Annotated in this window: 193 protein-coding genes and 2 pseudogenes (2 of these 195 cut by a window edge); 109 read left to right on the forward strand and 86 right to left on the reverse strand. The window is 38.6% G+C overall.

The features are described 5' to 3' along the window. The 4 genes from recD to I6F47_RS11095 form a co-directional block, all read left to right on the forward strand. Nucleotides 1–1,498, forward strand: the 3' portion of a protein-coding gene (gene recD, locus I6F47_RS11080; RefSeq protein ID WP_197183859.1) for an exodeoxyribonuclease V subunit alpha. Its footprint begins 557 nt before the window's first position; the window shows 1,498 of its 2,055 coding nt (coding positions 558–2,055); its start codon lies beyond the left edge, outside the window; the stop codon is at nucleotides 1,496–1,498. A 193-nt stretch (nucleotides 1,499–1,691) separates the two neighbouring features. After that, nucleotides 1,692–3,017, forward strand: a complete 1,326-nt coding sequence (locus tag I6F47_RS11085; RefSeq protein WP_165735400.1) for a methyl-accepting chemotaxis protein — start codon at nucleotides 1,692–1,694, stop codon at nucleotides 3,015–3,017. 610 nt (nucleotides 3,018–3,627) lie between these two features. Beyond that, the gene (locus I6F47_RS11090; RefSeq protein ID WP_007585627.1) at nucleotides 3,628–4,698 is read left to right on the forward strand and encodes a hypothetical protein; all 1,071 of its coding nucleotides are present in this window, start codon (nucleotides 3,628–3,630) and stop codon (nucleotides 4,696–4,698) included. 55 nt (nucleotides 4,699–4,753) lie between these two features. Further along, entirely contained in the window at nucleotides 4,754–5,815 is a 1,062-nt protein-coding gene (locus I6F47_RS11095; RefSeq protein ID WP_165728836.1) for a hypothetical protein, read from the forward strand. 68 nt (nucleotides 5,816–5,883) lie between these two features. On the opposite strand, the gene ttcA is transcribed toward I6F47_RS11095, so the two are convergent. From ttcA to ccoN, 11 genes are all read right to left on the reverse strand, one after another. Next, entirely contained in the window at nucleotides 5,884–6,798 is a 915-nt protein-coding gene (gene ttcA, locus I6F47_RS11100; protein ID WP_007585631.1) for a tRNA 2-thiocytidine(32) synthetase TtcA, read from the reverse strand. A gap of 170 nt (nucleotides 6,799–6,968) precedes the next feature. Further along, nucleotides 6,969–7,895, reverse strand: coding sequence for a universal stress protein UspE (uspE, locus tag I6F47_RS11105; RefSeq protein ID WP_197183860.1), 927 nt, complete (start codon nucleotides 7,893–7,895; stop codon nucleotides 6,969–6,971). 103 nt (nucleotides 7,896–7,998) lie between these two features. Continuing rightward, nucleotides 7,999–8,736 carry an FNR family transcription factor gene (locus I6F47_RS11110; protein WP_007585636.1) on the reverse strand — a complete coding sequence of 246 codons (738 nt, stop codon included), beginning with the start codon at nucleotides 8,734–8,736 and terminating at the stop codon, nucleotides 7,999–8,001. A 67-nt stretch (nucleotides 8,737–8,803) separates the two neighbouring features. Continuing rightward, nucleotides 8,804–9,475: a sulfite exporter TauE/SafE family protein gene (locus I6F47_RS11115; RefSeq protein ID WP_197183861.1), complete on the reverse strand. Its 672-nt coding sequence runs from the start codon at nucleotides 9,473–9,475 to the stop codon at nucleotides 8,804–8,806. Further along, nucleotides 9,468–9,635: a cbb3-type cytochrome oxidase assembly protein CcoS gene (ccoS, locus tag I6F47_RS11120; protein ID WP_002963071.1), complete on the reverse strand. Its 168-nt coding sequence runs from the start codon at nucleotides 9,633–9,635 to the stop codon at nucleotides 9,468–9,470. The genes I6F47_RS11115 and ccoS overlap by 8 nt, the downstream gene beginning before the upstream one ends. Further along, nucleotides 9,632–12,007 (reverse strand): heavy metal translocating P-type ATPase, encoded by a 2,376-nt coding sequence (locus I6F47_RS11125; RefSeq protein WP_197183862.1) that lies wholly within the window; start codon nucleotides 12,005–12,007, stop codon nucleotides 9,632–9,634. Before I6F47_RS11125 ends, ccoS begins: the two co-directional genes overlap by 4 nt. 8 nt (nucleotides 12,008–12,015) lie before the next feature. Then, the gene (locus I6F47_RS11130) at nucleotides 12,016–12,507 is read right to left on the reverse strand and encodes a FixH family protein (protein WP_101216175.1); all 492 of its coding nucleotides are present in this window, start codon (nucleotides 12,505–12,507) and stop codon (nucleotides 12,016–12,018) included. A gap of 149 nt (nucleotides 12,508–12,656) precedes the next feature. After that, nucleotides 12,657–13,691 (reverse strand): cytochrome-c oxidase, cbb3-type subunit III, encoded by a 1,035-nt coding sequence (gene ccoP / locus I6F47_RS11135; RefSeq protein WP_024590464.1) that lies wholly within the window; start codon nucleotides 13,689–13,691, stop codon nucleotides 12,657–12,659. After that, nucleotides 13,688–13,873, reverse strand: coding sequence for a cbb3-type cytochrome oxidase subunit 3 (locus I6F47_RS11140; protein WP_010554061.1), 186 nt, complete (start codon nucleotides 13,871–13,873; stop codon nucleotides 13,688–13,690). The genes ccoP and I6F47_RS11140 overlap by 4 nt, the downstream gene beginning before the upstream one ends. Nucleotides 13,874–13,879: 6 nt before the next feature. Beyond that, nucleotides 13,880–14,554, reverse strand: coding sequence for a cytochrome-c oxidase, cbb3-type subunit II (gene ccoO, locus I6F47_RS11145; protein WP_010554062.1), 675 nt, complete (start codon nucleotides 14,552–14,554; stop codon nucleotides 13,880–13,882). Between the two features lie 12 nt (nucleotides 14,555–14,566). Beyond that, complete coding sequence (gene ccoN, locus I6F47_RS11150; RefSeq protein WP_007585649.1) at nucleotides 14,567–16,000, reverse strand: cytochrome-c oxidase, cbb3-type subunit I; 1,434 nt, start codon at nucleotides 15,998–16,000, stop codon at nucleotides 14,567–14,569. A gap of 339 nt (nucleotides 16,001–16,339) precedes the next feature. Between ccoN and I6F47_RS11155 the strand changes: the two genes are divergently transcribed. From I6F47_RS11155 to I6F47_RS11165, 3 genes are all read left to right on the forward strand, one after another. After that, the gene (locus I6F47_RS11155) at nucleotides 16,340–16,765 is read left to right on the forward strand and encodes a hypothetical protein (RefSeq protein WP_169043470.1); all 426 of its coding nucleotides are present in this window, start codon (nucleotides 16,340–16,342) and stop codon (nucleotides 16,763–16,765) included. A gap of 614 nt (nucleotides 16,766–17,379) precedes the next feature. Next, nucleotides 17,380–19,830 (forward strand): TonB-dependent receptor, encoded by a 2,451-nt coding sequence (locus I6F47_RS11160; RefSeq protein ID WP_007585660.1) that lies wholly within the window; start codon nucleotides 17,380–17,382, stop codon nucleotides 19,828–19,830. Nucleotides 19,831–19,934: 104 nt separating this feature from the next. Next, nucleotides 19,935–21,287 (forward strand): hypothetical protein, encoded by a 1,353-nt coding sequence (locus I6F47_RS11165; protein WP_007585662.1) that lies wholly within the window; start codon nucleotides 19,935–19,937, stop codon nucleotides 21,285–21,287. A gap of 49 nt (nucleotides 21,288–21,336) precedes the next feature. On the opposite strand, the gene I6F47_RS11170 is transcribed toward I6F47_RS11165, so the two are convergent. The 8 genes from I6F47_RS11170 to I6F47_RS11205 form a co-directional block, all read right to left on the reverse strand. Next, entirely contained in the window at nucleotides 21,337–21,591 is a 255-nt protein-coding gene (locus I6F47_RS11170; protein ID WP_197183863.1) for a DUF3862 domain-containing protein, read from the reverse strand. A 19-nt stretch (nucleotides 21,592–21,610) separates the two neighbouring features. Beyond that, on the reverse strand, nucleotides 21,611–22,447 hold the full coding sequence (locus tag I6F47_RS11175) for a peptidoglycan binding protein CsiV (protein ID WP_024608292.1): 837 nt from the start codon (nucleotides 22,445–22,447) through the stop codon (nucleotides 21,611–21,613). Beyond that, nucleotides 22,447–25,920: a transcription-repair coupling factor gene (mfd, locus tag I6F47_RS11180; protein WP_197183864.1), complete on the reverse strand. Its 3,474-nt coding sequence runs from the start codon at nucleotides 25,918–25,920 to the stop codon at nucleotides 22,447–22,449. The genes I6F47_RS11175 and mfd overlap by 1 nt, the downstream gene beginning before the upstream one ends. 59 nt (nucleotides 25,921–25,979) lie before the next feature. After that, complete coding sequence (locus tag I6F47_RS11185) at nucleotides 25,980–26,873, reverse strand: carbon-nitrogen hydrolase (protein WP_197183865.1); 894 nt, start codon at nucleotides 26,871–26,873, stop codon at nucleotides 25,980–25,982. After that, entirely contained in the window at nucleotides 26,870–27,925 is a 1,056-nt protein-coding gene (locus I6F47_RS11190) for an agmatine deiminase family protein (protein WP_197183866.1), read from the reverse strand. The genes I6F47_RS11185 and I6F47_RS11190 overlap by 4 nt, the downstream gene beginning before the upstream one ends. A 57-nt stretch (nucleotides 27,926–27,982) precedes the next feature. After that, complete coding sequence (locus tag I6F47_RS11195; RefSeq protein ID WP_002961502.1) at nucleotides 27,983–28,591, reverse strand: PilZ domain-containing protein; 609 nt, start codon at nucleotides 28,589–28,591, stop codon at nucleotides 27,983–27,985. A 226-nt stretch (nucleotides 28,592–28,817) separates the two neighbouring features. After that, a complete protein-coding gene (locus I6F47_RS11200; RefSeq protein WP_010554072.1) occupies nucleotides 28,818–29,585 on the reverse strand; it encodes a haloacid dehalogenase type II in 768 nt (255 codons plus the stop codon). Further along, nucleotides 29,585–30,235 carry a peroxiredoxin-like family protein gene (locus tag I6F47_RS11205; protein WP_007585680.1) on the reverse strand — a complete coding sequence of 217 codons (651 nt, stop codon included), beginning with the start codon at nucleotides 30,233–30,235 and terminating at the stop codon, nucleotides 29,585–29,587. The genes I6F47_RS11200 and I6F47_RS11205 overlap by 1 nt, the downstream gene beginning before the upstream one ends. A 122-nt stretch (nucleotides 30,236–30,357) precedes the next feature. Here I6F47_RS11205 and I6F47_RS11210 point away from each other — a divergent pair, with 122 nt between their 5' ends. Then, the gene (locus tag I6F47_RS11210; RefSeq protein WP_007585683.1) at nucleotides 30,358–31,245 is read left to right on the forward strand and encodes a LysR family transcriptional regulator; all 888 of its coding nucleotides are present in this window, start codon (nucleotides 30,358–30,360) and stop codon (nucleotides 31,243–31,245) included. Here the strand turns inward: I6F47_RS11210 and I6F47_RS11215 are convergent. Then, nucleotides 31,225–31,740, reverse strand: coding sequence for a DUF2937 family protein (locus I6F47_RS11215; protein ID WP_024608298.1), 516 nt, complete (start codon nucleotides 31,738–31,740; stop codon nucleotides 31,225–31,227). The genes I6F47_RS11210 and I6F47_RS11215 overlap by 21 nt on opposite strands. A gap of 374 nt (nucleotides 31,741–32,114) precedes the next feature. Here I6F47_RS11215 and I6F47_RS11220 point away from each other — a divergent pair, with 374 nt between their 5' ends. From I6F47_RS11220 to I6F47_RS11230, 3 genes are read left to right on the forward strand one after another with little or no spacing between them, the layout of a single operon-like run. After that, nucleotides 32,115–32,681 carry an RNA polymerase sigma factor gene (locus I6F47_RS11220; protein WP_002961494.1) on the forward strand — a complete coding sequence of 189 codons (567 nt, stop codon included), beginning with the start codon at nucleotides 32,115–32,117 and terminating at the stop codon, nucleotides 32,679–32,681. Then, a complete protein-coding gene (locus I6F47_RS11225; RefSeq protein WP_197110760.1) occupies nucleotides 32,678–33,757 on the forward strand; it encodes a FecR family protein in 1,080 nt (359 codons plus the stop codon). The genes I6F47_RS11220 and I6F47_RS11225 overlap by 4 nt, the downstream gene beginning before the upstream one ends. 9 nt (nucleotides 33,758–33,766) lie before the next feature. Beyond that, nucleotides 33,767–36,802 carry a TonB-dependent receptor plug domain-containing protein gene (locus I6F47_RS11230; RefSeq protein WP_033027055.1) on the forward strand — a complete coding sequence of 1,012 codons (3,036 nt, stop codon included), beginning with the start codon at nucleotides 33,767–33,769 and terminating at the stop codon, nucleotides 36,800–36,802. A gap of 72 nt (nucleotides 36,803–36,874) precedes the next feature. On the opposite strand, the gene I6F47_RS11235 is transcribed toward I6F47_RS11230, so the two are convergent. From I6F47_RS11235 to I6F47_RS11265, 7 genes are all read right to left on the reverse strand, one after another. Beyond that, on the reverse strand, nucleotides 36,875–37,225 hold the full coding sequence (locus I6F47_RS11235) for an ExbD/TolR family protein (protein ID WP_165722263.1): 351 nt from the start codon (nucleotides 37,223–37,225) through the stop codon (nucleotides 36,875–36,877). Between the two features lie 625 nt (nucleotides 37,226–37,850). Further along, complete coding sequence (locus I6F47_RS11240) at nucleotides 37,851–38,294, reverse strand: ferritin-like domain-containing protein (protein WP_007585695.1); 444 nt, start codon at nucleotides 38,292–38,294, stop codon at nucleotides 37,851–37,853. Nucleotides 38,295–38,471: 177 nt separating this feature from the next. Next, entirely contained in the window at nucleotides 38,472–39,410 is a 939-nt protein-coding gene (locus tag I6F47_RS11245) for a LysR family transcriptional regulator (RefSeq protein ID WP_002961484.1), read from the reverse strand. Between the two features lie 16 nt (nucleotides 39,411–39,426). Continuing rightward, entirely contained in the window at nucleotides 39,427–41,145 is a 1,719-nt protein-coding gene (aceK, locus tag I6F47_RS11250) for a bifunctional isocitrate dehydrogenase kinase/phosphatase (RefSeq protein WP_197183867.1), read from the reverse strand. A 103-nt stretch (nucleotides 41,146–41,248) separates the two neighbouring features. Then, nucleotides 41,249–41,728 carry a DUF4124 domain-containing protein gene (locus I6F47_RS11255; RefSeq protein ID WP_197183868.1) on the reverse strand — a complete coding sequence of 160 codons (480 nt, stop codon included), beginning with the start codon at nucleotides 41,726–41,728 and terminating at the stop codon, nucleotides 41,249–41,251. An 86-nt stretch (nucleotides 41,729–41,814) separates the two neighbouring features. Further along, complete coding sequence (locus I6F47_RS11260; protein WP_007585701.1) at nucleotides 41,815–43,311, reverse strand: DUF3413 domain-containing protein; 1,497 nt, start codon at nucleotides 43,309–43,311, stop codon at nucleotides 41,815–41,817. Between the two features lie 5 nt (nucleotides 43,312–43,316). Then, entirely contained in the window at nucleotides 43,317–43,529 is a 213-nt protein-coding gene (locus tag I6F47_RS11265; RefSeq protein ID WP_007375276.1) for a DUF1414 domain-containing protein, read from the reverse strand. Between the two features lie 62 nt (nucleotides 43,530–43,591). Between I6F47_RS11265 and yejK the strand changes: the two genes are divergently transcribed. Further along, complete coding sequence (gene yejK, locus I6F47_RS11270; protein WP_101216185.1) at nucleotides 43,592–44,608, forward strand: nucleoid-associated protein YejK; 1,017 nt, start codon at nucleotides 43,592–43,594, stop codon at nucleotides 44,606–44,608. A 782-nt stretch (nucleotides 44,609–45,390) separates the two neighbouring features. Here yejK and rne read toward each other — a convergent pair. After that, entirely contained in the window at nucleotides 45,391–48,567 is a 3,177-nt protein-coding gene (gene rne / locus I6F47_RS11275) for a ribonuclease E (protein ID WP_165721444.1), read from the reverse strand. A 772-nt stretch (nucleotides 48,568–49,339) separates the two neighbouring features. Here rne and rluC point away from each other — a divergent pair. Continuing rightward, the gene (gene rluC / locus I6F47_RS11280; protein WP_010554171.1) at nucleotides 49,340–50,299 is read left to right on the forward strand and encodes a 23S rRNA pseudouridine(955/2504/2580) synthase RluC; all 960 of its coding nucleotides are present in this window, start codon (nucleotides 49,340–49,342) and stop codon (nucleotides 50,297–50,299) included. After that, nucleotides 50,296–50,958: an HAD-IA family hydrolase gene (locus tag I6F47_RS11285; RefSeq protein WP_197183869.1), complete on the forward strand. Its 663-nt coding sequence runs from the start codon at nucleotides 50,296–50,298 to the stop codon at nucleotides 50,956–50,958. Before rluC ends, I6F47_RS11285 begins: the two co-directional genes overlap by 4 nt. 9 nt (nucleotides 50,959–50,967) lie before the next feature. Here I6F47_RS11285 and I6F47_RS11290 read toward each other — a convergent pair whose 3' ends face one another. Beyond that, entirely contained in the window at nucleotides 50,968–51,567 is a 600-nt protein-coding gene (locus I6F47_RS11290) for a Maf family protein (RefSeq protein WP_121954231.1), read from the reverse strand. Nucleotides 51,568–51,698: 131 nt separating this feature from the next. Here I6F47_RS11290 and yceD point away from each other — a divergent pair, with 131 nt between their 5' ends. The 14 genes from yceD (at nucleotide 51,699) to I6F47_RS11360 (ending at nucleotide 63,635) form a co-directional block, all read left to right on the forward strand. Beyond that, on the forward strand, nucleotides 51,699–52,223 hold the full coding sequence (gene yceD, locus I6F47_RS11295; protein WP_007585727.1) for a 23S rRNA accumulation protein YceD: 525 nt from the start codon (nucleotides 51,699–51,701) through the stop codon (nucleotides 52,221–52,223). 9 nt (nucleotides 52,224–52,232) lie between these two features. Then, nucleotides 52,233–52,403 (forward strand): 50S ribosomal protein L32, encoded by a 171-nt coding sequence (gene rpmF / locus I6F47_RS11300; protein ID WP_002962381.1) that lies wholly within the window; start codon nucleotides 52,233–52,235, stop codon nucleotides 52,401–52,403. Between the two features lie 12 nt (nucleotides 52,404–52,415). Further along, nucleotides 52,416–53,456 carry a phosphate acyltransferase PlsX gene (gene plsX / locus I6F47_RS11305; protein WP_007585728.1) on the forward strand — a complete coding sequence of 347 codons (1,041 nt, stop codon included), beginning with the start codon at nucleotides 52,416–52,418 and terminating at the stop codon, nucleotides 53,454–53,456. A 52-nt stretch (nucleotides 53,457–53,508) separates the two neighbouring features. Further along, a complete protein-coding gene (gene fabD, locus I6F47_RS11310) occupies nucleotides 53,509–54,435 on the forward strand; it encodes an ACP S-malonyltransferase (RefSeq protein ID WP_197183870.1) in 927 nt (308 codons plus the stop codon). A gap of 11 nt (nucleotides 54,436–54,446) precedes the next feature. After that, nucleotides 54,447–55,193: a 3-oxoacyl-ACP reductase FabG gene (gene fabG / locus I6F47_RS11315; RefSeq protein WP_101217158.1), complete on the forward strand. Its 747-nt coding sequence runs from the start codon at nucleotides 54,447–54,449 to the stop codon at nucleotides 55,191–55,193. A 250-nt stretch (nucleotides 55,194–55,443) separates the two neighbouring features. Beyond that, nucleotides 55,444–55,680, forward strand: a complete 237-nt coding sequence (gene acpP / locus I6F47_RS11320) for an acyl carrier protein (RefSeq protein ID WP_002962377.1) — start codon at nucleotides 55,444–55,446, stop codon at nucleotides 55,678–55,680. A 216-nt stretch (nucleotides 55,681–55,896) separates the two neighbouring features. Then, complete coding sequence (gene fabF, locus I6F47_RS11325) at nucleotides 55,897–57,135, forward strand: beta-ketoacyl-ACP synthase II (protein WP_007585731.1); 1,239 nt, start codon at nucleotides 55,897–55,899, stop codon at nucleotides 57,133–57,135. Nucleotides 57,136–57,194: 59 nt separating this feature from the next. After that, on the forward strand, nucleotides 57,195–58,010 hold the full coding sequence (gene pabC, locus I6F47_RS11330) for an aminodeoxychorismate lyase (RefSeq protein ID WP_197183871.1): 816 nt from the start codon (nucleotides 57,195–57,197) through the stop codon (nucleotides 58,008–58,010). Continuing rightward, on the forward strand, nucleotides 58,004–58,990 hold the full coding sequence (gene mltG / locus I6F47_RS11335; RefSeq protein ID WP_197101839.1) for an endolytic transglycosylase MltG: 987 nt from the start codon (nucleotides 58,004–58,006) through the stop codon (nucleotides 58,988–58,990). Before pabC ends, mltG begins: the two co-directional genes overlap by 7 nt. Before the next feature lie 6 nt (nucleotides 58,991–58,996). After that, a complete protein-coding gene (gene tmk / locus I6F47_RS11340) occupies nucleotides 58,997–59,623 on the forward strand; it encodes a dTMP kinase (protein ID WP_007585737.1) in 627 nt (208 codons plus the stop codon). Between the two features lies 1 nt (nucleotide 59,624). Further along, complete coding sequence (locus I6F47_RS11345; RefSeq protein ID WP_197183872.1) at nucleotides 59,625–60,548, forward strand: DNA polymerase III subunit; 924 nt, start codon at nucleotides 59,625–59,627, stop codon at nucleotides 60,546–60,548. A gap of 2 nt (nucleotides 60,549–60,550) precedes the next feature. Further along, nucleotides 60,551–60,877 carry a PilZ domain-containing protein gene (locus I6F47_RS11350; RefSeq protein ID WP_002962367.1) on the forward strand — a complete coding sequence of 109 codons (327 nt, stop codon included), beginning with the start codon at nucleotides 60,551–60,553 and terminating at the stop codon, nucleotides 60,875–60,877. Nucleotides 60,878–60,991: 114 nt separating this feature from the next. Beyond that, nucleotides 60,992–61,771 (forward strand): TatD family hydrolase, encoded by a 780-nt coding sequence (locus tag I6F47_RS11355; protein ID WP_197118215.1) that lies wholly within the window; start codon nucleotides 60,992–60,994, stop codon nucleotides 61,769–61,771. 4 nt (nucleotides 61,772–61,775) lie between these two features. Then, nucleotides 61,776–63,635, forward strand: a complete 1,860-nt coding sequence (locus I6F47_RS11360) for an alkaline phosphatase D family protein (protein WP_197183873.1) — start codon at nucleotides 61,776–61,778, stop codon at nucleotides 63,633–63,635. A 1,086-nt stretch (nucleotides 63,636–64,721) separates the two neighbouring features. On the opposite strand, the gene I6F47_RS11365 is transcribed toward I6F47_RS11360, so the two are convergent. The 4 genes from I6F47_RS11365 to I6F47_RS11380 are packed head-to-tail and all read right to left on the reverse strand — an operon-like array spanning nucleotide 64,722 to nucleotide 69,368. After that, entirely contained in the window at nucleotides 64,722–66,068 is a 1,347-nt protein-coding gene (locus I6F47_RS11365) for an O-antigen ligase family protein (protein ID WP_231609215.1), read from the reverse strand. A gap of 33 nt (nucleotides 66,069–66,101) precedes the next feature. Then, complete coding sequence (locus I6F47_RS11370) at nucleotides 66,102–66,653, reverse strand: hypothetical protein (protein ID WP_197101846.1); 552 nt, start codon at nucleotides 66,651–66,653, stop codon at nucleotides 66,102–66,104. A gap of 23 nt (nucleotides 66,654–66,676) precedes the next feature. Next, a complete protein-coding gene (locus I6F47_RS11375; protein WP_197183874.1) occupies nucleotides 66,677–68,686 on the reverse strand; it encodes a bifunctional diguanylate cyclase/phosphodiesterase in 2,010 nt (669 codons plus the stop codon). Continuing rightward, nucleotides 68,670–69,368, reverse strand: coding sequence for a transglutaminase-like cysteine peptidase (locus tag I6F47_RS11380; protein ID WP_165721454.1), 699 nt, complete (start codon nucleotides 69,366–69,368; stop codon nucleotides 68,670–68,672). Before I6F47_RS11380 ends, I6F47_RS11375 begins: the two co-directional genes overlap by 17 nt. A 292-nt stretch (nucleotides 69,369–69,660) precedes the next feature. Here I6F47_RS11380 and galU point away from each other — a divergent pair, with 292 nt between their 5' ends. The 19 genes from galU to I6F47_RS11475 all read left to right on the forward strand — a co-directional run bounded on the left by galU (nucleotide 69,661) and on the right by I6F47_RS11475 (nucleotide 89,533). Then, nucleotides 69,661–70,551 (forward strand): UTP--glucose-1-phosphate uridylyltransferase GalU, encoded by an 891-nt coding sequence (galU, locus tag I6F47_RS11385; RefSeq protein ID WP_197183875.1) that lies wholly within the window; start codon nucleotides 69,661–69,663, stop codon nucleotides 70,549–70,551. A gap of 113 nt (nucleotides 70,552–70,664) precedes the next feature. Next, nucleotides 70,665–71,669 carry an NAD-dependent epimerase gene (locus tag I6F47_RS11390; protein ID WP_197183876.1) on the forward strand — a complete coding sequence of 335 codons (1,005 nt, stop codon included), beginning with the start codon at nucleotides 70,665–70,667 and terminating at the stop codon, nucleotides 71,667–71,669. A 2-nt stretch (nucleotides 71,670–71,671) separates the two neighbouring features. Next, nucleotides 71,672–72,565: a sulfotransferase family protein gene (locus tag I6F47_RS11395; RefSeq protein ID WP_197183877.1), complete on the forward strand. Its 894-nt coding sequence runs from the start codon at nucleotides 71,672–71,674 to the stop codon at nucleotides 72,563–72,565. Then, nucleotides 72,562–74,001, forward strand: coding sequence for an oligosaccharide flippase family protein (locus I6F47_RS11400; RefSeq protein ID WP_197183878.1), 1,440 nt, complete (start codon nucleotides 72,562–72,564; stop codon nucleotides 73,999–74,001). The genes I6F47_RS11395 and I6F47_RS11400 overlap by 4 nt, the downstream gene beginning before the upstream one ends. Before the next feature lie 88 nt (nucleotides 74,002–74,089). Then, on the forward strand, nucleotides 74,090–75,133 hold the full coding sequence (locus tag I6F47_RS11405) for an acyltransferase family protein (protein WP_197183879.1): 1,044 nt from the start codon (nucleotides 74,090–74,092) through the stop codon (nucleotides 75,131–75,133). Beyond that, on the forward strand, nucleotides 75,130–76,281 hold the full coding sequence (locus tag I6F47_RS11410) for a glycosyltransferase family 4 protein (protein WP_197183880.1): 1,152 nt from the start codon (nucleotides 75,130–75,132) through the stop codon (nucleotides 76,279–76,281). The genes I6F47_RS11405 and I6F47_RS11410 overlap by 4 nt, the downstream gene beginning before the upstream one ends. Further along, nucleotides 76,282–77,391 (forward strand): glycosyltransferase family 4 protein, encoded by a 1,110-nt coding sequence (locus I6F47_RS11415; protein WP_197183881.1) that lies wholly within the window; start codon nucleotides 76,282–76,284, stop codon nucleotides 77,389–77,391. It begins immediately after the preceding gene. A gap of 1 nt (nucleotide 77,392) precedes the next feature. Beyond that, on the forward strand, nucleotides 77,393–78,331 hold the full coding sequence (locus I6F47_RS11420; protein WP_197183882.1) for a glycosyltransferase family 2 protein: 939 nt from the start codon (nucleotides 77,393–77,395) through the stop codon (nucleotides 78,329–78,331). Beyond that, entirely contained in the window at nucleotides 78,331–78,900 is a 570-nt protein-coding gene (locus I6F47_RS11425; RefSeq protein ID WP_154903323.1) for a serine acetyltransferase, read from the forward strand. The genes I6F47_RS11420 and I6F47_RS11425 overlap by 1 nt, the downstream gene beginning before the upstream one ends. A gap of 2 nt (nucleotides 78,901–78,902) precedes the next feature. Continuing rightward, nucleotides 78,903–79,940 carry a glycosyltransferase gene (locus tag I6F47_RS11430; RefSeq protein ID WP_154903321.1) on the forward strand — a complete coding sequence of 346 codons (1,038 nt, stop codon included), beginning with the start codon at nucleotides 78,903–78,905 and terminating at the stop codon, nucleotides 79,938–79,940. Beyond that, nucleotides 79,940–81,106, forward strand: coding sequence for an O-antigen ligase family protein (locus I6F47_RS11435; RefSeq protein ID WP_154903319.1), 1,167 nt, complete (start codon nucleotides 79,940–79,942; stop codon nucleotides 81,104–81,106). The genes I6F47_RS11430 and I6F47_RS11435 overlap by 1 nt, the downstream gene beginning before the upstream one ends. Beyond that, a complete protein-coding gene (locus I6F47_RS11440; protein WP_197183883.1) occupies nucleotides 81,099–82,076 on the forward strand; it encodes an acyltransferase family protein in 978 nt (325 codons plus the stop codon). Before I6F47_RS11435 ends, I6F47_RS11440 begins: the two co-directional genes overlap by 8 nt. 58 nt (nucleotides 82,077–82,134) lie before the next feature. Then, entirely contained in the window at nucleotides 82,135–82,521 is a 387-nt protein-coding gene (locus I6F47_RS11445) for a 3-phosphoshikimate 1-carboxyvinyltransferase (protein ID WP_197183884.1), read from the forward strand. 193 nt (nucleotides 82,522–82,714) lie between these two features. Continuing rightward, a complete protein-coding gene (locus I6F47_RS11450; protein WP_197183885.1) occupies nucleotides 82,715–84,118 on the forward strand; it encodes an undecaprenyl-phosphate glucose phosphotransferase in 1,404 nt (467 codons plus the stop codon). Then, nucleotides 84,102–85,322, forward strand: coding sequence for an outer membrane beta-barrel protein (locus tag I6F47_RS11455; RefSeq protein ID WP_182733223.1), 1,221 nt, complete (start codon nucleotides 84,102–84,104; stop codon nucleotides 85,320–85,322). Before I6F47_RS11450 ends, I6F47_RS11455 begins: the two co-directional genes overlap by 17 nt. Further along, complete coding sequence (locus I6F47_RS11460) at nucleotides 85,322–85,846, forward strand: polysaccharide biosynthesis/export family protein (RefSeq protein WP_182733222.1); 525 nt, start codon at nucleotides 85,322–85,324, stop codon at nucleotides 85,844–85,846. Before I6F47_RS11455 ends, I6F47_RS11460 begins: the two co-directional genes overlap by 1 nt. A 21-nt stretch (nucleotides 85,847–85,867) precedes the next feature. Next, the gene (locus I6F47_RS11465; protein ID WP_197183886.1) at nucleotides 85,868–88,072 is read left to right on the forward strand and encodes a GumC family protein; all 2,205 of its coding nucleotides are present in this window, start codon (nucleotides 85,868–85,870) and stop codon (nucleotides 88,070–88,072) included. A 14-nt stretch (nucleotides 88,073–88,086) separates the two neighbouring features. Next, nucleotides 88,087–88,815 (forward strand): tyrosine-protein phosphatase, encoded by a 729-nt coding sequence (locus I6F47_RS11470; protein ID WP_197183887.1) that lies wholly within the window; start codon nucleotides 88,087–88,089, stop codon nucleotides 88,813–88,815. Then, nucleotides 88,808–89,533, forward strand: coding sequence for a VpsP family polysaccharide biosynthesis protein (locus I6F47_RS11475; protein WP_197183888.1), 726 nt, complete (start codon nucleotides 88,808–88,810; stop codon nucleotides 89,531–89,533). The genes I6F47_RS11470 and I6F47_RS11475 overlap by 8 nt, the downstream gene beginning before the upstream one ends. A gap of 487 nt (nucleotides 89,534–90,020) precedes the next feature. Here I6F47_RS11475 and I6F47_RS11480 read toward each other — a convergent pair whose 3' ends face one another. Further along, complete coding sequence (locus tag I6F47_RS11480) at nucleotides 90,021–91,964, reverse strand: acyltransferase family protein (RefSeq protein ID WP_197183889.1); 1,944 nt, start codon at nucleotides 91,962–91,964, stop codon at nucleotides 90,021–90,023. Between the two features lie 157 nt (nucleotides 91,965–92,121). After that, complete coding sequence (rsmF, locus tag I6F47_RS11485) at nucleotides 92,122–93,573, reverse strand: 16S rRNA (cytosine(1407)-C(5))-methyltransferase RsmF (RefSeq protein ID WP_197183890.1); 1,452 nt, start codon at nucleotides 93,571–93,573, stop codon at nucleotides 92,122–92,124. 265 nt (nucleotides 93,574–93,838) lie between these two features. Here rsmF and I6F47_RS11490 point away from each other — a divergent pair, with 265 nt between their 5' ends. From I6F47_RS11490 to I6F47_RS11525, 8 genes are all read left to right on the forward strand, one after another. Then, nucleotides 93,839–94,525, forward strand: coding sequence for a GntR family transcriptional regulator (locus I6F47_RS11490; RefSeq protein WP_197183891.1), 687 nt, complete (start codon nucleotides 93,839–93,841; stop codon nucleotides 94,523–94,525). 307 nt (nucleotides 94,526–94,832) lie between these two features. Further along, a complete protein-coding gene (gene prpB, locus I6F47_RS11495; RefSeq protein ID WP_002962361.1) occupies nucleotides 94,833–95,711 on the forward strand; it encodes a methylisocitrate lyase in 879 nt (292 codons plus the stop codon). 312 nt (nucleotides 95,712–96,023) lie between these two features. After that, on the forward strand, nucleotides 96,024–97,151 hold the full coding sequence (gene prpC / locus I6F47_RS11500) for a bifunctional 2-methylcitrate synthase/citrate synthase (protein WP_197183892.1): 1,128 nt from the start codon (nucleotides 96,024–96,026) through the stop codon (nucleotides 97,149–97,151). A 158-nt stretch (nucleotides 97,152–97,309) separates the two neighbouring features. Then, nucleotides 97,310–99,919, forward strand: coding sequence for a Fe/S-dependent 2-methylisocitrate dehydratase AcnD (gene acnD, locus I6F47_RS11505; RefSeq protein ID WP_197183893.1), 2,610 nt, complete (start codon nucleotides 97,310–97,312; stop codon nucleotides 99,917–99,919). A gap of 11 nt (nucleotides 99,920–99,930) precedes the next feature. Further along, a complete protein-coding gene (gene prpF / locus I6F47_RS11510) occupies nucleotides 99,931–101,097 on the forward strand; it encodes a 2-methylaconitate cis-trans isomerase PrpF (protein WP_197183894.1) in 1,167 nt (388 codons plus the stop codon). A gap of 482 nt (nucleotides 101,098–101,579) precedes the next feature. Continuing rightward, entirely contained in the window at nucleotides 101,580–104,612 is a 3,033-nt protein-coding gene (locus tag I6F47_RS11515) for a hypothetical protein (RefSeq protein ID WP_197183895.1), read from the forward strand. A 62-nt stretch (nucleotides 104,613–104,674) separates the two neighbouring features. After that, complete coding sequence (locus tag I6F47_RS11520; RefSeq protein ID WP_165721479.1) at nucleotides 104,675–105,766, forward strand: hypothetical protein; 1,092 nt, start codon at nucleotides 104,675–104,677, stop codon at nucleotides 105,764–105,766. A 9-nt stretch (nucleotides 105,767–105,775) separates the two neighbouring features. Beyond that, nucleotides 105,776–107,656 carry a hypothetical protein gene (locus I6F47_RS11525; RefSeq protein ID WP_197183896.1) on the forward strand — a complete coding sequence of 627 codons (1,881 nt, stop codon included), beginning with the start codon at nucleotides 105,776–105,778 and terminating at the stop codon, nucleotides 107,654–107,656. 78 nt (nucleotides 107,657–107,734) lie between these two features. On the opposite strand, the gene I6F47_RS11530 is transcribed toward I6F47_RS11525, so the two are convergent. Beyond that, nucleotides 107,735–108,376, reverse strand: a complete 642-nt coding sequence (locus tag I6F47_RS11530) for a CPBP family intramembrane glutamic endopeptidase (RefSeq protein WP_197183897.1) — start codon at nucleotides 108,374–108,376, stop codon at nucleotides 107,735–107,737. 89 nt (nucleotides 108,377–108,465) lie between these two features. After that, on the reverse strand, nucleotides 108,466–109,041 hold the full coding sequence (locus I6F47_RS11535) for an inner membrane-spanning protein YciB (RefSeq protein WP_197183898.1): 576 nt from the start codon (nucleotides 109,039–109,041) through the stop codon (nucleotides 108,466–108,468). Between the two features lie 191 nt (nucleotides 109,042–109,232). On the opposite strand from I6F47_RS11535, the gene I6F47_RS11540 reads away from it, so the two are divergent. Beyond that, entirely contained in the window at nucleotides 109,233–109,502 is a 270-nt protein-coding gene (locus I6F47_RS11540; RefSeq protein ID WP_007375441.1) for an HU family DNA-binding protein, read from the forward strand. A 463-nt stretch (nucleotides 109,503–109,965) separates the two neighbouring features. Then, nucleotides 109,966–110,544, forward strand: a complete 579-nt coding sequence (locus I6F47_RS11545; protein WP_007582489.1) for a type 1 glutamine amidotransferase domain-containing protein — start codon at nucleotides 109,966–109,968, stop codon at nucleotides 110,542–110,544. A 109-nt stretch (nucleotides 110,545–110,653) separates the two neighbouring features. Here I6F47_RS11545 and trpA read toward each other — a convergent pair whose 3' ends face one another. From trpA to I6F47_RS11575, 6 genes are read right to left on the reverse strand one after another with little or no spacing between them, the layout of a single operon-like run. Beyond that, nucleotides 110,654–111,475: a tryptophan synthase subunit alpha gene (trpA, locus tag I6F47_RS11550; RefSeq protein WP_197183899.1), complete on the reverse strand. Its 822-nt coding sequence runs from the start codon at nucleotides 111,473–111,475 to the stop codon at nucleotides 110,654–110,656. After that, on the reverse strand, nucleotides 111,472–112,656 hold the full coding sequence (gene trpB, locus I6F47_RS11555) for a tryptophan synthase subunit beta (RefSeq protein WP_010554212.1): 1,185 nt from the start codon (nucleotides 112,654–112,656) through the stop codon (nucleotides 111,472–111,474). Before trpB ends, trpA begins: the two co-directional genes overlap by 4 nt. 7 nt (nucleotides 112,657–112,663) lie before the next feature. Further along, nucleotides 112,664–114,028, reverse strand: coding sequence for a bifunctional indole-3-glycerol-phosphate synthase TrpC/phosphoribosylanthranilate isomerase TrpF (gene trpCF, locus I6F47_RS11560; protein WP_197183900.1), 1,365 nt, complete (start codon nucleotides 114,026–114,028; stop codon nucleotides 112,664–112,666). Next, nucleotides 114,021–115,058, reverse strand: a complete 1,038-nt coding sequence (gene trpD / locus I6F47_RS11565) for an anthranilate phosphoribosyltransferase (RefSeq protein ID WP_197183901.1) — start codon at nucleotides 115,056–115,058, stop codon at nucleotides 114,021–114,023. Before trpD ends, trpCF begins: the two co-directional genes overlap by 8 nt. Nucleotides 115,059–115,069: 11 nt before the next feature. Beyond that, nucleotides 115,070–115,672, reverse strand: a complete 603-nt coding sequence (locus tag I6F47_RS11570; protein ID WP_193155520.1) for an aminodeoxychorismate/anthranilate synthase component II — start codon at nucleotides 115,670–115,672, stop codon at nucleotides 115,070–115,072. Between the two features lies 1 nt (nucleotide 115,673). Continuing rightward, complete coding sequence (locus I6F47_RS11575) at nucleotides 115,674–117,242, reverse strand: anthranilate synthase component 1 (protein ID WP_197151291.1); 1,569 nt, start codon at nucleotides 117,240–117,242, stop codon at nucleotides 115,674–115,676. Between the two features lie 464 nt (nucleotides 117,243–117,706). Here I6F47_RS11575 and rnm point away from each other — a divergent pair, with 464 nt between their 5' ends. From rnm to I6F47_RS11600, 5 genes are all read left to right on the forward strand, one after another. Beyond that, nucleotides 117,707–118,561 carry an RNase RNM gene (gene rnm / locus I6F47_RS11580; RefSeq protein WP_165721487.1) on the forward strand — a complete coding sequence of 285 codons (855 nt, stop codon included), beginning with the start codon at nucleotides 117,707–117,709 and terminating at the stop codon, nucleotides 118,559–118,561. Then, on the forward strand, nucleotides 118,558–119,178 hold the full coding sequence (locus I6F47_RS11585; protein ID WP_008169353.1) for an L-threonylcarbamoyladenylate synthase: 621 nt from the start codon (nucleotides 118,558–118,560) through the stop codon (nucleotides 119,176–119,178). The genes rnm and I6F47_RS11585 overlap by 4 nt, the downstream gene beginning before the upstream one ends. A 6-nt stretch (nucleotides 119,179–119,184) precedes the next feature. Then, on the forward strand, nucleotides 119,185–120,021 hold the full coding sequence (locus tag I6F47_RS11590; protein ID WP_010554218.1) for a segregation and condensation protein A: 837 nt from the start codon (nucleotides 119,185–119,187) through the stop codon (nucleotides 120,019–120,021). Between the two features lie 145 nt (nucleotides 120,022–120,166). After that, nucleotides 120,167–120,718: a cytochrome b gene (locus I6F47_RS11595; RefSeq protein WP_076923887.1), complete on the forward strand. Its 552-nt coding sequence runs from the start codon at nucleotides 120,167–120,169 to the stop codon at nucleotides 120,716–120,718. Between the two features lies 1 nt (nucleotide 120,719). Continuing rightward, a complete protein-coding gene (locus I6F47_RS11600) occupies nucleotides 120,720–121,301 on the forward strand; it encodes a YceI family protein (protein WP_007582505.1) in 582 nt (193 codons plus the stop codon). A gap of 84 nt (nucleotides 121,302–121,385) precedes the next feature. On the opposite strand, the gene I6F47_RS11605 is transcribed toward I6F47_RS11600, so the two are convergent. Then, a complete protein-coding gene (locus I6F47_RS11605) occupies nucleotides 121,386–122,228 on the reverse strand; it encodes a transporter substrate-binding domain-containing protein (protein WP_165735348.1) in 843 nt (280 codons plus the stop codon). 139 nt (nucleotides 122,229–122,367) lie between these two features. Next, nucleotides 122,368–122,535 carry a hypothetical protein gene (locus tag I6F47_RS11610; RefSeq protein ID WP_002961566.1) on the reverse strand — a complete coding sequence of 56 codons (168 nt, stop codon included), beginning with the start codon at nucleotides 122,533–122,535 and terminating at the stop codon, nucleotides 122,368–122,370. Between the two features lie 370 nt (nucleotides 122,536–122,905). Here I6F47_RS11610 and I6F47_RS11615 point away from each other — a divergent pair, with 370 nt between their 5' ends. Beyond that, nucleotides 122,906–123,457: a hypothetical protein gene (locus I6F47_RS11615; RefSeq protein ID WP_197183902.1), complete on the forward strand. Its 552-nt coding sequence runs from the start codon at nucleotides 122,906–122,908 to the stop codon at nucleotides 123,455–123,457. Here the strand turns inward: I6F47_RS11615 and I6F47_RS11620 are convergent. Beyond that, on the reverse strand, nucleotides 123,454–124,257 hold the full coding sequence (locus I6F47_RS11620) for a M61 family metallopeptidase (protein ID WP_197183903.1): 804 nt from the start codon (nucleotides 124,255–124,257) through the stop codon (nucleotides 123,454–123,456). The genes I6F47_RS11615 and I6F47_RS11620 overlap by 4 nt on opposite strands. Nucleotides 124,258–124,444: 187 nt before the next feature. Between I6F47_RS11620 and icd the strand changes: the two genes are divergently transcribed. Further along, nucleotides 124,445–125,713: an NADP-dependent isocitrate dehydrogenase gene (icd, locus tag I6F47_RS11625; RefSeq protein WP_121955420.1), complete on the forward strand. Its 1,269-nt coding sequence runs from the start codon at nucleotides 124,445–124,447 to the stop codon at nucleotides 125,711–125,713. A 12-nt stretch (nucleotides 125,714–125,725) separates the two neighbouring features. Here icd and I6F47_RS11630 read toward each other — a convergent pair whose 3' ends face one another. The 6 genes from I6F47_RS11630 to I6F47_RS11655 all read right to left on the reverse strand — a co-directional run bounded on the left by I6F47_RS11630 (nucleotide 125,726) and on the right by I6F47_RS11655 (nucleotide 129,374). Beyond that, on the reverse strand, nucleotides 125,726–126,157 hold the full coding sequence (locus I6F47_RS11630; protein ID WP_165735344.1) for a hypothetical protein: 432 nt from the start codon (nucleotides 126,155–126,157) through the stop codon (nucleotides 125,726–125,728). A 424-nt stretch (nucleotides 126,158–126,581) separates the two neighbouring features. Then, entirely contained in the window at nucleotides 126,582–126,788 is a 207-nt protein-coding gene (locus tag I6F47_RS11635) for a hypothetical protein (protein ID WP_165735343.1), read from the reverse strand. Nucleotides 126,789–126,817: 29 nt separating this feature from the next. Next, nucleotides 126,818–127,267, reverse strand: a complete 450-nt coding sequence (locus I6F47_RS11640) for a GNAT family N-acetyltransferase (RefSeq protein ID WP_197183904.1) — start codon at nucleotides 127,265–127,267, stop codon at nucleotides 126,818–126,820. After that, complete coding sequence (locus tag I6F47_RS11645) at nucleotides 127,251–127,700, reverse strand: hypothetical protein (protein WP_101216730.1); 450 nt, start codon at nucleotides 127,698–127,700, stop codon at nucleotides 127,251–127,253. Before I6F47_RS11645 ends, I6F47_RS11640 begins: the two co-directional genes overlap by 17 nt. Before the next feature lie 87 nt (nucleotides 127,701–127,787). After that, entirely contained in the window at nucleotides 127,788–128,120 is a 333-nt protein-coding gene (locus tag I6F47_RS11650) for a hypothetical protein (protein WP_133120254.1), read from the reverse strand. Nucleotides 128,121–128,426: 306 nt separating this feature from the next. Then, nucleotides 128,427–129,374 carry a LysR family transcriptional regulator gene (locus I6F47_RS11655; protein ID WP_101216732.1) on the reverse strand — a complete coding sequence of 316 codons (948 nt, stop codon included), beginning with the start codon at nucleotides 129,372–129,374 and terminating at the stop codon, nucleotides 128,427–128,429. A gap of 428 nt (nucleotides 129,375–129,802) precedes the next feature. Here I6F47_RS11655 and aceK (I6F47_RS11660) point away from each other — a divergent pair, with 428 nt between their 5' ends. The 3 genes from aceK (I6F47_RS11660) to I6F47_RS11670 all read left to right on the forward strand — a co-directional run bounded on the left by aceK (I6F47_RS11660) (nucleotide 129,803) and on the right by I6F47_RS11670 (nucleotide 132,915). After that, complete coding sequence (gene aceK, locus I6F47_RS11660) at nucleotides 129,803–131,575, forward strand: bifunctional isocitrate dehydrogenase kinase/phosphatase (protein ID WP_197183905.1); 1,773 nt, start codon at nucleotides 129,803–129,805, stop codon at nucleotides 131,573–131,575. 64 nt (nucleotides 131,576–131,639) lie between these two features. Then, the gene (locus I6F47_RS11665) at nucleotides 131,640–132,602 is read left to right on the forward strand and encodes a zinc-binding dehydrogenase (protein ID WP_197183906.1); all 963 of its coding nucleotides are present in this window, start codon (nucleotides 131,640–131,642) and stop codon (nucleotides 132,600–132,602) included. Nucleotides 132,603–132,663: 61 nt separating this feature from the next. Then, nucleotides 132,664–132,915, forward strand: coding sequence for a DUF2999 family protein (locus tag I6F47_RS11670; RefSeq protein WP_008131476.1), 252 nt, complete (start codon nucleotides 132,664–132,666; stop codon nucleotides 132,913–132,915). An 81-nt stretch (nucleotides 132,916–132,996) separates the two neighbouring features. On the opposite strand, the gene I6F47_RS11675 is transcribed toward I6F47_RS11670, so the two are convergent. Then, nucleotides 132,997–133,497 (reverse strand): fasciclin domain-containing protein, encoded by a 501-nt coding sequence (locus tag I6F47_RS11675; RefSeq protein ID WP_007582534.1) that lies wholly within the window; start codon nucleotides 133,495–133,497, stop codon nucleotides 132,997–132,999. Nucleotides 133,498–133,680: 183 nt separating this feature from the next. Here I6F47_RS11675 and lepB point away from each other — a divergent pair, with 183 nt between their 5' ends. Continuing rightward, entirely contained in the window at nucleotides 133,681–134,331 is a 651-nt protein-coding gene (lepB, locus tag I6F47_RS11680; protein WP_007582535.1) for a signal peptidase I, read from the forward strand. 60 nt (nucleotides 134,332–134,391) lie between these two features. Here the strand turns inward: lepB and I6F47_RS11685 are convergent, their stop codons facing one another. Continuing rightward, a complete protein-coding gene (locus tag I6F47_RS11685) occupies nucleotides 134,392–135,039 on the reverse strand; it encodes a bifunctional 4-hydroxy-2-oxoglutarate aldolase/2-dehydro-3-deoxy-phosphogluconate aldolase (RefSeq protein ID WP_024593389.1) in 648 nt (215 codons plus the stop codon). A 116-nt stretch (nucleotides 135,040–135,155) separates the two neighbouring features. After that, nucleotides 135,156–137,177: a methionine--tRNA ligase gene (gene metG / locus I6F47_RS11690; RefSeq protein ID WP_007582537.1), complete on the reverse strand. Its 2,022-nt coding sequence runs from the start codon at nucleotides 137,175–137,177 to the stop codon at nucleotides 135,156–135,158. A gap of 187 nt (nucleotides 137,178–137,364) precedes the next feature. Here metG and apbC point away from each other — a divergent pair, with 187 nt between their 5' ends. Together apbC and dcd are read left to right on the forward strand one after the other, a co-directional pair. Continuing rightward, nucleotides 137,365–138,441 carry an iron-sulfur cluster carrier protein ApbC gene (gene apbC, locus I6F47_RS11695; RefSeq protein WP_033026641.1) on the forward strand — a complete coding sequence of 359 codons (1,077 nt, stop codon included), beginning with the start codon at nucleotides 137,365–137,367 and terminating at the stop codon, nucleotides 138,439–138,441. Nucleotides 138,442–138,447: 6 nt separating this feature from the next. After that, nucleotides 138,448–139,032 carry a dCTP deaminase gene (gene dcd, locus I6F47_RS11700; protein ID WP_007582539.1) on the forward strand — a complete coding sequence of 195 codons (585 nt, stop codon included), beginning with the start codon at nucleotides 138,448–138,450 and terminating at the stop codon, nucleotides 139,030–139,032. A gap of 16 nt (nucleotides 139,033–139,048) precedes the next feature. Here dcd and I6F47_RS11705 read toward each other — a convergent pair whose 3' ends face one another. Both I6F47_RS11705 and I6F47_RS11710 read right to left on the reverse strand, forming a co-directional pair. After that, nucleotides 139,049–139,834, reverse strand: coding sequence for a CLCA_X family protein (locus tag I6F47_RS11705; RefSeq protein ID WP_024590432.1), 786 nt, complete (start codon nucleotides 139,832–139,834; stop codon nucleotides 139,049–139,051). 24 nt (nucleotides 139,835–139,858) lie between these two features. Then, nucleotides 139,859–140,455, reverse strand: a complete 597-nt coding sequence (locus I6F47_RS11710) for a tRNA-uridine aminocarboxypropyltransferase (RefSeq protein WP_197183907.1) — start codon at nucleotides 140,453–140,455, stop codon at nucleotides 139,859–139,861. A 137-nt stretch (nucleotides 140,456–140,592) separates the two neighbouring features. Here I6F47_RS11710 and I6F47_RS11715 point away from each other — a divergent pair, with 137 nt between their 5' ends. Further along, complete coding sequence (locus tag I6F47_RS11715; RefSeq protein WP_007582543.1) at nucleotides 140,593–140,937, forward strand: Hpt domain-containing protein; 345 nt, start codon at nucleotides 140,593–140,595, stop codon at nucleotides 140,935–140,937. 367 nt (nucleotides 140,938–141,304) lie between these two features. Next, nucleotides 141,305–142,522: a pyridoxal phosphate-dependent aminotransferase gene (locus tag I6F47_RS11720; protein ID WP_024608138.1), complete on the forward strand. Its 1,218-nt coding sequence runs from the start codon at nucleotides 141,305–141,307 to the stop codon at nucleotides 142,520–142,522. A gap of 429 nt (nucleotides 142,523–142,951) precedes the next feature. On the opposite strand, the gene I6F47_RS11725 is transcribed toward I6F47_RS11720, so the two are convergent. The 4 genes from I6F47_RS11725 to I6F47_RS11740 form a co-directional block, all read right to left on the reverse strand. Continuing rightward, nucleotides 142,952–143,419, reverse strand: a complete 468-nt coding sequence (locus tag I6F47_RS11725; protein WP_008134100.1) for a glycine zipper 2TM domain-containing protein — start codon at nucleotides 143,417–143,419, stop codon at nucleotides 142,952–142,954. A gap of 178 nt (nucleotides 143,420–143,597) precedes the next feature. Further along, nucleotides 143,598–144,218, reverse strand: coding sequence for a penicillin-binding protein activator LpoB (gene lpoB, locus I6F47_RS11730; protein WP_007375407.1), 621 nt, complete (start codon nucleotides 144,216–144,218; stop codon nucleotides 143,598–143,600). Nucleotides 144,219–144,229: 11 nt separating this feature from the next. Continuing rightward, nucleotides 144,230–144,655 carry a YcfL family protein gene (locus I6F47_RS11735; RefSeq protein WP_197183908.1) on the reverse strand — a complete coding sequence of 142 codons (426 nt, stop codon included), beginning with the start codon at nucleotides 144,653–144,655 and terminating at the stop codon, nucleotides 144,230–144,232. Nucleotides 144,656–144,663: 8 nt separating this feature from the next. Then, nucleotides 144,664–146,028: a COG3014 family protein gene (locus I6F47_RS11740; RefSeq protein ID WP_197118148.1), complete on the reverse strand. Its 1,365-nt coding sequence runs from the start codon at nucleotides 146,026–146,028 to the stop codon at nucleotides 144,664–144,666. A 516-nt stretch (nucleotides 146,029–146,544) separates the two neighbouring features. Between I6F47_RS11740 and I6F47_RS11745 the strand changes: the two genes are divergently transcribed. Further along, nucleotides 146,545–147,414 carry a DMT family transporter gene (locus I6F47_RS11745; RefSeq protein ID WP_121955389.1) on the forward strand — a complete coding sequence of 290 codons (870 nt, stop codon included), beginning with the start codon at nucleotides 146,545–146,547 and terminating at the stop codon, nucleotides 147,412–147,414. A 22-nt stretch (nucleotides 147,415–147,436) separates the two neighbouring features. Here the strand turns inward: I6F47_RS11745 and I6F47_RS11750 are convergent, their stop codons facing one another. The 7 genes from I6F47_RS11750 to I6F47_RS11780 form a co-directional block, all read right to left on the reverse strand. Then, nucleotides 147,437–148,123, reverse strand: a complete 687-nt coding sequence (locus I6F47_RS11750) for a M15 family metallopeptidase (RefSeq protein ID WP_197183909.1) — start codon at nucleotides 148,121–148,123, stop codon at nucleotides 147,437–147,439. Beyond that, nucleotides 148,123–149,253, reverse strand: coding sequence for a succinyl-diaminopimelate desuccinylase (dapE, locus tag I6F47_RS11755; RefSeq protein WP_197183910.1), 1,131 nt, complete (start codon nucleotides 149,251–149,253; stop codon nucleotides 148,123–148,125). Before dapE ends, I6F47_RS11750 begins: the two co-directional genes overlap by 1 nt. Next, nucleotides 149,253–149,597, reverse strand: a complete 345-nt coding sequence (locus tag I6F47_RS11760) for an ArsC family reductase (protein ID WP_024592532.1) — start codon at nucleotides 149,595–149,597, stop codon at nucleotides 149,253–149,255. Before I6F47_RS11760 ends, dapE begins: the two co-directional genes overlap by 1 nt. Nucleotides 149,598–149,601: 4 nt before the next feature. Beyond that, nucleotides 149,602–150,099: a PTS glucose transporter subunit IIA gene (locus I6F47_RS11765; RefSeq protein ID WP_007582561.1), complete on the reverse strand. Its 498-nt coding sequence runs from the start codon at nucleotides 150,097–150,099 to the stop codon at nucleotides 149,602–149,604. A gap of 3 nt (nucleotides 150,100–150,102) precedes the next feature. Beyond that, entirely contained in the window at nucleotides 150,103–150,489 is a 387-nt protein-coding gene (locus I6F47_RS11770; RefSeq protein ID WP_007582563.1) for an ACT domain-containing protein, read from the reverse strand. Between the two features lie 226 nt (nucleotides 150,490–150,715). Then, nucleotides 150,716–152,875, reverse strand: a complete 2,160-nt coding sequence (gene pta / locus I6F47_RS11775; protein ID WP_165721502.1) for a phosphate acetyltransferase — start codon at nucleotides 152,873–152,875, stop codon at nucleotides 150,716–150,718. A 1-nt stretch (nucleotide 152,876) separates the two neighbouring features. After that, the gene (locus I6F47_RS11780; protein WP_165721503.1) at nucleotides 152,877–154,091 is read right to left on the reverse strand and encodes an acetate kinase; all 1,215 of its coding nucleotides are present in this window, start codon (nucleotides 154,089–154,091) and stop codon (nucleotides 152,877–152,879) included. Between the two features lie 284 nt (nucleotides 154,092–154,375). On the opposite strand from I6F47_RS11780, the gene yfbV reads away from it, so the two are divergent. Beyond that, nucleotides 154,376–154,822 carry a terminus macrodomain insulation protein YfbV gene (gene yfbV / locus I6F47_RS11785; RefSeq protein WP_007582569.1) on the forward strand — a complete coding sequence of 149 codons (447 nt, stop codon included), beginning with the start codon at nucleotides 154,376–154,378 and terminating at the stop codon, nucleotides 154,820–154,822. Here yfbV and I6F47_RS11790 read toward each other — a convergent pair. From I6F47_RS11790 to xthA, 3 genes are read right to left on the reverse strand one after another with little or no spacing between them, the layout of a single operon-like run. Beyond that, nucleotides 154,819–155,634: a putative RNA methyltransferase gene (locus I6F47_RS11790; protein WP_165721504.1), complete on the reverse strand. Its 816-nt coding sequence runs from the start codon at nucleotides 155,632–155,634 to the stop codon at nucleotides 154,819–154,821. The genes yfbV and I6F47_RS11790 overlap by 4 nt on opposite strands. Then, nucleotides 155,631–156,278, reverse strand: a complete 648-nt coding sequence (locus tag I6F47_RS11795) for an energy-coupling factor ABC transporter permease (RefSeq protein ID WP_165721505.1) — start codon at nucleotides 156,276–156,278, stop codon at nucleotides 155,631–155,633. The genes I6F47_RS11790 and I6F47_RS11795 overlap by 4 nt, the downstream gene beginning before the upstream one ends. A 5-nt stretch (nucleotides 156,279–156,283) precedes the next feature. Beyond that, complete coding sequence (gene xthA / locus I6F47_RS11800) at nucleotides 156,284–157,090, reverse strand: exodeoxyribonuclease III (RefSeq protein ID WP_165721506.1); 807 nt, start codon at nucleotides 157,088–157,090, stop codon at nucleotides 156,284–156,286. A gap of 240 nt (nucleotides 157,091–157,330) precedes the next feature. Between xthA and I6F47_RS11805 the strand changes: the two genes are divergently transcribed. From I6F47_RS11805 to rluB, 4 genes are all read left to right on the forward strand, one after another. Next, nucleotides 157,331–157,762, forward strand: coding sequence for a hypothetical protein (locus I6F47_RS11805; protein ID WP_007582577.1), 432 nt, complete (start codon nucleotides 157,331–157,333; stop codon nucleotides 157,760–157,762). A gap of 226 nt (nucleotides 157,763–157,988) precedes the next feature. Then, nucleotides 157,989–158,510 carry an EF-hand domain-containing protein gene (locus I6F47_RS11810; protein WP_165721507.1) on the forward strand — a complete coding sequence of 174 codons (522 nt, stop codon included), beginning with the start codon at nucleotides 157,989–157,991 and terminating at the stop codon, nucleotides 158,508–158,510. A gap of 151 nt (nucleotides 158,511–158,661) precedes the next feature. After that, nucleotides 158,662–159,252: an SMC-Scp complex subunit ScpB gene (scpB, locus tag I6F47_RS11815; protein WP_197183911.1), complete on the forward strand. Its 591-nt coding sequence runs from the start codon at nucleotides 158,662–158,664 to the stop codon at nucleotides 159,250–159,252. Next, nucleotides 159,249–160,121: a 23S rRNA pseudouridine(2605) synthase RluB gene (rluB, locus tag I6F47_RS11820; protein WP_007582584.1), complete on the forward strand. Its 873-nt coding sequence runs from the start codon at nucleotides 159,249–159,251 to the stop codon at nucleotides 160,119–160,121. Before scpB ends, rluB begins: the two co-directional genes overlap by 4 nt. Nucleotides 160,122–160,202: 81 nt before the next feature. On the opposite strand, the gene I6F47_RS11825 is transcribed toward rluB, so the two are convergent. Further along, on the reverse strand, nucleotides 160,203–160,949 hold the full coding sequence (locus I6F47_RS11825; protein WP_165721508.1) for a YciK family oxidoreductase: 747 nt from the start codon (nucleotides 160,947–160,949) through the stop codon (nucleotides 160,203–160,205). 206 nt (nucleotides 160,950–161,155) lie between these two features. Here I6F47_RS11825 and I6F47_RS11830 point away from each other — a divergent pair, with 206 nt between their 5' ends. Both I6F47_RS11830 and sohB read left to right on the forward strand, forming a co-directional pair. Beyond that, nucleotides 161,156–163,585, forward strand: coding sequence for a VolA/Pla-1 family phospholipase (locus I6F47_RS11830; RefSeq protein ID WP_197183912.1), 2,430 nt, complete (start codon nucleotides 161,156–161,158; stop codon nucleotides 163,583–163,585). 100 nt (nucleotides 163,586–163,685) lie between these two features. Continuing rightward, a complete protein-coding gene (sohB, locus tag I6F47_RS11835; RefSeq protein ID WP_165721510.1) occupies nucleotides 163,686–164,702 on the forward strand; it encodes a protease SohB in 1,017 nt (338 codons plus the stop codon). Between the two features lie 98 nt (nucleotides 164,703–164,800). Here sohB and I6F47_RS11840 read toward each other — a convergent pair whose 3' ends face one another. After that, nucleotides 164,801–166,135, reverse strand: a complete 1,335-nt coding sequence (locus tag I6F47_RS11840) for a dicarboxylate/amino acid:cation symporter (protein ID WP_024590095.1) — start codon at nucleotides 166,133–166,135, stop codon at nucleotides 164,801–164,803. Nucleotides 166,136–166,329: 194 nt separating this feature from the next. Between I6F47_RS11840 and I6F47_RS11845 the strand changes: the two genes are divergently transcribed. Continuing rightward, a complete protein-coding gene (locus I6F47_RS11845) occupies nucleotides 166,330–169,653 on the forward strand; it encodes a hypothetical protein (RefSeq protein WP_197183913.1) in 3,324 nt (1,107 codons plus the stop codon). A gap of 248 nt (nucleotides 169,654–169,901) precedes the next feature. Then, nucleotides 169,902–172,610, forward strand: a complete 2,709-nt coding sequence (gene topA, locus I6F47_RS11850; protein WP_024592543.1) for a type I DNA topoisomerase — start codon at nucleotides 169,902–169,904, stop codon at nucleotides 172,608–172,610. A 317-nt stretch (nucleotides 172,611–172,927) separates the two neighbouring features. Here topA and I6F47_RS11855 read toward each other — a convergent pair whose 3' ends face one another. Beyond that, nucleotides 172,928–173,170: a hypothetical protein gene (locus I6F47_RS11855; protein ID WP_007582596.1), complete on the reverse strand. Its 243-nt coding sequence runs from the start codon at nucleotides 173,168–173,170 to the stop codon at nucleotides 172,928–172,930. Between the two features lie 240 nt (nucleotides 173,171–173,410). Between I6F47_RS11855 and I6F47_RS11860 the strand changes: the two genes are divergently transcribed. Beyond that, nucleotides 173,411–173,956 (forward strand): TIGR00645 family protein, encoded by a 546-nt coding sequence (locus tag I6F47_RS11860; RefSeq protein ID WP_007582598.1) that lies wholly within the window; start codon nucleotides 173,411–173,413, stop codon nucleotides 173,954–173,956. Between the two features lie 92 nt (nucleotides 173,957–174,048). Here the strand turns inward: I6F47_RS11860 and I6F47_RS11865 are convergent, their stop codons facing one another. Then, nucleotides 174,049–175,671 carry an alpha-glucosidase family protein gene (locus I6F47_RS11865; protein WP_024590098.1) on the reverse strand — a complete coding sequence of 541 codons (1,623 nt, stop codon included), beginning with the start codon at nucleotides 175,669–175,671 and terminating at the stop codon, nucleotides 174,049–174,051. A gap of 662 nt (nucleotides 175,672–176,333) precedes the next feature. On the opposite strand from I6F47_RS11865, the gene I6F47_RS11870 reads away from it, so the two are divergent. From I6F47_RS11870 to I6F47_RS11895, 6 genes are all read left to right on the forward strand, one after another. After that, complete coding sequence (locus I6F47_RS11870; protein WP_197183914.1) at nucleotides 176,334–179,117, forward strand: TonB-dependent receptor; 2,784 nt, start codon at nucleotides 176,334–176,336, stop codon at nucleotides 179,115–179,117. A 132-nt stretch (nucleotides 179,118–179,249) separates the two neighbouring features. Then, nucleotides 179,250–180,740: a tryptophan halogenase family protein gene (locus tag I6F47_RS11875; protein ID WP_024590100.1), complete on the forward strand. Its 1,491-nt coding sequence runs from the start codon at nucleotides 179,250–179,252 to the stop codon at nucleotides 180,738–180,740. 2 nt (nucleotides 180,741–180,742) lie between these two features. Next, nucleotides 180,743–182,593, forward strand: coding sequence for a glycoside hydrolase family 13 protein (locus tag I6F47_RS11880; protein ID WP_197183915.1), 1,851 nt, complete (start codon nucleotides 180,743–180,745; stop codon nucleotides 182,591–182,593). Nucleotides 182,594–182,683: 90 nt separating this feature from the next. After that, nucleotides 182,684–184,543, forward strand: coding sequence for an alpha-amylase family glycosyl hydrolase (locus I6F47_RS11885; protein ID WP_197183916.1), 1,860 nt, complete (start codon nucleotides 182,684–182,686; stop codon nucleotides 184,541–184,543). After that, nucleotides 184,536–186,041 carry an MFS transporter gene (locus I6F47_RS11890; RefSeq protein ID WP_010555040.1) on the forward strand — a complete coding sequence of 502 codons (1,506 nt, stop codon included), beginning with the start codon at nucleotides 184,536–184,538 and terminating at the stop codon, nucleotides 186,039–186,041. The genes I6F47_RS11885 and I6F47_RS11890 overlap by 8 nt, the downstream gene beginning before the upstream one ends. A gap of 10 nt (nucleotides 186,042–186,051) precedes the next feature. Next, nucleotides 186,052–188,460: a glucan 1,4-alpha-glucosidase gene (locus I6F47_RS11895; protein ID WP_197183917.1), complete on the forward strand. Its 2,409-nt coding sequence runs from the start codon at nucleotides 186,052–186,054 to the stop codon at nucleotides 188,458–188,460. Between the two features lie 291 nt (nucleotides 188,461–188,751). Here I6F47_RS11895 and I6F47_RS11900 read toward each other — a convergent pair whose 3' ends face one another. Together I6F47_RS11900 and I6F47_RS11905 are read right to left on the reverse strand one after the other, a co-directional pair. After that, entirely contained in the window at nucleotides 188,752–190,659 is a 1,908-nt protein-coding gene (locus I6F47_RS11900; RefSeq protein WP_197183918.1) for an alpha/beta hydrolase family protein, read from the reverse strand. 73 nt (nucleotides 190,660–190,732) lie between these two features. Next, complete coding sequence (locus I6F47_RS11905; protein WP_101164482.1) at nucleotides 190,733–193,918, reverse strand: TonB-dependent receptor; 3,186 nt, start codon at nucleotides 193,916–193,918, stop codon at nucleotides 190,733–190,735. A gap of 1,418 nt (nucleotides 193,919–195,336) precedes the next feature. Here I6F47_RS11905 and I6F47_RS11910 point away from each other — a divergent pair. Continuing rightward, the gene (locus tag I6F47_RS11910) at nucleotides 195,337–198,264 is read left to right on the forward strand and encodes a TonB-dependent receptor (protein ID WP_165721518.1); all 2,928 of its coding nucleotides are present in this window, start codon (nucleotides 195,337–195,339) and stop codon (nucleotides 198,262–198,264) included. A gap of 207 nt (nucleotides 198,265–198,471) precedes the next feature. Here I6F47_RS11910 and I6F47_RS11915 read toward each other — a convergent pair whose 3' ends face one another. Further along, nucleotides 198,472–199,488: a LacI family DNA-binding transcriptional regulator gene (locus I6F47_RS11915; RefSeq protein ID WP_007582612.1), complete on the reverse strand. Its 1,017-nt coding sequence runs from the start codon at nucleotides 199,486–199,488 to the stop codon at nucleotides 198,472–198,474. Between the two features lie 291 nt (nucleotides 199,489–199,779). Here I6F47_RS11915 and glk point away from each other — a divergent pair, with 291 nt between their 5' ends. The 6 genes from glk (at nucleotide 199,780) to I6F47_RS11945 (ending at nucleotide 207,014) form a co-directional block, all read left to right on the forward strand. Further along, entirely contained in the window at nucleotides 199,780–200,772 is a 993-nt protein-coding gene (glk, locus tag I6F47_RS11920) for a glucokinase (RefSeq protein ID WP_165721519.1), read from the forward strand. A 36-nt stretch (nucleotides 200,773–200,808) separates the two neighbouring features. Next, nucleotides 200,809–201,822, forward strand: a complete 1,014-nt coding sequence (locus tag I6F47_RS11925; RefSeq protein WP_010555045.1) for a LacI family DNA-binding transcriptional regulator — start codon at nucleotides 200,809–200,811, stop codon at nucleotides 201,820–201,822. A 336-nt stretch (nucleotides 201,823–202,158) separates the two neighbouring features. Then, nucleotides 202,159–204,009 (forward strand): phosphogluconate dehydratase, encoded by a 1,851-nt coding sequence (gene edd, locus I6F47_RS11930; RefSeq protein WP_007582619.1) that lies wholly within the window; start codon nucleotides 202,159–202,161, stop codon nucleotides 204,007–204,009. 33 nt (nucleotides 204,010–204,042) lie between these two features. Then, nucleotides 204,043–204,663, forward strand: a complete 621-nt coding sequence (eda, locus tag I6F47_RS11935; protein ID WP_002959756.1) for a bifunctional 4-hydroxy-2-oxoglutarate aldolase/2-dehydro-3-deoxy-phosphogluconate aldolase — start codon at nucleotides 204,043–204,045, stop codon at nucleotides 204,661–204,663. Between the two features lie 9 nt (nucleotides 204,664–204,672). Then, nucleotides 204,673–205,677 (forward strand): type I glyceraldehyde-3-phosphate dehydrogenase, encoded by a 1,005-nt coding sequence (gene gap, locus I6F47_RS11940; RefSeq protein ID WP_007582622.1) that lies wholly within the window; start codon nucleotides 204,673–204,675, stop codon nucleotides 205,675–205,677. Nucleotides 205,678–205,889: 212 nt separating this feature from the next. Then, nucleotides 205,890–207,014, forward strand: a complete 1,125-nt coding sequence (locus I6F47_RS11945) for a sterol desaturase family protein (RefSeq protein WP_197183919.1) — start codon at nucleotides 205,890–205,892, stop codon at nucleotides 207,012–207,014. A gap of 93 nt (nucleotides 207,015–207,107) precedes the next feature. Here I6F47_RS11945 and I6F47_RS11950 read toward each other — a convergent pair whose 3' ends face one another. The 5 genes from I6F47_RS11950 to I6F47_RS11970 all read right to left on the reverse strand — a co-directional run bounded on the left by I6F47_RS11950 (nucleotide 207,108) and on the right by I6F47_RS11970 (nucleotide 215,754). Beyond that, nucleotides 207,108–208,397 (reverse strand): leucine-rich repeat-containing protein kinase family protein, encoded by a 1,290-nt coding sequence (locus I6F47_RS11950; protein ID WP_197183920.1) that lies wholly within the window; start codon nucleotides 208,395–208,397, stop codon nucleotides 207,108–207,110. Between the two features lie 77 nt (nucleotides 208,398–208,474). Next, entirely contained in the window at nucleotides 208,475–209,188 is a 714-nt protein-coding gene (locus I6F47_RS11955) for a YebC/PmpR family DNA-binding transcriptional regulator (RefSeq protein ID WP_010555049.1), read from the reverse strand. 269 nt (nucleotides 209,189–209,457) lie between these two features. Beyond that, entirely contained in the window at nucleotides 209,458–211,536 is a 2,079-nt protein-coding gene (locus I6F47_RS11960) for a M13 family metallopeptidase (protein ID WP_197183921.1), read from the reverse strand. Nucleotides 211,537–211,776: 240 nt separating this feature from the next. Then, a complete protein-coding gene (locus I6F47_RS11965) occupies nucleotides 211,777–213,555 on the reverse strand; it encodes an ABCB family ABC transporter ATP-binding protein/permease (RefSeq protein WP_197183922.1) in 1,779 nt (592 codons plus the stop codon). 135 nt (nucleotides 213,556–213,690) lie between these two features. Then, complete coding sequence (locus I6F47_RS11970; protein WP_197183923.1) at nucleotides 213,691–215,754, reverse strand: HAD family hydrolase; 2,064 nt, start codon at nucleotides 215,752–215,754, stop codon at nucleotides 213,691–213,693. A gap of 471 nt (nucleotides 215,755–216,225) precedes the next feature. Between I6F47_RS11970 and I6F47_RS11975 the strand changes: the two genes are divergently transcribed. From I6F47_RS11975 to I6F47_RS12005, 8 genes and pseudogenes are all read left to right on the forward strand, one after another. Then, the gene (locus I6F47_RS11975) at nucleotides 216,226–216,687 is read left to right on the forward strand and encodes a hypothetical protein (protein WP_197110826.1); all 462 of its coding nucleotides are present in this window, start codon (nucleotides 216,226–216,228) and stop codon (nucleotides 216,685–216,687) included. A 108-nt stretch (nucleotides 216,688–216,795) separates the two neighbouring features. Further along, nucleotides 216,796–218,634 carry a protein translocase subunit SecD gene (gene secD, locus I6F47_RS11980; RefSeq protein ID WP_197183924.1) on the forward strand — a complete coding sequence of 613 codons (1,839 nt, stop codon included), beginning with the start codon at nucleotides 216,796–216,798 and terminating at the stop codon, nucleotides 218,632–218,634. Continuing rightward, the gene (gene secF, locus I6F47_RS11985; protein WP_197183925.1) at nucleotides 218,627–219,562 is read left to right on the forward strand and encodes a protein translocase subunit SecF; all 936 of its coding nucleotides are present in this window, start codon (nucleotides 218,627–218,629) and stop codon (nucleotides 219,560–219,562) included. Before secD ends, secF begins: the two co-directional genes overlap by 8 nt. Before the next feature lie 181 nt (nucleotides 219,563–219,743). Continuing rightward, complete coding sequence (locus I6F47_RS11990; protein ID WP_007582643.1) at nucleotides 219,744–220,220, forward strand: GreA/GreB family elongation factor; 477 nt, start codon at nucleotides 219,744–219,746, stop codon at nucleotides 220,218–220,220. A gap of 322 nt (nucleotides 220,221–220,542) precedes the next feature. Beyond that, nucleotides 220,543–220,800, forward strand: a complete 258-nt coding sequence (locus tag I6F47_RS11995) for a type II toxin-antitoxin system Phd/YefM family antitoxin (RefSeq protein WP_010555056.1) — start codon at nucleotides 220,543–220,545, stop codon at nucleotides 220,798–220,800. Further along, a complete protein-coding gene (locus tag I6F47_RS12000; protein WP_024592928.1) occupies nucleotides 220,788–221,105 on the forward strand; it encodes a type II toxin-antitoxin system RelE/ParE family toxin in 318 nt (105 codons plus the stop codon). Before I6F47_RS11995 ends, I6F47_RS12000 begins: the two co-directional genes overlap by 13 nt. A 116-nt stretch (nucleotides 221,106–221,221) precedes the next feature. Further along, nucleotides 221,222–221,483, forward strand: a pseudogene (locus tag I6F47_RS20770) (hypothetical protein); the annotation flags it as partial. Nucleotides 221,484–221,721: 238 nt separating this feature from the next. Then, the gene (locus I6F47_RS12005) at nucleotides 221,722–222,102 is read left to right on the forward strand and encodes a hypothetical protein (RefSeq protein ID WP_197183926.1); all 381 of its coding nucleotides are present in this window, start codon (nucleotides 221,722–221,724) and stop codon (nucleotides 222,100–222,102) included. 35 nt (nucleotides 222,103–222,137) lie between these two features. Here I6F47_RS12005 and I6F47_RS12010 read toward each other — a convergent pair. After that, nucleotides 222,138–222,720 (reverse strand): annotated as a pseudogene (locus I6F47_RS12010) (transposase); the annotation flags it as partial. Between the two features lie 188 nt (nucleotides 222,721–222,908). Between I6F47_RS12010 and I6F47_RS12015 the strand changes: the two are divergent. Then, complete coding sequence (locus I6F47_RS12015; protein WP_197183927.1) at nucleotides 222,909–224,519, forward strand: oleate hydratase; 1,611 nt, start codon at nucleotides 222,909–222,911, stop codon at nucleotides 224,517–224,519. 189 nt (nucleotides 224,520–224,708) lie between these two features. On the opposite strand, the gene I6F47_RS12020 is transcribed toward I6F47_RS12015, so the two are convergent. Then, nucleotides 224,709–225,047, reverse strand: coding sequence for a zinc ribbon domain-containing protein YjdM (locus I6F47_RS12020; protein ID WP_182681364.1), 339 nt, complete (start codon nucleotides 225,045–225,047; stop codon nucleotides 224,709–224,711). Between the two features lie 293 nt (nucleotides 225,048–225,340). Here I6F47_RS12020 and I6F47_RS12025 point away from each other — a divergent pair, with 293 nt between their 5' ends. Genes I6F47_RS12025 through I6F47_RS12035 form a run of 3 tightly spaced genes read left to right on the forward strand, consistent with a single transcriptional unit; the run spans nucleotide 225,341 to nucleotide 228,373 of the window. Beyond that, nucleotides 225,341–226,735: a RimK family protein gene (locus tag I6F47_RS12025; RefSeq protein WP_197183928.1), complete on the forward strand. Its 1,395-nt coding sequence runs from the start codon at nucleotides 225,341–225,343 to the stop codon at nucleotides 226,733–226,735. Between the two features lie 4 nt (nucleotides 226,736–226,739). Then, nucleotides 226,740–227,852 carry a GNAT family N-acetyltransferase/peptidase C39 family protein gene (locus I6F47_RS12030; RefSeq protein ID WP_197183929.1) on the forward strand — a complete coding sequence of 371 codons (1,113 nt, stop codon included), beginning with the start codon at nucleotides 226,740–226,742 and terminating at the stop codon, nucleotides 227,850–227,852. 8 nt (nucleotides 227,853–227,860) lie between these two features. Next, nucleotides 227,861–228,373 carry an MgtC/SapB family protein gene (locus I6F47_RS12035; RefSeq protein ID WP_007582656.1) on the forward strand — a complete coding sequence of 171 codons (513 nt, stop codon included), beginning with the start codon at nucleotides 227,861–227,863 and terminating at the stop codon, nucleotides 228,371–228,373. 54 nt (nucleotides 228,374–228,427) lie between these two features. On the opposite strand, the gene I6F47_RS12040 is transcribed toward I6F47_RS12035, so the two are convergent. After that, the gene (locus I6F47_RS12040; RefSeq protein WP_197183930.1) at nucleotides 228,428–229,438 is read right to left on the reverse strand and encodes a GlxA family transcriptional regulator; all 1,011 of its coding nucleotides are present in this window, start codon (nucleotides 229,436–229,438) and stop codon (nucleotides 228,428–228,430) included. A 126-nt stretch (nucleotides 229,439–229,564) separates the two neighbouring features. On the opposite strand from I6F47_RS12040, the gene I6F47_RS12045 reads away from it, so the two are divergent. Then, nucleotides 229,565–230,686 carry the 5' portion of a beta-ketoacyl synthase gene (locus I6F47_RS12045; RefSeq protein ID WP_197183931.1) on the forward strand. Its footprint extends 786 nt past the window's final position, so the window shows 1,122 of its 1,908 coding nt (coding positions 1–1,122); it begins with the start codon at nucleotides 229,565–229,567; its stop codon lies off the right edge, out of view.

Raw genomic sequence — 230,686 nt, forward strand, 5'->3', positions numbered from 1 at the left:
CGAGCGAAAGCTCAATATTAATAATGAAGTATTGGCTGAACTTTTAAATACCTATTTTCCTGCTGATTCAACAATTGAAACTGATTGGCAAAAAGTGGCGTGTGCGATTGCCGCCACCAAAGGCTTTAGTGTGATCACGGGTGGGCCTGGCACAGGTAAAACCACTACAGTGACTAAGTTGTTGGCTATTTTACAGTCACTTTATGAAACAGCACCCCTTAGCATTAAACTTGTGGCCCCTACAGGTAAAGCCGCTGCACGCTTGAGTGAGTCAGTCTTAGGTGCTAAAAATAAACTAACAATTATTCCTGATAATATTAAAACGCTGATACCACAAAACGCTCAAACTATTCATCGCTTATTGGGCGTAAAACCGTTTACTAATAAATTTAGGCATAACAAAAGCAATCCGCTGCATTTAGATGTACTAATTATTGATGAAGCCAGTATGGTCGATTTATCGCTGATGGCTAAATTAATAGAAGCGCTGCCTGCGCACGCGCGATTAATACTTTTAGGTGACAAAGACCAACTTGCCTCGGTGGATACCGGCAGCGTAATGAGCGATTTATGCCAAGGTTTAACACTTGGGCAAACGCCAAGCTACTCGCAAGCACGTTGTGATGAGCTAAATAGTTTATGTTTTAATAATAAACCTAAGCTCGTAGCGCAAAGCGTGAGTGAATTTAAACTCGCAGATTGCATTGCCTTTTTACAACACAGTTATCGATTTGATGCACAAAGCGGCATTGGTCAACTCGCACTTGCGGTAAACACCAATAACACCGGTATTTTAAATTACGTAGAGCAAGAAAGTAGTGAAGGGCGCTTTAACGATGTAATTTTAGATTACGACTTTGTAGCAAAACCGATTGAAAAGCTCGTTAAAAGTGCAGCAAGTCATTATGCAAAGTATCTTAACTTAATAGCCCAAGGTGCAGGTGTTGCACAGGTGCATGCTGCTTTTGCAAGTTATCAGCTTTTAGCTGCAGTGCGAGAGGGCGATTACGGCGTGCATAGCTTAAATCAGCGAATAGAGCGCGTATTGCAACAGCAAGGTTTAATAACAGTTAGCCCTAATACTCATCATTATACAGGCATGCCCATTATGGTGAGCCAAAACGATTACCAGCTTAAGTTATTTAACGGCGATATTGGTATTTTAATGCCCGATGAAAGCAATCAGCTCAAAGCCATATTTATTGATGAGCAAGGGAATCAACGAGCATTTTCGCCAGCACGACTCCCTGCACACGATAAAGTCTATGTAATGACTATTCATAAATCACAAGGTTCAGAGTTTAGCTACACAGCCATGGTACTGCCACCGCTAAAACAAGCGCGCATGGGTATTAACAGGCAATTAGTGTATACGGGAATAACCCGCGCTAAAAATAAGTTTGAGCTGGTGGCTGACAAAAAAGTACTGCAATTAGCAATGAATAAAAGCGTATCGAGAGCGTCTGGATTGTATGAAAGATTAAAGTTTGAGAATTAAAGGTTCTGCTGGGACATAGAAGTTATTTTATTGATGTATCCACATATTTGTAGATAGCAGTGTTTATGTATTGGCTATTTTAAAACTTTCTGAATCTAGTAATTAAAGCTCTTATTATTTATCGCGTTATAAATAATATCTTCTATAATAAAATTAATTTCATTTCATATCGAATGTATTAGTAGGGATATTAATGTTTTTTTCTAAAAATAAACAAAACGAAATAGCTTCTCTAAAAGCTGAACTTTACCCATTACAACAAGTATGGGAAGGGCTTTACCGAGAGATGTTAGTACTAAACATTCTTTATGATGGCCGAATTTCGCACGCCAATGATAAGTTTTTAGAAAACCTAGGCTACAGTGAAGATGCTCTAACTAATAATTCTTTTGACGATTTTATTACAGATTCGTCTCGTCAATCTTCAGAATTTAAAAGCCTACAGCAAGCTATTAAAAAAGAAGGGCATTGGGGCGGTGCATTGCAAGTTATGCGCAGCGATGGTAAAGCTGAATGGTTACGTTTAATAGTACATCCAGTAAAAGGGGAGCAAGATCAGTTGCTCTATTTTTCTATATTCGGAAGTGTACTTACAAAAACAATTACGGCTTCTCGCGAGCAAAGCGATACTATTAAAGCGATATATCGCTCTATGGCGGTAATTGAATTTGATTTAGAGGGCCATGTCTTAAAAGCAAATGATCAGTTTTTAGCTGCAATGGGTTATCAAGAAAGTGAAATACTAGGTAAACATCACCGTACGTTTTGTGAGGTTTCAGAGTATAGCTCCCAAGAGTATCTGCAATTTTGGGCTAAATTAAGAGAAGGTAAGTTTATTGCTGAGCGTTTTAAGCGCGTAGATAAACATGGCAACATTGTTTGGCTAGAAGCGTCATATAACCCAATCTCAAATGACGCGAATGAGCTTTATAAAGTGATGAAATTTGCAACTGTTATCACTGATCAAGTAAATCAAGAAATTGCGATATCACAAGCTGCCGAAATTGCTTATAGCACTTCAACCCAAACTGATAAAAAAGCAGAGCAAGGCGCGAGCGTTATACAAGATACAGTCGCAGTAATGACTGAGCTGGCTATTAACATGGAGCAAGCTGCAAATGAAATTTCAGCGCTTGATCAGCAGTCGCAACAAATATCGAGTATTGTACAAAGCATTAGTAGTATTGCTGAGCAAACAAATTTATTAGCATTAAATGCCGCAATTGAAGCGGCAAGAGCTGGCGAGCAGGGGCGAGGCTTTGCTGTGGTTGCAGACGAGGTCCGATTGCTTGCATCTCGTACCTCAAAAGCAACAGAAGAAATTGTAGAAGTTGTACAGCGCAACCAATCACAAACCCAAAATACGGTGGCTGTAATAGAAAAAGGTAAAGAGAAGGCAGAGCAAGGCTTGGCGTTATCTAAAGAATCTGGTGAAGTGATGCAAGAGATCCAACAAGGTGCACAAGAAGTTGTAAATGCGATTGGGCAATTTACCAGTGAACTTAAAGCTAACGGTTAGATTAGCTTCGTCCTTATTCTAAAGCGGGCACTTTCAATGGTATCCGCTTTAATCTTACTACCCTCTATATACCCCTTGAAACCCATCTAATAATTTCAAATATAACAACTATACCTCTATTAACTCATTAATCAGTATGAAATAAGTTTCTTCTCTTCCCTAAATGATAATAAGTTGTTGCATTTTTGTTCGTTGTTCCTAATACTAGAGTCTGTTGATCTTTCAAGGTTAAATTTGCAGCAGTCTGTTTGGTATTTAGGCAAGGCAGAGCCTAAGTAGTGTGGTTGTTCCCCATAAATAGGCGATAACGTAGCATTAATGCCAAACAGACGCTGCCCAAAGGGTACTTCCTAGAGGCTATTTACTCTTTGTTGCTCGTTTTTTACTTATTCTTACATGGATGTAAGCCAGTAGAGTAACGCAGGAGCAGTTACCGAGCCCACTAGGTTACAAATCTCGCGCCGTGATTAAATAGCCTCTAGTTTGAACAAATTTTAATCCGCAAAGAACAACAGCCCCTAGTGAACACCTAAGCTGACAAGCTTATGTAAACCAACATGAATACCTTAAATGATAATAAAATATTAAGTACACAACATTAAGGAATTGTATGAACAACACAAAGCGCACACACAAATTAATTAAGCCAAGCCACCTAATTGGTGCGGGGTTAGCTATGTTAATGAGCTTTTCTGCAGCGAGTAAAGACTACAAAATTATATTAATTCATGGGTTACAAACTTCGCAAATAACAAATAAGTCGGGTAGTGATGTAATCAATGATGGTGAAACATATTGGCAATCGTACTGGAATAATCGTGCAGATGAGCGAATTGATTGGCCTGCTTATGAGCGTATTGAAGGTAAAATTGCTACCGATTGGGTGTGGCCAAAGCTAAAGCAAATTTCACGCTCTAATTTATGCAGTGATGGCTGTGTATTTGTAACACATTCAACAGGAGACTTAGTTGCACGCCATATTATTGATAATCAAGAAAACTGGTTAGAAAACGAAGGCTTAGAGCCGCTTAATATTGTTGCTACGTTTGATTTAGCAGGCGCGGGTGGTGGAAGTGAGCTGGCTGACGTAGCTGTTAGTGCTTTAACTGGCGCATCATGGAACTTTGCGGTCGATGCTGCACTCAAATGGTGGCTAGGAAGTGATGTAACCGAAGCTGTTGGTGTATTACACGATTTAAAAGTAAACAATGCACGTAAAATTTCACCATTCCCAGATGCACGTACGCCACGTTTACGCTTTGTTGCCGATGGAAATGCATATTTGGGTTTAACGGGTGGTTTTTTAAAAGGCAATGATGATTCGGTTGTTGCATCGCACTCTTCATGTGGTGCCAGTTCGGCTGGCTCGTTTGGAAGTTGTAGCAGCAGTATTGATACAAATGGCCATTTAAAATCGCAAGGTGATGCAGTAAGTAGCTTTATGCCAAACCATTATCCAATGATGATGAGTGACAGTTATAGCCATAACGAAATACATAACGCGCAGCGAAAAGGTAATGTAACAATAGCCATGAATAACGTAAATGTGGAAGGTGACACTGTAGGTTTTAATACGTTTGATAAAACTACAGGTAGTTGGTTTTGGAAAAAACAATATCGTTATATTAAGGATTCAAATAATTTAAGCGCATCAGCACTTATTTATAATGTGATTCCATAACATACAAGGCGTGTAGTTAAAAACTATACGCCTTATAAAAGATTGAAATATAAAAATGAAAAAATTTTATGTCGTTGCTTTAATTATTAGCACTATTTTATTCTCGCTATGGTTTACAGGTAAAAATGATGCTCATAAAGTTGCTGAGCCAATAACACCTCAGGTTAAACACAGTGCGAGCGTAGCTGATTTATCGCCAGTAAAAGTGATCCCTATAGATGTACCTACAGCAAAAAAAACACAATCAAAAAAACAAATCGCGTTTAATGAAGACTTAACAAAAGCAGCGCAGCAAGTGGTTATGCAATATGAAAGTGCACTTAAATTTCCTCCTTATTCTCAGCCATTGAGTCCATTAGATGAAGATCGATTAAAGCCAAATCAATTCTACCCGGTATCGAGCCCTATTGATGAAAGTGGCGATGCTTTAACGTTAAGTCTTAAGCAATATCGTTTTGTATACCCAGAAGAAATAACAATAAAGATAAGCGCTCAAGGGCTTGGAAAAGTGGTCGTTGAGCTTGCAAATACAGATACAAAAGAAGTGTTAAATACCCATACAGGCAATGCGCGTGACGGTGAAGCAATTATAACATTTGAAGAGGATGAAGATTACCCTCGTAGCTTACAAGTGTTTGTAGAGGGTGATGTTGCCGGTAAAAAAGTTCCCGTAGTTGCACAAATTCAATATATGCCGCCTAGTGCAACTTTAACAGGTTTTGAAACTGCTTATGCACAAAACGAAAACATGATTTTGCCAGCTAACATAGCGGTAGTAAAAAGTGGTTTGTATCGTGTTAGGGCTAATTTATACAGTGGCGATACACCACTTGCTCATTTAGTATCTAAAGAGCGGTTAGCACAAGGAAGCCAAACACTTAATTTGAAAGCCCACTGGTCGGTATTACCACAAGGCATTACAGATATGCGCTTAAGCGACTTTGTTATTGAGAGAATGTCGCCAAGCCCAGGTGAGCGAAACAGCTTTGGGAATAGTGAAATAAGTCATTTTGATATTAACGATTTTTCGTACGATAGCTTGCAGCAATTACCATATCAGGCTAATGCACAAGAAAAGTTAAGTTTGGAATTTTTACAAGGCTTAGCTGAGAGTTAAAAATAGAACGCAATGCTGAATTGGAAAATTTAAGAGGGTTGTACATAAATACAACCCCCTTAAATTTGTTAGCTTAGATTTATAGTAACTACACTTGGCGCTTCTTGTTCATCAAGCTCATTAGCAACAGGCACTTTAGGAATATCTGGTTTATCAAGGGCTATATCGCCACCATCAATTACTTCACCTGTTTGTAAGTTTTTAAAATCAAACAAGTCGGCGTCAGCTAAATGTGAAGGCACTATGTTTTGCATTGCTGTAAAAATGCTTTCAATACGACCTGGGTGCTCCGCATCCCATTTAGCGAGCATTGTTTTTGTATGTTTACGCTGTAAGTTTTCTTGCGAGCCACATAGGTTACACGGAATGATAGGGTAACCTTGTACAAATGCGTATTGGCTTATGTCGCTTTCTTTACAGTATGCAAGTGGGCGAATAACCATATGCTCGCCGTTATCACTCATTAATTTAGCCGGCATACTTTTTAGCTTTCCGCCGTAAAACATATTTAAAAACAATGTTTCAATCATGTCGTCACGGTGATGCCCAAGGGCTATTTTAGTAGCGCCTAGCTCTTTTGCTGTGCGGTATAAAATACCACGACGTAAGCGTGAGCAAAGTGAACACGTTGTTTTACCTTCGGGGATAATATCGGTAACAATACTGTAAGTATCTTCTTCTACAATTTTGTATTCAACATTCAATTTATCAAGATACTGGGGTAAAACATGCTCAGGAAAATCAGGTTGTTTTTGATCAAGATTTACAACAACTAGGTCAAACTTTATAGGTGCTACACGTTTTAAATGTTGAAGCATTTCAAGCATTGTGTAGCTATCTTTGCCGCCAGAAAGGCATACCATTATACGGTCACCTTCTTCAATCATATTGAAGTCCATAACGGCTTGACCAGTTTGGCGACGTAAACGCTTTTGCAGCTTATTTAAGTTAAATTGAGCTTTAGCTTGATCTGAGTGTGACAATTACGCCCCCTAATAAAACAATACAGCAAAGTTATTTGCTAAAAATAAAGGGGCGTATTATACCCAAACCACCTGAATATGCGAGTTTAGGATGTAATTAAAATTGATTTAAACGTGCCTTATTAACACGTAAAAATAACTCGCTTATAACTTGCACATAAAGCTTAAAATTAATCCTTTGCCATAGGGCTCACGTAACCATCGGGCTTGAGTGCCAGTACATCACAGTCTAGGCTATCAATTACATGCTCTGCTGTATTACCTACAAGAGCGGCACTTAAGCCCGTGCGGCCTACAGTACCAATAACAACTAATTCGCTATTTAACCGCTTCGCTACATCAGGGATTACATCCTCTGGCAGGCCTTCTTCAATAAAACATTGCTCTGGGTTTAAATTAAACTCTGCAGCAAGTGCATTGGTTGATTCGTGATGATGCTTTTTAACTGATTCGTTATAAAGTCCTGGGTTAAACTCAGGAATTTCGATGGCGATATTAATAGGAGTTGCTGGGTAGGCATTAACTAAATTAAGTTTTGCGTTGGCAAGTTCACATAAATATTGTGCGTCTTTGATAATACGTTTATTGAGTGCTATATGTTCTTCATTTTCACTTACTGCATTTACTGCAGCTAAAATATTACCGTTTGCTGGCCACGCCATTTCTTTCACAAATAATACTGGAGCGGGGCACTTACGCACTAAATGCCAGTCTGTTGGGGTAAAAATAACTGATTTAAGTGCACCATGTTGGTGTGTGCTTTTAATTACTAAATCGTACTTTTCATCAATTACAGTATCGATTATGGCTTCGTAAGGACGATTATGCCAAACCACTTGGGTTTCAATATTTATATCTTTGTAAGGGGAAACTAAATCGTTTAGCCATAGCTGGCGATCTTTTAGTACGGCATCGCGCATTGCTTCGCGTTCATCGCCAGATAGCATAGTTGTCATTTCGTAAGAGAAGTCGTAAACCGTCATAAAGGCGGTAATACTTGCGCCAGATTTTTTAGCTAAATCTATTGAACGTGCTAAACCGTGTTGATCATCTTTGGTGGGGTCAATAACCGCAATAATGCGTTTAATAGTGTTCATATGCTACTCCATTTACCTAACGGGTGTACATTTAGTGTAACGTAAATATAAAACAGTTAAAGGGGTAGCATATAAATTGTTGTTCTAAATCAAACTATTTAATTTAGCGAGGCTTAACTATTGCCGCTGTTTTAGCCAAGGCATCATTATCTAAAATTGTAATAAATTTACCCTCTACTTTAATTAAGTCAGCTTTTTGAAAACGACTCAATAAACGGCTAATGGTTTCTACTGTTAGACCTAAGTAATTACCAATTTCACCGCGAGTCATTGTAAATCTAAATTCCTTACGCGAAAAACCACGCTCACCAAAACGCTCTGACAGGTTATAAATGAAACTAGCTAAGCGTTCCTCTGCTGATTTTTTGTTAAGTAATAACAGCATTTCTTGATCGTATGTAATTTCACTGCTCATTAAGCGCATTATTTGTTGGCGAAGCTTTGGTAATTTTCCTGATAGTTCATCAAGAGTATCGAATGGGATTTCGCACACCATTGACGTTTCAAGTGCTTGCGAAAAACTGGGATGAGTCATTTTACTTATTGCGTCAAAGCCAACTAGGTCGCCCGCTAAATGAAAGCCGGTAATTTGCTCATCACCTCGCTCCGATAACGTGTACGATTTAAATGAACCAGAACGAACCGCATAAATAGCCTGTAAAGGTGCACCTGATTCAAATAGATAGTCGCCTTTATGGAGTGGTTTTTTTCGCTCAATAATTTCGTCAAGCTTGTCCATTTCTTGGCCATTGAGTGAAAATGGCAAACACAATTGACTAATACTGCAGTTATTACAGCTAATAGCACAATTACCTTTAGCGCGACTTTGAGAAAAATCCATAATTTAATCCGTTTAAATTTTTATACACGACTGCAAAATAACCTTAAAGGTTAATAATGCGAATAGATTAATGTACCAGTTTGTCAGTTGCAATAATCAATAAGTAGATACCATACCAAATTATAACACTGCCTAATACAATTCGGGTCCATGGATGGTTAATAATCGTATTTAGTTTTTGCGCGGTAACGCCTAATGTGATCATCGCGGGAAAAGTACCCAAAGCAAAGCAAAGCATAACTAAGGCACCGTCAAGGGCACTTGGGCTAGTCATCGCCCATGTAAGCGCTGAGTATACAAGTCCGCATGGCAGCCATCCCCACAAAGCACCGTAACCTAAGGCTTTAAAAGGAGAGTTAATAGGCATTAAATATTTATTTAGTTTAACAATGTGTTGCCACACCAAGGTTTTGCCTATTTTCTCTAACCATTGCAAAGTAGGGCCCAAGCGCATTATATACACGCCAACGAGGAGCATAAAAATAGCTGCAATGAACGAAAGTACTAAAGAGAAGGAGGTGTTTTGCCTTGCAAATTGGCTGCTAATACCAGCAACAAGTGCACCTGCAGCCATATAGCTCAGTGCACGTCCAATATTATAAGCAAATGAATAGGTAAGTGTTTTACGTTTGTCACTTGCCAGTTGTAATGAGCTTGCAATACCACCACACATAGCAATGCAATGACCGCTACCGATTAGTCCCATTAAAAATGCGCTGGTATAAAGAGGGTCAATCATTACTTTTGTTATGTTGCTCTTTGTCATCTTCAAACAAAATACTATGACCTTGCTTGTTTAAATCCGAAAACTGCTCGCTTTTCACTGCCCAAAAGAAAACACCAATAGCAATAATGACGAACAAAATGGCGATAGGGATCAAAATGTAAATTATGCTCATAACTTTAATAGCCTTAGTGAATTACTAATCACAATAATTGAGCTGGCAGACATGCCAATAACAGCCATCCAAGGAGCAACTAAGCCCAACGCTGCCAGTGGTAATATTGAAGCATTATACAATAAAGACAGCGCAAGATTTTGCTTAATAATACGTCTGGTTTGTTTTGCTACATTAAGTAAGTGACCAATGGAGGCTAAATCGCTATTAAGAAGCACTACATCGGCGCTATTTTTTGATATGTCTGCACCGGTTTCCATAGCAATAGATAAGTGCGCACTAGCAAATACCGGGCTGTCGTTTACACCATCACCTACCATTGCAATGACTTCATTTTGTGAAGACCATTGCTCAACGGCGGTTTGTTTATCTTGTGGAGAACATCCAGATTGCACACTTTCAAGTTTAAGTTGCTTAGCTACTTTTTGCCCAGCATCTGACGCGTCACCGGTTAACATGTGACAGGTTAAGTTTTGCGATTGAAGTGAGTCTATGAGCTTTTTAGCATCGCTTTTTACTTTATCAACAAAGTAAAAGCGTGCAACAACTTGCTTATTTATATACAAGCTCGCTTGTGCATTCGATTTTTTGCTATTAAACCAACCACTTTTACCAATTGCGTAATGATTAGTTGCACCTTGTGCGCTAATTCCCAGTCCTGGATGTACTTCAACGTTATTAATACTGCGGTGAGCTGGCGTAAACTCATCAAATGCACTGGCGATAGGGTGCTCAGAATAACGTTCTAGCATGGCTGCTATATCTAGCACTTGCGCTTTTGTATATTGTTTATCGATTATATCTACTTCATCAAGGCTAAATTTACCTTGCGTAAGTGTGCCTGTTTTATCAAATGCAAATAAAGTAATTTGTGATAGCGTTTCGAGCACATGCGCTTGTTTTATTAATACGCCTTTGCGGGTAAGCGTTGCCACTGCACATGTAAGCGCGGTAGGTATGGCTAAACTCAGGGCACACGGGCAGGTAGCAACTAAAACCGAAATAGTGATCCAAAATGCGTGTTCTGGGTCAATTTGATACCAACCAATAGCTGTAAGTGAAGCAAATATGAGCAGGCACGCTATAAACCATTGCGCAACTTTATCTGTAATTTCAACCAGTTTAGGGCGCTTGGTCAATGCGTTGTGTTGCAAGCGTATAATTTGATTTAAAAGTGTATTTTGGCCAATTTTATTAATTTTTATTTCAATAACGCCGTCGTGGTTAACGCACCCGGCGTAGACATTGTGGCCAATAAATTTAGTTACTGGTTGATGTTCGCCGGTCATCATTGACTCATCAACCGTGGTTTTGCCTTTAATGAGTTCGCCATCGGCAGGAATTATCTCACCTGCTTTAATAAGTACTACGTCATTAAGTTTTAGTTTTTTAGCCGCAATTATAAGCTCTTCGCCACTTTCGTTAATGGTGCGGGCTGTTAATGGTAATAATTTTTGTAAATTGGCAGTAAACTCGCTGGCTTTTAAACGCGCTCTAAATTCAAGATATTTACCTAATAACAGTAAAAAGGTAAACATGCATACAGATTCAAAATACACTTCGCCGACTTGCATAAATGTGGCGTAACAACTTGCACCAAATGCGCCAAAAATAGCCAGTGATACGGGTAAATCCATATTGAGCTGTTTTGCTTTTAATCCATTTATAGCATTGGTTAAAAAGGGCAGTGCGCTATATAAAATAACCGGAGAGGCCAGTACCAAGCTGATCCATCTAAAATACTGCTCAAAGTTACTGTCCATGCCTGAAAACATGCCAAAGTACATGGCGAACGCAAACATCATTACTTGCATGGTCATTAAGCCTGCAACACCTAAGCGCCGAATATAGGCTTTGGCAGTTTGTTGCTTTTGTTGGGATTCAATATCTGATTGAAACGGGTAGGCTTTATAACCAATTTTAGCTAGGGAAGTAATAACTTCACTCAATGGGGTGCTGGTTTTATCCCATTGGATCATAGCGCGGTTAGTGGATGTGTTTACATCAACACGTTTTACTGAGGTTAAATTTAAGAGTTGTTTTTCGATAAGCCATGCACAAGCGGCACAGGTTATACCTTCAACGCTCAATAATACCTCTGAGATATCATCGTTAGTGGCTATAAATTCGTCTTGAATGTCTTCGTTGTCATAACTTTTTATAAATGCGAGTTGCTCAGGTACCAGCTGTTCGACCTTTCCAGCACGAACCGTTCGGTATTTATAATAATCGGTCATACCTTGATCAACAATATTTTGCGCAACAGCTTGGCAGCCAATGCAACACATTGGCTGGGCAATATCGTCAATTATAACGTTTGCGCTAAATCCGTTTGGCACACTTTCAAGGCAATGAAAGCAAGAGTTAGACATAGTTATTACTACTTATAATTAGGAGTAACTAAAACGGTTTGTTCAGTTGGTAACGTTATATTTTCTTTCATTTTCCAACTGCCATCTATTGGCTCAATAAAGACTGAGTAGGCGCCTTGTGTATACTCATTAAGTAATGCAGTAAATTCCTGATTGGCATTAGGAGTAAGTGTTGCTTCAAAGTCATGCGCTTTAATGGTGCGATGATAAAACGAGAGCTTTAATACATGCACGTTACTGCTGTCGCCTTTTGTAAACTTAAAGCTTACGCGGTCGTTGGTTACATTTAATTCGCCATGTAAATAAAGTGCTTTTGCTTTTTCAAACTTAGTCAGTTCTAAGTTTATTGCTTTACCTTTTTTGTAGTAGTCGTCAACAACCATATCTGGACCGTTACCTATTGCCGTAATAAATAAGCTAATACAGCCAATAATGGCAACTAACGGAAAAAAGATTAAAAACCAAGGCCAAAAATTTTTATACCACGGAGTAGGTTGCATAGTGTCTCTAAAATTAGTTTAGGAAGCGTTATTTTATAGGAATTATACGTAAAAGACTAAAAAAAAGCCTCACAGTGGAGGCTTTTTTGATCTGGATTAATCTATTGAATTAAATAAATTAATTTATAAACATTTTATTAACCGTGTGCTTATTTATCTTGCGATAAACTGTAAACATAGGCAGTTAATAAGTGAATCTTATCTTCACCTAAAATATCTTTCCATGCAGGCATTACACCGGCACGGCCGTGGTTAAGCGTTTCTTCAACAGCACGTTGAGAACCACCATATAACCAAATGTTATCAGTCAGGTTAGGCGCGCCAAATGGTAGGTTATGTGCAACCGACCCTTTACCGTCAGCACCATGACATGCGGCACACATTGCAAACTTAGCGGCACCTGCGTCTGCGTCTTTTTGGTTAACAGTACGACCAGAAAGGCTCAGCACATGTGCTGTCATTTCTTTAACGCCTTGTTCGCCAAGAGCAGGACCCCAAGCTGGCATTGCTGCAATACGACCATAAAGAAGTGTTTCTTTAATTTTGTCAGGTGTTCCGCCATATAACCAATCTTTATCAGTTAGGTTAGGGAAGCCAGTACCACCACGTGCATCAGAGCCATGGCATTGCGCGCAGTTTTGTGAGAATAAACGCTGACCAATTTCAATGGCGACTTGGCCATCTGTTTGCTCATGTTTATTATCATTATCAAGTGCTATTTGCTGCGCTGCATCACCTTCAAATTTAGAACTAACTAAATCTAAAACGGGTACTTGTGCAAGTTTATTAAAAATAGGACCAAAGCGCTCTTCTGCAGCTTCGTACTCTTTATCAAGTTTTACAAAGCGACCATCCGCTTTTGCCTCTGCAACTGCTTTTTTAGATTCAGCTAAAGACGTAATACCTTGGTTAGAGCTAGTCCATTTACCAAAACCTTCCCAGTTACCTAAACCTGGGAAAGCTGCAAGGTAATATACCGACCAAGCAAAAGTTGCGAAAAACATGTAAGTCCACCATTTTGGTAGTGGATTATTTAGCTCTTCAATGCCGTCAAATTCATGTCCACAGCTTTCACCTTCTTCTACGCCTGCATAGTTTTTTAAGTTCCAAACTAATAAGCCAAAGATGATGCATAAGCATGCAAGGGTTAATACAATAACCCAAATACTCCAAAAGCTAGTCATTTTTCAGACTCCTTTTCCTCGTTAGAGAGCGTGTTGTCATGTTTTTTTTCATCTTCAAAAATGGCATTAGCTGCGCTGTCAAAACGAGTTTTGCTTCGCTTGCTATATGCCCATGCAACAATCACAATAAACAATACTAAAATTACCAGAGTCAAAATACCTCTGTATGTTCCGTAATCCATAATTTTTTACTTCAAGTGGGTACCAAGTTGCTGTAAATACGCGATGAGAGCTTGGATTTCTGTTGCGCCTTTGCCATCATTCATAGCATTAACTTTATCAACATCTGCTTGAAGCTCTGCATCATCGCCATAACCTAACCCCGGATGTTTTGGGTTTTCTGGGTTAATAGCAAAAGTATCACGGAAAAGTTGTAGTTTTTTCAGAGTAAGGCTTGTATCAACCGTATTCTCTGCTAACCAAGGAAAGCCTGGCATGTTTGACTCAGGAACCACAGCACGTGGATCAACTAAGTGAGCATAATGCCAATCGTCCGAGTAGCGCTTACCAACACGAGCCAAGTCAGGACCAGTACGTTTAGAACCCCATAAAAACGGATGATCCCATACTGATTCGCCTGCTACAGAGTAGTGACCATAACGCTCAACTTCATCACGAAAAGGACGAATCATTTGTGAGTGACAGTTAGAACAACCTTCACGTACGTAAAGGTCGCGGCCTTCCATTTCTAAAGCGTTAAGAGGGCGTAAACCCTCCACTGGTTTAGTTGTATCGTCTTGAAACATTAGCGGAGTGATCTCAACTAACGCGCCGAAGCTAATAGCAAAAACAGTCAGAATAGCCATAAGGCCAACGTTCTTTTCTACTATTTCATGTTTGTTTTGTGAATTTTTCTTGCTCATCATCTCACTCCGTTATGCTAATTGTGCTTGCGCGTCTAGTTTCAGAGATTCTTTCTCAGCTGAAATAGTGCGGTAAACGTTATAAGCCATAACTAACATACCCGTTACGATGAATACACCGCCTACAAAGCGCATGATATAGAAAGGATGCGACGCTTCTAAAGACTGCACAAAGCTGTACATTAATGTACCGTCAGCATTCACTGCACGCCACATTAGACCTTGCATTACACCTGAAATCCACATTGCAACAATGTATAAAACAACACCTACAGTGTGTAACCAGAAGTGGGTATTAACTAATTTAACGCTATACATACGACCTTGCGCGAATAACGCAGGAATTAAGTGGTAAATAGCACCAATTGAAATCATAGCAACCCAACCTAGTGCACCTGAGTGTACGTGGCCGATTGTCCAATCTGTGTAGTGAGATAACGCATTTACAGATTTAATTGCCATCATTGGACCTTCAAACGTAGACATACCGTAGAAAGACAATGAAACAACTAAGAAGCGTAGTACTGGATCAGTACGTAGTTTATGCCACGCGCCAGATAGCGTCATAATACCGTTAATCATACCACCCCAAGACGGTACGAATAGGATAATAGACATAACCATACCTAAACTTTGCGTCCAATCAGGAAGCGCCGTGTAGTGAAGGTGATGAGGACCAGCCCAGATATATAATGAAATTAGAGCCCAAAAGTGAACTACCGATAAACGGTATGAGTAAACTGGGCGACCTGCTTGTTTTGGTACAAAGTAATACATCATACCCAAGAAACCAGCAGTAAGTAGGAAACCTACAGCGTTATGACCGTACCACCACTGAACCATAGCATCTACCGCACCCGCATAGATTGAATATGATTTAGTTAACGACACAGGCACTGCCATGCTGTTTACAATGTGTAGTACTGCAACAGTGATAATAAAGCCAGCGTAGAACCAGTTAGCAACATAAATATGCGACACTTTACGCTTAATTAAAGTACCAAAGAATACAATAGCGTAAACAATCCAAACCACAGCGATTAAAATATCGATTGGCCATTCAAGTTCTGCGTATTCTTTTGAGCTAGTAATACCAAGTGGTAATGTAATTACTGCTAATACAATAACTAGCTGCCAGCCCCAAAAAGAAAAGGCGGCGAGTTTGTCTGAGAAAAGACGCGTTTGACAAGTACGTTGTACGACGTAATAAGACGTCGCAAAAAGTGCACTGGTACCAAATGCGAAAATTACTGCGTTCGTGTGTAACGGACGTAGTCGAGAGTAAGTTAACCATGGTGTATCAAAGTTAAGTGCTGGCCAAGCTAATTGGGCAGCAATCAGAACCCCAATACTCATGCCAACGATGCCCCAAATCACTGTCATAATAGCGAATTGGCGTACAACCTTATAGTTATACTCAGTTTGTGATGCTACTGTTTGGCTCATTTTCTGGCTTCCGCTGCAATAAATGCGTTTAGAAATGAATTACCCACCTTTAAAAGTGGGGCCTACTATTTTCTCAAGCGTGTTATCTAAAACTTTCAATACATGAAAGCTTCAGAAAAAAAACTTGAGAAACCCTTATTTTTTGCGGGTGAAATGATAAATTTTTTGGCCTAAAAAAGATAGGTCAATTACATAAAATTATGACATCAATCAATTTTTGTGAGCTTGTTGTTTATTTTTTGATACAGTTTGTGCCTAATTTGGCTTAATAGTAACACTCGCACTTGTTATTTGCAGTCGCGATTATTAGTATTTGTTTTTCTTTAGTGCGAAATTGTTATGCTTATATATAGATTAAGTTTATTCACGGCGGTATTTTTTTTATTAACAGCGTGTGATTTTTCCAAAAATACAGGTGAAAAGTTTCTAAAAAATGCCACATGCACAGCCAATTTGCCTTGTACTTTTTCAAATGATGTTAAAGTATGGTTAAGCGAGAAAACCCTTTCTCCCGAAACTCCATTTACTATTTTTAGTGATTTACCAACAAACCTTACAATTGAAGATGCCAAGCTTAAAGGCATTACTATGTATATGGGTTACATTCCTCAGCAATTTAAAAAACATAATGGCCTGTGGCAGAGTAATACCATGGTTGGCATTTGTTCTGAGCAAAATATGCTCTGGAATTTAGAGCTAACAGTTAAAGATAATACAACCTCTTTAATACAAACACTAAATTACTCTTTTTATGTAACGTATTAGGCTTAATACCTAACTTTCATGCAATCCATTTACCATTAGCAATTTGCATTGTTATCCATACGATTATTTAAGCGATAAGATCACTAAAACTGCTATTTGAATCAAGTAGCCAATTAAGTTTTTATAATATGAAACTAATTCAATAAAGACACAGTTTTAATTGTGGCTGAACAAAAAGTCTAATCAAAAAAACCGCAAAGTAGTCAAATAAAGCTATTTAAGCACCAAACATGCGTAAATTCGGTTAGTAATTAACATTTAGTTTTGCGGTTTTAATAATTTGCTGTGATTAACTTGTTAATTTATCTGAATTTGGTACATAATTCGATTAGTTACATTGAATTACAAAGTTGACCAGTTTGGTTTCAACTGTGTTATTTAAGTATCTTAAATTGTTTATGTTATTGATATTTAAATGTATTTATTCATTAACAATGAAACAAGTTGTAACGTATGTCCCCAAAAGAGTTGTTCTATTTTGTTGGTTGATAAAAAACGCACTGGCGTTAAGTTTTCGTTCAGTTAAAAGCGCCTAAGTTGCCCATCTGACTCACTATTCTTATAACAAGTGAGCATTACCAATAAAGGTAAACTTCAACAAGTAGGGTTCTTTCATGAAAAAATCAACTCTTGGCTTAGCTGTAATTGCAGCAATACCAATGTTCTCAAGTGTGCAAGTTTTAGCGGCTGACGAAGCAGCTACATCAATTGAAAAAATTCAGGTGACGGGCTCTCGTATTAACCGTACTGATATGGAAACAGCAAGCCCAATCACAGTTATCGGTGATGACTTCATTGCAAAAAGTGGTTTCACATCTGTTGCTGACATACTTTCTACTCAGCCATCAGCTGCTGGTATTAGCTTAGGCGCTTCAAGTAATAATGGTTCTGGCGGTTCAGCAACAGTAAACTTACGTGGTATGGGTTCACAACGTACGTTAGTACTCCTAAACGGTCGTCGTATGGTTTCTTCAGGTACCGGCGCAGATTCTTCTGTTGATTTAAATACCATTCCTGTAGCAATGATCAAATCTATCGAAATCTTAAAAGACGGCGCGTCTGCAGTATATGGCTCTGATGCTATTGCTGGTGTTGTTAACATCATAACAAAGAAAGATTTTGAAGGTTCAGAGCTAAACGTTGAAGGCAGCCGCACTACAAAAGGTGATGGCAATAACTACGGTGTTAGTTTATTACACGGAATGAATATTGCCGATGGCAACTTAGTTGTTGGTGCTCAATACTCAAACCGTGGTGAAGTAATTCAGTCGGATCGTCGTTTTGTAGAGCCTGGCGAGTCTTCATTTATCCCTGAAGGAACACTGGGCGGCAGAACTTACCAGGGTAATGGTGTTTTTGCAGATAGAACTACTTCATACGACTTTACAACATCAAGCTATGCTCAAACACCTAATGAGCTATACAGCTTATTTACTAGTTTTGACAAAGAGCTAGACTCAGACACTACATTTAATGTTGATTTGATGTATACACGTCGTGAATCTAATCAACAACTTGCACCACAACCAGCAAGTATTGATTTAAGTACTTCTAGCTTGGATTCAACTTACACAGATAGCTTCCGTGACGCAGATACAGGCGATCTTGCTGACTCTTTAGAGTACAGAAGAAGAATGGTTGATGCTGGTCCTCGTATTTATGAGCAAGAAACTGACACTTACCGTGTATCTGTTGCATTACAAGGTTTATTAGATAACGATGCAAGCTGGGATGTAAGTGCAACTTACGGTCGTAATGACTCAAAAGATAAAGTTCAAAACTCAATTAATGCAAGTCGAGTTGAAGAAAGCATTTATGCAAACCAAGCTCTTTGGTTCAGCGGTGATTCTTTAGATCGTAGCTTATTAACATCTAACGATTCAATTTATACTGAGTCAAACGAAGGTGGTAACGAGCAATTTATTCTTTCAGCTGGTTATAGCGCAGTAACAGAAAGTGATATTGGTTACGCAATCGGTGTAGAAAACCGCTTTGAAAGTGGTTACTACACACCAGATCTAATTACTCAGCTTGGTGAGAGCACAGCTGCACAACAAGATCCAACTGAAGGTGATTTCTCAGTACAGTCTATCTACTTTGAAACATCTATGCCGGTATTAGAGACTGTTACCCTTGAAGGTGCTGCTCGCTACGATAACTACTCTACCTTTGGTGGCGAAACAACGTGGAAACTTGGTGCAACGTGGAATGTAACTGAAGAGTTTATGGTTCGTTCTGTATTAGCTACTGGCTTTAGAGCACCAAACGTATCAGAACTGTTTGGTGGTAACTCAGGTTCGTACGATTACCTAGCTGATCCATGGGGCAACGAACAAGATGCTCAAATACTTGTAAACTACACAAGTGATAACGATCTTAAAGCCGAAGAAAGTCGCTCTTTCACTTTTGGTATGGTTTGGGAAGTAGCTGACGGTTTATCAACAACTCTAGATTACTGGAAGTTTGATATTACTAATGCGATTACTCGCTTAGATGTTCAAAACGAAATGAATAGCTGTTTTGCAGGTGACTCAGAATCATGTTCATCAGTAAACATTACACAATCTGGTGACTTATCTAACCTAAGTTCAGCACTTACTAACGTAGGTTCTCAAGAAACGTCAGGTGTTGATTGGAATATTAGCTACTCTGCAGATAACTACCGTATAAACCTTGATACAACTTATTTAATTAAGTTTGAAGAAGATGACATTAATTATACAGGTACTATTGATGGCAACATCGGTGGTTACTCTAAAATAAAGTCTAACCTTTCAGTTAATTACGATCTAACTGATTCATTAAATATCCTTTATAACGCAAGATTCCTTCGTGGAATGGATGGTGACTACTACGGTGAAAACTTTAGTACTGACAACGTTATTTACCACGATATTTCAATGAGCTACAACTTGAATGATGCATTACGATTTACTGGTGGCATGAACAACATTTTCGATAAAGAGCCTGAGAAAGTATTAGGTGGTAACGATATGGGTACTGTTCCAGAAGTTTATGATGTAATTGGTTCACGTGTTTTTGCAAGTGTAAACTACAAGTTTTAACTAGCACATTAATCGTATTAAGGCTCAGTATTTACTGAGCCTTTTTTATTGAACAAAACAAAGGAGACAAGTACACTAAAACGATATTTTAGAAGGAGAACTGATTGTTAAAACAAGATGAAAACTTATCTTTTGTCATTGAACCAGAGCTAACTCCTCGTTCTGAACAGCGCATAGATCTGTATTTTTCTATCCCTAATGAAATGGGGATTAATCCGCAAACGCTTACCGAAGAATCTTACTTTAATAACCACTTTAAATCGCATTTAGCCTACAATGCTAACAATATACACTTGCCATTAGTACGAAGCCGTTTTGTTAGTAAAAACAAAGGTGAGCAGCAAGATTACCGTCAAAACCTTAATTTATTTTGTTACCAAGTGCGTTTAGCCCTTGATGCCGACATTAAAGACGCGTTAAAAATTGATGAAGCAGAAGACTTTTATAAACGCGCTAACGAAGTATATGAACAAAGTGAAGGACTTTTAAAAAAGCTGCGTCGCTACACGCCAGATGACGAAAAACTACTTCCATTTTTTACCAATGCTGACAACTATTTAAGTTGGCATGTCGAGCAATCATTTTTAAAGCTTTTAGATGAAGGCCCACGTAGTAGCGATTATGCAAAAGAGCGTAACGATTTACTGCAGTTTTGTAAAAACGAAAATACGTACCGAGCAGAGAAAAGCTACAATTCTGAAACCACCATGCAAGACGCAAATCGAATAACAAATAAAATGCGCTTGTTACAACGTTTAATTGAGCATGGCGTTATATTACAGCGCCAAACGCGTTTTCTTAACAGCTACCTTAAACGATTAGTTAAAGGCACTGTAACAGCTGTTATCATGGCATTTGTGATGGTTGTGATACTTAATGCCCGCTCAACGTTTACTGAAGTCACCGCGACGCTTATTTTAATTTTGGGGGTCATTTACGGACTACGTGAAATATTTAAAGAAGACATTACACGTATGATCTGGCGAGCTATTGTACAAGGGCGACCTAAGTGGCGATTTAGTTTTAAAAATAGTATTACCAAAGACAAAATAGCGAGTCAGCTAATTTGGCTTGAATACACACGCTTTAAAAAAATACCTAAAGAAGTTAGATCTATTTTTTCAAAGCGTCGTCAGCAAAATAAACAAGCCGCGCAGTGGTTACACTTTGCAAGTGAGACACGTGTTAGTGCAAAAGAATTTTTACCCGGTTACGATACACTGCAACAAACACTGCAATTTAGTCTTGCACCATTTGCGCGTTATTTAAAGCGTGGTGAAGGGAAGTTATATCATTTAGATAGTAATAAAATTTCTAAGCAGGCGGTTGAACGGCGCTATCAACTTAACATGGTGCTTGTGCTAACTGAGGAAGATAGAACACTCTACCAACGCTATAAAATAACGTTAAATCGTAGTAAAATCGTTAATATTGAGCTTATCTACTCCAAAAAATGAATTTTAGTAATTAAAAAAGGGACTGATAAAATCAGTCCCTTTTTTAAATTTATTTATTAGCTAAACCATGTTTACTATATAAAGTTACTTTGTTTGATACTAGCGTGATCTCGATATTTTTTGCTTCGTCGCCCCACACACAATTAGTATGCAGTGTTTTTTCAACACAATTATCTGCACTTCCCAAAATGGTTTCAACTTCAGTCTTCTCCATACCTACTTTGATTTTTTCGTAACTCTCAAGACTTACTTTAGAACAAGCCGCAAGGCTTAGTGTAGCTGCGATGATAAGGAGTTTTTTCATTGTTATATCCTACTTAGTATTAATGTTTGAATTTTCTGATTTGGACGATCATGCCCATTCGTGGGTGGTCAAAGTAATGTACTTCACCACTTATTACACGTCTAAACTGAGAAAAGCGGGCTGACTCTATATCGCCATTTTCTAGTTTTTGGCTAATATCAAAATTAGCTGTAATGTATAAATAATGTCGTAAGTGTATTTTAAATAAACCGTCTAGTTCCCATTCTGCTTTTGATTGGTTTGGGTCGTTAAACAGTTCAGGTTGTGAGTTTAATAAACTTACAAAATCAGGATTTGAATAGCTAGGGGTTACGTTGGAATCACTTTTAAGGTGTTTACCTGCTATTAAATGCATACTTGGAGCACGCGATTTACTTGCGCCTTCAAAGCGCCAGCCAGTATGTAGAATAGGTGTTAATCCTTTGCGATCTAGCTGTCGGTACTGCGCTTTAAATTGCAGTTGTTCTGGCGCTAATAAATAAGTTTGCTGCATATCATCTTTAGCGGGTGCTAGAGGTGTTATAGGTAGCTCATCGTAGCTTTGTAGGTAGTTTGTACTGTCACCGCATACACCCGATTGTGGGTTTGAATTAACTAATGAGTCGGTAAAAGAGCGTTTTTGAAAACGCTCATCACCATCTATACATGCTTGCATTGCTTGCTCTGTATAAAGAGGTGTCATTAAATCTAGAGAGTTTTTATCCTCAATAGCTTTGTGCTTAAGTGTAAAATCTTCTTGCAAATACGGAGCAGGGCGCTGCTTAAATACAAGCACCTCAACCTCAAACCAGCGTTCTGCAAATGCAGTGCTGCTAAACAAGCAGCATAAAATAACTAGCGATTTTTTTAGCAACATTAATGGCTAACCTTTTTTTCGAAATCTGCAATCATTGCAGTGACCATTTTTAAGCGTTCGCGAGCGTTAGCTTCACTAATTGCAAAGCGCAGTTTATTTGCGCCATCCATTTTGTACACCTTAGGCGCACTTTGTATCAAACCAATGATGAAGCTAGGGTTAACCTTAGTATCTTGGCTAAACTCAAAGTAACCACCTTTTGGATTTGCCTCAATTTTTGTTATCCCTAAATTACTTGCCTGCATTTTTAATAATTGTAGGCTAAATAGGTTTTTAGCGGCATCAGGCAGTAAACCAAAGCGGTCTATAAGTTCTACCTGTAGTTCATCCATATCATCAAGGTTAGCACAACTAGCAACTCGCTTGTACATACCTAGGCGTGCATTAACATCGTGTATGTAATCATCAGGTAATAGTGCAGCCAGTTTTAAATCTACTTCGGTTTGTTTTTTAAGTAGATTTTCAAGCGTTGGCTCTTTTCCTTCACGTAGCGCATTTACGGCTTGCTCAAGCATTTCCATGTACAAACTAAAGCCGATTGTTTGCATTTGACCTGATTGATCGTCGCCAAGTAACTCACCGGCGCCACGAATTTCTAAATCGTGTGTAGCGAGAGCAAAACCCGCGCCTAAATCTTCCAACGATTCGATTGCTTGTAAGCGTTTACTCGCGTCTTTAGAGAGTGCTTTAGGGTCACCTGTGAGTAAATAGGCATACGCTTGATGATGGCTTCGACCAACTCGTCCACGTAATTGGTGTAATTGCGCAAGGCCAAGTTTATCTGCTCTATCCATAATAATGGTATTGGCTGTTGGTACATCAATACCGGTCTCAATAATCGTGGTACATACCAGCACGTTGTATTTTTGATGATAAAAGTCAGTCATTATTTGCTCAAGCTCTTGCTCGCGCATTTGACCATGGGCTGAGGTGACGCTTGCTTCAGGCACCCATTCACTAATTTCTTGCGCAACACGGTCAATAGTTTCCACATTGTTATGCAAAAAGTAAACTTGGCCACCACGTTTAATTTCTCGCAGTACGGCTTCGCGTATTAGTTCTACATCGCGTTGGCGTACAAAGGTTTTAACCGCTAAACGTTTAGCCGGTGGCGTTGCAATAATTGATAAATCGCGCATGCCGCTCATGGCCATGTTAAGTGTACGCGGTATTGGCGTTGCAGTTAGTGTGAGTATGTCTACATCAGCGCGCAGTGCTTTAATTTTCTCTTTTTGACGAACACCAAAGCGATGCTCTTCATCAACAATGAGTAAGCCTAAATCGTTAAATTTAATGTCATGCTGAATAAGTTTATGTGTGCCAATAACTATATCGAGCTTACCGTTTGCCATTTTTTCAAGCGTGTCTTTTTGCTCTTTAGTGGAGTTAAAGCGCGAAAGTACACCAACTTCAATAGGAAAATCAGCAAAACGATCTTTAAAGTTTTCATAGTGCTGCTGAGCCAGCAAGGTGGTAGGCACTAAAATTGCCACTTGTTTATCATCGTTAACCGCTACAAAAGCAGCGCGCATGGCCACTTCTGTTTTACCAAAGCCTACGTCACCACACACTAAGCGGTCCATGGCTTGCTTTGATTGCATATCACCTAACACCGCTTCTATGGCGTTGCGCTGATCGTCAGTTTCTTCAAACGGGAAGCTATCGCTAAATTGGCGATATGCAGGGGCGTCTAGAGTAAACTTATTACCGGGTTTTGCTTGGCGCTGTGCATAAATGTCGAGTAATTCTGCTGCTACATCGCGAACTTTTTCAGCCGCACGTTTTTTTGCTTTTTCCCATGCATCTGAGCCAAGCTTATGCAGCGGGGCGCTAGCTTCTTCACCGCCAGAGTAACGGCTCAGCATATGCAATGCAGACACTGGCACGTAAAGCTTAGCTTCACTTGCGTAAGTAATCGTAACAAACTCAGTAATTACACCTGCGGCATCAATTGTTTGCAAACCTTGGTAACGGCCAACACCATGATCGAGATGCACAACAGGTTGGCCTTCCTTAAGCTCAGCTAAATTACGGATTAGCGCATCTTGGCTGGCTTCGTACTTGTGCTTGCGGCGTCTGCGCTGAGATACTTTTATACCAAGCAGTTCTTGCTCGGTAATAATAGAAAGGCTTGGTTTAGTACCAAGTACTACACTTTGTTCAAGCGGGCTTACTATTAAACCTACATCACTCGCGCTTTTTGTAAATTGTTCGAGTGTTTCAAATTCTTTAAATTTTAAACCGCTTGGTTTTAGAATGCTCAGTAATGATTCGCGACGACCATCGGATTCAACACTGAGTAATATGCGGCCTTTTTTCTTTTTTTGCTCTGCTACATAATTTATAAACGCGGCATAAGGTTCATGCTGCTTATGATCAATTCGAATAGCAGGCAGCTCGCTAACGCTTAAGTTTTTATTGCCCGCTTTAGTACCAAGCTTTGCAAGGGATAAACGAATACGTGCAAAGTTGCCTAAATTAGAAAACAGCTCTTCAATAGGCTGATAAAGCGCATTGGGTTCAAGTAATGGACGAAGTGGGTCAACTCTGCGGTTCTCATAGCGTACATTTACATCGTGCCAAAAGGTGTCTGCCGCGTGCTCTAAATCACCCAGCTGCATAACAGTTGTCGTATCTGGCAGGTAGTCAAAAATAGTCGCTAGCTTTTCAAAAAACAACGGCATGTAGTATTCGATACCGGCAGGCCAGTTACCTTTGCTTACTTGCATGTATACAGAGTCTTGCTGCGAGCTTGCACCAAATTTTTCGCGGTAGCTTATTCTAAAACGTTCAATATCAGCGTCGTTAGTAGGAAATTCATGCGCTGGAAGTAGCTCAATTTTATCTACTTTTTCATCAGAACGCTGCGTTTCTACATCAAATAAGCGAATTGTATCGAGTTCGTCATCAAAAAAGTCGAGTCTAAATGGGTGCGGGCTACCCATTGGGTATAAGTCAACGATAGAGCCGCGTATAGCGTATTCGCCGTGCTCCATTACTTGTTGAACATTTAAATAACCGGCTTGCTCTAAATTGTCACGAAAGTTATGAGTGTCTAGTTTGTCGCCTACTTTAAAGTTTATTGTTGAACCGTAAATAAACGAGGCCGGGGCTGTGCGCAACATTAAAGTAGACACAGGCACAATTAACACACTTTGTTGTTCTTTTTTTAAGGTATTTAAAGTGGCTAAACGGGCTGAAATAATATCTTGATGGGGAGAAAAGTGATCGTATGGCAGAGTTTCCCAATCAGGAAATACCATTACTGGGTTATCGGGTAATAAATATTCTAATTCTGTTTCAAGGCGTAGTGCGCTTGGTGTATCAGGTGTAACAATCAAGACTAAGTTGTCTTGTTGTTTAACGCCTTCAGCAATGGCAATACTTAAACCACTTCCGCTTAGCTGGCCCCATTGAATTTTATCTTTTTGAGATTTTACCCAAGGCAAGGCTGCCCATTGCTCAAACGCCATTTATTACTCCATTTATAGTTGGCTCTTAGCAAGTAAGAGCCATCTTGAGTTAAGTTTACTTAGTCTCGGTATATTTTTGTTAGGTCTTTATAGTGATCAATTCGTCGGTCACGCAAGAACGGCCAGATACGTCTTACGTTTTCTGAGCGTTTTTGATCAATTTCAACCACTAAAATTTGCTCATCAGTATTATTAGCCTCAGCTAATAATTCACCTTGTGGGCCTGCAATAAACGAATTGCCCCAAAACGCAATACCATCGCTTTGCTCACTTGAATCACTTTCATGACCTACGCGGTTACAGCTAATTACCGGTACACCATTGGCAACAGCATGGGCACGCTGACTAATAACCCACGCATCTTTTTGACGAGTTTGCTCAGCAATGTCGTCGTTAGGATCCCAACCAATAGCGGTTGGGTAAATTAACACTTCAGCGCCTGCCATTGCCATTAAGCGGGCAGCTTCAGGAAACCATTGATCCCAACATACTAGCACGCCTAATTTACCCACCGAGGTTTGAATAGGCTCAAAACCGATATCACCAGGGGTAAAGTAGAATTTTTCGTAAAAACCTGGATCATCAGGAATATGCATTTTGCGGTATTTACCCGCAATACTGCCATCTTGTTCTAATACAACCGCGGTGTTGTGATAAAGGCCCGTAGCGCGTTTTTCAAATAAAGAGGCCACAATAACAATGCTTAGCTCTTTAGCAAGCTCACCTAAGGCGTTACTGCTAGGGCCTGGAATGGTTTCGGCTAAATCAAATACGTCAACATTTTCGGTTTGGCAAAAATAGAGGCTTCGGTGTAGCTCTTGAAGTACAACCAGTTTTGCACCTTTTTGGGCGGCTTCACGAATGGCACTCATTGATTTTGCCATATTGTGCTGAGCGTTATCGGTATTGCTTTGTTGCACTAACGCAACGGTTAATTTTGCAGGGCTTGTCATTGTGCTGCTCCAGCTAAAAATCCACGAGGTAATTGCATTGTAATACAGTGCAGGCTGCCAAATTGTTCAATAATTGGTTGGCAATTTACGCCAATAATAGTGTGTTGTGGGTATGCTTTTTGAACTTGCGCAAGAGCACGTTCATCATTGGCATCATTATACGTTGGCACAAGCACAGCATTATTAATAATTAAGTAGTTAGCGTAGGTAGCCGGCAAGCGTGTTTGCTCATCGTCATAAGCGGCTTTTGGCCACGGTAACTCAATTAAGTTATATGGGGTGTTATCGGCAGTTTTAAAGGTTTTTAGTTGTTTTTCCATCGCATCAAGTGCGCTAAAGTGCTCATCAGTTTTATCGTCACACTGCACATATACAAGGGTATTATTTGGTGCAAAACGCACTAAGGTATCAATGTGGCTGTCGGTGTCATCGCCCGCTAAATAGCCTTGTTCAACCCATAAAAAATGTGTTGCGCCCAAGTGCTCTTTCAAAAGTGCTTCAATATCATTTGGGTTTAAATCAGGGTTACGGTTTTTATTAAGCAAACATTCGCTGGTTGTTAGCAACACACCGTGCTCGTTTATTTCAATACCGCCACCTTCAAGTACCATATCAAGCGCTTGATATTGGTTGTTTGTGCTACTTAGCTCTTTTACCAAAGTACGATTAATTTGATTGTCTAATGCGCTTTCAAACTTATTGCCCCAACCATTAAAAGTAAAATCATATACTTTTAATTGCTCTGGTGAATCAATAGCGGCGCAAGTAAGCGGACCATGATCGCGCGCCCAGGTATCGTTAGTAAGCGTTACTACAAAATGAACACGATTAAGAGAGACGTTAGCACTATTTAGTAATGCTGTAATATGCACTTTTAAGGCACTGTTATGCGCCACAATAACAAGCTGTTGCTGCATTGTTATGTGTTTAGCAAGTTCAATATATACAGGTTCTACACGCACTAAGTTGTCGGCCCAATCGGTGTCTTTGTGAGGCCATGTAAGCATAACAGCGTCTTGCTCGGCCCATTCTGGTAAAAGTCTAAAGTTCATGAATTTTATATACTAATTAAGATGGCGCTAGTTTAGCATTTTACATAAAGATGTCAGCTAATTATCACTGTTTAGGTCGCCTTGGTTTTGATCAAGTTCTTGACGTTTTTTAAGTTGGCGGGTTTGAGCATGTAAACTCGCTCTAACAATAAGTTCTTGGTCTGTGGTTCTAATTGCGGTAAAGAGCATAGTGTATTGGTAGTGTTCGCTATCTTGTTTTTCTACTGCCACAACTTCGGTGTAACAATAAACCGCAGAGGCCTCGTGGTGCAAAAACAGTTTGGTTCTAAATGCTTGGCCAATTGAGTGTACTTCGGGTGATGTAAAACGAATACCGCCACCGCCGTAGCTATCACATTGTATTGCGTTATCTTGGGCTTGTTCTGAGGCCAAAATATGGCTCATTATTAAATCTATTTTACGTGACTGCGCTTGTAAAAAAGTAGCTAGCTCTTGTGCTATATCGCCTAAGTTACGCAGTGGGCGTAACGAGCTTTGCTCAAGCTCACTTACTTCATTTGCTAATCTAAATAGTGGGGGAATGTCGTCTTCAAGCTCAAGCTGCGATTTAGGAACTTGTCCGTTTGATACGGGGAATAAATTTACTCTTATACTTTCATTAATTTGAAAGTACTGCTCAAACTCACCTAATCTTTCACTATTCATTATGTTCTCCACCACGTATTTATTTAATAGTAGCGTTGTGAGTACTAAATTGCTAGCAGATAAAGTAACTCATAGCGGGCTAAATGCTTTGTTTACATTCAATTTTTTAACATGTTTTTTATGAAAATAAATACACTAAAATTCTAAATTATTAGGGTTAGGTATAAAAAAGCGGCCAATGTCATCCTAACATTGGCCGCTTGGGTATTGATTCATCAGCGCATACTTATTTAAGTAGAGCGGCTAATTCATGTAAATCTTTCACAACGTGATCTGGTTTTTTAGCTAATGGATAAAGTGCTTTACCTGGGCGTGCAATGAAAGTGGTTTGTAAACCCGCTTCTTTTGCGCCAGCAACATCCCAGCCATGGGCTGCAACCATCATTGCTTCATTTGGTGCTACATTTAGCTTTTTAAGTACCCATTCATAAGCACGTAAGTCTGGTTTGTAAATTTTAATATCTTCAATGCTGTAACGTGCATCAAAGTAAGACATTAAACCAGCGCTTTCAAACTGTGCCTTTACACCTTTGTTTGAAGAATTTGTAAGGCTTACTAATTTATAGCCCTGTGCTCTAAGTTTTGCCAGTCCTTCTTTAACATCGCTGTGTGGAGGAAGCGTTAAAAGAGGCGTAACAATAGCTGTTTTAGCTTGTTCACTAGTAATATCAATATTGTTATTTTGAGCAACCATAAGAAGTGATGCCACCCCAATTTGCCCAAAGTCGTGATAACTACCGCTTACTGTATCTACTAATGAATGGTGCAGCATAGTCGAAAACCAAAGTGGTAATAAATCTTCACGCCCGCCTAGTGCTTTACCAATAGAGGTACGCATTGACGTTAAATCAAGTAGGGTTTCGTTTACATCAAAAATAAGCACTTTGGGCTTTGTTTGTTCTTTTGGTTCATCAGCGACTGCATAACCAGATACAAGGCTTGTGCCTACAAGTAGTGAAAGAGTAAGTGTTTTTAACGATTTTAAAATAGACATTAGTTATTCTCCGATTCAAGTGCTGCCATAATATCAGTAGGTTCTGCGCGTAGGGTGTAGTCTTCGTTTAAAAATGCGTATGTAATAACACCTTCTTGGTTTATCACATAAGTAGCCGGTAGCGGCAATTTAAAGCTTTTATCGCCGTAGTAGTGTTCAAAATCAATACCAAATTGTGTGTATAACGCTTGAATACGCTCATCAAGTGTAAACAATAAACCAAATTGCTCAGCTACTTTATTACTAACATCTGAAAGCACGTCAAACTCAAGATCGTTTTTTTGTGCAGTTGAGAGAGTTTCATCAGGCAGTTGTGGTGATATTGCGACTAACTGAGCATTTTGAGTTTTAAATTGCGGTAAGTAGTCATTAAGTGCTTTTAGCTCTAAATTACAATATGGGCACCAGCCACCACGATAAAAGCTAATAATTACCGGGCCTTTTTTTAATAAATCCGCAAGCTCAATGTTTTCGCCGTTATGGTTGGCTAGGCTGAAGTTTTCTACCTTTTGACCAATTTGCAACGCATTGTCTTTAATATGCTGTGCAATAAGCTCTTCGTTTGTAGTGTTCATTAATGCTAAAACGTCAGCCGGTAACTTGGCATCTTTTTGTACGTTATAGGCATCTATTTGCGCTTTTAAACTCATGATTGAACCTCAATAATTAGACTATTTTCAATTATAGTGTTTTACATATTTAAATAAACATTGCAAAACTGAAAGCTTCATTCGAAAATGTTAAACATTGAAAAGTGCACAATGGCATCTTTATGTATAATTTAAGCGACCTAGAAACATTTATAGCAGTAGTTGAAAATAAAGGGGTGCTTGCTGCTGCACGAGAGCAGCGTTTATCGCCTGCAACGGTAAGCCATCGCTTAAGTAAATTAGAACGTGAGCTTGCAACAGTACTTGTTTTTAGAGATAGCCGACGAGTACGGTTATCTCCCGCAGGTGAAATATTTTATACGCGAGTTGGCGCTATAATGGAGGCGCTGCACGACGCTGAGCATAGTATTGGTGCGCGTAGTTCATCTGTGAGTGGTTTATTACGCGTGACTATGCCCCCTTGGATTTTTTCAAAATACGTAATGCCAAGGCTTAATGAGTTAGAGCAGGCCTATCCTGAACTAAAACTTGATTTTTTAATTACAGATCATTTTGTAAATGTGGTTGATGACGCACAAGATGTGGCAATTCGTGTAGGACAATTAAATGATTCCGGTTTACTGTCACGAAAAATAGTAAACAACAAACGTATACTTTGCGCAGCTCCTAGCTACATAAAAAAATATGGCATGCCTAAAAGCTTAGCTCAATTGAGCGAACACTATTGGGTTTGCCTGCCGTGGCAGCGCCAATTAAAGCTTTTTGATGAACAAGGTAAAACACATACTTTTAATGCAAGAACACGCTTTACTATTTCTAATTCCGACAATATGACTCAAGCAGCCATTGCAGGTCATGGCATTGCAATTAAATCAATGATAGCTATTCATGAAGATATTAAAAATGGCATTTTAGTTGAAGTTATGCCCGGTGTAATGGCACAAGATGATGCACCAGTTTGGTTTTTGCGTCCGCAAAATAGCTTAACTACCCGCAAAACCGATGTATTTTATGACTTTATGAAATCACTATTTTTGAGCTGCGAATAAGCGTTTAAATGAGCGTTTTACTCCAGTTAAAAACAAATAACCAGTAAGCTCGGCAAGTAAGGCAACTATAATAGCTGCAACAATGGCGGCTATAATAGAGTCTTTTTTTAAAATGATTTGACCTTCAAAGCGTTGCCACACTTGTTGCTTTACATCGCTCATGCCACTGATCATAGTAAAAATATATGGAGATTGCGCAAACCTATTTACAGCGATTTGTAAGTCTTGTTGTCGTGTGTAAAGTGTACTGATATTACTTGCACCTTTATTCACAATCCCATCATCAATATTTTTATAGTGTTTAATTAGCTTACTTAAATCATTATTAAAATACTTAGCTGCATCGCTTTTAAAAGGCGCAATGGCATTATTAGCTTCAATTAATTGGGCTGATAATGCTTGGCCAAAATCGCTTACAAATGCAGGAATTTGCACTCCAAGTAGTAAACCAAATGCAAAGAAACTAAGCCGGATATAATCTAAAAATTTACTCATTTATCTTCCTATCCATTTAAATAACCCAGAATTAACATTTGAGCTTGTTTTTATATCAAAAACTCGTAATCTAATGGGGCGTGTTGACCTTTGTGGATTGAAATTTGTTCAATCTAGGTACGATTTAATCGCGGCGCGAGGTTTGTAACCTAGCGAGCTAAGTCAAAACCGAGCAACAAAGAGTTAATCGTCCCTAGAAAGAACCCAACGGGCAGCGCATGTTTGGCATTTATGCTGCGTTATCACCTATTTATGGGGAATAACCACACTACATAGGCTCTGCCTTGCCTAAATACCAAACGTACGGCTGCAAATTCAACCACGAAAGGCCAACACGCCCTAATAATAAAAATAACAACAGGTGGATGTTAAGGATGACGAAAAAAGTAAAATTCACGTCAACATTTGTTGATATATCTAAACAGCTCAAACGTTTTGTATCGCGCATTGTTCAACCCGACGATGTAGAAGATATTGTGCAAGAAACCTTTGTAAAAAGCTACGAAGCTGATTTAAAGCAAGATATACAGTTTACCCGCAGTTACATGCTTAAAACAGCAAAACACCTAGCACTTAACCATATAGCTAAGTGGGACAACAAATTTAATGATTCGTTAGAAAATGATAACGAATTACCCGTATTACTCAAATCAATGAAGCTTGAGGATGAATACACATCTAAAGAGCGCTTTTTACTTTTTTGTAGAGCTACTGAGCAACTAAGCTCATCGATTCGTAAATGCTTTATATTAAAAAAAGTTTACGGCATGAGCCAAAAAGAGATCGCAGACCAAATGCAGTTAAGCCAAAGCACTGTTGAAAAACACATTGCCAAAGGATTGTTACAAACCATGTTGTACATGCGTGAACATGAGCAAAGCCCTCAAACAAACCCTAAAGCTCAAGCACACCCTATATCAGTTAAGAGGGTCGCAGAATGAGTAATGTTCATCAATTTAATTCAAAAGATTTAATTTTAGAAAAGTCATGTGATTGGATAAGCGCAATTGATCGTGGTTTAACTGATGATGAAAAAGAGCAATTTAAATTATGGATGATGCAAAGCACCGCCCATCAAGACTCTATATACGAGCTTGCTCAGCTTTGGGATGAGCTTTCGGTGTTAAATGAATTAAGTCATTTATTTCCTCAGCGTAACAATACTAAAGCATCAAAAAATAAGTGGATGTTTTCTTACTCAATTGCAGCGAGCTTATTTGCGGCGTTAATGGTATGCAGCTACTTATTAATTAATTTAGAAAATGGCTATAACCAAGAGCTTGCAAAAGTTAATTACACTAAAATTTACAAAACAAAAGTAGGCGAGCAAGCAACGTATGTGTTGCCAGATGGCACCATAGTGCAGCTTAATACTAATAGCTTGCTAGAAGTTGCTTATAGCAAGGGCCGCAGGCAGTTATTACTTAGTCGTGGAGAAGGGCGTTTTAATGTAGCAAAAGATGCCACGCGTCCGTTTAGTGTTATGGCCGGCGACAAAAGCTTTACTGCACTCGGTACCGTGTTTAATGTACAGCGTAATACCTCATCAGATTTAGAGCTTGTTGTTACCGAAGGCAAAGTGATGATCACCGACCCTAGTGTAGCGGTTGACGCAAATGACTTTAAAGATTATCAGCTTGCAGATAACAGCACGCAAAAAATTCGTCAAATTAATGCCAATATTGTTACCTCAGGCGAAAAAGTAATTATAGAGCAGAGTGTTACAAAGCCAATTACCCAGCTTTCAATGAACGACGTACAACGCGATTTGGCATGGCAAAATGGCATGCTTATTTTTAATGGAGAAGAGCTAAGCGATGCTTTAAATGAAGTAAGTCGCTATACCGCAACACGTTTTGAGCTTTCATCAGCCGAGCTTGCCAGCATTAAAGTAGCTGGGGTATTCAAAGCGGGTGACGTTGAAGGTTTACTAGAAAGTTTACAAACTAATTTTTCGATTGATCATGAGCGTTTAGGTGAGCATGTAGTAACGCTAAAACACCATACAGAATCATAAGTAGACGTTATGCAAATCAAACTAATGTTAGATAAAGTTGCATCAATAAAGATTGAACGTAAAAAAAATATTAAAAAAAAGAAACAAAACCATAGAGGATTTTTGTTTGTCAGCTGTTTATATAAGTTGCGCAGTAACCAAACGCATTTATTGAGTGGATTTAGTGTGCTTGTACCGGCTATTTTTAGCTTGAGTGTACAAGCAGCAACTCAAACCACTGGGCAAATGGTGCAATTTGATATAAAAGCGCAGCGAGCAGACAAAGCCTTAATTGAATATGCTAAACAAACAGAGCAAACCGTGGTGTTTTCTTATGAGTTGGCAAAGCAGTATGACGCAAATTCAGTTTATGGATTTTACACTCAGCTAGATGCTCTAGAGGCATTATTAGGTGGGACTGAACTCGATGCGGTTGTTGATCAAAATGGTTTACTGAGTATAAAACTCAAACAAATCAACAGGAATGATAACAACATGATGAAGCTTTCAGCGGTCAGTGCAGCAGTATTACCAGCTTTACTTGCAGTAAATTCGCAAGGTGTAAACGCAGCAGAAGAAGTCGCTCAAGAAAAAATTGAAAAAATTGCTATAGTCGGTAGCCGTGTAGCAGGACGTTCAGTTGAAGATTTACCCGTTCCAGTAGATATCTTAAGTGCAGAAGCGCTTGAAAATACGGGCCAAACAGAAGTTGGTCGTATGCTACAGTCTATCGCCCCTTCATTTAACTTTTCAAGCTCTGCAATTAGTGACGGTACTGATGCTTTAAGACCTGCGACACTTCGCGGTTTGGGCCCCGATCAAACATTGGTGTTAATTAACGGCAAACGTCGTCACCAAGCAAGTATTATTCATATTAATGGCTCTGTTGGGCGTGGTACCGCAGGTACTGACATGAATGCAATTCCAGCCTCTGCAATTAAACGCATTGAAGTGTTACGTGATGGCGCTGCTGCTCAGTATGGTTCTGATGCAATTGCAGGTGTTATTAATATTGTGCTTAAAGATGGTAGCGAAGGTGGCAAAGCGGCTATTAACTACGGTCAATATTCTGAAGGCGATGGCGAAACCATTAACCTTGATTTTAATAAAGGCTTTGCGCTAGGTGATGACGGTTATTTAAATACAACTATCAATTACCGTGACCGTGCACCTACTAATCGTGCAGGTTTACATGGCTCTTGTCAGTTTTATGGTTGTACAGAACTAAGTGACGGCACTTTACTTGCTGGCGATCCGCGTGAGCTGACAGCCGATCGTGATACATTCAGAATTGGTGATGCTGATTCTCAGCAGTTTGGTTTAACAATTAATACCGGTTACGAGTTAGGTGATGGCGAGCTTTACGGCTTTATTACTTACTCAACACGTGAAAATGAGTCGGCTGCATTTTTCCGTCATAATGCAAATGCAGGTGGCAACCCAGTACTACAAGATAACGATGCAACGATTCCATTAGGTTTCTTACCAAAAATTAATACAACTATCGACGATATCTCGTACAACTTTGGTTATAAAACTGAGTTTGATAACGATGCAAGCCTTGATTTATCTTACACCTATGGTGAAAACAGCATTGATTACACGACAAGTGACACTATCAATGCCTCATACGCTAACTTTTTACGTTATGATCAAGGTCTAAGTGCTGCTGATATTCGTACAACCATCCCACGTGAAGCATACGCTTACGGCATGGAATTATCACTACAAACAATCAATATTGATTTTACGCAAAACTTTGATGATTATTCTTTAGCAATGGGTGCAGAAATCCGTACTGACGAATATCGCATTTTAGAAGGTAATGAGTACGCATACCGCGATTACGATACAACCAACGGTGTAAGTATTTACAACGGCTTAAGTGGTGGTGTTGGTTCTGAAGATGCATCAGGTGGTTCACAAGGTTTTGGTGGTTCAGCTCCTGCGTCATCAGTTGATGAATCGCGTGATGTAATTTCATTTTACATAGATGCAGAAGCTTATGTGATTGAAGATGTAATTTTATCGGGTGCACTTCGCTACGATAACTACAAAGGCTTTGGTGATACAGTAAACTTTAAGCTTGCTGGTAACTGGTCTGTAACCGACGATATTTCACTACGTGGTGCATTAAGCTCAGGTTTTAGAGCGCCTTCAATGCAGCAGCTTTACTTTAATAACGTAAGTACGCAATTTGTTGTTGGTACTAATGGTAATTTAGTTGCAGAAGAGGTTGGTACATTTAGAAATGATTCAACACTTGCGCAAAGCTTAGGTATTCCAAAGCTTAAAGAAGAAAAATCACAAAACCGTAGTTTAGGTATTGTATATAACGTTACAGATAATATTAATGTAACCGTTGATTACTACTCAATTGATATTGACGACCGTATTGTAATTAGTGACCGCTTAGGTAAAGGTTTATCTACAAGCCTTGATGCTGCACTAAATAGTGCGGGTGCTGGCGTAGGTCAGTTTTTCTTAAATGGTGCTGATACAGAAACCCGTGGTGTTGATTTTGTAGCAACGTGGAACACTGAAGGTTTAGGCGGCACGCTTGATTTTACACTTGCAGCTAACTTTACCAAAACAGATGTTGTATCGTTATTTTCGCCTGCTGGCTCAAGCCTTGAGACAGTAAACGTAGAAGATATATTTTCAGCTGAAGACATCTCTATTATTGAAGAGTGGCAACCAGAGGATCGTATTAACTTAAGTGCACTTTATCAACGTGATGATTGGACAGTTAACCTGTCACTTAATCGCTTTGGTGAGTACACAGTAGAAGATGGTGGTCGTCAAACGTATGGCGCAGAAATTTTAACTGACGTTAAAGTTAACTACTTCGTTACTGAAGATTTATCGGTAAATATTGGTGCAAATAACTTGTTTGATGTTTACCCAGATAAAAACGAAATAGGTAACTCTCGCTCAGGTACTATTGTGGATGCTAGTGGCAACACAGTAATAAGTAGCTCAGGTGTGTTTGACTACTCACGTCGTTCTGCTCCATTTGGATTTAACGGTGCTTACTACTACATAGGCGCAGAATACCGTTTTTAATTAATAACCTCCCTTTCGTTATTTAACTCAAAGGGCCGTAAGGCCCTTTTTTTGGTTTTATATTGGGCTGTTTTATTTAGAAATCAAACTTATTGAATAATCATCGTATTGCTTAATATTATTCATTACACTCATTAAAGTATTATGTGTACTGTTTTCGTCTGCGGTTATAAGTACCGAACTTATTTCATATTTAGCCGCGAACATCGCTAAATTAGTCGCAACTTGCTCTAAATCAATTAACCTCCCTGAAAAATATACTGCGTTACTTTCATCAATTCTAAATAAAGCATTTTTAACAGGCTTATCTATTTGAGGGCTGTCGAGTGGTCGGTTTAATTCAATAGCCACAGGTTTTACAAAAGATGTAGTTACAATAAAGAAAATTAGTAATATGAACACTATGTCTAACATCGGGGTCATATCTACATCAGCATTATTTTGCAGTTTAGTTAGGGCGTGTGAATCTTTGTGGATTGAAATTTGTTCAATCTAGGGGCGATTAAATCGCGGCGCGAGGTTTGTAACCTAGTGGGCTAAGTAAAAACCGAGCAACAAAGAGTTAATCGTCCCTAGAAAGAGCCCAAAGGGCAGCGCATGTTTGGCCTTTATGCTGCGTTATCGCCTATTTATGGGGAATAACCACACTACATAGACTCTGCCTTGCATAAAAACCAAACATACTGCTGTAAATTCAACCACCAGAGATCAACACGCCCTAGCTTACTTTTCATATTGGACCTTATTTTTAATTAAATGCTGCGGCGCCACAGCAAGGTTTTAGGTACCTACTAACAAAATTAGCACAGCAAAAATAAAGCGTGGTTAAATAAATATTCTAATAACATTAAATATTTGTATTCATTGTGTATTTAAAATGTGGCGAAATAAGGTGGTGTTTATACTAATTTGCTTATATATGGGGTCTATATGGCATCGTTATAGTGTGATTTAATTCGTTAAATTGCTTAAAGATTTATACAGATTGGTATTAGAGGCAATAAAAAACCCAGCGCTAGGCTGGGTTGTATTTATGCGTTATGTAAGCTTACTGCTTTTGCATACGGCTCATTTCTGCATGGCAGCTTTGCATTGTTAATAATGTTTTAGCCAGTGCAGCTTCGCAATCAGCCGGTTGTGGTTTATCCATAGCGGCTTTAATTTCTACAAGCGTTTTATCTTCTACTTCTTCAAGCTCTTTTACATACGTGCTGTCGTTATGTGAGGTGAATGTAGTAAGTAAGGCTGTGTATGCACGTCGTGCTTCAACTGCGAAAGATGAACCATCTTCGCGTTCGCCTTTTTCATTAATTGCATATGGCTGCAAGCGCTCAACACTCACTTTTCGGGCATCTATCATACGCTGAAAAAGTGCGCCAATAGCAGGGTCTTCAACTTTTTCCTGTGCTTTTTGATAAAAATCGATGCCGCTGTTCATAACTTGAATGATGTCAGTAATATGATTTACTTCTGATCCTTGATGGGTGTTCATAATGACCTCTTTTATTAAATGAATGTATAGTTCAACTTAATAAAAGCAATGTATGTTCCACGTTTTTATTTTCATGTAGTTGTTTGATTTTATTAGTTTAATTTTATTTCAGAAAGGGGCTAAGTTAATGAGGAAAGTATTAACTTAGCAATTTTTACATTATATTGTGTAATAAAGTTATTTTAGCTCTTCAGCTACTTCAGCTACTTTTTGGCGTAACCAGATATGGCTCGCATCGCGATGTAACAGTGGGCTCCAAATCATATCAAGCTCAAAAGGAGGAATTGGAAATGGTGGCTCTAAAATTTTAAGCCCCGGATCATCTAAGTATATATTTGCGGCTTTTGAAGGAAGGGTCGCAATCAAATTTTTCTCTTTAGCTAAATGAATCGCTACATGGTAGTTACGCGTAAAAGTGGCAATGTTACGATGTTTACCAAAGTGGGCAAGTGCTTCGTCAACCCAACCAAGTTTTTGCACATCTTTAGGGTCCATGCCCACGCCTACACCAAAACCTGTTTTACTCACCCATATATGGCGCGCTTTTAAGTAGCTGTCGAGGCTAAAGTTTTCAATAATAGGGTTGTCGGCCTTAACTAAGCAGCAAAAACTGTCTTTCCAAATACGTTTATGATGAAAAGACTGAGGTAAGTTTTCAAAACGGTTGATTGCCATATCTACTTTACCGTTTTCTACGTCATGAAAGGTTACATCACTTGGTGTGAGTATATCTAAAGTAGTATCGGGGGCTTCTTCGTGTAGTTTACTTAAGAGCTTTGGCGCTAACGTACTTGCAGCGTAATCACTGGCCATTATTCTAAATACACGTTTACTCTGGCTTGCCTCAAATTCTCTATTAGGTGCTAGGGTTTCTTCAAGCGTCATTAATATGCCACGAATAACGGGTTGTAACTCTAAAGCGCGCTCTGTCGGGACCATACCATCGCTGGTACGAACTAAAATAGGGTCGTTAAATAAGTTACGAAGACGTTTAAGGCCATTACTCATTGCGGGCTGCGTAATACTCAATTGATTAGCAGCGCGTGTTACATTGCATTCTCGAAGCAATGTATCGAGATAAACGAGTAAATTTAAATCTATTTTACTTATATTCATTGTGTGTCCTTTGCGTCTACCAGTGATGGATAAATCGCTGTGCTGTCGGGTAAGGGTAAATATGACTTACCTGCCCATTTTTTATATTTTGTTGAGCCTGCTTCCAAAAGCTAACATCTATAAGCTCTGGATGAGTGCTGAGGAAAAATTTTTTATACATAGGATTAGGCATTACAAATGTACATAACTGCTCTGGGAATACGTCTTGTGGTGCAACAGAGTAGCTTTGTTCATCCATCAAATAGTCGTCGTAGCTCTTTGCTTTTGGTAATGCTCTAAAGTTCATATCTGTTAGGTATTGAACTTCATCGTAATCGTAAAAAATAATACGTTTGTGCTTACTTACACCAAAGTTTTTTAAGAGCATATCGCCAGGAAATATATTAACGGCAATCATTTCTTTTAGAGCTTGCCCGTATTCTTCAATCGCGTCTGCGGCACTTTCTTCATCAGCATTTTCTAAAAATAAATTGAGTGGTGTCATGCGCCGTTCAATATATAAATGCTTGATGATCAACCATTCGCCTTCAATTACCATTGATGAGCCAATTGTTTTATGTAATTGCGCAAGTAAATTACTATCAAAACGCGCCAAAGGAAATACGACGTTAGAATACTCTATGGTATCGGCCATTCTGCCAACGCGATCATGGTTTTTTACTAGTTGATAACGCTTTAATACGGTATCACGGCCGAAGGGCTTACTTTCACCAAATTTGTCTTTTATTACTTTAAAAACATAACCAAATGAGGGAAGGGTAAATACCATCATCACCATACCGGGAGTACCCGGTGCAATTGTAAACTCATCACTAGAGTGAGATAAGTGATTTAAAAACTCTCGATAAAACTCAGTTTTACCCTGCTTATGAAAACCCACTGCGTTATAGAGCTCAGCAAGTGTTTTGTTTGGCATAAGCTGATTCAAAAACCGGACAAGTGCTGAAGGTGCATGAGTCTCTACCATAAAGTAGGCACGGGCAAAGCCAAAAATGACACGCATTTGAGATGATTTAGTTAAAAGTGCATCTAAATATAATCCGTTATCTTCATCGTGTAACACGGCGATTATAAAAGGCTGAACCCCACTTTTTGAAACAACACGACCAACAATATAAGCTGCTTTATTACGATAAAAAGGTGTGTGTAAAATATCAAAGCGCATTTGCCAAGGTTGGTGATGTGTATCGGGTGCTTGTTTATAAAATGCTTTAACAAGAAGGCGAATATCACGCTCTAAATTTACAAATGGTGCTTTAAAATCAAAATGATTAATAATGCGCTTTATTGTTGGCTTTAGGCCATCAACTACTGGAAAGTATGTCCTATATTCGGCCTCAACAGGTACTGAAGGAGCATCTTTCAAAGTTGCTTCTACAAATATAAAGTCATTATGAAAATAGCGCCTGTGGTACAGCCGGCAAAATACAGAGTTATAAAAGGTTTCGGCGAGCTCTGCTTGAGGGTGGAAACATAAAAAATGCAGATATATCTTTTTAACTTCGAGCCATAGGCTTTCATCTAGTTGCTCTGTTGGGGTTTCTTTTTTTAGAGCTTGTGTGGTTTCGTTAACACGATCATCATAATAGCTGATACGTAAACGGCTGATATCATTAATTGCTTGCCAATCTTTTTTTGCAAAGGCGAGAGGGGCTTTGGCCGTTGTTTTTTGAAATAGCTGATAGTGCCTTTTAAAACCCGTTAAAATTAATTCAGCAATATGGCGAGGCTGCATTTGCACTCCTTAATAGTCCCTAGAGCTTATACTCTATTGTGTTAAGGGTATGTTATTTTAAGTTTAAAACCAAGATAAATGTTACTTGCTAATTAAGAGTGATTTATTGGTATTGAGCTATCTTTTTTTCGAGAATTTTAATTTGTTTAGTAATAACCAATACATCTTTTTTGTACTCTTTATTAATTATTTTTAATTTTTTAGTAATATCTTTGGTAATACGCTTTTTATCATCAATGGCTAAGATATGATTTAACCGCTCTTGCTGTTTGTATTCAGCACGCTCTTTATTACGAGCAAGTATTGTTAGTTTATGGTTATTACTGCGAAGCTCTGCCTGTAAGCCAGATAGAAGCCTTTCACGCTCAAGTTCGTTTAGTTGTTTAGTGTAGTCAACCTTAGGACCAGAATACTGATTACCCGTCGTGTTAACTTTATAAGTCGTTGCTTCGTCGTCACACGGCAGTTGAGAGAAGATTGTACCTTTTTCTGTTACACATTTGTAGTAAGTGGTATCGCTAAAGCTAAAAAAACTGATAAGTAAAAAGCTAGAATGGAGAATATAACGAGAAGTTTTAAACATGTATGCCGTCCTTGGTTTTTATATCTAACAACAATATAAAACTATAACCTAGCTTGGTGGTATATCAAGCTAGGTTAGGATAACGGCTATTGGGTAAAGGTTTTGAGCTTTTTAATACTCTGTACTAAAAATGGTATATCTAAACCTTGTTCAATAGAAAAACCTTCAGCAGCGGAAATGTTTTTAAAGTTACCATCTGAATCTATTAAGGTAATCCTATCTTTTTTATAGGCTATAACAACACCCTGAGAGTAGTTCACGCCCATATCATCTTTTTTCTTGTATAAATTAACGCCCAGCATTGTTTGCTTAGCAATGGCTTTACAATTTAAATATTGGCCAACACTTGTTGCAATTAAATCGCTAGGTTGAATAAGTCCATCTACTTTAGAAATACGTTTGTCGGAGCTATATAAAGTTGATGTTGTTACTACTTCTTGCTTGTTATTGGCAAGACTAAAAGCAAAAACTTGTGTTTTATCATCTCGTACAACGGCGTTATCGCTACTTTTAATAACTCTAATTGCGCTAGAACTATGTGCTTGATCATTTATAAAACTAAGTTCTTCCACGCCGGTTACTTCTATGCTGCGACGCTGACTTTGCCATGCGGGAAGAGTTTGATCTCTTAAAATTGCTGCTTTATAAAAAGCTGGCAAACCATACACTAAGCTAAATAGCATATCGTCGTGATTAGTTGGCTGTAAAAACTGCTCTGTTTTGTGTAAGTTTTTATTATCGGCAACAAATTTAGCGAGTTGTTGCTGGGTTTCAAATACAAAAATATCTACATTGGCTTGTGTGTAGTCTTCACACTTATCAAGCGGGCTTGGCATTTGATAACTAATGTTTTGGTTATTAATTTTTACGTTATGTGCTTGCTTATAGCTTTCTATATCAAGCAGGTCATTTTTAGCTAATAAACTTTTAGCGGTAGTAGGGTATGACAGTGGTAGTACATTATCTTGCTTCGTTACGTCAAAGTTTAAATTTGCGTCAGCCCAAATATGAATACTGTGACTAAGTGAAAAACACACTATTAAAAATGAAATTGCGTAACGTGCAAATTTATATTGTTTTAAGCGCTCAAGGTGTTGCCATGTGTAATTACTCACAAGTAGCTGAAAGCCTAAAATAAGTAATACAATCCCACTGGCTAAAATGGTTGTTAAAGCAGGTGAACTGGTTAAACGATGCCACAACAATGAAATGATTTCAGGTAAGGCAGATATACTTAGATGATAACCCAAATTAACGTAAACATAAGCATCAAGGGTAAGCAGTGAAGCGCCTAGTGTGGCTATAACAGCCGCCATGCCTCGTATATGTCGTGGGTAGGGGAATATTAAACTAAGCGGAAATACCGTCAGCACAAACGCTAAAAAGGCGATAAAACTAGTGTGGCTTAACCACGTTACTAGCATATAAGTAATGCCCATAAAGCTTGTTGGTGGCGAGTCGGCAAATAAGTAGCTTAAGCTAATAAATAGCGCCAAGCCAATATTGGCAAAAGTAAACCAATGGCCCCAGCTTAATAGCTGACTCGCTTTTGATGAAAACTGATTGTGCTGCGATAAATTCATAGAGTTTATTTAACCGACTGTGATAGAGCTTTTGCAAAGTTCTCAGTTACGGCTTGTCTTTTCCCTGTTGGTACATGCTCTTTTAAGATATGCGTGATAGAATTTCCTAAACACATAAGGCTTAAATCTACCGGCGCATTGTGTTTAGTTAGCACATCAATAAGCTGATCGACGATTTGTTCTACTTCTTCATTAGAGTATTTTGATAAGATTGGCATCAGTTGGTTCAATAAAATAGTTATATTCTCGTATTTTAACACTAGAGGCGTGAAAAACAAAGATGACAACAGACGTTAAAAAATTAGTCGTTCATTATGTAGACAAAAAAGACGACGATACGCAAATTCACCTTCGAAATGATGAGATGGTAATTAACGATAAAGTAGCCGTTTTTATCGAACAATTACATCATGCATATAATGGTAAGCCAGGTAAAGGTTACTGTGCTTTCAGTGGTGATAAAAACAGCGTTGTAGCATCTGCAATGCAAAGCTACCGTAACGATGAGCTAGGCTTTTGGCATATGACCGAGCAAGCCTCAACGGTTTTAAAAGAAGAACTTGATAAGTATGCATTTAGTGAAACAGGCTATTTAGTATTTTGTCATTATCAGTATGTTGCTACCGATTACATGTTAATTGCGATGATTAACATTAAAGAGCATTATTCTATGACGTCTGAGCTTGATTTAGCGGCTTCTCGCCATTTAGATATATCTCGCATGCAACTCGCTGCTCGTATCGATTTAACAGCGTGGGATACGCAAGCAGAAGATAATCGTTATATTTCGTTTATCAAAGGACGTGCGGGTCGTAAAGTTGCTGACTTTTTCTTAGACTTTTTAGGCTGTGAAGAGGGTATTGATTCAAAACAGCAAAGCCAAGTAATGCTTAGCGCAGTAGAGGATTATTTATCAGAGCAACAGTTTGATAAATCAGAAAAAGACGATTTACGTAAACAAGTATTTGATTACTGTAATGATTGCGTAACCACAGGCGAAGATGCAAGTGTGAGCGATCTATCTGCAACGCTTACAAAAGGCGATGACAGCCCGTTTGATAGTTTTTGCAAAGAGCAAAGCTATGACTTGGAAGAAACTTTCCCCGTTGATAAAAAAACAGTAACCAGTATGGTTAAGTTTTCAGGTCTTGGTGGTGGTGTAAGTGTAAGTTTTGAACGTAAACACTTAGGCGAGCGCGTAACGTACAACGAAGCAACCGATACACTAGTGATTAAAGGCATTCCGCCAAACTTAAAAGATCAGCTACAACGTTTTATGGAAAGTGAAAGCGAGTAAATTTAACAAGTTAGGTTAAAAAGCTGATTTAAGAGCGCGATATTTATATCGCGCTTTTTTATACCGGTATCTAAATTTGTTGCATCGGAACAAAGCTACTAAAATATCTATTGCAAAAATAGAAGTGAAAGAGGAGTAAGTGAGAAAACACAAGCTAATCTTATTCACGGTGTTAAATTTCGGCTGTAGGCGTGAAGCTTGCTTACGCAAGAAGCACCGCTTCTGTTTATTTAATTTCTTTGCTAACAAAACAACTTAAAGATCTATTTCACAAAGAGAAGTGAAAGAGGAGTAAATGAGAAAACACAAGCGATGGTTTATTAGCGGAGCTTTTTCAATTTAGCTTTATTGTTACCTCTAAAAGCGCAGCGTCTTTTAACCTCTTTGTGAACAAATCGCTTATTACGGACGTTACTCGTCACGACAATAAGTTGTGCTTCTACAGGTTAATTTGTACTGGATATTTAATTCCGGCTGTAGGCGTGAAGCTTGCTTACGCAAGAAGCACCGCTTCTGTTTATTTAATTTCTTTGCTAACAAAACCACTTAAAGATCTATTTCACAAAGAGAAGTGAAAGAGGAGTAAATGAGAAAACACAAGCCATGCTTTATTAGCAAGACTTAGCCTTATTACTACCTCTAAAAGCGCAGCGTCTCTTAATCTCTTTGTGAATAAATCGCTTATTATGGGCGTGAAGAAACTTTAATAATTATTCAAAGTATGTAAACAAAAAAGCCCCGCTATTTATTAAATAGCGGGGCTTTTAAATAAGTGTTAGTAATTAATCAACACTCAATGTTTTAGTCATTGCAGAACTTGCACGACCAGCAGGTTTGATAGAACCCGCACGTAAACCACTGTCTGGTACTAGGTCACGTTTATCGTGAGCCATTGCTACAGATGTGTGTTTTACTTCGCTATCAGCTACAGGAGTAGGCTGTGCCATTGGCGCACTTGCAGACCCTTGAGTAACCGCTGTTTTAACATGCGGTGCTGATTTTTCAGTTTTCACTTTTGCTTCAACTTTAGCTGGCTCTTCAGTTACTACTGGAGTTTCAACTTTAGCTGGTTCTTCAGTTACTACTGGCGCTTCAACTTTAGCTGGCTCTTCAGTCACTACTGGCGTTTCAACTTTAGCTGGCTCTTCAGTTACTACTGGCGTTTCAACTTTAGCTGGCTCTTCAGTTGCTACTGGCGCTTCAACTTTAGCTGGCTCTTCAGTTACTACAGGAGTTTCAACTTTAGCTGGCTCTTCAGTTGCTACTGGAGTTTCAACTTTAGCTGGCTCTTCAGTTGCTACTGGAGTTTCAACTTTAGCTGGCTCTTCAGTTACTACAGGCGCTCCAACTTTAGCTGGCTCTTCTACAGCTTCAACTTTTGCTAAGTCTTCAACTGCAACGGCTTGTTCAATTTGCTGCGCTGCATCCACAGGTGTTTCTTCAGATTTAGCTTTAAGTTCTGCTTCATATTCTGCAGCAGCTTGATCAGCTACTGGAACAAATGCAGGGGCTTCGTCAGATTTAACTTCTGCTTCACCTTCAGGACGTCGACGACGTTGACCTGATGCACGAAGATGACGAGGAGAACGGCGTGAACGTGTACGTGTTTGCTCTTGCTCGTCTTCAGTAGTTGCTGCTTCATCGTTAGAATCAACAACGTCAACTTTCTCTTCTTTAATGTGAGCTGTTTTTTCTGCCGGAGTTTGTGTTTGCTTTTCTACAACAGGCGCTTGCTCTTGAACTTGTGGAGTATCAATAACTACAGCTTGTTCAGGTGTTTGCTCTGTTGAGTTAGCTTGCTCAGCGTTTTCATCTTGCAGACGTACTTTTTTACGTATGTTACGACGTTGACGGCGAACCTTAGGCTTTTGCTCTTTAGGCTCTACAGCTTGAGCTGGCTTAGAATCAGTTTCTACTTCTACTTCTGCTTTTACAGGGGCTTCAGTTTTAACTTGATCTTTTTCTTCGCTTTTATGCTCTGGGCGCTTACGAGAGTTAGGGTTACGACGACGCTTATTGCGGTTCTCGTTTCTCTCTTGAGTCTCGGTGCTTGTTGCTGCTGGTGAGTCTGTTTTAACTTCCTCTTCAGCTGCAGGACGCTCATTGCGTGGTTTATTAGTGCGCGGGTTATTATTACGACGACGTTGGTTGTTATTACGACGACGATTATCGTTACCACGGCGAGCGTTATTACGCGCTTCTTGCTGCTCTTTTTCTACAGCTTCTTTTTTCTCTTCTACTGTTTCGCTTGCAAATAACGATTTAAACCATTTAGTGATTGCTTCAAACAAGCCACCTTCAGTTTTAGTCTCTGTTACTACAGGCTGAACTACTGGTGTAGGCGTTGCTTGTGGAGCCGGTGTAGAAGGCATTACAACACCTTTTAGCATTGGCTCTTCACGTACTGGTGCACTTGGTGATTTTGACATCTCAAATGCTTCAGGTTCTGGCGCAACAACTTGTCCGTAACTTACCGTTTCAAGTGTTTCGTCTTTACGTAAACGCATAACTTCGTAATGTGGTGTTTCCATATGTTGATTAGGAATAATCACTACGTCACATTTATGATGTTTTTCAATGCGATGAACACTACGACGTTGCTCATTTAATAAATAAGCAGCAACGGCAACAGGCACTTGTGCATTTACTTGTGCTGTGTTGTCTTTAATTGCTTCTTCTTCAATTAAACGAAGAATAGAAAGCGCAATTGATTCGTTTGAACGAATAGTACCTTGTCCACTACAACGTGGGCATGGGCCTTGGCTTGCTTCACCTAATGAAGGACGCAAACGCTGACGCGACATTTCAAGTAAACCAAAGCGCGAGATTTTACCAATTTGAACACGAGCACGATCTGGACGAGCAGCATCTTTTAAACGATTCTCTACTTCACGTTGATGGCGTGGAGGCGTCATATCGATAAAGTCGATAACAATTAAACCACCTAAGTCACGAAGACGTAATTGACGTGCAATTTCATCGGCTGCTTCTAAGTTAGTATTAAGTGCTGTTTCTTCAATATCGCCGCCTTTAGTTGCTTTAGACGAGTTGATATCGATAGACGTTAGTGCTTCAGTTGGGTCAATTACAATTGAACCACCAGAAGGCAAACGTACTTCACGCTGGAACGCAGACTCAATTTGGCTTTCAATTTGGTAATGCGTAAATAAAGGAGTGTCGCCTTGATAAAGCTTAACACGGCTCATAAAGTCAGGACGAAAACGCTCAATGTGCGCTTTAGCTTCTTCAAAAACACGTGGTTTATCAATTAAAATTTCGCCAATATCACGACGTAAATAATCGCGTATCGCACGGAATATTACATTGCTTTCTTGGTGTATTAAAAATGGCGCTTTAGCACTATCGGCTGCTTGTCTAATTGCTTCCCAATGTACTAATAATGCTTTTAAATCGTAGTTTAATTCTTCAAACGATTTACCAACACCCGCTGTACGAACAATTAAGCCCATACCTTTAGGAAGTTCTAAACGACCCAATGCTTCTTTAAGTTCAGTACGTTCATCACCTTCAATGCGACGAGAAATACCGCCAGCACGAGGGTTGTTAGGCATAAGCACTAAGTAGCTACCAGCAACACTGATAAAAGTAGTTAACGCAGCGCCTTTTTGGCCACGCTCTTCTTTATCAACTTGTACTATAACTTCTTGACCTTCTTTTATTACGTCGCGGATGTTAGGGCGACCATGAAAAGTGTAACCTGCAGGGAAGTAAGTACGGGCAATTTCTTTTAAAGGAAGGAAACCATGGCGGTCAGCACCGTAATCAACAAATGCTGCTTCAAGAGATGGTTCAATGCGAGTGATTTTGCCTTTATAAATATTGGCTTTTTTCTGTTCGTGACCTGGGCTTTCGATATCTAAATCATAAAGGCGCTGGCCATCAACCAGTGCTACGCGCATTTCTTCTTGCTGCGTTGCATTGATTAGCATACGTTTCATATTGTTACTCTACTTATTTATGTCGCTGACATGACGATGTTTTTCTCGCCTGTTCAGTTGTCCCTATTTTTAGAATGTGCAGCCTCACGACTGGGTCTTTAACGGAACGGCTCTGTTTCTCGTATGCAGTATTTTAAATGCTGGCAAACAATAGCAATTATTATCGCTATTAAATTCTTAATGGTGCTAAAACTGTCGGCTTTTCAGCTACGTTTACAAGTTTTACCCAGAAGTCGGCCTGTCATATTAATCTTACTAAATATCATTCATATTAGGCGCGTAAGGCTCATTAAGTTGGTGAGCAATACATACTGATGTATCGCTAATATCCGTTTTAAGAGCAAAAATCGCTGCCGATGTTAATGAACGCTTATTTATTAGATTTTTTTAGTTCTAAATAAGCTGCTATACGTTACTACAATAATTGAGCTAGTGCTGAACGACGTTTTTTACGTCGTCACTATCAGACAAATTATCTGTTCATTGCTTTCTCTAGCACGTTAAAAGTCGCTTCATGTTCAAACTTAACCAGCAATATATTACGCGCATTGCCGTTAATTGATCGCACGTGTTAACTGAGGAGGCATAAAAGCTTTGGAAAACTTAACTCGGATCTGTATGATCGGCTACCCAGAATGTGCATCACGAAAGTTTTAATGTGTTAAAAAGCACCGTTGTTATTTGCAAATACTAAATATTTGCGCTGCTGATTATCCCACTATTATTACAGTGTTAGCAACTAAATTATTTTACTTAAATTAGTGATTAGGCAATGTCAGAAAAAAACGACTTACAAGTAACTTATGTCACGATCAACGAAGACCATTTAGGTCAGCGTATTGATAACTTTCTTATTACCCATTTAAAAGGGGTGCCTAAAAGCGCTATTTATAAACTTTTGCGCAAAGGTGAGGTACGCGTTAATAAAAAGCGTATTAAGCCTGTATATAAACTACAGCTTGAAGATGTACTTCGTATTGCACCTATCAGGGTTGCTGAGCGTGAAGAATTTGTTCCATCAAAATTAGACAAAGTAACTCGCCTAGAAAACGATATTTTATTTGAAGATAAATACCTTATCGTAATAAATAAACCATCAGGTATGGCTGTTCATGGCGGCAGTGGTTTAAGTTATGGCTTGATTGAAGCTTTGCGAGCACTTCGCCCAGAGGAACGTAGCCTTGAGCTAGTTCATAGGCTTGACCGTGATACATCAGGTTGTTTACTTATAGCGAAGCGTCGTTCGGTGTTAACAGCGTTGCATGAACAACTTCGTGAAAAAACAATGGAAAAAAATTACTGGGCACTTGTAGAAGGGCAGTGGGACTCTAAAACTAAAAACGTAACCGAAGGGCTGCGTAAAAATACACTTAAATCGGGCGAGCGCGTAGTACGCGTAGATAACACTGAGGGAAAACCTTCACATACGCGTTTTAAAGTACTTGAACGTTTTAACGATTGCTCACTTGTACAAGCATCGCCTGTTACAGGGCGTACGCACCAAATTCGTGTGCATACGCAATGTAAAGGTCACCCAATAGCGTGCGACGATAAATATGGCGATCAGGGTTTCGACGATTCTATGCGTAAAGTTGGGTTAAACCGATTGTTTTTACACGCACATGATTTAAGTTTTTATCACCCTAAAAACGAAACAACTATGCGTATTGAAGCACCGCTAGATAAAACGCTTAAAAATACATTACTAAAATTACGAGATGCAAAACTGTGATTGCAGTGACTCCAATTAAAAAATATAAGCTCGTCATTTTTGATTGGGACGGCACTGTTATGGATTCAGTCACTAAAATAGTTAACTGTATTCGTAGTAGCGCCGAGTCACTTAATTTAGTGCCACCTAGTGACGAAGCCATTAAAAACATTATTGGTATGTCGCTTGAAAAAGCAATTGACGTTTTATTTCCTGATAATGTAGCGCAGCACCAAGCGTTAATTTCAGGTTATAAATATCAATACAGTGTGGATACTACTCCCACGCCTGTATTTGCTAATGTTGTCAGCGTTTTAAATGCCTTAAAAGAGCAGGGCATTGTTTTAGCGGTTGCAACAGGTAAAGGTAGAGGTGGATTAGAGCGTTTGCTTGATCAAAGCCAACTTAGACATTTTTTTAGTGCAACACGTACAAGCGATGAGGCACTGTCCAAACCGTCTCCAGATATGTTGTATCAATTGCTTGAAGAACTCGGCATAAGCGCTCAAGACGCTGTAATGATTGGTGACACTCAAATAGACATGACCATGGCAAAAGCTGCTGGCATGGATAGAATCGGCGTAACAATGGGTGTACACAACGCACACCAGCTAAATAAGCTTAGCCCTGTTGCAACAGTAGATAATTATCTGCAACTGCAACAGGTTTTGCTTGGCTAATTTATTTAACTAAAACTTGTTTTGAGCAGTAAGTACATCAATACCAAACTCAGCCAGTAGCTGGCTGAGTTTAATTAATGGTAATCCAATTAAGCTATTAGGATCGTCTCCGCTTAGTTTTTCAAATAAACAGATACCCAACCCTTCACTCTTAAAGCTGCCAGCACAGTTATAAGGCTGCTCAGCATCGCAATAAGCGCTAATTTGTGCATCACTGAGTGTTTTAAACGACACATTAAAAGGTTCTACGCAGGTTTTTTTAGTGCCAGTTACAATATCGTAAACACAAAGCCCTGTTAAAAATGTTACAGTATTACCGCTAAATAAATTTAGTTGTTTTACGGCATTTTGTTTATTATGTGGTTTACCTAAAATTTGATTATTAAACACAGCGACTTGGTCTGATCCAATAGCTAACCCTTTGTTAAAGTGTTTATTAGCCGCTGAGGCTTTTAATTCACTTAAGCGCTTAACCAGTTCGGTAGGTGTTTCGCATTCAAGTGCTGATTCGTCAACATCTGGTGAAAACGTATCAAATGGTAAATTAAATTTTTGTAATAAAGACTGCCTAAAAGGCGAGCTTGACGCTAAAATGAGTGGATGCTTCACGGACTGTTTTCCTACGATAATTCAGATTGAGTTAGGATAAATCAGATCCGAGAGTAAAACACGTTAAAAACCAAGTAAAAATGGTTTTTTACTTTGACTAACAAACTAACTATCTATATGATGCAGCCCCTATGCAAAAGGTGAAAATTCCCATCACTCTTCATCCAGGCAAAGCAGCGCAGCACCGTTTAAAGTATGACGGAATTGTACCGCTTGAAAAACTTACTCGTTTAGAGAAAGTTGTGCAGGAAGAAGTAGGTGAAATAGCGGTAAAAATACATTGCAAAAACGATGATCAAGGTTTCGCTGTGATTAGAGGCAATTTGTCCACACACGTTACTGTCATTTGTCAACGTTGTAATGGTGATTTAGGGTTGGATTTGGTTCAAGACTTTGCATATTCACCAGTAGGTGAAGATACAGAGTTAGATATTTTTCCAGAAGACTACGATGAAGTAGCGCTTGATGAAAATGGTGAAGTTAACGTTTTTAATTTAATTGAAGACGAACTAATTTTAGCAATTCCATTAGTGGCTACCCACAACGAAGCTTCATGCAGTTATTCAGCAAAGCCTGCCAGCTTTGGTGTATTAAAGGCGGAAGATGATAAACCTAATCCATTTGATATTTTGAAACAACTTAAGAAAGATTCTTAGGAGAAGACTATGGCTGTACAAAAAAGCAAAAAGTCTCGTGCAAGACGCGGCATGCGCCGTTCACACGATGCGATCAGTGGTCCAACTTTAACTGTAGATCAAACATCTGGTGAGACTCATCGTCGTCACCATGTGACTGCAGATGGTTACTACAAAGGCGTTCAAGTAATTTCTAAATAAGAGATTACTTATATGCTGAAAGATCTAACCATAGCGTTAGATATGATGGGGGGCGATTACGGCCCCCGTTCATCTATTCCTGCTGCCGTTTGTGCAGTAAATGCTCATGCCAATTTAACTCTCATTTTATGTGGCAATGAACATGTTATATCTAAAGAACTCGAATCCCTCGATTCTCTACCTCATCCTAGACTCATAATTCGTCACTGTAGTGAAATAGTCACCAATGCCTGTGAACCTGCAATTGCTGTGCGTTCAAAAAAAGATTCATCTATGCGTGTTGCCCTAGATTTAGTTAAATCGGGCGAGGCTCAAGCATGTGTTAGCTCAGGTAATACCGGCGCTCTATTTTTTATGGCTCACTATGTATTAAAAATGCTGCCAGGTGTTAAACGTGCCGCACTCATTTCATCTGTTCCTACAGAGCTTAAAAACCCAGTATATTTACTCGACTTAGGTGCTAATGTGCATTGTGATGCGCAAATGCTCTATCAGTTTGGCATTATGGGCTCTATTGTTGCTGGACAAGCACTTGGTTTGGATAATCCTCGCGTTAGTCTATTAAATATTGGCGCTGAGGACATTAAAGGCCACGACGACATTAAACAAGCTGCACAATTAATGCAGCAAAGCCCACATATAAATTATATTGGTTACAGCGAAGGAAGTGATATTTTTTCGGGTAAGGCTGATGTCATAGTATGCGAAGGATTTGTGGGTAACGTGGCACTTAAAACATGTGAAGGCATTGCCAAGCTTATTATGAATAAGTTTACAACCGCGCTCGAAAAGCACCTTTTATATAAATGTATGGCGTTTATATTGCGCCCAATAATAAAAAAACTCTATAAAAGGGTGAACCCCGACCAGTATAACGGTGCTTCTCTGGTAGGATTGCGCGGTATTGTCGTTAAAAGTCATGGAAATGCGTCAGCTAAAGCATTTCAAGCAGCAATTGATGAAGCGGTAAAAGAGGTTGAACGTCAACTTCCTGATAAAATAGCCGCTATTTTCGAAAAAACACATTCTAAAGACACGGCGGTTAATCAATAATTGATGTGCCGTGTATTTCATTATTTATTTGTTTAATTAAAAAGAGCAAAGTATGGCACAAAAAATTGCACTTCTATTCCCAGGTCAAGGCTCGCAAAGCGTTGGTATGTTACAAGAACTACTAGAGAGTTCTGACATTGTTAAAGCAACATTTGCAGAAGCGTCAAATGCACTGGGTTACGACTTAGCAGAGCTAGTTCTTAATGGCCCAGAAGAAAAATTAAATCAAACCCACCGCACACAACCTGCATTACTAACTGCAAGTGTTGCTATTTACCGTGATTGGTTAGCAGCTAACCCTGATGCAGACGTTATTATGGCGGGTCACAGCTTAGGTGAATACTCAGCGTTAGTATGTAGCGATGTATTAAGTTTGAGCGAAGCCGTAAAGCTTGTTGAAAACCGTGGTTTATACATGCAAGAAGCCGTGCCAGCAGGCGTAGGTTCAATGGCTGCTATTATTGGCTTAGGCGATGAAGAAATTAAAGCGGCTTGTGCTGCTTCAGCGCAAGGTGAGGTTGTATCTCCAGTTAACTACAACTCTCCTGGTCAAGTTGTTATCGCAGGCCATAAAGCAGCAGTAGATAGAGCATCGCAAGCATGTAAAGATGCCGGTGCTAAACGTGCATTACCACTTTCTGTTAGCGTACCTTCACATTGTGAGTTAATGAAGCCAGCAGCTGACAAGCTAGCAGCTGACTTAGCCGCTTTAACATTTAATACACCTAAGTGTGATGTAATTAATAATGTTGATGTAAAAGCTGAAACGTCAGCTGATGCAATTAAAGACGCACTAGTACGTCAGCTATACAGCCCAGTTCGCTGGACAGAAACAGTACAAGCCTTGGTTGCGCAAGATGTATCACAAAGCTACGAATTTGGTCCTGGTAAAGTATTAACAGGACTTGCTAAACGAATTGATAAAGCAATGATCTGTGGCTCAGTAAACGACGCCGCTTCAATTGATGCAGCTAAATAAGAGTATATAAAATGTCTAATTTATTTTCATTAGAGGGCAAAGTTGTCCTAATTACTGGTGCCAGCCGTGGTATTGGTAAAGCAATTGCAACAACATTAGTTGCACAAGGTGCAAAAGTTGCAGGTACTGCGACAAGTGAGTCGGGCGCTGCTAAAATCAGTGAATACCTAGGTGACAATGGTAAAGGTTATGCATTAAACGTAACCGATCCTGCATCTATTGAAGCAACACTTGCTGCAATAAAAGCTGATTTAGGCGATATTGACGTACTTGTAAATAACGCAGGTATTACACGCGATAACTTATTAATGCGTATGAAAGAAACTGAGTGGGACGATATTATCGACACTAATTTAAGCTCAGTTTTCCGTTTATCTAAAGCGGTACTTCGTCCAATGATGAAGAAAAAGAAAGGCCGTATTATTAACATTGGCTCAGTAGTGGGTACTATGGGTAATGCAGGTCAAGCTAATTATGCAGCGGCTAAAGCGGGTGTAATTGGTTTTTCTAAGTCACTTGCGCGCGAAGTTGCATCACGTGGTATTACAGTTAACGTAATCGCACCTGGTTTTATTCAAACAGACATGACTGATAATTTAACTGATGAGCAAAAAGCAGCAACACTTGCAAATGTTCCAGCAGGGCGTTTAGGCCAACCAGACGAAATTGCTGCTGCAGTATGTTATTTAGCATCTGACGCGGCTGCGTATGTATCAGGCGAAACTTTGCATGTAAATGGCGCGATGTACATGGTTTAATCGCCATTGTACCTAGATTGCTACTTGATAAAGTTAAGTAAGTTACCTCAAAAACATTGAATTATTTGTGAACTTGCTTTAAACATACTTGAAATCGCTGCGAAAATAAGCGATAAAAGACAAAACAGACACTCAGAGGTTTGACCAGACAATTATTTATGGTCAAATCATTGAATCAGAGAATTATGCGGCGTAAACTACGCCGCAATCTGAAAATAACGCATTGGCGTTTTTAATAAAGGAAAGAAGAATGAGCGATATCCAAGAACGCGTAAAGAAAATTATCATTGAACAACTAGGTGTTAAAGAAGAAGAAGTTAAAAATGAATCTTCTTTCGTAGATGACCTAGGTGCAGATTCTCTTGATACTGTTGAACTAGTAATGGCTCTTGAAGAAGAGTTTGATACTGAGATCCCAGATGAAGAAGCTGAGAAGATCACTACAGTACAAACTGCTATCGATTACGTTACAGCACACGCTGAGTAATTAATCGCACGTTAAAGGCAGCATCCGCTGCCTTTAATTTTTTATATCCAAACCACCTCAAAGTTCGTGATTCAAAACTTAAATCTCTATGCTCAATTTTAGCTAAAAAATAATTTTGATTGTGTTATGCGTTTTTAATCTATTTTGGGACTAGCACTTTGAGGTAGCTTGGGTATGATCATCCCCTTGTAAAATATCCCTTATTGGAGGCAAACCGTGGCTAAACGTCGAGTCGTCGTAACTGGCTTAGGAATGTTGACGCCGCTAGGTAATGATGTTCAATCAACCTGGCAAGGCTTATTAGATGGTAAAAGTGGCATTCAAACAATAACGCACTTTGATACATCAAAATTTGGTACTAAATTCGCTGGTTTAATAAATGATTTTGATGCAACTGCATACATGTCAGCGAAAGATACTAAAAAAATGGACTTGTTTATTCAGTACGGCATTGCAGCGGGTGTTCAAGCCTTTAAAGATTCAGGCCTTGAAATCACTGAGCAAAACGCAGCACGCATTGGTGTAGCTGTAGGTTCAGGTATTGGTGGGCTTACGTTAATTGAAGAAAACCATATTAAGCTATTAAATAGTGGTCCGCGCAAGTTATCGCCATTTTATGTGCCGTCTACCATTATTAATATGATCTCAGGTCATTTATCAATGATGCATGGACTTCGTGGTCCAAATATTTCAATTGTAACTGCCTGTACTACTGGTTTGCATAATATTGGCCATGCAGCGCGCATGATTGCCTACGGTGATGCAGACGCAATGGTTGCTGGCGGTGCAGAAAAAGCGTGTACCCCAATTGGTATGGGTGGCTTTAATGCTGCGCGTGCACTTTCAACCCGCAATGACGATCCACAAGCGGCTTCTCGCCCTTGGGATAAAGACCGCGATGGCTTTGTGCTTTCTGACGGCGCTGGTGTTGTTGTAGTTGAAGAGTACGAACATGCTAAAGCACGTGGCGCTAAAATTTATGCTGAGCTTGTAGGCTTTGGTATGAGTGGCGATGCGTACCACATGACATCACCACCAGAAGATGGTGCGGGTGCTGCACTTGCAATGCAAAACGCACTAAACGATGCGCAAGTAAACGCTGAGCAAATTGGTTACATTAACGCACACGGTACATCTACAAATGCAGGCGACAAAGCAGAAACTGCCGCTGTTAAGTCTATTTTTGGTAATGCAGCTAAAGATGTAATGGTAGGCTCGTCTAAATCGATGATGGGTCACTTGTTAGGTGCTGCAGGTTCAGTTGAATCGATTATTTCGATTTTATCGCTGACAGATCAAAAAGTGTCGCCAACTATCAACCTTGATAATCCAGACGAAGGGTGTGACTTAGATTATATTGCTCACACTGCACGTGATGCAAAGTTAGACTTTGCACTGTGTAACTCGTTCGGTTTTGGTGGTACTAATGGCTCGTTGCTATTTAAAAAGGTATAATCTTTTTTAACAACGAATCAAATTATAAGAGCTCAGTTGTTTAACTGGGCTTTTTTTATATGCCAAACAAAATGCAAACAATAATAGCAGTAGATCAAAACAGCACTTTAAGCACGCGTGACAGGGGCTTAAATTACGGTGATGGCTTTTTTACAACCGCTAAGGTTGTTGATGGGCAAGTACAGCATTGGGCTCATCATAAAGCGCGTTTGATTGAATGCGCACAGCGTTTGGGTTTTCCTGAGTTAGACTTTAATAGCCTTGAATATCAAATTGCTTTGCATATAAACGCTGCACCACTAAACGTGCTTAAAATACTTGTAACGCGAGGCGAAGGCGGACGTGGTTATGGGCTGCCAAGTGAGTGTAATGTCACTATTTTATTGAGCGTGTTGGACTACCCTAGTAATTACGAAGCGCTTACTAAAAAGGGTGTAAATCTCGAAATAAGCCCGATTAAATTAGCGGCACAGCCTTATTTAGCGGGCCTTAAAACATTAAATCGACTTGAACAAGTGCTAATTAAAAAAGCGATGCAAACGCAAAACTGCGATGATGTGTTAGTGCTTGATTACAATAACAATGTAATTGAAGCTTCAGCAGCTAATATTTTTGCGATTAAAAATAAGTGTGTGTTTACGCCATTGCTTGATGAGTGCGGAATAAAGGGCGTTTATCTACAATCGTTATGTGATAAATTGCCTGTTGAATTTAAACGCGTGAAAGTAGAAGATTTAATCCAAGCAGACGCCGTATTTGTGTGTAATAGCTTAATGGGAGCAGTACCTGTTAAAAGTATTGAGCAACAGGTATTTAATACAGACGACAGCCACGCATTACTAACTAGATTATTAGCCAAGGAGGCTGAGTGTTAAAAGTTATTTTATCGGTACTTTTTTTAGCTGTTATAACCACTGCTATTGGTTACCAGCAATTACAAGCAACAATAAATAGCCCGCTAAAAGTAGCACAAAACACACAATTTGAAGTTAAGCATGGCACTGGCTTTAATAAGTTATGTCAGCAGTGGCAAGCTAATAACTGGGTGGAAGGCTGCTGGCGTTATCAAGTAATTGCCAAATTAGATCCCACACTTACCGACTTAAAAGCGGGCCTTTACGAGCTAACAGCCGATAGCGTTATCAACAACGTAAAAAAAATTAATCAAGGCCAGCAAATCAACTTTAGTTTTACCATAATCGAAGGGCAAAACTTACGTGAAGTACTAAGTGCTATTAAAAAAGCTGATAATTTACAAAACGATTTAAAAACTGACGAACTAAGTACTCAAATACTGGGTAATGACACGCACTTAGAAGGCTGGTTATTCCCCGACACTTACCATTATCATAATAACGATACTGCAAGCAGTGTATTAAAACGTGCAGCACAAAAAATGCAGCAAACGTTAGATGATGCTTGGCAGCAGCGCGCCGCTAATCTACCCTATAAAACAGCATACGAAGCACTAATAATGGCTTCAATTATTGAAAAAGAGACAGGCCTTGCCAGCGAGCGTCCGTTAATTGCATCAGCGTTTGTTAATCGATTAAACACCAATATGCGCCTACAGACCGATCCAACCGTAATATACGGATTAGGCGCTGATTTTGATGGCGATATTAAACGCAAAGATTTACGCGATTATACGCCTTACAATACGTATCGTATTAATGGTTTACCACCAACACCGATTGCAATGCCATCAAAAGCCGCTATTTTAGCTGCAGTTAATCCGCCACAAAGTGAATACGTTTACTTTGTATCAAAAGGCGATGGTAGCCACCAATTTTCAACCACGTTAAAGCAGCATAACGCAGCAGTTAAAACGTATATATTAAATAAAAAGAATTAATATTTTATGAAATCAAAATTTATAGTAATAGAAGGGCTAGAAGGCGCGGGTAAATCAACCGCTATTTCGTTATGCCAAGACTTTTTAAACAAACAAAAAATAGACTTCATTAACGTCCGCGAACCTGGCGGCACGCCGCTTGCTGAATCGCTTCGTACGCTTGTAAAAGCAGAGCACGAAGAAGAAATTGCCTTTGAAACCGAGTTGCTTATTATGTACGCAGCACGTTCGCAATTAATGCACAATGTTATTACCCCAGCGCTTGATAAAGGCCAATGGGTACTTGCCGATCGTCATGATTTATCGTCTCAGGCGTATCAAGGTGGCGGGCGTGGTATTAGCTCAAATACATTAGCTTCACTTTCGTCAATGGTATTAAAGGGCTTAAAGCCTGATTTAACTATTTACCTTGATATTGACCCAGTGATAGGCCTTGAACGTGCAAAAGGGCGTGGTGAGCTTGACCGTATTGAACAAGAAGCCATTGAGTTTTTTCAGCGTACACGTATGCGTTATGTTGAACTTGCTAATGACGACAACACAATTAAAACGGTTGATGCAAACCAAAGTATTGATAAAGTACATCGCGATATAACCAATGTACTGCATTCATTTTTTGAAGGCCTAAAATAATATGCCATTGCCGTGGCTACATGATACCCAAGCACGTTTAGCGCAAAGTTATCGTGCAGAGCGTTTTCATCATGCGCAATTATTTTGTGGGCCTGTTGGCGTAGGTAAGTTTGAGTTAAGTGATGAGCTTGGTAATGCTTTGTTATGCCAAAATATAGCTAAGCAGGTAGCTGCGCAAAACAGTATGCTAAAACCTTGTGGACACTGTAAAAGCTGCTTACTTACTCTTGCGGGTACTCATCCCGACAAGCGCTTAACGCAAGTTGATGGGCAAAGCATAGGCGTAGATGATATACGCGGCATTAGTGATTTTATGAATCACTCAGCAGCGCAAAATGGCAATAAAGTCGCGATAATCGAAAATTGCGAAAAAATGACCACAGCAGCAGCTAACGCATTATTAAAAACACTTGAAGAGCCAACTAATAGCCGCTTTTTAATATTAACTACAAGCCAACCAGAACAGCTTCCTGCAACTATTTTAAGTAGATGCGCTAAAAGTGATGTAAAAATAACTAATACAGCACTTGCCCAGCAATGGTTAGAAACATTAGATATTCCTAACTATGGTTGGTTAGCACTTTTTTATAACCAACCGCTGCAAGTAAAGCATTGGCAACAGCAAGACCAACTAAAAAATATTGATACACTTTATAAGTTTGCAACTGAGTTTAAACAAAGCCATAATTTCAAAGCGTTAGTCGATATAATAAATAAACAGCCTGAGCTTGTCCGTATATTTACTTTGTTTTTAAGCGTGCAACTAAAGCAGCAATTGCTGCAAGGTATGAGTTTTGACGCTTATCAAAGTGCGCAAAATGCATTAGGCGAGTTTTTACAAAATAACACACAAGTACTTGGCCTTAATTTACCGCTTGCTGTATCACGATTAGCATACACATTGCGAAATTCTAAAAAGGATTAATCATGCAAGAACTACTAGTAGACATAGACGATTTAGACGAGTTATACCGTTGTTATATGCCTTACTTAAAAAAAGGTGGCTTATTTGTACGTACTAATATGCGTTACGAAGCAGGGCATTCATTAGCACTTAGAGTTACCTTGCCCGATGCCTTAGAAGATGATGTAGTAACAGGTAAAGTGTCGTGGATCACGCCACAAGGAGCACAAAGCTCTAACCCTCCAGGTATTGGTATTAGCTTTTTAGACGATAAAACAAACCTAAACGCTAAAATCGAAAAGCTCCTTGGGACTATGTTAAACTCAGGCGATCAAACATATACCATGTAGTTATAGGGTCGGTTTTTCATTGAGATTAACGCGCCCTATATTGGGTTCTTTTAATTGCTAACATAATAAATTAAACGAACAAATTTAAACCCTGAACATAATACAGGCCTTATAGTGATTGTAGATTCTCATTGCCATTTAGACCGTCTTGATTTTGATAAATTAGACTTAAACCTTGACCAAGTTCTTGATAAAGCGCGTGCAAAGCAAATAGAGCATTTTTTATGTGTAAGCGTAACGCTTGATCAGTTTCCAAGCATGCTTGATAAAATTAAGCATTACGACGATGTATCAGCCTCATGCGGTGTACATCCACTTGATCAAAAAGACGCCCTTAATAAACAGCAACTAATCGACTTAGCCTCACACGAAAAAGTTGTTGCCATTGGCGAAACGGGTCTTGATTACTATTATTCAAAAGATACTCACGCAGTGCAGCAAGCCAGCTTTGTTGGGCATATTGAAGTGGCAAACGAATTACAAAAGCCGTTAATTATTCATACTCGTGATGCCCGCGCCGACACCATTAATTTAATGCGTGAGCACAAAGCCGAAAACTGCGGTGGCGTACTGCATTGCTTTACTGAAGACTGGGATATGGCAAAAAAAGCCATAGATATGGGCTTTTATATTTCTATTTCGGGCATTGTTACCTTTAAAAATGCTATTGAATTAAAAGAAGTAGTAAAACAAATACCGCTCGATCGCTTACTAATAGAAACCGACTCGCCTTATTTAGCGCCGGTACCGCATCGTGGGCAAACAAATCAGCCAGCGTACGTAGAAGATGTTGCTTATTATATTAGCGAACTTAAAGGCATTAGCTTTAATGAACTTGCTAAAGCGACTACCGAGAACTTTTATTCTTTATTTAAATTAGCAGCTAAAGGCTAAATACATGATTACTCACACGGCAAACCTTCCTATTTTACTAATGGGGCCAATGGTGCGCCGTGCAGAGCAAACTGGAGTCTGCATTCAGTTTGCTACCTCCAAGCCTGCAAACTGCCAAATAACACTTATAAATTACGAATGTTATAGCGATCAACACACTGTTTCTTTAGGGGAACATTTGTACCTGCATTTCGTGATTATAAAGCCAGTAAATAATAAACTTCCTGTAGATAGCTTATTAAGCTATGAACTTATAATTGACGATACAGCAGTCGATTTGTCGCCTTGGTGCTATAGCAATCAAACAGCGCCTGCATTTGTAATCCCTAATAAACTCAGCGATATTTTGCATGGCTCGTGCCGTAATGCACATCACCCAGCAAAAGACAGCTTAGTGTCTGCAAGTCACTGGCAAAATACTCAGCGCGGTAATAATAATCAAGGCGCACAATTGCTATTACTGAGCGGTGACCAGGTTTACGCCGATGACGTAGCAGGGCCCATGTTATTAGCTATTCATCAGTTAATTAAAGCCTTAGGTATTTATAAAGAGCAACCACTTACCATTGAGCTACCCGCCGACATAAATGAGCAACTTTATAATCGCCATTTGTTCTTACCAAAAACGCCTTGGCAAAAACGCTCAAAGTTAGGTGTTGGTTATTGGCTAAAAAAAGACGAACCTCATTTCTCAAGTGTAAAAGCCTACAATCACCTTATCCATTTTGAAGAATATATTGCACTATATTTATTAAATTTTAGTGCTGCTGCTTGGCAATGCGTTGATATACAAAACACAACGTATTTAGGTCAAAGCGAGCAAAACAAAACTATTTTTAACGCTGAAAAAACAGCATTGATTGATTATGCAAAAGGCTTAAGTGAAGTAGAGCGGTTGTTTGCCAATGTATCGACGCTAATGATGTTTGACGATCACGATGTAACCGATGATTGGAACCTCACCGCTGGGTGGGAGCAAGCTATAAATGAAAACCCAAGTAGTAAACGAATCATTAATAACGGTTTAATTAGTTATTGGCTTTTTCAGGGAATGGGGAACGATGCACTAAATAAAACAGGTGAGCTACTAACACCTTTTAAGCAAAGCCGTACTGCTAATAATTTATGGCAGTTTAAAGCATTTGATAAACCACTAAACGATTTTAGCTTTTGGCATTACGAGTTAACGACAATACCCAAAGTAGTGGTGCTTGATACGCGCACGCACCGCTGGCGAAATGAGCAAAACTTTAATGAGCCGTCAGGTCTACTTGATTGGGAACGTCTCACAGAGCTTGAGGAAAGCCTATTAAGCCACGACCAAGTTATTATTGTATCGCCAGCTCCCGTGTTTGGTGTTAAATCAATAGAAGCCATTCAAGCCATGTTTAATATTTGCGGGCAACCGCTCATGGTTGACGTAGAAAACTGGATGGCGCACGAAGGCTCAGCCAAAAAGCTACTCGATACTTTTAGACGCACCGACACACCTAACGAAACGCTTATTTTATCGGGAGACGTACATTACTCATTTTGCTTTTCAGTGCAAAAGCGTTTTGGCGATCATCCCAATCGAATTTGGCAACTTACCGCCAGTGGTATTAAAAATGAGTTCCCGCGTAAATTAATAAACATACTCGATAAACTAGATTCAATCTTATACGGCCCAAAAAGTCCCTTAAACTTTTTTACCAAACGCTGGCATATGGAAGTAGATAAGCATCAAACCATAGGTGAAGGGCAAAAATACTTAGTAAGCGACTCAGCTATTAGTTTAATAACACTAGAGCAAGGAAATTTAGCCCGCTATCAACTCATACATGGTGAAGGGCATTTAACTGAGTTTGATTTAGAAGAACAGTAATTTTTAATCAATAATTAATTAAATAAATTAAAGGCCTATTTGCACAAAGAGAAGCGAAAGAGGAGTAAATGAGAAGACACAATGCCAATCAGGATATATTATCGGTTTTATTTCTTCTCTAAAAGCGCAGCGCCTCATACCCTCTTAGTGAATAAATTACTTATAACGGGTACACTTGTTACGAAAGCAATGCTTGAAATTATTTAATCTATTCACCAATAAATCAATTAAAGATCTATTTGCACAAAGAGAAGCTAAAGAGGAGTAAATGAGAAGACATAATATTAATAAAAAATGCGTTTGGTTTTATTTCCTTCTCTAAAAGCGCAGCGTCTCTTAACCTCTTAGTGCATAAATCACTTATAACGGGTACGCTTGTTACGAAAGTCACGCTTAAATTATTTAATCCATTCACCAATAAATCAATTAAAGATCTATTTGCACAAAGAGAAACGAAAGAGGTGTAAAGGAGAAGACATAATGTTAATCAAAACTGTGTTTTATGTTCATTCCCTTCTCTAAAAGCGAAGCGCCTCTTAACCTCTTAGTGAAAAATCACTAATTACAGGCGCTGCTGTTACAAAGCAATGCTTAAAATTATTCAATTTATTTAAAAACCAGCTAAAGAACTATTTGCACAAAGAGAAACGAAAGAGGAGTAAATGAGAATACATAATACCAATCAGGATATAGTTTCGGTTTTATTACTTCCTCTAAAAGCGCAGCGCCTCTTAACCTCTTAGTGAAAAAATCTCTTATAATGGGTACGATTGTTACGAAAGCCACGCTTAAATTATTTAATCTATTCACCAATAAATCAATTAAAGATCTATTTTCACAAAGAGAAACAAAAGAGGAGTAAATGAGAAGACATAATACTAATAAAAACCGCGTTTAGTGTTTATTTCCTTCTCTAAAAGCGCGGCGCCTCTTAACCTCTTAGTGCATAAATTACTTATTACAGGCTTTGCTTGTCACGCCAACAAGTTAACCGTAAATTGAACCTTGGCGGTAGACGCAGAGCTTGCTCGCGTGAGAAGCGCAGCTTCTAATCACTCTATATTAGGTAATTACTTGGCTTTGTATTTAACTATGCTCTTTTCGACTTCGTTTAGACGCGGGTAATTTACTACTTAATATCGCCAAACATAAAATAGTCATAAACAACATTGAGTTTGCACCCGCTTGTAAAGAGTAATCTACCAACGAATGCAGCAGCATATCTATAATTGCAATGGCACAACCAAAAGCAACGCCCTGAAACAACGCTGTTTTACGCTTTCGCATAGTCGCTATACATAACCATAAACAATAAAGTATAAGTGAGCCCAGTGCAGCTGTAGTGGGTATACCCAGCTCTACTGCAAACTGTATGTAATCGTTATGAGCATTATCGTAGTAACCCGAATAAGGCTCAGACTGATACGCCGGAAACGCAGTATAAAATGTACCACCACCAGAGCCCAACAAAGGCTTATCTAAAATAAGGGGTATTGAATCACGCACAACTTCGTCACGGGTTTCTGATGAAATACTGGTTTCGCTAATACGCTGTTTAACTTTTTCTACATCAAATATAGCACCAATGATAATCAAATCGATTATAAAAAAACTTGTTATAAGTAGTTTAAACGCTTTAGGTTTTTGCTTGTAAATAAAAAACGCGAGTAAGCTAACAACCATTAATGCAATAAAAAACGCCGAGTTACCCATACGGCTACGGGTTAAAATTAACGCCACAATAATAATAATTAACGAAATACGTAAAATTATTTTTGAGCTCAAAAGTATTTCAGTCCACGCACGAAGTGTTTGTTTTAATGTTTGTTTATAATCGCTAGTTGAGCGTTTTAGCTCGCTCACTAAAACACCAATACCTAAACACAAACATAAAGCTAAAAAGTTAGCTAAAAAGTTAGAGTAGGTAAATGTACCAATAGCACGTTCGGTATGTTTATAGCCAAATAGCGGGCTAATTATATCTGGCGATAGGTTTAAATAAGTGGCATACAAAGCTTGAAAAACGCCTGCACTTATAATTGCATATATTAAATTTTTAATACGCTTTTCAGTATTACAATAAATAAATAATAGCCAACAAAATAAAATCATAAAACTTGTTTTTATAAGCATTTGTTTTGTTTGAAACGGGTCAAGGCTAACGCTAAATATTTGTATAAAGCAAATTAAAACAACAGCACCAAGTGCAACAAATAACGGCCAGGAATACAATGGAGGATAGAGGGGCTGCTTATTATTTATAGCGCTATTAATTAAATGAACTAAAAAAGTAGCACCAATTAACAAACCAATAGCTAAAATAGCCCAAGGGCGGTAGCTACCTAAGGGAATAGGTAGTAAAAAAAGTATTGCGCATAGCAACAAAAATATAAAACGATTCAATGTAAACTCATAAAGTAAAAACGCAGCCATAGGCTGCGTTTGTATTATATTTTAGAAGAGTGTTTAGTTACCAACTTCAGATATACCAGCATCACCACCAGTGCCACCAGTACCAGGCGGTACAGTAACTGTAGGTAAAACAACAACAGGAGGGGCTGCAACCGGAGTGCCATCAGTAGGACCCGCAGCAGTAGCTTCAGATGCAACGGTGGCATCTATACCAGCAGTGATTGCAGCAATAGTTACCGCATCACTATCTGCTCCAGCAGTTACTAAGGCTGCTAAAAAGTCAGAAATTAACGCATTATCTGCACCTAAAGAGGCAACAACCGCGTTAATTAACATATCAAGTTGTTCAGCAGAACACGTGGCGTTTGCAATAGGCGAATCAAGGTCCATAGGACCCATGTTTTGACAAAATTGCTCAATGGCAGCCACTAACTCTCTTTGTAATTCTTCTGGCGTAATATCATCAGGAGCATTATTCAAAATATTTAGTAAGTTAGTAAGGCTGTCAGATTGTACTACAACATCAGAATCTGCTTGTGAGTAAACAGGTGAAACAGTAAAAGCCATTGCACCTATTAATAAACTCTTTAAAAAAATCGATTTCATCTTGTGTCCCTTTAAGTGAGTATCTAATTACAGAATTTTAGCGTGTCTGTGCAAAAAGTAAACTCTTTATTAACGTTATCACGGTTCTTACTTGTAAGTACTTTAGAAGGCTCCATAATTAAATTACCTTGTACACCATCACAGCCTAAATTTTCAAGCATTTTTAATGTTTCGGGTTTTTCAATTAAGCATGCCAACACTTTAATACCAAAACCATGACAAATATTATTAACGGTTTGAATAAAAAATTGGCTTTGAGAGTTATCTAACAAGTCTTGAATATAACTGCCATCAATTTTTACATATTCAATATCAAGACCTTGTAAATACCTAAACGACGTTAAGCTCGTTCCAAAGTGTTCTATACACACATTAATGCCAATATCTTTAATTGCATCTATATGCTTTGAGGCTATGTGCACATTATAAAGTAAACTAATTTCATGTAACTCAAATATAAGGTTAGTTTTAATAACAGGTTTAGTGTGGGCATAAAGAGTAAGCCATTGTATAAAATCAGCCGAATATAAAGACGCCTTACTTACGTTTAAAGCAAATACGTCATCAGGGTATTGTTCTTTAACGTTTACAAAGTTACGAATTATTTTTTTGTCTAACTCTTCGGTTAAATTAAGCTTTTCGGCCATAGCAAATAAATGGCCATTATTAACCTTTTCACCTTCATGGGTAAAGTGGGCAAAAGCCTCAAAGTAACACTGCTTATTTTGTGAGTTAGCGCGTTTAACTGGCTGCACTGAAAAGCTAACCTCGCCAGAGTCAATAATCGATTGAATAAGTGTACGCCATTGTTTAACACTAAATAGCGTGTCTTTATCTATTTTGTTAGTTTCTATTGTATCGCCAATAGTGCTACCTGTATCTAAAGCAGATAAAACACTACCAATAGACGAGCCTTTATTTACTTCTAATATTGCAAAATTAGCAAACCCATTAACGTGTAAGCTATTTTTTTGTTTACTAAAAGCATCAGTAATTTCTAAGCGGGTTCTATTTAAAAACTGCGTATCGTAAGGAATAAGCGCTATAAAAGTACTACCATTTAACCTAAATATTTTAGAGTTAGTTAGGTTGCCAATAATTTTAGTAAGAATAACGCTTACATCTTTCACATGGGCGTCACCATCTTGATAACTAACAGTTTGGTTTATATTTGTAAGTGAAGGTAGGGTAATCATCATTGCAGTAAGTGGAGCATCAATGGTTATTGTGTCAACAACCGAGCTAAAGTGATTTTCAAATAACTTTCGATTACCTAACCCTGTTAAAGAATCAATATAAACTTCTTCTGTTAAGGCTTGGGTTTGTTTAGTTAAAGAGTCAAAAGTACTTTGTAAGTTAATAACCATATTATTTATAGCTTTGGTTACAGTGCGCAGCTCTCGTGCAACAGGTATTTCTTCGTTTAATGTAAAGCGCTTACGAGTAACAAGGTGAGCTTGATGCTCAACTGCTTTTAAAGGCTTAAATACTTCGCGTAATATTAAAAAAGCAACTGCAAGCGAGGCAATAAGTATTAAAAAAGAACCATAAAAGCTGCGTTTTGTATGCTCCCACAACGTAACATAAGACTGCCCAGTATGGCTTGTAACCTCAAGTATACCCGCCATAATCCAACCATTATTTAGCTCAGACTGCATAGTCGGCGCTTTTAAACTACTTAAAGCAATAAACCAATTAGGCACAGACTCAACACGCTTAGGATTTTCCAGATCAAATACAACTTGGCTTTGTGAATTTGTAAATTTAATTTCTTTGTAGTAACCAGAATCAAAAATAGCGGTAGCCATTGTTTCAGCTATTACTAAGTTTTCTGGATCTAAGTAAGGCGAAATAGAAAGCCCTAAGCTGGTAGCTGTGTCTTGGGCATGGCTTCCCATTTGGGTTTGTAAGTAATCGCGGGTGGTTTCAACATCTGTAACTACTCGAACCACAAATGAAACAACCGAAATAACGATTATTAAACCGTAAACTTGGGTTTTAAGACTCAATCCATTTTTAAAAAGTCGAGACATAACTGGTAGTTCCTTTAATGTTACTTTTAATGGGAGCAAGCTCACCTTGTTCAATTCGCTCTAGCATAGTATTCCAAGCCGACACACCACGGCTATTTTTTACCTTATTGCCTAACCCTTTCGATTTTGCTAACCAAAGTCCTTGACCATTAAAACTGTAAATAGGCGTTAAATCGGGGCGCTTATTTGCGGGAAGCAGTTTAGTATTAAAGTTACCTAAAACAAAGGGTATTCTGTTTGGATCTTCTATATATATAAGTACCATGTGGGGTTGGTTTACTGTGCGCTGTCGTACATACATTAAACGTATTTTATCTTCAGGAACACCTAGCGCTATTAACGTAAAATATTTAGCAATAACGTAATCTTCGCAATCACCCATGCCAACACCTAAGCTCTCTAGCGGGGTAGCCCAGTAATCTTTTTGCTGCCAAAGATCTTCATCGCTTTTATATTTAATGTGTTTATTAAAAAAATCGTTAACAAGGTGAATTTTTTTCCATTCGCTTTCACCAGCCGAGTCATCAATAAAATTAAGCCAATCTTTAATTCGTTTATGGCCTTCGTTGCCATACTGTTGCTGTGCACGGGTAATAATATCGCTATTACGCAAATACAAAAGCATATCTTGTGCACATACAAAAAACGACACAATAAATAAAATGCAAAGCCCTAAGCGCACAAATGTTCCTTAAGTTAGTAATCCTTAATAAATAACTATACCAGTATAGTATTATTACTTTTAAAAAGGTAGATCATCAAAAAGAATTAGATGCCCCAATATGACTCACCCTGACTAGTTTGGTGCAACATAAAATTAACAGAAAAACAATCTAAAAGGATGCTTTATTTATTGAGTCAAACATTATGGTGTGTATAATAATGCTAACACAAGGTATGTGAAGCACGTTATATGGAAGTAAACTTTAGTTTCTTCTTTATATATTTACAAAATAATAATGAAAGGAATTAAAGTGAAAGTTTTAAAAGCCGTATTACCTGTAGCTGGTCTTGGAACACGTATGTTACCAGCCACAAAAGCCATTCCAAAAGAAATGCTGCCTCTGGTAGACAAACCACTTATTCAATATGTAGTTAACGAAGCCGTACAAGCAGGTATTAAAGAAATAATACTTGTAACTCACGCCTCAAAAAATTCAATCGAAAACCATTTTGATACCAGCTTTGAGTTAGAAGCCACGCTAGAAGCACGTGTAAAGCGTAGTCTGCTAGAAGAAGTACGCTCAATAGTTCCAAAAGACGTAACCGTAATTTCGGTTCGTCAATCTGCGCCTTTAGGCCTTGGCCACGCAGTACTTGCCGCCAAACCAATAGTAGGCAACAACCCATTTGCAGTAATGTTACCTGACGTAATTATTGATAAATACAAATCAAATCCTAAAACCGATAATTTAAGCCAAATGATCGACCGCTTCGACAAAACAGGCCACAACCAAGTAATGGTAGAGCCAGTACCAAAAGAGCAAGTACACCAATATGGTGTGGTTGACCTAGCCGGTATAAAAATTAACGCGGGCGAAAACGCAATAATTAAAAACATGGTAGAAAAGCCAAATACCGATGAAGCACCAAGCAACTTAGCTATTACAGGCCGTTATGTTGTATCGCCTGCTATTTGGGATTTACTAGAGTACACACCTCCTGGTGCCGGTGGCGAAATACAACTTACCGATGCATTACTGCAATTACGCCACTTAGAAACACTTGAAGCATACCATTTAAAAGGCCAGTCACACGATTGTGGTTCTAAATTAGGCTATATGCTTGCCAACGTAGAATATGCAATGCAATCAAGCCATATGGGTGAAGAGTTTACCAAAGCAGTTAAAAAACTGGTTTCGTAACTTACTTGTATAATCACAACCAAATTTAATTTGTATTTAACGGTAATATTTAAACGCCAAAATAGCAGTGCCTGAAATTAAATTAATAAAGCAAATTTAAAGGATTCTTACAAATGAAATATCTCGTAACTGGTGCCGCAGGTTTTATCGGTAACTTTGTGGCTGAACGCTTATGTAACGATGGCCACGAAGTAATAGGGCTAGATAACCTAAACGACTATTACGATCCGGCATTAAAACATGCAAGGCTTGAGCGTATTAAACACCTTACTCAATTTCGTTTTGTAAAAATGGATTTAGCCGACAGAGACGGCATAGCAAATTTATTTAAAGATGAAAAATTTGACCGCGTAATACACCTAGCAGCACAAGCTGGTGTGCGTTACTCAATAGAGAATCCAATGGCCTACATTGACTCTAATTTAGTGGGCACTGCTACTATTTTAGAAGGGTGTCGCCACAATAAAGTACAGCATTTAGTATATGCATCATCAAGCTCTGTTTATGGTATGAACGAAAAAATGCCATTTTCGACTGACGATGCGGTAGATCACCCAGTATCGCTGTATGCAGCTACTAAAAAATCAAATGAGTTGATGGCGCATAGCTATAGCCACCTATACGACCTACCAACAACAGGGCTGCGCTTTTTTACAGTGTATGGCCCTTGGGGCCGTCCAGATATGGCCCCTTACTTATTTACCGATGCAATATTAAATAACCGTGAAATTAAAGTTTTTAATAACGGAAAAATGAAACGTGACTTTACCTACATAGACGACATTGTAGAAGGCATTATTCGCATTCAAGACGTAGTTCCAAAAAGAGACCAATCAAATAGCAATACCTCGCCAGAGTCAAGTAAAGCACCATACCGTGTATTCAATATTGGTAATAACGAACCCATTGCATTAATGACCTTCATTGAATCAATTGAAAAAGCAGCAGGTAAAATAGCCGACAAAAATTACATGCCAATGCAAGCAGGCGACGTACCAGCAACATTCGCAGATATAGATAGCTTACAAAAAGAAGTTGGCTTTAAACCTAATACAAACATTGAATATGGTATGCAACAGTTTGTTGATTGGTACCGGAGTTATAACTCAGGGAAATAATCATGAAATGTATATTTATTGGTGGGGCAGATAGAAGCGGTACAACAATGCTTGCTTCGCTGCTTTCTAAAATTGAAAAAAGTGTCGTTACTCCTGAGTCTTTATTTAAAAATGAAGTTTTAGCTGAACAACCCTTTTGTACAAAAATATACTGTGATTTACTAGAAAATAACGAGCGGTTTAAACTTTGGGGTCTTAACATCGAACCCCTAAGAGATAAAAAACACCGTTCGTTTGAAGAATTCTACAAAGACCTAGTTAGTTTGTATTGTGGGAAAAATGATGTTTTATTCTGGATTGATCACTCACCGAATAATTTAGTTTATTCTAAGTGGCTAAATGATATTTTTAGTGAGTGCTACTTCATACATATTGTACGTGATGGGCGTGCTGTTGCCCACTCACAGATACCACTTGAATGGGGCTCAAATACCTATTTAGATGCATCTAGAGCTTGGAACAACAAAATTTTATATGGGTTTATTACTCAAGCATTATTTCCTAATAAAACTCTTTTAGTAAAGTATGAAGACTTACTCCATAACGAAGTAAATGAAATAAATAGAATTATAAGTTTTTTAAATAATCCCAACATAATAAAATTAAATAGTGTCAAAAATGAATTTTTACCTGAATTTACTAAGTCTCAACATACTTTAGTCGGGAAAGCACCTGATGCTAGCCGAGCAAGTGCATGGAAGGGTAAAATGACAAAACAAAACATAGCAGACTTTCAATACTACGCTAAAGATACTTTAAATTTACTTGATTATAAATTAATAGAAACTGATGGTTTTAAAGTAACTAAATTACACTTAATTAAAGAGTATTTAAAAGAAATCTGGTTTAAAAAGTTTGTTAACCCAAAAAAATATACAGATAAAAGAAAAAAATGACATTAAAAAATAAAATTATTAGTGGCTCCTTATGGAGTTTTATAGGTAATGCTTCATTTCAATTATCTGGGTTAGTTATATTCATAATCTTATCACGTATTTTATCTCCAGTTGATTTTGGTACTGCAGCATTAGCCATCGTTTTTGTCGAGCTAACAAACACAATTGTTAGGTACGGATTAGTTGAAGTAGTTGTACGTAGTAAAAATAACTTAAATGTAGAGAATAGTATTTTCTTCGCCACTCTATTAATTGGAATAGCTTCGTCTCTATTTTTTATTTTTGCATCTACTTATTTAGAAGTGCTATTTGAAGCCCCTGGCCTTGCAATATCATTACAAATACTTTCAATCGTACCTGTAATGCAAGCCTTATCGACAGTACCAGAAGGGTTACTTAAACGTGATTTTAAATTTAAAGCACTTGCTATAAGGTTATTGCTCTCATCATTATTTTCCGGTGCTGTAGCTATTTACCTTGCTTATGCAAACTATGGTTTTTACAGTTTGATAATCCAGAAAATATTATCAATTTTTTTATCATTATTACTTGTGTGGAAGGCAATTAGCTGGAGCCCTGTATTAAGTCTATCCGTAAGTGGTATTTTAAATACATTAAAGCAAGGCCAACCTATATTATTAAGTTCACTGGTTGGGCAGGGGATATTTAGATTTGTTGAACTTATAATAGGTTTTTTTCTAGGAGTAGTTGCATTAGGTTACTTTAAAATTGCAGGTAAATTGCTCGACGTTATTGTGCAATTTACAATAAGACCAATTGTTGATGTCTCTTTTTCAGCTTTCGCCAATTTACAAAGCAATACTAATGAACTAGAAGCTTGTTTTACAAAATTTCTTACTACTACAGCGTTGTTTGCGTTACCTATATTTGTTGGTGGCTTTGTTATCGGTGACGAAATGGTGTACTTAGTTTTTGGCGATAAATGGTCTGAAAGCGGAGTTATATTTTCTATATTGTGTTTAAGCGGTTTTAGCGCTTCACTGAATTACTTTTTTGCTCCGCTGTGCCATTCAACACATAACTCACATATTCCGTTTAGGTTACGTGTAGTCGAGTTTATAGTTGTTATTGGGCTTGTTAGTGTTTTTTCTCAGTATTCAATTTACCATGTGGCGTATTCTAATGTTGTAACAGCAACAATATTGTCGTTGAGTATGTTAGTCGTTTTAAAGAGGAAGTTCGGTTTTTCTATTAATGCCATTATGAAAGCATTATTACCTTCGATAATATCCTCATTAATTATGGGAGGGATATTATATATAGTATTGCATTTGTTTTTTACTGATATAACCTCAGCTCTTAAAGTTATTTTTTCTGTGCTTATTGGCTGTTCTATATACATTATAATTTATAAAATTATCTTCCCCAAAAGAGTGCAGGAAATACTTAATAACTTGAAGAAATTAAAAGGTTAATCTTATGAATAGTGAATAAATTAAATATTTATATTTGTTATAAACAGAACTTATTTTTAAATGCTTTTTTCACTGTTTTCGAGGGATTATGAAATTATTGTCTTTACAATTTTTGAGAGGGTTAGCTGCAATTATTGTAGTTTTTTACCATGTTCATGGTTTGATTATTAAACGACACGCTGAGCTAGGTGCAGAGCATTCTTTTTGGCTTGCAGAAAATCAGTTTGTAAAGATAGGGGCAATAGGGGTAGACATATTTTTTATATTGTCTGGCTTTATTATTTTTTATACCTCAAGAAATACAAATGATATAGGTTTATATCTTAAAAAAAGAATTGTCAGAATATATCCTATTTGGTTTGTCGCTATATTTTTTATGAGTGTATTAGCTTTATTACCTGGATCTTCAGCTGTGTTTGACGGGCTGCATGTGTTTTATTCATTATTATTAATTCCACATGTTTACGAAGGGGCGATTGTTCCTTTTTTAAAGGTAGGTTGGACTTTAAACTATGAAATTATATTTTATATGTTATTTGCTCCCACATTATTGCTTGCTGCATCTAAAAGGTTAGAAGTAATTACTGTTTTTATAATGGTACTTTCTATATTTGCACATTTAACTGATTTAAATTTAGCTATTATAAGCTTATTAAAAAATCCGGTATTATTTGAGTTTGTAATAGGTGGTTGGCTAGCAAAACTATATTTGTCGGGTTACAGAATGTCGAAAAATATTATGCTTGTAGTGGTTATATTTGGGAGTTTATGGTTATTTATGTACTTCACAACCCCTTATTTATGGGAGTACACGTCTTTAATATCAAGAGCACCTATAGCATTGTCTGTTTTTATTTTGGCAGTACTTTACACACCAATAAAAGATATGAAAATTCATAAGTCATTTGTTTACTTAGGTGATGCCTCCTATTCAATATATTTATTTCATATGTTTCCTATTATGATTATAAGTGGGATTTTTGGACGAGGGCTCATCCCTAAAATACAGTATGTTCCACTAGTAGTAATTTGGTTTGGTATTACTTTAATTAGTGTGATATTTGGCTGTTTTATTTATAATATTATCGAAAAAAACATCAACATTAGATTGAGGGAATATATATCTAAATGAAAATTTTAATGCTTACATGTCAATACATGCCAGATGTATTTGGTGGTGCTGAAAAACAATGCGGGCGAGTCTCTAAAGGGATTCAAGCTGAGGGAGTTAATGTACATATATTAACATCACGCCAAAAGTTTAAAGGCAAAGCAAATGAGGTGATGAACGAAGTTCCTGTAACGCGTTTATATTCGCCAATAGCCCCTGACTTACTTGGTCGCTGGTTACCTTTTTCAGTATATTGGTTAATTAGGGTGTTAATTTGGGGTATGTTTAATAGTAAAAGCTTTGATGTAATACATTGTCACCAAGGTAAGTTTGGTGCTTTTGTAGGTTGCTGCTTGGCACGTTTATTTAAAAAGCCAATATTAATTAAGGTAGGTAACTCTAACCAGTTCATGGATTTCAAAGCATTAAAAGCTAAAAAAGTTATTGGGCCAATAATGGCTGATTTTGTATTAAAAACTGAGCCTACAGTAGTCGCGATATCTGGCGTGATCGCACAAAACTGTAAAGAGTTTGGCTTTAAAAATATTATTAATATACCAAATAGTATTGATAAAAGCTTAATTGATACTGATAGCCCAGTTTTAAATGATAAAAATGATTCTGTAATAAATCTTTTTTATCATGGTAGGTTAGAGCAAATTAAAAAAGTAGATGTATTAATGGAGACGTTTGCATTGCTTAGCAAAAAGCATGAGCAAGTGCATTTTCATTTAATAGGTAGTGGTAGTGTACTACCAGCAGCAAAAAAATATATTGAGAAAAATAACCTGCAAAAAAAAGTAACATTTTATGGTGAGGTTGACGATCCGGTAAACTTTATTAAGCTATTTGATATTTTTGTTAATGCATCAGAAGCTGAAGGATTTTCGAACTCATTACTTGAAGCTTTATTAGCGGGAAAGGTATTAGTGTCTACACCTGTAAGTGGGGCTAGTGATGCTATTTTCACAGATAAAAACGGTTATATTGCTACAGGTTTTAGTGCAGCTGAAATTGCTAAAAGTACAGAAGATGGCATTGCATTACACAATAAAAATAGTGGTGAAGTGCAAGCTTTTTCTGAGCAGTTGATTACATCTAACTTTACAGTAGATGTAATAGCAAAAGAATACGTAAAGCTTTATAAAAAATTACTTGGAGCTTCATAGATGAAGGTTTTAATAGGGATGACGCGTTCGGATACTATTGTATCTGGTTCATTTAAGCATATTTGCCAAATTGGCGAAAAGTTTAGAGACGAAGGTGCTGAGGTAGTATACGCACTAGGTGGTAACGGCGATGCGATAACTAAATTGCGAGCAGCTGGTTTTAAAGTGCATGCTTTAACTAATTTAAAAAGAGATTTAAGCCCGCTGAGCGATATTTGGTCATTGTTAAAATTAATATGGTTGATTATATCGGAAAACCCACAAGTTTGTTCTTGGCATACAGCTAAAATAGGTGCGCTTGGGCGTATAGCTGCAATGCTTACTTTTAAACGCTCTTATTATGTTCCGCATGGTGTGCCTTTTGTTAATACACCCGAAAATAAGGGCTTTAAAAAATATGAGCGACTTGAAAAATTACTCTCTTATTTACCTTCAAAAATTATAGGTGTGTGCGAGTTCGATAAAAACGAGTATTTACGAATAGGCGTGCCCGACAAAAAGTTGTTAGTGATACGAAACGGTATGCTTGGTAAATTTAACGATACGTGGGAGCTAACCGACAAGCCCGTTAATTTTATTACCGCAGCCCGTTTTGAAGATCAAAAAGACTACACCACGCTTGCTCAAGCGTGTAGCTCTTTATTAAGCCAAAGTAAACCTTTTACTTTAAGTATATACGGCGATGGCCAGTACGAAGCTAAAGTAAAGCAGTTATTTGCTCACTTTCCTGAAGGGGTAATAAACTTTTGTGGTGTGGTTGACAACTTTGCCGAAAAACTAACTCAAGCTGATGTATTTATACTCTCTAGCTTTTGGGAAGGCTTACCACGAAGTATTATTGAAGCTATGGCATGTAAAAAAGCAGTAATTGCATCTGATGTTGGAGGCTGTTCTGAGCTAATAATTAAAGGCGAATCGGGCTATTTAATCCCTATTCGTGATGCATCTACAATGGCTATTGCTATGAGTGAATACATTAATAATAAGGCTAAAACAGTGTCACATGGTGATGCTGCTTACACGCTATATAAACAAAAATACTCGCTACCTGTAATGCTGGAAAGCTACGCAAAAGAATATGGCGTAATAAAAAGTGGTGTAACCAATTAATATGCCTATTAAATTATCACTTATATGCCCTGTTTATAAAGTAGCTGAATTTATACCTGATTTAATGCAAAGCTTACTGCAAGGTGTTAATAGCGATCAAGTTGAGATTATTTTTGTTGACGATTGCTGCCCTGAAAATTCAATAAGCCTGTGCGAAAGCTTTATTTTAGAGCATAAATCAGATATAAATTTTAATTCAACAATAATTAAGCAACCGATTAATAAAGGCCAAGCTGCTGCTCGCAATGCCGCATTACTCATTGCAAAAGGTGAGTACATTGGTTTTATAGATTCTGACGACGCAATTGCATCCAATTATTGGGATGTACTCTCATCTTATGTAACAGTTGGAACAAAGGATATAATTGAGTTCGCTTTTGAAGAGTTTAACTCTGTTTTACCGTTAAGTGTTAGCAATACAGTTATTGAGAGTGAATCCACGAATACAGCGTTATTTGATACCGGCTTTTTTGTTTGGACACGGTTATATAAAAAAGAAATGCTCAAAGGTCTTAAATTTCCTGAGGATGTAATTTATGAAGATATTTATTACAACATTTATGCATTTTCTATGGCTGAATCAATATTGATGCTCTCTAATACTCTTGTTTATTATCGAAAAAGATCAGGTTCTACCACAAGTAAAAGAACATCATCGTACTCTAATTTATTGCTTAATATGACGAACGCAGTTAAAGCAACATTACATAGCTTTGATAATAAAGAAGAGGTTGTTGCTCAAGTTGCAAGATACTCTCTGCTAGTAAGTTTAAAGGGATATACGATTAAAGACCGCCTAGATCGAAAATTGTTTTTTAAAAACTGCAAACATATAAACAGAGCTTTTAAAGATACTTTTAAAAAATACAATAATTCGCTGGTAGCAAAGCTTAAGTTTATAGCTTCTAGTTCTATTTGTTATGTGGGAAGGTTTCTTTAATGAATTTATCGCAAATAAAAATTTTAGTTAAGTCTGACTTATACAGATATACTAAAAAAACAAACAAAAAAACATTTATTAAATCCTTACTAAGCAACAGTTATTTTAGATTTCAAGTCTATCTAAGGATGTCTAAATCAAATAATTTTTTATTATCGTTTATATTTAGATTATTTAAAGCAGGCTTGGGGAAAAAAGTTAATATACAGCTAAATTATAACGTAGCTATAGGCTACGGTTTGTACATCCCCCACGGTAATATTGTTGTTAACTCTCAAGCAACAATAGGAAACAACTGCAGTTTGCTACAGTTTGTATCTATTGGTGCAATACATAATGGTAAGTCTGCAACAATTGGTAATAACGTTTATGTAGGGCCCAATGTAAATTTGGTCGGAGATATTCGCGTTGGCGATAATTCTGTTTTGGGTGCAGGCGCTGTAGCAGTAAAAAGCATCGACAGTAATAAAGTTGTTGTTGGTGCACCTTGTAAGGTTATTAAAGATGTAATTGATATAAACATGTACTGCGATAATTTATGTGATGATACTTGGGCAAGGAAGCTATAAAAATGCAAAAAATAGTACACATTACCAATGATTTACAGCGTTTAGGCGGTGTGCAGCGCTTGCTTGTTGATTTAATGACGCTACAAAACAGTGACTTTAAGTTTGAAGTGATTTTAACACGTGGTAAAAACGAATATATTGATGAGTTAAAAGCTTTAGGGGTAGAGGTATTCCATAAAAACGACTTAGGTTTTTTAGGTGTTATAAAGCGTTTAAATGCAGCGGATTTAGTCCATACCCATTTATACCCATCAATCTATATTGCGTATTTTACAAATACGCCAACAATAGTTACAGAACATAACCCGCATTACAGGCGCCGAGATTTACCCTTTATAAAAAGCCTTGAAAGTATCATTTACAAAAAATTTAAAAAAATAATTTGTATATCGGAAGGCGTCAAAACTAAATTTTTAGAAAGCATTAAAGTTAGTAGCTCAAAAGCTTATGTTATAAATAATGGCGTTAATTTAGATCGATTTTCTCAAACGGCTAAAACACTAAGTGCTGACGCTAAAGTGATTAACATAGGCATGGTTGGTCGTTTTGCACCACAAAAAGATATTAAAACCTTATTAAAATTAATGACTCTGCTTGATGATCGGTTTGTACTTAATTTAGCGGGCGATGGTGAACTAAGGTCTGAGTACGAAGCTTATGCATTAAGCATAGGTGTAAGTAACAAAGTTAAATTTTTAGGCCAAGTTAACGATATACCCACTTTTTTAGATTCACTTGATGTTTATATACAATCTTCCCACTGGGAAGGGTTTGGCATTGCAGTAGTAGAGGCTATGGCAGCAGGGTTACCTACATTTGCTAGTAATGTTGAAGGTTTAAATCATGTTGTTGACCAGAACTCATTATTTGAGGTAGGAGATAAAAAGAGCCTTGCATTTAAAATTGAGGGTTTGGTTAATGACGCTGAGCGATTTAGCCATGCCTCTCAGTTGTCTATAGTACGTGCTAAAAAGTTTTCGATTCAACAAACCGCTATAGAGCATTCAAAAGTGTACGCTAGTTTAATGGAACTAAACTAATGCAGCTTTTTAACTTCAAGTATTCTAGAACAGAAATGATTAGTTTTATAATTGTTTGTTCAATTTTCCCATTATACTTATCCATGTTTAGATACGGGGTTTTTGGCGCTCTAGTACGCCTTTCTGATTTGCTGTTATTAACATTAGTTGCAATTAAATTATTAACTACACCAAAAGTTTTTTATAATTTTGCTCAGGTAAAAATTATCCCAGTATGGTTATATATTGGCTATATTTTAACTAATGGGGTGTATAACGACAACCTATCATCGTCAATAAAGGAGTGTATACAGCTTTTATGGATAATGACGTATTTTATAATTGCTTCATCATATGCAAAGAAAAATAGTCGACTATTTCTTGAGTTAACAATTGTTTTTTTAATTATATCTGCAACATACACGATGCTTTACCATTTTTCTGAAGGACATTTAACGCGTTATAAATCAGCTAATGATGGGAAATATGCATTTGGCTTGCTCTCTTTACTTTTATTATTAAAATCGAGTATGTTTTCTGACCGCCAAGCTTTTAAAGTGTTTTTAATAAGCCTGATACCTCTTTTTATGTCTATGGAGCGTAAAGGAATATTTGGCGTAATTTTAATTTTTATTTTATTAGGTGTTATAAAATTAATAAAAGTTAAACCTAGTCTAGGAGAAATGAAACTATTGCTGTTGAGTGGTTTTTTAATTGCTGGAAGTATGCTGTATCTTTTTGATATTTCTGCTTATATTGATTATAAAATTTATCAAAGTAACTTTTTAGATGAAGGGATCGCACTTTACACTTCCAATGTTCACCGAGAAAATTTACTTGTTAATGCATATCAAATAATTAGCGAACATCCTCTATTGGGAGTGGGTTCTGACCAGATTACTTACTATATGTTTGACTATTATTGGGACGAACGTTTAATAAATGGCGCGCATAATTTTTATCTTGATATGCTTGTTCAATATGGAACAATAGGATTGTTATTTTTATTGACTTGGTCCTTTTATAACATGTATTCATGTTATAAAAGTGGTCTATATCACAAGGAGTTATTTTTATTTTATGCTTACTGTATATTTGTTGTAACTTTTATGGCAGTAGGCCAAGCTGTTATGTTGGTTTTTTTTATGCCTTTCCTAAATCCTAATATGTTTTTAAATCATGATTAATTCAATTCAATACTTAAGAGGAATTGCTGCTATTTTAGTTGTTTACTATCATTCAACTATAAAATCAGTACAAAATAACCTACCAGATGCTGAAGTTTTTAGTTTTGGGCAAGCTGGAGTAGATCTTTTTTTCATTATTTCAGGATTTATAATATGCTTTTCAACAGACAAGCATAATTTTTCTGCAGTTAAATTTTTAAAATCTCGTATTTTAAGAATAATCCCACTTTATTGGTTTTTTACCTTGTTAGCATTGGCTGTTTTTATAGCTCTACCAGATTTAGTTAATAGTAGTGGTGGTGAAACAGTGGTCTTTAAATCATTTTTCTTACTGCCAACAGACGATAAATACCTGGTACGAAATGGGTGGACGTTGAGCTATGAGTTTTATTTTTATTTTATATTTGCTTTGTTTGCTATCTTTTTTGAAAAAAGAAACATTGTCTTTCTACCACTAATATTGCTGGCAGCGCTCGGTTACATATTTTCAATAGACTTTTATTTCGACAACTATTTGCTAGAATTTGCAATGGGAGTTATTTCTTATAATATTTTTAAATATAAACTACCTGTAAGATATGATTTTTACTTACTTTCTATAATTTCATTATTTTTATGCTTAATATACTTATATGATTTTAAGTCAAAAGTTATTTATTACGGCGTCCAAATGTGGTTCATATTCCAAGGCTCTCTTTTATTAGAGCGAGTAGCTAAGCCTATAAAACTATTAGAAGGGTTTAAAAGGCTTCTATTTAAGTTAGGCGACTCTTCTTACTCTTTGTATCTATCGCATGCTTTTTCATTGGTAATTATTAACAAATTGGTTATGTACTTGTTTCCTACAGTCAATAAAGAAGTGTATTTATTTGTACTTACATCTGTGTCTATTATCGTCGGCCACTTTGTGTACACTTTTGTTGAGCTGAATATTAACTTATATTGTAAGCGTCTATTTAATAAAAAATAACATTCTTACTAAAGGCAAATGGCTTTTAAAATTTAATAGTAATATGTAAGGGCAACGCTTGAGTAATATTAAACAAGATCCATCAATACGAAATTTACTTAATAGGATGCCTGAAGAGGTCCAGCAAAGTTTTACTGAAGAACAATTATCTCATCTTAAAATAGCCATTGGCGCTAGGCAGTGGGGAGTCCATGCCGTAGATTGCAGAGGTGTTGTTAGATTATTTAAGTACAGATATTACTTTGTATTATTAGCGGGTCGAAATAGGCGACAATTAAGTGCAACCGAAAAAAAAGCCTCTGCCATAGCTCAAGCCACTGTTGTGACATTTGTTTTTTTTATAGTGCTGTTATTTATTTATTTATTAAAATCGGCATTGGGTATAAACCTGTTTGAAGGTTTTTCATTAGGAATATGGACTTATTTTAAAAGTTTATTTTTGTAATTTAAATATAAACAAAATTTAAATGTTTATATTTGTTTATATTTTATCAATCATAGGTTAATTTGGTTGCGGACTGTTACACTAATTTAAGTTTTTAAAAGCGGCATTATTGAATACAGATAAGTAATACGTTAATATTAATTTATAACTATGTGGATACTTATTCACTGTACTTTACTTAGGGACTAAAAGTATGAAGTCGTCAAGGACGTTTAAGCCTAATAGCTCATCCGATGCTAGTTTTTATCGTTTATTCGATATATTCGCGTTATTTTTAGCCTTTCAATGCTCTGCACTCTTTTATAGTTTTGAACTGACAGCTCATTATATGGTAGCTGTTTTAACTGTTGCACTAAGCTTTTTATATTGCGCCGAAATATTTTCTGCTTATCGCTCTTGGCGTGCCGGCAAATTTAAAACTATGGTTTTGTGTGCATGGGGCTCTTTATTAGTTGCCTTTAGTATTTTATTTTTTATATCTTTTATGTTTAAGTTTACCGAATCGCTTTCGCGTATTGGTTTAGGCTTATGGTTTTTACTTAGTGTGGTTTATTTGTATATATGGCGCTTTGGGGTGCAATTATATAAACGAAATCGCCGTAGTTTAGGTATGAACTTACGTAACGTTGCAATAGTAGGTGCTACAGAGTCTGCTGTTTATTTGTATGACGAGATTGAAAAAAACGATGAGCTTGGTTTTAAGTTTTTAGGCTTTTTTGACGACCGTAAACCAGAGCGTTTATTTAATAATGTAAAAACGTACGAAATATCCGGAACTATTCAAAATGCTATATGTGCTGCCCGCGAAGGTAAAATCGACATACTTTATATAGCACTCCCAATGAAAGCCGATAAGCGTATAGCCGATTTGTTACTGCAACTTGGCGACACCACGGTAGACGTACACTTTATACCTGACTTTTTACTCTCAAACTTAATACATGCCCGTGTTGAACACGTTGGCGATGTAGACACGCTAAGTGTTTTTGAATCTCCTTTTATTGGTGCTCGTGAGTTTATTAAACGCACCGAAGACATAATAGTTTCGTCAATTATATTACTGCTTATATCTCCTATGCTTATTGCTATAGCGTTTGCTGTTAAGTTTACCTCTAAGGGGCCTGTAATTTTTAAACAAGACAGATATGGGCTTGATGGGCGTAAAATTAAAGTATGGAAGTTTCGCTCAATGACGGTAACCGAAAATAGTGCAGTGGTCACCCAAGCCACTAAAAACGATGCCCGTATTACAAAATTAGGTAGTTTTTTACGCCGTACTAGCCTTGACGAGTTACCGCAATTTATAAACGTGTTAAAAGGCGATATGTCAATAGTAGGGCCACGCCCACACGCCGTTGCTCACAACGAAGAGTATCGTAAAAAAGTTGAATTTTACATGTTTAGGCATAAAGCTAAACCAGGCATAACCGGTTGGGCACAAATTAATGGCTGGCGCGGCGAAACCGATACGCTTGATAAAATGGAAAAACGCGTTGAATACGATTTACATTACATAAAGCATTGGTCTTTATGGTTAGATGTTAAAATTATTTTTATGACAATTTTTAAGGGATTTAAAAATGCAAATGCATACTAAAAAATCAGTTATACCTTGTGCTGTAGTTTTATTGTCGGCAACGTTGTCTGCTCCAGCATCGGCCGAATTTACGCCAGGCAGCTTTATGACCAAAGATGGTGCCGAAATTACCCCAGTTTTGCAAACGGGATTAAGCGTTAACGACAATGTTTTTAATACACCAACCGACGAAGAGTCGCGTGTAATTTGGACTATTTCACCAGGTGTTGCAGCGGTAATAGACGATGGCCCCGATAGCTACAAATTAAACGTTGGTACCAGTAGCTCTTTATATAATAAAGATTCTGTTGATAACTTTACTCAAGTTAACTTGGGTGCCGGTGTGCATAAAGAGCTTACCAGCCGACACGTTTTTGATATTAACGGTACTGCTGATTGGCTGTATGAGCCACGAGGTACTGGTTTAACGCAGGGCTTGGGTGATATTGTTGATGAGCTAATAAAGTATCAACAACAAGATATTACTGGTACTTATCAGTTTGGTTCGCAAACATCTAAGGCACAATTAGAGTTGGTTTCTGGTTTTTACAGTAAAAAATATCAAAATTTTAGAGCTACATCACAATATCGTGATTACGATAAAACGCTAGTTGGTGCAAAAGGGTATTACAACACGCAAGCTGCAACACGTATGTTTGTTGAAGTAACCCGCGATGACTTCCGGTACGACGTTTTAGAGTCTAGTGGTGTTTCACGTAATTCTGACGATATTAAAGTGCTTTTTGGTATGGAGTGGGAAGCAACGTCGCTTACCTCTGGCACATTTAAACTTGGTTATCAAAACAAAGACTTTGACGATAATCAGCGTGAGAGCTTTAGTGGCTTAAGCTGGGAGGCTGGCATTACTTGGCAACCTTTAACTTACTCTACATTTGATTTTACAACCAGTAGAGCGGCAACAGATCCACTGCTTGAAGGCGATTACATTAAAGAAAGCACCTATGGTGTTAAATGGAAACACGATTGGAGCGACTATTTAGCTTCTGTAGCAAGTGTGAGCTACATAGATGAGCAATACACTGGCGATATTGGCCGTAACGATAAAACAAAAAGCGCTCGGCTTGGCTTAAATTACCAAGCTAATAACTTTGGTTTAATTTCGACCTATGTTGATTTTATTGATAAAAACTCGAATCAGCCATTAATTGAGTTTGATCGAGTAATAGTGGGTGTTAACTTTACGTTTGCTTTAAAGGCTAATTAATGAATTGTAAACTTTTTTTTAGTGCTGCTTGCTTATTTTTAAGCGCAACTTGTTTTGCACAAACGGCGCAAGACTATGTGTTGGGCCCGGGTGACAAAGTAGAAATAAAAGTATTTGGCGAGCCCGATTTAGAGGTAACTGCATTGCTAGGTAATAGTGGTGAGGTTAATTATCCATTTTTAGGGGCACTTAAACTTGCCGGGCTAACTACCTTTGAGGTCGAAAAGTCCATTGCTAATGGCTTACAGCCTGATTATTTAAAAACCCCAAGTGTATATGTTCAGGTTGTTGAGTATAGGCCCTTTTATATTCATGGTGAGGTCAAATCTCCTGGTGCTTATCCTTACCAGCCAGCTATGACAGTTAACCAAGCCGTTGCATTAGCGGGTGGTTTAACTGAGCGAGCATCAACTGATAAAATTTATATTTTTAAAGAGCAAACTAAGCAGCAGCAACAAAAAGGCACCCTTAATAGCCAAATTGCAGCAGGCGATACAATAAAAATAGAGCAACGCTTGTTTTAAGCAGTTTATAGGCACTAAAAAATGAATAAAGCATCAGAAAAATTTAGTAACGAAGAAATTATTGATTTGAGAACATACCTTAAAGTTATCGCACGTACTAAATGGAAAATTTTAAGTTTTGCTATAGTTATTACACTGCTTAGTATAATGATTTCTTTAACTTTAATTCCTAAATATACTGCAACAGCTACATTATTAATTGAAGCTGAAGCTGCTAAAGCTGTAAGTTTTGAAGAAATTTACGGCCTAGATACTAATCAAAAAGAGTACTATTTAACCCAGTTTGAGGTAATGAAATCTGACAGCGTTGCTAGGGAAGTCATAAAAAAACTTCATTTAGGTTCATACGATGATTTTATTGCTAAACCTAGCGTGATGGGTGAGGCAAAATCTTACATAAAAAATGTATTTCCTTTTTTGAATAAAAACGAAGAAAGACATTTATCAGCTGAAGAAATAGCTGAGCGTGATATGTTGATTTTACTGTCAGTATTTAAATCTAAACTTTCAATATCGCCTATTCGTAAAACTCAGTTAGTAAATATAAGCTTTGAGTCAAGTAATCCGAAATTAGCAGCTTTAGTTGCTAATACTGTAGGTGAGGTTTACATTGATAATCAAATGCGTGCAAAAATGGGGATAACTCAACAAGCCTCTAATTGGCTAAATTCTCGGCTGTCGCAATTACGTATTCAGTTAGACGACTCAGAAAAGCGCTTACAAGACTTTAGAGAAGATCAGCACCTTATTGATATTGAAGGTATAGCAGGCCTTGCAACACAAGAGCTTGAGCAAATATCGGCTCAGTTAATTGAAGCGCGTAATGAAAAAAACAAGCTTGAGAGCATTAATCGAGTTATAACCGAATACGGTAACAACAATCTTGAGTTATTAGGTAGTATGCCTGAAATAACTTCGCATACTGTTATTCAAAACGTAAAGCGTGATGTAGTTACCGTTGAGCGCAAGTTAAGTGAGTTAAGTGAAGTTTATGGCCCTAAACACCCTAAAATAATATCGGCAAGTGCAGAGCTTATTACCGTTAAAAATAACCTTAATAAACAAATTAAAGGGCTAATTACGGGTATTGAAAAAGAGCTTAATAGGGTTACAAGAACCGTTGGCGCTCTTGAAAATGATTTAAGTAATATAAGAGCGCGTTACCAAGATATTACCCGTAAAGAAACTCAATATAACCAGCTAAAACGTGAAGTAGAAACTAACCGTAATATATTTAACACGTTTTTATCACGCTCTAAAGAAACCGAAGTAACAAGCGATTTTACCTCTGCTGCAGCACGCTTTACCGACCGAGCTTATGCGCCGAGCATCCCAAGTAAACCTAATAAAAAGCTTATTGTAATACTTACGTTTGTAGCGAGCTTTATTTTTGCAATAGTTATGAGCTTTATTTTTGATGCCCTTAACGATACCGTTAAAACTAAACCAGATGTTGAAAGCAAATTAGCTCAGCGTATGCTAGGGCTAATCCCGCAAGTAAAAATACCTAAAAAAAGTGTACTGCCTATGCATGCATATCTTGACGAAACGTATAGGCGCTTTGCAGAATCAGTACGAACATTTCGTACCAGTTTGCTTTTAACTCAGCTTGATAAACAGCATAAAATAATTGCAGTTACCTCTACATCGCCAGGTGAAGGTAAAACAACAACATCTTCTAACTTAGCCATATCGTTAGCCCAAATGGGTAAGGTACTGCTAATTGATGGTGACTTACGTAAGCCAACTATTGCTAAGCGATTTGAAATACCTGTTTATCACCCTGGTTTAACAAATTTAATAGTGGGTACAGAAGAGCTAAGTGAATGTGTTCACATTGATGAAAAATCAGGTGTGGTAATAATGCCAAGCGGGCAAATACCAAGCAACCCACTTGAGTTATTATCAAACATTAAGTTTGCACAGTTAATAGAACACCTTAAAAGTCAGTACGACCATATAATTATTGATACACCACCAACACAAGCTGTGAGTGATGCATTAGTAATAGCTCAAAGTGCCGATTCGGTAATATATGTTGTAAAATCAGACGTTACACGTATAAAACCAATTAAAGCAGGCCTTGAACGGTTATTTGAGGTAAAAGCACATGTAGCGGGTGTGGTGCTTAATCAGGTGGATATGAATAAGTCTAACGATGAACACAGCTATGGTTACTACGACTACCACGATTACTCTAAAAAACCTGAACCAGAAAATACTTAAATGGCCTATAAATTGTGATTGATATACATTCACACATTTTGCCAGGTATTGATGATGGCGCTAAAGATTTAAACGAGTCTTTAGCGCTTTTAAAAATGGCGCAAAGCGACGGTATAACGCATATTGTTGCTACCCCACATATTCATTTAGGTCGGTATAATAATTCGGCTCCCCAACTTTTAAACGATTTAACCCAATTAAAAGCAGCTTGCTTAGCCCAAAATATTAATATAAATATTGCAGTAGCCGCTGAGGCTCGCCTTGATGTTGAGTTAATGCCGCTTGTATTAACTAATAAACTACCATTTATTGGCAAAAAAAATGGCTTTAATTATTTATTGTTAGAACTACCTCATTCACATGTGCCCCAAGGGTACGACAAATTTATTACTTGGCTCGCTAAACAAAATATAAAAGTGGTTATTCCTCATCCTGAGCGAAATCGTGATATTCAGTCAAACCTATTTTACATCGAAAAACTAACACAGTTAGGGTGTGAGTTTCAGTTAACAGCGTCTAGCATTGAAGGCCTATGGGGAGAGAAAGCTCAGTACATTAGTGAACATATGCTTAAAGCCGATTTAGTCAGTTATATTGCATCTGACGCTCATTCGGTTAATCGCAGGCCACCTATTTTAAGCAAGGCAAAAAAACGAGTAACCGACATGCTTGGTGAAAGTAAATCGCATGCACTGTTTGTAACAAACCCTAAGTGTTTAACTGAGGTATTGTTTAATGATTGAACAGCTGGTTATTAAGCGATTACAACTTGCTCTGTTGGCAATAGTTACGCTCATTATTTGTTATTTTAGTTTACAAAGTATGCGCGCTAATGCCTGGTATTTTAGCTCACTAAATACAGTACAAGAACTCAGTAACACCTCACCCCTTGATGTACCTGAGGTTTATAATCATGAGCTCAATAAAGCCCAAAATGCTATTAAGTTAGCCATAGAGCTTGAGCCTGAACATGCCCATTATTTACATTTTTTAGCGTATATTAAGCTTCTTGCTTTAGCTAATACCGATCAAACTGAGCAAAGTAAGCTCAATACTGAATATAAAGAGATACAATCGCTTTTACTTCATTCTACCCAGATTAGAAGCTCATGGGCTGAAACCTGGATTGAGCTCGCTAAAGTTACTAGTTACCAAGAAGGGCCAAGTAAACAAGTTTTAAAGTATATTGATCAGGCTAAAAAAGTAGGCCCATACAAACTTGATGTGCATTTAGGTATTATAGAAATTTCGTTAGCAAATTGGCAGCACCTACCTCCAGAGTATAAAGCACTGTACGTAAACTCTTTAAGCATGGCTGCCCAGTATGGTTATCGATTTAACAGTATTTACACTATTGCGGAACAATTAAATCAACTATCTACTTTGTGTATGTCGCTACAATTTGGCGCTGCATATGAAAAACTTAAACAGCGTTATATTTACAAACAAACCTGCAAATAAAAACGCCCAAAGGCTTATAAAAACCTCTGGGCTATAAAGTGACTCTAAATTGAGCCTAGCGTTAACTAAAAACTTTCTGGTTCGTTAGGGAGAAGAAGAAAGTACTGTAAAGTGTAGTAAAGCTACCTAATAAAGCATAACTAATTTTGCCATCTGGTTACATTTGATAACAAAGTATTAGATAAATTATGCGTTATTTGCACTTTAGTTTAACCCCTACTTATTAGCCATGTATTTTGTGCTAGATCGCGCGGCAGTGAATTTTTGATCTTATCCTTTTTCATTCTCGCCGCCTACTATGGTAACCATACCGCGTTAAAGCCATCTTACTATTTAGTAATAAACGACAAGCTCTCCTACTTAATAAGGAATATAATTATAATTCAGAGAGTAATATCTTCCATAGTTTATGATGAAACTAGTCTAATAACGTTTATTTAGTTTTTCCTCAGCCTTAACTATTCCTTTTCTGAGCTTTGATTTATTCCTAATTGTTCATGAATACTTCATCGAATACCGGCGAAATAATTTTTGTTCCATACAAATTTAAATGATCATCGTCGAAATAGAGTGGTTTTCCATCAATGTCTCCATGGCAAAACTCTGAATCACATAAAAATGGGATTGGGTTTAATATTTTAGCCCCGCATTTTTGGGCCGCTTTATTTTGCATCTCATACGCTGTTTTTTGACGAGTGTCATACTCTAATTTAGGAAGTTTTACTCTTTCCATTTGGCTTTGAATTAGTGCTGATCTAAACATGGATTTAGGTACATTAATTTTTAACTCAGGTACTGGCCTCAATAAATATACAGGATTATTTTCTGATAACTCACAAATAGTATCGACCATATGCGATACCAAGTTTTCTCTATAAGCATCACTTCTTGTTTGAAACCTTTTATCAACAAAACTGTCTGGGGGAGTGCTGATTTTATCTTCGTTGCGGCCGACTAAGTTTAGTGATGTTCTATTAATAATTATTATGGGTATGCCGCTAAACTCATTACCAGCGCGAGTAATTAAGTTACTCACTAGTTTTCCGCAAGAGTCATCTATAACGTTGCCTAGGTTGTCTGTAGTATAAAGCCCCTTTATGGTATTACAGGCGCTTAATCCCCAATCGATCACAGAACCATTATGTAGTTTTGCTTGAACACCAATACCCTCAATTAAGGCTTGTGCATGGCTATCACCTAAAACGATAGCTTTAACTTCACCATCACCATATCTACAAGACGGAGAATCTCCATCGATAAGTGAACCACAATAATGCTCTCGGTTATTTCTATGCATACCATTAGTAACTATCAATTGTTCAGAGGTTAGCCTAACCTCACTATCAAAACCGTTATTTGAAATAACTATGTATCCAGCTATTCCAACAGTTAATGCTAAATATAGCGGTTTACACTTTAAATAATCTAAACGTTTATTAAAATCACTTTTGAACTTAATTTTTTCAATATATTTGTTACTTAAAAATCCAAGTAGTACTGACAATGCAATGCCGATATAAATATAATTATCATTTAAAGAAAAATAATAAATGATTACAACTAGAGGCCAATGCCATAAATAAATCGAATACGACCATGCACCTAGTTTTTTAAAGACAATATTACTTGTGACGATACTATTGTTGCGTTGTGCTTGAATAACAAGAAATGCACCTAAAACAGGAAAAAAAGCAAAGTAACCAGGCCAAGGTGTATCTTTTGAAATTAAAAAGTAAGAGCCTAAAATAAGTACAATACCGGTCCATTCAACTAACTTTTTTTGTTTGTCTTTAATGCTAAATGGGTACAGGTATGCAACCCCACCTAGCAACATTTCCCACACTCTTGTGGGTAATAAAAAGTAAGCGCCTTTGGACCATTTATAAGTGACCAGAACACAAAATACAAAGCCTAAAATAGTGCTAAATAACACTACCTTTTTCATCATGTCTATAGATATAAATTTATATAGTGCAACAAGGACTAATGGGTAAATAAGATAAAATTGCCATTCAACAGATAATGACCACGTATGTAATAACCATTTTTCGCTTGATAAGGCATCAAAGTAACCTGATTCTAGCCAGTATGTTACGTTTGATACGAAAGCTACACTGCTAGCGGCATGTTTTCCTAATGCTTTATAGTCTTGAGGGGTAAGGTAAAACCAACCTAAAATTAATAATATAATGCAGAGAATGGCGAGCGCTGGAATAATCCTATTTGCGCGTGCAACATAGAACCTTAAAATAGAAAATTTTTGTTGTTCTAATCCTTTAAATATTATCCCTGTCATTAAAAAACCGGAGATAACAAAAAATACATCTACGCCTGCAAATCCACCAGGCATCCAAGATGAGTTAAAATGAAATAAAACAACAGCAATAACTGCTATGGCCCTTAAGCCATTAATATCTTCCCTGAACTGCAAACTATTATTCCTTATTTGATATACATTCTTTGTAAGTGAGACTTAGTAATAACGCTAGTAAATTAATGATCATTAATTTTATGTATTAGCCCAGCTATGACTAAGTTCATTTAAATTCTTTAGTATTATATGGTTAATAAATTGTAAAGTATATCCATTAATCCCAACTTATTAACTGCGTATTTTGCACTAAATCTCGCGGTAGTGAGTTTTTAATCTTATTTTTTTGCCATTTTCCGAGCCCAATAGGGCAACCACACAGCGTTAATACTACTTCCCCTATTGTTTGAGTTACTTCAGTTAAGCGTATATCTTTACCTTGAAAATAATCATTTGCTTGCTCGTTATTTAAAGCAAATATATTGTTTTTACACTCATTGCCAAATACGGTTGCATACTCATGCGTTAGTCTCACGCCATTTTTATGAATAATGCCAATCTGAATACCTAAACGAGCATATTTAATTTTGTTTTGTACGGCTTCAAACCCCTCAGGAAATAGCCATAGTTCTTTATCTCGCTGCATTAAGTTGCCAGGTAGGTTAGTTAACCCAAAGTGCTTTTTAAGCGATTGCATAAACGCAGCACTTTGTTTTTTATCAAACTCGTTAAACGGAAACGCGCCTTTTTTAACTGTTTGGTTTGGATTATTACAGCTTGCATGCTTTTTAAATTTTGCAATAAAAAAGCCTTCGCTGTCGAACGTTTGCGGCCATACATGTAAATAGCCTTCACTTGTAGTGGCTTTGCTGGCACCTTCAAATAAATCACTGAGTGACTCAGGCGCAATATAGTCACCAAACTCACTCAGTAAATAATCACACACTTGTTGGTTTTCGAGCGGGGTAAGTGTGCAGGTTGAATACACTAATGTGCCACCTGGCTTTAATGCATAAAAAGCGCTTTTAATTAAGTCTTTTTGTACTTGGGCTATTTGTATGTTTGATTCTATTGACCAATTTTTTAGTGCGTCGGCATCTTTACGTACTGTGCCTTCGCCAGAGCATGGCGCGTCTAGGAGTATGCTATCAAAGCATTCAAACATGTAGTTGCCAAATATAACGCCATCAAAGTGTGAGAGCGCACAGTTACCAACCCCCATGCGTTTTAAGGTAGCGCTAAGTACCTTTAAACGAGATGACGATAGCTCATTTGCAACAAGCACGCCTTGGTTATTCATAAGTGCTGCAAGCTGCGATGTTTTAGAGCCCGGTGCTGATGCCATATCAAGTACGGTGTTATTTTGAGAGTCTGCGAGTTCAATACTTTGCTTTAATGCGATAGGGGGCAGCATTGAACTTGCTTCTTGTACGTACATAGCACCGCTTAGGTGTAAGTCGGTATTACCTAGGGCTAGGTTTTGTTCTTCATCGTTTGGGCGCTCTAACCAAAAGCCTTCACTGCACCAAGGGATTGGGGTTAGCAGCCAATTTTTTTCAGTTGCACGTTTTACAAATTCTTCAATGCTAATTTTTAATGTATTAACGCGGATAGATTTTCTGAGCGGCCGACGACACGCATTTAAAAAGTCATCTAAGTTTAGATGCGCTGGTAAATAGGTTTTTACGTCATCAATAAAGTGCTCAGGAATAAAAGTGTTGGCGTTCACGCGTTAGCTCATGCTATAAAAATAAAGCGCGATAATAGCATTTATGCGAGGTGTTTTCAGCGCTAAAAAGCGTAACATCTGATTTATTACGCTGTCGACACTTCACTGTTTTAGTCCATTTTAAAACCATTTTCATGCGACTTTAGGTTAATAGTGTCGACAATTGGCGTGTTTTTTAGCCATTGTGATGTGTTTAAGGGTTGACATGTTTTTTTAATAAGCCCATAGTAACCACATTAATTGTCGACAATCTAAAAAATAACTTATGACACACACATTTTTAAACGAAGCGCCTATAACTACCGCATCAGATCAAGTATTTGTAGATATGCGCCGTGAGATTGTTGAAGGCAGTATAGTTCAAGGCAGTAAAATATCAGAGCCTGAGCTTGCCAAACGTTATGGTGTAAGCCGCGCAACGCTTAGAGAGGCGTTAAATCGCCTAGAAAGTTGCTACCTTGTTGAGCGTAAAGCTAACGTAGGTTGCCGAGTAGTTGCCCTTACTGCTGAGCGTTTGATTGAAGTTTACCAAGTTCGTAGTTCGCTTGAAGGCTTGGCATGTAGACTTGCTGCCGACAATATGGAACCCGAAGAAGTAAAAGGCTTAAAGCAATTACTTAATCAGCACCTACAAACACAACGTGTTAAAGAAGGCGAATCTTATTATCAAGAAGCCGGCGATTTAGATTTTCATTACCGTATTATTCAAGGCAGTAAAAACGCGCATTTAATTCATTTACTGTGTAATGAGCTCTATCAATTAATACGGATGTACCGTGTACAAATGGGTATGGTGGGGCCGCGTGTATCAAAAGCGTTTGATGAGCATTTAGCTATTATTAACGCCATTGAAAACCACGACGGCGAACTGGCCGAAATGTTAATGAAGCGCCACATCAGTGCATCGCAAGCAAATATTCAAACCAAATTTGATTTATACCAATCAATATGAGTATTCGAACAATTTAACGGATTAAATCGCTCCGTAACGTCGTTAAAAATTTTTTATTTACGACTGCATGGATGCAGGAGGTAGAGCAATGCAGGGAGCAATTGCCGAGAACCACTAAACATAAAAATTATTGCCTAGTTACAGAACGATTTTCTTATCGTTAAATAGACCTCATACCCATACAGATTGATATTAGTCGCAAAAAAAGAAGCTGCTAAAAGTTAGCAAGAGCAGTTAAACAGTCACAATTACATATTAAAACTATAAGTTACTCCACGTAGCAACCGTTCAAAGTGAGGAGAAAGTAATGTCAGCAGGATTAAAGTTTAAACACGCTATTGCCAATAACCGTCCGTTACAAGTGGTAGGTACTATTAACGCCTACACAGCAATGATGGCTGAAAAAATGGGTCACCAAGCTATTTACCTCTCAGGTGCCGGTGTTGCAAATGCCTCGTTTGGTATGCCTGATTTGGGTATGACCAGCCTTGATAACGTGCTTGAAGATATTCGTCGTATTACAGGTGCTAGCGATTTACCACTACTTGTGGATGCCGATACCGGTTGGGGTGGGGCGTTTAACATTGCACGCACAGTAAAAGAAATGACTAAAGCGGGTGCGGCGGGTTTTCATATAGAAGACCAAGTAGCACAAAAGCGCTGTGGTCACCGTCCTAATAAAGAAATTGTAAGCCAAGGTGAAATGGTTGACCGTATTAAAGCAGCGGTTGATGCAAAAACCGATAGCGATTTTTATATTATGGCGCGTACCGATGCATTTCAAAAAGAAGGTTTAAACGCTGCGATAGACCGTGCAGCAGCCTGTGTTGAAGCCGGTGCTGACGCTATTTTTGCAGAAGCCGTACACGACCTTGCTGATTACCAAGCATTTGCAAAAGCGATTAACGTTCCAATTTTGGCAAACATTACTGAGTTTGGCCAAACACCTATTTACACAAAAGAGCAGCTAAGTGATGTAGGTGTTGAAATGGTGCTTTACCCACTAAGTGCATTTAGAGCTATGAACAAAGCGGCACTTAACGTGTATTCAGCAATTTTAAATGAAGGCTCGCAACAAAGCCAAATTGAAAATATGCAAACGCGTTCTGAGCTCTACGACTTTTTAGATTACCACACGTACGAGAACACACTCGATACCCTTTTTTCATCAAAATCTGACAAATAATAATTATTTAATAAGGGCGTGTTGAACGTTGGTGGTTGAATTTGCAGCAGTGTGTTTGGTTTTTAGGCAAGGCAGAGCCTATGAAGTGTGGTTATTCCACATAAATAGGCGATAACGCAGCATAAAGACCAAACATGCGCTGCCCCTTAGGTTCTTTCTAGGGACGATTATCTCTTTGTTGCTCGGTTTTTACTTAGTCCACTAGGTTACAAACCTCGCGCCGCGATTTAATCGCCCCTAGATTGAACAAATTTCAATCCACAAAGTTCAATACGCCCTAAATCACACACAAATTTAAGATAGGAGAAGATCATGGTAGATAGAGCATTAGGCGGCGCGGGTTTACGCGGACAAGTGGCTGGTCAAACAGCATTGTGTACTGTTGGGCAAAGTGGTTCTGGTTTAACGTATTGTGGTTACGATATTAGCGAACTTGCTGAAAAAGCGCAGTTTGAAGAAGTGTCTTTTTTACTTTCACGCGGTGAGTTACCAACAACTAGCGAATTGGCTGAGTATAAAGCAAAGCTAAAAAGTTTACGCGGCTTACCAGATGCGCTTAAAACTGTGCTTGAAAATATTCCTAAAGACGCGCATCCAATGGATGTAATGCGCACGGGCTGCTCAATGTTGGGTAACCTTGAGATGGAGCTTGGTTTTAACCAAGCCAACGACGCAATCGACCGTATGATTGCAGTGTTCCCAAGTATTATTTGTTACTGGTACCGCTTTACACACGATGGCGTACGCATTGAAACACAAACAGATGACGACTCTGTTGGCGCACATTTTTTAACGCTGTTACACGACAAAGCACCTAGCGAGTTATTCGCACAAGTGATGAACGTATCACTAATTTTATACGCAGAGCACGAGTTTAATGCTTCTACATTTGCGGGTCGTGTGTGTGCATCAACGCTTTCTGATATTCACTCTTGTGTAACAGGTGCGATTGGTACGCTGCGTGGTCCACTTCATGGTGGTGCTAACGAAGCAGCTATGGATATGATTCAAGGTTTCACAAGTGCTGAACATGCTGAGAAAGAAATTATGGGCATGCTTGAACGTAAAGACAAAATAATGGGCTTTGGTCACGCGATTTATCGCGAATCTGATCCACGTAATGTAATTATTAAAAAATGGTCTGAAAAACTAGCGGCTGAGGTAGGCGATACGGTGCTTTACCCTGTGTCTGTTCGTTGTGAAGAGATTATGTGGCGCGAGAAAAAACTGTTTTGTAATGCCGATTTTTTCCATGCATCTGCTTATCACTTTATGGATATTCCGACTAAATTATTTACGCCAATATTTGTAATGAGCCGCGTTACTGGTTGGACTGCACATGTAAAAGAGCAACGCGCTAACAACCGTATTATCCGCCCAAGTGCCGATTACACAGGGCCAGATGCACGTAGTTACACACCAATCGAATCAAGAAGTTAATTATTTTTAACTAAGGTGAGCCAATGGCTCACCTTTTACGGCTTTAATGCTTTATATAATAAAAACAACTACAAACCTAAAGCCTTTCTTGAAAAATACCAATTGCACCCTCCATAAAATTGGTATTACATCCGTCACCAAATTAGCGAACCCTTACCATGACCATAATTAATAACACCCAATACCGTAAACCCTTACCAGGCTCAAATGTCGACTACTACGATACGCAAGAAGCCGTAGATGCAATTAAGCCAGGTGCATACGCCACGCTACCTTATTCATCACGTGTATTTGCCGAAAACCTAGTACGCCGATGCGACCCTGCCATGTTAACCGATGCACTTAATCAGCTAATTGAGCGCAAGCAAGATTTAGATTTTCCGTGGTATCCGGCGCGCGTAGTATGCCACGATATTTTAGGCCAAACGGCACTTGTTGATTTAGCAGGTTTGCGTGATGCAATTGCAGCCAAAGGCGGCGATCCGGCAAAAGTGAATCCGGTAGTACCCACGCAGTTAATAGTGGATCATTCACTAGCGGTAGAGCATGCCGGTTTTGATCCTGACGCATTTGAAAAAAACCGCGCCATTGAAGACAGACGAAATGATGACCGTTTTCACTTTATCAACTGGACAAAAACTGCCTTTAAAAATATTGACGTTATTCCACCGGGTAACGGGATTATGCATCAAATTAATCTTGAAAAAATGTCGCCGGTTATTCAAAACCGAGATGGCATTGCATTCCCAGATACACTAGTAGGTACCGACAGCCACACGCCACATGTTGATGCGCTGGGCGTTATTGCTGTGGGCGTAGGTGGGCTTGAAGCTGAAAGCGTAATGCTTGGCCGTGCTTCTTATATTCGCCTACCTGATATTGTAGGTGTTGAGTTAACAGGTAAGCGCCAACCAGGTATTACCGCTACCGATATTGTGTTGGCCATTACTGAATTTTTACGTGAGCAACGTGTTGTTTCTACTTATTTAGAGTTTTACGGTGAAGGTGCCGACGCGCTTACTCTTGGCGACAGAGCAACCATTTCGAACATGACGCCTGAATTTGGCGCAACTGCAGCCATGTTTTATATCGATGATAAAACAATAGATTACTTGCGTTTAACAGGCCGTGAAGAAGAACAAATAGCCCTTGTAGAAAACTACGCTAAAACAGCAGGCCTTTGGAGCGATAGCTTAAAAACCGCAAAATATGAGCGTGTGCTTAAGTTTGATTTATCAAGCGTGGGGCGCAATATTGCCGGTCCATCTAATCCACACCGCCGTGTATCGACAAGCGATTTAGCTAAAGAAGGTATTTCGGGTGTTGTTGAAAATGAAGAAGGCTTAATGCCAGACGGCGCATGTATTATTGCCGCGATTACTAGTTGTACCAATACCAGTAACCCACGTAATGTAATTGCCGCTGCACTCCTTGCCCGTAACGCAAATGCTAAGGGTTTAATGCGCAAACCTTGGGTTAAAACCTCATTAGCACCGGGCTCAAAAGCGGTGCAATCGTACCTTGAAGATGCAAACCTACTAACAGAGCTCGAGCAACTGGGCTTTGGCATTGTTGGTTTTGCGTGTACAACTTGTAACGGCATGAGCGGTGCGCTTGACCCTGTGATTCAAAAAGAAGTAATCGATCGCGATTTATACACTACCGCCGTACTTTCGGGCAATCGTAACTTTGATGGACGAATTCATCCTTACGCTAAGCAAGCATTTTTAGCGTCACCTCCTTTAGTTGTTGCATACGCCATTGCAGGTACTATTCGCTTTGATATTGAAAAAGGGATACTAGGGCAAGATCAACAAGGCAACGATATTACGCTTAAAGATTTATGGCCGTCTGACGAAGAGATTGATGCTGTAATTAAGGAAAGCGTTAAGCCTGAGCAGTTTAGAAAAGTATACGAGCCGATGTTTAATTTAACCGTAGATTACGGTGAAGATAACGACCCACTTTACGACTGGCGCCCAGAAAGCACCTACATTCGTCGCCCTCCTTATTGGGAAGGTGCACTTGCGGGTGAGCGCACAATGACCGGTATGCGTGCGCTTGCAGTGCTTGGCGATAACATTACAACGGATCATTTATCGCCATCAAACGCAATTATGGCAAGCAGCGCTGCTGGCGAATACCTGACCAAAATGAACGTCCCAGAGGAAGACTACAACTCGTACGCAACGCACCGGGGCGATCATTTAACAGCGCAGCGCGCAACCTTTGCCAATCCAAAGCTGCTAAATGAAATGGTACTTGACGAAAACGGCGCAGTTAAACAAGGTTCTTACGCACGGTTAGAGCCACAAGGTACTAATACCCGTATGTGGGAAGCAATCGAAGCCTACATGGAGCGTAAGCAACCGCTTATTATTGTAGCCGGTGCCGATTACGGGCAAGGTTCGTCGCGCGATTGGGCAGCAAAAGGCGTAAGACTTGCAGGCGTTGAAGTAATAGCAGCTGAAGGTTTTGAGCGTATTCACCGTACTAACCTAATTGGTATGGGTGTTTTACCGCTTGAGTTTAAAGCGGGCACAACGCGTAAAACTCTAAAGCTGGATGGCAGTGAAACGTACGATGTAGCAGGCGATTTAAAACCAGGTGCCACCGTTAATTTAAGTATTACTCGTAAAGATGGTGAAGTACTCACTGTGCCTATGAAGTGCCGTATCGATACCCAAGAAGAGCTTTCTATTTACGCGGCTGGTGGTGTGTTACAACGCTTTGCACAAGACTTTTTAGAAGCAACGCAATCTGCATAAGGGCAAGCATTATGTTTAAACCGCAAATTAAAGTGCCTGCAACCTATATGCGTGGCGGCACCAGTAAAGGTGTGTTTTTTAATTTAACTGATTTGCCAAAGCCTGCTCAAGTAGCAGGCGAGGCGCGGGATAATTTATTACTGCGTGTTATTGGCAGCCCCGATCCGTATGCTAAGCAAACGGATGGCATGGGTGGTGCTACATCAAGTACCAGTAAAACCGTAATCTTAAGTAAAAGTGAGCAAACTGACCACGATGTAGATTATTTATTTGGTCAAGTGGCGATAGATAAACCTTTTGTAGATTGGAGCGGTAACTGCGGCAACTTAACCTCAGCAGTGGGTGCTTTTGCCATTAGTAATGGTTTGGTCGATAAAAACCGAGTACCCGATAACGGTGTTGCTATCGTGCGTGTGTGGCAGGCTAATATTAAAAAAAGCATATTAGTGCATGTCCCTATGACAAATGGCGAAGTACAAGAAACCGGCGACTTTGAGCTCGATGGCGTTACTTTTGCTGCAGCTGAAGTAAAACTTGAATTTATTGACCCCGCTGATGGCGATGGCGCGTTATTTCCAACTGGTAATGTAGTTGATGATTTAGAAGTACCGGGTGTTGGTACTTTAAAAGCAACAATGATAAATGCAGGTATTCCTACCATATTTATTAACGCCACTGATATTGGTTATACCGGCACAGAGCTGCAAGACGATATAAATAACCATGTTGCAGCGCTTGAAAAGCTTGAAACCATTCGTGCTTATGGCGCTGTTAAAATGGGTTTAATCACTAACATTAGTGAAGCGCAAGCTCGCCAACATACGCCTAAAGTTGCGTTTGTTGCATTACCTTTAGATTACAAAGCATCTAGCGGAAAGCTTATTGAAGCTGCAAATATCAACTTGTTAGTACGTGCTATGTCGATGGGTAAACTGCACCATGCCATGATGGGCACAGCTGCTGTTGCTATTGGCACGGCTGCAGCAATCGAAGGCACACTCGTAAATATAGCCGCTGGTGGCGGCGCATTGAGTGAAGTTAACTTTGGTCATCCGTCGGGCACGCTAAAAGTAGGTGCTGAGGCTAAAAATAATGCTGGCAACTGGCTAGTTACCAAAGCAAGTATGAGCCGAAGTGCACGCGTATTAATGGAAGGGGTTGTAAGAGTCCCTCAGTAATTACTAAACATTTACTTTAGGTAAGTAAACAAGTTTTATAAACGTTTGCTTAGCTAAAGTAAAACCTACTAACATTCATTATAAACAATCCTTTTTCATTAATTTTTCGAATTATCCTCTTTTTTAGCTCTCATCCATCGCATTTACTTGAAGAATATAATTAACAAACTAGATTGTATGTAATATTCATTTAATAAAGTGAATATATTGTATCAATATGTGCTGGTTCTTTATGAGTGTCTATAGGTTATTGAATAATAGAGATGCTGATAAAGAAGTAGCTCATAGAATAAAGATAAATACTTCTATAAAACGTATAAATATGTAGCATAACTATATAGCTTAATGGTATTTTTAATGTTCTGGTAACAAAGGTTATGATTGTGTACTTTTTTAATGCTTTTTAAACATAAAAGCTTACACAAGCCACTATCAACTAAACTAATTTCTGATACTCATTCCAGGCTATCAAGGAGAAATAAATGGTAAAGCGTACGATCAAATTTACACCTATTGCAGCTTCAGTTGCACTTACATTAGGCTTAACAGCATGTGGTTCGGACAATGACAGAAACATTCCTGTTACACCTGTAGAATCTTTTACTGCAACAGGTGATGCACAGTTCAACATTGAAGTAACTGGTAAAGCAGTTAAAGGTTCAATGAAAAGTGCAGTAGTAACTGTAATGACTTTAGATGCATCTGGTCAAAGCGTTCCTGTTGCGTTTCGCTCAGCTGCTTCAGCAGAAGCAGAGTCTTTTTCTGAAGAAGCACTATCACAAAGTGCTGCTGATGCTGCAGTAGAAGCAAGTAAAATTGCTGCTAACCCTGAAGTATTAACTGATGAAAGCGGCCGTTACAGCATCTACTTAGATGATGACTTTACTGGACCAGTTTACATTACTGTTAAAACGTCTGCAGAAGGCGATGATAGCTTTTTACGTTGTGATGCTTACGTAGGTTGTGGCGATTACGATGTAGCGCCAGAAGAAGATGACGTAAATGATGGCGATACTGCGATTGAGTTTGGCGAATGGTACAAAACTGACCTAGAGCTTTCAGTTGTTAAATTTGTTCCAGCTGTTGAAGCAGATACATCTGGAGTAAGTGGTTCTGCAGGCGATGCTAATGTAGAAGCTTCTTATAAAGCTAATGTTACTTTCTTAACATCGTTAGTGGCGGCTCTTCTTCTTGACTCAGGTTCAAGTGTAGATGAAGACGCAATTGCTAAAGCAAGCTTAGATACTGTTGTACAAGTAATGGGTCAAGACGCTGCACTTTTACTTTCAGCTATTATTGGTGATTTATCTAACGGCGGCGCTGTAGATTTAAGTGATGTTGATGGCGAAGAAGAACTTACTGACGGTATTTTAGCAATTGCACAGCTTTCATCTTCAATTCAAGGTTTACCTTCAATTGGTGATGTAATGAGCAGCATTAAAGCTGGTATTAAATCAGGCCAGTTTAAAGGTAATGCTGATGCTAGCATTGCAGCAATAGCGACAATGTTACAAACAGCTATTACAAATACTGCAAATGTTTTTGTTGCCATTGCTACTGGTACTGAAGATGACATTAAAACTGCATTAGAAGCCGCTTTCGCAGCAAAAATTCCAGCTCCTACTGCTGGTGAGATAGTTGCATTTGCTGCTAACTCAGCTGATGTTGCTAAAAAAGCAAAAGCTGCTAAAGATAAAGCTGTTAAAAATGGTGCTGCAACTGATGCGAGCCTTGCAGCCGCTGCAGTAAAAGTTAAAAAAGCACTAGAAGTAATTGGTTGTACTGGTGCAGAATGTACAGTTGGAGATGATTTTTATACAGCTCTAGCAGCTGCTTTAACAGTAGAAGTTACAGCTTCTCAAACTGCACTTACTGCATTAGAAATGAGCATTGAAACAGCTCAAAGCTCACTTGCAGATGTTCAAGCAATGGGTGGCGATGCTCTTACAGCTGATAACGCAGCTGCATTTGTAAGCGCTGTTACATTACTGAAAAATGAAGCTACTACGGCTGATTTAACAGCTAAAGCAGACTCTATTTTTGTTAAATCACAAGGCTATGTAACTGCTGCAAAAGCGTTAGTTACTCAAAGCTCTGATTACCAACAAGTTCTTGATTCTGCAACGTCGTTGCAAACAGATGCATCTGTTGCTGTAACTGACACCGCTGCATACGACGCGGCACTAGCTGCACTAGTAGCTGAAGCTGAAGCAGCGATTACAGAGTTTGATGTGGCTCTTGCTGCTGCAAAACTAGTTGCTGAAGACACTGCAGACGTTGCTGATGAGAAAAAATCAGTAGCAGACACAGCTGAAGCGGCTTCTACTAGCGCACTTGCTAACGCAGAAAATGCAATGGTAGATACTGCTGCAAACGCTGCTGAAGCAAAAGAGCTTGCAATGACTGCCGTTACTGCTGCGTCTGATTTTGCTGCTGCTGTTGATGCACTTGAAATTTCTATTGAGCAAGCACTTGTTGCTGCTAATGCCTACCTAGAACTTGAAGGCGAAGGCGCACAAGCAATGATTGATGCGCTTACAGCTATGCAAACAGCTGCTGTAGCTCAAGGTGAACTAGCTAGCGAGCAATTTGTAACAGCTTATAATCTACAGCTTGCTGCTGAAACTGCAGTTGCAAAACTTGAAGTACTAACTTCTGTTAAAGCTACATCAGAGTCTTTAGCGACAATGACTGTGCTTACTAACACTGGTGGTCAAGCGGTTATCGATGCAGCAGACGTTCTTGCCGACGTAATTGATGAATTAGCTGAAATGGGTAATAACTCAGGTACAGGTACTTCAACTCGTAATGCTGATTGGGATTATGCTTATAATTTAGATGATCTTACGCTAATGCTTAGCAATGCGACTACAGGTGAGATGATCAGCGCAGCTGCATCTTATCAAGACAATCAGCTTGTTGTTGCTTGGGGTGCTACGCTAGTAGGTGAAAATGACGCTTCAGTTAAGCTTGTAACTGCTGATACACAAACACAAGCACTTACAGATTGTGTTGAATTTGCCGCTGGTACAATTGATTCAACTCAAATTGATTCATGTTTAGTATTTACTTTTGATGGCGCAGTGACGGCTGAAAATGTAGATGACGCTGAAATTGTAATGACTGAGATGTCGAACCATGTTGAAATTGTTGATGGTGATTCTGGCTTCACTGGTATGTTAAGTATTACAGCTGATGATGCAACAGATTCAGGCTCTATTACATTAGAGGGTGTTTCTGGTGATGTAGACTTTAAAGTAATGACTACATACCTTGACAGCGACATGGAAGAGACAAGTGCTCTAGATATTACTGTAAATAATGCAATGGGTTATACATTGTCTATTACTGGTAATGAAAGTGCAGGTTACACTGGTGACGTTATGGCTATGTACAATGAGATGATGATGTCTTTTGGTACTGCAACTAAAACAACAAACGGTCTTTCAATTACTTACATTGATGGTGACGTAGTTGATTACACTGATGTTGATTTAATTGATTCATCTAAGTAATATTTAAACTATAAAAGGGGAAAGCAGTGCTTTTCCCTTTTTTTATAGAAAGCGATTAAATTATGAAAAAAAAAATTCTCTTGTTAGGATTTTCAACAGCTTTTATTTCTCCTCTTGCTTCCGCAGATAACCAATTTCAAATTTTTACCCACTTTGACGCAGAAATTTATACTGAAGCACAACCAGTACAAGCTTTTGTAGATGATTTTGATGCTCCATTAAAATCGGGTGACAGTGCATTTACCTATAATATATTTGAAGTAGGTGTTGGCTACGGTAATTTTAAGGTAGGTTTACAAAGTCGTTACGACTATGTCCTTAACTTTGATCCTGATACAGCTAAATATACTCATACCGAAAAAAATGATCTAGAGTTTGAAGATAGATTTTATACATATTACCTTGATGCTAAACAAGCAACGTCTAACGGTGTATTTGTATCTTATGATTTTAAATTTTTAGATAAAAATGCATTAACAATAACACCTAAACTTTCTGTTTTTGCCAGCTCACACTATCAAGATGCCACTGTAAATGGTGAAATTTATAGTGATGAAGTTGAAGGCGCTGTAACTGTTGATTACAACTTTTCAAAAGATATATTATTTAAAAAGTTTTCACCTTCAGAAAAGCCTGAAGGGCTTGGCTATAGCCTAGATATTTTTGCTGATTGGCAAGTAAACGATGAGCTTCAGGTTGGCTTTAGCGTAAAAGATTTGCTTTATAAAACAGAGTATGAAGACAGTGGCTCCGTAAAAGGTCAAACTACTGAAATTCCATTTAGCGAAGATGACAACGGCGATATTATTACTCAGCCAACAGTTTCATTAAAAACATCTGCATTTGGAAATACGGTATCTCATGATTTAGAAATGGAAATGCGACTACAAGCATTTGCCGATTACAGAATAAACGACCGATTTTCGACTCAGTTAACTTTAAAACGTTACGACAAAGACACGTTCAGCCAATTAAAAGGCCGTATACACTTTTGGGATCATTGGAAAGTACAGGCAGGCTATGAGACAAAAAGTGAAGCATTTTTAGTTGGTATAGAAAACGAGTATTTTGGTCTTAATTTACAAACTGATAGCCTAGATTTAGATAAAGCCTATTATGCTAATGTGAATTGGTACGTGAACATTAAGTTTTAAGGAATGAAGATGTTAAAACAAATTATACCCTTAGGGGTAGCTATTGCATTGGTAGGTTGTGGTTCTTCATCAGACAGTGACAGTTCAGAGTCTGTTGCAGTGAGTGAGATTGCTACATCTTCTTCTGTGAGTTTTTATGTATCTAATTGGCAATCACCACAGGGCACGCTTAATGTTTTAGATAGCGACGGGGTGGTGCAAGAATCAATTGAAGTTGAAAACATCAATACTGCGAGTGTAAGTGTAACTCCACTTACTTTTAATAGTTTTGAGTTTATACCGAGTGATACTGCTCTACCTTGTCCTCGCTTTACAGGTTGTGGCAGAACAGTTCGTGGTGATGTAAATGACTTAAACGCAAACCGTTTAATAGACTACCAAGAATTGACAGCCGTTACTCTTAATTACAAAGCAGATGCATTTAGTGCACCAGGTGTAAATACGGTTTATTTATCGCCATTGAGTAAAGCAATTACAGATGAAGGCTTTAGTGCTACGCAAGCTAGTTTATCAGCCACGCCTTTTTATCATTTAACGCACAGCAATTTAAATGCAAGTGTTGAAGCAGAAATGGTTACTAATGCATTTACTTATGCGGCAATTTTAGCTGGTGTTGCTGATAGTACGTTTAGTGTTGAAAGTGCTTTTAATGCATTTACTAACTTAGAGACTGACCAGCAAGCATGGCAAGATTATAGCGATTTAGCAGCGCAGTATGTTACAGATAACTTATTTAGCGACCAAGGTAATGCTTTGCTGCAAAATGTAGCTGGTCAAGTTAAGCAAACAATTGCAAGTGTAACTACATTTACAAATTGGCAGGCTCGCTCAACAGAAGTTCAAAGCTTAGATTCTAGAGAGTTACTTGTTGATACACGAAATATTATAGGTGCTGCAAGACTTCAAGAAAAAAGCTATTCAGATGAATTAGACGTAAAATTTGCTGAGCTTGAAGGTGCGTTTGATGAAGACACACAAAGAACACTTGATGCACTTACTAATGCTTTAAACGAAGTTATTACAAATTATTCACCACTAGCTGATGGCTCTACACCATCAGGACAATATAAACTTCGTGACTTAGATATTGATTACAGCCAATCACCTTATACTTGGGCTATAACTGGCACATATGATGATTTACCTATAACAATTGATTTATCAATTCCAACATTTAGAGTAAGTGGTGTATTAGGTAATAAAATTGAAGGTGTAATGAGCGCAACGATCACAAATGGTGCTACGGTTTTAAGTGTAGATGTAAGTGAGTTGCTAATTCAGTTTGATGGTATAGATGCTCAAAGTGAATTAAATCCAGAAGCCGACACAGGTATTACACAGGTAACTACCAATGTAATTATCAATAAAGCCGCTGGTAAACTTGAAGGTGACTTATCACTAAACTTAAATCGCTTTGTTAATTCATTAGGTGAAGAGTCTACGACGTTATCTACTTTTGATTTTAATGGTGATTACGTAAGTGACATTCAAGACACTGCATTTCATATCACTGCAGTAGAGGCTTCGCCTTTTATTGGTGAAGATAATGACGATTTAGCATTTACTTTTGAATTAGATTTTCCGTTGAGTGGTGCAAGCGATTTTAAGTTTGCTTACGTGGGCGATGTTGAAAACTTATCAGAACTTACCTCTACAGATATATTTGTTAGCATAAAAAACCGTGCGTTAGATTTACGTATTCGTGATGTTAGTGGCAACATTAATCTAATAGCGAAAGGCGAAAATGGACGTTGGTTAGATGTAAAGCAAAAGGGCCGTAATTACAGTGGCGGTTTATATTTTGGTGATACTAAACTAGCTGATGTTACTGCAGTACGTGGTATTCCTGGTGTTTTATTTCCAAATGGTGAGTTTGAATCGTTATTTTAACCATTAGTTAAGTGGTTTTAGAAATATTCAAAATCCGATATTAGTTTTCTAGTATCGGATTTTTTAATGCTTGTTATATTAGTTAAATGCGCCTGAATCAAGGTAGCTGCCGATCCCGAGTGTAAACATCCATATCCCCCATAAACTATGCTCAATAACACACACGACGGTTGAGCGGCTTTGTGCATAGGTATAAGCAAACAGTAAGCCACCTAAAAATGCTAAGGCTACTGCAATCCAATTTGCATACACACTATGCGCCAACGCAAATACACTTGCACTAACTACAATACGCACTGCTTTTTTGGGCATGATGCGTTTATAACGATGAAAAAAATACGTTCTGAATATTAACTCTTGAGGAATAACCGACAGTATTGGGTAGAGCAACAACAGTAAAAGCCAATCATTAAACGAGTTGCGGGGAAGGGTAAACCAGTTGCCCTGATGAATAATCCCGTAAAACATACCCGAGAACAGCGCACCTAAAAAAAAGAAGCTAAACACACGTTTTTTAACAGCAGAAAATTGCCCAAGGCTTGTAAGCCTAAAACGTTTAAAATGCGGATCGCCCAGTAGCAACATACAACACACGCTCATTAAAATAATAAGCGCAGGAATAAGCCAGTTAGCTAAATGCTCGCGTAATCCAAAACCCAACAAGGGGAGTAATACAAAAATAAGGGTAAATTCAAACCAGCGATATTGATTGGCGTTCAAGGTCGTCTCAACTTGTTTTTTTAATAAGCTATCAAGCTAAGACGACATTTTTATGACGAGATTAGTAATCTACAAAGTGATCTATAAAATTATTTTGCAGGTTCTTCTTCACTAGGGAGGTATTTGTACAAGGCAATAATAGTGGCAAAAATACTCACAAAGGTAATACCCATTAAACCAAATACTTTAAAGTTGACCCAAAAGTCGAGCGAAAAGTTATACGCAATATAAATATTCAGCCCAGCGATACCAGCAGTAATAGCAACCCACATTAAGTTAAGCTTATCCCATAATGGCTCTGGAACAACAATAGCTTGTTTTGTATCGTTAGCGTTTTCGAGAATTGAACTAAGCGCTTTTTTAACGAGATTTTTTTTAAGTACATAACGGCTAACAAGTAACGTTAAGCTTAAACCTGCGTATATGAGTGTTGCTTTCCATTTTATGTATTGCTCATCATGAAGTACCAGCGTTAACGTGCCAAACACGGCAGCAATGCCAAAAAATATCCACTGACGAGTAGGCACAGAGCCATGTTTAAAGTAGCTATAAGCAACTTGAATGAGCGTAGTGGCCATTAATAAACCGGTAGCCCAGTAAATATCGACTAGCTTAAAAACTGCAAAAAACAGTATGAGTGGGATGTATTCAATTAATGCGTGCATAGCTTACCTAAATTATACAAAAAAGAGTCAAAGGCTTTTTACCACATAAAGCTTAGCAACTACAAGGTTGACTTGTTGCCCTGTAACCCTTAGCCTGCGTGGCTTTATTGCCAATTTGGTTTGGTATTTTTTATATCATCATATTCCCACGCTTAACCAACACTGATTTGGCGTGTATTTAGGAGCCTAAAATGAATAAAGCAGAACTCGTTGCTGCCATTGCACACAAAAGTGAATTAACAAAAAAAGATTCTCAAGCGGCACTTTCAAGCTTGCAAAAAGTAATTACTAAATCGCTTTCTGAGGGCGATCAAGTTCAAATAAATGGCTTTGGTACGTTTGCACTAAGTTATTACCCAGCGCGTACTGGACGTAACCCGCAAACAGGTGCTGCAATTGAAATAGAAGGCGCTAATAAAGCGGTTTTTAAACCGGCTAAAGCGTTAAAAGATCTACTTTAATTCTATTTAAGGTTTTAAACCCCGTATTGATAGATAAGTTACATGAGCGCGAAGTAAATTCACACCTACGGGTATATGTTGTAGGTGAGGTTTTACACCTCGCGTTTGGTGGCTTTAAATTATATGAGCTGGAAATAAATTCGCACCTATGTAGATTATTCATAATCTCTAAATGATTTACATGGCATTATAAATCCACTTACATTAAATCCTTTATTTTCAATTACTTGTCATCGGCATGCATTATGCTGTTTAACTGTGTGTTTCGAACATATTTTTAAACAATACCAGTCCGCTTATATATGGGGTCTATTGAACGTTAAGAAAATTACGCTAGAACTAGGCAAAAATTTTTCGTATTTAGTTGTTCTAAATGAAAGGTTTTTAACGACGTTATAGTGCGATTTAATTCGTTAAATTGCTCAAAGATTTATGCAGGTTGGTATCAAATAAGGAGATCTCAATGAGTACATTACAAACAAGCACACGTTTACAAGGCAAAAAAATTGCAATTTTAGCCACTGATGGGTTTGAGCAAAGTGAGCTTTTATCTCCACGCAGCGCATTACTTGATGCCGGTGCAAACATCGAAATAGTATCAATTAAAGAAGGCCAAATTACGGGCTGGGATGAAGACAAGTGGGGCGATAAAGTAACAGTAGATAAACTAGTTACAAACGCAGACCCCGCTGATTATGACGCGCTTATGCTACCTGGTGGTTTATTTAACCCAGACAGTTTACGCCAAGATAAAGATGCTAAAGCCTTTATTGATGGCTTTTTTGGCGCAGAAAAAAATAAACCCGTTGCTGCTATTTGCCATGCGCCGTGGCTGTTAGCCGAAATTAATAAACTGCGTGACCGTACTATTACCTCTTTTCCAAGTATTAAAAGCGATTTAATTAATGCAGGTGCCAATTGGGTTGACCAAGAAGTATGTGTAGATAAAGGCTTAGTAACGAGCCGAAGCCCAGCTGATTTAGAAGCATTCAATGCTAAATTTATTGAAGAGATTTTAGAGGGTAAACACCAAGCTCACTAATTTTCTTTTTAAAACGTTTGGATATTGATACAGCGTTTGATTTTAAAAAACAAAAAAGGGCATTTTAAATGCCCTTTTTTTAATGCGTATAAAACACGCCCTAGTTAGATTATAGCGATGTAGCTGCTTTCATATCGGCTACAAAAGCTTTTAGCTGCGCGGTCATTACAGGTAAATCATTAAGGTTAGCTTCAATAATTTTAACTACAGCAGAGCCTGAAATAGCACCGGCTGCTCCTGCATTAAGAGCCGCTTTTACATCATCTGGCGTTGAAATACCAAACCCTAAAAGAGCAGGGGCTGCATGGTATTCTTTTAATTTAGTAACAATATTACCAGCAGGCATTTGTGCTTTAGTATCGGTACCGGTAACACCTGCGCGCGATAGTAAATACGTGTAACCACGACCGTAAGAGGCGCACTGTTTGAGCGTGTCGTCATCGGCATTTGGTGTTGCAATAAAAATTGGGTCTACACCGTTATCCATAGCTGACTTTCTAAACATTTTAGATTCATGTAAAGGCACATCAGCCACTAAAATTGAGTCTACGCCTACTGCTTTTGCATCTTTATAAAATGCTTCTATACCACGTTTAAACACAAGGTTTGAATACAATAATAAGCCAATTGGAATATCGGCGTTATACTCACGTATTTCTTTAATAATATCAAAGCAATCTTGTGTGTTAATGTGCACATCGAGGGCGCGAATATTAGCTTTTTGAATTACTGGACCATCTGCAATTGGGTCAGAAAACGGAATACCAAGCTCAAGCGCATCAGCGCCGCCGTCAATTAGACTTTTAATAATCGCAATACTTTGCTCTTTACCTGGGTCGCCAATCGTTACAAATGGTACAAACGCACCTTGTTTTTGCTCGTTAAGCGCTGCAAACATTTTGCCGTAACGATCCGTTTTTACTTGGCTCATAGCTGACCTCTTTCAGTTAGTACATTGTGAACGTGTGCTAAATCTTTATCGCCACGACCACTTAAATTAATCACTATAACACTTTCCTCGGTTAGCTCCTCTGCGTACTTAAGCGCATAAGCTAACGCATGGCTTGATTCAAGCGCCGGAATAATCCCTTCATTTTTAGCAAGCGACTGAAACGCATCAAGCGCTTCTGTATCGGTAATACCCACGTATTGAGCGCGACCAGTTTCGTGTAAAAATGCATGTTGAGGACCAACAGCTGGGTAATCAAGACCCGCTGATACCGAGTAAGACTCTTCAATTTGGCCATCATCATTTTGCATAATGTACGTATAAGTACCGTGCAATATGCCTTTTGTGCCTTTACAAATTGTTGCACCGTGCTCATTTGTATCAAGCCCTTTACCAGCAGGCTCAACACCAATTAATTTAACGCCTGGCTCGTCAATAAAGTCAGTAAACATACCAATTGCGTTTGAACCACCACCAACACAGGCAATAACAGCGTCAGGTAAACGACCTTCTGCTTTAAGTACTTGTTGCTTAGCTTCTTCACCAATAATTTTTTGATACTCGCGTACAATTGTTGGGAATGGGTGAGGACCCGCAGCTGTACCTAGTAGGTAATGTGCGTCTTGGTAATTTGCTGACCAGTCACGCAGCGCTTCATTTACTGCATCTTTTAATGTGCCAGAACCCGCTGTTACCGGAATAACTTCTGCGCCCATTAACTTCATTCTAAATACGTTAGGTTGCTGACGTTCAACGTCTTTTGCGCCCATATAAATACGACATTTTAAACCCAGTAAGGCACATGCAAGCGCGGTTGCAACACCGTGTTGACCGGCACCTGTTTCAGCAATCACTTGTTTTTTACCCATACGCTTAGTAAGTAACGCCTGACCAAGTACTTGGTTTGTTTTATGTGCGCCGCCGTGTAGTAAGTCTTCACGCTTTAGATACAGTTTTACTTTTGGGTTTTTAACTAAATTGCGCGTTAAAGTAAGTGGGGTAGGACGACCCGCATACTCGTTTAATAATTTACTTAGCTCTGCCTGAAACTCAGGATCTTTTTGTGCTTTGTTAAATTCGTTTTCTAACTGCTTAAGCGCAGGGACAAGTAACTCGGGTACAAACATACCGCCAAACTCGCCAAAATAAGCTGGATTTTGCATTTTAACCTCAATAATTTCTGATGCTCGTAAAAGCATTGTGTAATTTGTTAGGGCACTTTTTACCCGCAGACTCTTCAACGCCTGAGTTTAAATCAAGGCCTAAGGCACCTTTTAAAAGCGCATCTTTAATATTGTCTGGATTTAAGCCTCCAGCGAGCATAAACGGTGTAGTTGCATCGCTTAGCACTGACCAATCGAATGCTTTACCTGTACCGCCGGCTTGAGTATCGCTGTGCGTATCGTAAAGATGACGATCAACTCCACTTACAGGTGTGGGTAATGCATCTTTTATTGCTTGTGCTTTCCATATCTCGCAGCCGTTTGGTAACTGTGTACGCAAGACAGCAATGTAATCGTCACTTTCTTGGCCATGTAATTGTACTGCCGCTAATTTTAACACACTTGCGTATTGAACAACTTGCTCAATGGGGGCATCTACAAATACACCCACAAAGTTAAGTGGTGCACTTTGGCTCAGTTCTCTTGCGCAATCTAAATCTACATAGCGTGGCGATTTAGGATGAAAAATTAAACCACCATAAACAGCACCGTTTTGATATGCCGCTTGTGCATCTTGAGTTCGCGTTAAACCACATACCTTATTGTCACCTAAAATAACACGGCGACATGCTTGCTCTAAATCACGCTCGCCCATGAGTGAGCTGCCAATTAAAAAGCCATCGCATAATGGAGCTAAACGTTTTACGTCTTGATGGGTGTAAATACCCGATTCCGAAATAACCACTTTATCAGCTGGAATAAGCTTTCGTAGTTTTTCGGTAGTGGCTAAATCGGTGCTTAAATCGCGTAAGTCGCGGTTATTAATGCCAATGATTTGTGCATCAAGTGCAAGTGCGCGGTGTACTTCTTCTTCATTACTTACTTCGGTTAATACCGACATATTAAGTGAATCTGCAACCGCATGCAGTGCGTTATAGCTTTCGTCATCGAGTACCGAAAGCATCAGTAATATAGCGTCACCGCCATAAATACGTGCCATGTACACTTGGTACTCATCTATAAAAAAGTCTTTACAGATAAGCGGTTGTTCTACTTGGCTGCGCACAAATTCGAGGTAATCAAAACTGCCTTGAAAATATTTAGCGTCAGTTAACACACTCATGCAGGTAGCGTATTTTTTATAAACTGAGGTAATTTCAGTCAAATCAAACGGGTCTCTAATTAACCCTTTTGAAGGCGATGCTTTTTTACACTCTAAAATAAACTGTGTGCCAGGTGCTGCAAGTGCTTTATAAAAGCTACGGCTTGTAGGCACTGCAAGATGCTTAAAGCTTTCAAGCGGACGCGTGGCTTTTCTTTCAATTAGTTCTAATTTTTTATCAGCAACAATTTTGTCTAATACATTAGCCATTACTTACCTCAATAATTGCACTTAGTGTGTTCATGGCTTGCCCTGAACTTAATAATGTTTGTACTTGTTTTGCCCCTTCTTTTAACGTTTCTGCTTTACCTGTTAGGTATAAAAGGGCAGCTACGTTAACCACAATAGCAGCATTATGTGCATCTGTGCCTTTGCCTTGCAAGATGGCGAGGCTAGCATTTGCGTTGTATTGTGGGCCTTCACCAGCGAGTTGTTCAAGTGAATAGTTTGCAAGGTCGAAGTCGCTTGGGTTTAGTGTGTACTGCGTAATCTCGCCATTATTTAGCTCAACTACCGTTGTTGGGCCGTGTAGGGCTATTTCGTCAGTGCCCGAGCCGTGAACAATCATAGCGCGCTTTGTGCCAAGGGTTTTAAGTGTTTGTGCCATTGGCATACACAACGCTTCGTTATACACGCCGAGTAATTGCACTTCAGGAGCCGCAGGGTTAGCAAGTGGGCCTAAAATATTAAAAATAGTGCGTGTTTTAAGCGCTGTACGCACGCCCATCGCATGGCGTACGCCACTGTGATAGTGCGGTGCAAACAAAAAGGTAAAATTGGTTTGCTCAAGACATTTTGCCGCTTGCTCTGGGCTCATATCTATATTAATGCCCAGTGCTTTGAGTAAATCGGCTGAGCCTGAATTACTCGATACACTGCGATTACCGTGTTTTACCATGTTAATACCGGTAGCAGCGGCTACAATAGCAGCCGTTGTACTTATATTAATTGTGTTAGAACCATCGCCACCGGTGCCACAGCTATCGGCAAGTTGCGTACTGCTGGTAGTAAAAGCAACGGCGTTTTCGCGCATTGAGGCCGCAGCGCCTGCAATTTCGTCGCTTACTTCGCCTTTAATTTTAAGGCTTATAAGTAGGGCGGTTAGCTCAATTTCACTCATATTACCTTGCATTATTTCATCAAAAAGCGCTTTGGCGTCTGCGTAGCTTAATGATTGCCCTGTAATTAGTTGCTCAATAGCGTGTTGAACATTTATGGGTTGTTCTGGTTGTGTACTCATAATGTCCTCTTTTATTTAGCGCGTGTTAAGTAAGCGACACTTTGCTGAAGTAGCATTGCGCCGTTTGGCGTTAGTATTGATTCTGGATGAAACTGATAACCTAATGCGTTGTCATCATGATGATAAATAGCCATAGGGATATCTTCGTATTGGGCAATAACCTCAATATTATCAGGCACTTTTGTTGCCATTAATGAATGGTAACGTGCCACAGGCATTGTATTGCCCATACCATCAAATACAGGATGATCGCCTAAATTAATAATTGAAGACTTACCATGTACGGTTTCACCCGCGTGACCGATTACTCCGCCATAGCTTTGGGTTAACGCTTGTTGACCCAAACAAATACCTAGCATTGGGAAGTGGCCTTTAGAGAGCTCAATAAGCTCCATCAAACAGCCTGCATCGCTTGGTGTACCTGGACCTGGCGAAAGTACTAATAGTACTTGGCCTTGCTCTTGGCGCATTTTGTTAAAAATAACCTCAGCGCTAATGTTGTTTCTGTAAACAACCAATTCGCAGCCAAGCATCGTAAGCTCATCAACAAGGTTATATGTAAATGAGTCAAAGTTATCTAAAAAATAGATTTTAATAGGATTCGCTTTACTCATTTTATACCGCCTTATACGTAGATTTTATGGCGGTGATAACCGCTTGTGCTTTAGCGCGAGTTTCGTTTGCTTCTGAAATAGGATCTGAGTCAAACACTACACCTGCACCTGCTTGCACGTAGGCTATGTTATTTTTAACAAAAGCAGAGCGAATAACAATACAGCTATCCATTGCGCCATCACCGGTTAAGTAACCTACTGCGCCGCCATAGCTGCCACGGCGCTTACCTTCAGTTTGACGAACAAGCTCAGCAGCACGAACCTTTGGTGCACCAACAAGCGTTCCCATGTTCATACATGCTTGGTAAGCGTGCAGTGCATCAAGCTCGGGTTTTAGTGTGCCAACAACGCGTGACACTAAATGCATTACTTGTGAATAGCGGTCTACTTTTAATAGCTCTTTGGCAAAACGAGTACCTGCAACACTAATACGTGCAACGTCGTTACGGGCTAAATCGACAAGCATTAAATGCTCGGCGCGCTCTTTTTGATCGTTTCTAAGTTCAAGCTCAATGCGGCTGTCTAGGTCTGGGTTTATTTGCCCATTAGCAAATTTGCCACGTGGGCGAGTGCCAGCAATTGGGTATACTTCAACTTGCTGAGATTGCACTGTGTATTTAAGTGCTGATTCAGGCGATGCGCCAAATAAAGCAAAGTCTTCATCGCGCATATAAAACATATACGGACTTGGATTTTGCTTTTTAAGCTGGCTATAAGCATGCAAAGCGTCAGGACAAGGTAGTGAAAATGTACGCGACGGCACTACCTGAAAAATATCACCATCTACAATATTCTTTTTAAGCTTAACCACTTGCTCGCAGTAAGTGTCATCGTCAATATCAACGCTTACCTCACATTCGCCACTTTGCATATCCGCACTAAATTCTGAGGCGTTATCGCACAGTGTATTTAATCGCTCTAGCTCTTTGCCTACTTCAAAGCAATTAGCGTGTACGTCTGGGCCGTTAAATACATTACCAATGAGTTCGGTTGTTTGTTTTTGATGATCAATAACAACTAAGGTTTCGGCTAAATAAAATACGTAATCTGGGCAGGTATTTTCGCCATCAGGTACATCACTTAACTGCTCAAAGTTTGCTACCATATCGTAGGCAAATACACCGCCTAAAAATAACGAAAATGGATTGTTAGTTGTGCTTTTTATACTGTTAATACAAGTGCGCAGAGCGCTAAATGCATTATCTGCAATTAGTTTACTCGCTTCGTCAGTATCGCCGCTAGTGTCTAAATAACACAGGGTAAGTGTTGCGCCGTCTAAAGTAGCGTCACAGCTTTTAACATTTGCCTGCAAGTAGCTTAGAAGCTGTTGCCCATTATTAGATTGAGCAGTAATAGTGACTGTTTTACCTTGGCATACAATGCGCAGTGCACAGTCGACTAAAATTAAACTTTTTACACTGTCTTTAGAATCAATCTCAGCCGATTCAAGCAGTAGTGAGTTAGGCTTATCAAGTGCCGCGTATAATGCAAGTGGACTACTTATATAGTCGCGTACTTGCGTAATGCTTGTTACTTCGCCTGGTGTGGTAGTTATATGACTAAAAATCAAACCTCATTCCCTCAAAAAATTAAACCCCGCAATGCTTTAGCAATGCGGGGTTTGAATAACGATATCTAAATTACAAACAGATCATTACCGTCCCGCTATATCAGGCGCCACCACCAACGATGTGTAAGAGTAAGACCGTTATTCATGTTTTTCTGCCTCAAAATTTGTTAAATATTTTTAACGTATACGTTTCGTAAAATTTAGTTATAAAAAAACCCGCATAGTTGCGGGTTTTGAATTTTTGTTAGACACGACAATTCATCACCCGATAATTACGAGTGCCACCACCAAATAGTGTTTAAGTTTGAATTGATCATTATTGTTAATTCTTAATGTGTCTGAAAGTGGCTACAGTAAAACGTATCTTATGCTTTTGTGTCAAGTGTTTATTTAAAACAATTTAGTCAAAAAAGTTGTTATACTTACATAAACACCAGTAACCCTTAATTTTAAGCAGTTTTCTTTTGATAAAATATGATTTACATAGCCATACCACACATTCAGACGGGCGTTTAACGGTTGAAGAATTATTGCATCGCGCTGTTGATAAAAATATTGATGTGTTTGCTATTACCGATCATGACACTGTGGCGGCTATTAAGCCTGCGCAGCAACTTATTGAAGCAGAAAACTTACCGCTTTCATTAATAACGGGTACCGAAGTGTCTACTAAATGGGAAAGCTTCGAAATTCATATTGTAGGTTTAAATATTGATATTAATAATATTGACCTTACCTCTTTATTATCAGCTCAGCAGCAAAAGCGAGAAGAGCGTGCACTAGAGATTGGTGTTCGCCTTGCAAAAAATGGCTTTGATGGCATTTACGAGCAAGCTAAAGAGCTGGCAAAAGACGCGCAAATAACGCGTGCACATTTTGCACGCGCCCTTATTGAGCGCGGTGTTGCTAAAAATTTCCCGGGTGTTTTTAAAAAGTACTTAGGGCGTGGCAAAACAGGCTACGTACCAAGTTGCTGGTGCACCATGCAAACCGCTATTGAGGCCATACATGCCGCTGGTGGTGTTGCTGTACTTGCGCATCCAAGTAGCTATCAAATGTCAAACAAGTGGCTACGCAAATTATTAGTAGAATTTAAAAGTGTAGGAGGGGACGCAATGGAAGTTGCACAACCTCAACAGGCGCCAAGCGAACGTCAATTTTTAGGTGAACTCAGCCGTGAGTACGAACTACTTTGCTCTCAAGGGTCTGATTTTCATTTTCCGACAAGCTATTTAGAGCTTGGCAAAAATTTATACCTACCAAAAGACTGCCAAGGTGTTTGGCAAGCTTGGGAAGGAGAAGAAGGGGCATTAACATGAGTCAATTATTTCATATTCATCCTGATAACCCGCAACCGAGACTAATTAGTCAAGCCGTTGATATTATTAAACAAGGCGGCGTTGTTGTTTACCCTACAGATTCGGGCTACGCCATCGGTTGTAACATTGGTAATAAGCAAGCCAAAGAGCGCATAGAGCGTATTCGTGGTATTGAAAAAAACGATAATTTTACGCTAGTTTGTCGTGATTTATCGGAGTTATCTACTTATGCACGCGTAGATAACCAGCTATTTAGACTCATTAAAAATAATACGCCAGGGCCATATACCTTTATTTTTAAAGGCACAAAAGAAGTCCCTAAACGTTTATTAAACGACAAGAAAAAAACCATTGGCATGCGTGTAATTGAACACCCAATAGCCTGTGCGTTACTTGCCGAACTTGGTGAGCCGTTAATGTCGTGTTCTTTAATTTTACCAGGTGAGCAGTTTACAGAATCAGATCCTGATGAAATATTAGAGCGATTAGATAAACACGTTGATTTAATTATTCACGGTGGCCACTTAGCCGAGCAAGCAACCACGGTAATCGATTTGTCGGAAGATGAAATTAAGATTTTGCGTGTTGGCTGTGGTGATACAAGCCCGTTTGAGTAATAGCGAGTGAGCGAAAGCACTGCGAATACAAAAAATAGTGAAAAGCCAGTGCAGCAAAAGCTGCCACTGGCTTTTTTGCATGGTAAAGCGGTTGTAGACAAACCAGAAGATTTATACATTCCACCTGACGCGCTCGAAATAATATTAGAAACCTTTGAAGGCCCGCTCGATTTACTGCTCTATTTAATTAAAAAGCATAAGCTTGATGTGCTCGAACTTTCTATTTTTAGTATTACAGAGCAGTACGTAAGTTACGTTGAAATGATGACCGAGTTTCAGCTCGAACTTGCTGGCGAATATTTAGTAATGGCTGCGTTACTTGCGCAAATTAAGTCGCGCTTATTATTACCTGTACATGAAGAGCTTGAAGAGGAAGAAGATCCTCGCGCTGAGCTTATTAAACGCCTGCAAGAGTATGAGCTGTTTAAACAAGCCGCCGAAAACCTCGACGATATTCCCCGTGTTGGTCGTGATATTTTTATAGCGCATGCCGCTATGCCAATAAGTGAAGATACAAGTCAAAATCTCCCCGATATTGAACTTAAAGACTTAATGCTGGCGTTGAGTGATGTAATGGCGCGAGCAAAAACGTTTGAGCATCATCAAATTACTGCTGAAGTACTCTCAACCCGAGAGAGAATGAGCCAAATATTACAGCAACTATCGCAAGCAAACTCGGCAGTGGTATTTAATGCGCTTTTTACCCCAAATGAAGGGCGAAGTGGTGTAGTGGTTAGTTTTATAGCTATGCTTGAGCTCATTAAAGAAGGGCTTGTTACCTGTTTGCAAGTAAGCCCTGAGAGCTTAATTTATGTCAGCTTAAGCGAACAATCCACCCTATAAAACTATTTGTTTAATCATCTATTTGCAAAACTGACTTTAAATAATAAAGTTCTGTGCGTATACGCACGTAAAGTGTTTGTAAATGTTATTTTCATTTACGGCTGTGCACTATATTGTAACGTCATAGCATTATAGGAAGTTACACATGTTTAAAAATACACCTTCATCTTACGGACTTGTCGCCATTATTTTACATTGGCTCATGGCGCTGACTATTTTTGGCCTGTTTGGTTTAGGTTTATATATGGTTGAGCTTACTTATTACGATAGTTGGTATAAAGGTTCACTCGATTTACATAAGAGTATTGGTATTACGCTTGTGGCCGTATTTTTATTTAGAATTTTATGGCGTGCTTTATCTACACAACCTAAACCATTAGGTGAGAGTAAAGGCATAAACCAATTAGCGCATACGGCGCATATTGCTATGTATATTATTTTGGCTGTTATTGTTGTTGCAGGGTATTTAATATCAACCGCAGACGGGCGTCCAATAGAAGTATTTACTTTATTTAATGTATCAGCGCTTGATTTTGCCTTTGATGACCAAGCCGATATTGCAGGAAAAGTACATTATTACGGCGCGTGCACATTAATCGGGTTTGCAGTATTGCATGCACTAGGGGCGTTAAAACATCACTTTATCGATAAAGATAAAACCTTAATTAGAATGATCAAACCATTAAAGGATGATTAAAATGAAAAAATTATTAGTAAGCACAGCCGTTTCGGCTGCAATGATGTTATCGGCAACAGCCGCCAATGCAGCTGATTATGTAATTGATACAAAAGGCGGGCATGCATCTGTTAACTTTAAAATTAAACACTTAGGTTACAGCTGGTTATATGGTCGTTTTAATACTTTTGACGGCACATTTAGTTACGATGCTAAAAACCCTGATGCGTCAAAAATTATGGTAAACATTGATACCACAAGCCTTGACTCTAACCATGCAGAGCGCGATAAGCATTTACATGGTAAAGATTTTTTAAATGTAGATAAATACCCAAAAGCGACATTTAAAAGCACGAGTATTAAATTTGATGAAGACGGCGAAGAGGCTGATGTAACCGGTGAGTTTACGCTGCACGGCGTAACAAACACTATTACTTTTGAAATAGATAAAGTGGGCGAAGGTAAAGATCCGTGGGGCGGCTACCGCGTAGGTTTTGAGGGCGAAACCAGCCTTAAACTTACCGATTACGGTATTGATTACAACTTAGGACCTGCATCTACCCATGTTGATATTATTTTATCAATAGAAGGCGTTCGTCAGTAATACCATTATTAAATATATAAACGCCACTTACTGTGGCGTTTTTTTTGCTTAACAGAAACACAAATTAAGCGACTTCGAATTTGCTTATTTTGCGCTATTAATACGTGACTGTAATAGCGGCCTTAAATGCTCGGGCAACCAGCGCATGAGTAAATCATTATAAGCCTGCATTTTTTTAATAACTTTAAGCTGCTCATTAAGAATAGCAATGTCTTTTGCGCCTTGCTCGTTTTTAGTACAACCAATAAAGCCATAACTGAGCGCTGGGGATTCGGTTAATGGACGCTGCGTTAAGTTCTCTTCAAAGTGCATTGATTTAGCTAAATAGTAATGCTCGCTTGGGTAACCCAGCAAAATATCAATTCGTTTTAGGTTAAGCATATATGTGAGGCTCGCTAGGCTATCGCGAGTGGGTCTAATTACTAAATCTATATTAGGCGTACTGTTTATCAATGTATCTATCTCTTGGCCATAAGAGCGGCTCATAGAGATCCCAAGAGTTAGTTTTTTATCTTGTATTAAATCTAATAGTGATACTTCTTTTGATTCCGCTATATTTAGCGCTTTGGCGAGTCTTTTGTGCATTGCTATTGAAGGCGAGAGGCCCGTTGTTGAGCTCTCCTCTGTAAAATAAATATGCTCTTTTCTGTAATCATTTTTATAAAGCGATAACGCACAAACATTATTTGAAGTATTAGATAGCTCTTGGATTACTTTACCTGAGGGGATAAGCATGCGGTTAAAGGTAATATTAGGAAGTTGTTTTTCAAGTAATGAAATTATGCTTTCGTCACGGCCTTGGTGTTGATATTGACCATTTAAAATATAATAGGGTGCAAAGTCGTGCGCTAGCCAGTTTATGGTTCTAGCATTGCCTATTGAGGTCAGACCGAAAAAAAGTAAGAAAGTTAAAAATATACGGAGCATTACAACAGCTGCCAGTAATTATTATTGTAAAACTATTGTAACCAATAAAGAGCTAAAAAGTAAAATGCCAGCAACGAGGCTGGCATAATATCTTATCAATAATTGCAATAATAAAAGGGCAATTAAAGTTATGTGTTGCTTAGTTAGCTTTTAGCCACTTAACAAACTGGCGTGCATCACTCGCTTTTTGAAACAATGCATTTTTTAAACCTTGTGTATCACTAAAGATTACACGATGTTTGTTTACTGAAATTGATTGCACTGGATGTGCGATTTGGATCATAGACCCATTATATTTATAAGACATAATAAAACTCACTTTATTCTTGTTATTTATTCTGCGCTATATTTTTATAGCAAATTGCAGTTAATAAATTAACGATGTTGTGTTTAGCTTCATTACAGTGTTGACGATCTTTATGACACTTTTGCGATGATAGTAAAAAATCATCTCGGTATTATTCAAGGGGTTCTCGCCGTACAATAACTTAGCTTTCAAATATACGTTTTGCGGGGCTTACTGGATCAGGGTAAATGGTTAACCGCGGCGGTTTCTTTAAACCAGAGAGGGAAGGTAACTTATATATAAATTGTGTGCAAGCTATTTTTGTAAAAATATTTATAATAAATCTTATCAACTGCTTACAAAGCCCATTTTTAGTTACCAAAGGATAAGTATGAATTACCTAATAGTGAGTGATATTTATGGTTTAACCCCTGCTTTAAGGAAGTTATCACAGGCAATTAGTTCAAATTTAGTGATTGTTGACCCTTACAATAACAAGTTTCAAGCTATTGAAAGTGAACAAGATAGTTACACCAATTTTATACAGCAGTGTGGCCATGATAAATACACCGACAAACTTCAAAAATGCTTTGAGAGTTTAAAATTGCAAACGACGTGTATTGCGTTTAGTGCAGGGGCAAGTGCAGCATGGCGGGCACAGTTATTAACAGGCAATACACACCTTAAAAAGTTAATTGGCTTTTATCCGTCGCAAATTAGACATAATTTAAATTTAAGCGCAAAAGTACCCTGTGAGTTCATATTTCCAGCAAGTGAGAGTCACTTTAATGTTGATGAAGTTATTAAAGCTTTAAGCACCAAAGCGGATGTTAAGTGCTATAAAACCAATTTTTTGCATGGTTTTATGAACGAGTACTCAACCAATTTTGATGCGCAAGGGCTGGTTGAATATAGTAACTATATAAAGCAGAGCAGCCGTTAAAGCGTGTTTAGCTGCTCTTTACTAATATCAGGAAAATCGGTGCGGGTATTATATTTTGCATACAGCGTTGTAAAAACGCTACTACCGGATAGCTTATCTAACTCTTTTATAAAGGCTTTAGCACTTGAGCGAGCAGGCCTGCAGCATACTTGATACTGTTTAATTATACCCGCGATAGATAAACCTTGTTTTCGCAGCTCAAGGTCGGCCTGTGCAAAAAAAGCTGCGCCCGTCCAATAAACACGTTGCTGGGCTCGTTGTTTCCACATATCGGCAGAGAGCTTATTAAGTGGCTGTGTTTTAGTTTTAGTTTGCATGCGGGCACGATCAAATCCTGCATTTAAACGTTGTACAAATTGCGGCTGGGTAATTATACCGCTGTTACGCATTATTACGTTTTGCATATAACTGGCAAAACCCTCGCTTAGCCAAAAACCGGAGTAAGGAAGTAGCGGCAAATATAAATGCGAAAGTTCATGGTATAGCGTCCAATCTTTAGTGAATGCATTTAAACTGGCATAGCGATCTATATGTAGTTCAAGCCCATCGGGGTTATTGCGCTTAACTGTAGCCCAAGGTACAGGCTCAAAAGCAAAGTATTGCGGTTTTAAATAAATAGGCAATGTGGTTTGTTTTAAAGGTCCCAGTGTATTTTGTGTTTTTTCAACACTTTGATTAACCCATGTAGACACCGTATTTTGAGCATTACTTGAGAGCGAGCTAAGGTTATGTATGACTACTTCAACGGCTAATGCGTTAAAAGAGCTGATTAATAGTAGCAGTACAAAAAAGAATTTCATTAAAATGCTCCACTGTAATTTAATAATTGGTACGAAAATTCTAATATACAAGACCAACTAAATGGATAAATAATCACGCCTAATTCTTTATTTTTTAAAATGATAGTAACTATAAAAGTACAAATACAGACACTCCTAGCTAAGCATGGTTTAATCAATTAATCGTTATTTTAAGTTAGGTTTAGCCATGACGTATCAGCATATTCAAGTTCCTGAGCACGGCCAAAATATCACTATTGATGCACAAGGACACTGGCAAATACCGTTAGAACCTATCATTGCTTTTATTGATGGCGATGGCGTGGGTCTAGATGTTATGCCGGTAATGCGCCATGTTGTTGATAGTGCAATTGAGCATTGTTATAAAAGCGCACGGAAAATTCATTGGATGCAGGTTTATAATGGCGAGCAGGCCGCAAAGCTGTATGACGGTGATTGGTTTCCACAAGAAACAATTAACGCGGTACGTGCCTGTAAAATTGCCATAAAAGGGCCGTTAACCACACCACTAGGTGGTGGTTTTCGATCTCTTAATGTTGCACTCAGGCAAGAAATGGATTTGTTTGTAAATATGCGCACTATAAAAGGTTTTAGTGCACTCCCTTCTCCTTTAAAAAACCCTTTTTTAACAAACATAACAGTGCTTCGTGATAGTAGCGAAGACGTGTACTCAGGTATTGAGTGGCAAGCAGGCAGTGTAGAGAGCGAAAAAATGCTCGATTTTTTATGTGAGGAAATGGGCGTAACCCGCCTAAGGTTTTCACAAGAGTGCGGAATTGGTATTAAAAATATATCTAAAGAAGGCTCTGAGCGACTAATGCGCTTTGCAATTAACTATGCACTTAAAAACAATAGTGAATCATTAACGCTAGTGCACAAAGGTAATGTACTTAAATTTACCGATGGTGCATTTAAGCGTTGGGGGTTTGCACTTGCACAAAACGAGTTTAATGCCACTGCACATGAAAATGGGCGTTGGTTGCAAATAGAGCGAGCACACCAAGCGCCCTTAATTATTAAAGAAGTCATAGCTGACAACATGCTGCAACAATGTTTAATGCATCCAGAGCAATTTGATGTAGTGGTGACGACTAACCAAAATGGCGACTTTTTAGCAGATATGCTCAGTGCACAAGTTGGTGGTGTTGGCATAATGCCCGCTGCAAATTTAAATAACGATGTCGCATTTTTTGAGCCTACACATGGCACGTTTGAACGTATAGCAGGGCAAAATAAAGCAAACCCCAGTAGTAGTATTTTAAGTGCGGTATTAATGCTTAAATTTATGGGGTGGGACGAGGGCGCATTACTCATAGAAAATGCGTTAGAGCAAACATTTAAAAGCGGTGAAGTAACCTTTGATTTAGCGCAAGAGCAGAGCGATAACTCAAGTATTCATAACTCGACAACCTTAACTTGTACTGGCTTTGCAAAGAAGGTTATCGAGCACTTTTAAATACATCCATTATTAAGCTGCTGAGGCAGTTTTTACTCTGTGCATACAAGGGCGGTTGGTTAACTGCGCTGCACGATGGTAAATCTCATGTGCTTGGGGTTCATCGCACTGTGTACCACTAAGCGTATCCATTAACGCAACAACAATAATTGCAGGAACCTGGCAGCAATACTCGTCTAAAACGGCTTCCGTAGTTTGTGCATCAACATGGCAAAGTGGATGATTTTTAAGTTGGTATGCATTTAATAATGTATCAACTTCTAATACATCATCTGGTTGATGCTTTGTTTTACGGCATTTACAACCAAACTCGTCAACTAAAGTAGCTAACGCTTGGTAAGTTTCAGTGGTTTTAGCCTTAGTGCATAACTGCTCTTCAATGAACTGATGCAAGTTAGCATCGATGAATAATCCGTCTTGGCGTGTGAAAGAAGCTGTTGTCATAATAATTACTCTTAGTTTGTTGGCTTAACTTCACTCTAGCGCTAAGTGTATTATTAATAAAATTGTTGTTTTCAATAACTGATATTGATTTTATCAATAGTAAGTTTTAAAACTAAATAAAAAATAGAAAACATATCTAAATAATACTAATTAATTTGGTGCAATGCGGTGAAAGTGTGCACAAAACTGGAACAAGGGGAGGAGTTAAGGAATAAAGAAGGAGTTTTAGTTAATTGTTTTTATTGAATTTTAATTATTTTATGAAGTTGGTACTAAGCTTGCTAATAATACGCTGTAGGTAGATTCCTATATCGACGATTTCCAAAAGCGCCACGGTATTTTCCCAAAGTTGAATACCGTGGCGCTTTTTTATTTTTCGCGTGTATTTTATTTATCCGTCACAATAGCAATAACAATAGTAATGTTAAATTTTAATAAAGTAGGGAATAGCTACTAAAATACCGCCTACAATCAACAGCATGCTAACACTGGTCATAAAGTACGGAAAAACCAATAATGACAAACCAATACAAAGTGGCACTACGGCTTTTTTTCTTCGCCCGTAAGTAAGGTAGCCAATACCTATGCCGCCAAACACAACACTCCACGCAATTATTGATGCACTATCCATTTATAAATTACCTATTTTGAAATACTGATTTAAATTACAACCGACATAGCCAGTTTTTCAATACCATGTGAAGGAGTCCATCTTTTGAATTCCACGAAACCATGCTTTTTATATAAATTTATTGCAGGAGTATTAGCAACTGCAGTCTCAACTCTTGCATGAGATAAATCACCCATTGCTAGAACATAATTTATTAGCTTACTTGCGATACCTTTTTTAAAATAGCTAGGATCAACGGTTAAACTACAAATATCTAAACACTCGTTGTTTGTATCTACTTCAATAACAGCTACTAAACATTCTTTTTCGCTGTAGCCATAAAAAGTTGTTTCTGACTTTTTTATACCTTTAATATTACGCGCTAAAGGAGGGAAGTTATGCGCGCCGATCAGTTTAGCCTCAATAGCATAGGATTTTTGAAAGACAGCAAAAATTTTATTTGCAGTATCGTTATTCTTATTATTAAGTTTGTTTATCATTGTCTTCTTTTTTAGAAAATAAAGCATGAATACCATATGCCGTAATAAAACCTCCGGCACTAATTGTGAAAAAAAGAAATAAATAAAACTTTTTCGGGTTATTTTCTAAAGATGCCACTGCCGGCTCATTGTATCTCTTATAAATGACACCACTTTCGTAATTAAAATAGCTGCGCAAAAGAATAAACAAACCTAAAACAATACACAGGAGCGCTTTACTTGTTTTCTTAGTGTTCTTTTTAGCTATTACTATTTGTTGCGCAGCTTTTGGCTCGTTACGATTTGGTTTAGCTAATTCATCTTTAAGGCGTTTGTAGTTCTCTGGATATTTATGTGAGTCAATACTTTCAATTGCTTCGTTTAATTCACTAAGTGAATAAGCAGAGTAATCAATATTTATAATAATCTTCCTTAAAAGGCTCTTAAATAACACTTACACAGCAAGGTTTTTAAGTTGTTGTTATTTAATGATATTTTTATAATCCGATTAAGTTTATTTTAATGTAGCAAAGACTTGAGGTTAGTCACTTTTACTTTCATATTTAAACTCGAATGAAACTATTGCAGCCAATATACCTCCAGTCGCTAATATAGCAGCGCTAAATAACATCTCCCATAATAATTTTTTCAACAGTAGAGTCTGATGAATATTTGTAAATATTACGCTCCAAGTTTGTTCAAAGTTGTATAAATTAACAACTTCATGAACATCATATAAAAAAGTACCTAACCCATTCAAAAAGTATGCAAGAGCTATATAAACAAAAAATCGTGCAGTAAATAAGAGGGTTTTTAAATTATCAGTTTCAACTTTAGAGAAAGGAAGAAAGCTAATTTTGGTGACCTTGCTCATTATAAGTGAACACTTCAAATATAGGTATTGGTACATAAAATTCCATTTTTTAATATGTCTTAGGTTATTGATAACGAGTATCTAAAGTTATTGACTTTATATCACTAATTAAGAATAACGCAGTACCTATTTTGATTCAATTCTTTAGCGAGCATTGTATTTGAGTTCTAGCTATTTCATTAGATAGTTTTTAACTCAATGTATTTAAAATGCTAACCAAGCTATTAGCTCAAAATAAGATGATTCAGTACATAGCACAGGCACTCGCATTAGGCTCTTGAGTACTAATCAAAGGTTTGCTCTTAATTACCTATCTGCAATCGTTTTAGCAAACGCTAATAATTCACGCCTTAACCATTGGTGTGCAGGCGCGTGGTGTAGTAGCGGGCTCCATATCATTTTTACCTCAATAGGCACTATTTGAAATGGTACAGGGCTGATTACTAAATCAGTATGAGAGGTTAACAATTTAGCCTGCCTGCGCGGTAGGGTGGCAATAAGTTGCTCTGATTGGCAAAGCAGGCTTGCGACCATGTAGTGGCGAGTAAAAACACGTATTTTACGGGTTTGTTCTAGTTGCCAAAGGGCTTCGTCTACCCAGCCTAATTTTTGCTTACCTGATTTATTAGTAACAGCGGCCTCTGGTCCCCAGCCTGCACGGTTTACCCAAATATGTTCTTTTTGTAAGTAGTCGTCTAACCCTGAATGTTGTAAAAATGTATTTTTAGGATGCGTTAAACAACAGTAGTTATCGCGCCAAACACTGGCCTGATGAAACGAGCGAGGGAGACCGTTAAAGCGGTTTATAGCTAAATCAATAGTGCCTTTTTCCATATCTTGTAGGTTTACGTCGCTTGGGCTCAATACATCAAAATTAATACCGGGGTTTTTACTAAGCTGCGCCGTTATAAAAGGGGCTATTAAGGTCGACTCTATATAGTCGTTTGCCATTATTCTAAACGTAACTTCAGCGGTTGTAGGGTTAAACTGCTCACTAGGCTGCGTAATAGCTTCAGCCATTTTTAATAGGGCCTCAACTTCAGGCTTTAATGCAAGTGCCTTTGCCGTTGGCGTCATAGAGCCTGCGGCACGCACAAGTAGCGGGTCGTCAAATAAATCGCGCAAACGTTTTAGCGCATTACTCATAGCCGGTTGCGTAAGAGCAAGTTTATTTGCAGCTTTTGACACACTTTTTTCATCTATTAACACATTTAAATAAACGAGAAGGTTAAGATCGACATTTCTTATATTCATATGGGCGTGTTGGCCTTTCAGGGGTGAAATTTGTTCAATCTAGGGGCGATTTAATCGCGGCGCGAGGTTTGCCAACTAGTGGGCTAAGTAAAAATCGAGCAAAGCTTCCGCGTCCTGCTCACGCCCCTTACCTACATCCATGTAGGCAACAAAGAGTTAATCGTCCCTAGAAAGAACCCTATGGGCAGTGTGTATTTGGCCTTTATGCAGCGTTAAAGTACATTTATGGGGAGTCACCACACTACATGTACTTTGCCTTGCTTAAAAACCAAATACACGGCTGCAAAATTAACCTCGAGAGGTCAATACGCCCAATAAATTCTATTTATATGCTTTATTAATTATCTAAATTAAAGCCTGCTTGCTAAGGTGTAAACCATTAATAAAAAATAACCGCCATAACTGGCATCAATATAAGTGCTGTATTTATGCAAAATAAGCTAACAAATCAATCTAATAATGCGCTACAACACGTTGTAGCCAGTAAGCTTGCACGATCTGTTTTTGCTGGATTTGAGGCGATGTTTTCGCAATTTTTAAATATTACACTGGGTGCACAAAGCCGTTTTGAACAACGACAGTATCACAGTGTACAAAGTGCTATGCGTGAACGTTTACAGGTGTATGAGCGCGAAGTTAAAAACGTGAGTGAAGCCGTCAGAGTTATTGCTTATGCTGAACTTACTTGCCCGCAAACGTGGCAGTTAGCTAAAAATATTTACGGCGATATGGTAGAAAATCACGAAAATAAACCTATTGCGCATACCTTTTTTAACTCAACGTTTGGCGCAATTTGGGACGATAAAAAAATTCGTACTGTGCATTTGTTTGTATTAAAAGCAAAGTATCGTAGTGAGCCGCGCTCTTATGAAAGCTTAGTGAGCAGGGTATCGCTACATAATGGGTTTAATAACGCCGTTAAAACGCTTATCACTAATCAAGTATTTAGAGTGCCGTTTAGTCATTTAGAACGCGATGTAGCCACATTACAAAGTACGTTAATGCAAGGCGCTAAGCAGCAATGCAAACAGGTGTACGAACTTATAAATTTAAACGATGGGTATATTGAATACGCCAACTCATTATTTTTTAGAAACAAAGCCTGTTATTTAATTGGGCGCTGCATTGCTAAAAATGGCGACAATATGCCTTTTGCTATCGCTATTTTAAATACCGATGAGGGACTAAAGCTTGATGCTGTAATGTTGGGCGCCGATCAATTAAGTTTATTATTTGGTTTTGCACGCACCTATTTTATGGTTGATACCGATAAGCCCGCTCGTTATGTAGATTACTTAAGTGTGTTAATGCCACATAAACAACGCTTTGAGTTATTTAACGCCATTGGTTTTATAAAGCACGCCAAAACTGAGTTTTATCGACACAAGGTTGATACGACTAAAAATAGTCCAGCCAACTTTAAGTATGTCACAGCACCAGGGACGCCAGGTATGGTAATGCTGGTATTTACTATTGAAGGGCTAGATTACGTTTATAAAGTAATTAAAGACAAATTTAGTGCGCCAAAAACAGCCACCAAAGCACAAGTGAAAGAAAAGTATAACTTTGTAAAACAAGCCGATAGGGTTGGTCGTTTGGTAGACACACACGAATTTAGATATTTAGCGTTTGATTTAAGCCGTTTTAGCGATGAACTGCTTGAGCAGATGAAAAGCCAAATTGGCAGCAGCATGGTTATATCTGGCAAGGCACTTATTTTAAAGCACGTTTATGTTGAGCGTAAAATGACCCCGCTTAATTTATATATTACCCAATGCGATAACAAAACCTTAGAGAGAGTTATGCATGATTACGGTAAAGCAATTAAAGAATTAGCCGGTGCTAATATATTTCCGGGCGACATGCTAATGAAAAACTTTGGCGTAACGCGATGGGGGCGAGTGGTGTTTTACGACTTTGACGAAATTTGCCCACTAACCGATTGCAACTTTAGAGAGGTGCCACAAACCCAAAATGCACTTGAAGAGCTAAGTAGTAACTCGTATTTTGATATAGCTGAAAACGATATATTTCCGAGCCAATTTAAGGTGTTTTTTAGCGCCAACGAGATTGCGTTTAATTATTTTAATAATGAGCACAGTAACTTGTTTTTAGCGACGTTTTGGCAAGGTTGTCAGCAACAAGTACACAATGGTTATCTACCCGATGTTTATCCTTACAAACAAAGTTGGCGCTTTTGAGGTTGTTTGAATCTGTGTTCATCCCCATCTATATGTTATTACAGTTTTTAAACTTGGAGCAACAATGAAATATATTTCTCATGAAGATGGTAATCTTGCATTTAGTGAAACCGAAAAACCGGTTTTAAAGAGCCATGAAGTACTTGTTAAAGTTGCAGCAATAGGTGTAAACCGTGCAGACAGTATGCAGCGCCAAGGTAAATACCCGGCCCCTGCGGGAGATAGCCCTATTTTAGGTTTAGAATGTGCCGGTGTTGTTAGCGATATTGGTGGTAAAGTTGATAGAGTTTGGCTTAATAAACGTGTTTTTGCTTTGTGTTCTGGTGGCGCTTACAGTGAATATGTAGCCGTTGATGCAAAGCAGCTTATGGAATTGCCCGATGATGTAACAATGGCTGAAGGCGCAGCAATAAGCGAAGTGTACCTAACAGCATTTGGCGCGTTATTTGAGCTTGGTAAATTGCAAAAAGGGCAAACAGCGCTTATTCATGCAGGTGCTAGTGGTGTGGGCGGTGCCGCAATTCAAATGGCTAAAAGTACAGGTGCTACCGTGGTTATTACCGCAGGTACGGATGAAAAATGCCAACACGCAAAAGAACTCGGTGCCGATCATGCAATTAACTACAAAACCACCGACTTTGTAGAATATATGAAAGCAAATGACTTAACAGCAAATGCAATTGTAGATCCTGTTTCGGGGAGTTACTTAAATAAAAATGCCGCTATTGCAGCGATGGATTGCCAAATTGTGATGCTTGCATTTTTAGATGGACGTTTTGCAGAAGTTGATTTTGCCGCGCTTTTACGCAAACGTATTTCGTTTCATGCCTCAACGCTTAGAAATCGTAGTATTGAGTTTAAACGCCAGGTACGCGACGACTTTGTAGCACGCTTTTACAATGATATTGCCACTAAAAAGTACGACTTTAACCTGTATAAAACATTGCCTTGGAGCGACGCAAACGAAGCTCATGCTATTTTAGAGCGTAATGAAAATGCTGGTAAAGTTGTTTTACTTGTAGAGTAACTCTTTAATTTTAGGGTTTAGCCCATATACTAAGCCCTATAAAAAACACACAAGGTTAAAAATGAACCCAATTATTGCAATTTTAAAAGAGCACAACGTAAGCGACGAAAAAGTAAAAGCATTGTTTGAAGCGTTTACTCAAAACCCAATGATGGCAATGGCGCTTGTTCAAGAGCTTGGTATTCCGCCAGAAAAACTACAGCAACTAATGGCAGTCGTAATGACTCAACCGCACCTTATTAAAGAAGCGACTGACGAACTTGGTTTAGATTTTGAAAAAGTAAAAGAAGCGAAAGAAAAACTAAATCAATAATTTTTTATGTGATAAAACATAAAACAATAAAAAAGCATAAGTATTTACTTATGCTTTTTTATTTGGCTTATTCTTTTATGACTACTCTTTTGGAAGTAATACTGTGTCGATAACATGAATTACGCCGTTGCTTGCTTTTACATCAGCTTTTACAACTTTAGCGTCATTTATCATTACGCCCATGCTGTCGGCTTTAACCATAACTGATTGGCCTTGTAATGTTTTCGCACTGTCTACCTTCATTACGTCGGCTGCCATCACTTTTCCAGACACTACGTGATAAGTTAATACCGCCGTTAGCTTGTCTTTGTTTTCAGGCTTGAGTAGCATTTCAACAGTGCCTTCAGGTAATTTAGAAAATGCAGCATCTGTTGGTGCAAAAATAGTAAACGGTCCTTTACCTTGCAGCGTTTCAACTAAACCTGCGGCTTTAACAGCAGCAACAAGAGTAGTGAACGAACCATTTTCAACGGCTACTTCAACAACGTCTTTTTTCATACCATGATGATCAGCATAAGCCATTGTAGTAAATCCAAGGCTTGCAGTTGTAAACAATAATGCAGTAGTAATTTTCTTAAACATTTTATTTTCCTTTAAGTTAATACCCGTTGGTTTCGTTAAATGTTACGACGCTCTAAATTTAATCGATCAATTAAAATTAGTAGTCAACATGTTTTGTTACATCATTGATTGAACTGCAGCTAATTAGCAAAGTCATATAAATAGTTACTCAATTAAAGACTTGTTCAATTGAAGGGAATAGGCATGAAATTAGTTTATAAGTTTTGGAAAAATAACCGCTCTCTTATCGTATTTATTGCACTGATGAGCGTATTTAGAAGCGCTGTTGCCGATTGGTACGAAGTGCCAACAGGCTCAATGAAACCGACAATTCAAGAAGGTGACAGAATACTTACCGATAAAATGGCCTACGATATTCGCGTCCCATTTACGCACATAAAATTACTTAAATTAGCGGATCCACAAGCTGGTGATATTATTGTTTTTGACTCACAAGCTGCCGATAACCGTTTAATTAAACGTGTAATTGGTGTGCCAGGAGACACCGTTGCGCTTGAAAATAATGAGCTCATTATTAATGGTAAAAAACTTAATTATGCAGATCAGCGAAGCAACATAGACTCGCTTGATAAAATTGAAGATTTAAACGGATTAGAGCATTCGATAAGAGTGGCAAATATTCCTTCACGTTTATCGGGGTTTGATGCAATTACAATTCCTGATGATTATTATTTAGCAATGGGTGATAACCGCGACAATAGCGCTGACTCGCGTGTAATAGGTTTAATTCCGCGTAACGAGTTATTAGGAAAAGCAGAGCGCGTTATAGTGTCACTTGATTACGATAATTATTACCTACCAAGAAAAGATCGCGTATTGAAAAAGCTAAATTAATTAGTAGTAATTAATTTTGTATAGCGCCCATTTGGCTATTCTATAAATAAAATAAACTGCCTATTTAGGCAGTTTACTTATATAGTTTTTTACAAGCTTGGTAAGGTGGCTACGCTCTTGTTCGGTATTTAATACCTTACAAAAATCGCCACTTACTGCCGCGCCACAAGCACCTGCTTCAAACCATTGTGATAAATTATCTAAATTCACACCACCAACAGGTATTAATTGTGCTTCTGAAAATGGACCTGTTAATGCTTTAAAGTAACCAACGCCCATACTGCCCGCAGGAAATACCTTAATAATATCTGCCTTATATTCAATTGCATTTGCTACATCGGTAGGTGTTAGCGCGCCCATTAATACTGGTAACCCGTGCTGGTGGGCAAGTTCGACAACCGATTTGTTGGTATTTGGCGTTACAATAAACTGCGCGCCTGCATCAATTGCTTGCTGAGCAAGGGTGGTGTTAATTATTGTGCCTGCACCAATAAGTGCGTTTTTATGAGCTGCACGAGCTTTTGCTATTTCTTGCTCAAAGCCCGGTGTATTTGACGTGATCTCGAGTGCGTTTATGCCCGCATTAACTAAACAATCAATTAATGGTGCTACATCACCTTGTTGCTTTAAGCGCAGTATGGCGACTAATTTGTGTTGTTTTATTTGGCTACTTACTTTTATTCTGTTGGCATCTAAAATTTGGGTCATAATTACAATTCACTTTATTTAATACAGAGGCATTCGTATTGAATATACGACTAAACATTGCTTTTGCCCATAAAAAAACCGCTGATGTATCAGCGGTTTTTATTGTATGAGTAATATTACATTACGCGCATACCAGGCTCTGAGCCGTCATCTGGGTTAAGAATATAAATTTCTTTTCCGCCAGGACCTGCTGCTAATACCATGCCCTCAGACATACCAAAGCGCATTTTACGAGGCTTAAGGTTAGCGACCATAACGGTTAACTTACCTTCGAGATCCTCTGGTGCGTAAGCTGATTTAATACCTGCAAACACTTGGCGAGTTTCGCCGCCTAAATCAAGTGTTAGCTTAAGTAGTTTATCAGCGCCTTCTACGTGCTCTGCTTTAGCAATTTTAGCTACGCGTAAGTCTACTTTTGCAAAGTCATCAAATTCTATTTCGTCGCTAATCGGCTCTTTTGCAAGTGGGCTGTTAGGGTCAATAGTTACTTTTGGCGCTAAGCTTTCTTTAGATTCTTCAACCATTTTATTTACTTTATCCATTTCAACACGCTGCATTAACGGTTTAAATTTATTGATAGGGTGGCTTACGAGAGCATTTTGAACGCCGTCCCATGCAAGGTCGTCATTTAAAAATGCTTGTACGTTGTCGGCCATTTCTGGTAGCACTGGTTTTAAGTAAGTAATTAAAACGCGGAACAAGTTAAGACCAAGAGAACACACTTCGTGTGCTTCTTGTTGCTTAGTTTCGTCTTTAATTAATACCCAAGGTGCTGCGCCATCAATAAATTGGTTTGCTTTGTCGGCAAGCGCCATTATTTCGCGAATTGCGCGGCTGTAATCGCGGTTCTCATAGTGTGTTGTAATGCTAGGTGCAGCCGCTTGAAACTCTGCTAACAGCTCTGGTTGCATAATAGTGCTGCTTAGCTTGCCATCAAACTTTTTAGTAATAAAGCCAGCACAACGGCTCGCTATGTTTACTACTTTACCTACTAGGTCCGAATTTACGCGTTGTGCAAAGTCTTCTAGGTTTAAATCAAGATCAACAATACCGCTGCTTAATTTTGCTGCGTAGTAGTAACGTAAGTACTCTGGGTTTAAGTTATCTAAATAAGTACGCGCTTTAATAAACGTACCCTTTGATTTAGACATTTTTTCGCCATTTACAGTAACAAAACCATGAGCGAATACGTTAGTTGGCTTTCTAAAATTAGCGCCTTCTAACATTGCTGGCCAAAATAAGCTGTGGAAATAAATGATGTCTTTACCAATAAAGTGATAAAGCTCAGCGTCTGAACCTTCAGCCCAAAACTCATCAAAGTTGATGCCTTTTTTATCACATAGGTTTTTAAAGCTCGCCATGTAACCAATAGGTGCATCTAACCAAACGTAAAAATATTTGCCCGGTGCATTTGGAATTTCAAAACCAAAGTAAGGCGCATCACGGCTAATATCCCACTGCTGCAGGCCATCGGTAAACCATTCGTCTAGCTTGTTAGCCATTTCTTGTTGAATAGTGCCCGAGTGTAACCACTCTTTTAGCATGCCTTCAAATGCTGGCAGGTCAAAAAAGTAATGTTCAGAATCTTTAAGTACAGGCTCTGCACCTGACATTACAGAACGCGGATTAATGAGTTCGGTAGGGCTGTATGTAGCACCACACGAATCACAACTGTCGCCGTTTTGGTTTTCAGATTTACACGTTGGGCAAGTACCAGTTACAAAACGATCGGGTAAGAAAATACCTTTTTCTGGATCGAATAATTGCGAAATAGTGTGCTTTTTAATATGACCGGCATCGTTTAGGCGGTTATAAATAAGTTCGCTTAATTCTTTGTTTTCTTGGCTATGCGTACTGTGGTAGTTATCAAATTTGATATTAAAGTCAGCGAAGTCGCGTTGGCGCTCTATGCTCACTTGTTTTACCATTTCTTCAGGCGTGATCCCTTGCTTTTGCGCATTAAGCATAATTGGCGTGCCGTGGGCATCGTCTGCGCAAACATAATAAGCTTCGTGGCCCTGTAGTTTTTGAAAACGTGACCAAATATCAGTTTGAATATATTCCAATAAATGACCTAAGTGAGTAGGGCCATTTGCATAAGGTAATGCGCTGGTAATCAGGATCTTTCGCTGCGTCATAATCATTCCGAATTGAGGATAAAACGCCGTTTTTATTATACAAACGGCAATTATCATTAATTTATCTACAAGCTATCTGCTTAGAGTGCGCACAGCTTATGGATTTTTATTAATTGACTGGTGTTAATGCCCTGAATGTTACATAATTCCGTGGCACTTTTCATCAAAGAAACGCTATTTAATTGCTATGTTTGGACTGTCGAAACTATTCTCTTCTAAATCGGTGCAAAAACAACCGATTATTACTGCCTTAGCGGCATATCGTAGTGCGGCTTTTGCCGTCGGTATTGACGAAAGCTTCATTGATACTATTACTCAAAATGACGATAAATCACTACACATTAAATTAACCCTGCCATTTGCTGGGCAATCAGAAATGCCTTTAGTTGAGCAACACGTAAGTGAAAGCTTAAATGTGCCTGTAACAATTAGCGCCAAGGTTATCATTAAAGAGGCAGCTAAGTTTAAGGCGATTAAACATATTGTGCTTATTGCCTCAGGCAAAGGCGGAGTAGGTAAGTCGACTACTGCCGTTAACTTGGCGGGCGCCCTTAAAAACGAAGGCGCAAAGGTGGGTATTTTAGACGCTGATATTTATGGCCCATCTATTCCAATGCTTTTAGGCTTGGTAGGCGCAGAGCCCGTAACTAAAGATAACAAACAGCTACAGCCTTTTGATGCAAACGGCATTAAAGCGCAGTCAATTGGCTTTTTAGTCCCAAGCGATGACGCCACTGTATGGCGCGGACCAATGGCGTCAGGCGCACTTAGCCAATTGCTTAACGAGACTGATTGGGGTGAGCTTGATTACTTAATTGTGGATATGCCACCGGGCACCGGTGATATTCAACTAACAATGAGCCAAAAAGTACCCGCGAGCGGTACTGTTATTGTCACTACACCGCAAGACTTAGCCCTAGCCGATGCGCAAAAAGGCATTGCTATGTTTAATAAAGTAAACGTGCCAGTGCTGGGCTTAATTGAAAACATGAGTTATTACATTTGCAGCCACTGCGGTGAAGCTAACCACGTATTTGGTAAAGACGGTGCACAAAAACTGGCGCACAAGCACGGCGTACCTGTACTTAGCCATATTCCACTTGCAATAGATATACGTGAGTATTCTGAGCAAGGAAAACTTATTGCCAACGATAACGACGCGGCGATAAGCAAAACATACAGCGCAGCAGCGAGGCTTATAGCCAGCACGCTCTATTATCAACAGCATCACAATGCAATTGAAATTGTGATTACAGAAGATTAATAAATAATGAGACTTTCAGACACACATATTAATGAATACCTAAGCGATGGTCGCATTGTTATTGAGCCTGCGCCAACAAGTGACATGATTTCAGGTGTAACTGCCGATTTGCGATTAGGTAATAAATTCAGAACTTTTAATGCACACAACGCGGCATACGTCGATTTAAGCGGTCCAAAAGATCAGCTAAATAAAGCTATGGAATCAATCATGAGTGAAGAAATAGTGCTTGATGAAGGTGAAGCATTCTTTTTACACCCAGGTGAACTTGCACTTGCTATAACACACGAAAAAGTAACTCTGCCAGCAGACATAGTAGGGTGGTTAGATGGACGCTCATCGCTAGCTCGTTTGGGTTTAATGGTGCATGTAACTGCGCACCGAATAGATCCAGGCTGGAGCGGTAATATTGTTTTAGAGTTTTACAACTCAGGTAAATTACCACTGGCGCTTCGCCCACTGATGAAAATTGGGGCTATGAGCTTTGAAATGCTATCGGGCCCGTGTGAAAACCCATACAACATCCGTAAAGATGCAAAATATAAAGATCAAAACAGTGCAGTAGCAAGTCGTATTAGTGACGATAAGTAATCACCAAATATAGACATTACTCGTCTATTTTATGAAGCGCATAACCCAGTAGTTCAAAGTACTGGTTAAGCGCTTCATTTGCTTTATTAATATGCCCAATATTTGGGTATATTAAATTACTACTTTGTAAGCCTCCCACTAAAAAGCTATTTTTTATATTTGAATGCTGCTCAATACAGGCTTCAAAACAACGTGCGGCAAGCTCCTCTGGCATACTCATATAATTCATATTGTGAGCTTTATCGTGTTCTATGCATGTTTGTACAAAGTTATTAGCATCAACGCCGTGCTCATCTAAAAATACATTTTTATAAAAACTGTTCAAAGCATTATTAAGTGGGTGCGATAAATTAGGTGTGTTTGAAAGCCATAGTTTTGAGGCAAAACCAAATCGTGGTTTTGCTGCAAATAAATGCTCGCTTATATGATGATCAAACGCATGAAACCATTCGTGAGCAAGTGCACCACCGCCTGCATTTTTTGCAAGGGCAAGCGTTTGAGATGCTGCATTATAATGCGCTTGTACACCTTTTTGGCCGCCATGGCCAAATGCAAAGTTAAGCTTCCCGCGCAGGCCAATAGCTTTGGGCGGTAAATGCAGTATTTGCGCAAGATCCGCCAGTGCATCGTAAATTAAATTAGCGCTAATGTAGCGCTCTTCTTTAGTTACCCATTTACCGACGACCATTGACCTAAAGCCAAAGGTATCTCTTATATCGCTAAAGTCGACTTGGTCGTCAAAGCGATAGTCGGGGCCTTGGCGAGTAAAGCCACGTTTTAGCCTGTTAGGGTAGTTACGCATTGCAAGTTTCATATAGTAACGAATTTAATCTAAGTAACGTGCTTTTACGTGCTCGGGCATGTGTTGGGTTTGTTTTTGTATTAATTCATCAAGCACATTATAAAGTGGTGCAGGATTTAACTGCTCTATTAAAAACAAACTATGCGCTACGGCTTCAAGTGTGGATAGGCTGTCGGCCCTAGGGGCTTTACGAATAGCATAACGATTTTTAGGTAACTGTTTAAAACTGACCGTTTTGAATTGATTTAGCAATGTGGTGAGCTGCAAAATTTTGTAGGCTTTTTTCCATGTACCATCAACCACGATTAAATGGGTGATGTTTTTTATATTAGATTGCTCAGCGCTATCGTCTAAATTAATAGCGTTTTCGTTAGGGTAGAGCAAAACGGTAGAGTTTATTGGCAGTGATTTAAGAATAGAAAAGTCGTCATTATTTTCGCCTTTGACTATTTGGCAATCAGTTAGACACAAATTGAGTAGTTTAGCGGTATTTTTTGCTATTTTTTCTTCGCTTGGGTGCTGTAGAATAATAACCTTAACTTTGTTGTTTATATTTGTAATTGCGCTGCAAATACAGGTGTTAAGTGCAAAGTTACAATGATTACAAAGTGTGCGTGCCATTTAATAAACTTTTTGTTGCCAGTATGATCCTCACAATTATACATTTATAAGGTAATTAAGTTGGTTTTTTTTACGCATCAATATAAAGTAGTACTATTAAACTGTAATTTACATGGATTGTTTTAAGGGCTTAAAATATGACAGAAATAAATATTGATACATCAGCATTAGAGAGTATGGAATCGTTATTGGGTGAGCAGTTTGCTGATACACTTGATTTTTGCTGCTCGGAGTTTGAGCGTTTAGGCTCTGAAGTTTTAGCAACCATTGGAAAAGACAGAGAAGCGGCGATTCGTCATTCTCATAGCTTAAAATCTAACGCTGCGCAGTTTGGTGCTTCAAGCCTTGCTGAAGTATCTCGCGTTATTGAACAAAATTTAAACCTAGATAACTTAGCTGAAGCCATCGACGCATCTAATAGCTTAATGGCTCAAGTAACAGGCTCTCAAGCTAAGCTAAATGAATGGTTAGCATCTCGTTAATTATTGAAACTGAAACGTGAATTTATTTCAGTACTAAGTAATCAAATACACTGGCATTTTGCGCCTTTACTAGGTTAGTCTAAAGACTCACTAGGGCGTGTTGATCTTTCGGGATTGAATTTGCAACGAGTGTCTGGTTTTTAGGTTAGGCAGAGCCTATGCAGTGTGGTTTTTCCACATAAATAGGCGATAACAACACATAAAATCCAAACACGCATTGCCCAGAGGGTTCTTCCTAGGGGCTATTTTCTCTTTGTTACTCAATTTTTACTTAGCCCACTAGGTTACAAATCTCGCGCCGCGATTAAATCGCCCCTAGGTTGAACAAATTTAATCCATAAAGCCAATACGCCCTGAAGAGGTAAAAATGTCTGATATTAAAAAGAGTCACAAATTAGAAGGTGTATGTTATGACATTCGTGGGCCGGTTTTAGCACAAGCTAAAAAAATGGAAGACGAAGGTCAAAAAGTATTAAAATTGAATATAGGTAATCCGGCTGCTTTTGGTTTTGATATGCCAGAGGACATGCACCGCGATATTATCCGCAACTTATATTCAGCCCAAGGCTACTGTGACTCTAAAGGCCTCTATTCAGCCCGCGTGGCTATTTATCAGCATTACCAACAACGTGGATTACATAATTTAGATGTAGATAACATTTATATTGGTAATGGCGTAAGCGAACTCATTCAAATGATCACTCAAGCGCTATTAAATAATGGTGACGAAGTGCTTATTCCTGCTCCAGATTATCCACTTTGGACTGCTTCGGTCACGTTATCGGGTGGTAATCCGGTACATTATTTATGTGATGAAGAGCAAGATTGGTTTCCGGACATTGCAGATATAAAAAGTAAAATCACTTCAAAAACAAAAGCATTGGTATTAATTAACCCTAATAATCCAACCGGTGCGGTTTATAGCGACGACTTGTTAATGCAATTAATCGATATCGCACGCGAACACAAATTACTGTTATTGAGCGATGAAATTTACGAGAAGATTTTATACGATGGTATAACGCATACTTCAATCGGCTCACTTTGCGACGATGTGCCTATTATTACTTTTAATGGTTTAGCAAAAACATACCGTGCAGCGGGGCTGAGAATGGGGTGGATGGTTTTGAGTGGTCGTACCTCGGTAATGGATGATTTACGCAAAGGCCTAGAAATACTTTCATCTATGCGTTTGTGCGCAAATGTACCTGCACAATATGCAATTCAACAGGCGTTGGGTGGCGTGCAATCAATTGATAGTCTAATAAACCCGGGTGGGCGCTTATATGAGCAGCGTGATATTGCATGGCGTGGATTAAATGCTATTGAAGGCATTAGTTGTAAAAAACCTAAAGGCGCGCTCTATGCGTTTGCTAAAGTTGATACAGCACTTTTTAACGTTAAAGATGATGAAAAGATGATGTACGATTTGCTAAAAGCCGAAAAAATATTACTTGTACATGGCAGGGCGTTTAATTGGCCCGAGCCGGATCATTTTAGGTTGGTATTTTTACCAAGCAAAGATGATTTATCCGATGCGATGTTAAAAATGAAGCGCTTTTTTAAAGACTATCGCCAAGTATAGTTATTAAAAAAATAATAAAAAAACGAGCCAAATTTGGCTCGTTTTTTACTTTAGTCATGAATATATTAACAGGGCGTGTTGATCTTTGTGGATTGAAATTTGTTCAATCTAGGGGCGATTAAATCGCGACGCGAGGTTTGTAACCTAGTGGGCTCGGTAACTGCTCCTGCGTTACCCTACTGGCTTACATCCATGTAAGAATAAGTAAAAACCGAGCAAAGCTTCCGCGTCCTGCTCACGCCCCTTACCTACATCCATGTAGGCAACAAAGAGTTAATTGCCGCTAGGCAGAACCCTTCGGGCAGCGCATGTTTGGCATTTATGCTGCGTTATCGCCTATTTATAGGGAACAACCACAGTTCATAGGCTCTGCCTTGTCTAAATACCAAACATTCTGCTGCAAATTCAACCACCAAAGTTCAGCACGTCCTAGTACGCTTTATCTACACGCACTGTGTTGTCGTTCAAGTACACTAATCTTACGTTATCGCCTTTGCTAAAACGCATTGATTGGTCCTGATCTTGAACAACCATAAACTGGTCTCCATTTTCAACTTGTATTAATAACTCTACAAAGTGATTTTGCTGATAATGACTTTGCTGCTGCCTATTATGTGCAACACTGCCGCCAATTACCGAACCTAATATTGTTGCTACTGTGCGGCCGCTACCACCACCAAACTGGTTGCCTACTACGCCACCGAGTAATGCACCGCCGAAGGTTTTCCAGCCGTTGTTTTTGTCTTGAATGATTTCTTGTTCGGTAATATTGCGTACCGATTTTACGTCACCAAATAAAACTTGCTGCACAGGGACTGCTTTATTGCGCTCGTATTTAGCAAACGTAGGTGCACTTATTGTAAGTAAAGCGCACATAATTACTGTAATTGCTTTCATAACTTGCTCCTTTTATACCAACCTGCATAAATCTTTGATCAATTTAACGAATTAAATTGCGCTATAACGTCGTTAAAAATTTTTTATTTAGAACAACTAAATACAAAAATTTTTGCCTAGTACTAGCGTAATTTTCTTAACGTTAAATAGACCCCATATATAAGCAGATTGGTATTAGCTACCAGCCAAAGGTTGATTTTTCTTTCGTTTTACGAATTTCAGTTTCGTCTGCCCATTCAACTAGGCCGCTTTCCATATCCATTAAACGCATCGTAAATTTGTAGTATACGTCTGATTTATCGGCATTTGATTTAACTATGCTCGATAAATTTCCGTATAACATATATTGCGCACCAATTTGTTTACCAAATGCAACGGCTGTTGCAGGGTTAACAAGAGCATCTTCATTTTGAAACGTTAATTGCTCACGTACTGACTCAACACGGGTCATATCTACAAAACGGAACTTACCGCTGCGTAGCATTTGTGTTGAGATTGAATCGGTGATTGATTCTGTATCAATGTGCTCGCTGGTTTTATTTTTAATACGCTCAACAAATACTACAGGGCGTTTATTAGCGGTCATTGTGCCAACAACAGGTGAGCTGAGTAATGAGTCGGTCATTTGGCTCGCTACTTTTTGTAAGTCGGTAGAACCAAAATTAATATCTGTTGTTTCTACTGCTTGTGCATCGCCATAACTTACTACGGCTTTATTAGCACAGCCACTTAATACTAAAGCGCTTAGGCCAACTAAAGCGTAAGTTGATGCTGTTTTAAATTTGTTACTGATTATCATGGTTGTTTCCTTTAATCTTTAAATTCTTGTGATGCGGTAGACACTTCTCTTACTGCTAAAGAAAAGGTAACCGCATCAGAGCTCGGTGCTAAGCCCGGTAATTGTGTTTTTGAAAAACCAAATAAGGTGAGTGCTTGCCAAGGTGAATGATTGCCTTTAATAACAAAGCCGTCTTTATCAAACCAATTAAATTGATACTGCAAATACTGTGATTTTTTATACTGGCTCGAAAGTGTCACTACTACATCGGTTAACTGGTTGGTTTGACGTGTTTTAACATCAGTAATGGCCAGCTTTTTACCGAGCTCTGGGTTATCTACACGTAATTGCTCATTAAACTGATTTTTATTTTGTTCAACAGAAATACCCGATGTAACCGGTTTGCTGGAACATGCACTGAGCATTAAGACTGCTAATAATGGCGCTATGTATTTCATGATGGCTCCTAAAGTTGAACTACGTGGTAATTAAAGTAGTTATTAACGGAGGTTAAGTAAATTAACGTTAACCCTTGCTTACTAACGGTAAAATTTATAGGTGCTTGTGTGCCTATATGCAAAGAATGCTCACCTGTATTTAGGCTTTGCCTTGCAACACTTATTTGATTTGGAAGTGTAAGCCAGCTACGTGTATCAGCTTGCTCAGACGCCAAATTATAAATATTAGCAAGTATGTTACCTACATCACCGGCACTGCGAGCAAGCTCTGCGCGGACTTTTTCTTTAGCTACTAATCTAAGCACTTGGCGAGCTACTTTTGCAGGTATTTGATCTTCTAATGTTTTTGCTGCAAGTGCTTCAATGTGTACTAATGGGCTCAGCTCTAAGCTTTGTGCATCTAAGTTTATATTATTAAGGCGGCGCACATAGGCATTATCTTTATATACTGGCATTGCAAGGCTGTAAAAGCGTGCATCGCCGCGTGATGAATAAATTGGTAAGCGCAGTTTAAATTCATCTTGTTTTGGTACTAAGCCTTGTTCAAATAAAACAATTACTTCGCCTTGTGTTGCAGAAATAGTGGGTGCATCACTAAAACGTTTTTTAAATTCGCTTAGGTCTTGGTCAAACCCTTGTTTTTTAGCAAGGCGCATTACGTCCTGCTGTAAATAAATATTGTTAGGTTGTATAGCCAGTGCTTTTTTATAATCAATATAAGCATCGTCATACTGTTTAGCACTTTGGTAAAGCAAAGCAGATAAATAAAATGTGTAGGCATTTTGAAAGCCATTTTTCACGTCTCTGGTCACATTGCCCATGCTAGGGTAGTGCTGCTGCGCTTCCTTAACTGTTGAGTCGCCATCTGTTTTATTTTCGCTTAGTGCATCAACTTGTACTTTATTAGCGCGGCGAATTTCGACCAAAGCGCCTTCTACATCATTTTTATACACGTAGTTAAGTGCTTTATAACTATGAAGCATACTCATTTCGTAAGCCGGTGGCACATAAGTTATGGCTGAGTCGTTAGTAAATAACGCATTGCTTTGCTCAAGCCCCGCACTTACTTGTATTTTGGCGGCTTCACGTTTTTTTTGCATTTGCGTATACACGTTCTCAAATTTACTTTGTGCCTCTTGTGGCTTATTGGCAAAGTCGTTTAAGCGAGCTTGCTCAAGTTGGTTGAGTAAGTAGCTGCTGTGCATGGTGCTATTATTGGCAATAAGGGATTGCGCTTCTTCGATATTGTTTTTCTCGATCGCATTTCTTATTGGTGTCATTTGCGTGGCATAGTCATTAAATAGGTCATTAAAGCCCATTGTGCTACACCCACTTAAAATACAACAAAAGCTTAAAATTATACTTAGGCGCACTGCGCACTCCTCTCAATTCACCTGTATACATTAACATATTATTTTTAGCTAAATGTGTGAAATATTGTAAAAAATCGTAGAATAAAACTGCCTGCTAATAAAGAAATATAAAATGACATTGGTGAACAAAGTGTGAATTTTCTTGTTGGGTAACAATATTGAAATGCTTAAGGTACTTTATTGGTCTTATTGAATACAATGATCTCTAAAGCGTAACGATAAATGAATTTTTTAAATGAAGTAATTGCTATTCACTAAGTCGTATACGAAAAATACTAAAAGGATATCTTGTGTTGTAGACACCGTATTTTGCAAATGCGGCTAAGATTTGAGTATAAATGATCTAATTTATTAAAACTAAATACTCTCTTTGCACAGTTATACCAATCCTGTTTAAATGTGCTGCTCAGTAAGCGGTTTTATAGGCGCTTATGACAATATTTTGAGCTTAGTAGGTTAATTAGTTGATTAATTGAAATAACGCTGTAATTCGTTTTTATTGCTAAGGAATTTTTTTTGAAAGCTACGTTGTACACAATCATTGCTTTAATTGCGTTTGCTGCAAACTCTCTTTTTTGCAGAATGGCTTTAGCCGAAGGCTATATAGATGCTTGGAACTTTACAGTTATTCGCTTACTCAGTGGTGCTGCGTGTTTGGGCATTATAATGGCTATTTATACTCATAATTTAAAACGAAAAGGCACTTTTAACCCCGCTATTTTAAGCGATAAAGGAAGCTGGCGAAGCAGTATAAGCCTATTAGTTTATGCACTTTGTTTTTCGATTGCATACGTAGAGCTAGATACAGGCACCGGTGCACTTATTTTATTTTCAGCCGTGCAACTCACTATGATTGGCTGGGGTATATATCAAAAAGAGCAGTTGAGTGTGCTTCAGTGGTGCGCGTTTATAGTGGCGCTAGGTGGGTTTGTATATTTAATGCTGCCATCTGCTGCTGTACCTTCATTATTAGGTGCATCACTTATGGCACTCAGTGGTGTGGCATGGGGTATTTACAGTATTCGCGGTAAAGTGTGCGTATCGCCACTGCGTACTACGGGGTTTAACTTTATAAGAAGCTTAGTGGCTATCCCTATTTTATTACTTGTTGGTATGAGTTATTTAAAAAATATGAGTATTGAAGGGGTTTTGCTTGCGTGTGCCTCGGGTGCGATAGCTTCTGGAATTGGTTACAGTGTTTGGTATGTGGCAATGCCGCTGCTTAAAAGCACCCAGGCGGCTGTTGTGCAGCTTTGTGTGCCGGTACTTGCAGCCATTGCCGGGGTCTTGTTTTTATCAGAGCAGGTAACAATGGAGTTTATAGTTGCAAGCTCCTTAATATTAGGCGCTGTGCTGGTATTTATTTTAAATAAAAAGAAGGCTTAATATTATTTAAGTTAACCTTCTTTTATGGTGGACTCACGTTTGTTACAAAGCGTTTATAAATAGCAGGTAAGTTATCAAGTATTGCCTGCTTACCCTGTAGTTCACTATTTTTTATGCATTCAAAAAGTACTTGCTCGCTAAGCGTATTCACTAACAATTGTGATTGCTTGATATGGCTTATATGCCAAAGCTCAGGTGCGACGCCGCCTAAATCATGTTGGTAAGGGCGATAAAAACCAAATTTAACCAAGTGAGTATCAAGCCAATTACTTAAAGGCGCAAACGGCCCACCTTGCAGGTATTCATCAGGTGTTAGCTGTAGTTTATAATCATCACTTACTGCAGCTTTATCAAACACGTCTAAATCGGTGCCTAAATGGTGCCTGCTTGCCCCAGGTAGTGCAGAGAAGAGCATTATTGCTATGCATTTATCTACATCATTTAATTTAGTTAAATCTACAACCTTTTGTTGTTTATTAAAAACAGGTCGAATACCTAAAAACTTATTATTCCAAATAATTGATTGACGATTAAAGTCGCGAAAACTTGAGGCAATAGTAAGCTCAAATCCCGCTTTTTGTGCTGCACTTTGCAGCGATAAAAAATCGCTAATAATAGCGCTGTGCAAGCGATGATTTTGTATATCAGTTAAATGTGTATCACTTTGACCTGTAATACACTGTACTGATGTGGGTTGAGTGACATCCATTATGTTAAAAGTTGCTCTAATATTTGCTCGTAAATGTCGGTAAGGGCAATTAAATCATCGGTACTTACGCATTCATCCACTTTATGAATAGTGGCGTTACGTGGACCAAGTTCAATTACTTTAGCGCCAGTTTGAGCAATAAAGCGACCGTCAGATGTACCACCCGTGGTTTCTAGATTCGTGGTTAAACCGGTTACTGATTTAATCGCTTTAACTGTGGCATCAACAAGCGGGCCGTGCTCGGTAATAAAAGGTAAGCCATTTACTATCCAGCTTAATTCATAATTTAAGTCATGCTTTTGTAGAATGTCATTTACACGTTGCTGTAATTGCTCATACGTTACTTGCGTGCTAAATCTAAAGTTAAACTGTACTTCGAGCTCACCCGGAATAACATTACCCGCCCCCGTGCCACCATTAATATTAGAAATTTGAAAGCTGGTGGCGGGGAAGTATTCGTTGCCGTTATCCCACACCGTTTGGCTAAGTTCAGTAAGTGCTGGCGTCGCTAAGTGAATTGGGTTTTTTGCTAAATGCGGGTAGGCCACATGACCTTGTATACCCTTAACGGTTAAAAAAGCGGTAAGTGAACCTCTGCGACCATTTTTAACCACATCACCGAGTACATCGCGTGATGAGGGCTCGCCTACAAGACACATATCAATTTTTTCACCGCGTGCCTCTAGCGTATCAATTACGCGAGTAGTCCCGTTTACAAACGGTCCTTCTTCGTCAGAAGTGATTAAAAAAGAAATCGAGCCTTTATGATCTGGATGTTTAGTAACAAAACGTTCGGTTGCTACAAGCATTGCGGCTAATGAGCCTTTCATATCGGCAGCGCCACGCCCGTGCAGTAGGCCATCTTTTATTAATCCTGAAAACGGCAGGTGTTGCCAATTTTTTTCAGGGCCTGTTGGTACAACGTCGGTGTGACCAGCAAAACAAAAGTGCGGCGATTGTGTGCCTTTTCTAGCCCAAGTATTAAGTGTGTCGGTAAAAAATAATGATTCTATATTAAAACCAACCGCAGCAAGGCGATCGTTCATCATTTGTTGGCAGCCAGCATCTTCGGGCGTTACCGATTCACGTTGGATTAGCGCTTGGGCGAGTTGAATTACGTCATTAGTCATTATTTAAAAATCTCGTCGTATTGGGCTGCTTTAAAACCTAAATGGTAACTGCCATTGTTTACCAGTACTGGACGTTTGATCATGGCAGGTTGTTCAACCAACAATGGGATAGCACTTTCTTTAGTTAGACTTTGTTTTTGCTCATCAGTTAATGCGCGATAAGTTGTTCCACGTTTATTAACGAGTTGTTCCCAATCGAGCTTGTCTGCAAATTCACTCACCATTTGCTCATTTACGCCATCTTTGCGGTAGTCATGAAACGTAAATTCGATGTTGTTATCAGTTAAATGTTTTTTAGCTTTTTTTATCGTATCGCAGTTGCTAATGCCGTATAGAGTGATCATAAATCTAGTTCTTCTTAATAATAGTTAATAGTGTGTCTTCACCCGCATTTACATGCGAATGCGAGTAATGAAATGTGCCAAGGTTATGGCCGTTTAGTAAAATTAAACTAGCAAGCATTGGAGTATCAAGTTCTCGTAAATCAAAATAAGCAAGGCGTTGACCTTTGCATATTTTGCTACCATTGAGTTGCGCAATATGGGTATGCGTAATTGATTGCGAATCAAAAATAGTTAAGTTAATCAAGACTTTTAGACCATTATTAGCTTGTAGAATAAACTCAGTACCTGCATTTTTTACTTGTAATAAAGTTCCATCAAACGGTGCTAAAATTTTATGACTTGTTAGTTGCACCATAATACCAGGGCCCAGAGTGCCAAAACGAAAAAAAGGTTCTGGGTGCTCTTTCAGTTCAATTACTTTACCTGTAAATGGGCTGGTAATATTTATTGCATTAAGAGGCGTTTTATTTTGAGCTAAATAGTCAATTTTTTGAGCTTTCATAAGTTAATTTACCACCACGTTATAACCCTCTTTTTTTAAAGCGGAAATAGCATTTTCTGCAGTGTGTTTTTTTATGAGAATATAATCAGTATCGTAGGTTGAGATTGAAAAGATAGAAATTTTAGCGCGCGCTAATACCCCTGAAATATTAGCCATAATTCCGGTTAACGAAAAGCCAAGTGGACCTACAACCTCTAAAGCTTGCCAGTCGGGTTCGGTATCCAGGCTTTTTACTTCAAAATCGCTTGGGCATACAATTGAAAGTTCATCATGGGTTTTAGAAATAAAAAACAAAGATTGCTTTAAAAGTGCCGCAGGTATGTCGGCATCTACATCTAAACTGTGTATAGATAAAATGGTGCTGTGTAATTGTAATGTTTGTTTTGACATTAAAAGCCTGCGAACAGCAATATTGATAGCTTTATAGTATAGATTATTGGCTTTAAATTAAAGGTGTAACAACGACTAACTCAGCAGTAAATAAGTAGATAAAAGAAGGGAGTAAAAACTTACCCACAATTTCTGTGGATAAGTATGGGGGTTGCAGGGTATAAATAACCTAACTAGTTAATTATTAAATAAATAATAGCTAGGCTATAAAAAGCACACGTTACGTTTAATGAGTAATTAGCGCTTCTGTTTGAGCTGCCTGAATGGCAGTTAAGGCGATTGTATACACAATATCATCAACTAATGCACCACGGCTTAAATCGTTTACAGGTTTACGCATACCTTGCAGCATAGGGCCAATACTTATCAAGTCGGCACTACGTTGTACTGCTTTATACGTGGTATTACCCGTATTTAAATCTGGGAATATAAATACGGTCGCTTTACCGGCTACAGGGCTGTTAGGTGCTTTTTTAAGTGCTACGTTTTCCATTATAGCGGCATCGTATTGTAGTGGGCCGTCGATAATTAGATCAGGACGTTTTTGTTTTGCAATTTTTGTGGCTTCACGTACTTTTTCAACATCGGCACCTGTACCAGAAGTGCCCGTGCTGTAGCTGATCATGGCAACACGCGGCTCTATGCCAAATGCAGCTGCAGAGTCGGCAGATTGAATCGCTATGTCTGCAAGTTGTTCAGCATTAGGGTCTGGGTTAATCGCACAGTCACCGTAAACTAACACTTGGTCAGGCAGTAGCATAAAAAATACAGATGATACTAGTGATGACCCTGGTGCTGTTTTAATCAATTGCAGTGGTGGGCGAATTGTATTTGCCGTAGTGTTTACTGCACCCGATACTAAACCGTCTACTTTACCTTGCTCAAGCATCATTGTACCCAGTACGACGTTATCTTGTAGTTGCTCTTGTGCTACTACGGCAGTTAGGCCTTTGCTTTTACGAATTTCGACCATAGGCGCAATATAATCATTAATAATGCTTTGAGGCTCGATAATACTTACATGTTCGTTTAGCTCAATACCTTGCTGCTGTGCAATACGCATTATTTCTTCGCGATCGCCTAGTAATATAGTTTTAGCAATTCCGCGTTGACCACAAATAGCAGCCGCTTTAATTGTACGAGGTTCATTACCTTCTGGTAGAACCACGGTTTTACCTGCTTTACGCGCTTTAGTGGTAAGTAAGTAACGAAATGCGGGTGGTGATAACTTACGAGTTTTACCCACACTTTTAGCTAGAGTATCTAGCCAGCTTGAATTGATATGCTCTGCGTTGTGATCTTTTACTTTTTCGATACGTTGGTCATCATCATTTGGTACTTCCATATTAAAGTTATGCAGTAGTAATGATGTACGCCACGTGTCTGCATCGGTTGCGAGTATTGGTAAGCCGGTTTGCATGGCTTGCTCACACAAGGCCATAATACGTGGCTCTGGCTCAAAACCACCGGTGAGTAATATAGCGCCAAGTTTAGTGCCGTTCATAGCAGATAAGCACGCAGCAACAAGTATGTCAGAGCGATCGCCCGGTGTTACTAATAAAGCGCCTGGCGTAAAATAATTTAAAATATTTGAAACCGTACGAGCACAAAAAGTAATACGGCGCAGACGACGATGAAGCATATCGCCTTCGTTAATAATCGTGGCTTTTAAGTATGCGCTTAAGTCTTTTACGCGCGGCGCTACTAAGTCAAAATCCCACGGGATTGCACCAAGTAACATAAACGGATTTTTTTTAAAAATAGGTAGGGATGCTAAACGATTTAACTCGTTTTCAAGCTCTTCAGGTTTATAGGCATCGACTAAATCGGCGCGTGCACGACCTTCTTCATCAAGTGGCGCATTTACTTTATTAAAAATACAGCCCAGTACGCGAGGGTGATCGATACCACCATAGTTACCTGCTGCAATTTCAAGGCGGTCTTCTATTTGAGTAATGGTGTAATTACCTGGGGTAAGTACAAATACAATTTCGGCGCCGAGTGTTTGCGCAATTTCGCGGTTTACACGCCCAGCATAAGGTTGACGACGAGTAGGTACCATACCTTCAATAATAGCGACTTCGTCGTCGTTTATTTTACTTTCAAAGCGTTCAACAATTTCCTCTAGTAGGTCATCACCTTTACCGTCGCCAATCATTTGCTCAGCATAATCAAGTGCAAAAGGCATTGGTGGGTTAATAGGTGAGCCTTGAGTGACTATTTGCGTTGATTTTTCAGGGCCTGTTTCACCTGAACGTGGCTGAGCTATTGGTTTAAAAAAGTTAACTTTAACTGTTTTTTGTTCAAGTGCACGCACTAAACCAACTGATACCGACGTTAAACCCACACCGGTAGAAACAGGAATTAACATAATACGACGTGCCATATTAAAGCTCCTTTACAATATTTGCAGCATCAAGGGCAATAACCCATTCTTCATTAGTTGGCATTACTACTGCTTTGACGTGTGAATTTTTACAGCTAATAACGCCTTCTTGACCAAAGCGCGCATTGAGGTTGGCTTGCGGATTACAATTAATGCCTAAAAAGGCAAGTTGTGTAATTACTTTTTCACGAATAATATCTGAGTTTTCACCAATACCACCAGTAAATATAACAGCATCAAGGCGCTGTAATGGCACCATATACGCCGCGATTTGTTTTGAAAGTCGGTAGCAAAACATTTCAATTGCGAGTATCGCTTTTTTATTCCCGGCCAAAGCGGCTTCTTCAATGGTACGGCAATCGTTAGAAAGCTCGCTAATACCTAACAAGCCACTTTTTTGATTTAGTAGGTTATCAATTTGCTGGGCTGTGTAATCAAGTTGAGTGGTTAAAAAGTTAAATAAACCAGGGTCAATATCGCCGCTACGTGTGCCCATTATCAGCCCCTCTAGAGGCGTTAGTCCCATGCTGGTATCAACACTCTTACCATTTTTAATAGCGCATACAGAACAGCCGTTACCTAAGTGGGCACTAATAAAATTGCTTTGCTCGATAGGTTGCTTTAGCAGCTTTGCTGTTTGCCCTGCAACATAAAAATGACTTGTGCCGTGAAAACCATAACGCCTAACACCAAACTCGGTGTACAACTTATATGGAAGAGCGTAAAGAAAGGCAACTTCATTCATAGTTTGGTGGAATGCAGTATCAAACACCGCGACTTGTGGCAAACCTTCAAACGATGCCTGCGCCGATGAAATACCTAGTAAATTAGCGTGCCCATGAAGCGGCGCAAGCGTTGCAGACTGTGTAATGCCTGCAATTACTTTTTCGTCAATCAATACCGATTGCGTAAAGTGCTCGCCGCCATGTACAACACGATGGCCCACTGCGATAAGTTGCTCGTCTAAGTTGTGATCTTTTATTAAGCTTACAAGCGTATTTATAGCCTCAGCATGTGCTTGATTAGCCGCTAAGTCGATAACTGTTTTAGTACCATTAAATTTGTATTTAATAGAGGGCGATTTGTCGCCTAAGCGTTCAGCAAGACCTGAAATGATTTCGTGACCATCGTTCGCATCAATAATGGCAAACTTTAAGCTAGAGCTACCACAATTTAAAACTAAAACGTGTTGTGATTCAGGAGGGGTTGTTGGCATAGATTCAATTTCCATAAACAAATTTAGTAAGTAAACGTTAATACGTAATCGTTACACTTACGGTATTAAATAAAGCTAAAACAATTGAATGTTCAATTGCAAAGTGGTTAACGCAATGTTAATTACTTTACCTTAATTAAGATGTTTAAGTTAGGATTGTTCGCCATTAAAAGGTAAATTTAAGCTGTTTTACTGAGAAAGTGTAACTCTTTCATTTTGTGTTACACTTTGAGTATAGCTCGTTTTTCCATTGTATTTAAAAGCAGTATCTGTGAGGAGTCATGATGCAAAAAAGTGTGATGTCACAATTACAAACTGGCCGTTTGTATGGTAAAAAATGGCCAATGCGCAAAGAGCTTGCGCCTTTGTTTTTAGAGTTTAGAGTAATTAGAGCGACTGAGCTTGCCATTACAGTAATGCCAATCTTAGCCATGCTAACATTGTTTTTTCAGCTAAATTACTTGGGTTCTGATTTTTTACCGCAAGCCATTGCAAGTGCATTATTTTTTATATCTTTACCATTACAAGGCCTATTTTGGTTGGGTAAGCGGGCGCAAACGCCTTTAGAGCCTGCGATGCAAAAATGGTATAACGAGCTGTACACTAAAATGGCAGCTAATGGATATCAAACGCAGTTAAGTGAAAACAAGCCCCGTTATATGGAGCTTGCCAATTTACTTAAAGATATGTTTGATAAAATGGACAGGGCGTTTACTAAAGAGCAGTTTTAGAGAGTTACATCATTATCTATTTTGGTAAACTGAGTAATATAAAATGATAAGGTGACAGTGTGTTCACCTTTTTCTTCGAGTGCTGTCCAGTGCTCGGGTCTAAATTTCCATGCAAATGGCGTCATCATTATTAAGTTTTTAATATCAGTAAAGCTAAGCGCTACATGCTCTGTTAAAAGGATCTGCTCTGATTTTTGAAACCCTTTTGGAGTGGCTATTTCAGTATGTTCGTTTACTTCTGAATATATATACGATTTTAGCTCTTTTAAATGACAAGGTCCTGGGCTTGCAACCACTAATGTTGCGTTTTGATTTGCTAGGCGTTCAAGCTCTTGCTCAAATAAAGGTGCAAATACGCTAACAAGTACATCAGCAAATTGGCTTTTAAAGGGGGCTTGGCTGATTGATGCCACACTAAAATGGCAATTAGGGTAGCGCTTTGCTGCATATTTAACCGCTGATTTTGAAATGTCGACACCGTATACAACAGCATTTGTTTTATTCGCGATTGCTTGGGTATAAAACCCTTCACCGCATCCTAAATCAATAATAGTATTCGCACTTATTCGACCGACTAAATCGCTAAGATTTTGTTGTAAAAAGCGGTAGTATCCACGCTCTAAAAATGCACGTCTGGCTTGTACCATTTCAAGTGAATCACCCGGTTGTTTTGAATTTTTCTGTTGCACAGGCAATAAATTAACATAGCCTTCTTTAGCAAAATCAAAGCTGTGGTTGTTAGCACAACGAAGTGTTGAATCAGTTTTCAAAAGTGCTAGGTTACAAAGCGGGCATTGATATTCAAGACTCATGAGCCTAGGTAGTCCTTATCGTAAAAAGTTTTTACCCAATGCGGGCGATAGGTGATCATAATTGTTATAGCCATGCCGTTGAGCATTGCTTCAGGAAACCAAATTATGGCACTTAAATAAACGTAGTTATCTGCAAGTTCTTGCCAATTGTATTGCCCTATAGCTAAGTAAAATAAAGCACCTAGGCCTATTTTTATACAGGCTATAAATCCTGCGGTTATAAACGCACAAACAAATATATAAACAAAAAAATGACGAGGTAAATATTGGTAACTAATTATAAAGCCAAGATAGCTCAATAAAATAGGAATAAACGCACCAATAAGCAGTTGTACTGGTAACAGCTCAAGTTCAATTTGACCAAAGGCAGCGAGTAGGGCTGTGGCAAGTAGGCTACTTAAAATAGTCAACCGCCAGCCTAAAATTAATGTAGCAGCCGTAACACCTAGGATGTGTAAATCAAGGCCAGTTAAAATGCCAGCCTTTATTCGCCAAAGCACTGCAAACACTAACGCACACGCAAGTACGCCAGTTTGACGGACTGGCGTATTAAGCAATGTTTTATATGTTTTTTTATCAAAGCTTAATAGAACAATAATAATTACAAGAGCCCAAAGTAGCCCCTGCATTGTTAGGCTGAGCATAATAATTACTTAAATGTTGACCATATAGGGGCATGATCTGACGGTTTTTCAATACCGCGAAGTTCGTAATCAATACCTGTATCTATGCAGCGTGCTGCAAGCTCATTGGTTGCAAGCACTACATCTATACGAAGTCCTCGATTATCTACAAACCCTTTAGAGCGATAGTCAAACCATGAGTATTGATCGTCTGTTTCGGGGTTTTGCTCTCTAAAGGTGTCTTTAAAACCCCAATTGAGTAATGTTGCAAGCCATTCACGCTCTACCGGTTGGAAAGAACATTTACCCGTTTTTAACCAACGTTTAGCATTTACTTCGCCAATACCAATATCTAAATCGGTAGGTGATATGTTGATATCACCCATAACGATGACGTCTTGATCGGGTGTGTGATTGGTTTCAAGGTGTATCATTAAATCTTTATAAAATTGACGTTTATAAGGGAATTTAGTTTCGTGATTAATATTATCACCTTGTGGGAAATAGCCATTCATGACAGTAAGGTCGCGACCGTTTTCTTGTTCAACAGTGACGCTTATCATGCGTTTTTGCGATTCATCTGTATCGGTGTCAAAACCTTTTAAGACCGATTTAGGCTCTTTTTTGCATAACATAGCTACGCCATAATGCGCTTTTTGACCATGAAAGTAGACGTGATATCCCATTTTTTGTACATCTTCTAATGGGAATGCTTCGTCGTGAACTTTAATCTCTTGCAAGCCAATAACGTCTGGTTGATGTTTGTCGATAATTGCTTGTAATTGGTGAAGACGAGCACGCAGACCATTGATATTGAAAGAAATCACTTTCATAAAATTTACCTTAAAATTGGTTCTATTTAATAGATTAAATTGTATCAGTAAATACGCGTACATAACATGACTGAATTGAGATAATAGCTGCGCAAATGTTGATCAAATGATGGGTAAAGTTTAAACATTGTGAATACAATATTAATTATTTAAATAAATAAAAAATTCAATTGAACTTAACTTTATTGAATATATAATGCGCGAAATTCACTTGTTTAGCTCGTTCAAATAGGAACTCTCATGAAAACTCAACTACTTTTAGCCACTGCTTTACTAGCATCTGCAACTGCGTCAGCTCAAAGCAATACTTACTTTAGCCAAGATAACAAAATTGAGTCTAAGTTATGTGTACTAAGTGCAAACGAAGGCTTTAGCGTTGCTCGTAAAGAAGCTGCCCAGCACGGTGTTTACCTATCTCGTTTTTCTAAAAGCATTTTATGTAATGGTGAAGATATTCGTGATATTGCTAAAAAAACGACATTAAGCAACGCATCAGTTGAGAAAGTAGAAGTATTTGCAAAAGACGCTCAACAAGAAACTCAATTATGTATGACGGCTTTAAAACAAGGTTTAGCACCTGTTCGTCAAAAAATTGGTAACCTAAACTCATTAAAATGTAATGGTCAAAACGTTACTGAGTTTGTTAAGCGCTACCAAAACGCAGCAATCTAATTATTAGCTTAACTATATAAGTAAATTTGAAATGCCTGGTTTCTACCGGGTATTTTTTTGCAAAAATTACAAGGTTGTTTGCAAAGCTTGCAAGCTTAACTTATTGAAACTGTTTAATAAATATACCGGTCGAGGTTAAGTTATTGATTATTATAAGTTAACTATTATTGGCATTGGATTTGTATTAGTTAAAGTGACATTTAATTAATTACGAAGGATACGTCTTATGAAAAAGTTAACATTAGCAGCCACTATTTTAGCATCATTAAGCCTAGCGGCTTGTTCATCTAATCAAGGTCTTGAAAGAATAGACAGTGACTTTGCAAGTTTAGATAATGATAGCGATGGCTACATCTCAAAAGTTGAAGCTGATGACGATAGCATTTGGGGCCATTTTTCAAATATTGATACCAATATGGATAACGAAATTAGCCGCAAAGAATTTAACACTTATATGAAGCTTAATAATGGCAAAGTAGCCACTGATTCTGAAGTAAGTGAGTCGGCATTTAAAGCTGAAATTGCTAAATTCGATAAAATTGAAAGCAGCTTTGCAAGTCTAGATAACGACAGCAATGGCTATATCTCGGTAGTTGAAGGTAACGATGATGATATTTCAAATCATTTTGGTTACATGGATAAAAACCAAGATAAGCGCATCAGTAAAAGCGAGTTTATGGGTTACATTAAAAAATACGGTAACGCAGTAGCTGAAGATGATGCATTAGAAGCTTTTAAAAGTAACTAATAGTTACCATTTTAATAAGTAAGATTAAAGCCAGTGCTAGTCACTGGCTTTTTTGTGTTTTAAATTTAGTTATTTGATAGATATATTTTCCTAGTTTGGTGTTGTTCTGTCATAATAGATGGCTGTGTATTTTTATTTGTTAAGAGTGTGTATGGCGGGTCGGCGAATTAGTGATGAACAACTAGTTGAGATCATTGAAGCAGCTATTTTTGTTGCAGATAAGCCTGTTAGTAAACGCCACCTTAAAGACATCGTATTAATAGATTTAGCTATTTCTATGACGCGAATAAATGACGCAATAGATACAATACAAGAACATTTTCAAACTCGTGGTATTCGCTTAGTTGAAGTGGGTAGTGGGTATCGGTTTCAGGCATGCAGTAGTTTAAGCCCTTGGTTAAATAACTTGTGGCAAGAACGCGCACCAAAATACTCGCGTGCTTTACTGGAAACATTATCACTTATTGCATACAGGCAGCCCATTACACGCGGCGAAATTGAGCAAGTAAGAGGTGTTACTACGGGTTCGAATATTATTAAAACCTTACTCGAAAGAGAGTGGGTTAAAGTGGTAGGGCATAAAGAGGTTCCGGGAAAGCCGGCTTTATATGCAACTACTAAGCAATTTTTAGATTATTTTTCGTTAACTGGACTTGAAAATTTACCTGCGTTGCCAACAGAGCAGGAAAGTAAAATTAACCAGTTATTGAGCGATCCTTCTGTGAGAGAACCATCCGAATGAGTATTATACAAGGTGAAAAGTTACAAAAAGTCTTAGCCCGTGCAGGCGTAGGCTCACGCCGTGAAATGGAAAAATACATTGACGCAAACCGCGTTAGTGTAAACGGTAAAGTGGCAAAGTTAGGTGACCGTGTTGAAGAAACCGATTTGATTCGTGTTGACGGACACAGTGTAAAAATCGAAGAAAAAGCAGACCGAATCTGTCGTGTGATTATGTATAACAAACCAGAAGGTGAGTTAAGCACACGTAAAGATCCTGAAGGGCGTCGTACTGTATTTGACCGACTTCCTCGTATTGATGGCGATCGCTGGATTGCGGTTGGTCGATTAGACGTTAATACATCGGGTTTAATGCTTTTTACAAACGATGGTGAACTGGCAAACCGTTTAATGCACCCAAGCTATGAAGTAGAGCGTGAATACTCTGCACGTGTATTTGGTGAAGTAACCAACGAGACGGTTAAAAACTTACTACGTGGTGTTGAACTTGAAGATGGTCCAGCCAAATTCACGACTGTAACCCCTATGGGTGGCGAAGGCGTTAACCGTTGGTTTAACGTAACGTTAAATGAAGGGCGTAACCGTGAAGTTCGTCGTTTATGGCAGTCTCAAGATGCGGAAGTATCTCGTCTTATTCGTATTCGTTACGGTAAATTAGAGCTTGATAAGCGCGTGCCACAAGGTGGTTGGATGGAGTATGATTTAGAAACAGTAAACTACTTGCGTAAAACCGTTAAATTAGGCCGCGAAACACAAACTAAGCTTTCTGTTATGCCTGAAAAACGCAAAGATAAACGCGCCAAAATCAACCAAATTCGTAAAGCAGTTAAAAAACACAATCAGCGTGTTAAGCCGACTAAACGTAAATAATCAATTAATTATTTATTGAACACAAAAAAGCCGCTAATTGCGGCTTTTTTAATGTGCTGTTTAAATTATTTAAACTCTAAATTACTTTTTTACTTGAGCATCTAACGATTCGCCATTCACTTCACTAGAATCGTCACTCATTAGATATAAATATGTAGGCATTAAATCCTCTGGTGTAGCAAGTGCGTCTCTATCTTCACCTGGATATGCAGCAGCTCGCATTGAAGTGCGAGTAGCGCCTGGGTTAATACAGTTTACACGAATATTCGTTTTACCTACTTCACATGCCCATGTTTGCATCATACCTTCTACTGCAAATTTTGAGATGGCATAAGGCCCCCAAAATTCACGACCTTTGCGGCCTACACCTGATGACGTAAATACTATCGATGCATTATCAGACTTACGAAGAACAGGAAAAAGTGCTTTAGTGATCATTGCTTGTGCAGTCACGTTTACTTTCATTATGTTTTCGAACGTAGATGAGCAAAAATGTTCAAGCGGACCGAGTGACCCTAAAATACCTGCATTATTAAGCAACCCGTCAAGGCGTCCAAACTGATATTCGATTGTTGCAGCAAGGTCACGGTAGTTTTGCTTCGTTGCGCCTTTTAAATCCATAGGGACTATTGCAGGTTTAGGGTAGCCAGCATTAACAATTTCATCGTAAACACATTCAAGTTTATTAGTTGTTTTTCCTAACAAGATAACTGTAGCGCCGAATTTTGCATACGTAATTGCTGCAACTCGGCCAATACCATCACCGGCGCCTGTTATTAAAATAACTTTATCTTTAAGTGCGTTTTCAGCTGCTTGATATGTGTGCATAAAAGTACCAATTCATATAATTTTTTTGATTTTAACATAGCGAAACGTGAAGTAATCGAATTTATTGTAAAATTAGGTGGCGAAAATAGAAACTTTACGTTAAGTTTAACTGGTCTAATGTCTCATTAATAACCTGATTACATTGTTTTAACTTAATACACTGATTAAACACACTATAAAAATAAAATACGTGCGGAGCCAACAATATGAAAAAAATGCTACTTTCACTCTCGGTTACAGCTGCTTTAGCAGGTTGTGGCGGTGGAGAAACGTTAACAGATGTCAAAAACGACACAGCACCAGTTATCCCAACAGCAACAGTTACATTTGATCCAGCAGCAGGTATCTTATCGGTACCTAATGATTTATTAATGAGTGGAACTCAAGACGGTACACTTAATATTCCTGGTGAATTAGATGACAACAATGTGTCTATTTCGCGCGCAGCTTATGCAAACCCTCAACTTGCACTAGGTGCACTTGATGGTTGGTCTTCGCAGGTTCCTTATAAAATCGATTTAACATTCCCACCAAATGTGAGTTTAGATGAAGCGTCTGCTGGGACCCCTGGTACAGTAAGAATTTTTGAAGTTGTAATGGGTGCAAGTTTAACTGATGCAGAATGTTCAGTTGTAGCTGCCGGTACTGCTTGTAAATTGGTCGGTGAGCTTACTTTTGGTGTTGACTTTGTTACTCAAGCTTCAGGTGATGGCGTTGCAATTATTCCTTTAAAACCATTTACCGCAGGTAGCTCATACATCAATGTATTAACTACTGGTCTTAAAGATTCAATAGGGCGCTCTATTGAGCCTTCTTCTACTTATGGGCTGGTTAAACAAGAAGCGCCATTAATTACAGAAGCTCAACTTGGTTTGCAGGGTGCTGTTAACAGTTACGAAAATGTAGTTGTAAGTTCAGGAGATATCGCAAAAGAAGATATTATTTTTTCTAGTGCGATGACTATTCAATCAGCAGGCCCTGTACTTGGGACAATTAAAAAGTTACTAGCTGCAAGCTTGCAACAGCCTGCGTTACCAACTCCTGCGCTTCAAGTTCCTGAACAGCCTATGGTAAATGTACAACAAGTATTTGCTTCTCAGGGTGTAGAAGTCTCTGCTGCTTTCTCTGGTGTGCAATATCAAAAAGGTAGCATTATGTTACCGATGTATTTAGGTACGCCAACGGGTACTGATATTAGTGATTTAAGTGATACATATTGGCAAGGTATGTGTGATAACGCGGTGGCAATAATTGGTTATAAGGCCGTTGCAGGCGATGCATTTCCGACAAATCCTATTAGTGAAAATGATGGTTTATGTTCTGCATTAAGTGACGGACAATTACGTGACTTAGGACTAGACAGCACACGTCATTTAACAAAATACAACTCAATTCCAAAAGTACAAAGCATGGCAAATGTGCCAGTGCAAGTTACTAAACCTATTTTACCGATAATTAATGGTGTCCGTGCACAGTTACAATTAGATCCTATCGCAATGCCTGAAGGTGGATGGCCTGTTGTGATTATGCAGCACGGTATTACAACACAAAAAGAAAGTATGCTTGCTTTAACTGCGCAGCTTTCTATTCAAGGCTTTGCAACGGTTGCTATTGACCATCCAAGACATGGTGAGCGCGGAATAGATGTTGATGGTGATGGAACAGACGACTTTAATGCAACAACGGGTTCTGTGCTTAGTTACATGAACTTAAGTTCATTACTTGTTGCACGTGATAGCTTACGCCAATCGGCTGCTGATTTATTAGGCCTTCGTTTAGGCTTAAACTTTATTAACGATACAACTATTAATAGTAAAGACGTTACCTACATTGGGCATTCGCTAGGTTCTATTGTTGCTCCAGCATTTATTGCTCAAGCTAATACGCCAATGGCAGAAACGCTTGATCCGCTATTTAATGTAAACACGGTAGCGCTTGCAAGTGGTGGTGGCGGTATAGCAAGCTTCTTACTTGAATCTGCTGCGTTTGGTCCATTTATTCAAGGTTCAGTACTTTCACAAGCGGGTACAACAGAAGCTGATGAATTTACTGCATATTTACAAGGAGATGCAGTTTCTAACTGTGGCTCATTAATACCAGACATGGAAGCTTACTTGACGTGTGGCTACAACGAATATATTGCATCACTTACCACTGCGGGTGAAACGACTAAACTTACTAACATTCAAGGTGTATTTACACAGTTTGCTTTTGCGGCGCAAACAGCGCTAGATAGTGGCGACCCAACTAACTACGCAGCCACTGTGAAAGCATTAGGTACTCCTGTTTATACTAATGTTGTTGTGGGTGATGGTGTTGATAACAAGCCTGACCAAGTGATACCACCAATGGCAGCTAATAATCCTATTTCTGGCACAATTCCATTAGCTAACTTGATGGGTCTTGAGACAGTAAGTTCTTCGCAAGCATTGAGTGAAACACCAGCAAGCTACTTAGTTAAATTTACTAAAGGGCATCATGGTTCTATATTAACACCAGCTCAAGATGCTGCACAGGCTGCAACTGTTGAAGGCAGTGCTGCCGCTAATGCAGAAATGCAGTTGCAAGTAGCTACTTACTTAGCTGCTCGCGGACGGATGTTATTAGTCTCCAACCCTGAGGTTGTGACTGATTAATAACCAGTAAAATAATTAACCTTTAAAAGCCACTGAAAAGTGGCTTTTTTTTGCTTTAAAGCATGCTAAATTAGCTAAAATTTATAAATGGAGAAACCAGTTGGAATTTTTATACGAATACGGTTTGTTTTTTGCTAAAACAGTTACTTTTGTTATCGCTATAGCAGTTATTTTAATGCTAATAGTTGGCGCTGCAGTTAAGCCAAAGGCCAAAAAAGGTGAAATACAAATTGACGATATATCAGAGCAGCTAGTTGAACTTAAAGAAAGTTTTTTACAAAATACGTTGGGTAAAAAAGAGCTTAAAGCGCATCAAAAACAACTTAAATCAAAGAGTAAAAGAGCAGATAAAGATGAGCCTAAACCTCGTTTATATGTAATTGACTTTGTGGGTAGTATGGACGCTCATGAAGTAGAAAGCTTACGAGAAGAAATAACGGCTATTATCTCTATTGCCGATACAAGTAAAGACAAAGTACTTATTCGTTTAGAAAGTGGTGGCGGTGTTGTACATGGCTACGGACTTGCTGCATCTCAGTTACAGCGTATTAAAAGTGCGGGTATTCCTCTGAGTGTTGCAATTGATAAAGTGGCAGCAAGTGGTGGTTACATGATGGCGTGTGTCGCGGACGAGATACTTGCAGCGCCTTTTGCAATAGTTGGATCTATTGGTGTGATAGCTCAAATACCTAACTTTAATAAAATATTAAAGAAAAATGATGTTGAATTTGAGCAAATAACAGCAGGTGAATTTAAACGCACACTTACTTTATTTGGTGAAAACACAGATAAGGCCCGTGAAAAATTTCGTGAAGAAATTGAACAAACACATGGTTTATTTAAAACGTTTGTAAGCACTCAACGTCCAAGCTTAGATATAAACTTAGTTGCGACAGGTGAGCATTGGTTTGCAACTCAAGCAATTGATAAAGGCTTGGTAGATGTTATAAAAACAAGTGATGATGCATTGCTAGAGCAGCAACATGAGCGCCAAATTTATAAGATTAAATACAAAGTTAAAAAAGGGTTGAGCGATAAGCTAGCTCTTGGCTTGAGTAGTGGTGTAAATAAAGTGGGAATAAACTTACTTTCTAAGTTTAAGTCGTTAAATCCTTAGATTAGAATCTTTTTCAGGATTCAGTTTAATTATTTTTACTCGAAAAAAAAACCTTGATGGATTGCATCAAGGTTTTTTTATAGCTATATAAATGTAGCTTATGAATCAATAGATTTATGATAATCTTCTAAGTCTTTAGCTGCATTAGGGTCGTTAAAGATGCTCTCATCTAGCTCACCTTCAGACTTGGCAACAACACAGGTAACCATACAATCGCCGGTTACATTAACTGCTGTACGTGTCATATCAAGTAATCTATCTACACCGATAATAATTGCAATCCCTTCTACAGGTAAGCCAACTTGGTTAAGTACCATTGCCAGCATTATTAAACCAACACCAGGTACGCCTGCTGTACCTACAGAGGCAAGTGTTGCTGTTAATATAACCATTAGGTAATCAGATATTGTCAAATCGACACTAAACACTTGTGCAATGAACACGGTAGCCACACCTTGCATGATGGCAGTGCCATCCATGTTAATGGTAGCACCCAGTGGGATAGTAAATGAGGCAACCGAGTTATTAGCACCTAACTTTTTAGTAGCAGTTTCAAGTGTAATAGGCATAGTTGCGCTTGAGCTCGAGGTACTAAATGCAAATAAGCATGTGTGCTTCATTTTTGCTAAGAAAATAAGCGGGTTTAAGCCCGTTAATATTTTTAAAAGCAATGTGTAGTTTACAAAAGCATGTAATAACAGTGCAAGCACTACAACGCCAAAGTACTTCGCTAAGCTCACAATTAAGTTAAGCTCAATTGTTGTAAACAGTTTTGCCATTAAAAAGAACACGCCATAAGGGGCAATATTCATTAAAAGCGTAACTAGTTTTAAAATCACAGTGTTTAAATCTTCAAATACGGTAGCAACGCGTTTTCCTGCTTTACCACTTAATGCCATTGCTACACCAAATAAAAGTGCAAACACAATAACTTGAAGCATATTGCCTTTGGCCATTGCTTCAAAAGGATTTGTAGGAAACATGTCTATAATTACACGTGCAAGAGTAGGTGCTTCTTTAGCATCGTAGGTTGCATTAGATGGCAAGCTTATACCTTCACCCGGGCTAAATAATAAGGCAAGTGTAATCGCCACTGTTATAGCAATAGCTGTAGTTAATAAATATAAACCAATAGATTTACCACCTAATCGGCCTAGTTTTTTAGGGTCGCTTAAGCTACAGGTACCACAAACAAGCGATACAAAAACAAGAGGCACAACTAACATTTTCAAGCTGGCAATAAATATTTGACCACCCACATGGAAAATACCATCAACAAAAAAGGCTTTAATTGGCAAAGAGAATAACCCAAGTGGTATTAGATAATCGTCTTCACCAGCTAATATAGCCTGAAATATAAAACCTACTGCAACCCCAAGCGCCATACCAATCATGATGCGAGTGGTTAAACTCATTGAACGGATTTTTGACATATTTCCTGATCTACATTTTTATAAATTTGCCATAGACTACCAGCAAGGAAATATTTACTACAGAAAAAGTTAGTATTTATTTAAAAATATTTTGCACAAAAAAGTAATAAAAAACTGTGATTTTAGACTAAGTTATAGGTTAATATTAAGTGTAAATTAATTTTAATTATAATAACAACGCTAGGGAGAGGTTCATGCCTTTAATGCGACTGCTCGGCATTTCATTGCTAAGTTTTTTACTCACAGCCTGTGGTGGCGGTGGGTCACTTGAAAAAGACGGCTCTATAAGTGATGGTGATTCCACTACAGAGGCTGCTACATACTCGGTTTCATTAAAGGGGTATTCTCAAACAGACGCAACAGAGTCAAATTCTGTTACCGCTACCTCCTCTTTAGATTTACGCGCAATTCTTACTCAAGACGGTGTAATTGTTGCGGGTAAGCGCATTACGTTTACATTAGAAGATGAGATTGGTGAACTGTCTCCATCAAGTGCATTAACTCAAAACGATGGTATTGCAACGGTTGAACTTACAGCCGGTGCTCAAGCCGGTGCTGGAGAAGTAACCGCTACCTATACAGTCGATGGCGAATCTTACTCAAGTACCTTTGCTTTTCAATCAAGCGGTGGGCAGGGTGATGATACGGGTGTTAGTGGGTCAACAACTCTAACAGTAAATATTGTCGATGAAAATGGTGCTAAGTATTCAGATACAAACCCGGTTACAACTGACAACTTAGGCACGGTTACAGCGACTTTAAAAAATGATGGAGTTGCACTTAGCGAGCAGCTTGTTACTTTTACTACAAACTTCACAGGTAAAATAACGCCTGACTTAGGTACTGCAATTACAAACTCAGCGGGTGAAGCAAAAGTAACTCTCTCTAGTGGTAGTTTTAAAGGCGCAGGTCAAGTTGTTGCAACTTATAATCCTACGAACTCAACAGAAGTGAGTAATACAGCTGTATTTTATTCATCAGGTGATTCTGCACCAGTTGATTTGGCACAATTCTCTATATCAGTAAAGCTCTTAACAGGCTGTAACGCAGGCTGGGACGATAATCGTTCTAGCGTAAAACTTGACCCTACACAAACAGCATCGGGTTGTACGGTAGCTAATACTATCTCTTCATCAGAACTAGGTGAATTATTTGTTGAAGTCATTGATGAGCAAAGTGGTGAAGGTAGTAAAAATTCGCTTGTTAATATTTCAACAAATTTAGGTTCTGTTCTCCCTTCATCTGGGACAGCCCTTACCGATAACTTTGGTATTGCTTTACTAAAGTTGCAACCTGGTAATACTGGTGGCGCAGGTACTGTTACTGTAACGTCTGTAGGTGAAAGTAATTCAACTAATTTTGCTGTAGGTATTGCTGATTTAACCCTAGAGGTTGATAACGGGCTAAATAAAGATTCTTCAGGAAATGTTATTCCTCTAAAAGCAGGTGGTAGTACCGTTATTGAAGTAACACTTTTAGATGAAGATGGTAATTTATACTTAACTCCAACAGATGTTGAATTCAGCTCAACGTGTGTAATTAGCGGCGACTCAGTAATTGATGCATCAGTAAAATCATCAAGTGGTATCGCAACATCAACATACCGAGCTACAGGTTGTAGTATTGACGATGATATTAATATCACGGTTGAGACAGGCGGTAAAAACTTTACTGCTACTACGATTATTCCTGTGGAAACATCAGCGGTACAATCAATACAGTTTGTTGATGTCAGTGAAACATTTATTGCATTACCTCCAGGTGAAGGCGGCGCCCCGACTCAATCGATCGTTAGATTTAAGCTAATAGATGCGGATGGTCTTGCATCTACGCAGCAACGTATTGATTTCAAGTTAACAGATTCAGTGGGCGCAGCTAAACTGTCACTTAGAACAAGTGATACAAATAATGAAGGCTTTGTTCAGACAACGGTTGAATCTGGCATAGTGCCTGGTCCATTAGTGGTAAAAGCGTGTTTTATTTCTAAAGAAGATGTTAATAATTTACCTGAAGGTGATGATTTAACGTGTTGGGTTGATGATGTAGAACTGTGTACATCAGAACCAAGCAATGAAATTTGTCCAGACGGAACACTTACTTTAGTACCATTAAGCGAGCAGATAAGTTCTGTATCGGCTCAATTAACACTGGCTTCGGGCGTAACAGACCAAAACAGTTTTGATGCAAGCCCAAATACGTTCAATACTAACTCACTTAATTATAACGGTGTTTTAAATGATATTACGGTATATTTTGGTGACCAATTTAATAATTATAACGGTGACGGTGTAGAGGCAACTATTTTAGCTGAAGCTGGTGTCATTGGCTCATCTAGCAATGAAGTTACTTGTAAAACTGACGATGCTACTTGTGTTGTAACCTGGCGCTCTCAAGGAGACCGTCCATTTTATGATTACAAATGGGGTAACCGAATTGGCGATATTGACGGGGACGCAACAACTACTGAAGGTATTAATCCAAAAACAGGTATTATAAATTGTGACCCATATTTTGGTATTGCAGCTCCTTGTATAAATGGTATTACACGCGCTAAAAATAATGCTGATGGCGTTGTTATGGGAGGGCGTGTAAGTGTTCTCGCTGTCACTAAAGGACAAGAGAACTTTGTAGATGAGCAAACCACTGATGATGTTAAACGCACCAATGGCTTGTTTGATATTGGTGAATATTATACTAGTTACGATTTACCTGAAGCATTTATAGATCACAATGAAAATGCTGCCTTCGATAAAGCAAACTGTAGTGATGCAGATGCTTCAAATTATGACCCGTCTACGGATGAATGTTCTGAGTTAATTTCACGAGGTGGTCATAATGAAACATGGCGAGACCTAGATAATGACGGTATTTATGACTTTGCTGATGGTAAATATAATGGCTTATTATGTAGCGAAGCTGCTGAAAATGCAGGTGAGTGTTCTCGTGAGCTAATTGAAGTGCGTAAACAAATTGAATTGGTTATGTCTGGAGATAATCCATATGTTCGTTTTTCTGTGTTGAAAACAACGGATATTCTTGATGCACCGTATCCTGTTTATGTACCAGCAGATTGCTCTGTTTCAGTTACAGCAGTACTTGAGCCATCCGATGTATCTGAGCGTTGTGATATATCAGCAGTTGATTTATCAAATGTTTTTGCAGATAACCCTGAATATGATGAAACGGATCCAGATGAAACTGATCCTCAACTATTGGAAGTTGGCTTATCTGGTATTACAGTTCGTATTCACTACACAGATGAGTTTGGTAATCCACTACCAGCGGGTACAACTGTATCTATAGCCTCTACAAATGGCGACTTATCTATTATCGAAAATAACGCTATTATTCCAAGTACGAATACGGATAAACCAATGTATTCAGATGTTCGTATTTCTCGTGAAGCGGATGGTAATGATAAATTTGACGGTGTACTTTCAATAACATTTGAGTTTACTACTCAGGCTGGTGGCACTAAAACAGTCTCCAAAGGAATCGAAATTTACGATAGTAAATAAGGCTTTATTTTAAAAATGCCAACCTTTAGGTTGGCATTTTTGTTTCTGTTCTATATATTCCACATCAATTAATCTAAAAACACTAGTTTGTTTAATTTAACGACAAAAATTGTTCGTTTATTCAGTAAATACTGAAAAGTTTGTATTAAAAGCTTGTAACAACTAGTGTTTGTAGATATACCTATAAATATTCGCGCCGCTTATGTCGGCAAAACACATTTTCAATATTTGGTTAGAAATAGGCAACTATGGGCAAATCGCTAGTAATTGTAGAGTCTCCTGCTAAGGCTAAAACAATTAATAAATATTTAGGTAATGACTTCATCGTAAAGTCCAGTATTGGGCATGTACGAGATTTACCTACTTCAGGTTCGAGCAAAGCTAAAGTGCCGGCAACTAAAACGCCAGCAGAAGTTCGTAAAATGGAACCAGAAGAGAAAGCAGCGTATAAAAAGCAACGAGATTATACAAACTTAGTCGCGCGTATGGGTATAGACCCAAACCAAGGCTGGGATCCGCATTACGAAATACTGCCTGGTAAAGAAAAAGTTGTTCAAGAATTACAAAAGCTGGCTGAAAATGCAGACCAAATATATCTCGCAACGGATTTGGATAGAGAAGGGGAAGCAATTGCTTGGCACCTTCAAGAAATCATTGGTGGTGATCCTGCTAAGTATAAGCGCGTAGTTTTTAACGAAATTACTAAAAACGCAATACAGCAAGCGTTTGAAACACCTGGCGAGCTTAATACTGATATGGTTTATGCTCAGCAAACACGTCGCTTTTTAGATCGTGTTGTTGGCTTTATGGTATCACCTTTGTTGTGGGCTAAAGTGGCCCGTGGACTTTCTGCAGGACGAGTTCAGTCTGTTGCGGTACGTTTATTAGTAGAGCGTGAGCGTGAAATTAAGGCGTTTATCCCTGAAGAATTTTGGGATATCCATGCTGACGTTAAAAATACTGAGTCTGAATTACGTTTAGAAGTAGCCAAACAAGCAGGAAAGCCTTTTAAGCCTGTAAATGAAGCTCAGGCTAGCGCAGCGGTTAAAAGCCTTGAGAATGCAGAATACAAAGTAATTAGCGTTGAAGAAAAACCAAGTAAAAGTCGCCCAAGTGCGCCATTAATTACTTCAACCATGCAGCAAGCGGCAAGTACGCGTTTAGGTTATGGCGTTAAAAAGACCATGATGCTTGCTCAGCGTTTGTATGAAGGTGGTTATATTACGTATATGCGTACCGATTCAACTAATCTTTCAAAAGATGCCGTTGAAATGTGTCGTGAGTATGTAACAAACGAGTTTGGTGCTAAATACTTACCAAAAGATCCAATTAGCTACAGCTCTAAAGGCAATGCACAAGAGGCGCATGAGGCAATACGTCCTTCAAGCGTTACCGTGTTATCTGGTCATGTTGAAGGTGTAGACGCCGATGCTAAAAAGCTGTACGAGCTAATTTGGCGTCAGTTTGTAGCGTGCCAAATGGTACCTGCTGAATACGATTTAACAACACTAACTGTTGCAGCTAACGACTTCCAGCTTAAAGCGAAAGGCCGTGTGCTACGCTTTGATGGTTGGACAAAAGTACAACCTGCGATACGTAAGAAAAACGAAGAAGATCAATCACTACCGGCTGTTAAAGAAGGTGAAGTCCTTACTTTAATCGAACTCGATCCTAAGCAGCATTTTACTAAACCGCCAGCGCGCTTTAGTGAAGCAAGTTTAGTAAAAGAGCTTGAAAAACGCGGTATTGGTCGTCCATCTACTTATGCGTCAATTATATCAACGATTCAAGATCGTGGTTATGTACGTGTAGAAAACCGCCGTTTCTTCGCTGAAAAAATGGGTGAAATAGTTACCGATCGCTTGGTTGAAAATTTCACTGATTTAATGAACTTTGATTTTACAGCTAAAATGGAAGGCCGTTTAGATGATATCGCTGAAGGCGAGCGTGTATGGACTCAAGTTCTAGATAAGTTTTATGCTGATTTTTCAACGCAATTAACTGTCGCTAAAGACGAGCCAGAGAACGGTGGCATGCGTCTTAACGAGATGGTTGAAACCGATATTGAATGTCCTACGTGTAGCCGAAAAATGGGTATACGAACGGCATCAACTGGTGTTTTCTTAGGGTGTACTGGTTACAGCCTTCCGCCAAAAGAGCGTTGCACTACAACAATGAACTTGGTGTCGGGTGATGAAGCAGTTGCAGCTGATGTAGAAGATGTAGAAACTGAAAAGTTAATGCAGATGAAACGTTGTCCTATTTGTGAAACTGCAATGGATTCATACCTAATCGACGAAACCCGTAAATTACATGTGTGTGGTAATAACCCGGCATGTAAAGGGCATATTGTTGAAGAAGGCACCTTTAAAATTAAAGGCTATGACGGACCAATTATCGAATGTGATAAATGTGGCTCTGACATGGAACTTAAATCGGGTCGTTTTGGTAAGTATTTTGGCTGTAATAATGACGAGTGTAAAAACACACGTAAACTACTTAAAAGTGGCGAAGCTGCTCCACCAAAAGAAGATCCTGTTCACATTACTGAGTTAGAGTGTGAAAAGTCAGATGCGTATTTCGTATTACGTGATGGCGCCGCTGGTATATTTTTAGCTGCAAATACTTTTCCTAAGTCTCGTGAAACACGTGCACCTAAGGTAGAAGAGTTAAAACGCTTTAGAGACCGTATCTCGCCTAAGTTTTATTACTTAGCAGATGCACCTGCTAAAGATCCTGATGGTAATCTTGCTGTTGTACGCTACAGCCGTAAAAATAAAGCTCAGTATGTTATGACTGAAGTTGACGGTAAAGCTACTGGCTGGACTGCTCATTATGAAGCAGGTAAATGGACAGAAGAAGCGAAGAAAAAGGCAGCACCTAAAAAGAAAGCTGCTGCAAAAAAGGCACCAGCTAAAGCAAAGCCTAAAGCGAAAGCTAAAAAAGAAGATGAATAAGCACGTTATCGCTTATTCATAACTTCTTATAGGTTTTAAAAAACCATAAAAAAACCGGAACGCACAGCTTGTGTCTATTCCGGTTTTTTTGTGCCTAGTTAAATGTTTTCGCAACGGCTTTATTAGCAGTACATTCAACTAAGCGTATTGGAGATACCAATTTTATTAAAAACATGGTCATTATATTGCACTAAATAACCCACTCACTGCGTTAAAAAACATTCATATAAAACAACTATATGTCATGCTATTTCACTTGCTATTGAGCTATTTTCTTAGCGCTATAATAGATCACTAATTTAATGCAATTGGTATGATTAAATCTTAACAGAAGATACTTTTTTATAGCCTTCAGATTCAAGCTCATCATTTACGCATTTTAATACGTAGGCATTTAGCTCTTCATTGCTTACGTCATCATCTTTAGCCCAGTTAACACACATTTCTGTGTATTCTTTTACCATTTCGGCTGAAGCTGTTGGCGCATCGTCTGCTACCGCGTAAGTCGCAGATACTGCAAATAGTGGAGCTACGATTAATGCTAGCAATGCTTTTTTCATTCGTTTATTCCTAAAAAAATGGTGTGATGACTGATTTACCCAGTTTAAGATTAGGTTTAAACCAGTAGTGCCCAATCCAGAACAACTCTGTTGGTACACTGATTTTTAAACGAAAACGAAATAAAAGATAACGAAATTTTTTTATCGTGAGGATGAGTAATTTACTTGTCAGGATTTCGCAGCATTGTGTTGCAGTGGTTTATAAGCTAAGGTCGCTTTTTTTAATTAAAAGACAAACCAATGTCATCACACACCCCTAATAAAAAACCACGCCAAGCTAATAAAGTAGAGCATGCATTAGAATCTTTTATTTTTAAAGGGCGTTGGCTACTAGCCCCATTTTTTGTGGGTTTACTATTTGCAGTTGTACTGTTGTTAATAAAGTTTTTTAAGCAGCTTTATTTAATGGGTATTGCGACATTTACAGCAACCAATCAAGAGTTACTTGTCGGTATTCTAACTTTAGTTGATACGGCATTATTAGCGGGGTTATTGCTGATCATTACATTTAGTGGTTACGAGAACTTTGTTTCTAAGCTTAATATTGATAATCACGAAGACAGACCATCTTGGATGGGAAAAGTTGGTTTTTCAGGTCTAAAGATGAAATTAATAAGTGCGATAGTCGCTATTTCGGCTGTTGAGTTATTAAAAGTATTTATAAACTCAGGCGCATATCCAAGTGATGAGCTACTTTGGAAAGTGACTATTCATGTCACGTTTGTAATGTCAGGCGTTTTATTTGCTTTAACTGACTACTTAAACAGTAAAACCCAAAGTCATTAGAAAAATTAAACGCATAAAAGAGCCCAAGTAATTTACTTGGGCTTTTTATGTTTAGAGCTTAGCTGTAATATTAAGTGTAATTATTGATGTCATTAACACTTTGCATAAAAGCAAGCGAAAGGCTCAAGTGTTAGTGTGTCTTGGCTTAATTTTGCGCTGTGGTGGCTAAGCTCATTGTATTCTTTAACGATTGATGTTGGCATATCAATACTTGTTTGTTGAGAGCTTAGATTAAACATGCACAGCATTTTTTGCGGTCCAAGCGTTCTATAAAAAGCAAGCACAGGCTCAGGCGTTTCAATAAACTCAATATCACCCTCAAGTAAAACAGTTTGGCTTTTGCGCCACGCCATAAATTCACGGTAGGCGTTTAAAATTGAGTTGCTATCATTAGTTTGCACAGCGACTGATTGCTGTTTGTGTGCATTATCAACGGGTAGCCAAGGTTTTACATCACTAAAACCGGCATGAGATGAATCAACTTGCTCCCAAGGCATTGGCGTTCTACAGCCATCACGCCCTTTAAAGTTAGGCCAAAATGTAATGCCGTATGGGTCTTGTAAGTCTTCAAAGGCGACAGATGCTTCACCTAAACCTAATTCTTCACCTTGGTACATACACACACTGCCACGAAGGGAAGCAAGTAGGGCGGTTAGCATTTTACATTGCTGAGGGTTTATTTCGCCATTTTCGCTCCAGCGACTTGCTACGCGCTCTACATCATGGTTGCTAAATGCCCAACACGGCCAACCCTCAGTCATACGTTGTTCAAGAGTTTGAACCGTAGTTCTAATATATTCACTTGAATAATCATTTGTTAAGAGCTCAAAGCTATATCCCATGTGCAGCTTATCGCCACCTTGGGTGTACTGCGCCATTGTCGCCAATGAATCTTCTGATGAGATTTCGCCAAGCGATACAGTACCTGGGTATTTATTAAGTAATGTGCGAATGTCTTGCATAAACTCAATATTTTCTGGCTGAGTGTTGTTGTAGTAATGATACTGAAATGCGTATGGGTTATCTTCACTAAAACCACGACCCTGGCGCTTATCTTTTGGTTTAGCTGGGTTATCGCGAAGTTGTGCATCGTGATAACAAAAGTTAATAGCATCTAATCTAAAGCCATCAACGCCTTTTTTAAGCCAAAACTCTACGTTATCAAGTACAGCTTGTCTTACGTCAGGATTATGAAAGTTTAAATCGGGTTGTTCGGTTAAAAAGTTATGCAAATAATATTGCCCACGGCGAGGTTCCCACTGCCACGCGCCACCACCAAAAATAGACAGCCAATTATTAGGTGCTGTGCCGTCATCTTTAGCTTCAGCCCAAACATACCAATCCGCTTTATCGTTATTTTGATTTTCGCGGCTATCTGTAAACCATTGATGCTGATCTGATGTATGGCTTAGTACTTGGTCAATTATGATTTTAATATTGCGATCATGGGCTTGGCTAATAAGTTCATCAAAATCGTTTAAATCACCAAAAAGCGGGTCAATGTCACGGTAGTCACTAATATCGTAGCCAAAGTCTTTCATCGGCGATTTGAAAAAAGGTGAAATCCAAATTGCATCAACGCCTAAGCTTTTAATGTAATCAATACGATTAATAATCCCTTTTAAGTCACCAATACCATCGTTGTTGCTATCTTGAAAGCTACGCGGATAAACTTGATAAATAACCGCACCTTTATACCACTGCTTTTGGGTCATGCTTTTCTCCGTCATTCCACACAGTATTTAGACTATTCTTTATTGTGATTACGATTAATCACGTTATTTTCAAAAAGCATACGTGAAGCCTTTAATTCTGTAAAAAGTCTGCATACGTATGCACTAAAAATAATGCAATAAAATTATTTAAAATAAGCGCTTAGCGCATCTTTAGCGGTGTTCGTTTTGTGTGTTTAATGTTTACCAATTATGTTATTCATTCATTTTTTAGTTAAATTTAACCTAACAGTTTGTACTATAAAGGAAATATACCCTTGGTTTTACTAGGAATGGTCTGACCAATTTAACACTTAGTAAATGTGCAATTATTTAAAAGTTATATAACAGCGCTAATTAATTTCATCTTGTTTACATTCAAGTAGGAAGGCTATTAGTTTTCTACAAAATAGATTTAATCTGTCATGCTCTTTCAGTGTTTTTTGTTTTGCTTATTTTTAATAAAATCATGTGGTTAAAATTACATATGTGTAATATATGTTAATTTTAGGCTACATTGAAATTGTTGAATACGTATGCATAAAGTTGTTAATAAAATAAATCTGGCGTTAATATTCATCCTGACAACAAAATTAGCTCGCCTTGTTTAACTATCACTTAAACATTGAACGCGGGTATCACAATATGGGTAACGGGAAAACATTATGTCTATGTTCAAACCAAGTATATTAACTTTGGCATTAACAGCTGCAGGCTTATCAAGCTTTGCTACACAGGCTGCTCAAGAAGATACAATAAAAAAAGATGATGTAGAAGTTATCGAAGTTAAAGGCTTTCGTGGCAGTGTTGTAGAATCAATCAACACAAAACGCTTCTCTACACAGGTTGTAGAATCTATATCGGCTGAAGACATTGGCAAATTGCCAGATTCTTCAATTGCTGAATCGATTGCGCGTTTACCCGGTTTAACCGCCCAGCGCTTAGATGGTCGAGCAAGTCGTGTCTCTATTCGTGGTTTTGGCGAGAATGAAAGTGGCACAACGTTTAACGGTCGTGAGCAGGTATCGATTGGTGATAACCGTGGTGTAGAGTTTGACCTTTATCCATCAGAAATAATGAGCGGTGTAACTGTTTATAAAACGCCAAATGCAAGTATTGATGCTGAAGGTATTGCCGGTGTTATTAATATGCAAACCGTGCGCCCTTTAAGTAAAGGCGAGCGTGTTGTGCAAGTAAATGGGCAGTATGAGCAAACCAGCTTTGGTAAATTAAATCCAGACGGTAATGATGACGGTTACCGAGGCACTATTTCATACATTGACCAGTTTGCTGACGATACAATTGGTGTTGCCTTTGCTTTAAATACAATGAGTTCACCAAATCAAGAAAAACGTTGGAACTCGTGGGGCTACCCAGAATTCACTGAAAATGGTAACGATTATTCAATTTTAGGTGGCGCTAAACCATTTGTACGTTCATCTACACTTGAGCGCGATTCTGCAATGCTTGTACTTGAAGCCGCACCTACAGATAAATTAAACATGACGTTTGATGCGTTATATGTAGATTTTACAGATGAAAAAATTCTACGCGGTATTGAAGTTCCGTTTGCATGGGGACAAGGTAGTATTGATGCAAATAGTGTTGTAGTTGATGAAGCATCTGGCTTTATAACTAGTGCAGTAACACAAGGCCAACGTGTAGTAGTTCGAAACGATTATGAAGAACGCGAAGCGGAACTTACAGCTTTTGGTTTTAATACTAAATATGATATTGACGATTCGTGGTCAGTAGAGTTTGACGCAAGCTACTCACAAGTAGACCGTAAAATCTGGAGTGTTGAGAGCTACTCAGGTACAGGGCGTGGTGATTCTCGCGGTGTTGCAGATAACTTGGGTTACACATTTAATGGTGGTAACACTGGGGCTACTTTTTCACATGATTTAGATTATAGCGATTATGGTTTAATACAGTTAGGTGGCCCGCTATCGTGGGGTGCAAGCTCTGCACTTAACGATAAATATGGTTTAACTGGTACTGAGTATGAAAACCAAGCGCAAGATGGTTTTATTAATGCACCGACCATTGAAGATGAGCTGTCAACATTAAAAATAGCGGCTTCAAAGGTATTAGAAAACGAGTACATAAGCTCTATTGAATTTGGTATGTCTTACAAAGAACGTGAGAAAACAAAAGATTCAGAAGGTTACTTTATGACGTTATCTAGCTTTTCGCTTGATAGCCCAGGCATGCTTAATGTGCCAGAACAGTACCGTAACGGAAGTGTTGATTTAGGCTTTATAGGCATGGGCGATATGATTGCTTATGACGTAAATGGCTTAGTTAACGACGGTTATTACGACTTACTGGCAGAGAGCTTAACAAATACAAGTCATGCGACTAAATCGTGGACTGTAAAAGAAGAAATTACTTCTGCATTTGTTCAAGCAAATATTAATGCTGAAGTAAGCGGCCTTGCATTAACGGGTAACGTGGGCGTGCGTTATGTACAAACTGATCAATCATCACAAGGTAATGCATTTAGTACTGTTGATGGTGTGGTTGTTACATCACCGACAAACATAAGTCATGATTACTCGCACGTATTACCTAGCTTAAACCTGTCACTTGCGATTGATGAGCAACAAACGATACGTTTTGGTGCTGCTAAAACAATTTCTCGTGCACGCTTAGATGAAATGAATTCATCAGTTAATGCTTCATATAATCAAACACCTGATGAAAATGGCAACTATTGGTCTGTATCGGGTGGTAACCCAAATTTAGAACCTAAAGAAGCAACCGGCTACGATTTTACTTACGAGAATTACTTTAGCGATGAAGGTTACTTCTCTGCTGCGTTTTTCTATAAAGATTTAACTCAGTGGATTTTTGACGGCACGTATGCAATTGATATGTCAGGCGTAGCTGACCCTTCAACAGGTGAAGTTCCTGCAACAGCATCAGGTACAGGCAGCGGTAAAATAAATGGCGGCGGTGGCGATTTATATGGTTACGAGCTTTCACTAGCGTTACCATTTAAAATATTCCATCCATCTCTTGAAGGTTTTGGTTTAATTGCCAGCCATACAGGAATAGAGTCTGATATAGAGGATCAAAACGGTAACGATTACGAGCTACCAGGTCTTTCGGATAAAATTCAAAGCTTAACAGTTTACTACGAAATGCATGGTATGCAATTACGTACCAGTATGCGCAAACGCAGTGCCTTTAAAGGTGATGTATATGGTTTAGGTTTTAACACTGAACAAGTTGATATTTTAGGTGAAACTATTTGGGATGTTCAAGCAGGTTATGACTTCTCTGAGGCCGGTATTGAAAGCCTTGAAGGTTTATCTGTTCAGTTTCAAGTACAAAACTTAACTGAAGAACCGTTTACGTCACTTTCTGGCGATAATGCTCTACAAGTACGTGACTACCAAGATTACGGTCGTACTTACTTGTTAGGCTTTAGTTACAAGCTATAATAAAAGTTGTGTGTAGAAGCCCTTGTGATTTGTTTTACAAGGGCTTTTTTATAGCTAGTTTATCAAACACTGATTAATACCAATTCGCTTAATTAAGTTTATTGAGCGCTGTATTAAAGTGTGGGCAATAATATGAAACCAATAAAACATGTCGTAATTGCAGGCGGTGGTACCGCAGGGTGGATAACAGCAGCACTGCTTAATAAAGTGTTAGGTAAAGTAATTAATATCACACTAATAGAATCATCAGCTATTGGTACGGTAGGAGTGGGTGAAGCAACGATACCGCCCATTATTCAACTTAATAACGCGCTGGGTATAAACGAGCAAGATTTTATTAATGCCACTAATGCTTCAATAAAATTAGGTATAGAGTTCGAAAACTGGAAAACGCCAGGGCATAGCTACATGCATGCGTTTGGCTCGTTAGGTAAAGATTTTCCCTTTTGCGATTTTTATAACTTTTGGTTAAAAGGTCAAATTACGGGCTACGAAGACGACTTATGGGATTTTTCACTCAATTACCAAGCGGCTAAACAGCATAAATTTGCACCCCTCAATACAATTCCTAATACCCAACTACCTGGGCTGAGTTACGCATATCATTTTGATGCGACGCTTTACGCTGAATACTTAAAAAAGTTGGCTATATCGCGCGGTGTTAAACACATAGATGCAAAAATAAGCCATGTTGAACAATGCGATACAGGCAATGTTAAAAGCCTAGCACTGGATAACGACAGTCAAATTAGTGGGGATTTATTTATAGATTGCACCGGGCTGCGTGCACTATTAATTGAACAAACACTAAATACAGGGTTTATTGATTGGTCTCATTACTTACCATGCGATAGTGCAGTAGCCGTACAAACAAAAAGTACTCATGAGCTTAAGCCCTATACGCGATCTATTGCACATAGTGCTGGTTGGCAATGGCAAATACCACTGCAAAATCGTATTGGTAATGGCCTTGTTTATTGCAGTAGATACTTGTCAGATGATGATGCTAAGCAGTTACTGCTAAAAAGCTTACCCGCTGAGCCAATTACAGAGCCCCGTATTATAAAATTCAAAACAGGTCGGCGTTTAAAGCAATGGCATAAAAATGTGGTGTCGGTTGGCCTCTCAAGTGGTTTTTTAGAGCCGCTAGAGTCAACCAGTATTCATTTAATTCAAACTGCGGTTACGCGTTTAATTAAGCTATTTCCACACAACGGTATTAGCGATGCGTTAGTAACGGAGTTTAATAAACAAAGCGTTATTGAATTAGAGCACATACGTGATTTTATTATTTTGCATTATAAACTCACCGAGCGAGAAGACTCCCCGTTTTGGCGTCAATGCATGCAAATGGATATACCAAATTCCCTTACCCATAAACTGAATTTATTTAAACACACAGGCAAAGTAATACGTGAAGATGATGAACTATTCGCCGAAGTTGCTTGGCAGCAAGTCATGATAGGGCAAGGGCTTATCCCTGATGACTATAACAGTATTGTTGATTCACTAAGTGATGACCAACTGAGCGATTTATTCTCTACTTTAAAAACGTTGATCAGCTCAACTGTAACGCAGTTACCAACTCACCAGAATTTTTTAGCCAGCATTAAAAAGGTATAACAATGCGATTTTTAAACACACTTTTACTAGTAAGCGCATGTAGCTTACCAAGCTTTAGTTATGCACTTAATGTAGAGCCTGCCAATTGGTGGGTAGGCATGAATAAAAATAACATTACAGTACTCGTACATGAGCAAAATATAGCTAACGAAGAATTTAAATTAGATAAGTATAAAGGGGTTGAACTTAATAACGTAACACGCACTAACAACCCTAATTATGCTTTTCTACATTTAAATATTAGCGATAACGCCAAAGCAGGAACGCTTCAATTTAAGAGTAGCGATCCAGTACATAGTTTTGAATTTCCTTTACTTACCCGAGATAAACATAGTGCGCAACGCCAAGGTTTCACAAATGCAGATGCTTTATATTTAATTAACCCAGATCGCTTTGTAAATGGTGATGAAAAAAACGATACAGTTAGAGGTATGTTAGAGAGTGTAAATACAAGCTTTAAAGGCGGGCGACATGGCGGTGATATTCAAGGTGTAATTAATGCGCTGCCGTATTTAAATAATCTAGGCGTGACACAGCTTTGGCTAACACCTGTGCTTGAAAACAACATGCCTGATTACTCTTATCATGGTTACGCGATCACAGACTTTTACAACGTTGATCCACGTATGGGTTCAAACCAGTTGTATAAAACGTTGTCAACAAAGGCTAAAGAGCAGGGCATTGGGCTTGTTATGGACATGGTGCTTAATCACTTTGGCTCTGAGCACCTGTGGATGAAGGATAAACCAACTCAAGATTGGATTAACTTTAATGGGCAGTTTGAAAATGGCAAAAATGCCACAAGCCATGCGCGCCAAACAATTCAAGATCCACACGCAAGTAACTACGATAAACGCCAGTTTAGCGATGGTTGGTTTGTCGCTAGCATGCCCGATTTAAACCAGCGCCAACCATTATTAAATGAGTATTTAATTCAAAATGCAATTTGGTGGATTGAATACGCAGATTTAAGCGGTATTCGAGTTGATACTTACTCTTACTCAGACAAAGCATTTTTAAGTGATTGGACCAAGGCCATTATGGATGAATACCCACACTTTAATATTGTTGGCGAAGAGTGGACTTCAAACCCTGCAATAGCGTCGTATTGGCAGCGCGGTAAAGTAAATCAAGATGGGTATGTGTCAAGCTTACCCAGTGTGATGGACTTTTCGTTGCAAGAGGCGGTAATTCGAGCTTTAAATGAAGATGAAAGTTGGAGTACAGGCTGGGTTAAAGTATATCAGTCATTAGCTAACGATTTTTTATACCCAGACACCAATAACATTATGGTGTTTGCTGATAACCACGATATGAGCCGTGTATATACGGAGCTTGGGCAAGACTTAGCTAAAACTAAAATGGCGATGACTTTGTTTTTAACAACGCGCGGCATTGCACAAATATATTATGGAACCGAAATATTATTAGATAACACGCCGAGTAAAGATCATGGTGATATACGCATTGATTTTCCAGGTGGGTTTAAAAATCAAAACGCCAATGCGTTTACTGGAATAGGTTTAAGTAAAGAGCAGCGCGATATGCACAAGACTATAAGCACGCTACTTAACTTTAGAAAGCAAAGCCCGGCACTTACAAAGGGTAAGCTCGTTCATTTCAGCCCGAACAATGGTGTGTATAGTTATGCTCGCGTTAGTGATACGCAAACAGTATTAGTTTTTATGAATAAAAACAAAGTAAAACAAAAGCATAATCTTGATTACATGCAAGAAGTTATACCAAAAAATGCCAATGCGAAGGCATTATTCACACAACACACTTTTAAACTAACTAACAGTATTAACTTAAAGCCAATGGCTGCTACGGTATTAGTGATTAATACGCCGTGAATGTTTAAGTGAATACGTATGCAGCAACTGTATGCTTGCTGCAGATATCTTTAGTATAAAGCTATAACACTACTGACAAAAAGACACACAATGAAAAAATCAGTTTATGTACCCGCATTACTGTGCAGCGCACTTATAACAAGTGCGTGCTCAGACAATAATGAAACCGAACAACAGCAAGCGCCTAAACAGGCGCAAAATGAGTTAACAAAGCCTGTTGTATACCAAGTATTTACACGCTTATTTGGCAACACACAGACCGCGAATGTGCCTTGGGGTACAAAAGAGCAAAATGGTGTAGGTAAATTTGCCGATTTTAACGATGCTGCACTTAAAGGTATTAAAGAATTGGGGACAACCCATGTTTGGTATACCGGTGTTTTACATCATGCGCTAGTGGGCGATTATACCGAGTATGGAATTACGCAAGATGACCCTGATGTAGTTAAAGGCCGTGCAGGTTCACCTTATGCAATAAAAGATTACTACGACGTAAACCCAGATTTAGCCATAAATGTGACTAATAGAATGGGTGAGTTTAGTGATCTGATTGAGCGCACTCATGAGCATGGCATGAAAGTGGTTATAGATATTGTACCTAACCATGTGGCTCGTAATTATAAATCAGTAGCAAAACCCAAAGGAATAAAAGACTTTGGTGAGCAAGACGACACCAGCAAAGAGTACGATAAAAATAATAACTTTTATTATGTCCCGGGTCAGTCTTTTCAGGTTCCAACATCACAAAGCTATACAGTTTTAGGGGGTAATACTCACCCTTTAGCTGACGGTTTTTTTGATGAAACGCCAGCGAAATGGACGGGGAATGGCGCGCGTGCACCCAAGCCAGATATTAACGATTGGTACGAAACCGTAAGAGTGAATTATGGCGTTAAGCCTGATGGCAGCTATGACTTTCCTGTATTACCTAAAGAGCTAGAAAACCAAGATTATCGCGCCCATTATGCGTTTTGGCAAAATAAGGAACTGCCTAATAGCTGGTATAAATTTAGAGATATCACTCTTTACTGGCTTTATAAAGGCGTTGATGGTTTTAGGTACGATATGGCCGAAATGGTGCCGGTTGAATTTTGGAGCTTTTTAAATTCATCAATAAAAATGCAAAAGCCCGATGCGTTTTTATTGGCTGAAGTTTACAACCCACAAATGTACAGAGCGTATATTCAGCAAGGAAAAATGGATTACTTGTATGACAAACTCGGCTTTTACGACACATTAAAAGCCATTATGCAGGGTAAGCAAGCTGCTAATACTATTTTTGCAGCCCAAAGCCAAGTGGCTGATATTGAAGCGCACATGCTGCACTTTTTAGAAAATCACGACGAACAACGCATTGCTAGCCCTGATTTTGCAGGTGATGCACGCTGGGGGAAACCAGCAATGGTAGTTTCTAGCTTAATGAGTCGGGCACCTACTTTATTATATTTTGCCCAAGATGTGGGGGAGGACGGATCTGAAAACGCAGGTTTTGGTACATCTACCCGCACCAGTATTTTTGACTACATTGGTGTACCAGCGCATCAAGCATGGATGAACAACGGCAAATTCGACGGGGCTAACTTATCGAGCGAGCAAGCATCACTTCGTGATTATTATAAAGCAATAATGGCTCTTAATAGTTTGCCCGCTGTTGTAGGTGGAACCATGTCAGAGCTTTCACTTAGCAATAGCGAACGCGTTGTTGGTTTTGTACGCACGCTGGGACAGCAATCTGTTTATGTTTTTAGTAATTTTAGTGAGGAGCCACAAACGGTATTAATTAATTTAACACCAGAGCAAGCAAATACCTTTGAGCGAAATAGACCGCTACACGACTTACTTGAACAAAACACGGTAAAGATCATCACTGACAAAGAAGTTACAAAGCTTATGCTTTCGCTAGATGCATTTAGTAGCGCAGTTTTAACTAATAAGGCTAATCATGAATAATCAAAATAATAATTATGACAGCAACAAACCAAATCTAAGTTTTTGGCAAATATGGAATATGTGCTTTGGCTTTTTAGGTATTCAATTTGGTTTTGCACTACAAAACGGCAATGTGAGCCGTATTTTTCAAACCCTAGGCGCACAAGTTGATGATATTCCTATTTTATGGGTTGCAGCACCGCTAACGGGCTTAATAGTGCAACCAATAATTGGTTATTGGAGTGATAAGACATGGGGGCGTTTTGGTCGTCGTCGTCCATTCTTTTTCATAGGGGCGGTACTTACTACTATCTCACTCTTTATCATGCCGCATTCACCAACCCTTTGGATTGCTGCAGGTATGTTATGGATTATGGATGCCTCAATCAATGTCACTATGGAACCTTTTAGAGCACTTGTAGGCGATAACCTGCCAGAAAAACAACGCGCTACGGGCTATGGCTTGCAAAGCTTTTTTATTGGTATTGGTGCAGTATTAGCCTCAGCGCTACCATGGATGATGACCAATTGGTTTGATGTTAGTAACACCGCTGCGCCAGGGCAAATCCCTGAATCTGTTAAATATTCATTTTATTGGGGTGGGGTCGTATTGCTAGTCGCAGTTCTTTGGACAGTTATGCGAACCAAAGAATATAGCCCTGAGCAATTAGCTGCTTTTGAAAACCACACTGCCAAACCGACTAACACCGCATTAGTAGATATCAACTTCAATAAAGGTGCCATTATTTTTGTGGTGCTAGGTTTAGCAACCCTTGCATTAGTAATGGGTTTATCGCTTGAAAAAGAGTTATACCTACTTGCTGGTGGCTTACTAGCGTTTGGTATTGTGCAGTGGATAGCAAGCGCATTAAAGGCTGCTAACAAAATACAAGGCGGTTTTTACCAAGTAGTACAAGATGTATTTACCATGCCAGAGGCAATGAAGCAGCTTGCTTGGGTGCAGTTTTTTAGCTGGTTTACGTTGTTTGCTATGTGGATATACACCACAGCCGCAGTAACAAGCTTTCATTACGGCAGCAGTGATGCAACAAGTAAAGCCTTTAACGATGGGGCTGATTGGGTCGGTATTTTATTTGCAGCTTACAATGGCTTTGCGGCTATTGCCGCTATGTGTATTCCATTCTTAGTTAAAAAGATGGGCTTAAAAGGCGCACATTGCTTTAACTTACTACTAGGTGCATTAGGTCTTGCGAGCTTTATGTTTATAACAGATCCAAAAATGCTTCTTATTCCAATGATAGGCGTTGGCTTTGCATGGGCTTCTATTTTATCGCTTCCTTATGCAATGTTAAGTAATGCATTACCGAGTAATAAAATGGGCGTGTATATGGGTATTTTTAACTTCTTTATTGTTATACCGCAATTGCTTGCTGCTAGTATTTTAGGGCTTATTTTACGCCACGTATTTTCTAACCAGCCTATTTACGCATTATTAATTGGTGCTGCATCATTCGTTGTTGCTGCGATTGCTGTAATGCGCGTTAAAAATTCAAACTAAGGGTCACACAATGAAAAAATATAACCTTATTACTACCGCTCTTTTAACTTTGGGCTTAACAGCCTGTGGTGCACAAAATACGAATAACGAAAATATTGACGCTACAGTTTCAGCAGCTCCTGGCGCACCAGGTGCTGAACCATATTGGGCTTACGCGGGTAAAACCGGAATTGGTACTTCTTTTGAGCAATACCAAAACGGCCAATATAATAACAACGCTGCGACAGGTGAAGTATCAAAAGTATGGTTTTCAATTGCCAAAGGTATGATCACCGAAACTATGTTTGGACTCATTCACCAAGCTCAAATTAAAGATATGCAGTTTGTAGTAACCGGTAAAGATTTTACAGTCACTGAAGCTGACGACTTAGACGTTACAATTGATTACTTACATAAAGACGATAAAGGCAGACCACTATCGCTTGCTTACAAAGTAACAAGTACAGATAAGAAAGGGCGTTTTACCCTCGAAAAACACATATTCACCGACCCTGACGGACAAACATTGTTTGTACGCAGTATTTTTAATACATCACTTAAAGGCGTGAAAGCGTATGTTGCTGTTAATCCTTATATAAACAACAACGGCTTAGGTGATTTTGCAAAAACCACTGAGCAAGGCTTAGTAGCATGGGAAGATGATAATTTTTTAACGTTGCAATCATCTACGCCATTCAAAATGCAAAGTGTAGGCTTTACAGGTGTGAGCGATGGCATCACCTCACTTAAAAAACAACACACACTAAGCAAAAAATATTCAAACACAGGCGATAAGGCCGGTAACGTCACTCTGCTGGCAGAGCTTGGTAATATCGATAGTAATACCACATTTGATTTAACACTAAGCTTTGGTAAAACGCAGCAGCAAAGCCAGCAACAAGGTGCACAGAGCTTATCTAAAGGTTATCAAAATGTGCTTGATGCCTACAACGGTAAAGGTGAAGCGCTAGGCTGGGAAGATTATTTACAAAGCCTTGAGCCATTAAATACAATGGTTAAGCAAACAGCCGATGACGGTAAGCTACTTTATACCAGTGCAATGGTACTAAAAGCGCAAGAAGACAAAACTAATGCGGGTGCGCTCATTGCCTCACTTTCTAATCCTTGGGGTGAAACTGTTTCAGCCAAAGAGGGTTCGACTGGTTACAAAGCGGTATGGGTTCGTGATTTTTATCAAGTAGCTATGGCATTTATGGCCTTAGGCGATACAGCGACTGCAAAAACGGCCTTCGAATACCTTGAAAAAGTACAAGTTACTAGCAAAACCCCCGGTAACAATGGTGATACAGGATGGTTTTTACAAAAAACACATGTTGATGGTGAACTTGAATGGGTAGGGGTACAGCTAGATCAAACAGCTATGCCAATTATGCTCGCGTGGAAGTTACATCAAGCAAACGTACTAAGTGATAACGAACTTAAAGATTGGTACGCACGCATGCTAAAACCGGCAGCTGACTTTTTAGTTGATGGCGGAAGAGCTAAAATTTTATGGAACGACATGCAAATCACTCCACCCGCAACACAGCAAGAGCGCTGGGAAGAGCAAAGTGGTTATTCTCCCTCTACAACGGCTGCCGTTGTTGCTGGCCTTATAACAGCCAGTGACATAGCAACACTCAGTGGTGATACTCAAAATGCAGATCGTTATTTAGCAACGGCTAAAAAGTACAACCGTGATATAGAATCGCAAATGTTTACCACCGAAGGTAATTTAAAAGGTGATAGCACCGATGGCGAGTATTTTATTCGTATAGGTCAAGACACCGACGCTAACTCTAATACTAAAATTAACGCCAACAATGGCCGTGAAGGTTTTAACAAAAAGCAGATTTTAGACGGTGGTTTTTTAGAATTAGTCCGCTATGGAGTAAGAAGTGCCAACAATTCAAGTATAGTTAAAACCCTACCTGAGTATGACGACGAAACGCTTGAAGATAACTTACAAGTTAAATACAGCTTTAACTTTACCGATGGAAGCGGCACATTTGCAGGCTATCGCCGTTATGGCAACGACGGTTACGGCGAAGATGAAACCACAGGTACTAATTACGCCGAAAGCGGGAGCAACACGCCAGGCCAACGTGGTCGTGTATGGCCATTTTTTACAGGCGAACGCGGACACTATGAAATAGCAGCTGCAAATGCAAATAATGCGCTTGATGATGCAAAACAAGCGGACATTAAAAATAGTTACGTAAAAGGTTTAGAGCAGTTTGCTAATAGCGGCATGATGCTACCTGAGCAAGTATGGGATGGCGTGGGTGTAAATAAAGCAGGTTATGCGTTAGGTGAGGGCACAAACTCAGCAACACCTCTAGCTTGGACACACGCAGAATACATTAAGCTTGTACGCTCACTCAGTGATAAACAAGTTTGGGACTATTATCCGGTGGTTGCCGAGTCTCTAAAAAAATAATATATAATACCAATTCGCTTAATTAAGTGATCTATTTTGAGGCAGGAAAAACGTGTTGATAGCTAGGCAAAAAATTCGCTATTTAGTTGTTCTAAATAAGAGTTTTTTAACGCAGTTAGCGACACGTTTAGCCCCGCAAAATGATTAAGTATTATTGCGGATTGGTATAAAATGCTGTAGTTATTAAAAAAGGCTTCTAAATTTATTTAGAAGCCTTTTTGTTATGTACTCACTTAATATTAAAACAAAAAAATGCTCTTCAAATAAAATGAATGTCACTTTTTAGTTACATTATTTGAGGCCACACTTATTATCAAACCATGATAACAACTCGGTATAAAATTCTTTTTTATGATCGTAGAAAAGCGTATCAGAAAAGTGATCGGCATCTTCAAGCTCAATATATTTAAAGTCTTTTTTGTACTTTTCAAGCTCAGATACGAAGTCTCTACTGTGTTTTACTGGAACACGACTGTCGATATCACCATGCACAACCAGTATCGGAATATTTACTTTATTTACTTGCTCTACAGGGGATACACCTGTAATCGTAGGGCGTTGTAAGATACTTAAAAAGCGATTTTCGTTGAGAGTTGCATTGATACGACTTAAATCACTTACACCCGCACCGGCAACAACACATTTATATATGTTGTTTTCACGCATAGATGCAGCAAATGCAGCATAACCGCCATAACTCCAACCAAATAAAGCAAGCTTATCTTTTGTTGCTAAGCCTTTATCTATTAAATATTGTGCCGCGTCGTCTAAATCATCTTGTTTTTTCAAACCCCAGTTATTATCACCGGCTATCCAATGCTCTAAACCGTAACCAGTAGAACCACGATAGTTTGGTTGAATAACGACGTAACCATGATAGGCGAGTAACTGCGCCCAGTCATCAAATACAATAGAGTCACGCACCCAAGGACCGCCGTGAGGAAGTACTATCGCAGGGTAAGGACCTTTAGTCGCAGGAATGGTTACATACGCTTTTATTTTACGTCCATCTCTCGCTTTATAAGAGATATATTTAACGGATCCTAATTTACTTTTATCAATAAACGGAAGTCGGTCACCAATTTTAGTCAGCTTCTGTTTATTAGTAACAATGTAATAGCTGCCTGGGTTATCGTCAGCAGATACTCTCACTACTAATACGTTATCGTTATCAGAACTACTAATGATTTGTACAAATTTATCTTTAAATAAAGAAGCAACAGATTCGTTAAGTGCTTGAAGGTTTGGGTCTGTGAAATAAAACTTAGGCTGCTTGGTTGTATAGCGAAAGCCTTGTAAAGTACCGTCGGTATCAAGTATAACACCGTCTGTATCTACAGATTTAAGACCAAATTGACGTTCAGAATACTGACCTGTTTTAATGTTGTAAATATAAATGCCAGTCGTATTCTCGCCTAAGTTGGCGTTAACATAAACTTCGTTAGGATTACCTTTTGCAAATCCTAATATCTCAAAGTTTTCACGCTTTTTAGGACTAACTTGCTTAATTACTTTCCAATCATCATTGCCTTTATCTCGGGCATAATAATCGATTGCGTTATCAGACTTATTCCAACCTTGGGCTATTCTTATTTCACCATCGTAGTCAGAAACAAACGAGCCTGATACTTTTTCATTTCCGCGCATTACAGTAACGCTTCGTCCAGTGTTAATATTAAATCTCACTACATCTGGAATGTAGTTATTGTTAATATCAACTTCTACGAGTACTTCATCTTTTTTGTCTGGAAGTATATTTATTATATTAAATTGAACATTTCGCTTTTTCTTAAATGGTAATAACCAGTCGCCTTCACCATCTGCATCAGTTATTGCAAACTTATTAACCCAGTATTTGCGACTTCCGTCTTCTAGTATTTGTCTAAACATAACGCCAAGTTTTTCATCGTTTAACCACACGATGGAAGATATCAGCATTTTATCAGCGCCCAACCTTACGGGGTCTGCTTCTAGGTTATTTGGATCTCTTATCTCAATTATATAGTCACCATTTTTGGTAGTCGCTCTTAAAATAGCAAGCTTCTTACCATCAGGTGATGCTACAACACTACGGATAGCAGATGACATTGAGAAAGCATCGATACTGCTCTCTTGTGTCGCATCTTCAGTTTCGCTATTAGCGAAAGAAGATAGGCTTAGTAAGGTAAATCCTACTAACATTCTTTTTTTAAGTTTCATTTTTTATTCCCTCAAAAAAAATGGCCTAAAATTTTAGGCCATCTGGATTGAATATATACTCAGCCAATTCTAATTAAAAAGAAGCTGTAAAACTGATGTATGGGCTACGTCCTGAAGTATCATAACCAACACCTAGAGGGATGTTAGTATTTGAGAAAGAACCATTTGGATCTACTTTTGGTGGAGCTTCATTAAATACGTTACGTACACCAAAGTTCACTTTATAAGCATCGTTAGACCAAGTCATACCGATGTTATGTACAAAGTAGTCATCAGTGAAACCAACAGGGCGACATTTAAGTGGAGCACCATTTGCGTCAGTTAAACCACGACAACCTGCAGTACCTTCTTCAAACTCACCTAAATCATCTTCATCTTCACGACCTTTACCGATGAAACGCGTTTCCCAGTTAAATCTAAAATCAGAATATTTAAGTTGTAAGCGTGCTGTACCGCGCCATTCTGGTGAATCTGGCTCACCCATATTGTCATCAATAGTACCAAGTACATCAAAAACTTGCTCTGTCATACGCGTAGCTTGAAGGTCTAGTGTAATACCTAAGTTTTCTTCTGCAATTACCGTATCTGTTTCAAAGTAGATATTGTAATCAAAACCTTTAGATGAGATTAAACCAATATTGATAAAGCTAGCATCAACTAAATCAATTTGACCATTTTCGTCACGCCCTATACGGCTACAAAAAGCATCATTACCATCTGCAGAATAACACTGACCAATACTGTAGAAAGCACTTGGCTCTGCAATACTATTTGTTACTTCAATATCAAAACGAGTTAATGACATTGTTAAATCAAATGCATCAGTGAACGGTTGTTCAAAGATAAAACCGTATGTTTTAGCCACTGATGTTTCAGCACTAAGTTCAGTTGTACCGCCAGTTTCAATCTCAGCGCTGTAAGTAGCAGTATATGAATCAGTCCCACCTTGACCTAAACCAAGAGTAGTTGGATCAATACCTGATGCTTGACAAGCGTTTAGTACCGCTGTATCGCGTGTTTCTTCAGCTGCATTATATGTAGCTGCTGAACCTGGGTTCAATGGGTCAATATTACGAGCATCTTCCGGAACAACACATGGATCGGCAACTGTATTAAAACCAGACGTACCGTTTAAGAAACGTTCACGTAAGTTTGGCGCTCTATAAGAAGTACCTTTTGTAGCACGAAGAGTAAACCAATCAACAGGACGGTAGATAGTTTTAAGACTATAAGTTGATTCAGCATCGTAGAAAGATTCTTCAGAAACACGGCCAGAAGCTGTAAATGTAAGTTCTTCAGCACCTTTAACTCCTTTAAGTAAAGGGAAGTCAACTTCTGTGAATATTTCTTTTAGATTACGAGAACCATCAGCGCCTTGGTCAGCAAAGTAGCCCCATAGTAAGCCTTGTGATGCTGCTGCATTAGGATTTGATTCAATCTCATCACGACGATATTCAATACCAACGATACCTGCAACAGTTTCGTTATTCCATGGTAGTGCGAAGAAGTCACCACCCATGAATGCATTAAAAACAAACTGGTTTACTTTAGTTTCGATGTCGCGGTCAATAAATAAATAGGCCGCTTCTTCAGGTGAAAGCGTACCGCCACCTTCTTGGTAAATACTATCTGCAAATAAATTAACAGGAACACATCCATCAGAACCGGTACCACAGGTAACAGTACCATCATCATTAAGAACAGCGGTTTCTAATGAGTTAATTAAGCGTTCTTCATCAATACCAACACGGTGGTCAGTACCTTTAGATGCGCTGTACGATACAGACGCGTCGTAGTACCAATTGTCTAAACCAATGTTTTCGAACATACCAAGATTACCAGTAACACCGGTAACTAAACGATATTGTGAAACTTCAACTTCAGTTTGATCACGGTCACCACGAATATTGATGATTGGCTGAACGGCCTCAGGTCCACCAGGGCCCACACCTAACACGCCAAAACAGTCAATACCGTTTGTTCCACAAGGGTTATATGGGTTTGATGCCGCTACTTGTTGAAATATTTGTGCACCAGGGCTAAAAATTGGTGATTTACGACTCGCATATAAACCTTCGTAGTAGAAAGTTGTATCGTTATCATCTTGGAAGTTATATTCACCATTAAGCATTAATGAAATACGTTCATTTTTACTTCTGTAATCACCACTTTTGTAGTAATCAGATTGTTGGAAAGCGTATAGAGGGTCTTGGAAATCAACGTCACGGAAACCATCTCCGTTACCATCAACAAATACACCATCATTAATACCATCGCCATCGAAATCGCCAGCTACCCATGAAGGTAAAAATCCTTCAAGACTTGATGGTACAGTTGATTCGCTGAAGTTTGGAATACCAGTGTTTGTAAAGTTAGGAGTGTAATAAACACTACCAAAGAAAGAAGGTACGCTAATACGATTTGTTAGAGGGAAAATATCACATGAATCTTCACCACTCGCCACAGGACCATAGCCACTGTTTCTCGTTACGATACTGCCATCTTCAGCTTCCCAAATACGCTCTTCACACCCTTTAACAAAAGGGTTACCAGATAAAGATTGAGATTTTTGTTCTGAATATTCAACGCCTACAGTGATAAAACCATTATCCATGGTTTTGCCCCACATACCCGAAAGTACAGTTTCTTCACCGCCTTCACCTTTAGGTTGACGATAAGATGCATCAAAAATAAAACCTTCAACATCTTTTTTCAATATTACGTTAGCTACACCCGCTACCGCATCAGAACCATAAACGGTTGATGCGCCATCAAATAAATTCTCTACACGCTCAATCATTACGCCAGGTATTAAATTTAAATCAGGTGATGTTGGTGCACCACCAACGCCAGCAGGAGCCATTCTTCGGCCATTAATAAGCACAAGAGTTCGTTCAGCACCTAAACCACGAAATCCGATTGTTGCAGCGCCCGGACCGTTATCTAGTACAAAACCACCAAATGTATTATCTATTTGAGCACCAGCCGCTTGGCTGGTCGATTGAAGCATTGAGCCTGCATCAAATAAACCCATTTCACGAGATAAGTCGCCATTGATAATTTGAATTGGTGATGCATTTGAAAATTCAGCTTTTCTTATACGTGAGCCTGTTACAACTATTCGTTCAGGTGCTTCTTCTTCTAATTCTACGTCTGAATTCAAGTCGTTTTCTTGAGCTAGCGCGTTAGGCGCTAAGGCTACAGAGCCTAGCAATAAAGAGTACCTTATTGCATTTGATAGAGCTTTAGTTTTAAACATATGTAAATCCCTGAGATATTATTGTTATTTAAGCTATAAAGTTACAGAGTAAGGTTATAGCGGCACAATAAATTTACATTACAGAAACAAAATAGTAAATACAGTTAACAGTTTGCTGTTGCTAAGGAATGTGTAATTGATGTTTTTTTGATGAAAAAGTATAGTTTTTTGGGTGGTGTTTTTTTTAATTTATTGTTTATTATATGATTTTGTTGTTTGTAAATGAATGTGAACAGATGTAATCAGTATTTGCTTAATAAAGAAGGCTCAGCTTGACCTTCTAGGAGTGAGAATAGGATTTAATAGGGCACTTTGTACTTATTCACCACATATCAATTTTAATAAGTTCTCTACTACATTTGCCCAGCAACAGTGGTGTTTAGATCTATTGTAGTTAGTTGTGGGTTTACGTAACTTGTAATGACTGTAATAACAAAGCCGATGCAACAAATTTTGGTACGTTAATATTAGCTTCTTTAAGCGCACGAATAACAAAATAGCAACTGAATTGCTTGCAGCAAACAATGCGTTAAATTTTATGTTATTAGCGATAAGTGAACGGTGTGATACCTCAATTATTCAGTGGGTATAGTATTAGCCATTTTTCGCTCTCTTATTTTAACGTTATTAGCAAGTAATGCGCTAAATGATGTAAAACAAGCTGATATTAAAAATAGTTATGTAAAAGAGTTAGGGTAATTTGCTAATAGCGGCATTTTTTTACCAAAATAAGCGTGGGATGTATAGGTGTAAATAAAGCAGGTTATAAGTTGGGTGAGGACACAAACTCAGCTACACCTGAAGTTTGGATACATGCAAAATATATTAAGCTGGTACGTTTACTCAATGGTAAACGAGTTTGGGATCATTATTTGGTGGTTTTCGAGTCATTTAAGTAATGATTTTGAAATTATATGACATAAAAAAAGATTTTAATTAGGCGTTTTTTTTTCTAAATTAAATTCCGTTTTTTGCAACGGTATAGGGTTTGTGAAGTGTAGTGTGAATATTTATGCTAATTAAGTGGGATAGTATTTTGATAGGGGTTTTAAGTGAATTGTATAAGAGTTGTTCTTTAATGGTGTTTATGGCGCTGTTTTTATAAATAATGGAGCCTGCTTTTTATTCATTTTGTTGGTTTTGCAAACAACCAACAATGTAAATTATATGTTTGTTTTTTTGTTTTTATTTTGTTTTTTGGTTTTATCCTTGTTTTTTTGTTAATTTATTGTTTTTTATGGTGATTTTCCTGTTAATTGCTGTCGCATTTTGTTGGCAAGTTTGTTTTTATTGTGTTATTAATTTGTTTCTCCTTACACGTTAAGGGGGTTAAATACTTTAAATTAGTAGGCGTTATATAAAGTATTTAACGTAAGACATAAAAAATAATAATCTAATTATCTAGGGATAAATCAAAAATGAACCATAATTTTTCTAAGACATTTAAACGCTCATTCACTGCTGCAGCAGTTGCAATGACGTTAAGTGCGGCAATGCCAGCAATGGCAGATAACGTTAATGGCGCTATCAAAGGTAGCTTAACAGCTCAGTCAGGTGTTTCATTAGCGGGTGCATCAATAACAATAACAGATGAAAGCAAAGGTTATTCTAAAACACTAACTGCTGATGCAAATGGTGAGTTTGATCTTAAGCAAGTGCCTGTAGGTAAGTATGATATTACAGTATCCCAATCTGGTTTTGACCAAGCTCAAGTTAAAGATGTTGTTATAGGGGTAGGTAAAACAGCTCTTATTGAAATTCCACTAACCACAGGTAATATCGAAAGAATTGCTGTTGTAGGTGGCTCTATTCGTGCAATAGATGTTTCTGCATCAGAGTCTTCATTAAATATTAGCTCTGAAGAATTAGCGCTACTACCAATATCTCGCTCAGTAACTTCAGTAGCATTGCTTGCGCCAGGCGCAACTGAAGGGGACAGTCGTTTTGGCGACCAAGCTTCATTTGGTGGTGCTTCTGTAGCTGAAAATGCTTATTACGTGAATGGTCTAAATATGACTAATTTCCGAAATGGTCTTGGCGGTGCAACAATCCCATTTACTGCGTACGATAGCTTCCAAGTTAAAACGGGTGGTTATTCTGCAGAGTTCGGGCGTACTACCGGTGGATTAATCTCATCAGTTACTAAATCTGGTTCTAATGATTTTCACTTTGGTGTTGAAACGATTTATTCATCTGACTCGTTAAGTGAGCAAGCTCCTAACTCACTTTACAAACAAAATGATCGTTGTGAAGATGCAGACGGGCACTGTATTGGTGATTTATATGTTAATAACCAAGACGACTACGACAATTCATTTGAAACAAGTATTTATGCTTCAGGTGCGATAGTTGAAGACACATTATTCTTCTATGGTATTTACACTGCAAGAGATAATGACTACGAATACGGTAATGCATCTCAAACAGATTTAACAGTTGAAAAAGATGATGACCCATATTACCTAGCTCGTTTTGATTGGAATATTAACGAAGATCATCAACTAATGCTTTGGGGCTTTAGTGATAAGCGAACTTATTCAGAAAAAACAATTTCAGATCCTGAAGGAAATGGTAATTATACTGAAGATGGCGGTACAGCTTTTCACAAGCGAGGCGGAGAAAGTTTTGCAGTTCGTTATACTGGTAATCTAACAGATGACCTAAGTATGTCAGCAATGTATGGTCAGGTTAAGTTTTCAGAAACTGATTACTCAGACTTTGATGATTGTCCTACAGGTTATGATGCCGATTTAGGTGAGGATACTACGTGTTATGTAAACTTTACCGTTGGTGAAAATGAAGATAAACGTGAGCAATTGCGCGTTGACTTTGATTATTACCTAAACGATGAGCATACGTTAAAATTTGGCTATGATTCTGAAACTAATACAGCTGATTCAACAACACAAAACTCTGGTGGCGTTTACTACTATTATCGTACATATGAAGAAGGCGCTAGACTGGCTAACGGTTATGTCTTACCTGAAGAAATGAAGACAACACGTGTACGCGATTATAAAAATGGCGGTTCGTTTGAAGTAGAAAACTGGGCTATTTATATTGAAGATCAATGGTCAGTTACTGAAGATTTAACATTAACACTAGGTCTTCGTAATGATAGTTTTACTAACTACAATGCAGATGGCGAAGAGTTTGTTTCTATTGATAACCAAATTGCCCCTCGTATAGGTGGTTCTTGGGATATTAATGGAGATGGCGATAGTAAGTTATTCTTCACTGCTGGTCGTTATTACCTACCAGTAGCAGCTAATACAAATATTCGTTTAGCGGGTGCAGAAACATTTATCCAAACTTGGTACGCTTTTGAAGGGTTAAATGCTGACGGAACTCCTGTAGGTTTAGGTACTCAGCTAGGTGATCCAGCTATTTCTAATGGTGGTGACGGTACTGCGAAACCATCAAATACCTTATCTGATAAAGATCTTGAACCAATGTATAACGATGAGTATATGATTGGTTATCAAGCAGCAATTAATGATGATTGGTCATGGGGTATCAAGGCAACTTACCGTGTTTTAGGTAATCAAATTGATGATGGTTCTTATATCTTTAATGATGAAAATGGTGAATATTTAGGTGAGAACTGGTTCTTATTTAATCCTGGTAATGGCGCTACTTTCAATTTCGATCTTGATGGTGACGGCACCACTGAAGAATATAGCTTTACTGCACAAGAGTTAGGTTACCCGGAAGCTAAGCGTAAATACGCATCAGTTGATTTAACATTAGAAAAAACATGGGATCAGGTTTGGTCTTTAAAAGCGCTATACACATGGTCTCACAACTATGGTAATACAGAAGGTTTTGTTAAATCTGATAATGGTCAAGATGATGCTGGTCTTACGCAAGATTGGGATTACCCTTATTTAATGGATGGTGCTAATGGTAATCTACCTGCAGATCGTCGTCATAACATTAAAATTTATGGTGCTTTTGCTGTTACAGAAGACTTCTTAATTGGTGCTAATGTTAATATCGCATCTGGACGTCCTTGGACTGCTTTAGGCCAAGGTTATACTCCAGATCCTGATCAATACCAATATGGTGATACTTACTACGTAGGTGACAAACGTTTCCCTCGTGGCAGCATGGGTACTACACCATGGACAGCACGTTTAGATCTTAACTTTACTTATAACCTTCGCTTTAACGATCAGAAAGTTCGTTTAGCTATGGATGTATTTAACGTATTTGATGCTGCTACTGAAACTCGTTACGACGAAGCTGCAGAAATAGCTGCTGGCGATGGAAATGCTACATTTGGTTTAGCTCAGTCTTACCAGTCTCCTCGTAGAATTCAATTATCAGCGTCTTACGATTTCTAATAACTTGTTAGTATGAGTTAAAAGTTGTTTAATAAAAAAGCCTCGTTAGAGGCTTTTTTTATATCTAAATTTTGAATTTTTGTGAGGTATGAATACATCAGAAAGAAAAGTGAAATGAATAGATAAAAATATACTGAATAAAATTTAAGTAGTTGTAACTGCCAATTAAAATGGTTTGTTAATTCTGCTTTATTTTATCAGGCAGGCTCAGCTTGACCTTCTAGGAATGAGAATAGGAGCTAATAGGGTACTTTGTACTTCTTCACCACGTATCAGTTTTAATAAGTTCTCTACGAGCATTTGCCCAGCAACAGTGGTGTTTTGCTCTATCGTCGTCAGCGGTGGATTTACATAACTAGCAATGGCTATGTTATCAAAGCCGACTACCGCAACATCTTTTGGCACGTTAATATTTGCTTCTTTAAGTGCACGTATAGCGCCAATAGCAATTAAGTCGCTTGCAGCAAATAAGGCGTTAAATTTAATATTATTAGCAATGAGTGAGCGAGTGGCGTGATACCCAGATTCTTCAGTTGATATAGCATTAGCCATTTTACGTTCGTTTATTTTTACGTTGTTAGCCAGTAGCTCATCTTTAAAGCCCTGAAAACGACTAAAGAATTCAGGGCTATGATCAGATGCATCACCAATAAAAGCGCAATCAGTTCTGCTGTGTGCAATAAAGTGCTCAGCGGCGAGCTTACCGCCACCGTAGTTATCACAACAAACAGTTAAATCTGGGCGATTATCAACCGTTGCACCCCAACAAACAAACTTAGTGTTTTGTTCAAGTAAGGTGTTAAATTTTGGTTGGTAATCAATGTAATCGCCATAACCGAGTAAAATAATACCATCGGCTCTGTGGCTATCTTCATAGTCTGCTTGCCAATCAGCACTGGCTGATTGAAATGATACTAATAAATCGTAACCTTCTTTAGCGCAAGCACGGGTAATGCTGCCAAGCATGGCTAAAAAGAAAGGATTAATTTGTGACTCATCAGAAGTAGGGTCTTCGAAAAGAAGTAATGCAAGTGTGCTGCTTTGTTGTGTACGCAAGTTGCTGGCATTTTTATCAACTTTATAATTAAGCTTTTTAGCTATATCGAAAACACGCTTACGTGTTTCTTCATTAACAAGATGGCTGTTACGTAAAGCGCGAGATACAGTTGATTGAGATACCCCTGCATAGTGGGCAATATCAAATGAGGTGGCTTTACCTTTCATTGTTACAACTTAATTAATTTGATAAATAATTGTGTCATTTTCGTTTATTAATGAATAATTTCAAGCTTTTTGTGAATTAACGTATATTTTTATTGATAAACGGCTGACACCGGTGTCATAATATAAATGTTTTATCATTTTGTTGTCAAAACGTATTCGCTGTTTATATATTTTATAGGCAGCATTTTTTACTGTGATAGCTACTTTGAGGTGATAGCTCAAAGTATAAATAACAATGGTATACCATTGTAAAATAATAAGCACGAGTCGCTTAACAAAAGAGATAATACTATGAGCCTAAACTCTTCTGCCCAATTTGATCCCATCTTAGTTGCTGATGTTGGCGGCACCAATGCCCGCTTTGCTTTAATAACTGCTTTTAATGAGCACACTAACCAATTTGTAATAGAGCACATTAATATTTTTCCTAGTGCTAATTTTGGTTCACTTGAAAGTGCGCTTGAGCAATATTTACAAACAGTCTCGCATATTACACCCAAACGCGCATGTTTAGCCGTTGCAGGTCCAATAAAAGCTGGGCAGGTACATTTAACCAATTTAGGTTGGCATTTTAGTGTTAGTGAATTTAAAGCACACTTTAATTTACTTCAATTAGAAGTCATTAACGATTTTGCTGCCTTTGCATATGCGGCTCCTTACTTAGATCCTAAACAAAATGTCATTGTTAAATCAGGTCAAGCTGATGACAATGCTAACATTGGCGTTATAGGTCCAGGTACTGGTTTTGGTGCCGCGTGCTTAGTTAGAACGTCGCAATCTACCGCTGTTTTAAGTTCAGAAGGGGGGCATATATCGCTTGCACCTGTTAATGAACTCGATACTTTACTATTAAATGAATTACGTAAAGATCATCCCCATGTTTCTATCGAAACTGTATTTTCAGGCCCTGGCATAACGCATTTATACAAAGCGATGTCTGCGGTTAAGGGGGTAACAGCTAAAAATTTAGATGCTGCGCAAATAAGTAGTCTAGCAAATAGCGGTGAATGTGCTGTCTGCGATGCAACGCTTAATCAATTTTGTGATTGGATCGGCAGTGTAGCCGGCGATTTAGCCGTTGTTTACGGCGCTTTAGGCGGACTATTTATTGGCGGTGGAATACTGCCTCGTATGCAAGCAAGACTTCTAGAAAGTCGTTTTGTTGAACGATTTTCGCAAAAGGGTATTATGTCGCAATACGCAGGGCAAATTCCTGTAATACTTGTAACACAAGATAATATTCCACTAATTGGTGCCGCAGCGTGTTTGCACAACAGCAAATAAGGAGCTTTCCTTGTTCGCATTTGGAAAAATAGAGTGATGAAAAAAGTAACAATAAACAGTGTGGCAAGTCATGCTGGTGTTTCTAAAAAAACCGTATCACGCGTTTTAAATAACGAGCCTAATGTTAGTGCTGCAACCCGAGAAAAGGTGCTTGCGGTATTTAAAGAACTCGATTACACCCCAAATCCAATTGCACGAGGCCTTGCACAAAATCGTAGCTTTATTATTGGGTGTCTTTACGATAACCCAAGTAAAAGCTACATTACTCGCGTGCAAACGGGTGCTTTAGAAGCATGTAAAGAAAATAACTATAATTTATTGATACATCCTTGTGAGTTTCGTGGTGAAGCCCTTATAAATAATATTGAGCAATTACTACAGACTTCTCGATTAGATGGCATTGTGCTAACACCTCCTTTTGGTGATTTTGCTGAGCTTGTTGCTTTTTTAAAATCTAAAAAAATTCCTTACGCAAGAGTTGCGTCAGCTTTACTTCAAGATGATTCTATTTCGGTTCGTAGTAATGATGAACAAGGCGCATTTGAAATTACTGAGCATTTAATTAGCCTTGGGCATAAATCTATAGCGTTTATTAAAGGGCACCCGGATCACAGTGCTACGCAACAACGCTTTAAAGGTTACAGGCGCTCACTTGCAAGCCATGGGATAGAGTTTGATGAACGATTAGTAGAGGAGGGTAACTTTAGTTATCATTCTGGTGTAGATAGTGCACGTAGCATATTAGATTTGTCCCCTAGGCCAACAGCTGTATTTGCATCAAACGATTACATGGCGGCAGCGGTATTAAAATTAGCTACTCAGCGCCAATTAAAAGTGCCTGATGACATTTCAATAGCTGGTTTTGATAATGCACCCATTGCGCGTCATATTTGGCCTGGTTTAACGACTATTGCACAGCCCGTTGAAGAGATGACTAAACAAGCCGTAACTCAACTTATTTCACACATAGCTCAACCGCAAGAACAGCCGTATCAGGTAACGCTTGAGTCGCGCTTAATTACACGTGAGTCTACCTCTGCGATAAAATAGTGAGTTAAAAACACTTTCACAGTAGCCCGAATATGAGTGACGCTTATTCGGGCTTTTTTTTGCTCTGAACTTGCTAAAATATACTTTGTGCCTAAAAATCAATTAGGTCATTATTCGGTCATGTTAAAATATTAAACTATTTTTGTTACCCGGGGTTGACACCGGTGTCATTGCTATGCGTTAATACAGTGACACCGGTGTCAGGGCTGTTGTGAGAGGCTCCCTGGTAGCGTACCTTTGAACGGGTAAATCAAAGATGCTCAGTACAGTTATTTACGTGGAGTCTGTAGTTGCTACTGAGCCTTTATCCTCTAACTAATAGAGATGAGTTAAATTATGTTACATCCTCGTATTCAAGAAGTTACCCAGCGCGTTATCGAACGCAGTAAAAATACCCGTCAAGATTATTTAGAACGTATTTCGCACGCAAAAAAACAAACAAGAGTTCGTGCCGGTTTAGGTTGCGGAAATATAGCCCATGTTATGGCTGCATGTAGCAGTGATGACAAAGCGCGCTTAAAGGCTGATGAGCAGCCAAATCTTGCTATTATCAACTCATATAACGATATGCTATCGGCTCATGTGCCATACAAAGACTACCCAGATTTAATTAAAGACATTGCTACCAAATACGATGCTACAGCACAAGTTGCTGGTGGCGTTCCTGCAATGTGTGATGGTGTTACGCAAGGGCGTGACGGCATGGAACTTTCGCTTTTTTCTCGTGATGTAATTGCTATGTCTACGGCAATATCGCTTTCACACGATGTGTTTGATGGCGTTTTTTGTTTAGGCGTTTGCGACAAAATCGTCCCGGGTTTATTAATTGGTGCATTGTCGTTTGGTCATTTACCTGTGTTCTTTTTACCAGCAGGCCCAATGCAATCAGGTATTCCGAATAAAGAAAAAGCACGTATTCGTCAAAAATTTGCACAAGGTCTAGTAAGTCGCGAAGACTTATTAGAGGCTGAAAGCGCGTCTTACCACAGCGCAGGTACTTGTACGTTCTACGGTACTGCAAACTCAAACCAAATGTTAATGGAAATAATGGGCTTGCACCTTCCAGGTAGTTCGTTTATTAATCCTTACACTGAGCTTCGCGATGGTCTTACGGGTAATGCTGTAGAAACTATGCTTAAGCAGCTTACAGATGATAAAGAAAGCCCGTGTTTAGCCGATGTGATCAGCGAAAAAACGATTATAAACGGTTTAGTAGGCCTGCTTTCTACAGGTGGTTCTACTAACCATGCAATTCATATTGTTGCGATAGCAAAAGCGGCGGGCATTCAGGTTACGTGGAAAGATATGTCTGATTTATCAGAAGTTGTACCACTACTTACACGTATTTACCCTAACGGCTCTGCAGATGTAAACCACTTCCAAGCAGCTGGTGGTATGGGTTTCTTAATGCGAGAGCTAGCAAGCGCTGGTTACTTACACACAGACGTTAAAACAATGCTAGGCGATGGTTTAGCACCTTACATGACAGAGCCTCGTTTGGATAAAGACGATAGCCTGATCATGAGCAACTCAACCGGCCCAACTAAAGTTAAATGGGTAGATTGCCCAGCAAACTCACACGATGAAGAAGTACTTCGCCCAGTGAGTAACCCTTTTAGTAAGCAAGGTGGTCTGCAACTTCTAACGGGTAACTTAGGTAAAGCTGTTATTAAAGTGTCAGCTGTTGCTATTGAACATCAGGTTGTTACTGCTCCTGCAAAAGTATTTAGCTCACAAAGTGCTCTGCAAGATGCATACACGCGTGGCGAATTAAACCAAGACTTTATTGCCGTGCTAAAAGAGCAAGGCCCTAAAGCGAAAGGTATGCCAGAGCTACATAAATTAACGCCAGTAATGGCAACGCTTCAAGATGAAGGCTTTAAAGTAGCCATTGTTACTGACGGTCGTATGTCGGGTGCATCAGGTAAAGTACCAGCTGCTATTCACTTAGCACCAGAGGCAGTAGAAGGCGGCATTATTGCTAAAATCCGAGAAGGTGATTTAGTGACACTTGATGCGCCAAACGGAATATTAAAAGTACACGTTAGCGACGAAGAACTTGCTAAACGTGAAGCAGAACTTAGCCTGCCAAGTGCAACATTTGGTACAGGTCGCGAATTATTTACTGGATTTAGAAATATCGTAAGCAGTGCCGATTTAGGCGCGAGTGCTTTTGGACTTGAATAAATATTAGCCATACTGGGTAATGAGGAACAAGTAATGAGTATTGAAAAAATCTTAGCATCGGCACCCGTAGTGCCAGTGGTTGTAATCGAAAAATTAGAAGATGCAGCACCACTTGCAAGAGCGTTATATAACGGTGGCTTAAAAGCCTTAGAAATAACACTACGTACACCTATTGCTGCAGAAGCTGTAAAGCTGATGAAAGCAGAAGTACCTGAAGCCTATGTAGGTACTGGTACGGTAGTAGATAAAGCAAGTTTTGATCTTTCGGTTGCCGCAGGTGCAGATTTTATGGTGAGTCCAGGTGTGAGCGATGAGCTTATTGCTTTGGCTAAAACATCAGATATACCATTTTTACCAGGCGCTGCAACTGCAAGTGAAGTTATGCAACTTGCGTCGCATGGTTTTAAGTATTTAAAATTCTTCCCTGCAGAAGCAGCAGGCGGAACAGCAATGCTTAAATCAATTGGTGGCCCATTACCACATATTACTTTTTGCCCAACTGGCGGCATTAGCCTAGCAACTGCACCGAACTATTTAGCGCTTAACAACGTTATTTGTGTTGGTGGTACGTGGATGCTAGATAAACAACTAATTGAAAATAAAGACTGGCAAGCAATTGAAGCGCTTGCTCGCCAAGCAAGTGAACTTAAATAGGAGTCTAAAATGATTAATGTAGCAATTAACGGTTACGGCCGTATCGGTAGAAATGTTTTACGTGCACTTTATGAGTCAGCTCAAAACAGCGAAATTAAAATTGTAGCAATTAACGATTTAGCACCAGCTAACGTTAATGCACATTTAACGCAGTATGACTCAGTTCATGGTCAATTTTCTAAAAAAGTAACACTTGAAAATAACACCATGTTAATTGACGATGACGTAATTACGTTAACGCAAGAACGCGACCCTGCAAATTTACCGTGGAAAGCACTAAACGTCGATATCGTTTTAGAATGTACTGGTTTTTTCACTAAACGTGATGACGCAGCTAAGCACATTACAGCGGGTGCTAAAAAAGTAATCGTTTCTGCTCCAGGTAAAGATATGGATGCAACAGTGGTTCATGGTGTAAACAGCGATGTAATCAACGCTGATAGCCAAATCATCTCAAATGCATCGTGTACTACTAACTGTTTAGCACCACTTGCAAAAGCAATTAACGACACAGTAGGTATTGAAAAGGGGAGTATGACAACGATTCATTCTTATACGAATGATCAAAACCTATCTGACGTATACCACCCAGATCTATACCGTGCTCGTAGTGCAACTCAATCTATGATCCCAACTAAAACAGGTGCTGCGGCAGCTGTTGGTTTAGTATTACCAGAACTTGCTGGTAAATTAGACGGTATGTCGGTACGTGTACCAACAATCAACGTATCTTTAGTTGATTTTACGTTTATTACTAAGCGCGATACGACCGCAGAAGAAATCAATGCAATCATGAAAGAAGCGTCAACGGGTTCAATGAAAGATATTTTACAATATAATGAGCTTCCGCTTGTTTCTATCGACTTTAACCATAACCCAGCGTCATCTATCTTTGATGCAACGCAAACTAAAGCCGATGGCAATCTAGTTAAAGTAATGGCTTGGTACGACAACGAATGGGGTTTCTCAAACCGCATGTTAGACCAAGTTAAAGCATTAGGTGCGTTTTTATAATACAGCCCTAATGATGTAAAGTTTTAGCTTTATCCAACCAAGCCACGCATTGCGTGGCTTTTTTGCGTTTGGTTTATCTGTATATTTGCAACTCAGATTATGGAGGGAACTATTTGTATTTTTTATACCCTAAATTTTGTTAATATGTGGGTGTGTAAATCAATGGAATTTCGTTGTATTTAATCAACTCAACGAAGCAAGGAATAATAAAAATGATCAGAGCTTTATCACGAAAGGTATTTCGCACAAATCATCTTCAGATAGGTGAGGGCAACATAAGTGGCTACATAGCCTGCTTTTTAGCAATACTGAGTTGCCTAGGCGTATTAGCGTTTCACTTTCCTGAATACTTAACCACACCAGAACTACGCAAAAGCTACAGTGTCGACTTTTTACGTCAGCTTATGTTTGCATCATTATTGGTCTCGGGTAGTTTAGGGCTACTTAACTTTGTACGTAATACCAATAAGCGTTTAGGGGCTACAGCGTGGTTTTTTATTTTACTCGCTATTATGTTTGGCGGACCAAACGTTGAGGTAAATGAGTTTGCTAGCGACACACCTTACATAGGGCTCGATTGGTTTATTTTAGACTTACTCGGCTCAACACTCATATTTATTGTTATTGAAAAGCTGCTACCGCATCGGAAAGATCAAAAAATATTGCGTAGTGAATGGCGAGGTGATTTAAACCACTTTTTTGTAAATCATTTAATTATTGGTTTTGTATTACTTGTTACTAACCATTTTGTACATTATGGCTTTGGTTGGGCTGTATCATCTACAGTACAAGGTTATATAGAGCAAGCACCATTTGTAGTGCAGTTGTTTTTAATAATACTTGTGGCCGATTTAATGCAGTATTGGGTGCATCGTGCTTATCACGAAGTCCCTTTATTATGGCGCTTTCATGGCGTACATCACAGCGCCAAAGAAATGGATTGGTTAGCGGGCTCTCGCCAACATATTCTTGAAATACTGGTTACTCGCAGCTTAGTGCTCACGCCCATATTTGTACTTGGATTTTCACAGCAAATAATTAGTTTGTACGTCATTATTGTGGGTTTACAGGCTGTGTTTAATCATGCAAATGTACGCGTTAGATTTGGTTGGCTAAAATATTTTATGGTTACACCGCAGTTTCACCATTGGCATCATGCGTCAGATAAAGCCGCGATTGACCATAATTACGCTGCGCATTTTTCGTTTTTAGATTATGCGTTTGGTACAGCTGTTAAAGGCCAAAAAGAGTGGCCAGAAGCATATGGTGTAGTCGGGGATTACATGCCGGTAGGTATGCTAAAACAACAGGTTTATCCGTTTAAGCGCACTAAATAAATTCGAATGATCGAATAAATACACAATACAAACTAACAGGGTGCAACGTGTTACACGTTGCACCCTGTTAGAATTTATTTAATTAATGCTGAGTTATATATTTAGCTCTTCTAATAACTCAGTAAATGTAGGCCTTTGATTTAATAAAGGTTGCATAGCACGTTTTGCCATATCGGACATTTTAACAAATAGCTCGCTTTGTCTATCATCGCCGGTTACCGTGCTTAATAAGTCTTCAATTAAACAGCCCAAAGCGCTTACTTCTATCAGCTCTAGTTGCTTTTGTTGATACTCACTTAGCATTGTTAAATTAGTTGCAGCACCAAAGTCACCAAACAGAACGTCATGGTTTTGGTTAACCATAGTATTATGTGCATAAATGTCGCCGTGACTTACTTTACGAACATGCAAGTGATGCAGTGTACTTACCATTTGCTGTGCAATTTTTAAAATAGCTTCAATTGAGTAATGGCAATCATTATTAAAGGTATCACGCGTACAGGTTTCAAGGCTTGGAGGCAGGCCTAAATTAGCAAAGCTTTTATCTATTAGCTCCATTGCTAAACCTAACTGATCACTTTGTTCTATGTAGGCAAGTACTTTAATTAAATTAGCGTGATCGCCTGCTTGTAAGCAGCAATTTACTTCATCAAGCGGGTAGCCGTCGCTGGTAATTGCACCTTTAAATAATTTAATCGCTACAGCGCTATCAGCAGCTTGTGCTAAATGAATAACGCCCGATGCACCTTGGCCAATAACATGACTAAGTGTGTAATCGCTAAGAGGTTTATTTTCTAAGCTGCATTTTGTAAGGCACTGAGCTTTATTAAAATAGTTACCGGCAAACGCAAGCCAAGCAAGTTTAGGCAATTCAAACAGCCAGTCGTCTACGTGTGTTAAGTTATTAGCAGAGAGCCTAACAAGCTCGAGGTTTTTACACTGCGCCATGCTACTTGGTAGTTGCTTAAGTTTATTGCCCGCAAGCGCGAGCTTCTTAAGCTGTGTAAATTGGCCAAAGGTTTGCGGAAGCTCAGTAATATTATTGTCGGTAAGTATGAGCCATTCAATATTTTTTGGTAAACAATAATCGCCAAACTCAGTTATTTTACAGCCCTTAAATGCAACCATTATCAGAGCAGGGCATTTAGCTAAAACCGCAGGAATATGTTTAAACTGATTAAACGATAAAAATACTCGCTTAAGGCGTGCTAAACAGGCAAATTCATCAGGTAGTGTTGATAAATTATTATTTGATAAATCGAGTACTTCAAGCGTGTCAGCTAAGCTAAAAATTTCTTCAGGGAATGTGTTTATCTCTTCTACTAATTGCAGGCGAGTAGCACCAACAAGTTTGCCACTTTTAAGCTCCGTAAGATTATTCATATATTTATACCACGTTCTAAAATGAAAAAGCCAACATAGCTGTTGGCTTAAAGTCGTTCTAACTTAGTTAACTAATTTTAGAATTGCGCGTTATGGTAAACGTTTTGTACGTCGTCGCAATCTTCTAGCATGGCTAAAAAGCGTTCCATAACTTCTACGTCTTCGCCTTCAATAGGCGTTTCAATTTGTGGCACAAAGCTAATTAGGTCTTCGTCAAATTCAGTCACGCCCATTTCTTCAAGCGCTGTACGTGTGTTGTTGTACTCTGTGTGAGGAGCAAAAACAGTAACTTTACCATCATCAACTTCTACGTCAGTTACATCAACATCAGCCATCATTAGTGCTTCAAGTACTGCTTCGTCGTCATCACCGTCAAATACAAAAATAGCAAGGTGATCAAATAAATGAGAAACAGAGTTTTGAGCGCCAATTTTAGCATTTGCTTTAGTAAAACAAACACGTACATCAGCAAAGGTACGCTTGTTGTTATCTGTTAAACAGTCAACAATAATCATACAATTACCAGGGCCGTAACCTTCGTAACGTGTTGCTGAGTAGTCTTCGCCGCCGCCACCTTTTGCTTTGTCGATTGCGCGGTCAATAACGTGTGCTGGTACTTGGTCTTTTTTAGCGCGTTCAATTAAACGACGTAATGATAAGTTACCATCTGGGTCTACACCGCCGTTTTTAGCACAAATATAAATTTCTTTGCCGTACTTAGAATAAACTTTAGTTTTAGCACCCGCAGTCTTAGCCATTGAATCTTTTTTGTTTTGGTAAGCTCTTCCCATCTGCGTTTCGCCTTAATATATGTAAATAATAGAATAAAATTATAATGCGTATTCTAAAGGTAAATGCATTCAAGGGCTAGTAAGTATTAAAGCCGATTAAAACTGTAGCGTTTAAAGTCCATCTAAAGTCCATCTAAAGTGCATTTTAGTGAGGAGATTATCGAGGGATTTTGACGTTGGAATTATATCTATTATTGTAAATTTAACTCAATAAAAAAGGCAACCTGTATAACAGGTTGCCTTACTAAGTAATAAAAAGTAAGTATTACTTACCAAATACGTACACGTTCATCTTCAGGAAGGTATAACTCATCGCCTGGTTTTACATCAAACGCTTTGTACCATGCATCGTGGTTACGCGGCGCTTGTGCTCTAAAGCGACCTGGGGCATGTGTGCCACCACGCAGTTGGTTAAGCATGCTTTGCTCAGTACGTTTTTCTTTCCATACTTGTGCCCACGCAAGGAAGAAACGTTGATCGCCAGTAACGCCGTCAATAACAGGCGCTTCTTTACCATTTAAACTTAGCTTGTAAGCGTGATAAGCCATCGACAAACCACCCACATCACCAATATTTTCGCCAAGGCTATTTCGACCATTAACAAAATTACCTTCAATTGGCTCGTATTTACTGTACTGCGCAGCCAGTTGATCGGCTTTTTTGTCAAATGCAGCGCGGTCAGCATCCGTCCACCAATTACGTTGCACACCGTTTTCATCTGATTTTGAACCTTGATCGTCAAACCCATGACCCATTTCGTGTCCAATTACAGCGCCAATACCGCCATAGTTTACAGCCGGATCGGCATTTGGATCGAAAAATGGCGGTTGTAGTATCGCAGCCGGAAATACAATTTCATTAAACGAGCTATTGTAGTAAGCGTTTACGCGTTGTGGCGTCATGCCCCAGCGGTTACGATCTGTTTTTTGTAGCTCTTTTTCAACACTTTCTGCGTGGAAAAATTCACGCATGTTTTTCACATTACCAATCAAATCGTTTTTAGTAATGCTTAAACCTTCATAAGACTGCCAAACATCGGGGTAACCAATTTTTGGTACAAATGCAGCAAGCTTAGCGCGCGCATTTACTTTAGTTGCATCACCCATCCATTCTAGATTATCAATACGTTCACCAAGGGCTGTACGAAGGTTTTCAACCAGCTCTGACATTTGTTGTTTTGATGACTCAGGGAAGTAACGCGCTACGTATATTTTACCAATAGCAAAACCAAGCGAACTTGTGCCCGACATTTCACTTATTGCACGTTTCCAACGAGGGCGAGGCTCTTGCTGTCCGTTTAGTTCTTTACCAAAAAAAGCAAAGTTAGTATTAAATACTTCCTCTGATAGTAAACCTGCGTTACCGCTAATAGCGTGATACGTTAGGTAGTCTTTCCATACTGCAATATCTTCTTGATTGATTAGCTCAATCATCGCTTTTATTGGTTCAGGCTGAGATACATTTAACTGAGGTACTTTATAACCTGTTTGTGCAAAGTATAAATCCCAGTTAAAGCCAGGATAAGCAGTGCTTAAATCAGCACGTTCAACTTGGTTTAAGGTTAAATCGCGATTACGACGCTTTTCACGTGGCCAGTGACCTTGTGCAATTTTGGTTTCAAGATCAACAATTGCTTGAGCGCGCTCAACGGTATTTTCGACTCCTGTAAACTCAAGCATGTCAGCAATGTGAGCAACATAAGCTGCACGCGTTTTAACAAAGCGCTCAGCGTCTTCAAGGTAGTAAGAGCGATCTGGTAAGCCTAAACCACCAGCACCTAGTGACATTTCATATTTATTAGGGTCTAAGCGGTTAAACCACATGCCGCCACTCAAAGGGGCTTTATTACCGGTTAACCAAGACTTTCCAAACATTTCAGCTAAATCGTCAGTTGACGCTATATCACTAATTTCACTTAACAATGGCTTGATAGGCGCTACACCTAGTTTATTAAGTGTTTCGGTATCCATATACGCATTGTAAAAATCAGCAACGAGTTTTTCTTCTGCGTTTAAATCTTTACGTGCTGCTATTTCTTCAATAATAGCTTTAACATCGTCTTCACTGCGCTCAGCTAATCCTGAAAATGCTCCGTAGCGGGTTTTATCTGCAGGCATTACGTAGTTGTCATACCAAGTACCACTGGCATACATAAAAAAATCATCGCCTGGTTTAACGGCTTCGTTACGTGCTGTTAGGTCAACACCAAAACTACCTAACTCTGCTTTTTCTGTTACTGCTGCAGTGGCTACTTTAGGGTGTTGCTCGTCTGTTTTTGTTGTTTGCGGCTCTGAACAACCGGTAATAAATGTGGCAGCTAATGCTGCGGCAATTAAACTCTTTTTCATTACTTACTCCTGAGTATCACTGATTGAATTAAAGCAGCAGTGAATCATTTTTATTGTTACGAATATTTAACTTATCGATTGTTATTGATATTAATCATACAAACAAACCTTTTGAGGTGAATCACCACAGTGCTCGATAAAACTAATAAAGAAGAAAAGAGAAAGGTCGATAGGCGCTATAAAAGCTTTATTTAGCTCGAATACTTAAAAGTATCCGAGCTAAGAGGGGTTACACACTATTTATTTTTTATGCTGTAGTTCCCACATACGGGCATATTCTCCGGCGAGTGTGAGTAACTCATCGTGCTTACCTTGCTCAATAATTTGTCCGGATTTGAGCACAATAATGGTGTCTGCATCGGTAATAGTAGAAAGGCGATGAGCAATAACAATACTCGTATGGTTACTGGCAACTTCACGCATTGCTGCGAGTATTGCTTGCTCAGAATGAGAATCGAGTGCAGAAGTTGCTTCATCAAAAATTAAAATAGGGGACTTTTTCAAAATAGCGCGTGCAATGGCAATACGCTGTTTTTCGCCGCCTGATACTTTTAAACCGCGCTCGCCAACCAGTGTTTTATCGCCTTTATCAAGTGTTGCTATAAAGTCTTTTAAATGCGCCATAGCAATGGCCTCGTCAATTTCAGCATCGCTTGCTGATGGTCTGCCGTAAGCGATATTTTCACGAATAGTGGTGTTAAACAGCACCGTATCTTGTGGGACGATTGCAATGGCTTGTCGAAGGCTCTGAAGTGTTACGTTATTTATAGCTTGGTTATCAATACTAATTTCACCAGCGTTTGTATCATAAAAACGATAAAGCAGTCGCGCTAACGAACTTTTACCAGCACCACTGGCGCCAACGATGGCTACTTTACTGCCTGCTTTAACACTAAAGCTAAGATTATTAAGAATAGGGCGATGCACATCGTAACTAAAACTTACATTGTTAAATGTTATTTCACCTTGGCTAACATTTAGCTCTTTTGCATTAAGTGCATCGGTTATTTGTGGTTTTTTGTTAAGTAGCCCAAGCATGTTTTCAAGGTCGGTTAGCGCGCGTCTTATTTCGCGGTACACAAAGCCTAAAAAGTTAAGCGGTAAAAATAGCTGAATCATATATGCGTTAATCATCACAAGTTCACCAATAGAAAGTGTACCTGAAACTACTTCTGTTGAGCCCAACCACATTAACGTGGTAATAGCACAGGCAATAATAAGTGCTTGGCCTGAATTAAGGGCGAGCAACGACATTCTGTTTTTTAAACGGGCTTTTTCCCAGTTTGCTAAAAAGGTGTCATACGTTTTTGCTTCAAACTGCTCATTATTAAAATACTTTACAGTTTCATAATTAAGTAGGCTGTCTATGGCGCGGGTATTACTTTGATTGTCGGCAGCATTTGCTTCTCTAATAAATCGGTTTCTCCACTGGGTAACCACCACAGTAAAGGTAATATAAATAGCGACTGCCAGTAATGTAATAAGCGCAAACCAAACAGAAAACAACGTGCCAAAAATAATCGCAACGGTCAGTATTTCGAACAAAGTAGGCACAATGTTAAACATTAAAAAACGCATTAAAAAACTTAAGCCGCTCGTACCGCGCTCTATATCGCGGCTAATGCCACCGGTTTGCCTATCTAAATGAAAAGCCAGCTCAAGTGAGTGCAAATGCTTAAATACTTTTAAACCAATATCACGCATGGCGTGCTCGGTTACACGAGAAAATACAGCATCCCTTATCTCACCTAAAAATACACTGGCAAAACGCAGTGCACCGTACATCAATAACAATAAAGCGGGAATAACCAACAGTGGGTTAATCGACTTATCTACCGAGTCTATAATTTCTTTAAGTGCCCAAGGCATTAAAAGCGTGGCACCTTTTGCGCCTATAAGCGCCATAAGTGCAATAAAAACACGGCCTTTAAATTTTGTAAGGTAGGGCCACAGTGTTTTTACACTTTGGCGTAAATTCATGGCGTCTGGTCGTTTTTCACTGCTTTGTCTGGGGCGCATTCAGTATCTCAGAATTGGTATGTGGGTAGATAAAATCACTTATAAGTTAAGTAAACGCAGTAAATTGAAACAAGGGAAGATATTTTTTAGTTTTTTTGAATATTAATTTATAAGCATTAAAATGGAGTTACCAACTTAATGCTTTCTAAAATAGCAGTATATATTTTCCGGTAGAATATATCGCATATAACGTTTTCTGAAACCAGCTTTCCATAATGATTTGCTATAGGTTTGCTTAAACTTAATTGGGTTAAGAAACATTTTTAATGGATCGGACGTTTTAGCAAAATAACTTTCATGGCTATTTGCTCCGACATACTCAGAGTGTTTTAGATTACCAAAGTTTACGGATTCGCTATAAGTAGGGGTTTTTAATAGTCGAGATATAGGTTTTATAGCTGTTTCAGGAGCGATATTTATTTTTTTATAGTCCCTCTCAATAGCCATAAAATCAGAAATAAAGTCCATAGCCCCTTTTTGAAATTCGTTTATTGTATTTAGCTTATCATTAGAAAAGTCATTAGGTTCGAATATAGCTACTATGTCATCATTTTTTTTATCGAATTTAATTACAGAGCCGTGAGGTGCCGAAAAAATAAATTCGAGCATATGCACACCTTCCGATAACACTTGAAAATTATTTTTAGGTTCTGAAAAGTTACACATATAGCCAGACATCGGAAACCCTTTTTCAGAAAACTTCATTGCAGTTTGAAATGTGCCTAGGTAATAACCATGAATATCTATTTCATTATTTTCTAATAGCATTAGCTTATTTAGTGAATTCTGGATTGTCCCTTGCCATCCAATGTCAACAATCGCGACTTTTTTGGTATCCATAAACCCAATTTGATCTAGGTAAGTTAATAGGTTCTCTCTTTCGACCGCTGCATTACTACATATATCATCAACTAATAAATGAAAGAGTTTTGCTAATTTATCCTTATCGCTATCTGTTTCTATTGTATGATTTTGATCAGAAAAGCCTACTTTTTTTATTTTTTCAATATGTTTTTCCGCTTCTATATCAACTCTATCAAGGTAGTTTACGACGCTCAAATTAGGAACAAAATGACAAAGTACCTTTATCGAATATTCATCGATGCCATTGTATATAGTGGGGATGTTTATAGCTCGCCTTGATGCATACATATATTTACTAACAGGGGTTTTAATTCCTTGATTCATAAGGCTATACACTTTATGCATTATATAGCCGTCGCGCGCAAGGAAAAATATATGTTCTATTTCTTGATGTATTACCTGACTAGTAAGCCAGCGAGTTAAGCCAAAATATATTATTCCACAATAAACATAACCGAAGTCGTACCAAATATTTTCATTGTTATTATTTCTTTGGGTAAACGTTTTGTTGATGATAGTCGCAAAATAAATAGATTCTTCTATAGAGAGTTTTGAAGGGTATAGCTGCCTTAATCTTTTAAATGAATGATGGCTAAGCGCAAATTCACTGGTTTTTTTGTAATAATAAGGTTTGATGCCTTCTTTCATCGCGTTAATTACATCGGCGAAGTAATAATCGCCAATATGTAAAAGCTTAGATGGTTTACAGGATAGTTCTTTAAGTATATGTGGATATAATCCACCTTTAGACTTTGATTTACGAATTACAGAGGATAAAAATAATTGATGGAATTTTGTATAACCATTATCGTAAAGAATTTTTTTTATCACATATTCTGGTAAGTACATGTCTGAGGTGAAAATTACCTTTTTATCACTATCAATACAGTATTGATAAAAAGAGTGCATATATTCATTTTTAACACAAAATTTTAATTCTATTTCGATTTCTAGCGCTTTCAATGTATTTATTGTTTTGCTGTCTAGATCTTGTGTTTTTTGTATGTGTGCATATATTTCATCCAAGCCTATGGATTGGGTACCATCAAGCTCAGTTAGTATCTTTGTCGCTTCTGGTTCTGCTTTACTTCGGATACTTTTAAAATCTATGTCTAGCTTTTTATGTTCATCATTATATAAATTTTCAACTATTGTAAAAATATCAGCTGGTTCGAGGACTTTTCTGAGGATCACTGTATCGAAAATATCGAAAGAGACTATTTCACTGTTGTTTATTAGCTTTTTTAGGTCAGTGTCATTACTTAGGGTATTTATTAGCTTTAAGCTTTTATTGTAAAATTTTGCGACAATTTTACTAACTATGTTTTTTTTCATAATGACTTTCCCTGCCTTATTTACTATCCATAACATAATTAAGAAAATCAAAATTTAGCTATTTGTTTACATTTAATTATACTAATTTCGTATATCCGCTGCAACTTACGCATTTAATAGTACGAAGCATCATAGGTTACCTGTTATTTTACCAAAAAAAACCACTAAATGAATGTTAAATGAATAATAAAACTGCAAATATTAGATGGTGGGTAAGCCTAAATAATTACTCAATTTTCATTGGGTAAGGGGAAGGTATGTTGCCGAAGTAGTAGATTTAAACGTAACATATTTTGTAAATTAGATTTTCAAAAGAAAATTTAAATAATTCGCTCGATCTCAAGTAACTTTAGCGCTCTGAGGCGAAAGTAAAGCTATGGGGAAAGTTAAACTAAATACATAGCAGGCTATTGTATTTAAAATACTAGCCCTTATATACTACGAATCCCTTATTTTAGTTTTAAAACGTGAATGTTTAAATTTAGAGTGTTTTTAACTGCCTTTTTGCTACTTGCTGCACTTTTTAGTGTGCAGAGCAATGCTATGGGCGCCTCACAAAATTTAAATATCAATATTAGTACGCAGGTTTCGCTTACTGATATTGCCGATTTAACTAAAATACAGCCTATTAGTAAGTCTGTAGATACTTCGCAGCATAAAAAAACGCATCAAACCGATTTTGACGCGCACCAACCAAGGTTAACAGCCAATAATTCATCATTGTTTTTGCACACTGTTCAAAGTGAGCCAGAATACGATGTGGTTTTTGAATTTTTTGCTCAAAATCTTGTTAGGCATATATTCTTACGACCAAGAGCGATTAATCCTATACAGCCTTGGTATACGTTTGTAACTAATAGTAAAAAGTCGCGTTTGAGTGGCTGGAAAGACGTTAATTTACTCTACAAAGCTGTAACTACCTACCACGCTTAATTTTCCTTATTTAATTTTATTAGGTTTTAACTTTTAAAGTTTTAGCCTGCAGATTAATTGTGCTTTTAAAAAGTACGTTGCTAGCTTTGCTGGCAATAAGGATTCAACATGTTAAGTTTTAAAAAAGATAAAAAGCCGTCTACGGCTAAGTTCAAATTAAGCTATATAGCCATGCTAATAGTATTGGTTTTATTAGCTATCAGCGCATTACCAAATTTATACCCAAATAAATCGTGGTTGCACATCAGTGCTGCTCCGCACAGCGAAACGCAATCTTTACCGAGCACTAAAACGCTAGTTACTTTTTTAAATAAACAAGGGCTAGAGGTTGAGCAGGGTTTAGATAAGCAATCCACTATTAATATACTTTTAAACGAGCCAACTAAAAGCGCTCAGGCGCAAGCGGCTATAAAAGCGCAATATCCAAACACGCAAGTTAAAATTGTTGAGCATGCAACCAGCCCAACATGGTTACAAGATTTTGGTTTATCACCAATAAAGCTGGGCCTTGATTTAAATGGCGGTGTGCTATTTGTACTAGACGTAGATTTAGATAAAGCCGTTGATGAGCAATTAGTCAGTGCGTATCAACAAGCTAAATCAATCATCATTAAGCAAAAAGCACATGGCGTAAAAGCGCAGCAAACTCAGCACGGGTTTGAAATAAACGCATTGCCTAATTCAACCGACAAGTTAACCCCAGTTATTGAAGAGCTACAAAGCCGATTTGCTAATTTAGCCGTTGTAACAAGCAATAACGGCAGCGTTAAAACTGCCAAATTTAGTTATTCAGAGCAAGGCCGCAGCAGCTTTGATAAAGAAGTAATGGGGCAAACACTCACAACCCTTCGTTCACGTATTGAAGAGTTAGGCATTACCGAAGCGGTAACACAGCGCCAAGGAAAGCACCGCATTCGTATAGAGCTACCAGGCGTGCAAGATCCAACCGAAGCAAAACGTATTATTGGTGCAACAGCATCGCTTGGTTTTTATCAATTAAAAGAAATTGGCGGGCAAACATTTAATATGCAATCGGGCGGAACCATAAAGCTCGATCCTGTGCCAATTTTTACAGGGGACCATATTAATAATGCAAACATAGGCCGCGACGATTGGGGTAAACCACTTGTACAACTGAGCCTAGACGGCCAAGGCGGCGATGCAATGTCGGCGTTTTCAAAAGCCAATATTGGTAAGCCAATGGCGACGGTTTACTCTGAGTATTCTCAAAACGCTAAAGGCGAAGTAGTTAAAAAAAGCGAAGTTATTAACGTAGCCAATATTGCTCAGCATTTAAGTTCTCGTTTTAGTATTACCAATATGAAAAGCCAACAAGCTGCAGCCGACCTAGCATTGCTATTACGTGCAGGCTCGCTTACCGCGCCCGTTACAATTGTGCACGAACAAACAATAGGGCCAAGCCTCGGCAGCGAAAATATTAGTAATGGCTTAGCCGCGCTTATGTTAGGCATGGGTATTACCCTTGCATTTATGGCGCTTTGGTATCGCCGTTTAGGCCTTATTGCAAACGTAGCACTTATATTAAATTTAACGTCGCTTGTGGGCTTAATGTCATTATTACCAGGGGTTGTGTTAACGCTGCCGGGTATTGCAGGCTTGGTGCTAACCATAGGTATGGCGGTAGACACTAACGTAATAATATTTGAACGCATTAAAGAAGAACGTCGCCAAGGCCGTGCACCATATCAAGCTATTCAAGAGGGGTATAAACAAGCCGCAAATACAATATTTGATGCCAATATAACCACCATGATCACCGCACTTATCTTATACGGCATAGGCTATGGGCCCGTTAAAGGTTTTGCCATTACACTCGCACTGGGGCTTTTAACGTCTGTATTTACAGGTGTGTACGTATCAAAAATATTAAGCCAAACGTTGTATTTAAAAATGGGTAAAAAAGCAGGAGAAAAAGCACATGCTTAATTATTTTTTGAAAGGTGAAAAGGGCACACGTTTACGCTTTATGGGTATGCTTTTAAGTGCCATTTTAGTGCTGCTATCCGTATTTACGCTTACGCAAAAAGGTCTAAATTTTGGCCTAGATTTTACCGGCGGTTATTTAACTGAGTTTACAACCAGCCAAAGTGTTGAACTAAAAGAGCTTCAATCGTTTATTGCTAAAAATCACAACGGTGAGTTTGAGCTAACCGCGCAAGGTAATAGCCATTTTCAATTAAGAGAAGCGCCAAGTGCATCAACAACAGCTAATAGCCTTGATTGGCAAAGCGCTGTTACACAAAACGATGATATAAACGCACAGGTATTATCGTCAGCTTATATTGGCTCACAAGTGGGCGATGAGTTATTTGATCAAGGCTGTTTAGCAATGTTTGCTGCAATGATTGCGGTAATGATTTACCTTGCAGTGCGTTTTGAATGGCGATTAGCCGTTGGCTCTGTGGTAGCGCTAGTGCACGATTTAATACTCGTACTTGGATTATTTTCACTATTACAAATTGAATTTAACCTAACCGTACTGGCAAGTTTACTGGCTATTATTGGTTACTCACTTAACGACTCAATAATAGTAGGGGATAGAGTACGCGAGCTTTTACGTGTTCAATCAAACAATGTACTTAGCCCAGCGACTATTATTAATAATGCGATTAAAAGTACGCTAACACGTACCTTAATAACTTCGGGTACCACACTTGCAACGGTTGCCAGCGTTTGGTTGCTTGCAGGTGCACCACTGCAAGGCTTTGCTATTGCATTATTTACCGGCATTGTAGTGGGTACGTTCTCGTCTATTTGTATAGCGGCAACCTTGCCGGAGCTATTGGGCTTAAGCGCTAAAAACTACGAAGTTAAAGTAGATGCCCACACGCAAACATTATTAGATATGCCATAAGGTTTTTAATAAAACACAAGCAAAGAGCTGCACCAACCAACAGCTCTTTACTTGTTTAATGCTTATTTAAACCCCGCAAGTATTCCTACCAAACTTGCGGGGTTTAAAACAATGGTTTTAAGCCTAGCAAAAATGTTAAACTAGCTGCCTTATTTTTACTGCCAGTATTGTATTAATCCCCATGAATAAAACCCACGTTATCGAACATCTTCGTTTTGCACTAGAAGCGCAGCTTACAACAGCAAAAGTAGCGGCAAAAACCGCGCACGACACCGCCACACATGAAGAAAACATAGCCGAAAATAAATACGATACCCTAGGGCTCGAAGCCGCTTATTTAGCACAAGGCCAAGCCCAGCGCGTAAACGATTGCTATAAAAGCATAGAATTGTTTGAGCCTGCCTTTAACGAAAAACCTACCGACAAAATAGCTATCGGTTCGCTGGTGTGTTTAGAAGATGATAACGCAGCCCAAAAATGGTTTTATTTAGGCCCTGCAGCTGGTGGTTTAACAGTAAACGTTAAACAGCACGCAATTGCTGTTGTAACACCCGGCGCACCAATGGGTAAGCAGTTACTAAATAAACAGATTGATGATGAAATTACGTTAACAATTGCAGGTAAAGCCCACGAATATGTAGTGGTAGAGATTTTATAAAGCTTTGGTTTTTTAAGAGAACACCATCTGACAAAGCTATGCCAACGTAATAATCGCTTATTTATATTCATAAATTAATTGTCGGATGGCATGGCTCCGCCATTTATCCAACCTACAGCTATGTTTTTATAGCGTAACGTGGTGTGTATTTCAATTTCTACAAAGGCATATAATGAGAAGTACCTAATAGTTTAAAAGTGAGCAGGGTTGACGTTAGGTGCTCCCTTTTTAATTGATTTTAGTGGTTTACAGCCTCGTTAGTTGTATTTCCCAAGTTGGCTACTCGGTGCTACTATAGTGATACATTTGTTTGGGGATTATTATGAGAGTAGAACTAGTAACAACATTGAAGCGTCAAGCAACGAAGATATTATCTGAACTTCATTCCTCTAAAGAACCTGTGTTGATAACTGAACATGGACAACCATCTGCATACTTAGTAGATGTTGATGATTATGAATTTATGCAAAAGCGTATGCAAATTCTTGAGTCTCTTGCAAAAGGAGAGCAGGCAATAAGTCGTGGTGAAACCATGTCGAATGTTGAAGCTAAAGATAAAATGAATAAATGGCTGAAATAATTTGGACTAATCCAGCTTTGGATGATCTTAACGATATCGCTGAATATATCGCATTAAGCAATTTGCAGTCAGCGAAAAAATTGGTTTCCAAAATATTTGAAAAAGTTGAACGTCTCGAACTCTTTCCTGAATCAGGTAAAAAACCAATTGAGTTAGCTAACCTAAATTATCTTGAACTGGTCGTGAATCCTTGTCGTATATTTTACAAAAAAGATAACGATAAAGTATATATTTTGCACGTAATGAGACAAGAACGAGACTTACGAAAATTTTTGTTGCTAACGCAATATACAGCTAACAAGTAGGTAACCCCTGAATGAAATTAGTATGATGAAATTAGGATGACACCCATCCTAATTATTACGAAAAAGTCAACAAAAACAGTATGCAGAGTGCATTTTTATAAAAAATGAATCACGCAAAAAAGCTGAGCTATATCGATAAAATGAAAGTAAAAATAGACAGCCCAATAGGGCGACGACAGCTGTTTATTAAATAATGGCAAACGACTCGGCTGTATTGGAGCGGTTTTTGTTTAGGTAAAAAGTGCAACATTACAGTGAATAATGGCGTGAATAAATTGACCTTACGGGGTCAAACGAAAGTGGATGCCTTACTTGACGCTGAGGCAACTGTATTGCCTAGTTCATAATATAGAAAAGTTGCAAAGCACAATGCATTAAGAAGGGCAAGTCCCCAAGCTCTTTTAATCTAAAATAAAGCCACTCAACCACCCGTAATTCCTTCCAAAACGCGATTAAAACAACACCAAACACTTCTTTATATTCTACGCAAAATACAGTAATCGATTGAACCAAAATAGGAACTCAGCTATGGTTTGTTTATCAATAAAAACAAATAAAAAACGAGTTAATCTACAGGCTCGTTAGGTGCAAAGACAACTCATGCATTCGAGGCAACATGGATACATATAACCCCAATAAAGCAGTAGAACCCGAAAACTGGTTAGCCCTAGATGAAGCTACAAGAATTGAATTAGTTCATGATTTCCATATTGGTTTAGATCACGAATTAACCGAGGATGCTTTAAGTGTACATTCATCAATTCATGTAATAGTGGAAAATCAATTAGCTATGAAGGTTGAATTAATACCAGAAACTTTCGCAAGACTCATGAGACAAGGCTTGAATAGGCATGAAGCAATTCATGCTATTGGAGCAATTATATCAGCAGATATTTTCGATGTTATGAATGGTATTGTAGAAGAGTTTTCACCAAAAAAGTACAGACGAAAGCTTGAAAAAATCACGGCAAAAAGATGGCTAAAAGGGCAGTATTAAAATTTGCATCTAACAAGAGACTATGGCGTCAATAGTTAATTTATAACTTTTGGCGCTTCCCATGAAGCACCGTCTCTTAGCATTGAATTTAATATCGCAATCATCTTTCTAATGCATACAATAATGGCCATGTATAAAACGGTTCTGACTTATGGTCGCCCACCTTGTATTTTTTGATGAGCTTTAAATAGTTCACTTTCTCGATTTATCGGTGCAACACCAATCAGGCTACTTGCTTGTTTACTGTTTATATAGCCCAATATAGGCAAGTTAGTGATGATAGAAGCTGCGGCTATTTTTCCAATGCCAGTCATGCTTTGTAGTATTTCATTTTTAGCTTTATATTCAGGACAACTCTCAATCAGCTTTGCTATTTTTTCTTCTATTTTAATAATTTGGTTTTTGAATAAGTTTAATCGTCATGGCTAATGCTTAAGGCATAATTTGTAAGCGATTATCTTCCATGGTTTGCATAGTTAATAATTGCTTTCTACACGTTACTAAATCACTCATAGCTTGCATTGTTTCTGGTTTTAGCTGTGATAATTTAGGCTTAATTGCTTCGCTATAATGCGCAATCAGTTGAGCGTCTAATTCATCTGTTTTTGCACGTTGTCCTTTCTGAGTATCTAATTAAATTAATAACTGGAATACAAAAAGCTAAGCTATGCAAACAGTTTTCTCTCAAAACTGACTAAAGTTATTCTATATCATTTAAATTTTAATTTGTGTGAACAAACATTTGACTGAAAAAAGTCGAAGAGTATATTTTACTTATTAAATCATTTTTTAACGAAGTACATACTATGAGCAATTCTAAAATTTATTTAAACGGATTAGGATTAGGTTCCTTATCAGCTGCTGTTTACTTAGTGCAAAAAGTTGGCTTCAACCCAGAAAACATTCACATTTTTGAAAAAAATCCTGAAACTGATTTAGTCGGTGGGTCAATGGATGCGTCTTCTAAAATGGTTGATGGTAAACCTGTTTACATAATGCGAGGCAGCCGTATGTACGAAGATAAAGTATATTGCTGCACTAAAGAATTTTGGTCACTAATACCTTATGACGAAAATGGTTCATGCCTAGACGACTATGAAGCTAATGCTAAAGAATGCAATATGAACACTGTGGTTAGGCTATTACATGCAAATGGTGAGAAAGACTCTGGGCACGATCTTGGATTAGGCGCTACTGAAGCTCTTCAAATGGCTCGATTAATAGAAATACCAGAATCTAAGATACCAGCTGATGCTAAAATCACTGATTATTTTAGTGACGATTTTTTTAAGAGTAATTACTGGTACATGTGGCGTGCTCTTTTTGCATTTCAGCCATGGCACTCTGCGATAGAGATGAAGCGTTACATGAAACTATTTTATCACCGTATGTCTGATATGGATAAAATGACCTCTTTAGAACGTACACGCTACACAAACTACCATTCGTTTGTTCTACCGGCTATTAAACTCATAACAAAAAAAGGCGTTCAAATACATTATGATACTTGTATTACGGACGTGGACTTTAAAGAAAGTGATGATAAACGTTGGGTAGAACGCTTACATTTAAAAAATTCAGAAGATAAAGCCCTAGATTCAATAGAAGTTAGGCCACAAGACAAAGCATTTTTGACAATTGGCTCAATTGTTTCTAATCATTCTTATGGTTCTCATGATGAGCCTGTATCTACAACACCTGCGGAAAAACCAGGGGAAGCTTACGAATTATGGCAAAACATAGTATCGAAGCAAGCAGACCTAGGTAGACCAGACCGTTATTTACGTGATGTTTCACTTTCTAGAATGATGCACTTCACCGTCACGTTTAGAGGTAACCTGTTTGAAAGAAAATTCCAATGGTTAGTTGAACGCCAAATGGGAGTACAAAGCCCCTTACCTTTAACACAATCTCCATGGATAATGCATTTGCACACCTATCGTCAGCCTTTTTTCCCGGGCCAAGCGTCAGATACTTGTGTAATTTGGGTTTCAGCATTAGGTGAAGATAAGATTGGTCAGTTTGTAAAAAAACCTATGTATGAATGTACTGGAAAAGAGATTTTAGAAGAGCTCCTAGGACATTTATGGGGTGATCTAAACGAAGACGAGAAAACAGAACTTCTTGAAACATCTTACTGTATACCTTGTAGATTACCTTACGGAATTTCTCAATTTTTACCTAGAACCGAAGGTGACAGACCTCCTGTTGTACCTAAAGGCTCGCAAAACTTTGCGCTGTTAGGACAATTTGTAGAAATACCAGATGGGATAGTTTTCACAACCGAATATAGTGTTCGTGGGGCTATATTGGCCATTAAGAAATTAATAGACCCATCAATAAAGCCACCTGAAATGTACTTTGGTCAACACCATCTATGGGATAATTTAAAAAATGCAAAAGCAATTTTAGGTTAATCCCGCTGGTGCTCGTTTGTAACGAGTGCCATAAGTGAGTTATAAAAAATTAAACAACAAAAGCTATCTATTTAATGAAAAAATTAGGATGACACCCATCCTAATTACTAACACAATAAACGCGCTTATTAATATTCATTAATTAATTGTCGGATGACATGGCTTCGCCATTTATCCGACCTACTCAAACTAGTTCGCCTTTTTCACAAATTTCGCTGTTACCATCATTTCGCCAATGCCATCTACTTTACAATCAAGTTCGTGATCTTTTTTATCAAGCACTCTTCTAACTACCGCTTTGGTGCCAATTTTAATTACTTGCGAGCTGCCTTTAATTTTTAAATCTTTGGCTACTGTCACTTTGTCACCATCATTTAGCAAAGTGCCATTGGCATCTTTAACTAAAATTGCGTGTTCATCGCTTGTATTATTAGGGTTCCACTCATGGGCGCACTCGGGGCAAACAAGCAGTTGTTGGTCCTCGTAAACATATTCACATTGGCATTTTGGGCAAGCAGGCAGCGACATTTTTAACTCTCATAAGGTATTGTTTTGCGTATTTTAATCTGCGTTATTAGTTAATCAATATTTTTTATCTTCACGTTAAAAATATCTCGTTTGTGCGTTTTTAAAAAAGGGCATATAAAGCACATGTCGCTTAAGCAATTTAAGCGCTAACTCGTACAGTAGGTACCTGTTAAAGCACCCATCATATTAAGTGATTCGCGCAATGCCCACTTAGTACGATGGGTGTTTCTATTTATAATGCTTAGTATTTTACTAAGCATGCTTTTTATATTTTGACTTAACTAGGAAAAGTCGTGTTTAAAACCTTAATTGTGGTTGATAACAACGAGCAAACGCTTGCTCAATCGTTCGAAAATGTAATTACGTTTAATACCTACTTACGTGATTACCCAAAACATAACGAACCAAAAACACGCATTATTAATCTGTGCGACTCAAGCCAATACTTGAGCAAAGGTTACTATTGCTCGTTACTTGCAGAGGCGCGCAAGCACCAAGTTTTACCCAGTGTAAAAACCATTAATGCTCTTCGTAGTGGCCAAGCACCTATGTTAAATGTGGGCCAAATAGATGGCACACTTTACTTTGGCAATGCCCAAAATGATTTACAATCAAAAGCAGCAAAGTCGGTATTTAAACAATACCCAGCGCCTATTTTATTTGTTGATGAGCAAGGCTTATTACAACAAGGCTCGATGTCGTCTTTAAGCGAGCAACAGTACAGCGAATTTGTAGCCAAGCTAGATAACTTTACTAAAACGCAGTGGCGTATTAGTTTGGTACAACGTCGTTTTAGATGGGACATGGCAATACTTGTTGATCATAACGAAAAAGTACCGCCGAGTGATAAAGACGCCATTGCACGTTTTATTAAAGCCGCGGCTAAACACGGCATTAATGCACAAGCATTAAGCTTTGACGAAATTGATAACATAGCCCAGTTTGATGCGTTATTTATTCGCCAAACTACAGCGATTGACCATCCAACGTATCGCCTTGCAAGCAAAGCGCAAAGCCTTGGTTTAGTGGTTATTGACGATGCTGAGTCTATTTTACGTTGTTGTAATAAAGTGTATTTACACGATGCGTTTAATTACCAAAAAGTGCCAAGTTTAAAAACGGTTGTAGTGGCTGATCAATCAAGTGAAACGCTTGAGCAGCTAGAAGAAGCGTTTACGTATCCGCTTGTTTTAAAAATGCCTGAAGGGTCTTTTTCAAAAGGTGTTTATAAAGTGTCAAACCGCGATGAGCTTGAAGCTAAGCTTACAGAGTTGTTTGAATTTAGCGCATTAGTGCTCGCGCAAGAGTACATGTATACCGAATACGATTGGCGAGTGGGTGTGTTAAATGGCCGTGCTATTTATGCATGTCGTTATTTAATGGCGCGTAACCATTGGCAAATTTATAACCACGACGCTAAACGGTTTTTCTCTGGTGGCTTTGAAACATTGCCAACCTTTGAGTTACCAAAAGCGGTATTAGATGCAGCATTAAAAGCATGTAAAACAGTGGGTAGGGGTTTATATGGCGTAGATGTTAAAGAGCATCAAGGCAAAGCATACGTGCTTGAAGTAAACGATAACCCAAGTATTGATCACAAAGTAGAAGACGGCTATTTAGGCGATGAGCTATACATGATCATTATGGATGAGTTTAAACAACGCTTAGAAGCACGAGGCCGTGGGTAATAACATGAGCAACCTTGTTATTCGAAAGGCGCTTGGCAGTGATTTAAACGCACTGATTGACGTTGAAAACGCCTGCTTTAATAACGATAAATTAAGCCCGCGTAGTTTAAAGCGCTGGCTAAGTGCAAAACACGGTATTTTACTCGTTGCAGAAAGTGGCGAGCAAATATGCGGCTATGGGCTAGTATGGTGCCATAAAGGGACTCGCTTAGCGCGTTTATATTCGCTTGCTGTAAAACCCACAATGCAAGGTAAAGGTATTGCAAAAGCACTGCTTACTAGTCTAGAAAAAGAAACGTGTGAGCGGGCTCGTATTTACCTTCGTTTAGAAGTGGCTGTAAATAACGAAGGTGCGATTGGGCTTTATAAAAGCTTAGGCTACAGAGTGTTTGGTCAATACAGCGATTATTACGACGACCACAGTGACGCACTACGAATGCAAAAAAACATTCGACAAACAAGTGAGTTAAAAGTGGCGCGTTTAACGCCGTGGTATCAGCAAACAACTGAGTTTACGTGCGGACCTGCTGCGCTACTAATGGCAATGGGGGCACTTGAGCCAGCTACTGAGCTTAGCCAATCACATGAGCTGGCACTTTGGCGTGAAGGTACCACCATTTTTATGACATCGGGTCATGGTGGTTGCCACCCGTTTGGTTTGGCACTTGCCGCTAATAAGCGTGGTTTTAAAAGCGAGGTAATGGTTAATACCACCGAGCCTTTGTTTTTAGATGGCGTACGCAACGAAAACAAAAAAGTGGTACTTGCCACCGTGCATCAACAATTTGTAGATGGTATTGCACAAGCAAATATACCGCTTACACATAAAGATGTAGAGCTTGAGCATATTGAGCAGTGGTTAAGTAAAGGCTTTAGTGTGCTGTTATTAATTAGCACATATAGTTTTGATGGTAAAAAATCACCACATTGGGTGTGTGTTACGCACCTTGATGAGCATTGCGTGTATGTTCACGATCCGTTTTGTGAGCCCGGTAACGATAAACAGCTCGCAATAGATTGCCAGTATGTACCTATTGCACGAAGTGATTTTAGTAAAATGTCAGCGTTTGGTAGCCAACGTTTAAGAACGGCGGTGGCTATAGCTAATAAAATATAAGGTTAACAGTGACTTTTTTAGATTTAATTGATGTAGCCCCGTATTCGTGGGCAGCTATTGGTACTGCGGCTTTTTGCGGTGCCATTATTGGTATAGAGCGCCAGTTGCGCGGTAAACCTGTAGGTATTCGTACATCAGCGTTAATAACCTTGGGTACATATTTGTTTTTATCCACTGCGTTTAATTTACAAGGGGATGTAATAGATCACTCTCGTGTGGTTGGGCAAATAATTACAGGTATTGGCTTTTTAGGGGCAGGCGTTATGCTTGCTAAAGATGGTGCGGTAGTTGGCGTAACCTCTGCTGCAACCATTTGGGTGCTTGCATCAATAGGCGTTATGATAGCGACCGAAAACCTTGGCGCTGCAATAAAACTCTCGGTGCTGGTGGTGGGTATTTTATATGGTGTAGACGTACTTGAGGCTAAATTTAAAAGCTTAAGTAAAGGTGTACACACTAAAGTAAAAAACTATCAAAAGCGCTATTATCGAAAGGAATTTAACGACACAGAACGCCACTAAAAGTGGCGTTTTTTAGTGCTATTGAAATTAGTACTACTCGAACAAGTACTATAATTAGCCAAATAACTTTCTCCTAACTACTTTTCTGTAGCCACTGGGTGTTTGGCTTAATACTTTTTTAAACACGCGTGTTAAATGACCTTGGTCGTTATATCCCACTTCTAAAGCCACTTCTTGAATTGATAAATTTGATGATGCTAATAACTCCTTCGCACCTTCTACGCGTAATTGTTGCCAATACTCAATAGGGCTTTGGTTCGTTGCCGCTCTAAAACGGCGGGTAAAAGTACGGTAGCTCAAGCTAAATTGGGCAGCGACTTCTTGCAGGTTTAACTCGGTAGCTAAATTGGTTTTTAGCCAAAATTGAATTTGTGCAATTAGCTCGTCGGGGTGACGGTCAACTGCACCCTCGAGATAGCGTTGATCTTCGTAGGGTTTGCGTATTTCGTGCGAAAAATTACGCTCTACATGTTGAGCGGCGGCTTTTCCATAGTACTGACTAATAATATGTACGATCACATCTGCAAGGGCATTAAGACTGGCTACCGTATACATGCGCTCTGACTGAGTTATAAAAAAGTCGGGTTTTAAACGCACTAACGGGTAGTCGTGGCTAAATTGTTTGGCGTAATGCCAATGGGTGGTAGCAGGGTGCCCATCAAGTAAGCCAGCCTCTGCTAATAAACAGTTGCCAGTACCGACACCAATTATATGGCTGCCTGTACTAAAGCTTTCGCTTAGCCAATCAACTATTTCTTGATTTGTACGTACTACTGGGCGCGGATTTCGCCAAATACCCGGCACTATAATTAAATCGCTGTAGGACGCGTTAGTTGTTATGCAATCAGGAATTATCGCAAGGCCTGCGCGAGTGGGTATAGATTCAGCATTTTTAGCCACTAAATTTATAGCAAGCGGTCTAAAGCTTTGCTTATCAAGATGGCCTTTAGCAAAGGCCTCGCCGGCTCTTAACATCTCAATAGGCAGCGTTAAACTAGTCACTAATAAATGCGGATAAACCGCTATAGCAATGTTTAATGGTGGATTAGTGTTTTTTTCAGTCATATAAATGCTCCGACCAGTACGTTTTGGCCTTTTGTGCTGAATATTTGGCTATTAAAGCACAATGTATAGTGCGTAATCCATTTAAACTGCTTCTTCTTCTAATAACACGTTTTTTAAAGGTAAATTATGACTGCATTACCCGTTATAGTAGGCATGGGTGGCATTAACGCCGCTGGCCGTACTTCTTTTCATCAAGGTTATCGCCGTATCGTGTTAGATAGTTTAAATGCTCAAGATCGCAGTGAAACATTCTTAGGCCTCGCCACACTGATGAATCTAGTAAGCGTTGTAAACGGCCAATTACAAGATACACAAGGTAATAATGTTGAGCAAAGCGACATAGAAGCACGTTTTGGTGAGCAAATTATTGCTGGTACGCTTATTCGTAAAATTGAAAAAGAACACTTTGATGCCGATGCCACACCGTGGCAGCAAAAAATGACGCTAAACGCATCAAGCGATAACGCAATTGTGTTTGAAACTCGCGCTCGCGACTTACCGGTACCTGTTCCAGCTAGCTGGCAAGTTGAAGAACTTGAAGGCAAAAAAGTAAAAGTAACTATTGCAGCCGACTTAGATGTTAAGCATGACTCAACACGTGATAATCCAATTAAATCTGCAGGGCAATTTCCGACTGGATTTGATCCGTCTGTTATGTATAACAGCCGCTATCAGCCTCGTGGTTTGCAAGCGACTATTTTTGCAGCTACCGATGCGATTAAATCAACTGGGCTTGATTGGCAACACATTATGAATAGCGTAGAGCCAGATAAAATTGGTACCTATTCAGCATCGGTAATTGGCCAAATGGACGACAAAGGCCTAGGCGGTTTAGTAAAGGCGCGCCAACAAGGCGACCGTGTTAGCACTAAGCAGTTAGCACTGGGCTTAAATACAATGTCTACCGATTTTATTAACGCGTACGTTACGGGCAATGTGGGAACTACGTTTTCGACCTCGGGCGCCTGTGCTACGTTTTTATATAACTTACGTGCAGCAGTAAACGACATACAAGCAGGGCGTACACGCGTTGCGGTTGTCGCAAGTGTTGAGTGTGCTATTACACCCGAAGTGATTGAAGGCTTTGGTAACATGAGCGCACTTGCAAATGTTGAAGGTTTGCGCCGTTTAGATAACTTATCAAGTGATGAAGAACCAGATTATCGCAAAAGTAGCCGACCATTTGGCGACAACTGCGGCTTTACATTAGGTGAAGGCGCACAAGTTGCTATTTTAATGGACGATGCC

This window comes from Pseudoalteromonas sp. NZS37, assembly GCF_015864265.1.
GTDB lineage: Bacteria > Pseudomonadota > Gammaproteobacteria > Enterobacterales > Alteromonadaceae > Pseudoalteromonas > Pseudoalteromonas arctica.

Bases quoted from the DNA above. Each gene is read 5' to 3' on its own strand.
- I6F47_RS11140 (WP_010554061.1), bottom strand. From the start codon at position 13,873: ATGGATTACGGAACATACAGAGGTATTTTGACTCTGGTAATTTTAGTA.
- I6F47_RS11350 (WP_002962367.1), top strand. From the start codon at position 60,551: ATGCAAGAACTACTAGTAGACATAGACGATTTAGACGAGTTATACCGT.
- acpP (WP_002962377.1), top strand. From the start codon at position 55,444: ATGAGCGATATCCAAGAACGCGTAAAGAAAATTATCATTGAACAACTA.
- I6F47_RS12040 (WP_197183930.1), bottom strand. From the start codon at position 229,438: ATGACTGAAAAAAACACTAATCCACCATTAAACATTGCTATAGCGGTT.
- I6F47_RS11515 (WP_197183895.1), top strand. From the start codon at position 101,580: ATGGTAAAGCGTACGATCAAATTTACACCTATTGCAGCTTCAGTTGCA.
- I6F47_RS11215 (WP_024608298.1), bottom strand. From the start codon at position 31,740: ATGAGTAAATTTTTAGATTATATCCGGCTTAGTTTCTTTGCATTTGGT.
- I6F47_RS11465 (WP_197183886.1), top strand. From the start codon at position 85,868: ATGAATAAAGCATCAGAAAAATTTAGTAACGAAGAAATTATTGATTTG.
- I6F47_RS11960 (WP_197183921.1), bottom strand. From the start codon at position 211,536: ATGAAAAAGAGTTTAATTGCCGCAGCATTAGCTGCCACATTTATTACC.
- rne (WP_165721444.1), bottom strand. From the start codon at position 48,567: ATGAAACGTATGCTAATCAATGCAACGCAGCAAGAAGAAATGCGCGTA.
- rpmF (WP_002962381.1), top strand. From the start codon at position 52,233: ATGGCTGTACAAAAAAGCAAAAAGTCTCGTGCAAGACGCGGCATGCGC.
- I6F47_RS11965 (WP_197183922.1), bottom strand. From the start codon at position 213,555: ATGCGCCCCAGACAAAGCAGTGAAAAACGACCAGACGCCATGAATTTA.
- I6F47_RS11610 (WP_002961566.1), bottom strand. From the start codon at position 122,535: ATGTCTTATAAATATAATGGGTCTATGATCCAAATCGCACATCCAGTG.
- trpA (WP_197183899.1), bottom strand. From the start codon at position 111,475: ATGAGCCAAGTAAAAACGGATCGTTACGGCAAAATGTTTGCAGCGCTT.
- I6F47_RS11370 (WP_197101846.1), bottom strand. From the start codon at position 66,653: ATGAAATCGATTTTTTTAAAGAGTTTATTAATAGGTGCAATGGCTTTT.
- I6F47_RS11265 (WP_007375276.1), bottom strand. From the start codon at position 43,529: ATGCCAATCTTATCAAAATACTCTAATGAAGAAGTAGAACAAATCGTC.
- I6F47_RS11585 (WP_008169353.1), top strand. From the start codon at position 118,558: ATGAGTCAATTATTTCATATTCATCCTGATAACCCGCAACCGAGACTA.
- fabG (WP_101217158.1), top strand. From the start codon at position 54,447: ATGTCTAATTTATTTTCATTAGAGGGCAAAGTTGTCCTAATTACTGGT.
- I6F47_RS11770 (WP_007582563.1), bottom strand. From the start codon at position 150,489: ATGTCAAAACAAACATTACAATTACACAGCACCATTTTATCTATACAC.
- I6F47_RS11375 (WP_197183874.1), bottom strand. From the start codon at position 68,686: ATGTCTCGACTTTTTAAAAATGGATTGAGTCTTAAAACCCAAGTTTAC.
- I6F47_RS11525 (WP_197183896.1), top strand. From the start codon at position 105,776: ATGTTAAAACAAATTATACCCTTAGGGGTAGCTATTGCATTGGTAGGT.
- I6F47_RS11245 (WP_002961484.1), bottom strand. From the start codon at position 39,410: ATGAATATAAGTAAAATAGATTTAAATTTACTCGTTTATCTCGATACA.
- ccoN (WP_007585649.1), bottom strand. From the start codon at position 16,000: ATGAGCCAAACAGTAGCATCACAAACTGAGTATAACTATAAGGTTGTA.
- I6F47_RS11235 (WP_165722263.1), bottom strand. From the start codon at position 37,225: ATGACCCCGATGTTAGACATAGTGTTCATATTACTAATTTTCTTTATT.
- pta (WP_165721502.1), bottom strand. From the start codon at position 152,875: ATGGCACGTCGTATTATGTTAATTCCTGTTTCTACCGGTGTGGGTTTA.
- I6F47_RS11880 (WP_197183915.1), top strand. From the start codon at position 180,743: ATGCGATTTTTAAACACACTTTTACTAGTAAGCGCATGTAGCTTACCA.
- pabC (WP_197183871.1), top strand. From the start codon at position 57,195: ATGCCAAACAAAATGCAAACAATAATAGCAGTAGATCAAAACAGCACT.
- dapE (WP_197183910.1), bottom strand. From the start codon at position 149,253: ATGACTAATGACGTAATTCAACTCGCCCAAGCGCTAATCCAACGTGAA.
- I6F47_RS12015 (WP_197183927.1), top strand. From the start codon at position 222,909: ATGAGCAATTCTAAAATTTATTTAAACGGATTAGGATTAGGTTCCTTA.
- I6F47_RS11640 (WP_197183904.1), bottom strand. From the start codon at position 127,267: ATGATAAACAAACTTAATAATAAGAATAACGATACTGCAAATAAAATT.
- aceK (WP_197183867.1), bottom strand. From the start codon at position 41,145: ATGCAGCCTCGCCATATTGCTGAATTAATTTTAACGGGTTTTAAAAGG.
- secD (WP_197183924.1), top strand. From the start codon at position 216,796: ATGTTAAGTTTTAAAAAAGATAAAAAGCCGTCTACGGCTAAGTTCAAA.
- I6F47_RS11225 (WP_197110760.1), top strand. From the start codon at position 32,678: ATGAGTAATGTTCATCAATTTAATTCAAAAGATTTAATTTTAGAAAAG.
- I6F47_RS11085 (WP_165735400.1), top strand. From the start codon at position 1,692: ATGTTTTTTTCTAAAAATAAACAAAACGAAATAGCTTCTCTAAAAGCT.
- I6F47_RS11715 (WP_007582543.1), top strand. From the start codon at position 140,593: ATGACAGAAATAAATATTGATACATCAGCATTAGAGAGTATGGAATCG.
- I6F47_RS11540 (WP_007375441.1), top strand. From the start codon at position 109,233: ATGAATAAAGCAGAACTCGTTGCTGCCATTGCACACAAAAGTGAATTA.
- I6F47_RS11205 (WP_007585680.1), bottom strand. From the start codon at position 30,235: ATGAGTTTAAAAGCGCAAATAGATGCCTATAACGTACAAAAAGATGCC.
- I6F47_RS11905 (WP_101164482.1), bottom strand. From the start codon at position 193,918: ATGTTTAAAACTAAAGCTCTATCAAATGCAATAAGGTACTCTTTATTG.
- uspE (WP_197183860.1), bottom strand. From the start codon at position 7,895: ATGAACACTATTAAACGCATTATTGCGGTTATTGACCCCACCAAAGAT.
- metG (WP_007582537.1), bottom strand. From the start codon at position 137,177: ATGACGCAGCGAAAGATCCTGATTACCAGCGCATTACCTTATGCAAAT.
- secF (WP_197183925.1), top strand. From the start codon at position 218,627: ATGCTTAATTATTTTTTGAAAGGTGAAAAGGGCACACGTTTACGCTTT.
- I6F47_RS11255 (WP_197183868.1), bottom strand. From the start codon at position 41,728: ATGTTTAAAACTTCTCGTTATATTCTCCATTCTAGCTTTTTACTTATC.
- lpoB (WP_007375407.1), bottom strand. From the start codon at position 144,218: ATGATAATCAGTAACAAATTTAAAACAGCATCAACTTACGCTTTAGTT.
- I6F47_RS11415 (WP_197183881.1), top strand. From the start codon at position 76,282: ATGAAGGTTTTAATAGGGATGACGCGTTCGGATACTATTGTATCTGGT.
- prpB (WP_002962361.1), top strand. From the start codon at position 94,833: ATGTCAGCAGGATTAAAGTTTAAACACGCTATTGCCAATAACCGTCCG.
- I6F47_RS11260 (WP_007585701.1), bottom strand. From the start codon at position 43,311: ATGAATTTATCGCAGCACAATCAGTTTTCATCAAAAGCGAGTCAGCTA.
- I6F47_RS11605 (WP_165735348.1), bottom strand. From the start codon at position 122,228: ATGCTCCGTATATTTTTAACTTTCTTACTTTTTTTCGGTCTGACCTCA.
- I6F47_RS11570 (WP_193155520.1), bottom strand. From the start codon at position 115,672: ATGAGTAAAGCGAATCCTATTAAAATCTATTTTTTAGATAACTTTGAC.
- I6F47_RS11750 (WP_197183909.1), bottom strand. From the start codon at position 148,123: ATGGATGTCACTCAACCCACATCAGTACAGTGTATTACAGGTCAAAGT.
- I6F47_RS11890 (WP_010555040.1), top strand. From the start codon at position 184,536: ATGAATAATCAAAATAATAATTATGACAGCAACAAACCAAATCTAAGT.
- I6F47_RS11720 (WP_024608138.1), top strand. From the start codon at position 141,305: ATGTCTGATATTAAAAAGAGTCACAAATTAGAAGGTGTATGTTATGAC.
- I6F47_RS11830 (WP_197183912.1), top strand. From the start codon at position 161,156: ATGAAAAAAATGCTACTTTCACTCTCGGTTACAGCTGCTTTAGCAGGT.
- I6F47_RS11875 (WP_024590100.1), top strand. From the start codon at position 179,250: ATGAAACCAATAAAACATGTCGTAATTGCAGGCGGTGGTACCGCAGGG.
- I6F47_RS11600 (WP_007582505.1), top strand. From the start codon at position 120,720: ATGAAAAAATTATTAGTAAGCACAGCCGTTTCGGCTGCAATGATGTTA.
- I6F47_RS12000 (WP_024592928.1), top strand. From the start codon at position 220,788: ATGGCTGAAATAATTTGGACTAATCCAGCTTTGGATGATCTTAACGAT.
- gap (WP_007582622.1), top strand. From the start codon at position 204,673: ATGATTAATGTAGCAATTAACGGTTACGGCCGTATCGGTAGAAATGTT.
- trpD (WP_197183901.1), bottom strand. From the start codon at position 115,058: ATGAGTACACAACCAGAACAACCCATAAATGTTCAACACGCTATTGAG.
- scpB (WP_197183911.1), top strand. From the start codon at position 158,662: ATGGCGGGTCGGCGAATTAGTGATGAACAACTAGTTGAGATCATTGAA.
- ccoS (WP_002963071.1), bottom strand. From the start codon at position 9,635: ATGAGCATAATTTACATTTTGATCCCTATCGCCATTTTGTTCGTCATT.
- I6F47_RS11805 (WP_007582577.1), top strand. From the start codon at position 157,331: ATGAAAACTCAACTACTTTTAGCCACTGCTTTACTAGCATCTGCAACT.
- I6F47_RS11360 (WP_197183873.1), top strand. From the start codon at position 61,776: ATGATTACTCACACGGCAAACCTTCCTATTTTACTAATGGGGCCAATG.
- I6F47_RS11230 (WP_033027055.1), top strand. From the start codon at position 33,767: ATGCAAATCAAACTAATGTTAGATAAAGTTGCATCAATAAAGATTGAA.
- I6F47_RS11390 (WP_197183876.1), top strand. From the start codon at position 70,665: ATGAAATATCTCGTAACTGGTGCCGCAGGTTTTATCGGTAACTTTGTG.
- I6F47_RS11430 (WP_154903321.1), top strand. From the start codon at position 78,903: ATGCAAAAAATAGTACACATTACCAATGATTTACAGCGTTTAGGCGGT.
- I6F47_RS11440 (WP_197183883.1), top strand. From the start codon at position 81,099: ATGATTAATTCAATTCAATACTTAAGAGGAATTGCTGCTATTTTAGTT.
- I6F47_RS11210 (WP_007585683.1), top strand. From the start codon at position 30,358: ATGTATAATTTAAGCGACCTAGAAACATTTATAGCAGTAGTTGAAAAT.
- I6F47_RS11970 (WP_197183923.1), bottom strand. From the start codon at position 215,754: ATGAAAAAAAACATAGTTAGTAAAATTGTCGCAAAATTTTACAATAAA.
- xthA (WP_165721506.1), bottom strand. From the start codon at position 157,090: ATGAAAGTGATTTCTTTCAATATCAATGGTCTGCGTGCTCGTCTTCAC.
- I6F47_RS11825 (WP_165721508.1), bottom strand. From the start codon at position 160,949: ATGCACACATATCAAGCAGCTGAAAACGCACTTAAAGATAAAGTTATT.
- I6F47_RS11240 (WP_007585695.1), bottom strand. From the start codon at position 38,294: ATGAACACCCATCAAGGATCAGAAGTAAATCATATTACTGACATCATT.
- I6F47_RS11915 (WP_007582612.1), bottom strand. From the start codon at position 199,488: ATGAAAGGTAAAGCCACCTCATTTGATATTGCCCACTATGCAGGGGTA.
- I6F47_RS11595 (WP_076923887.1), top strand. From the start codon at position 120,167: ATGTTTAAAAATACACCTTCATCTTACGGACTTGTCGCCATTATTTTA.
- I6F47_RS11725 (WP_008134100.1), bottom strand. From the start codon at position 143,419: ATGAAAGCAATTACAGTAATTATGTGCGCTTTACTTACAATAAGTGCA.
- fabD (WP_197183870.1), top strand. From the start codon at position 53,509: ATGGCACAAAAAATTGCACTTCTATTCCCAGGTCAAGGCTCGCAAAGC.
- trpCF (WP_197183900.1), bottom strand. From the start codon at position 114,028: ATGGCTAATGTATTAGACAAAATTGTTGCTGATAAAAAATTAGAACTA.
- I6F47_RS11635 (WP_165735343.1), bottom strand. From the start codon at position 126,788: ATGGATAGTGCATCAATAATTGCGTGGAGTGTTGTGTTTGGCGGCATA.
- I6F47_RS11200 (WP_010554072.1), bottom strand. From the start codon at position 29,585: ATGTCTATTTTAAAATCGTTAAAAACACTTACTCTTTCACTACTTGTA.
- glk (WP_165721519.1), top strand. From the start codon at position 199,780: ATGAGCCTAAACTCTTCTGCCCAATTTGATCCCATCTTAGTTGCTGAT.
- I6F47_RS11475 (WP_197183888.1), top strand. From the start codon at position 88,808: ATGATTGAACAGCTGGTTATTAAGCGATTACAACTTGCTCTGTTGGCA.
- I6F47_RS11925 (WP_010555045.1), top strand. From the start codon at position 200,809: ATGAAAAAAGTAACAATAAACAGTGTGGCAAGTCATGCTGGTGTTTCT.
- I6F47_RS11620 (WP_197183903.1), bottom strand. From the start codon at position 124,257: ATGAAATTCTTTTTTGTACTGCTACTATTAATCAGCTCTTTTAACGCA.
- I6F47_RS11865 (WP_024590098.1), bottom strand. From the start codon at position 175,671: ATGACCCAAAAGCAGTGGTATAAAGGTGCGGTTATTTATCAAGTTTAT.
- I6F47_RS11365 (WP_231609215.1), bottom strand. From the start codon at position 66,068: ATGGCTGCGTTTTTACTTTATGAGTTTACATTGAATCGTTTTATATTT.
- edd (WP_007582619.1), top strand. From the start codon at position 202,159: ATGTTACATCCTCGTATTCAAGAAGTTACCCAGCGCGTTATCGAACGC.
- I6F47_RS11705 (WP_024590432.1), bottom strand. From the start codon at position 139,834: ATGCGTAACTACCCTAACAGGCTAAAACGTGGCTTTACTCGCCAAGGC.
- I6F47_RS12005 (WP_197183926.1), top strand. From the start codon at position 221,722: ATGGATACATATAACCCCAATAAAGCAGTAGAACCCGAAAACTGGTTA.
- I6F47_RS11490 (WP_197183891.1), top strand. From the start codon at position 93,839: ATGACACACACATTTTTAAACGAAGCGCCTATAACTACCGCATCAGAT.
- I6F47_RS11190 (WP_197183866.1), bottom strand. From the start codon at position 27,925: ATGAACTTTAGACTTTTACCAGAATGGGCCGAGCAAGACGCTGTTATG.
- I6F47_RS11870 (WP_197183914.1), top strand. From the start codon at position 176,334: ATGTCTATGTTCAAACCAAGTATATTAACTTTGGCATTAACAGCTGCA.
- apbC (WP_033026641.1), top strand. From the start codon at position 137,365: ATGTTTGGACTGTCGAAACTATTCTCTTCTAAATCGGTGCAAAAACAA.
- I6F47_RS11450 (WP_197183885.1), top strand. From the start codon at position 82,715: ATGAAGTCGTCAAGGACGTTTAAGCCTAATAGCTCATCCGATGCTAGT.
- I6F47_RS11975 (WP_197110826.1), top strand. From the start codon at position 216,226: ATGTTTAAATTTAGAGTGTTTTTAACTGCCTTTTTGCTACTTGCTGCA.
- I6F47_RS11665 (WP_197183906.1), top strand. From the start codon at position 131,640: ATGAAATATATTTCTCATGAAGATGGTAATCTTGCATTTAGTGAAACC.
- I6F47_RS11895 (WP_197183917.1), top strand. From the start codon at position 186,052: ATGAAAAAATATAACCTTATTACTACCGCTCTTTTAACTTTGGGCTTA.
- rluB (WP_007582584.1), top strand. From the start codon at position 159,249: ATGAGTATTATACAAGGTGAAAAGTTACAAAAAGTCTTAGCCCGTGCA.
- yceD (WP_007585727.1), top strand. From the start codon at position 51,699: ATGCAAAAGGTGAAAATTCCCATCACTCTTCATCCAGGCAAAGCAGCG.
- I6F47_RS11945 (WP_197183919.1), top strand. From the start codon at position 205,890: ATGATCAGAGCTTTATCACGAAAGGTATTTCGCACAAATCATCTTCAG.
- I6F47_RS11855 (WP_007582596.1), bottom strand. From the start codon at position 173,170: ATGAAAAAAGCATTGCTAGCATTAATCGTAGCTCCACTATTTGCAGTA.
- rluC (WP_010554171.1), top strand. From the start codon at position 49,340: ATGTCAGAAAAAAACGACTTACAAGTAACTTATGTCACGATCAACGAA.
- I6F47_RS11405 (WP_197183879.1), top strand. From the start codon at position 74,090: ATGAAATTATTGTCTTTACAATTTTTGAGAGGGTTAGCTGCAATTATT.
- aceK (WP_197183905.1), top strand. From the start codon at position 129,803: ATGCAAAATAAGCTAACAAATCAATCTAATAATGCGCTACAACACGTT.
- I6F47_RS11170 (WP_197183863.1), bottom strand. From the start codon at position 21,591: ATGAAAAAACTCCTTATCATCGCAGCTACACTAAGCCTTGCGGCTTGT.
- yfbV (WP_007582569.1), top strand. From the start codon at position 154,376: ATGCAAAAAAGTGTGATGTCACAATTACAAACTGGCCGTTTGTATGGT.
- I6F47_RS11175 (WP_024608292.1), bottom strand. From the start codon at position 22,447: ATGTTGCTAAAAAAATCGCTAGTTATTTTATGCTGCTTGTTTAGCAGC.
- I6F47_RS11155 (WP_169043470.1), top strand. From the start codon at position 16,340: ATGCTTATATATAGATTAAGTTTATTCACGGCGGTATTTTTTTTATTA.
- I6F47_RS11765 (WP_007582561.1), bottom strand. From the start codon at position 150,099: ATGAAAGCTCAAAAAATTGACTATTTAGCTCAAAATAAAACGCCTCTT.
- I6F47_RS11655 (WP_101216732.1), bottom strand. From the start codon at position 129,374: ATGAATATAAGAAATGTCGATCTTAACCTTCTCGTTTATTTAAATGTG.
- I6F47_RS11900 (WP_197183918.1), bottom strand. From the start codon at position 190,659: ATGAAACTTAAAAAAAGAATGTTAGTAGGATTTACCTTACTAAGCCTA.
- I6F47_RS11090 (WP_007585627.1), top strand. From the start codon at position 3,628: ATGAACAACACAAAGCGCACACACAAATTAATTAAGCCAAGCCACCTA.
- plsX (WP_007585728.1), top strand. From the start codon at position 52,416: ATGCTGAAAGATCTAACCATAGCGTTAGATATGATGGGGGGCGATTAC.
- I6F47_RS11095 (WP_165728836.1), top strand. From the start codon at position 4,754: ATGAAAAAATTTTATGTCGTTGCTTTAATTATTAGCACTATTTTATTC.
- I6F47_RS11735 (WP_197183908.1), bottom strand. From the start codon at position 144,655: ATGAAATACATAGCGCCATTATTAGCAGTCTTAATGCTCAGTGCATGT.
- I6F47_RS11115 (WP_197183861.1), bottom strand. From the start codon at position 9,475: ATGATTGACCCTCTTTATACCAGCGCATTTTTAATGGGACTAATCGGT.
- I6F47_RS11400 (WP_197183878.1), top strand. From the start codon at position 72,562: ATGACATTAAAAAATAAAATTATTAGTGGCTCCTTATGGAGTTTTATA.
- I6F47_RS11220 (WP_002961494.1), top strand. From the start codon at position 32,115: ATGACGAAAAAAGTAAAATTCACGTCAACATTTGTTGATATATCTAAA.
- I6F47_RS11185 (WP_197183865.1), bottom strand. From the start codon at position 26,873: ATGACAAGCCCTGCAAAATTAACCGTTGCGTTAGTGCAACAAAGCAAT.
- I6F47_RS11110 (WP_007585636.1), bottom strand. From the start codon at position 8,736: ATGGATTTTTCTCAAAGTCGCGCTAAAGGTAATTGTGCTATTAGCTGT.
- I6F47_RS11760 (WP_024592532.1), bottom strand. From the start codon at position 149,597: ATGATCACTCTATACGGCATTAGCAACTGCGATACGATAAAAAAAGCT.
- I6F47_RS11345 (WP_197183872.1), top strand. From the start codon at position 59,625: ATGCCATTGCCGTGGCTACATGATACCCAAGCACGTTTAGCGCAAAGT.
- prpC (WP_197183892.1), top strand. From the start codon at position 96,024: ATGGTAGATAGAGCATTAGGCGGCGCGGGTTTACGCGGACAAGTGGCT.
- I6F47_RS11845 (WP_197183913.1), top strand. From the start codon at position 166,330: ATGCCTTTAATGCGACTGCTCGGCATTTCATTGCTAAGTTTTTTACTC.
- I6F47_RS11860 (WP_007582598.1), top strand. From the start codon at position 173,411: ATGTCATCACACACCCCTAATAAAAAACCACGCCAAGCTAATAAAGTA.
- I6F47_RS11670 (WP_008131476.1), top strand. From the start codon at position 132,664: ATGAACCCAATTATTGCAATTTTAAAAGAGCACAACGTAAGCGACGAA.
- tmk (WP_007585737.1), top strand. From the start codon at position 58,997: ATGAAATCAAAATTTATAGTAATAGAAGGGCTAGAAGGCGCGGGTAAA.
- icd (WP_121955420.1), top strand. From the start codon at position 124,445: ATGACGTATCAGCATATTCAAGTTCCTGAGCACGGCCAAAATATCACT.
- I6F47_RS11650 (WP_133120254.1), bottom strand. From the start codon at position 128,120: ATGAGCAAGGTCACCAAAATTAGCTTTCTTCCTTTCTCTAAAGTTGAA.
- I6F47_RS11955 (WP_010555049.1), bottom strand. From the start codon at position 209,188: ATGGGAAGAGCTTACCAAAACAAAAAAGATTCAATGGCTAAGACTGCG.
- yejK (WP_101216185.1), top strand. From the start codon at position 43,592: ATGACAACAGACGTTAAAAAATTAGTCGTTCATTATGTAGACAAAAAA.
- I6F47_RS11790 (WP_165721504.1), bottom strand. From the start codon at position 155,634: ATGAGTCTTGAATATCAATGCCCGCTTTGTAACCTAGCACTTTTGAAA.
- I6F47_RS11130 (WP_101216175.1), bottom strand. From the start codon at position 12,507: ATGCAACCTACTCCGTGGTATAAAAATTTTTGGCCTTGGTTTTTAATC.
- I6F47_RS11395 (WP_197183877.1), top strand. From the start codon at position 71,672: ATGAAATGTATATTTATTGGTGGGGCAGATAGAAGCGGTACAACAATG.
- I6F47_RS11810 (WP_165721507.1), top strand. From the start codon at position 157,989: ATGAAAAAGTTAACATTAGCAGCCACTATTTTAGCATCATTAAGCCTA.
- I6F47_RS11630 (WP_165735344.1), bottom strand. From the start codon at position 126,157: ATGACAACAGCTTCTTTCACACGCCAAGACGGATTATTCATCGATGCT.
- prpF (WP_197183894.1), top strand. From the start codon at position 99,931: ATGTTTAAACCGCAAATTAAAGTGCCTGCAACCTATATGCGTGGCGGC.
- I6F47_RS12030 (WP_197183929.1), top strand. From the start codon at position 226,740: ATGAGCAACCTTGTTATTCGAAAGGCGCTTGGCAGTGATTTAAACGCA.
- I6F47_RS11195 (WP_002961502.1), bottom strand. From the start codon at position 28,591: ATGAATAGTGAAAGATTAGGTGAGTTTGAGCAGTACTTTCAAATTAAT.
- ccoO (WP_010554062.1), bottom strand. From the start codon at position 14,554: ATGAGCAAGAAAAATTCACAAAACAAACATGAAATAGTAGAAAAGAAC.
- mfd (WP_197183864.1), bottom strand. From the start codon at position 25,920: ATGGCGTTTGAGCAATGGGCAGCCTTGCCTTGGGTAAAATCTCAAAAA.
- I6F47_RS11435 (WP_154903319.1), top strand. From the start codon at position 79,940: ATGCAGCTTTTTAACTTCAAGTATTCTAGAACAGAAATGATTAGTTTT.
- ccoP (WP_024590464.1), bottom strand. From the start codon at position 13,691: ATGACTAGCTTTTGGAGTATTTGGGTTATTGTATTAACCCTTGCATGC.
- I6F47_RS11795 (WP_165721505.1), bottom strand. From the start codon at position 156,278: ATGCTCAGCCTAACAATGCAGGGGCTACTTTGGGCTCTTGTAATTATT.
- I6F47_RS11950 (WP_197183920.1), bottom strand. From the start codon at position 208,397: ATGAATAATCTTACGGAGCTTAAAAGTGGCAAACTTGTTGGTGCTACT.
- I6F47_RS11615 (WP_197183902.1), top strand. From the start codon at position 122,906: ATGAATTACCTAATAGTGAGTGATATTTATGGTTTAACCCCTGCTTTA.
- eda (WP_002959756.1), top strand. From the start codon at position 204,043: ATGAGTATTGAAAAAATCTTAGCATCGGCACCCGTAGTGCCAGTGGTT.
- I6F47_RS11125 (WP_197183862.1), bottom strand. From the start codon at position 12,007: ATGTCTAACTCTTGCTTTCATTGCCTTGAAAGTGTGCCAAACGGATTT.
- trpB (WP_010554212.1), bottom strand. From the start codon at position 112,656: ATGCAAAATCCAGCTTATTTTGGCGAGTTTGGCGGTATGTTTGTACCC.
- I6F47_RS11460 (WP_182733222.1), top strand. From the start codon at position 85,322: ATGAATTGTAAACTTTTTTTTAGTGCTGCTTGCTTATTTTTAAGCGCA.
- I6F47_RS11910 (WP_165721518.1), top strand. From the start codon at position 195,337: ATGAACCATAATTTTTCTAAGACATTTAAACGCTCATTCACTGCTGCA.
- I6F47_RS11675 (WP_007582534.1), bottom strand. From the start codon at position 133,497: ATGTTTAAGAAAATTACTACTGCATTATTGTTTACAACTGCAAGCCTT.
- I6F47_RS11455 (WP_182733223.1), top strand. From the start codon at position 84,102: ATGCAAATGCATACTAAAAAATCAGTTATACCTTGTGCTGTAGTTTTA.
- dcd (WP_007582539.1), top strand. From the start codon at position 138,448: ATGAGACTTTCAGACACACATATTAATGAATACCTAAGCGATGGTCGC.
- I6F47_RS11780 (WP_165721503.1), bottom strand. From the start codon at position 154,091: ATGCCAACAACCCCTCCTGAATCACAACACGTTTTAGTTTTAAATTGT.
- I6F47_RS11410 (WP_197183880.1), top strand. From the start codon at position 75,130: ATGAAAATTTTAATGCTTACATGTCAATACATGCCAGATGTATTTGGT.
- I6F47_RS11990 (WP_007582643.1), top strand. From the start codon at position 219,744: ATGAATAAAACCCACGTTATCGAACATCTTCGTTTTGCACTAGAAGCG.
- I6F47_RS11420 (WP_197183882.1), top strand. From the start codon at position 77,393: ATGCCTATTAAATTATCACTTATATGCCCTGTTTATAAAGTAGCTGAA.
- I6F47_RS11995 (WP_010555056.1), top strand. From the start codon at position 220,543: ATGAGAGTAGAACTAGTAACAACATTGAAGCGTCAAGCAACGAAGATA.
- I6F47_RS11710 (WP_197183907.1), bottom strand. From the start codon at position 140,455: ATGGCACGCACACTTTGTAATCATTGTAACTTTGCACTTAACACCTGT.
- I6F47_RS11535 (WP_197183898.1), bottom strand. From the start codon at position 109,041: ATGCACGCATTAATTGAATACATCCCACTCATACTGTTTTTTGCAGTT.
- I6F47_RS11425 (WP_154903323.1), top strand. From the start codon at position 78,331: ATGAATTTATCGCAAATAAAAATTTTAGTTAAGTCTGACTTATACAGA.
- acnD (WP_197183893.1), top strand. From the start codon at position 97,310: ATGACCATAATTAATAACACCCAATACCGTAAACCCTTACCAGGCTCA.
- I6F47_RS11545 (WP_007582489.1), top strand. From the start codon at position 109,966: ATGAGTACATTACAAACAAGCACACGTTTACAAGGCAAAAAAATTGCA.
- lepB (WP_007582535.1), top strand. From the start codon at position 133,681: ATGAAATTAGTTTATAAGTTTTGGAAAAATAACCGCTCTCTTATCGTA.
- I6F47_RS11520 (WP_165721479.1), top strand. From the start codon at position 104,675: ATGAAAAAAAAAATTCTCTTGTTAGGATTTTCAACAGCTTTTATTTCT.
- topA (WP_024592543.1), top strand. From the start codon at position 169,902: ATGGGCAAATCGCTAGTAATTGTAGAGTCTCCTGCTAAGGCTAAAACA.
- I6F47_RS11160 (WP_007585660.1), top strand. From the start codon at position 17,380: ATGAAAAAATCAACTCTTGGCTTAGCTGTAATTGCAGCAATACCAATG.
- I6F47_RS11885 (WP_197183916.1), top strand. From the start codon at position 182,684: ATGAAAAAATCAGTTTATGTACCCGCATTACTGTGCAGCGCACTTATA.
- I6F47_RS11840 (WP_024590095.1), bottom strand. From the start codon at position 166,135: ATGTCAAAAATCCGTTCAATGAGTTTAACCACTCGCATCATGATTGGT.
- I6F47_RS12020 (WP_182681364.1), bottom strand. From the start codon at position 225,047: ATGTCGCTGCCTGCTTGCCCAAAATGCCAATGTGAATATGTTTACGAG.
- I6F47_RS11685 (WP_024593389.1), bottom strand. From the start codon at position 135,039: ATGACCCAAATTTTAGATGCCAACAGAATAAAAGTAAGTAGCCAAATA.